Annotated in this window: 201 protein-coding genes (2 of these 201 running past the window's edge); 182 read left to right on the plus strand and 19 right to left on the minus strand. The window is 44.6% G+C overall.

Annotated elements, in window-relative coordinates; translation table 11 throughout:
• From MKY23_RS10280 to MKY23_RS10310, 7 genes are all read left to right on the plus strand, one after another.
• Positions 1-1,838 carry the 3' portion of an acyltransferase family protein gene (locus tag MKY23_RS10280; RefSeq protein ID WP_339837719.1) on the plus strand. The gene continues 259 nt to the left of window position 1, outside the view, so 1,838 of the gene's 2,097 nt are visible here — the last part of the coding sequence; the start codon falls outside the window, past its left edge; its stop codon occupies positions 1,836-1,838.
• 293 nt (positions 1,839-2,131) lie between these two features.
• Positions 2,132-3,445, plus strand: a complete 1,314-nt coding sequence (locus tag MKY23_RS10285; RefSeq protein WP_336122331.1) for an extracellular solute-binding protein — start codon at positions 2,132-2,134, stop codon at positions 3,443-3,445.
• 151 nt (positions 3,446-3,596) lie between these two features.
• Positions 3,597-4,478 (plus strand): sugar ABC transporter permease, encoded by an 882-nt coding sequence (locus MKY23_RS10290; RefSeq protein WP_154984032.1) that lies wholly within the window; start codon positions 3,597-3,599, stop codon positions 4,476-4,478.
• Between the two features lie 15 nt (positions 4,479-4,493).
• Entirely contained in the window at positions 4,494-5,369 is an 876-nt protein-coding gene (locus MKY23_RS10295) for a carbohydrate ABC transporter permease (protein WP_090924391.1), read from the plus strand.
• 30 nt (positions 5,370-5,399) lie between these two features.
• On the plus strand, positions 5,400-7,217 hold the full coding sequence (locus tag MKY23_RS10300) for a sensor histidine kinase (RefSeq protein WP_336122332.1): 1,818 nt from the start codon (positions 5,400-5,402) through the stop codon (positions 7,215-7,217).
• A complete protein-coding gene (locus tag MKY23_RS10305) occupies positions 7,214-8,815 on the plus strand; it encodes a helix-turn-helix domain-containing protein (protein ID WP_336122333.1) in 1,602 nt (533 codons plus the stop codon). Before MKY23_RS10300 ends, MKY23_RS10305 begins: the two co-directional genes overlap by 4 nt.
• 20 nt (positions 8,816-8,835) lie before the next feature.
• Positions 8,836-11,415 (plus strand): glycoside hydrolase family 2 protein, encoded by a 2,580-nt coding sequence (locus MKY23_RS10310; protein WP_336122334.1) that lies wholly within the window; start codon positions 8,836-8,838, stop codon positions 11,413-11,415.
• 104 nt (positions 11,416-11,519) lie between these two features.
• Here MKY23_RS10310 and MKY23_RS10315 read toward each other — a convergent pair whose 3' ends face one another.
• Positions 11,520-12,650, minus strand: coding sequence for an FAD-dependent monooxygenase (locus tag MKY23_RS10315; RefSeq protein WP_336122335.1), 1,131 nt, complete (start codon positions 12,648-12,650; stop codon positions 11,520-11,522).
• A gap of 286 nt (positions 12,651-12,936) precedes the next feature.
• Here MKY23_RS10315 and MKY23_RS10320 point away from each other — a divergent pair, with 286 nt between their 5' ends.
• A complete protein-coding gene (locus tag MKY23_RS10320) occupies positions 12,937-13,419 on the plus strand; it encodes a MarR family transcriptional regulator (RefSeq protein ID WP_090924395.1) in 483 nt (160 codons plus the stop codon).
• A gap of 101 nt (positions 13,420-13,520) precedes the next feature.
• Here the strand turns inward: MKY23_RS10320 and MKY23_RS10325 are convergent, their stop codons facing one another.
• Positions 13,521-13,820, minus strand: coding sequence for a hypothetical protein (locus tag MKY23_RS10325; protein WP_339837728.1), 300 nt, complete (start codon positions 13,818-13,820; stop codon positions 13,521-13,523).
• Positions 13,821-14,028: 208 nt separating this feature from the next.
• On the opposite strand from MKY23_RS10325, the gene MKY23_RS10330 reads away from it, so the two are divergent.
• The 4 genes from MKY23_RS10330 to MKY23_RS10345 all read left to right on the plus strand — a co-directional run bounded on the left by MKY23_RS10330 (position 14,029) and on the right by MKY23_RS10345 (position 18,042).
• On the plus strand, positions 14,029-16,059 hold the full coding sequence (locus tag MKY23_RS10330) for a Na+/H+ antiporter (RefSeq protein WP_339837731.1): 2,031 nt from the start codon (positions 14,029-14,031) through the stop codon (positions 16,057-16,059).
• A gap of 79 nt (positions 16,060-16,138) precedes the next feature.
• Positions 16,139-16,918 (plus strand): polysaccharide deacetylase family protein, encoded by a 780-nt coding sequence (locus MKY23_RS10335; RefSeq protein ID WP_154983971.1) that lies wholly within the window; start codon positions 16,139-16,141, stop codon positions 16,916-16,918.
• A gap of 303 nt (positions 16,919-17,221) precedes the next feature.
• Entirely contained in the window at positions 17,222-17,434 is a 213-nt protein-coding gene (locus tag MKY23_RS10340) for a YwbE family protein (protein WP_090924399.1), read from the plus strand.
• On the plus strand, positions 17,431-18,042 hold the full coding sequence (locus tag MKY23_RS10345) for a DUF4269 domain-containing protein (RefSeq protein ID WP_154983970.1): 612 nt from the start codon (positions 17,431-17,433) through the stop codon (positions 18,040-18,042). The genes MKY23_RS10340 and MKY23_RS10345 overlap by 4 nt, the downstream gene beginning before the upstream one ends.
• Here MKY23_RS10345 and MKY23_RS10350 read toward each other — a convergent pair.
• Entirely contained in the window at positions 18,035-19,450 is a 1,416-nt protein-coding gene (locus MKY23_RS10350; protein ID WP_154984031.1) for a hypothetical protein, read from the minus strand. The genes MKY23_RS10345 and MKY23_RS10350 overlap by 8 nt on opposite strands.
• Positions 19,451-19,750: 300 nt before the next feature.
• Here MKY23_RS10350 and MKY23_RS10355 point away from each other — a divergent pair, with 300 nt between their 5' ends.
• From MKY23_RS10355 to MKY23_RS10490, 28 genes are all read left to right on the plus strand, one after another.
• On the plus strand, positions 19,751-21,544 hold the full coding sequence (locus MKY23_RS10355) for a sensor histidine kinase (RefSeq protein WP_154983969.1): 1,794 nt from the start codon (positions 19,751-19,753) through the stop codon (positions 21,542-21,544).
• Positions 21,519-23,132, plus strand: a complete 1,614-nt coding sequence (locus MKY23_RS10360; RefSeq protein ID WP_339837739.1) for a helix-turn-helix domain-containing protein — start codon at positions 21,519-21,521, stop codon at positions 23,130-23,132. The genes MKY23_RS10355 and MKY23_RS10360 overlap by 26 nt, the downstream gene beginning before the upstream one ends.
• 181 nt (positions 23,133-23,313) lie before the next feature.
• A complete protein-coding gene (locus tag MKY23_RS10365) occupies positions 23,314-24,300 on the plus strand; it encodes an ABC transporter permease subunit (protein WP_186809556.1) in 987 nt (328 codons plus the stop codon).
• A 17-nt stretch (positions 24,301-24,317) separates the two neighbouring features.
• Positions 24,318-25,226, plus strand: a complete 909-nt coding sequence (locus tag MKY23_RS10370) for a carbohydrate ABC transporter permease (protein ID WP_145329543.1) — start codon at positions 24,318-24,320, stop codon at positions 25,224-25,226.
• A gap of 144 nt (positions 25,227-25,370) precedes the next feature.
• Positions 25,371-26,900, plus strand: coding sequence for an ABC transporter substrate-binding protein (locus MKY23_RS10375; RefSeq protein WP_154983967.1), 1,530 nt, complete (start codon positions 25,371-25,373; stop codon positions 26,898-26,900).
• Positions 26,901-27,076: 176 nt separating this feature from the next.
• The gene (locus tag MKY23_RS10380) at positions 27,077-27,775 is read left to right on the plus strand and encodes a hypothetical protein (RefSeq protein ID WP_154886482.1); all 699 of its coding nucleotides are present in this window, start codon (positions 27,077-27,079) and stop codon (positions 27,773-27,775) included.
• A 538-nt stretch (positions 27,776-28,313) separates the two neighbouring features.
• Positions 28,314-30,038 (plus strand): histidine kinase, encoded by a 1,725-nt coding sequence (locus MKY23_RS10385; protein ID WP_339837747.1) that lies wholly within the window; start codon positions 28,314-28,316, stop codon positions 30,036-30,038.
• 26 nt (positions 30,039-30,064) lie between these two features.
• Entirely contained in the window at positions 30,065-31,693 is a 1,629-nt protein-coding gene (locus MKY23_RS10390; protein WP_339839361.1) for a response regulator, read from the plus strand.
• Between the two features lie 124 nt (positions 31,694-31,817).
• A complete protein-coding gene (locus MKY23_RS10395) occupies positions 31,818-33,509 on the plus strand; it encodes a sugar ABC transporter (RefSeq protein WP_339837750.1) in 1,692 nt (563 codons plus the stop codon).
• A gap of 207 nt (positions 33,510-33,716) precedes the next feature.
• Complete coding sequence (locus MKY23_RS10400) at positions 33,717-34,541, plus strand: TrmH family RNA methyltransferase (protein WP_154983964.1); 825 nt, start codon at positions 33,717-33,719, stop codon at positions 34,539-34,541.
• 461 nt (positions 34,542-35,002) lie between these two features.
• Complete coding sequence (locus tag MKY23_RS10405; protein ID WP_154983963.1) at positions 35,003-36,172, plus strand: radical SAM protein; 1,170 nt, start codon at positions 35,003-35,005, stop codon at positions 36,170-36,172.
• Positions 36,173-36,223: 51 nt separating this feature from the next.
• A complete protein-coding gene (locus MKY23_RS10410; RefSeq protein ID WP_339837754.1) occupies positions 36,224-37,234 on the plus strand; it encodes a glycosyltransferase in 1,011 nt (336 codons plus the stop codon).
• A gap of 41 nt (positions 37,235-37,275) precedes the next feature.
• Complete coding sequence (locus tag MKY23_RS10415) at positions 37,276-38,283, plus strand: NAD-dependent epimerase/dehydratase family protein (RefSeq protein WP_339837756.1); 1,008 nt, start codon at positions 37,276-37,278, stop codon at positions 38,281-38,283.
• A gap of 25 nt (positions 38,284-38,308) precedes the next feature.
• The gene (locus MKY23_RS10420; RefSeq protein ID WP_186812290.1) at positions 38,309-39,052 is read left to right on the plus strand and encodes an HAD family hydrolase; all 744 of its coding nucleotides are present in this window, start codon (positions 38,309-38,311) and stop codon (positions 39,050-39,052) included.
• A gap of 53 nt (positions 39,053-39,105) precedes the next feature.
• Positions 39,106-39,378 carry a phosphopantetheine-binding protein gene (locus MKY23_RS10425; protein WP_186812289.1) on the plus strand — a complete coding sequence of 91 codons (273 nt, stop codon included), beginning with the start codon at positions 39,106-39,108 and terminating at the stop codon, positions 39,376-39,378.
• 74 nt (positions 39,379-39,452) lie between these two features.
• Entirely contained in the window at positions 39,453-40,814 is a 1,362-nt protein-coding gene (locus tag MKY23_RS10430; protein ID WP_154983958.1) for a UDP-glucose/GDP-mannose dehydrogenase family protein, read from the plus strand.
• Positions 40,811-41,914 (plus strand): glycosyltransferase, encoded by a 1,104-nt coding sequence (locus MKY23_RS10435; protein WP_339837762.1) that lies wholly within the window; start codon positions 40,811-40,813, stop codon positions 41,912-41,914. The genes MKY23_RS10430 and MKY23_RS10435 overlap by 4 nt, the downstream gene beginning before the upstream one ends.
• 32 nt (positions 41,915-41,946) lie before the next feature.
• The gene (locus tag MKY23_RS10440) at positions 41,947-42,819 is read left to right on the plus strand and encodes a glycosyltransferase family 2 protein (RefSeq protein WP_339837765.1); all 873 of its coding nucleotides are present in this window, start codon (positions 41,947-41,949) and stop codon (positions 42,817-42,819) included.
• Between the two features lie 5 nt (positions 42,820-42,824).
• Positions 42,825-43,844 (plus strand): glycosyltransferase family 2 protein, encoded by a 1,020-nt coding sequence (locus MKY23_RS10445; RefSeq protein ID WP_186812288.1) that lies wholly within the window; start codon positions 42,825-42,827, stop codon positions 43,842-43,844.
• A gap of 24 nt (positions 43,845-43,868) precedes the next feature.
• On the plus strand, positions 43,869-44,114 hold the full coding sequence (locus tag MKY23_RS10450) for a phosphopantetheine-binding protein (protein ID WP_154983954.1): 246 nt from the start codon (positions 43,869-43,871) through the stop codon (positions 44,112-44,114).
• Between the two features lies 1 nt (position 44,115).
• The gene (locus MKY23_RS10455) at positions 44,116-45,564 is read left to right on the plus strand and encodes a class I adenylate-forming enzyme family protein (RefSeq protein WP_339837769.1); all 1,449 of its coding nucleotides are present in this window, start codon (positions 44,116-44,118) and stop codon (positions 45,562-45,564) included.
• Positions 45,565-45,568: 4 nt separating this feature from the next.
• Positions 45,569-46,441, plus strand: a complete 873-nt coding sequence (locus MKY23_RS10460; RefSeq protein WP_154983952.1) for a glycosyltransferase family 2 protein — start codon at positions 45,569-45,571, stop codon at positions 46,439-46,441.
• 30 nt (positions 46,442-46,471) lie between these two features.
• Positions 46,472-47,290: a hypothetical protein gene (locus MKY23_RS10465; protein WP_339837773.1), complete on the plus strand. Its 819-nt coding sequence runs from the start codon at positions 46,472-46,474 to the stop codon at positions 47,288-47,290.
• A 10-nt stretch (positions 47,291-47,300) separates the two neighbouring features.
• Entirely contained in the window at positions 47,301-48,071 is a 771-nt protein-coding gene (locus tag MKY23_RS10470) for an alpha/beta hydrolase (RefSeq protein WP_154983950.1), read from the plus strand.
• Between the two features lie 30 nt (positions 48,072-48,101).
• Positions 48,102-49,022 carry a hypothetical protein gene (locus MKY23_RS10475; RefSeq protein WP_154983949.1) on the plus strand — a complete coding sequence of 307 codons (921 nt, stop codon included), beginning with the start codon at positions 48,102-48,104 and terminating at the stop codon, positions 49,020-49,022.
• Positions 48,991-49,410: a hypothetical protein gene (locus MKY23_RS10480; RefSeq protein WP_154983948.1), complete on the plus strand. Its 420-nt coding sequence runs from the start codon at positions 48,991-48,993 to the stop codon at positions 49,408-49,410. Before MKY23_RS10475 ends, MKY23_RS10480 begins: the two co-directional genes overlap by 32 nt.
• Before the next feature lie 81 nt (positions 49,411-49,491).
• Positions 49,492-51,129, plus strand: coding sequence for an ABC transporter ATP-binding protein (locus MKY23_RS10485; RefSeq protein WP_339837779.1), 1,638 nt, complete (start codon positions 49,492-49,494; stop codon positions 51,127-51,129).
• 68 nt (positions 51,130-51,197) lie between these two features.
• Entirely contained in the window at positions 51,198-52,862 is a 1,665-nt protein-coding gene (locus MKY23_RS10490) for an ABC transporter ATP-binding protein (RefSeq protein ID WP_339839364.1), read from the plus strand.
• A 152-nt stretch (positions 52,863-53,014) separates the two neighbouring features.
• On the opposite strand, the gene MKY23_RS10495 is transcribed toward MKY23_RS10490, so the two are convergent.
• The 3 genes from MKY23_RS10495 to MKY23_RS10505 form a co-directional block, all read right to left on the minus strand.
• Positions 53,015-54,070 carry a hypothetical protein gene (locus tag MKY23_RS10495; RefSeq protein WP_154983945.1) on the minus strand — a complete coding sequence of 352 codons (1,056 nt, stop codon included), beginning with the start codon at positions 54,068-54,070 and terminating at the stop codon, positions 53,015-53,017.
• A gap of 61 nt (positions 54,071-54,131) precedes the next feature.
• Positions 54,132-54,998 (minus strand): hypothetical protein, encoded by an 867-nt coding sequence (locus MKY23_RS10500; protein ID WP_339837782.1) that lies wholly within the window; start codon positions 54,996-54,998, stop codon positions 54,132-54,134.
• The gene (locus MKY23_RS10505; protein ID WP_339837785.1) at positions 54,991-55,857 is read right to left on the minus strand and encodes a DUF6492 family protein; all 867 of its coding nucleotides are present in this window, start codon (positions 55,855-55,857) and stop codon (positions 54,991-54,993) included. The genes MKY23_RS10500 and MKY23_RS10505 overlap by 8 nt, the downstream gene beginning before the upstream one ends.
• 1,264 nt (positions 55,858-57,121) lie before the next feature.
• Between MKY23_RS10505 and MKY23_RS10510 the strand changes: the two genes are divergently transcribed.
• From MKY23_RS10510 to MKY23_RS10560, 11 genes are all read left to right on the plus strand, one after another.
• Complete coding sequence (locus MKY23_RS10510) at positions 57,122-58,012, plus strand: ABC transporter permease subunit (RefSeq protein WP_154983941.1); 891 nt, start codon at positions 57,122-57,124, stop codon at positions 58,010-58,012.
• 29 nt (positions 58,013-58,041) lie between these two features.
• The gene (locus MKY23_RS10515) at positions 58,042-58,920 is read left to right on the plus strand and encodes a carbohydrate ABC transporter permease (RefSeq protein ID WP_339837788.1); all 879 of its coding nucleotides are present in this window, start codon (positions 58,042-58,044) and stop codon (positions 58,918-58,920) included.
• A gap of 32 nt (positions 58,921-58,952) precedes the next feature.
• Positions 58,953-60,038 carry an arabinogalactan endo-1,4-beta-galactosidase gene (locus MKY23_RS10520; RefSeq protein ID WP_339837791.1) on the plus strand — a complete coding sequence of 362 codons (1,086 nt, stop codon included), beginning with the start codon at positions 58,953-58,955 and terminating at the stop codon, positions 60,036-60,038.
• Positions 60,039-60,091: 53 nt separating this feature from the next.
• Positions 60,092-62,164, plus strand: coding sequence for a beta-galactosidase (locus tag MKY23_RS10525; protein WP_339837794.1), 2,073 nt, complete (start codon positions 60,092-60,094; stop codon positions 62,162-62,164).
• Positions 62,165-62,438: 274 nt separating this feature from the next.
• Positions 62,439-63,878 carry an NAD-dependent malic enzyme gene (locus tag MKY23_RS10530; protein ID WP_339837797.1) on the plus strand — a complete coding sequence of 480 codons (1,440 nt, stop codon included), beginning with the start codon at positions 62,439-62,441 and terminating at the stop codon, positions 63,876-63,878.
• Complete coding sequence (locus MKY23_RS10535; RefSeq protein ID WP_339837800.1) at positions 63,878-64,546, plus strand: HD domain-containing protein; 669 nt, start codon at positions 63,878-63,880, stop codon at positions 64,544-64,546. Before MKY23_RS10530 ends, MKY23_RS10535 begins: the two co-directional genes overlap by 1 nt.
• Positions 64,547-64,864: 318 nt before the next feature.
• Positions 64,865-65,932, plus strand: coding sequence for an aromatic acid exporter family protein (locus MKY23_RS10540; protein ID WP_090924416.1), 1,068 nt, complete (start codon positions 64,865-64,867; stop codon positions 65,930-65,932).
• A 147-nt stretch (positions 65,933-66,079) separates the two neighbouring features.
• Positions 66,080-66,541 (plus strand): pyridoxamine 5'-phosphate oxidase family protein, encoded by a 462-nt coding sequence (locus MKY23_RS10545; protein WP_339837803.1) that lies wholly within the window; start codon positions 66,080-66,082, stop codon positions 66,539-66,541.
• A gap of 271 nt (positions 66,542-66,812) precedes the next feature.
• On the plus strand, positions 66,813-69,188 hold the full coding sequence (gene helD, locus MKY23_RS10550) for an RNA polymerase recycling motor HelD (RefSeq protein ID WP_339837805.1): 2,376 nt from the start codon (positions 66,813-66,815) through the stop codon (positions 69,186-69,188).
• A gap of 386 nt (positions 69,189-69,574) precedes the next feature.
• On the plus strand, positions 69,575-71,377 hold the full coding sequence (locus MKY23_RS10555; protein WP_339839367.1) for an adenine deaminase C-terminal domain-containing protein: 1,803 nt from the start codon (positions 69,575-69,577) through the stop codon (positions 71,375-71,377).
• Positions 71,378-71,790: 413 nt separating this feature from the next.
• On the plus strand, positions 71,791-72,720 hold the full coding sequence (locus MKY23_RS10560; RefSeq protein WP_339837808.1) for a hypothetical protein: 930 nt from the start codon (positions 71,791-71,793) through the stop codon (positions 72,718-72,720).
• Between the two features lie 143 nt (positions 72,721-72,863).
• On the opposite strand, the gene MKY23_RS10565 is transcribed toward MKY23_RS10560, so the two are convergent.
• Positions 72,864-73,799, minus strand: coding sequence for an AraC family transcriptional regulator (locus MKY23_RS10565; protein ID WP_339837810.1), 936 nt, complete (start codon positions 73,797-73,799; stop codon positions 72,864-72,866).
• A gap of 169 nt (positions 73,800-73,968) precedes the next feature.
• Here MKY23_RS10565 and yicI point away from each other — a divergent pair, with 169 nt between their 5' ends.
• From yicI to MKY23_RS10585, 4 genes are all read left to right on the plus strand, one after another.
• Positions 73,969-76,287, plus strand: a complete 2,319-nt coding sequence (yicI, locus tag MKY23_RS10570; protein ID WP_339837813.1) for an alpha-xylosidase — start codon at positions 73,969-73,971, stop codon at positions 76,285-76,287.
• Positions 76,288-76,404: 117 nt separating this feature from the next.
• Entirely contained in the window at positions 76,405-76,764 is a 360-nt protein-coding gene (locus MKY23_RS10575) for a hypothetical protein (RefSeq protein WP_339837815.1), read from the plus strand.
• Positions 76,748-77,482: an aminoglycoside phosphotransferase family protein gene (locus tag MKY23_RS10580; RefSeq protein WP_339837816.1), complete on the plus strand. Its 735-nt coding sequence runs from the start codon at positions 76,748-76,750 to the stop codon at positions 77,480-77,482. Before MKY23_RS10575 ends, MKY23_RS10580 begins: the two co-directional genes overlap by 17 nt.
• 95 nt (positions 77,483-77,577) lie before the next feature.
• Positions 77,578-78,957 carry an MFS transporter gene (locus tag MKY23_RS10585; RefSeq protein ID WP_221789884.1) on the plus strand — a complete coding sequence of 460 codons (1,380 nt, stop codon included), beginning with the start codon at positions 77,578-77,580 and terminating at the stop codon, positions 78,955-78,957.
• A gap of 216 nt (positions 78,958-79,173) precedes the next feature.
• On the opposite strand, the gene MKY23_RS10590 is transcribed toward MKY23_RS10585, so the two are convergent.
• Together MKY23_RS10590 and MKY23_RS10595 are read right to left on the minus strand one after the other, a co-directional pair.
• Positions 79,174-80,520, minus strand: coding sequence for an MFS transporter (locus MKY23_RS10590; RefSeq protein WP_339837820.1), 1,347 nt, complete (start codon positions 80,518-80,520; stop codon positions 79,174-79,176).
• Between the two features lie 29 nt (positions 80,521-80,549).
• Positions 80,550-80,972: a MarR family transcriptional regulator gene (locus MKY23_RS10595; RefSeq protein WP_090924425.1), complete on the minus strand. Its 423-nt coding sequence runs from the start codon at positions 80,970-80,972 to the stop codon at positions 80,550-80,552.
• 210 nt (positions 80,973-81,182) lie between these two features.
• Between MKY23_RS10595 and MKY23_RS10600 the strand changes: the two genes are divergently transcribed.
• The 3 genes from MKY23_RS10600 to MKY23_RS10610 all read left to right on the plus strand — a co-directional run bounded on the left by MKY23_RS10600 (position 81,183) and on the right by MKY23_RS10610 (position 83,188).
• Positions 81,183-81,656, plus strand: a complete 474-nt coding sequence (locus MKY23_RS10600) for an RbsD/FucU domain-containing protein (RefSeq protein ID WP_339837823.1) — start codon at positions 81,183-81,185, stop codon at positions 81,654-81,656.
• A 375-nt stretch (positions 81,657-82,031) separates the two neighbouring features.
• Positions 82,032-82,514: a GNAT family N-acetyltransferase gene (locus MKY23_RS10605; protein WP_339837826.1), complete on the plus strand. Its 483-nt coding sequence runs from the start codon at positions 82,032-82,034 to the stop codon at positions 82,512-82,514.
• Positions 82,515-82,567: 53 nt separating this feature from the next.
• Positions 82,568-83,188, plus strand: a complete 621-nt coding sequence (locus MKY23_RS10610; RefSeq protein ID WP_339837829.1) for a TraX family protein — start codon at positions 82,568-82,570, stop codon at positions 83,186-83,188.
• A gap of 157 nt (positions 83,189-83,345) precedes the next feature.
• On the opposite strand, the gene MKY23_RS10615 is transcribed toward MKY23_RS10610, so the two are convergent.
• Both MKY23_RS10615 and MKY23_RS10620 read right to left on the minus strand, forming a co-directional pair.
• Complete coding sequence (locus MKY23_RS10615) at positions 83,346-87,050, minus strand: amino acid adenylation domain-containing protein (protein ID WP_339837832.1); 3,705 nt, start codon at positions 87,048-87,050, stop codon at positions 83,346-83,348.
• A gap of 44 nt (positions 87,051-87,094) precedes the next feature.
• Positions 87,095-88,840, minus strand: coding sequence for a methyl-accepting chemotaxis protein (locus MKY23_RS10620; RefSeq protein WP_090923961.1), 1,746 nt, complete (start codon positions 88,838-88,840; stop codon positions 87,095-87,097).
• A gap of 510 nt (positions 88,841-89,350) precedes the next feature.
• Here MKY23_RS10620 and rpiA point away from each other — a divergent pair.
• From rpiA to MKY23_RS10685, 13 genes are all read left to right on the plus strand, one after another.
• On the plus strand, positions 89,351-90,022 hold the full coding sequence (gene rpiA, locus MKY23_RS10625; RefSeq protein WP_339837835.1) for a ribose-5-phosphate isomerase RpiA: 672 nt from the start codon (positions 89,351-89,353) through the stop codon (positions 90,020-90,022).
• A gap of 34 nt (positions 90,023-90,056) precedes the next feature.
• Positions 90,057-90,656, plus strand: a complete 600-nt coding sequence (locus MKY23_RS10630) for a GNAT family protein (RefSeq protein WP_339837838.1) — start codon at positions 90,057-90,059, stop codon at positions 90,654-90,656.
• 15 nt (positions 90,657-90,671) lie between these two features.
• Positions 90,672-91,133 (plus strand): MarR family transcriptional regulator, encoded by a 462-nt coding sequence (locus MKY23_RS10635; RefSeq protein ID WP_123064387.1) that lies wholly within the window; start codon positions 90,672-90,674, stop codon positions 91,131-91,133.
• Positions 91,134-91,344: 211 nt separating this feature from the next.
• Positions 91,345-92,433, plus strand: coding sequence for a cobalamin-dependent protein (locus tag MKY23_RS10640; protein WP_221789877.1), 1,089 nt, complete (start codon positions 91,345-91,347; stop codon positions 92,431-92,433).
• 15 nt (positions 92,434-92,448) lie between these two features.
• Entirely contained in the window at positions 92,449-94,212 is a 1,764-nt protein-coding gene (locus MKY23_RS10645) for an ATP-binding protein (protein ID WP_339837843.1), read from the plus strand.
• An 83-nt stretch (positions 94,213-94,295) separates the two neighbouring features.
• Positions 94,296-95,240 carry an alpha/beta hydrolase gene (locus tag MKY23_RS10650; RefSeq protein WP_339837846.1) on the plus strand — a complete coding sequence of 315 codons (945 nt, stop codon included), beginning with the start codon at positions 94,296-94,298 and terminating at the stop codon, positions 95,238-95,240.
• Between the two features lie 112 nt (positions 95,241-95,352).
• A complete protein-coding gene (locus MKY23_RS10655) occupies positions 95,353-95,601 on the plus strand; it encodes a hypothetical protein (RefSeq protein ID WP_339837849.1) in 249 nt (82 codons plus the stop codon).
• 42 nt (positions 95,602-95,643) lie between these two features.
• Positions 95,644-96,357: a class I SAM-dependent methyltransferase gene (locus tag MKY23_RS10660; protein WP_339837852.1), complete on the plus strand. Its 714-nt coding sequence runs from the start codon at positions 95,644-95,646 to the stop codon at positions 96,355-96,357.
• Positions 96,358-96,380: 23 nt separating this feature from the next.
• Complete coding sequence (locus tag MKY23_RS10665; RefSeq protein WP_154886428.1) at positions 96,381-96,818, plus strand: GNAT family N-acetyltransferase; 438 nt, start codon at positions 96,381-96,383, stop codon at positions 96,816-96,818.
• A 210-nt stretch (positions 96,819-97,028) separates the two neighbouring features.
• Complete coding sequence (locus MKY23_RS10670) at positions 97,029-97,484, plus strand: MarR family transcriptional regulator (protein WP_090923932.1); 456 nt, start codon at positions 97,029-97,031, stop codon at positions 97,482-97,484.
• Positions 97,484-100,651 carry an MMPL family transporter gene (locus tag MKY23_RS10675; protein WP_339837860.1) on the plus strand — a complete coding sequence of 1,056 codons (3,168 nt, stop codon included), beginning with the start codon at positions 97,484-97,486 and terminating at the stop codon, positions 100,649-100,651. Before MKY23_RS10670 ends, MKY23_RS10675 begins: the two co-directional genes overlap by 1 nt.
• Positions 100,652-100,817: 166 nt before the next feature.
• Positions 100,818-101,480: a GDSL-type esterase/lipase family protein gene (locus tag MKY23_RS10680; protein WP_244159419.1), complete on the plus strand. Its 663-nt coding sequence runs from the start codon at positions 100,818-100,820 to the stop codon at positions 101,478-101,480.
• Positions 101,481-101,518: 38 nt separating this feature from the next.
• Positions 101,519-102,682, plus strand: a complete 1,164-nt coding sequence (locus MKY23_RS10685; RefSeq protein ID WP_339837867.1) for a phosphotransferase — start codon at positions 101,519-101,521, stop codon at positions 102,680-102,682.
• A gap of 111 nt (positions 102,683-102,793) precedes the next feature.
• On the opposite strand, the gene MKY23_RS10690 is transcribed toward MKY23_RS10685, so the two are convergent.
• Both MKY23_RS10690 and MKY23_RS10695 read right to left on the minus strand, forming a co-directional pair.
• Entirely contained in the window at positions 102,794-103,471 is a 678-nt protein-coding gene (locus MKY23_RS10690; protein ID WP_186812283.1) for a tetratricopeptide repeat protein, read from the minus strand.
• A 103-nt stretch (positions 103,472-103,574) separates the two neighbouring features.
• On the minus strand, positions 103,575-104,453 hold the full coding sequence (locus tag MKY23_RS10695; RefSeq protein ID WP_154983918.1) for an AraC family transcriptional regulator: 879 nt from the start codon (positions 104,451-104,453) through the stop codon (positions 103,575-103,577).
• Between the two features lie 194 nt (positions 104,454-104,647).
• On the opposite strand from MKY23_RS10695, the gene MKY23_RS10700 reads away from it, so the two are divergent.
• A complete protein-coding gene (locus MKY23_RS10700) occupies positions 104,648-106,165 on the plus strand; it encodes a tagaturonate reductase (RefSeq protein ID WP_154983917.1) in 1,518 nt (505 codons plus the stop codon).
• Positions 106,162-107,676, plus strand: coding sequence for an altronate dehydratase family protein (locus MKY23_RS10705; protein ID WP_186812282.1), 1,515 nt, complete (start codon positions 106,162-106,164; stop codon positions 107,674-107,676). Before MKY23_RS10700 ends, MKY23_RS10705 begins: the two co-directional genes overlap by 4 nt.
• Positions 107,677-107,806: 130 nt before the next feature.
• On the opposite strand, the gene MKY23_RS10710 is transcribed toward MKY23_RS10705, so the two are convergent.
• Complete coding sequence (locus tag MKY23_RS10710; RefSeq protein WP_339837872.1) at positions 107,807-109,837, minus strand: beta-galactosidase; 2,031 nt, start codon at positions 109,835-109,837, stop codon at positions 107,807-107,809.
• A gap of 125 nt (positions 109,838-109,962) precedes the next feature.
• On the opposite strand from MKY23_RS10710, the gene MKY23_RS10715 reads away from it, so the two are divergent.
• The 17 genes from MKY23_RS10715 (at position 109,963) to coaD (ending at position 131,341) form a co-directional block, all read left to right on the plus strand.
• Complete coding sequence (locus MKY23_RS10715) at positions 109,963-110,796, plus strand: AraC family transcriptional regulator (RefSeq protein ID WP_339837875.1); 834 nt, start codon at positions 109,963-109,965, stop codon at positions 110,794-110,796.
• Positions 110,797-110,932: 136 nt separating this feature from the next.
• Positions 110,933-111,721 (plus strand): alpha/beta hydrolase, encoded by a 789-nt coding sequence (locus MKY23_RS10720; protein WP_154886419.1) that lies wholly within the window; start codon positions 110,933-110,935, stop codon positions 111,719-111,721.
• Between the two features lie 72 nt (positions 111,722-111,793).
• Positions 111,794-112,453, plus strand: a complete 660-nt coding sequence (locus MKY23_RS10725; RefSeq protein WP_090923924.1) for an SGNH/GDSL hydrolase family protein — start codon at positions 111,794-111,796, stop codon at positions 112,451-112,453.
• A gap of 14 nt (positions 112,454-112,467) precedes the next feature.
• Positions 112,468-113,349, plus strand: coding sequence for an SMP-30/gluconolactonase/LRE family protein (locus MKY23_RS10730; protein WP_339837882.1), 882 nt, complete (start codon positions 112,468-112,470; stop codon positions 113,347-113,349).
• 335 nt (positions 113,350-113,684) lie between these two features.
• The gene (locus tag MKY23_RS10735; RefSeq protein WP_339837885.1) at positions 113,685-116,759 is read left to right on the plus strand and encodes a X2-like carbohydrate binding domain-containing protein; all 3,075 of its coding nucleotides are present in this window, start codon (positions 113,685-113,687) and stop codon (positions 116,757-116,759) included.
• Positions 116,760-117,035: 276 nt separating this feature from the next.
• Positions 117,036-118,571: a response regulator transcription factor gene (locus MKY23_RS10740; RefSeq protein WP_221790620.1), complete on the plus strand. Its 1,536-nt coding sequence runs from the start codon at positions 117,036-117,038 to the stop codon at positions 118,569-118,571.
• A 24-nt stretch (positions 118,572-118,595) separates the two neighbouring features.
• Positions 118,596-120,365 carry a sensor histidine kinase gene (locus MKY23_RS10745; protein WP_090923920.1) on the plus strand — a complete coding sequence of 590 codons (1,770 nt, stop codon included), beginning with the start codon at positions 118,596-118,598 and terminating at the stop codon, positions 120,363-120,365.
• A 333-nt stretch (positions 120,366-120,698) separates the two neighbouring features.
• A complete protein-coding gene (locus MKY23_RS10750; protein WP_221790618.1) occupies positions 120,699-121,994 on the plus strand; it encodes an extracellular solute-binding protein in 1,296 nt (431 codons plus the stop codon).
• A gap of 130 nt (positions 121,995-122,124) precedes the next feature.
• A complete protein-coding gene (locus MKY23_RS10755; protein ID WP_090923919.1) occupies positions 122,125-123,024 on the plus strand; it encodes a sugar ABC transporter permease in 900 nt (299 codons plus the stop codon).
• Positions 123,017-123,847, plus strand: a complete 831-nt coding sequence (locus MKY23_RS10760) for a carbohydrate ABC transporter permease (RefSeq protein ID WP_090923918.1) — start codon at positions 123,017-123,019, stop codon at positions 123,845-123,847. Before MKY23_RS10755 ends, MKY23_RS10760 begins: the two co-directional genes overlap by 8 nt.
• Positions 123,848-123,980: 133 nt before the next feature.
• A complete protein-coding gene (locus tag MKY23_RS10765; protein ID WP_339837892.1) occupies positions 123,981-127,031 on the plus strand; it encodes a glycoside hydrolase family 2 TIM barrel-domain containing protein in 3,051 nt (1,016 codons plus the stop codon).
• Between the two features lie 197 nt (positions 127,032-127,228).
• The gene (locus MKY23_RS10770; RefSeq protein WP_090923916.1) at positions 127,229-127,534 is read left to right on the plus strand and encodes a hypothetical protein; all 306 of its coding nucleotides are present in this window, start codon (positions 127,229-127,231) and stop codon (positions 127,532-127,534) included.
• Positions 127,535-127,964: 430 nt separating this feature from the next.
• A complete protein-coding gene (locus tag MKY23_RS10775) occupies positions 127,965-128,399 on the plus strand; it encodes a hypothetical protein (RefSeq protein WP_221790610.1) in 435 nt (144 codons plus the stop codon).
• Between the two features lie 235 nt (positions 128,400-128,634).
• Complete coding sequence (locus MKY23_RS10780; RefSeq protein ID WP_339837899.1) at positions 128,635-129,477, plus strand: effector binding domain-containing protein; 843 nt, start codon at positions 128,635-128,637, stop codon at positions 129,475-129,477.
• Positions 129,478-129,581: 104 nt separating this feature from the next.
• Positions 129,582-129,935, plus strand: coding sequence for a DUF3021 family protein (locus MKY23_RS10785; protein ID WP_221790639.1), 354 nt, complete (start codon positions 129,582-129,584; stop codon positions 129,933-129,935).
• Between the two features lie 289 nt (positions 129,936-130,224).
• The gene (gene rsmD / locus MKY23_RS10790; RefSeq protein ID WP_154886412.1) at positions 130,225-130,833 is read left to right on the plus strand and encodes a 16S rRNA (guanine(966)-N(2))-methyltransferase RsmD; all 609 of its coding nucleotides are present in this window, start codon (positions 130,225-130,227) and stop codon (positions 130,831-130,833) included.
• A gap of 1 nt (position 130,834) precedes the next feature.
• Positions 130,835-131,341 (plus strand): pantetheine-phosphate adenylyltransferase, encoded by a 507-nt coding sequence (coaD, locus tag MKY23_RS10795; RefSeq protein WP_154887388.1) that lies wholly within the window; start codon positions 130,835-130,837, stop codon positions 131,339-131,341.
• Here coaD and MKY23_RS10800 read toward each other — a convergent pair.
• Positions 131,319-132,653 (minus strand): nucleoside recognition domain-containing protein, encoded by a 1,335-nt coding sequence (locus MKY23_RS10800; RefSeq protein WP_339837904.1) that lies wholly within the window; start codon positions 132,651-132,653, stop codon positions 131,319-131,321. The two genes, coaD and MKY23_RS10800, sit on opposite strands and share 23 nt — an antisense overlap.
• A gap of 265 nt (positions 132,654-132,918) precedes the next feature.
• Here MKY23_RS10800 and MKY23_RS10805 point away from each other — a divergent pair, with 265 nt between their 5' ends.
• Complete coding sequence (locus MKY23_RS10805; protein WP_339837907.1) at positions 132,919-133,959, plus strand: SepM family pheromone-processing serine protease; 1,041 nt, start codon at positions 132,919-132,921, stop codon at positions 133,957-133,959.
• Positions 133,960-134,274: 315 nt separating this feature from the next.
• Here the strand turns inward: MKY23_RS10805 and MKY23_RS10810 are convergent, their stop codons facing one another.
• Positions 134,275-135,519, minus strand: coding sequence for a nucleotidyltransferase (locus MKY23_RS10810; RefSeq protein ID WP_339837910.1), 1,245 nt, complete (start codon positions 135,517-135,519; stop codon positions 134,275-134,277).
• A gap of 250 nt (positions 135,520-135,769) precedes the next feature.
• Entirely contained in the window at positions 135,770-137,005 is a 1,236-nt protein-coding gene (gene hmpA, locus MKY23_RS10815; protein ID WP_154958972.1) for an NO-inducible flavohemoprotein, read from the minus strand.
• Positions 137,006-137,514: 509 nt separating this feature from the next.
• Between hmpA and MKY23_RS10820 the strand changes: the two genes are divergently transcribed.
• From MKY23_RS10820 to trmD, 19 genes are all read left to right on the plus strand, one after another.
• Positions 137,515-138,021: a DUF177 domain-containing protein gene (locus MKY23_RS10820; protein WP_090923907.1), complete on the plus strand. Its 507-nt coding sequence runs from the start codon at positions 137,515-137,517 to the stop codon at positions 138,019-138,021.
• A gap of 65 nt (positions 138,022-138,086) precedes the next feature.
• Positions 138,087-138,260 (plus strand): 50S ribosomal protein L32, encoded by a 174-nt coding sequence (rpmF, locus tag MKY23_RS10825; protein ID WP_090923906.1) that lies wholly within the window; start codon positions 138,087-138,089, stop codon positions 138,258-138,260.
• Positions 138,261-138,652: 392 nt separating this feature from the next.
• On the plus strand, positions 138,653-139,201 hold the full coding sequence (gene fapR, locus MKY23_RS10830; RefSeq protein ID WP_244159423.1) for a transcription factor FapR: 549 nt from the start codon (positions 138,653-138,655) through the stop codon (positions 139,199-139,201).
• Complete coding sequence (plsX, locus tag MKY23_RS10835) at positions 139,198-140,193, plus strand: phosphate acyltransferase PlsX (protein ID WP_090923905.1); 996 nt, start codon at positions 139,198-139,200, stop codon at positions 140,191-140,193. The genes fapR and plsX overlap by 4 nt, the downstream gene beginning before the upstream one ends.
• Positions 140,194-140,201: 8 nt before the next feature.
• A complete protein-coding gene (locus MKY23_RS10840) occupies positions 140,202-141,191 on the plus strand; it encodes a beta-ketoacyl-ACP synthase III (protein WP_090923953.1) in 990 nt (329 codons plus the stop codon).
• Positions 141,192-141,216: 25 nt separating this feature from the next.
• Positions 141,217-142,152: an ACP S-malonyltransferase gene (fabD, locus tag MKY23_RS10845; RefSeq protein ID WP_339837919.1), complete on the plus strand. Its 936-nt coding sequence runs from the start codon at positions 141,217-141,219 to the stop codon at positions 142,150-142,152.
• 261 nt (positions 142,153-142,413) lie between these two features.
• On the plus strand, positions 142,414-143,163 hold the full coding sequence (gene fabG / locus MKY23_RS10850; protein WP_090923903.1) for a 3-oxoacyl-[acyl-carrier-protein] reductase: 750 nt from the start codon (positions 142,414-142,416) through the stop codon (positions 143,161-143,163).
• A gap of 151 nt (positions 143,164-143,314) precedes the next feature.
• The gene (acpP, locus tag MKY23_RS10855) at positions 143,315-143,548 is read left to right on the plus strand and encodes an acyl carrier protein (RefSeq protein ID WP_024630176.1); all 234 of its coding nucleotides are present in this window, start codon (positions 143,315-143,317) and stop codon (positions 143,546-143,548) included.
• Between the two features lie 174 nt (positions 143,549-143,722).
• Positions 143,723-144,961, plus strand: a complete 1,239-nt coding sequence (fabF, locus tag MKY23_RS10860; protein ID WP_090923902.1) for a beta-ketoacyl-ACP synthase II — start codon at positions 143,723-143,725, stop codon at positions 144,959-144,961.
• A gap of 13 nt (positions 144,962-144,974) precedes the next feature.
• Entirely contained in the window at positions 144,975-145,673 is a 699-nt protein-coding gene (gene rnc / locus MKY23_RS10865) for a ribonuclease III (protein ID WP_090923901.1), read from the plus strand.
• Positions 145,674-145,862: 189 nt separating this feature from the next.
• Positions 145,863-149,432: a chromosome segregation protein SMC gene (gene smc / locus MKY23_RS10870; RefSeq protein WP_154886400.1), complete on the plus strand. Its 3,570-nt coding sequence runs from the start codon at positions 145,863-145,865 to the stop codon at positions 149,430-149,432.
• 97 nt (positions 149,433-149,529) lie between these two features.
• Positions 149,530-150,543: a signal recognition particle-docking protein FtsY gene (ftsY, locus tag MKY23_RS10875; RefSeq protein ID WP_154886398.1), complete on the plus strand. Its 1,014-nt coding sequence runs from the start codon at positions 149,530-149,532 to the stop codon at positions 150,541-150,543.
• Positions 150,544-150,678: 135 nt separating this feature from the next.
• A complete protein-coding gene (locus MKY23_RS10880; RefSeq protein WP_090923898.1) occupies positions 150,679-151,326 on the plus strand; it encodes a hemolysin III family protein in 648 nt (215 codons plus the stop codon).
• 269 nt (positions 151,327-151,595) lie between these two features.
• On the plus strand, positions 151,596-151,946 hold the full coding sequence (locus tag MKY23_RS10885; RefSeq protein ID WP_090923897.1) for a putative DNA-binding protein: 351 nt from the start codon (positions 151,596-151,598) through the stop codon (positions 151,944-151,946).
• Between the two features lie 68 nt (positions 151,947-152,014).
• A complete protein-coding gene (gene ffh, locus MKY23_RS10890) occupies positions 152,015-153,391 on the plus strand; it encodes a signal recognition particle protein (RefSeq protein WP_090923896.1) in 1,377 nt (458 codons plus the stop codon).
• Positions 153,392-153,445: 54 nt separating this feature from the next.
• A complete protein-coding gene (rpsP, locus tag MKY23_RS10895) occupies positions 153,446-153,718 on the plus strand; it encodes a 30S ribosomal protein S16 (protein ID WP_056700527.1) in 273 nt (90 codons plus the stop codon).
• A 23-nt stretch (positions 153,719-153,741) separates the two neighbouring features.
• Positions 153,742-153,972 carry a KH domain-containing protein gene (locus tag MKY23_RS10900; RefSeq protein WP_090923895.1) on the plus strand — a complete coding sequence of 77 codons (231 nt, stop codon included), beginning with the start codon at positions 153,742-153,744 and terminating at the stop codon, positions 153,970-153,972.
• A 304-nt stretch (positions 153,973-154,276) separates the two neighbouring features.
• Positions 154,277-154,789 carry a ribosome maturation factor RimM gene (gene rimM / locus MKY23_RS10905; RefSeq protein ID WP_221790593.1) on the plus strand — a complete coding sequence of 171 codons (513 nt, stop codon included), beginning with the start codon at positions 154,277-154,279 and terminating at the stop codon, positions 154,787-154,789.
• A gap of 1 nt (position 154,790) precedes the next feature.
• Positions 154,791-155,552 carry a tRNA (guanosine(37)-N1)-methyltransferase TrmD gene (gene trmD, locus MKY23_RS10910; RefSeq protein ID WP_154886394.1) on the plus strand — a complete coding sequence of 254 codons (762 nt, stop codon included), beginning with the start codon at positions 154,791-154,793 and terminating at the stop codon, positions 155,550-155,552.
• Between the two features lie 98 nt (positions 155,553-155,650).
• Here the strand turns inward: trmD and MKY23_RS10915 are convergent, their stop codons facing one another.
• Positions 155,651-156,598 carry a polysaccharide deacetylase family protein gene (locus MKY23_RS10915; protein WP_186811706.1) on the minus strand — a complete coding sequence of 316 codons (948 nt, stop codon included), beginning with the start codon at positions 156,596-156,598 and terminating at the stop codon, positions 155,651-155,653.
• Between the two features lie 406 nt (positions 156,599-157,004).
• Between MKY23_RS10915 and rplS the strand changes: the two genes are divergently transcribed.
• From rplS to MKY23_RS10955, 8 genes are all read left to right on the plus strand, one after another.
• Positions 157,005-157,346: a 50S ribosomal protein L19 gene (gene rplS, locus MKY23_RS10920; protein WP_024630190.1), complete on the plus strand. Its 342-nt coding sequence runs from the start codon at positions 157,005-157,007 to the stop codon at positions 157,344-157,346.
• Between the two features lie 304 nt (positions 157,347-157,650).
• Positions 157,651-158,271, plus strand: a complete 621-nt coding sequence (gene lepB / locus MKY23_RS10925) for a signal peptidase I (protein ID WP_090923892.1) — start codon at positions 157,651-157,653, stop codon at positions 158,269-158,271.
• A 37-nt stretch (positions 158,272-158,308) separates the two neighbouring features.
• The gene (gene ylqF / locus MKY23_RS10930; RefSeq protein WP_090923891.1) at positions 158,309-159,172 is read left to right on the plus strand and encodes a ribosome biogenesis GTPase YlqF; all 864 of its coding nucleotides are present in this window, start codon (positions 158,309-158,311) and stop codon (positions 159,170-159,172) included.
• A 413-nt stretch (positions 159,173-159,585) separates the two neighbouring features.
• Positions 159,586-160,290, plus strand: coding sequence for a ribonuclease HII (locus tag MKY23_RS10935; protein WP_244159417.1), 705 nt, complete (start codon positions 159,586-159,588; stop codon positions 160,288-160,290).
• A 31-nt stretch (positions 160,291-160,321) separates the two neighbouring features.
• Positions 160,322-162,439, plus strand: a complete 2,118-nt coding sequence (locus MKY23_RS10940) for a DNA ligase (RefSeq protein WP_339837937.1) — start codon at positions 160,322-160,324, stop codon at positions 162,437-162,439.
• A complete protein-coding gene (locus MKY23_RS10945) occupies positions 162,436-162,747 on the plus strand; it encodes an EscU/YscU/HrcU family type III secretion system export apparatus switch protein (protein WP_090923889.1) in 312 nt (103 codons plus the stop codon). The genes MKY23_RS10940 and MKY23_RS10945 overlap by 4 nt, the downstream gene beginning before the upstream one ends.
• A complete protein-coding gene (locus tag MKY23_RS10950) occupies positions 162,741-163,139 on the plus strand; it encodes a YraN family protein (RefSeq protein ID WP_154886390.1) in 399 nt (132 codons plus the stop codon). The genes MKY23_RS10945 and MKY23_RS10950 overlap by 7 nt, the downstream gene beginning before the upstream one ends.
• A gap of 175 nt (positions 163,140-163,314) precedes the next feature.
• Positions 163,315-163,866, plus strand: a complete 552-nt coding sequence (locus MKY23_RS10955) for a nitroreductase (protein ID WP_339837943.1) — start codon at positions 163,315-163,317, stop codon at positions 163,864-163,866.
• Between the two features lie 284 nt (positions 163,867-164,150).
• On the opposite strand, the gene MKY23_RS10960 is transcribed toward MKY23_RS10955, so the two are convergent.
• Positions 164,151-165,761: a YifB family Mg chelatase-like AAA ATPase gene (locus tag MKY23_RS10960; protein WP_339837946.1), complete on the minus strand. Its 1,611-nt coding sequence runs from the start codon at positions 165,759-165,761 to the stop codon at positions 164,151-164,153.
• A gap of 419 nt (positions 165,762-166,180) precedes the next feature.
• Between MKY23_RS10960 and MKY23_RS10965 the strand changes: the two genes are divergently transcribed.
• From MKY23_RS10965 to MKY23_RS11280, 64 genes are all read left to right on the plus strand, one after another.
• Positions 166,181-166,636 (plus strand): MarR family transcriptional regulator, encoded by a 456-nt coding sequence (locus tag MKY23_RS10965; RefSeq protein WP_154886384.1) that lies wholly within the window; start codon positions 166,181-166,183, stop codon positions 166,634-166,636.
• 248 nt (positions 166,637-166,884) lie between these two features.
• Positions 166,885-168,045 carry an ADP-forming succinate--CoA ligase subunit beta gene (gene sucC, locus MKY23_RS10970; RefSeq protein ID WP_090923884.1) on the plus strand — a complete coding sequence of 387 codons (1,161 nt, stop codon included), beginning with the start codon at positions 166,885-166,887 and terminating at the stop codon, positions 168,043-168,045.
• Positions 168,046-168,108: 63 nt separating this feature from the next.
• Entirely contained in the window at positions 168,109-169,038 is a 930-nt protein-coding gene (sucD, locus tag MKY23_RS10975; RefSeq protein WP_090923883.1) for a succinate--CoA ligase subunit alpha, read from the plus strand.
• Between the two features lie 243 nt (positions 169,039-169,281).
• Complete coding sequence (gene dprA, locus MKY23_RS10980) at positions 169,282-170,412, plus strand: DNA-processing protein DprA (RefSeq protein WP_339837949.1); 1,131 nt, start codon at positions 169,282-169,284, stop codon at positions 170,410-170,412.
• Positions 170,413-170,506: 94 nt separating this feature from the next.
• The gene (gene topA, locus MKY23_RS10985; RefSeq protein ID WP_090923881.1) at positions 170,507-172,606 is read left to right on the plus strand and encodes a type I DNA topoisomerase; all 2,100 of its coding nucleotides are present in this window, start codon (positions 170,507-170,509) and stop codon (positions 172,604-172,606) included.
• Between the two features lie 22 nt (positions 172,607-172,628).
• A complete protein-coding gene (trmFO, locus tag MKY23_RS10990; protein ID WP_339837952.1) occupies positions 172,629-173,966 on the plus strand; it encodes an FADH(2)-oxidizing methylenetetrahydrofolate--tRNA-(uracil(54)-C(5))-methyltransferase TrmFO in 1,338 nt (445 codons plus the stop codon).
• Between the two features lie 24 nt (positions 173,967-173,990).
• Positions 173,991-174,533: an ATP-dependent protease subunit HslV gene (gene hslV, locus MKY23_RS10995; protein ID WP_090923879.1), complete on the plus strand. Its 543-nt coding sequence runs from the start codon at positions 173,991-173,993 to the stop codon at positions 174,531-174,533.
• Between the two features lie 116 nt (positions 174,534-174,649).
• Positions 174,650-176,056, plus strand: a complete 1,407-nt coding sequence (hslU, locus tag MKY23_RS11000) for an ATP-dependent protease ATPase subunit HslU (protein ID WP_339837956.1) — start codon at positions 174,650-174,652, stop codon at positions 176,054-176,056.
• 1,003 nt (positions 176,057-177,059) lie between these two features.
• Entirely contained in the window at positions 177,060-177,467 is a 408-nt protein-coding gene (gene flgB / locus MKY23_RS11005) for a flagellar basal body rod protein FlgB (protein ID WP_090923877.1), read from the plus strand.
• A gap of 5 nt (positions 177,468-177,472) precedes the next feature.
• Positions 177,473-177,925: a flagellar basal body rod protein FlgC gene (flgC, locus tag MKY23_RS11010; RefSeq protein ID WP_090923876.1), complete on the plus strand. Its 453-nt coding sequence runs from the start codon at positions 177,473-177,475 to the stop codon at positions 177,923-177,925.
• Between the two features lie 56 nt (positions 177,926-177,981).
• Entirely contained in the window at positions 177,982-178,296 is a 315-nt protein-coding gene (gene fliE / locus MKY23_RS11015; RefSeq protein WP_154958960.1) for a flagellar hook-basal body complex protein FliE, read from the plus strand.
• 131 nt (positions 178,297-178,427) lie between these two features.
• The gene (fliF, locus tag MKY23_RS11020; RefSeq protein WP_339837965.1) at positions 178,428-180,014 is read left to right on the plus strand and encodes a flagellar basal-body MS-ring/collar protein FliF; all 1,587 of its coding nucleotides are present in this window, start codon (positions 178,428-178,430) and stop codon (positions 180,012-180,014) included.
• Between the two features lie 11 nt (positions 180,015-180,025).
• Complete coding sequence (gene fliG, locus MKY23_RS11025; RefSeq protein ID WP_090923874.1) at positions 180,026-181,042, plus strand: flagellar motor switch protein FliG; 1,017 nt, start codon at positions 180,026-180,028, stop codon at positions 181,040-181,042.
• Positions 181,035-181,892, plus strand: coding sequence for a FliH/SctL family protein (locus MKY23_RS11030; RefSeq protein ID WP_339837968.1), 858 nt, complete (start codon positions 181,035-181,037; stop codon positions 181,890-181,892). Before fliG ends, MKY23_RS11030 begins: the two co-directional genes overlap by 8 nt.
• On the plus strand, positions 181,879-183,198 hold the full coding sequence (fliI, locus tag MKY23_RS11035) for a flagellar protein export ATPase FliI (RefSeq protein WP_145329755.1): 1,320 nt from the start codon (positions 181,879-181,881) through the stop codon (positions 183,196-183,198). Before MKY23_RS11030 ends, fliI begins: the two co-directional genes overlap by 14 nt.
• Before the next feature lie 10 nt (positions 183,199-183,208).
• On the plus strand, positions 183,209-183,658 hold the full coding sequence (fliJ, locus tag MKY23_RS11040) for a flagellar export protein FliJ (protein ID WP_090923871.1): 450 nt from the start codon (positions 183,209-183,211) through the stop codon (positions 183,656-183,658).
• A gap of 43 nt (positions 183,659-183,701) precedes the next feature.
• Positions 183,702-184,640 carry a kinesin gene (locus MKY23_RS11045; protein WP_154958958.1) on the plus strand — a complete coding sequence of 313 codons (939 nt, stop codon included), beginning with the start codon at positions 183,702-183,704 and terminating at the stop codon, positions 184,638-184,640.
• 37 nt (positions 184,641-184,677) lie between these two features.
• Positions 184,678-186,141 carry a flagellar hook-length control protein FliK gene (locus tag MKY23_RS11050; RefSeq protein ID WP_339837973.1) on the plus strand — a complete coding sequence of 488 codons (1,464 nt, stop codon included), beginning with the start codon at positions 184,678-184,680 and terminating at the stop codon, positions 186,139-186,141.
• A 19-nt stretch (positions 186,142-186,160) separates the two neighbouring features.
• Positions 186,161-186,718, plus strand: coding sequence for a flagellar hook capping FlgD N-terminal domain-containing protein (locus tag MKY23_RS11055; protein ID WP_339837976.1), 558 nt, complete (start codon positions 186,161-186,163; stop codon positions 186,716-186,718).
• Entirely contained in the window at positions 186,715-187,098 is a 384-nt protein-coding gene (locus MKY23_RS11060; RefSeq protein ID WP_339837979.1) for a TIGR02530 family flagellar biosynthesis protein, read from the plus strand. Before MKY23_RS11055 ends, MKY23_RS11060 begins: the two co-directional genes overlap by 4 nt.
• An 81-nt stretch (positions 187,099-187,179) precedes the next feature.
• Entirely contained in the window at positions 187,180-187,998 is an 819-nt protein-coding gene (gene flgG, locus MKY23_RS11065) for a flagellar basal body rod protein FlgG (RefSeq protein WP_339837982.1), read from the plus strand.
• A gap of 66 nt (positions 187,999-188,064) precedes the next feature.
• A complete protein-coding gene (locus MKY23_RS11070) occupies positions 188,065-188,286 on the plus strand; it encodes a flagellar FlbD family protein (protein ID WP_056700597.1) in 222 nt (73 codons plus the stop codon).
• On the plus strand, positions 188,286-188,744 hold the full coding sequence (locus MKY23_RS11075) for a flagellar basal body-associated FliL family protein (protein ID WP_154958954.1): 459 nt from the start codon (positions 188,286-188,288) through the stop codon (positions 188,742-188,744). Before MKY23_RS11070 ends, MKY23_RS11075 begins: the two co-directional genes overlap by 1 nt.
• Positions 188,745-188,783: 39 nt before the next feature.
• Positions 188,784-189,782 carry a flagellar motor switch protein FliM gene (gene fliM / locus MKY23_RS11080; protein ID WP_090923864.1) on the plus strand — a complete coding sequence of 333 codons (999 nt, stop codon included), beginning with the start codon at positions 188,784-188,786 and terminating at the stop codon, positions 189,780-189,782.
• The gene (gene fliY / locus MKY23_RS11085) at positions 189,772-191,073 is read left to right on the plus strand and encodes a flagellar motor switch phosphatase FliY (protein WP_221790559.1); all 1,302 of its coding nucleotides are present in this window, start codon (positions 189,772-189,774) and stop codon (positions 191,071-191,073) included. Before fliM ends, fliY begins: the two co-directional genes overlap by 11 nt.
• Before the next feature lie 28 nt (positions 191,074-191,101).
• Positions 191,102-191,467 carry a response regulator gene (locus tag MKY23_RS11090; protein WP_090923862.1) on the plus strand — a complete coding sequence of 122 codons (366 nt, stop codon included), beginning with the start codon at positions 191,102-191,104 and terminating at the stop codon, positions 191,465-191,467.
• Positions 191,468-191,478: 11 nt separating this feature from the next.
• A complete protein-coding gene (locus MKY23_RS11095; protein ID WP_090923949.1) occupies positions 191,479-192,015 on the plus strand; it encodes a flagellar biosynthetic protein FliO in 537 nt (178 codons plus the stop codon).
• Positions 192,012-192,767, plus strand: coding sequence for a flagellar type III secretion system pore protein FliP (gene fliP / locus MKY23_RS11100; protein ID WP_154958951.1), 756 nt, complete (start codon positions 192,012-192,014; stop codon positions 192,765-192,767). The genes MKY23_RS11095 and fliP overlap by 4 nt, the downstream gene beginning before the upstream one ends.
• Before the next feature lie 25 nt (positions 192,768-192,792).
• A complete protein-coding gene (gene fliQ, locus MKY23_RS11105; protein ID WP_123064460.1) occupies positions 192,793-193,062 on the plus strand; it encodes a flagellar biosynthesis protein FliQ in 270 nt (89 codons plus the stop codon).
• A 10-nt stretch (positions 193,063-193,072) separates the two neighbouring features.
• Positions 193,073-193,861, plus strand: coding sequence for a flagellar biosynthetic protein FliR (fliR, locus tag MKY23_RS11110; protein WP_154983888.1), 789 nt, complete (start codon positions 193,073-193,075; stop codon positions 193,859-193,861).
• A complete protein-coding gene (gene flhB / locus MKY23_RS11115; RefSeq protein ID WP_123064462.1) occupies positions 193,858-194,967 on the plus strand; it encodes a flagellar biosynthesis protein FlhB in 1,110 nt (369 codons plus the stop codon). The genes fliR and flhB overlap by 4 nt, the downstream gene beginning before the upstream one ends.
• A gap of 24 nt (positions 194,968-194,991) precedes the next feature.
• On the plus strand, positions 194,992-197,025 hold the full coding sequence (gene flhA / locus MKY23_RS11120) for a flagellar biosynthesis protein FlhA (protein WP_145329777.1): 2,034 nt from the start codon (positions 194,992-194,994) through the stop codon (positions 197,023-197,025).
• Positions 197,022-198,386, plus strand: a complete 1,365-nt coding sequence (flhF, locus tag MKY23_RS11125; RefSeq protein ID WP_090923856.1) for a flagellar biosynthesis protein FlhF — start codon at positions 197,022-197,024, stop codon at positions 198,384-198,386. The genes flhA and flhF overlap by 4 nt, the downstream gene beginning before the upstream one ends.
• Positions 198,383-199,270: a MinD/ParA family protein gene (locus MKY23_RS11130; protein WP_154958948.1), complete on the plus strand. Its 888-nt coding sequence runs from the start codon at positions 198,383-198,385 to the stop codon at positions 199,268-199,270. The genes flhF and MKY23_RS11130 overlap by 4 nt, the downstream gene beginning before the upstream one ends.
• A gap of 32 nt (positions 199,271-199,302) precedes the next feature.
• Positions 199,303-200,754 (plus strand): chemotaxis response regulator protein-glutamate methylesterase, encoded by a 1,452-nt coding sequence (locus MKY23_RS11135; RefSeq protein WP_154958947.1) that lies wholly within the window; start codon positions 199,303-199,305, stop codon positions 200,752-200,754.
• Between the two features lie 32 nt (positions 200,755-200,786).
• Positions 200,787-202,859: a chemotaxis protein CheA gene (locus MKY23_RS11140; protein ID WP_339837992.1), complete on the plus strand. Its 2,073-nt coding sequence runs from the start codon at positions 200,787-200,789 to the stop codon at positions 202,857-202,859.
• 42 nt (positions 202,860-202,901) lie between these two features.
• The gene (locus tag MKY23_RS11145) at positions 202,902-203,363 is read left to right on the plus strand and encodes a chemotaxis protein CheW (protein WP_090923852.1); all 462 of its coding nucleotides are present in this window, start codon (positions 202,902-202,904) and stop codon (positions 203,361-203,363) included.
• 9 nt (positions 203,364-203,372) lie between these two features.
• Positions 203,373-203,993 carry a chemotaxis protein CheC gene (locus MKY23_RS11150; RefSeq protein ID WP_339837996.1) on the plus strand — a complete coding sequence of 207 codons (621 nt, stop codon included), beginning with the start codon at positions 203,373-203,375 and terminating at the stop codon, positions 203,991-203,993.
• Positions 203,986-204,483, plus strand: a complete 498-nt coding sequence (locus tag MKY23_RS11155) for a chemotaxis protein CheD (RefSeq protein WP_090923851.1) — start codon at positions 203,986-203,988, stop codon at positions 204,481-204,483. Before MKY23_RS11150 ends, MKY23_RS11155 begins: the two co-directional genes overlap by 8 nt.
• Before the next feature lie 3 nt (positions 204,484-204,486).
• Positions 204,487-204,927, plus strand: coding sequence for a hypothetical protein (locus MKY23_RS11160; RefSeq protein ID WP_090923850.1), 441 nt, complete (start codon positions 204,487-204,489; stop codon positions 204,925-204,927).
• A gap of 15 nt (positions 204,928-204,942) precedes the next feature.
• Positions 204,943-205,731 carry a FliA/WhiG family RNA polymerase sigma factor gene (locus tag MKY23_RS11165; RefSeq protein ID WP_090923849.1) on the plus strand — a complete coding sequence of 263 codons (789 nt, stop codon included), beginning with the start codon at positions 204,943-204,945 and terminating at the stop codon, positions 205,729-205,731.
• 59 nt (positions 205,732-205,790) lie between these two features.
• Positions 205,791-207,200, plus strand: coding sequence for a FapA family protein (locus tag MKY23_RS11170; protein WP_090923848.1), 1,410 nt, complete (start codon positions 205,791-205,793; stop codon positions 207,198-207,200).
• Positions 207,201-207,251: 51 nt separating this feature from the next.
• On the plus strand, positions 207,252-207,566 hold the full coding sequence (locus MKY23_RS11175) for a hypothetical protein (protein ID WP_339838003.1): 315 nt from the start codon (positions 207,252-207,254) through the stop codon (positions 207,564-207,566).
• Positions 207,567-207,629: 63 nt separating this feature from the next.
• On the plus strand, positions 207,630-208,211 hold the full coding sequence (locus MKY23_RS11180; protein WP_339838006.1) for a hypothetical protein: 582 nt from the start codon (positions 207,630-207,632) through the stop codon (positions 208,209-208,211).
• A gap of 2 nt (positions 208,212-208,213) precedes the next feature.
• Entirely contained in the window at positions 208,214-208,804 is a 591-nt protein-coding gene (locus MKY23_RS11185) for an endolytic transglycosylase MltG (RefSeq protein WP_154983884.1), read from the plus strand.
• A gap of 243 nt (positions 208,805-209,047) precedes the next feature.
• On the plus strand, positions 209,048-209,746 hold the full coding sequence (gene rpsB / locus MKY23_RS11190) for a 30S ribosomal protein S2 (RefSeq protein WP_024630243.1): 699 nt from the start codon (positions 209,048-209,050) through the stop codon (positions 209,744-209,746).
• A gap of 123 nt (positions 209,747-209,869) precedes the next feature.
• Positions 209,870-210,520, plus strand: coding sequence for a translation elongation factor Ts (gene tsf, locus MKY23_RS11195; protein ID WP_056700641.1), 651 nt, complete (start codon positions 209,870-209,872; stop codon positions 210,518-210,520).
• A gap of 231 nt (positions 210,521-210,751) precedes the next feature.
• A complete protein-coding gene (pyrH, locus tag MKY23_RS11200) occupies positions 210,752-211,480 on the plus strand; it encodes a UMP kinase (RefSeq protein WP_090923844.1) in 729 nt (242 codons plus the stop codon).
• Positions 211,480-212,034 (plus strand): ribosome recycling factor, encoded by a 555-nt coding sequence (gene frr / locus MKY23_RS11205; protein ID WP_090923843.1) that lies wholly within the window; start codon positions 211,480-211,482, stop codon positions 212,032-212,034. The genes pyrH and frr overlap by 1 nt, the downstream gene beginning before the upstream one ends.
• Before the next feature lie 89 nt (positions 212,035-212,123).
• The gene (locus MKY23_RS11210; protein WP_090923842.1) at positions 212,124-212,891 is read left to right on the plus strand and encodes an isoprenyl transferase; all 768 of its coding nucleotides are present in this window, start codon (positions 212,124-212,126) and stop codon (positions 212,889-212,891) included.
• Between the two features lie 16 nt (positions 212,892-212,907).
• Entirely contained in the window at positions 212,908-213,702 is a 795-nt protein-coding gene (locus tag MKY23_RS11215; RefSeq protein WP_090923841.1) for a phosphatidate cytidylyltransferase, read from the plus strand.
• 71 nt (positions 213,703-213,773) lie between these two features.
• Positions 213,774-214,913 carry a 1-deoxy-D-xylulose-5-phosphate reductoisomerase gene (locus MKY23_RS11220; protein WP_339838019.1) on the plus strand — a complete coding sequence of 380 codons (1,140 nt, stop codon included), beginning with the start codon at positions 213,774-213,776 and terminating at the stop codon, positions 214,911-214,913.
• Between the two features lie 114 nt (positions 214,914-215,027).
• A complete protein-coding gene (gene rseP / locus MKY23_RS11225; protein ID WP_339838022.1) occupies positions 215,028-216,299 on the plus strand; it encodes an RIP metalloprotease RseP in 1,272 nt (423 codons plus the stop codon).
• 62 nt (positions 216,300-216,361) lie between these two features.
• Complete coding sequence (proS, locus tag MKY23_RS11230; RefSeq protein WP_154886350.1) at positions 216,362-217,816, plus strand: proline--tRNA ligase; 1,455 nt, start codon at positions 216,362-216,364, stop codon at positions 217,814-217,816.
• A 148-nt stretch (positions 217,817-217,964) separates the two neighbouring features.
• Positions 217,965-222,287 (plus strand): PolC-type DNA polymerase III, encoded by a 4,323-nt coding sequence (locus MKY23_RS11235; protein ID WP_154958939.1) that lies wholly within the window; start codon positions 217,965-217,967, stop codon positions 222,285-222,287.
• A 267-nt stretch (positions 222,288-222,554) separates the two neighbouring features.
• The gene (rimP, locus tag MKY23_RS11240) at positions 222,555-223,016 is read left to right on the plus strand and encodes a ribosome maturation factor RimP (protein ID WP_090923836.1); all 462 of its coding nucleotides are present in this window, start codon (positions 222,555-222,557) and stop codon (positions 223,014-223,016) included.
• Positions 223,017-223,139: 123 nt separating this feature from the next.
• The gene (gene nusA / locus MKY23_RS11245) at positions 223,140-224,237 is read left to right on the plus strand and encodes a transcription termination factor NusA (protein WP_090923835.1); all 1,098 of its coding nucleotides are present in this window, start codon (positions 223,140-223,142) and stop codon (positions 224,235-224,237) included.
• Positions 224,238-224,264: 27 nt separating this feature from the next.
• Complete coding sequence (locus MKY23_RS11250; protein WP_090923834.1) at positions 224,265-224,573, plus strand: YlxR family protein; 309 nt, start codon at positions 224,265-224,267, stop codon at positions 224,571-224,573.
• Complete coding sequence (locus MKY23_RS11255) at positions 224,566-224,895, plus strand: ribosomal L7Ae/L30e/S12e/Gadd45 family protein (RefSeq protein WP_339839373.1); 330 nt, start codon at positions 224,566-224,568, stop codon at positions 224,893-224,895. Before MKY23_RS11250 ends, MKY23_RS11255 begins: the two co-directional genes overlap by 8 nt.
• The gene (gene infB / locus MKY23_RS11260; RefSeq protein ID WP_339838031.1) at positions 224,888-227,473 is read left to right on the plus strand and encodes a translation initiation factor IF-2; all 2,586 of its coding nucleotides are present in this window, start codon (positions 224,888-224,890) and stop codon (positions 227,471-227,473) included. Before MKY23_RS11255 ends, infB begins: the two co-directional genes overlap by 8 nt.
• 25 nt (positions 227,474-227,498) lie before the next feature.
• Positions 227,499-227,864 carry a 30S ribosome-binding factor RbfA gene (gene rbfA / locus MKY23_RS11265; RefSeq protein ID WP_090923831.1) on the plus strand — a complete coding sequence of 122 codons (366 nt, stop codon included), beginning with the start codon at positions 227,499-227,501 and terminating at the stop codon, positions 227,862-227,864.
• Between the two features lie 19 nt (positions 227,865-227,883).
• Positions 227,884-228,861, plus strand: a complete 978-nt coding sequence (locus MKY23_RS11270) for a bifunctional oligoribonuclease/PAP phosphatase NrnA (protein WP_339838038.1) — start codon at positions 227,884-227,886, stop codon at positions 228,859-228,861.
• Positions 228,855-229,778: a tRNA pseudouridine(55) synthase TruB gene (truB, locus tag MKY23_RS11275; RefSeq protein ID WP_339838040.1), complete on the plus strand. Its 924-nt coding sequence runs from the start codon at positions 228,855-228,857 to the stop codon at positions 229,776-229,778. The genes MKY23_RS11270 and truB overlap by 7 nt, the downstream gene beginning before the upstream one ends.
• 81 nt (positions 229,779-229,859) lie before the next feature.
• Positions 229,860-230,686, plus strand: partial view of a bifunctional riboflavin kinase/FAD synthetase gene (locus tag MKY23_RS11280; RefSeq protein WP_244159422.1) — the 5' portion only. 100 nt of this gene lie beyond the right edge of the window; only the first 827 of its 927 coding nucleotides appear in the window; its start codon is at positions 229,860-229,862; its stop codon lies beyond the right edge, outside the window.

Genomic DNA, 230,686 nt, shown 5'->3' on the forward strand with positions numbered 1-230,686 from the left:
TGACAGCGGTTGTGATGCTCTGGCTGTTATGTACAGACTCGTCCCGGCTTGCTTCACTCAAAGGGGATATCTTATCCGGTGTTACGTACATAAGTAATTGGTGGTATATCTTTCACCATGTTTCGTATTTTGAAAGTTTCGGTCCGCCATCACCTTTTGGACATTTCTGGTCACTGGCTGTTGAGGAGCAGTTTTATCTGCTTTGGCCGCTTCTGTTAGTTGCAGCGATCGTTTTGTTCAAAAGAAAGGGATGGCTGGTCGTCTCCATTGTCGTTGCAGCTGAACTTTCAGCTGGCGCCATGGCCATCATGTACAACCCGGATCTGGACCCGAGCCGTGTATATTATGGAACAGATACCCGTGCATTTGCCTTGCTTGCCGGGGCAGCGTTAGCTGTAGTCTGGCCAAGCCGGAAGCTGTCTGGCACATTGCCTGCGATGAATCGGCTCGTATTGGACGTATCAGGAATTGCTGCCTTAGCGGTGCTAATCTATATGATGCTGAATACGAGCGAATACGACTCGTTCCTGTATCAGGGGGGCATGGTGATACAAGCGATTGCCGCAACCCTGCTGGTGGCAGTACTTGCCCATCCTTCGTCTTTGCTGGCAAGGATTATTGGGGCAAAACCATTACGCTGGATTGGTGAACGTTCGTATGGAATATATTTGTGGCATTATCCGATTATTGTTCTGACCAGTCCTGTTGTAAATACAGGCGGTGCACATCCTGTACGTATGTTGCTACAAGTCGTTGCAACGGTTGTACTTGCATCGATGTCGCTAAAATATATTGAAAACCCGATTCGTTATAACGGTTTTCGGGATTCCTTGTCAAAACTGTGGGGAAGAGGGCGTACCTCTTTCGTTCCCCGTCAGGTATGGTGGAAACGAACAGGCCTGCTGATGACGTTCCTGTTACTATGTTATGCCATATCGCAGACGGTACTGCCTGTAGCAGCCAATTCAGATTCACATTCGGTGTCCCTGTCTACGGTGTTCAATGGCGAAAAGTCTGCTGAAGAAAAGGGTCAGGACGTTGTACCCGTTACAACAAAACCTTCGGATTCCGGGGAAAAGAATCCATCTGTTCAGTCAGGTACGGAGTCGACGTCAGACGGGAAAACGGATGGGAGTCACAAGCCTGGAACTGCATCTACAGATGGGTCTAAACCGGTCAAGCCGGACGATTCATCCAGCGATAGCCGGGATCAGGGCAACTCGCCCTCTAATCCTGACAATAATCCTGCTTCCAATTCATCTGATTCAGGAAACAAAGAAACCGACCCATCGGGTTCGAAACCAGATGAAGGCACAACCGATGCAACGGATTCAGGGGTAACTGATAAACCTGCGACACCTGTCACTAAGAATGGAAAAGTCCAATATACAATTATCGGAGATTCCGTTATTCTGGATGCCAAGCCTTATCTGGAGCAGAGCATATCCGGCGTGTACGTAGATGGCCATGTCGGCCGTCAGATGTGGCAGGCTGGAGATGTGCTGAGGGATCTGAAGCGTAACAAGCAAATGGGCAATCAGGTGGTACTTGAGCTTGGAACGAACGGTTCCTTTAATTCCAAAAATTTAAAGTCCGTACTTGATGGATTGAAGGATAAAACACGGGTTTATCTTGTCACGGTACGTGTGCCGCGTCCTTGGGAGCGAACGGTGAACAAGGCTCTGACGGATGCAGCCTCCAGTTACAGTAATGTTTCTCTTATTGATTGGAATCAGGCTAGTGAAGGGCATGACGAATATTTTGAAAAAGACGGGGTGCATCTGACCGCCGAAGGTTCTGAAGCTTTTGCAGCATTGGTGAAAAACAGTCTTCAATAACCGAACGATTAACATGTAGAATCCTTTAATACGAACTTATCCAGCTATTATATCTTTGAATCATGCAATACATGTTCAGCACATGCAGTATACGTCCAATTTTAAAGTCTCTCCCTGAGAGCAATGGGATTGAAGTTAGTCTTGACTTCATGACATTGTCCAGGGAGAGCTTTTTTGATATGTAAACAGGGAACCGATATTATTCACCCCTGCATCCGTGGATCGTCACCTTACGTTATGATAGCGTTACCATTTACAATACAGATATTAAGTGCTCAAGGGGGAGTATAACGATGTGGAAAAAATGGTTTTCAGGCATAGCGGCACTAACCTTATTCGCCGTCATTTTGGCAGGGTGCTCAAGCGGTGATTCTTCCGAAGGTGGTAGCGGCAGCGACAAAGTCACCGTGACCATCTGGCATAACTGGACAGGGCAAGACGCTAAAGCGGTAGCGATGCGTAAAATTATTGAAGATTTCCGTACCGCGCATCCAGATATCGAAGTGGTGGATGAAGGCTTGCCTACGGACGGTCTCAAAACAAGGTTACGTACGGTCGCAGCAGCCAATGAGATGCCGGATCTCTTCGTGATGTGGCCGGATGCAATGACCAAGGAGTTTGTAAAAGGAGATCTGTTGCAGCCGATCAACGCAGATCTGGATGCGAAGCCGGAATGGAAAGAGAATTTTATTCCGAATGCACTGGATGGATACACAGTAGATGGAAATATTTATTCCGTTCCGATGAATCTGGCGCCCAGCTCTTTTATTTATTACAATGAGGCGCTCTTCAAAGAGAATAACGTAAAGGTTCCTGAAACGTGGGCTGAATTGGAACAGGCGGTTGCTTCGTTTAACGAAAAAGGAATCATTCCGATGGCTCTCGGTAACAAAACGAACTGGGTTGCCCAGTCTACCATTTTCAGTACGCTGGCTGATCGGGTGACGGGTACAGACTGGTTTTTGAAAGCCGTAGCTCAGGATGGTGCAAGTTTCACTGATCCGCAATTTGTTGAAGCGCTGAAGAAAATGCAGGAGCTTGGAAACATGAAGGCTTTTCAGGACGGATTCAACAGTATTGATGAAACCCAGATGATGCAACTTTATTTTCAAGGGAAAACGGCGATGGTCATGAACGGTGGGTGGGCGCTCGCCAACCTCGTTAACAATGCACCGGAAGAGGTGCTGAAAAATACACATATTACGATTTTGCCTCCAGTTGAAGGTGGCAAAGGTGAACCAAGAACAACATCAGGCGTTGTAGGAACGGGTCTTGGTGTTAGCAAAAAGTTGAGTGGTGCTCAAAAAGACGCCGCGATGGAGCTATTCTACGCCCTGGCTGGTCCGGACGGTCAAAAAGCTACGCTGGACAGCAGTACATTGGTCAGCTATAAGATTGATCTGGATAAGGACAAAGCTCATCCGTTGTTTGTGGAATTGTACGATCTGATGCAAGAAGTGAAGATTACGCCGGTATACGATTCCAAGCTGGGATCGGCTACGGTTGAGGTAATTAATAACGGGTTACAGGAGCTACTGATGGGCGGCAAAGCGGAAGATATTGCAGGCCGAATTCAGGCAGCTCAAGCGAATGCGATGAAACAATAGGTTATTTCCTGCTTCTGGGGCTGATTAACCTAACCTAAATAAAGTAAAGCACAGTTCATTCCCCTTCCCGGCAGGGGAGGGGTTTTTAGATAAGAGATTAACGTCCGTTACCGGACAGATTAGAAAGGCAATACGAGGGGAAGTGAAGCCATTGAACGCATTGCAAAGTCGGCGTTTTATTATGCTGGGGCTTGCTCCGGCAGTTATTATCTATGCATTGTTTGTGTTTGTGCCTGTTGTGTGGTCTGCATATTACGGCTTTTTTAACTGGTCTGGCATTGGTGCATCGACATATATTGGCCTGAGCAACTATGTGGAAATCTGGAATGACGCGATCTTTTGGCGGGCTTTGAAAAATAATGTCATTTTTGTGCTGGCTTCGGTGTTCGGTCAGATTCCATTAGCACTCATGTTGGCAGTTATGTTACACAAAAGCAACCCGCTCCAGCGCTTTCTGCGATCGGCCGTATTTCTGCCGATGGTATTGTCCACCGTGGTCATCGGCATGATCTGGCAGTATATCTACCATCCACAGATCGGTATCTTGAACTTCCTGCTGGATGCACTAGGGCTGGAGAGTTGGAAGCTGCAATGGCTGTCCGATGCAAAGATCGCGATATTTTCTCTTGTGCCACCCTTGCTCTGGAGTTTTGTTGGACTGTATCTGATTATTTTCATCTCCGCTTTGCAGAACATCCCGGGTGAAATCCATGACGCAGCCAAAATAGATGGCGCATCTGGACTCCGAAAACTGGTTTCTATTTCTCTGCCGATGATTTGGGGCACGGTACAAGTTGCCATTATCTTATGTATCTCAGGCAGTCTGAAGTCCTTTGATCTGGTCTACATCATGACCAAAGGTGGACCAGCTCACGCAACGGAGTTGCTCGCTACGTATATGTATAACTCTACGTTTACAACGTACCGATATGGTTTTGGTAGTGCGATCTCTACAACGATTGTTCTGATTTCCTTGTTACTCATCGGAACAAGCCAGTGGGTGACCAGTCGGAAGCGTAAAGAAAACGGATAGAAAGGAGGCACGCTCATGCGAACAACACCTGTGACGATATCAACACCACGAGGCCATGCAGGGCATTCCATTCGGCAGATTCGTAAAGGAATCTTTTGGACGCTGCTGACGGTCTATGGTATTTTAACATTGTATCCGTTTTATTGGCTTGTGATTAGTGCGTTCAAAACAAATGAGGATTTCTACAGCAGACCTTTTGGTCTACCGGCACACTGGAATGTGGCCAATTTTACAAATGCCTGGGAAAGCTCGAAGCTCGGAACGGCCTTTGGCAATTCACTAACCGTATCGATTGGCTCGCTGATCCTGACGCTGTTTATCGCGGCGCTGGCTTCATTCATACTGGCACGATTCCAGTTTCGCTGGAAAGGGCTCATTATGACGTTTTTCGTTGTAGGCATGCTCATTCCGATTCATAGTACACTTGTTCCGTTGTTTATTTTGATGAAACAGATGTCCTTGCTCAACACGTATTGGGCTTTGATCTTGCCGTATACTGCGTTTGCCTTGCCAACAGCAATCTTTGTGTTGACAGCTTATCTGGTCAGCATTCCGCGCGATATTGAAGAGGCCGCTTTTATGGATGGAACCGGACTTTGGGGACTTTTTACCCGGATCATGCTTCCCATGTCGCTTCCTGCACTGTCTACGGTGACCATTTTGAGTTTTTTACATGCGTGGAACGACTTTTCCTTTGCCCTTGTATTTATTAATAAAACGGGATTGAAAACGTTACCGCTTGCCATTGCAAACTTCGCAGATGGATATCAGACCGATTATGGTCTAACGCTTGCTGCCATGACCCTATCGGTTATTCCTACGATCATTGTCTATTTAATCTTTCAGGAACAGGTGATGAAGGGCATGACAGCAGGTGCAGTCAAAGGGTAAGCGAGGGGCGCATCCAAAGGAGGAACAGAGTTGGTTCGCTGGCTTACATCATCACTGCAACGAAAACTATCCGTGGTTGTCACAGCTTCGATGATTGTGCCACTTGTAGCGCTTGGACTATTTGCTTTCCTGTTCGCCTCACGCATTACGGAGGAAAAAACGAAGCTGTCCGGGATGGACACGTTGAAACAAGTGGAAGCGAATCTTCGTTATATGCTCCAGGATGCGGAGAATTTATCGATTTTCCTCATTGGAGAACGGGATATTCAGCAATATCTAAGCCGCGACGAGGATCATGAAGCTGATCGCTTGGATATTGTGGGCCGAATGACCAATCTGGCCGCATCCAAAAAGTACATTGCGAACATTGCCATTTATCCTGGACGCTTTGATGCTGCGTTGTCCACGGCCACTTGGTATGAACCGGACGGAGGTAGTCTGTTTTCCCCGTCTCTCCCTAGTGGAAACGCGGATAAAAGGTGGACGGGTGTATATCCCGTTCGCAATTATGCTGGAATTCAAAACGTCATTACGTTGATCAGGCCAATTCGCAGCATCCACAATTATCGTCCCATCGGCTGGCTTAGCATCAGTTTAAATGAAAATGCGATCTCTAAAGGATGGCCGGCGTTTGGACTGGGTAGAGGGGAAGGTAGCCTTGAACTGTTTGGCAACACAGGAGAGGTTCTGTCCTCCATGGATAAATCCCGGCTTGGGCTACATGTATCTGATCTCGAACCGGGACTGATTACGCGCATTCAGAAGGGGCATAGTGGGACGACTACGTATGGTGAGGAAGAACGAAAACGTACGGTACTTTATTACCCTGAGGAACTGACGGGGTGGACGCTGGTTGGTATGGTTCCTTATGAGCAATACCGTTCAGAGAATAGTTACATTATCATTTTGACAGCAATTGCGGTTGCCTTGTCAGCGTTAATCAGCGGTGGTTTGGTCTGGTTCACGGTTCGCAGGGTTACGAGGCCGCTGCTTGTATTAACCAGACATTTGTCTCGAATTGACCCGAAGCGTCCCTTGCCGTTATTCCGAGCAGAAAGCGATGACGAGATTGGCAAGCTTGGGGAAAGTTATAATCTGCTTGGTGCACATATTGAATCGCTTAAGGAAGAGATCATTCGTGGGGAAGCTCGCAAAAAAGAAGCAGATCTGCGTGTACTCCAGGCTCAGATTAATCCTCATTTTCTGTATAACACGCTCTCCTCCATTCATTGGATCGCGCTGATGTCCAAAGAAAACCGGATCGCGGATATGGTAGAGGGACTAAGTGATTTTCTACGAATCAGTTTGAATAAGGGACAGGATTACTGCCCGGTTGCCCAGGAGATTGCGCATATCCGTCATTATGTACGGGTACAGTCGATTCGTTTTCCGGATCAATTCGTGCTGCATTATATTGTTGATCCTGCATTGGAGCAACGAATGATGTTAAAGCTTCTGCTACAGCCACTGGTGGAGAATGCGATGATTCACGGGATTCAACAGGCTGGAAACCAAGGCACGATAACGATTATGATTCAGAAGGATTCCGCGGTTGAGCGCATGAACATTTTGGTACTGGACGACGGTGCGGGCATGGAACTGGAGCAATTGGAGCAATTGCGGGCCAGTATTATCCCCGCGGATGAGAGTAACATGTTGCCGCAGGGCAGTCATTCCCAAGGGAAGCAACTGGGGCAGTCGTTGTCCGATGGAGGGTATGGTCTCCGTAATGTAAACGAAAGACTGTTTCTTCACTATGGGACGGATGCGTTACTTGAAATACACAGCAAAAAGGGTGGGGGCACCCGAATTTCGTTCTCCATTCCAATTCTGGAGGAATCGCCATGAGATTATTGATTGTGGACGACGAAGTCATCATTCGCACAGGGCTCGCGAGTGTGATCGCCTGGCATGAACTTGGCATTGAGATTCTTCCGCCAGCTGCTTCTGCCGAGGAGGCTTTAACTCGACTAGCGGAGGAACACCCGCATATTTTGATGACTGATATTCGAATGAACGGCAAGTCGGGGCTGGAGCTAGCGGAAGAAGCACAGCATCTGCTTCCGGAGCTGGAGGTCATTATTTTATCGGGTTACGATGATTTCTCTTACGCCCAGCAAGCGATCCGTAATGGAGTCATAGACTATCTCTTGAAAACGAGCAAACCGGAAGAGATCATCAAAACGGTGTTGCAGGCCAAAGGAAGAATTACAGAACGATGGGCAGAGAAGTCCCGTGAGGGACAATTGTTACGTGAGAACCGGGAGAGGAAGTTTGCCAGATGGGTGATCGAAGGTCATACGAATTCGGGGAGTTGTCCATCCTTTCTCGCATTTGATGAGGAACATGCGCTCCCCGTTCAATCCATAGAGCAAGTTAGTGGCGACAAACGGCCTGTGAGCAGGCAAGTTGTTGTGATTGAGGCAGAGGGTTGGGGCCGCTCTTCCGATGCGCTGCTCCGGTTTGCAGTGCAGAATATGATTGAAGAAGTGCTCCCAGGAACGATTGCTCAGGTTGACAAACAATATATTGTCTGTGTTCTACCTGTGGCTTCCGAAAATGAAGTAAGCGTATACAGGATCAAGGAAGGCATAGATCGTATGGAGGCATGGTTGAAATGTTCACTTCGCGCTGTGCTTGGTGAACCTGTTAACCACTCTTCTGAATTGCACCGTAGTTATCAAACGGCGTTGTTAGCTTTACAGTACCGTGGACTGCTGGATACCAAAGTGTGGCGATATCAAGAGGTTAACGGCAGGCGAGGTGGCAAAACGGTGTTGACACATGAGGAGGAGACTACCCTCGGTACGTTGCTCATGGACAATGATCCAGTCACACTTACAACATGGATACGTGAACTGATTACGAGGTTGATTGCAGAACCTGATGTCACACCAGGATCATATGTAGCTTGTCTACATTCGGTGATCATTGCAGGACACCGCTGGCTAGCGCGAACACTTCAAGCGATTGGAAGGGAACAGCCCTCCAGGCTTGAGCCTTGGACCCCTGAAACCGACAAGAAACCGGCAGAGATCGGGGATGAATTGTTCCACCATTTATATGATGTGATGCAGGCATATCACAGTCGTATGGGACAAGGGCAGGCCGCACATGTGCAGAAAGCGATAGGTTATATTGAAAATGCACTGGCACAGGATATTAGCTTGCAGCAGGTGGCCGGACAGGTTCATTTGCATCCAGGACATCTTAGTGAATTGTTTAAAAAAGAAATGGGTGTAACCTTTGGTGACTTTGTTACAGATATGAGGATCAGGCGGGCAATGGATATGCTCGTTGTGTCTCCGGCAAAGGTCAGTGAAATCGCAGCAATTAGCGGTTATGAGGATGTGAAGTATTTCAGCAGACTGTTCAAAAAGCATACAGGCAAAACACCGAGTGAATACCGGGAGCAGGCACTTGCATTTAAATCTTCAGGCAGCTAGACGGGAGGAGCAGGAGTACAATGGTCAACGTTTGTCGTACAAGTCAGGATTTATCAGGACAGTGGAAGATACAACATTACGAGGTTGAAGAAAAGCGAGCAATGGATGTTGCCGCTGCAGCGCTGGATGACCGATTCTGGATCGGGGCAACTGTGCCTGGTGATGTTCATGGGGCACTTGCAGAGCGCGGCATTATAGATCCGATTTATTTTGGACATAACGATGTCAAGAGTCGCTGGATCGAGCAGAAGGAGTGGTGGTATCGCACCACCTTTAATTTGGACGCGGGTGCATCTTCCGAGGAACATATTGAACTTGTGTTTGAAGGCTTGGACACGTTTGCAACGGTATATGTCAATGGACATGAGGTTGGAAAAACCGCTAATATGCTGATGTCTCATACATTGGATGTGACCCGTCTGGTGCGAAGCGGCTGGAATGCGATTGCGGTACGCTTTGACCCGCTTCATCTTCATCATCGTGAGAAGGAGACGTTTGACTGGTCTTCGTATACGAAAGAACGCCCGTGGCTGCGTAAAGCGGCTATGAATTTTGGCTGGGACTGGGGGCCGCGCATCGTTACGGTAGGGATCTGGGGAGCGGTCCGTCTGGAGCGAAGCAAGATTGCCAAACTGCAACATGTGTATGCCCGAACCAACGCCGTAAGCAAGGAACAGGCTCAAGTACAAGTCACTGCAGAGGTACAATCTGTTTTATCTTTGCGTAGCAAGCAAGAACGGACACAGCCAGTTGTGACCACTTGTGATATCCGTCTTCTGGATCAGCAAGGAGAGGTTGTAGCCAGCGCTATTTCTTTGCCTGTAAAACAGGGGAAAGCAGATGTAACGTTAGATGTGGCTCATCCCTGCTTATGGTGGACTCATGATCTGGGGGAACCCTATCTGTACACACTTGAAGTTACGCTGTATGCAGATGATATAGCAGTGGATCGGTACTGTCAGTCATATGGCATACGGACGATTGAGCTAGCTTTGCATAATGAGCAGGGAGAGAGACGGTTTGCTTTTATCCTGAATGGGGTCAAACTCTACGCCAAGGGAGCAAACTGGATACCTGCCGATCAGCTGATTGGAACGATTCCGAATTCACGTTACCGCGAGCTTGTGGAACTGTCTGTTGAAGCACATATGAACATGCTGCGTGTGTGGGCAGGCGGCATCTATGAGAAAGAAGTCTTTTACGACGAATGTGATCGGCAAGGGGTACTTGTCTGGCAGGATTTTGCCTTTGCCAACGCTTTATTTCCGGATTTCAATCGTGACTTCATGCAAAATGTACAGCAAGAGGTCGAGAATAACGTACTTCGTTTACGTAACCGGGCTTCGCTGGCGATCTGGTGTGGCAACAATGAAATCGACTGGCTGTATGACATGAAAACAGCTAGCGGTGATATCACAAGTCCGTTCTACGGCGAACAGATTTACCATGAACTGATTCCTGAGGCGTTGGAGCGGCTTGATCCGTCCAGGCCGTACTGGCCTTCTTCACCTTATGGCGCAGATCATGGACAGGATGCGAATGACCCGGATACCGGAGATCGGCACAACTGGCAAGTGTGGCACGGTTCTGTATACCCGAGGAAACAGGGAGAAGTACCTGTGCTGGACTATAGCATTGAAGGGGTCACGTTCAAAAATTATAAAAAGGATCAAGCACTGTTCAGCAGTGAATTTGGCATGCATGCTTCAGCTAATCGGTATACGCTGGAGAAAAATATACCTGCCGGCCAGTTTTACTGGGGGAGTCCCGAAATGGCCTATCGTAATAAGGATACGAATCATCAGAAAGGTATTTTGCTGATGGAAGGGTACACGGGCATTCCACAAAATATAGAGGAATACATGGACTTCTCCATGTTGACTCAGGCAGAGGGCCTACGCTATGGCATTGAACATTTCAGGCGAATCAATGACCGTAACAGCGGTGCGCTGGTATGGCAGCTGAATGATAGCTGGCCGGGAACAAGCTGGTCGATGATCGATTATGAACTGCTGCCGAAGGCCTCCTTTTATTATGCCAAAACGTTCTTTCATCCTGTACTATTGTCGCTCGAGCATGAGCCAGGACATTCGCTTAACGTATGGGTAGTTAATGATACACAGGATGAAGTGGGAGGACAACTTCGACTGAATGTTTATGGTCTGACTGGAGAGCGACTGTACACTTCAGCATATGGAGTGAAGGTGCCCGCTCAGTCATCTATGCAGATCACAGCTTTAGAGGAAGCCGAAGTGCTTGGAACCAAACGGGCGGAAGAAGTGATGGTGGAATTGCAAGCCGAAGGGTTTGTTGCACCCATGAATCGTTACTTTTTGCGTGATCCCAAAGATGTGATGTTACCGCACTCACGGCTCAGCGTTCATGTAAACGAGGAAGAACAATCCGTAACCGTTAATGCGAGTGTCGCCATTGCACGTATGGTGAAGCTGGAGTTGCCGGTTGGCCGGGTTCGATTCAGTGATAACTATTTTGATCTATTGCCAGGAGAGAGCCGCACAGTAACGCTACAGCATCCAGAGATGCAAGCTTTACCACTAAAAGAGTTGCGAGTAAGTGCGATGAATGCAAGCGAGGCTTGATTTAACCCAGAAAAACCTCCATTGGCGTGGAGGTTTTTTAGATTGGACGGAAAAATATAGCACGAAAAGAAATCCGCTGATGTTGTGTATTCATGGATTCGCAATCAGCGAAAGGATTCATACCGTTGCTGAAAAGAGGCCTCCATGTGCACTTGGCGTGCCAGTTGTTGTTGTACTTTGGAGCCACGAATAACCTGCAGTTGCTGTAGCACATCGGAAGATGTGAAATCATTCTGTGCCATCTGCATAAGCAGTTCGGCTAGAACATCTGCATCCTCAAGCGCAGCATTCAAGCCAAATGCTCCTGTAGGTGTCATCGTATGAGCAGCATCTCCAATGAGTACGACATTGTCCTCTGCCCACTTGGAGCTATAACTGCTCTCTACAGACAGTAGCACAAAGTCACTCCAATTCTTAATATGCGCAGCGACAGAATCCGCAAGACAGGGGAAAGCCGCTACCAGCTTGCCTACAAAAGGAGCAAAGGGTTGTTCACGCAACTTAGCATATCCTCCTTCGGGAATGTTCCATCCAATCTGTACATAACCGCCGTATTGTGAAAATAACGCGAGTTGTTGCCCATCCATACTTGCCATACGAACGGCAGGTTCCCATCCTGGTGGGGCAGGAATACGAGCCCATAACAGATCGTAGCCGTGTTTGCGAATCTCGGGTGCAAGGCCGGCATGTTTGCGCACCGCCGAATATCTACCGTCAGCTCCAATAACAACAGATGCTCTAATGGAGGCAGGAACACCATTTTGACGCACGTTAATGCCAACAACATGACCATCTTTGTCCCGAAGCAACCCGGTCATGACTGTATTGAAGCGAACCTGATATAACGGGCTTAGCGCTTCAGTCTGGGCCGTAATCGCTTCGAGGAGATGATCTTGTGGTACGTGAACGCCAACATGATGCTCCCCTTTGCTTGGATCGGGGTTAATGGTATGGATGATGTTTCCTTCTTCCCAATATTGAATCTGCTCTAGATGCAACAAGCCCTGCTCTTGAATATGGGAATATAATCCGTGTTTGTTCAAAATAGCTTCGCCATCTGCATTCAGCAGTTCTCCACGAAATGATTTATGCAGATGAGGCTGTCGCTCAATGAGTAATGTAGAGATACCTTTCTGGTTAAGCAAATACGAAAGCAAGGCGCCTCCGGGCCCTGCCCCGACAATGCAGACATCCGTGTAGAGTGTATCGTTTGTCTGAGATTTCATCAATTTCATGTACATTATTCCCTTGCTATATAGTAGTGAAAATCTAGTAGTGGACGGAAGTTTACTTTATGATAACAGATTTATTTAAATCATTAAGTAACTAAAAGTAACTTAATGGATATACGTTATTATAAACAAAGTGTTCTTTATATACAATAGGCCAAATTCAAATTTTTTATCAACATAAAGGGCCGCAACCATTTTGCTCACTAGGCAATCTTTTTTTTCACAACCAAATGTGTGTAAATATGTTACAATATAAGGCAGGTTACAATGAAAGGCAGGAGGAACGGATATGAGCCCGAATACGGAGCGAAACTCGCAATTGGCAAACGTTGATCAATTGTTGGAGGCCTTCTTCAGATATAAAAATAAAGTATTGGATCAACAGCAAAAGTCAGAAACAAACTGCAAGCTGAATCCAACAAAAAGCCATATATTGGGCATGATTTTACGTGAAAAACGCTGCATGGCAGTTGATGTTGCGCGTCAGCTCAGTCTGTCCTCTGGAGCTACGACGATTGTACTTAATCAACTTGAAAGCGAAAATTTGATTCAACGTGAACGCAGCGAGGAAGATCGCAGAATCGTCTGGCTATCCTTAACGGATGAGGGAGAGCAATTAGCCAGAACGTTGAATGCTAATCGTGGCCGCATGACATGGGAACTGTTACAAGCGCTTACGGAGGAAGAACAGCAGTTAATGCTGGGCATGCTCAAAAAAATAGAAATGAAGCTGCTGGAAAATATGAAATCTTTCGAGCAGACCTATCGTTAATGCATATGACACCTGAAGACGTCAGTCCTCATGCATTCGTACCCGGTACCGGGTATGAATATGTGAAGACTGGCGTTTTGCGTGTTATAACAGAGCTATAGCTATAGATGAAAGCGAGATACATGATCGTTCAAGCCTTCCTGTATAAGAATATCTTTCTGCCGGCTGCCCATTAAGTCAAAATGAGGGAAGGGCTGTCTTCGGTGAATATAACGCGGGTCTAAACCGTGTTCACGACACCATTGTTCCAGGCGATGAAGGTCTGCACAGCCCACTTTGGTGACACTGGTTATGCCGGGAAATCTGGAATCGATCCAGAAATGAGTGAGATAGGCGATTTCACCGCGAGCGACTCGTTCTTTCCAAGCTACAAGTTCTTGCCGTTTAATCCCAAAAGCCATAGTTGAACGTTCCTTTCCGACTGAGTATGTCCTTAACATATTGTACATCTTATATATGAACTCAATCAAAATGTTTCGGCACGATGTGTATCAGCATGATTGAAGTGGGTAAATGAATATGAAAACTTTGTTATAAACATCAATGCTTTTGTTAAAATAAAGGCATCACGAACGATTCATGACTTATATAGCGGAAAGGGTTGTCATCATGGAACTATTCATTGCGGTACTTGCACTACTCGGACTGATCGGTCTATCTAACGTGTTGAACCGGTTTGTCCCTTTTATTCCCGTTCCGCTTATTCAGATTGCACTGGGAGTAGCTGTAGCCCTGCTACCAGCAGGTGTACATCTACCATTGAATCCGGAATTGTTTTTTGTGCTATTTATTGCACCCTTATTGTATAACGATGGAAAAAGAACGCCAAGGAACGAACTATGGAATCTGCGAGCGCCGATTCTTTTGCTTGCACTGGGACTGGTATTTGTTACGGTTGCTGTTGCCGGATATGCCATACACTGGCTGATTCCGACCATTCCACTTCCTGCCGCATTTGCGCTTGCGGCCATTCTTTCCCCGACAGATGCAGTTGCTGTAGGTGCTATGGCCGGACGTGTACATCTGCCCAAAAGTATACATAGACTTCTTGAAGGAGAAGCATTAATGAATGATGCTTCGGGCCTGGTTGCATTTAAATTTGCTATTGCAGCTACGGTTACGGGTGTTTTCTCACTCACTCAAGCCACATTCAGTTTCATTATCATTGCCGTAGGAGGTCTGCTTGCTGGTGCGCTCATGTCTTTTTTGTTTATTCGGCTCGGGGTATGGATTCGCAGACTGGGCATGGAAGATGTAACGATTCATATGTTGCTTCAGATTCTGACTCCATTCGTCATCTACCTCTTGAGTGAAGAAATCGGGGTCTCCGGCATTCTGGCCGTGGTTGCAGGCGGGATCATTCATACGATTGAGCGTGACCGGGCAGAATCGGTTCAGATTAAGATGCAAGTGGTGTCTGCGAGCACTTGGTCTGTTATTTTATTTATATTGAATGGTCTGGTGTTTGTCATTCTCGGCGTGCAGGTTCCCGATGTGCTTAGTAAGATCTTTGTTAACGTATCATTCAATAACTTCGAGGTGCTGGGTTATGTACTGATCATCTCCGTTCTACTTGTGTTGTTACGTTTCTTGTGGATTTATCTGTTCTGGAAAGTCAATGAATGGCTACGTGCGAAGTCCGCTATTGGCAAACCACGCTTCAAGGAGATTACTATTCTCTCTCTATCGGGAGTAAGAGGTGCAGTGACACTGGCTGGAGCATTTTCGATTCCATTTGTGCTTCAGGACGGGTCGCCTTTTCCCGAACGTGATTTAATTATTTTTCTGGCGGCTGGTGTTATTTTGTTCTCTCTGATTGCGGCGAGCGCGTTGTTACCTGTGTTAGCCAAGGAAGAGGGGAAATCCTCCGATGAAAATACACCTCAGAAATCTGAACGCAGAGCACAGGACATTATGCTGAATGCCGCTATTCGAGCAGTCAAGTCTGAAATGAACGATGAAAATAAAGCTGCCGCACTGGCCGTTGTGTCTGACCTGTCCAAATATATTAAACAGGCGACAGGGCAGTTTACAGCAGATAATCGTAAAGCAATGCAGAAGCAGGAAACAGCGATCAATCTAATTGCTACACGGGCTGAGCGCAAAGAGATTGAAGTGATGATGGATGAAAATGCCCTTGGGCCTGAAGCGGCTTTCAAATGTGATAACTGGCTGGATCGTAAGGAGATGATGCTCTCCAACCGGACGAACACTCAACTGCTGGCGTCGCTCAATGAGATTGGACGAATGCTGGGTCAACTGTTCACCAACCGTTCCAGCAAACCAGATCAGCCCTTTATGCTTGAAAATGCCGAACTGTTCCGCAAGGTGAAGCTACGCACCTCTCAGGCAGCAATCAAAGCCATCCGGGCACATATGAATGACTCCAATCGTGTGGCGGCTCTCGCGGTTATTTCTAAATATGAACGGGTGATCGCAAAGTTACGCGCATGGAATCAGGATAAGACGACGGAAGATCCGTTCAATCAGGATAAACTGGAACTTCAGATGGTAGCCATTCAGGAGCAACGTAATACAATACAACAGCTGTATGAGAATGGAGAGATCACACGCGATGTTGCAGCCAGATTACGTCGTTATATCAATGATGTAGAGGCAACAGCTCTTAAAAACGATTAATGGATTATTCATGAGTTCGCATGAATCGGGCAATGCTAACGTAGAGTTTGACGTATGAAATTCAAAGTGAGGATATGACATGAACCTGAAAGCTACCCGATTCATCGCATTGTTCGTACTGACTGGAACAATCCTTGGCAGTTCGACAAGTTGGGCGTATGCCAAGCCAGTGCAGAAGAACCGTCAGTATTATGAAGAACGGGGAGAGATCGTATGGGAAGTCCCCACGCAGGACAAACTGATCGCTCTGACTTTTGATGATGGACCAGACCCTGTTCAGACACCGCAGATTTTAGCTTTGCTCAAACAGTATCATGCGAAGGGAACTTTTTTTGTACTCGGCAAATGGGCAGAGAAATTTCCTGACATCGTCATGCAGGAGCAACGTGAAGGACATGAGATCGCAAATCATACATTTGCACACACGTATGCGGTTCGTTCAACAACAGCGGACAAGTACTTGAAAGACATGCAAGCGGCAGAAGCTTCGATTGTAAATGCTGGTGCGGAGCGCCCACTGTTGTTCAGACCTCCTGGGGGGTATTATAACGATATGGTGATTCAGGCGGCGAAGCAGAAGGGCTATACGATCGTATTATGGTCTTGGCATCAGGATACTCGAGACTGGGCTCTACCTGGTGTATCAGCGATTACAAACAAAGTATTAAATAATGCTCGTAATGGAGACATCGTTTTGTTTCATGACAAAGTGGAAAGTAAATCCCATACGATTGATGCTCTTCGAATGATTTTGCCCAAACTGCAGGAAAAGGGTTATCAATTTGTTACCGTATCTGAACTTCTGGCTGTGAAAGCTCGTGAAGCTGCCAAGGGCGGGGTGTCGTCCTCATTACCATGAAAGCATCCGTAGTGCAGGCGATTGAGAGCGATTGAAAGATTCATCTGTAAAACCAGCTGCACCTAGAATGTGTTGGAAAGTAAGATTTTTTTAGTAAGTCTAAGCTAATCACAGCCGCAATCAAGCTGAACCAATGATGCTTTGCGGCTGTTTGTCGTGAAGTTATTCATTGAACCTCGGTTTGGCGGGTATGCTGCAAATTGATTGGAAATAAGTTCTAGGCTTTTGTTTTACAATCGAAACGTCTACAATAGAAAAGTCTTTATATCAGACAGTATTATGTTAATAGAGAAGGTGAACAAGTTGAATGGACAAAAAAGAGCTGACATCAGACCTGGTTTAGAGGTCGATATCGTACTGAAACAGGATCAATCCAGTGGCAAACTTACGAGAGGAATCGTCAAGGATCTGTTAACCAAGTCTCCTTCACATCCTCATGGAATCAAGGTGAGATTGACAAACGGTCAAGTGGGGCGAGTGAAACAAGTAATTTCTGCAGGAAATCATCCGCAATGATTGTGAACGGGAGGCTGGATACAACCGAAAAAGTAATGACGCACCTGTCGGTTGGCAATCAACAGCAACAAGATGCTTACCGTGTGTTGCACGAGAGCGGACTACTTTTCATGCTTTCTGCCCACGCTGCGTTCCCTGCGGGGACGGTACCGATTGACGTGCATCTTCCTGATAGTGATCTGGACATCCTGTGTTATTCAGAAGATCTGAACGCTTTCCAAGTTAAGATGGCTAGGCAACTAGAGAGCATTGCGGTGAACGGAAGGACAGAGTGGACGTTCGGAGATCATGCCTCAGGTCAGAACGTATATGTCACATGTAAACTGAGCTTGGGAGTATGGCCTGTTGAAATATTTGCCCAAGCAACTCCTGTCGATCAGCAGAATGCCTACTTACATATGCAGGTCGAATGGAGTTTGTTGCAGTTATGGGGAGAGGTAGGGCAACGCGAGATTCGCAGACTTAAGCAAGCAGGGTGGAAAACAGAGCCTGCCTTCGCCCATGTACTAGGGTTAGAGGGTGATCCTTACATAGCAATGAGAGATCTAGCCAGCCTGCAGAAACCGGAGCTGTGGGACTTTGCCAGATCACGCGTCACATTTAAATAAGAAAGATCGCTACAATTGTAGTTACTGTTAATCCGATGATAACCGGTTTCAGATTACGCCTCGCAAGTTCAAACGGGCTGACCCCGCAAATTGCGGCAGCCGGAATTAATGCCCACGGAATCAACGTTCCGCCGCCAACCCAGATTGCGGCTACTTGGCCCAGTGCGGTAAGTACCGGAGCCGAGTTTGTCGTACCTGCAAACATGGCAGCAATGGAACCTACGAGGGAAATTCCCGAAAAACCAGAGCCATCCAGACCGGTTACAGCTCCAGTGACGGTCATCGTAATCGCCCCGACGGTTCCATTCATTGGTACAATCCCCGCAAATGCAACGCCAAGATCATTGACGATCCCGTGTGAGCCTTCAGGAAGTGGATTCATAAATAACTCCGTTATAGCAGCATCCCCGAGATAAAAGAATGCGGCAATCGGAATGACCGGACCAAATACTTTGAATCCGAACTGGAATCCTTCGATAAGATAATTAGTCGTTTCCTCTGATCCGTTATGGCGGTGGGCGGCAATGGAAACAGCAATCAGAATTACGACGGCGGTTCCCCCGATTAGTGCCGTTGCATCCCCGCCCTGAAGGTTCAGCACAAACATCAGTACGACATCCAGTGCGAATAACAACGGAATGAGAACAGCAAATATTTTTCTCAGACGAAGAGGCATTGTCGGGACTGGTGCAGACTCATTTGGTTCTGACTGTGACTCAGACGCCGGCTGCTGCCGTGGAGCAAACTCCTGTTCCTTCCATTCGGGGGTCTTCATTTCTTTGCGAAGCATCCAGAAGGCGGTAAGAGTAGATACCATGCCCATGATTATGACGAGAGGAACACTGGCAACCATCACTGACGTAACAGGAAGACCAGCTGCGTCCGCAGTAAGTTTGGGAGCTCCTTGGATAATGTAATCCCCTGACAAGGCAATGCCATGCCCAAACAGGTTCATTGCAATGGCGGCTCCAATCGGAGGTAAACCTACGCGAACCGCTACCGGCAAAAGTACTGCTCCAATCAAGGCTACTGCAGGAGATGGCCAGAAAAATAAAGATACGACCATCATGATAAGTCCAATGCCCCAGTATGCAGCTTGAGGCGTGCGAATAAATCGGGTGAGCGGTGTGACCATGATTTCATTAATACCTGTGCGGATCAGAACACGGCTCATCGCCACGATAATTGAGATGATAAAGATTGTACTTAACAATTCCTTCGTTGCGTAGATAAAACTGTTAAAAACCCCGGTGACGGAGCCACTTAATGTTTCAGTTGCCAGCAGTCCAATGGTCATAATGCCTGCGACACAGATAACGGTTGTATCTTTGCGCCGAATCATGACAGCGATAATCAGGACAATAAATGCCAGATACACATAATGCAATGGGACAAGTTGAATATTCATCATGATGACAGCCTCCTGCATCCCTGGTCATCGATCCTGGGAGTGCTATATCCTATGCATGTCAAGCCTAGGTGTTCGTGGAGATGGCAGCAGGATTTTTTTTACATCCAGAGAATTATATGAGTGAAACGAGCAAACACACGACAGGGGACTATGACTATAGCAAGTCACGATAACACACATCAGCGGGTCACCGAACCTGATAGACAACGGCAAACCGAGGTGATTACAATATACATGCCATCTTCAGGTAGAAATTAGAAAAAATTCAGCCAGCCTGAATCAAAAGGACGTTAATGTATGAACTTGATCCGTTCATTACGCTTTAAATTTATTGTGGGACTTACGTTAATCATGCTACCGCTGTTTATGCTGTTGTACTATAACAATGTGTATGCCATGAAGGTCGTACGTGATAAGGTATCCCTCACCAATATGAATCATTTGGCCAAAAACGTGGAACAAAATGAGCGTGTATTACAGGAAACCAATCGATATTTATACAGCTTGGGTGAGCGTGACCCTGATATTATCTCGCTGTTTTTTCTTGAATATGGAAGCGGAGATTACATCATTGCCAAGCAGCGAATCATGAACAAGTTTATGACCGATATCGGTTTCTATAATCTTATCGATTCTTTTTATTTGTATGATGCGGTGAATGATGACCTGTTGCTGGCAACCGCGGGCAATTATGATATTAAAAAATCGGTGGTACAGCGCAATATGCCTGCACAGATGCGGCAGCTCGAAGGGGATATCCAAAGGCCGGAATGGAGCATCGTCCGCGGAGGATCATTTAATGCACTTGTGAAAACGGTACGTATCAACCAGCAGTTCTATGCTGGCGCACTGGTCGATATGAATGCGCTGAATGACACACAACAGTTTGCTGAATCAGGTGACAGAGGTGGAGCGGTGATCGTTACACCTGATGGCAGAGCATTATCTGATTCTACGTTAAATAAGAGGCAGATCAAGCTGGTCGGCGATCATTTGACCGATTTGGAGAGTCCGTATCAGGTCATCTCGGAGCCGGATAGCGCTGCTCGTCAGTATTTAATGGTGGGCATTCCCTCAGCCATGTCGGATATGAATTATATCGTCTTGTTGCCGGAGGAAGATATGATGCGTAACCTGCCGTTTTTCCAACAGATCATCAGGCTACTTCCGATCGGGGCGGCCGTTATTTTGATCACAGCACTTTTCTTCCTAAGACAGCTTCTGTTCCGTCCAATGAATGCGCTTATTCGGGGAATGAGAAGGGTTAGCCGAGGGGAACTCGATGTAACGCTGGAGGCACCGTCTTCGTCTGAACTGGAGTTTGTAACACGTAGCTTCAATCAGATGATTCAGGAAATTCAACATTTGAAGATCGATGTATATGAAGAGCAACTGCGTACGCGAGAGGCGGAGTTCAAGCAATTGCAGATGCAGATTAATCCTCACTTTTATCTGAATTCCCTGAATATTATTCATAGCCTCGCTTCCTTGCAAAAACATGAACTGGTGCAACAGATGGCTGGTCATCTGGCTGATTATTTCAGATCCAGCTTAAGGGCTGGCAAACGAGTGATCACGCTAAACGAAGAGATGGAGCACATTCGGCATTATCTTGAAATTCAGAAGTTAAGGTTCCCGAGCAAGCTGGATTTCGAACTGGATATCGATCCAGAGGTGGGACATGTTGTGCTTCCGCCGCTGACGATTCAGCCTTTTGTCGAAAATGCAATTATCCATGGTTTTCAACGCAGAATGCAGTCATTTGTGATTCGGATTACCGCACGTCTGACGGAAACGTCCAGTAGTCAGGCCGGAGATGGTATGCTCCTGCTACAGATTGTGGACAACGGGGTCGGGTTCAAGCCCGTGCTACTAGAACAACTACAACGGGGAGAATATGCCAAAGATCCCGGGGGGCAACACATCGGGATATGGAATGTTGCACATCGGTTACTGGTGAAGTATGGTCCGGAGGCTGGGTTAACGTTTGAAAATAGGGTAGACGGAGGCGCTGCAGTAAGCATTTATTTGCCTGCTCAGACCGAGGAGCAAGAAGGAGGAAATCATGCGGAACCTGTTGATCGTGGATGATGAAGTGTATGCCCTGCAAGCCATGCTGGAGGGAGTGGACTGGAATGCAGCCGGAATTGACCAGGTATTCGGTGCATGTGATGTGGAGGAAGCCCGGCAGGTCATCCGAACCCATGCTATCGACATTCTGATTTGCGACATCGAGATGCCCGGGGAAACCGGGCTCGACCTGCAGAGCTGGGTATTGAAGCATGACCCTGGCATTCTGACGATTTTTTTGACAGGTCATGCGCTCTTCGATTATGCCCAGACCGCCATCAAACTGAATAGTTTTGATTATCTGTTGAAACCTGCTCCCGCAGACCAACTGCTCAAAGTAGTTACAAGAGCATTGGAGAAGATTAGAGACGGAGAGCAACGCACACGAACGAACGAAGTTTACGAAACCGTATACAAACGCTGGAAAACCCATAAACCACTCCTGACGGAACGTTTCTGGAAGGACGCAGTATCTCAGCGAAGTGCACTTACTCCACAACGGCTGCAAAAACTTGCCGAACTGTACGGTGCAGAGATTGATCCCGAGGTTCGTGTACTGCCCATCGTAATCTCCGTTGAAGAGTGGGTACGTGAATTTAATCTGCGCGATGAAGAGGTACTGGAATATGCTCTACGCAATGCAGCGAGAGAAATATTACTCGGAGAGAAACCGGGTGAAGTGTTCCAGGATCACAGTGGCTTAAATATAGTGCTAGCCTATGAGCAAGATGATGTCATCCTTGCAGCTAGTGAAGCGGAGCAACGTTGTCAGCGTTACATTCAGGAGTGCGGCACATACTTCTACTGCCGGCTATCCTGTTATGTAGGTGCACCGGTAGCTGTAACAGAATTGCAAGGCATGTTGAATGAACTCATGGACATGGAGCGCCGCAACATTAAAGAGCTCGAAGAGGTTTTTGTGTATGATGAGCGGGATCGGGATCAGGAGGATCGGTTTTTGCCTATCCCGTGGTTCTCAGAGCTGTCTATCCTTTTTGAAACCGGCAAGGTAGAAGATTTGCGTGAACGTGTGGATGAAATTTTTGATTTACTTGCTGCCCAGGATGGGTTATCTCCAGAGATGTTACGGCTCTATTATCATGCGATGTTGCACGTTGTCTATCCGCTTCTGCACCAGAAAAATGTATCCATCCGCAGCTTGTACCCCGGAGAACGGGAGCCGGAAGAAGCCGTAGTCACGAGGTCATTACCGCAGTTGAAACAATGGACTCTGGATCTCATAGATCGTGTCATTCCCGTGTTGTACCCGGATGATCAGAACCCGATGTCGATTGTAGATCAGTTATGTATCTATATTGAAAACCACATTGGAGAAGAACTGATGCGGGAGGAACTGGCTGCTTTTGCTGGATTTAACCCGGCATATTTATCACGTTTGTTCCGTAAAGAAAAGGGCATGTCTCTGTCCGAGTTTATCCTTCAGCGCAGAGTGGCCATGGCGAAAACGTTGTTATCTCAATCCACCGTCAAGGTAACGGATATTGCGGGTAAGGTCGGATACTATAATTACTCTCATTTTACGAAAATGTTCAAAAAATGTACCGGCATTACACCACAGGAGTTTCGCAAACAATCCAGAACCATGTAATCAGGCGCAGCATGCTGCGCTTTTTGTTTGTTTTTTATGGCATCAAAGTCATAATTTGATAACTGAATAGGTCACCACAGCAGATAGAGGACTTGATCGCCCCGCCGTATACTTGAACCACAGGAGGCGCACGGAGCTTCATCCTGAGGAAGAATTCAAGAGGAGTGAGGGAGAACACGTTATGAAGACACAACCCCAAGCGGGTAAGGGCGTACGGATATCGGAGATACCGGAAGGCACGGTTCGAAAGCGCAAGTCCGTGTTGTACAATCTTGGCAAGTACAAGGTGCTTTACCTGATGTTTTTGCCAGGCATTCTGTTTCTGCTGGTAAACAATTATATGCCGATGTTCGGCGTTCTGATCGCATTCAAAAATGTAAACTACGCGGATGGAATCTGGGGAAGCCCGTGGAGCGGGTGGGACAATTTTAAATACCTGTTCTCGACCAGCGATGCATGGGAAATTACGCGAAATACCCTTGCATACAACACCGTGTTTATTGCACTCAATCTTACTGTCGGTGTAGGTCTCGCCATTTTGCTTAACGAAGTTAAAAACAAAGCGATGTCCAAACTGTATCAGTCGCTGATGTTGTTACCTTATTTTCTATCGATGATCGTGGTCAGTTATCTCGTTTTGGCTTTCCTCGGCAAGGACTCGGGATTCATGAACTCAACCATACTGCAAATGTTCGGAGGACAGCCGATTGACTGGTACTCGGAACCGAAGTATTGGCCGTACATCTTGCCGCTTGTGAATACGTGGAAAAATATCGGCTATTATGCCGTCATTTATCTAGCCGCTGTTGTGGGCATTGATGAAGAATATTATGAAGCGGCTGTGCTGGATGGTGCATCGAAGTGGCATCAGATTCGTTTTATCACCATTCCGTTTTTGATCCCGTTGATTGTCATTATGACATTGCTTCAGATTGGCCGGATCTTCTATGCAGACTTCAGCTTGTTCTATCAGGTTCCGCTGGAATCGGGCGCGTTGTTCCCTGTAACCAACGTTCTTGATACGTATGTATATCGGACATTCCTCATTGGTGGAGACATCGGGATGTCATCTGCGGCAGGTCTATATCAAGCGATTGTCGGATTTGTACTGGTGCTGGTGTCCAATACCATTGTCAGACGGATTGACAAAGATAATGCACTATTTTGAGAGGAGGCAAGTCAGTTGTGAAAACACGTGATCCATTAGCTGTATCCAAGCGTTCTGCTGCTGTCATTCATTTCATGTTTTTATTCTATGCCATTGCCTGCATCGTGCCGATCATACTGGTCTTCGCCATCTCTTTCTCGGACGAGACAACGGTTATTGCGAATGGCTACAAGCTTATACCGGAGCAATTCAGCCTCACGGCCTATGAATTCCTCTTTAAAGATATGGATCAGATCATTCACTCGTATGGAATTTCTATCATTGTAACGGTTGTTGGTACGATTACGAGTGTTGCGCTGACCGCATTATATGCTTATCCACTATCACGAAGAGATCTGCCATACCGAGGCTGGTTCGCCTTTTTCATCTTCTTCACGATGTTGTTTAACGGTGGACTTGTTCCCTGGTATCTGGTTTATGTCAACGTGCTGGATTTGAAAAACTCGATTTTTGCTTTGATCCTGCCGTTACTCTTATCACCGTTTTTTGTACTTGTTATGCGCACCTTCTTTGCGAACTCCATTCCGGTATCCATTCTGGAATCAGCTCGTATTGATGGAGCAGGTGAATTGAAAACGTTTTTGCGAATCGTACTGCCGCTTTCATTGCCGGTTATGGCAACCGTGGCGCTGTTCAGTACGCTGAACTACTGGAATGACTGGTATCTTAGTATGATTTTTATTTCGGATAACCGGACGATCAGCCTTCAGTACCTTATGTACCGGACGCTGCTCGATATTCAATATTTAACAACCAACTCTAACGTTTCTTCACAGATCTCATCGCAGGGCGGACTTCTCAATCTGCCAAACAAAACGTTGCAAATGGCGATGGCTGTCGTCGGTATCGGTCCAATCGTACTGGCGTACCCGTTCTTTCAGCGTTACTTCATCAAAGGTCTGACAGTAGGTGCTGTGAAAGGATAACTCCGGGCCGGTTAGGGAGGGAGTATGGTCAACCGCAGATAGACGAAAGGGCATATACAGAAAGCTTGCCGTTTATGAGGAATTGGGGAAGAACGGTAAACGTGTGGAAGACAAGGGTCCATTATATGAACAGGAGGGGTTCAATTGGTTCAATCGTTAAAAGTATGGTCACGTATGACGGCGGCGGCCATGGCACTGGCACTGGTGCTTGCAGGCTGTTCGTCAGACAAGGGAAACTCTGCAACACCTGGTGCTGAGGGCAGTACGCCGAACACAAATAATGAAAAGCCTTATGAGGTTTCCTTGTTCTATCCGGGAACACCTCAGAAAGATGTCGCTCTTGTGGAAGCAGAAATTAATAAAAAGATGGAGCCCAAGATCGGAGCAACCATCAAAATTAATGCTGTGGACTGGGGACAGTGGGATAACAAGCTGAACCTGATGATCTCATCAGGGGAAAAAGCAGACATTATCTTTACCGCAGCTTGGCAGAACTACACGGTAAACGTGGCGAAGGGCGCATTCCTGCCGCTGAATGAACTGCTTGATAAATACGGTCAGGATATCAAGAAAAATCTGGACCCTGCTTTCCTGGAAGGTTCCCAGGTAGATGGCGTGAACTATGGTGTACCAACGAACAAGGAGCTTGCTGCCACACGTGGCGTGCTGGTGCGCAAGGATCTGGCTGATAAATACAAACTGGACCTGACAACAGTTAAAACATGGGCTGATCTGGAACCACTGCTCAAAACAATTAAAGAGAACGAACCGTCTGTTACTCCGTTCTACATGTCCAATACGAATGGTAATGGACTCTTGGAAAATCTGGATTGGGATTACCTCGGTGATGCATCTGTACCTGGCGTAATCTCTAAGACCGCAGGAGAGACTACCGTTTTGAACGAGGTGGAAACACCGGAATTCAAAGAAGCAGCCGAACTTGCACGTAAATGGTATCAAGCGGGTTACATCAACAGTGATGCAGCTACGTCCAATGTATTCCCGAAAGATCAGGCGAAAGCCGGTAAAGCCTTCATGTGGACGGATGGTATGAAGCCAGGTAAAGACAAGGAAGAGGAAGGTTATGTAGGACATCCGCTCACGCAAATTGAGATGACCAGTCCAACGATTACAACTGGGGATGCCTCTGGTGCAATGCTTGCGATCTCCCGTTCTTCCGAACAACCGGAGAAAGCAATGCAAGTCATTAATTTGTTACACTCTGACAAAGAAATTAACAATTTGCTCAACTTCGGTATTGAAGGCAAACACTATGTAAAAGTAGAAGGTCAAGAGAACATCATTAAGTTGCCTGACGGCGTAGATGCAAACAGCCGTACCTACAATCCAGGTGCACAATGGCAACTGGGTAACCAGTTCCTGAACTATCTGTGGGATAACGAAGATCCACAGAAATGGGAAAAGTTCAAAGAGTTTAACGCAAAAGGTGTAAAATCTCCTGCCCTTGGTTTCACGTTTAACAGTCAGTCGGTTAAAAACGAAATTGCGGCTGTAAATAACGTCAACAAACAATTTAAGCCGGGAATGACTTCGGGTGCCGTTGATCCGAATGAAATGATTCCGAAGTATTTGGAAAAATTGAAAGCAGCAGGCATCGATAAGATTATCGCAGCCAAACAAGAGCAACTGGATGCATTTTTGGCTCAAAAATAATAAAAGAGCCGTCCTGAGAGATCGCATGATTCCATCATCCAATGCATCTCATCAGGCAGGACTCCAAAAAGGGATGTTATCGGTAAAAACCGATAACTCCTTTTTTTGTGTCTGGATCGTTAATCAAAAATAGGAAAAATATGATATAATCAGGTGGTTGATTAGGAGGTGCTTTCGTGTCGAGAACCAGGCTTGTGTTCTCAGGGGGATTATTGCTGTTTGCCATCATCTTTACCTTTAAACATCATCTCGGTTTCTCAGTAGGGGATTCGCTGTTATTATTCATTGGTATTTCTCCGTATACCACATCCTATTTAAGTGGTGTACACATCACGATGTACTTTGGACTTGGAATGCTTGCCTGTGGATATTATCTTACGCGTAAAGAGATCATGTGTACGTTTCCACTTGTGGCAAAAACGTTATGGATTGCTGTTTTGGCTATCATACTCTGTTATTCATTTATGACAGACAAGTTGATGTACGTGGTGAAATGGGGAGCAACAGGTATGAATAGCATATCTTACATGCAGAATGACAGCTCATGCACCTATGATGTGTCATCTAATGGATATGCCTTGGCAACCTGTGAATTGACGCTGAAAAATTACAGTAACTCTGCGGTTGCTGTAATGGTTAAACCTGATTTGTATGGAAGCTATTCAAATCAGGATGATCCGCTGTCCGAATCATTACAGTCGGTTCATCTAGAGGCGAGACCGATTCGGATTGAGCCGAGGAAGACATTCACGGGTACACTTGAATTTTCAGGTGTGGCGGAAAGCCCGCTCGAAGTGAGGGGCAGATTGAAGGATATTGTATTAGATGTGGAAGTCGATGGAAGAAATACGGTTTTTGATTATGACATTCCTTAGTTCGTGATAAACAGACTCTAGTTTCAAGTACATAACATATATAATGAATCACTTGCAGAAGGAAAACATAAAAAAACAAGCTTTGCTTATACGGACGGAACCGGCAGATATGCCGGTTTTTTTCGTGAACAGAAGTTGAATTTAGTGCTGATAAATTGGTTTTATCTCCTTTTTCATAGGGGCTTTAACGCTTAAAATGGATAGTGGGGCACTCTATTGATTTGGTTTGCCCTCGTTCAAGAAATAGATTGTATTTACAACCAATTTGATTACAATTAATGTCACGATATAAGTTAACTCTTTTTTACACGTTAACGGAGAGGACAGAAAAAACCTGGAAAAGCGAAGCGGTCGCCTTTATCACCGGATTTCCCCTTTTTTAAAAAGGAATCAAAAAATCTGGGGATAACAGCGAATGGAAGGTTATTCTGTCATCGGAGTGGATTGAATCGTTAGTTCCACTTCTATAGTAAAAGTAAAAAAACAAATAAAGCGAGATGAAACTTCCATGTCATACCGGACAAATCTGTTTTCAAAGATGGTCATTTTAATTCTGATCATGCTTATTCCCGTTGTGCTCCTGTACTGGTATTCCAATCATAAAACAACAGCCGTACTAAGGACTGAGCTTAATCGTTCGAACAGCAATCAGCTTGAATTTTTCCAGAATCAGGTCAATACCCATATTGAATTATTATCGTCTTGGCCGAACCTGCTGATTCATGACCCCGATATTGCAAGCTTTCGGCGCATATTTGCGGAGAGCCGTTATTTTGATCTGGATGCCATCAATCTCGTCAAGCGAATCCAGAACAAGCTGAGTATCCAGGAAAGCTCTTCTAACTGGGAGACCAAATTATATCTGTACTCTCCATCGCTTGGCAGGGTGATCTCGGAACGGGATGCCCGTACTTATGACAAGCAGGCTTTAAAAGAAAGCCTCATCTCTGGCTGGGATGTGCACAAGATTAAGGACGGGCAAAATGATCGGTTCAAATTCAGCTGGATTACGGTGTCACCTTATGGCATCGAGAATCCTGCGGAGAATGCAGAAACGATTATCAAGCTGGAGTTCGATAGCGATAATATCCGTGACATGCTCGATAAATTCAAAGGCGACGGCAGGCATGACCCGTTCTATTTTCGCGAAGGGACAGGGGTGATCTATAACCGGACATCAGATCGTACGTTAACTAATCAATTAATCAAAGAATTATCTAGCCATACACTGCAAGACATAGAAAATCGCACGATCGTCATTGGAAATGAGCCATACATGGTCAATTCTGTGAAATCAAGTACAACCGGCTGGTATTTGGTTGATTACATGCCGCTTTCAGATATTTTGAAACCGATTCACCAGTCGAATCAGCTGTTTTATTCTGCAATGATTTGTCTGCTGCTGATGAGTTGTATTGCGGCGTACTTGTTATATGTGCAAGTTCAAGTACCAGTAAAGCAACTGATTCGCGGTTTCCAGCGATTGAAGCAAGAAGATTATTCGGTTCGTATTGAGCCCAAAGGTCGAAATGAGTTCAGTTTTCTGTCTGAACGTTTTAATTCCATGGTGGAAAAGATTCAGCAGTTGTTTGAGCATGTATACCTTGAGCAAATCCATGTCCGGGAAGCACGCTTAAAGCAATTGCAGTCACAGATTAACCCGCATTTCTTCTATAATTGCTTTTCGTTCATTACGAGTATGGCGAAGCTGAAGCGAGTCGATGCCGTTGTGGCTATGTCGCATAATCTGTCGAGGTATTACAGGTACACCACAAGACAGGAGCGGGATGTTGTTCCGTTATCTGAAGAGATTGAATTTGTGACCAACTATCTTGAAATTCAACGTATGCGTATGGAACGTATCCACTACACGCTGGACCTGCCAGAAGATATGTTGCGGATTGAAGTGCCTCCGCTAATCGTACAACCTCTGGTTGAAAATGCGGTCATCCATGGTATCGAAGCGGATGCAGAAGCCGGAGAGATCCGGGTGTCCGGTGAGCAACTAGACGGTACACTTTTTTTGATTGTCGAAGATGATGGTCAAGGAATGACGCAAGAAGAGCGAGAAGCGATGCTGATCAAACTTGCAGGTACGATGGATCAGGAGATGGGCTGCGGATTGTGGAACGTGAATCAGAGGTTACAACTCAGGTATGGAGGGAAGGGTGGCATTGAGCTGGCGGAATCAGAGCTCGGGGGAATTCGTGTGACCTTGTCATGGCCAGTGGAACAGCAACCTCTGCTGAAAGACAAAGAGTGAATATAAGGGACTAGGGAGTGACCACATTGATTGATATATTGCTTGTGGATGATGAAACATATGTAACAGAAAGTTTGGAGTTAACGATTCCTTGGGGGGAACTTGGAGTCACAACGGTGTTGCGTGCAGCATCGGGCAAGGAAGCGCTGGATATTATGGAAGAAAATGCAGTGGACATCGTCGTGACGGATATTCGCATGCCAGGTATGACAGGCCTTGATCTGATTTCGGAAGTAAACCGGCGCTGGCCTCATGTGCGCTGTATCCTGCTGACAGGTCACAGTGATTTTGATTATGCTAAAAAGGCAATTCAATTACAGGCGGCTGACTATATTTTAAAGCCTGTTAATGATGATGAGTTTATGAATTCGGTATCAGCGGCGATTACCTCTCTGCGGGATGAGTGGGATGAGTTCGACAAATATCATCGTCTGCTGTACAGTCGTAAATCCGATTACAAGATTCTGAGAGAGAATCTTATGCATGATTTGCTGCTTGGCCGAGAGGTTTCGTCGAAAGTGCTGCGCGAGCAATTAGAGCAATATGAGCTTCATATAGAGCCGGAACACCCTGCTGCGATGATGCTGATTCGTCTTGCTGGACGTTTTGCATCCATGGATCAGCAGTCCATTGATTTGATGGATTTTGCTGTTGGAAATATCGCCGAAGAAGTGCTCGGGGAGACCTATCATGTCTGGTTCAGCCGCGGGCCACATGATTGCTTGGTGATGTTCCTGCAGAACAGGGAACAGGCGGAAGAATCCCTGTTGGTTAACAGTCCATTACGTAATGTCGCCGAGACCTTCCGGGAGCATGTGGTGCGTTATCTTCAAGGAGATTTATCCATCGTTGTGACCCCTCCGTTTCCTTTTAAAGAACTCACCAACGTTTATCGAAAAAGCCTGGGTTCTCTTGTTCTTTCTGGACCGGAAGAACACAAGATCATCTATATGGATATGGAAAATACCATCAACAAGCGCCCCGAAAATGATGCGGCTCAGGCTCTTGAAGAGTTGTACAAGCCACCGGTACTGCCGCAGCTACTGGAGACCAAACAATGGGAGACAGCAGCCGCCAAGTTAAATGCCGTTTTTGATGCGGCGGATCAGGTTTGCTTGTCCAGAGAGTATGTGTATGAGATGTACTTGTCGGTTACCAATGCTTTTATGTACATCGCCCACAAACAGGGTCACTTGGTGCACGAGATCGACCATGCGGGGTTTGACTTGTTGCTGGCTCATCAATTGATCCAATCTCCAGAGAAGCTAAGGCGCTGGGCCATGGATATGCTGGCGAAGCTGCAGGAGGAATTGTCCGATCAGGAGGGGGCACAGAGTCGTAGACATGTCATTAAACAGGTGCAGGAACTGGTGACCAGAGACACCGGGCAAGACCTCTCCGTGAAGATGATTGCGGATAAAGTCTATTTACATCCGGTATACCTTTCGAAAATATATAAAGCAGAGACAGGCGAGGGCCTGGGAGATTATATGATTCGCATGCGCATGGAGCGGGCGTTGTATCTGCTTAAAAATACGAATAAAAAAATATATGAGATTACGAGTGAACTCGGATATCAAAATCCGCAATATTTCAGCAAAATGTTCAAAAAACATTATGGACTGACACCGAATGAGTTCCGGGATCAGGCATAAATACAACATCATTCGAGCATATAGGTTGGCAAAGGTGCAGAAATCTTGATTTCTTATCATAGGCTGATGTACCTGACCCGTCCTATAATGAAAGGGTAACCAAAACGATTTAAGGGGGAACAACATGAGAGCGCAATCAACGAAAAAGAGATTCTTGTCGCTTCTCGCTACAACGCTGTGTCTGACCGTCGTGCTTGCAGGGTGCTCGGGTGGCAATGAAAGCAAAGAGAGTGCAGCACCAAGCTCCACAGGAGCTCAAAATGAATACAAGGAAAAGTATGACCCGGCAGTAACGATCACGACGGCATGGGGGATTGACCCGGAACTGAAATTTAAAAACGGCGAATCCATGGAAAATAACGTGGCTACCAAATGGGCGAAGGACAAATTTGGTATTGATATCAAATCCCTGTGGTCTGTGACGGATACGAACAGTGCATTCGCAACAAAATTGCGTTTGGCAATGTCTTCCGGTCAGGAAATGCCTGATATCGTTACGATTGGACAACCGGACAATCTGGTTGCTCAAGATTTGATTGACTCGGGTATGTATCAGGAAGTTGGACCGTTGTTCGATAAATATGCTTCAGACACATGGAAAAAAGCGATGGAGCAAGATCCAAACGTATGGAATCAATACAGCCGTGACGGTAAAAGAATGGGTATTCCCGTACTGGATTACGCATACAACAACGACTATCTGCTCTGGATTCGTCAAGACTGGCTGGACAAGCTGAATATGAAAGCGCCAAAAACCATTGACGAGCTGGAAGCTGTAATGGAAGCATTCAAAAACAAAAATCCGGATGGATTGGCTCCAGACAAGGTGACACCGCTCAGCATTGGTTTCAAGAAATCCATGAATACATGGATGGGAGATCCATCTTGGATCTTCGGCGCATATGGTGCCTTACCTCAACAATGGAATGTAGGTGCAGATGGTAAACTGGAGTATGGTTCGGTTAACCCAGGCATGAAACAAGGGTTGACGAAGCTGAATGAATGGCTGACAAAAGGTTATATTCCTCAGGAGGCAGCGCTGTGGGATGAAAACAAAACGGCAGAACCGGCCGTTGCAGGCACAGCCGGCATTATTCCCGGTCCATACTGGATGAGCGGATGGCCACTGAATGATACGGTGAAAAACGTTCCAGGTGCAGTTTGGAAACCAATTGAGATGCCAAGCGGTCCTGATGGCAAAGCGATGCGCCATGGTACATCATTTGTCAATGGTGTTACTTTGATCAAGAAAGACATGGAACACCCAGAGGCATTCTTTACGTATCAAAACTACCTGTTTGATAATTATGCAGATCCGAAACCAGGAAGTGAATATGATAACGGTCTGTTTGAAGGATATGACTATCAATTAGATGCAAACGGAAAACAAAAACGGTATGAAGACATTGATGGCGGACATGTCAACGTAGTACGTTATTTGCTCGTGCGTGATGGTGCTCGTATTCCGGATGCACAGATGAAAGCTTTGATGAATCTGGCCAATGGCAAAGAGCCGGAAACCAAGTTGGAAAAAGATGTTGCCGCGAACTATGGTAAAGAGACACCTAACGCAGCGAAAGTGCTACTTGAACAGAAAGATATTTCTTTCAAAAACATGTTCACTGGTCCTACAACAAAAACGATGAAGTCCAAACTGGATTATCTCAATAAAATCGAGAATCAAACGTTTAATGAGATTATCTATGGTAAGAGTCCAGTAAATGCGTTTGATACCTTTGTTCAAACCTGGAAATCCGGTGGCGGCGATCAAATTACGCAGGAAGTTAATGAATGGTACGACAGTGTGAAAAAATAGTTTTTATTCAGTTTTTTAATAGTAAATAAGGCTTTTTAAAAAGTTATCCTTCATAAACCGACTGTGCAATGCAGTCTGTTTGAGGATGACTTTTTTAATTTAGTTGTAATTAAACTTTTTTACTGATTTTTGCGAATAAAGATCATTTCCCTTATTAGTTGAATTATGATAAAATGCTAATATTATAAAAGGAAGATAGGAGAAGCTATGCCAAGAGTAATAGATGTTTTTACAGAAAATAATGATTATCAAAGATTCGAAGTCCTGAAACGTAATCGAAACAAACGACATAAATATAATGAGTTTTTTGTTGAAGGAGTTCGTAACATAAATGAATTGATGAAGAGCGATTGGAAGATTAAAAATCTTTTATATTCAAAGCATAAGCCACTCTCTACATGGGCAAAAGGGATTCTCAGTAATTCTAGAGCAACATATCACTATGAATTACATGGTGATTTAATGGAAAAGTTGAGTGATAAAGAAGAAACTTCTGAAATTATAGCTATCGTTGAAATACCTGAAGATGATGTTTCAAGATTGTCGATCACTGATCAAATGCTCATCGTGGTTTTCGATAGACCTTCTAATAGAGGAAATCTTGGAACTATTATTCGTACTTGTGATGCATTAGGCGCACAAGGATTAATTATTACGGGTCATGCTGTTGATGCATATGATTCAGAGACCATACGTGCTACAACAGGTTCTTTTTTTAATGTTCCCATTATCCGCATGTCTTCCCCAAATCAAGTACAGAATTGGATTGATGGGTTAAATGGAATATTTCCTGAACTACAAATAGTGGGTACAAGTGCCATCGGTAGTAAGGAAATTTACTATAATGATTTTTCCAAGCCAACAGTATTACTAATTGGTAATGAAACCGAAGGACTATCACAGAAGTATAAAGAAATGAGTACTTCTATGATTAAGATCCCTATGGGTGGATCTGCTTCCTCCTTAAACGTAGCATGTGCGACATCAATAATTCTTTACGAAATTAGTAGGCAAAGAAATCTCGGTTACTGAATTTGTTTAATTAAGACTCTTTGACGTAGGTTTCTTCGTCATTTGGTAGTCTGTAGTTCTATAGAAATTTCCTAATATATAGGGGAATAAAAGAATATGACTTGAAAAAGATGATCATTGTATTTTACATTGATCATCTTTTTTTATTCCAATAGTTGTGTTATCTGAAGTGATTGGATTATCCGGTGTATATTTTAACCTCTGATTAGTACTCATCATAAAATTGGATTTAATCGATATGATAAGATTTACATTATTAATATGCTTTTATTTTACAGACATAATTGTTTGTATCCTTTTTCCAAATTATAATCACAGTATATGTAATTTCAAGAATGAAATTGTATTAAATACAAGACAGAATCTTGAATAGTTCATGTAATAAAATTCTTCGATGTGATGGACTTGATATTTGGTTCGCGTTTCTATGAATTGTAGCAGGATTAAGGAGGAAATAAAAAATGGCAGTTGAAACAATGACTAATCGTAGTACCAAAAAGTTTTATTTTGCAGATAATACTTGTGAGAGACGTTCTCTCGATGCCGAAAGACTTTACGAGTATTTTGGAAAAAATAGCTTTGAGTCATCTGAACAAGCAGAAGATGCAGATCTAATTTTCTTCTTTTCATGTGGGATGTTAGAAGTGGACTCTAATGAGCGTATAAAAGAATTCGTTGATTTATACGGGGATTCCGAGAAGAAGATAGTTGTATTTGGATGTTATTCCAAAATGGTTTCCAAAAGAGAGAATTTTGACAATATCCATTATATTCCACTAAATAACCCTGATGCAATTAATGAAATATTATCAGCTGAAGTATCATATTCTGATGTGAATTATCCAAGTACTGTATCGCTGATCCAAAAGGATAAAGTTGACTTTAATAGCTGGGATCCACGCATCGACTTAGCATTACGCACAGATGTGTACTCAGTTAGAGTATCGCAAGGTTGTTCCCAAGGATGTTCGTTTTGTTCTATTCGGCTAGCTACAGGCCGGTTGAGAAGTGAAACTAAAGAATCTATCAGGGAAAACATCGAAGCTGGTATTGCAAAAGGTTATAAGATTTTCAGGATACAGACTGAAAATTTTGGTGAATGGGGACAAGATATTGGCGAGAATTTAGGTACTCTATTGAATGAATTAGAAAAAATTGAAGAAGATTTTTATATCGATTTACCTGATTTATATCCTACCGCTTTCATTAATTGTTTTGATGACATTGTGAGTTTTGTTCAAAAGAAAAGTGTTTATTATATTCACCTTCCTGTTCAGTCAGCTAATCAAAGAGTATTAAAATTAATGAACAGAATCTATGATGTTGATCAAATGTCTGAAAAGTTAGAGTTTTTCCAAAAATGCTTTCCTGAAATTAGAATAGGTGCTGATATTATTGCAGGATTTCCTTCAGAAACAAATGAAGAATTTTTGGAAAGCTGGCGTTTTCTTGAGAAACACAAATTTGAATGGGTATACCTACATGGATTCAATGCTAAAGAAAAAACAAAAGCTATGAAACTTGAACCTAAAATTCCAGAAGCAATTATCAATAAGCGTGTGATGTATGTCTATAATAGGATCCCTAATGTATATTGTTTCCTGAATAACTATAGACCTGTTGAGTCGTAAATCGTTTTACAATATTTTTATGAGGAGCACGGTTGAATAGTGAATATTGTAATGATAAACATTCCTTTTAAAGCGCCATGGCTTGGTGAAAATAAGTGGATAACGGTTCCACCCCAAAATTATGGTGGTATACAATGGATTGTAAAAAATTTAATGGACGGGATGCTTGAGCTTGGGCATTCTGTTACTCTGCTAGGTGCACCAGGCAGCCCTGAAACTCATCCGAAATTAACAGTATTACCTCATGGTGAAATTAAAGATATTGAAAAGTGGTTAGAGGAAAATGAAGGTAAATATGATATCGTCCATGATCATACATGCAGAGGCGAAGAGTTTAATGAAAACTTTAATCAGTTCAATTGGAAAGTTATAAACAGTCACTATTTGTCGAGCGTACCTTTGCGAAAAAAAAATATTGTTGCAGCTTCACAAGCTCACGCAAAAGATATTGGAATGCCTAATGTACCTTTTATAAGGCATCCAGTAAATCCTAATAACTACGTTTTTACAGAAAATAAAAGTAATTATTTACTCTTTCTAGGTAGAGTTTCAGATTGGAAGGGTGCATACGAGGCAGCATCTTTTGCTGAAAAAGCCGGATTAAAATTAGTGATTGCTGGGCCAGTTTGGGAAAAGGAATATTTTGAAGCAATTATGAGCAGATACAAGAAAACAGTAAGGTATGTAGGTGAGGTAGGTGGAGAAAAACGCCTTGAATTGTTGTCAAGAAGTAAAGCTATATTGGTTTTCTCTAATAGTGTAACAGGCCCAGCTGGTAGAACATGGGTGGAACCAGGTTCTACTGTGGTCTCAGAGGCAGCAGCCTGTGGTACACCTGTTATTTCATCTTCAAATGGGTGCTTGTCAGAAATAGTTCCTAGGGTAGGGAAAGTAATAGATGATTTAGAGGTGGTTACCCAGGAAGCAGCAAGGGGTATTATTAAAAATTTACCACTTCCTAGTGATGTTTATAGAAATGGTCTGGAGGATTGGGATTACTTAAAAATATCTGAACAATACTTACAGTTGTATGAGAAAGTACTGCACGGTCACACTTGGTAAATTAGTTTTTATAATTTGAATTGAAAGGTGATAAATAAAACATGAAAATATTTATTACTGGAGTAGCTGGCTTTTTAGGGAGCCATTTAGCAGATCGTATGATTAGTTTAGGGCATAGCGTTGTTGGTGTTGATAACCTGGCAGGAGGTTCAATTGATAACGTTGATGACAAAGTTGAATTTTATAATGTTGATTGTAATGACATTGATTCAATGAGAGAGCATATGAAGAATTGTGATGTTGTATTTCATGCCGCATGCACCGCACACGACGGACTTTCAGTATTTTCGCCTTGGTATATAACAAATAATACTTTTCAAAATACAATGAGTGTTGTTAGTGCTGCTATTCATAATAAGGTTAAGCGGTTTGTATATTGTTCAAGCATGTCACGTTATGGTGAGCAAGAAGTATTGCCTTTTCATGAGGAGATGACTTGCAATCCAAGAGTACCATATGCGATTGCAAAATTTGCTGCAGAACAAGTAATACAACAATTAATGCCGCTAAACGGAATTGAATACAATATTGTGGTTCCTCATAATATCATAGGTCCTAGACAAAAATACGATGATCCTTATCGTAATGTAGCTGGAATAATGATCAATAGAATATTGCAAGGTAAGCAACCGATTATATATGGAGATGGTAATCAAAAAAGATGTTTTTCTTTTATTGATGATGTCATATATTGTCTTGAACGTATTGTATTACAAGAAGATGTTGTAGGAGAAATTATCAATATTGGTCCTGACGAAGAGTTTGTTACTATTAATGAACTTGCAAAAACGATTTCTGAGTTGATGGATTGGCCGTTTGAACCAATATATGTTCCAGATCGACCACTAGAAGTGAAATACGCAACATGCCTAGCCGATAAAGCTAGAAAACTAGTTGGTTATGAAACGAAGACTACATTGAGAGCCGGTTTAACAAAAATGATCGAAGATATTAAGGGAAAAGGTTCAAGAGAATTCGACTATGATTTAGTGAATATTGAAATTAACAATGAATCGACACCAAGTACTTGGACCGAACGTATATTTTAATTCAAATTAAGAAGTTGGTGCTATCTTGATAGATTTAACTCAATACGACGTAGTTTTCCTTGATATAGGAAATGTAATATTTCATGACACTCCAGTGGAATCATATTTTTATTTTAATATTTTCAAGAAGCTCAATGCTAAAAGAGGATTAGATATAGAAGATTTCTTCCAATGTTGGCAAGAGCAAAAAAAAAATAATCAATATGATTGGTATAAAGTGTTATTTCGCACATCAATGGAGGAACGGTTTGTTACAGAATTCGCTTGGAGAAAAGTATTGCATGACTGGGACAAATTGATCTTTCCTATAGATGGTTCTATTGAGTTTTTGAAAAAGCTGTCTCAAAAAAACAAACTGGCAATTATCGCAAATCAACCGATTCTGATAAGAGAATCATTAGATAAATATAGAGTTACTGCACTAATGGATCAAATATTACTTGACTGTGAGTATGATATACCCAAACCTGATGCACGTATTTTTCAAGAAGCATTGAAGAGAACGAATACAACTCCTGAGCGATCAATAATGGTAGGAGACAGAATTGATAACGATATTTTTCCAGCTCACTTACTTGGCTTTGACACTGTTTGGATAAAATATAACGCACCTCAGTTATTGTTAACTCATGAGCAACTTAGTGAAGAGTGGCAAAATAGGCATAATCAAATTATTACTGAAAGAGCAAATTTAAATGAAGCATTTTTAGCTGAAAAAAAGCTTGAACCCACATACACTGTGGCTAGAATATGCGACCTTTCAGTATAAATATTCCTGAAAAGTCCATTAAGAATACGATATATGATGAGGAGTGTAAACCAATGAAACAAATCGAAGAGATCGTTAAATCCTCCTTGGAAAAAGAAGTTGGACAACATCTTGTAAAGTCAGTAAACGAAGTAGATATTAATGAGAATCTATGGGAAATTGGTATGGATTCATTAGCGTTTATTCGTTTAGTTGTATCACTTGAGATTGAGACTGATACCGAGTTTGACGATGAGGTTCTCACAATGGAAAAACTAAGTTCTATTAAAAATTTCATGGATTATATATCAAGCAAAGAAATTATGCTGGCTAATAAACAGGAATAACTACACTGAGGGTCAGATTTTGCAGGTTTATTTTCTAACTAATTCTTAATAACTTTGAGGTTATAAGAGAGGGAATGAAAATGGTTAAAATATCTATTATTGGTACTGGTTATGTCGGGTTGGTGACAGGAAGTTGTTTTGCATCTTATGGAAATGAAGTCATTTGTGCAGATGTGGATTCTGACAGGATAAAGAATCTTTCAAAAGGCGTTTTACCTTTTTATGAACCAGGTCTGAGTGAACTCTGTTTAAAGCATTCAAATGATGGAACATTAACATTTACTTCAGATATCAAGTATGCAATAGAACAAAGTGACATCGTATTTATAACAGTAGGTACTCCTACAAACAATTATGGACAGATGGATTTATCATATGTATACGAAGCAGTTGACAATATAGGAGAGTATTTAAATCAACAAAAAATAATTGTTGTCAAAAGTACAATTCCAGCAGGAACAACTAGGAAATTGATTACTTATCTAGAAAAAAAGTACGGATTGATTTTAGGTGTAAATTATAAGATGTTTTCAAATCCTGAATTTTTAAGACAAGGGACTGCAGTTTATGATTGCTTGAATCCTGAAAGGATAGTTATAGGTTCGAATGATCTATCACAAGAAAATGAACTGGTCGATGTTTATCAATCTTTTTCCGATAAAATCATCAATACGAGTTATGAAAGCTCGGAAATGATAAAAAATACGGCTAATGCATTCTTGGCTATGAAAATCTCCTTTATTAATGATATTGCTTCTATATGTGAACAAGTTGGTGCTGATGTTGTTCATGTAGCAGAAGGAATAGGAAGTGACCAAAGAATTGGTAAACATTTCCTCAAGGCTGGGGTTGGTTATGGAGGTTCATGTTTCCCGAAAGATACAGAAGACTTATGCACTTTAGCTGGAAAGAACAATCATGATTTTAAGCTGTTGAAAGCGGTCATTGAAACTAATGATCGACAACCGCTCCTTTTAATTAATAAAATGTTACAAACATTTGGTGAATTAAAAGGAAAGCAAATAACTATTCTTGGTTTGTCCTTTAAACCAGACACAAGTGATATAAGAAATGCGCCATCCATTAAACTGATTGAACAACTCTTATTGCTAGATGCTGATATTAATGTCTTTGATCCAGTTGCATTGAATTCTATTAAGGGGATATTTGATGAACGCATAAAATACTACTCAAATCATTACGATGCGGTTGCAAACAGTGATGCTTGCATCATTATTACTGAGTGGAATGAGATTGTAGAGTCAGATATTAATACCCTTGTAGAAAATATGAAACATCCAATTATTTTTGATGGTAGAAATTGTTTGAACTATGAATATATGAAAACTGTTGATATACAATATCATTGTATGGGTAGAAATTCAATTTATAACTATAAGTTAGAAACTGAAAGTATCGAAACTGTGAAGTTATGAAAAATGTAATTCTTGTAACAGATGCAACAATAATGGGAGGGCTGGGTACTTATCTTTTAGAAGTTGCCCAATTTGCTAGAAATCAAGGTTATAATCTTTTGATTCTTATGGATAATAATCAATCGACCATACCCTTATATAACAATTTAGTTAATTTAGGTATCAGGGTCATAAGAGAAAAACTTTATAGAAGCAGTGCTACTTATAAAGAAATTTATCAAGTTGTTCAAGATGTAGTCACATCGTTTGCTCCAGATTTAATGCATGTTTTTTTAGGGTCACCTAGAAGTGCAATTATCCCAAGGAAAGTTGCACTTGATTTAAATGTCCCCTTACTATTCACAGAAGCTTTGGTATCTAACAAATTGATCATAGATAAAGAACAACTTAAAGAAATTAAATTCTTTTACAAAAAAGCTTATAAAGTTTTTGTGTTAAGTCAAGATAATTTTTCAATACTTGAAAATCATTACAAGCTTTCGATGGATAATGTTATACGGATTTCTAATTTTGTTGAGGTGAATAAATCAGTAGCTAAAAAGAGTTTTCCGAAACCCAAGTATAAAGCAGTAACTGTAGCAAGGCTATCAGAACAAAAGGGTATTGATATTTTGATTCATGCAATCAGTAAACTTCCGGACCAACTAAAATCTTTAATCGATTTCTCGATCTATGGAGATGGAGAAAAAAAGGATGATTATATCCAATTGTCAAAGAAGTTAAACGTGGAACATCTAATACATTTCCTTGGGTGGAAGGAAAATATCTTAAAAGTACTAAGTAATTATGATTTATTTATATTGCCAAGCAGATTTGAAGGCCAACCACATTCGTTATTAGAAGCGCTATCATTTCATCTGCCAAGTATAGCAACAAACGTTTCTGGAGTACCAGAAATTCTTAATAACGGGGAATATGGATATATTGTGGATTCGGAGAATTCAGATGAACTTATGCAAGCTATCAAATTATTTTTGGATGATCCAAGAAAGTTAGCTGAAAAGGCTGCTTCTTCTCAGATTCATTTGGAAAAAAATCACGACAAAGAAATAAATATTTCGATGATTATGAAACATTGGGCCGAAGCCAGAAGTGAATAATGGACTTTATGAAGTATTAATATGGAGGACATATGAACCCGGGATTGACCATTTTAGTGTGTACAATTAATCCAAATATGTGTATACGTATGTTAGATTCTTTACTCCCTTTTCTTTCAGAGAATGATGAAACAATTGTTTTACTAGATGGATCAGAGTACGATCCGACTAGACTGCTTGAGAATCATCAGAAAAGCTCACCTAATTACGTATTGAGTATTAGTGAGACGAATGTGGGTCTTTCTTTTTCTAGAAATAGAGGAATGAAGCTAGCAAAGAATGACTATGTTATTTTTTTTGATGATGACGTTGTTTTGGTGCAAAACGTACTTCTACACTACAAACGTTTGTTTGCTGAGGGATACAATTTGGTAGGAGGTCCTTTACTTCTGCCATCATCTTATCCTCCTTTGCCTTCTTGGTTTCCAGAAGGATACTCCTCATTATTTAGTATTCACTCACCTAAACAAACAAAAATCTGGGGTGCAAACTTTGGTTTTGATGTGAAAAAAGCAAATAAAATTAATTTGGAGTTTTCTTATGCATTAGGGAGAAAAGGGTCTGATTTAGCATCTGGTGATGATACTTCGTTCATTAGATTGTACTGTCAGACATACGGAGAGGGGTTCTTCTCTCCAGATGTTGCTATTGAACATTATGTCGATTTTAAAAGATACTCTCTTAAATATCTATCGTTCCGAGCTTATTGGCAAGGAAGAAGTGAGGTCCGAAGAAATTCCATTTTTCAAGGGTTAATAAAAGAGTTAAATAGGGCTTTTACGCTAGGACATTTCAGGCCAAAAGACTTTTTGAGAGTATTTGGCGGAGTATACTTATTTTCCTGTGTGTTGTACGGAGTTTTCACAGAATTGTTGTGTGTTAAACGATCAAAGAAGGTGACATGATGTATATGCTTTCTGACAAAGACATTCCTGTAGAAAAAAGCGAACCGTTAGTTTACTTATTTGTACTATGTCACAACAGCAAGAAATGGTTAAAAAAATGTTTGGACACACTACTAAATACAGATTATACCAGATATAAGGTCCATATTATTGATAACAATTCATCGGATGATAGTGTGGAGTTTATTAAAGATAATTATCCTTCAGTGAGTATTATACAAAACAAAAGAAATCTTGGATGGTGTAAGGGGAATAATGTAGGCATTGAGATTTCTAGAAATATTGCAGATTATACATTATTCCTGAACTCTGATACTAGTTTTGAAAAAACAGATTGGCTAAAAGAATTAGTGGAATTTGCTGAATGCAATCACGAATACGGAATTTACGGATGTGTACAGTATGACTATAATTCCTCGGATTTTCTGAACATTAACACATGGACTAAGTATATTCTTACAAATGGAAATAGAGATATTTTTTATTCATGGAACAAGAAGATAAGCAATGTTGTGAAGAATAAACCAGCATATTTGGAAAGTGTATTATCACGCCGAAAACATATAGACTGTTATTTCGTTCAAGGTGCTGCAATGATGGTAAAAAATGAATTGTTAAATGAAATTGGAGGATTTGATCCGCTGTATTTCATCTTTCAGGACGAGGTTGATTTTTCGAGACGTGCAAGATACAAAGGATACAAAACAGCGCTCGTTTGCAATAGCAGAATAAAGCATGTAGGTTCTGGTGATAATTCATCAACTAAAAAAAATATGAAAAGAAGAAACTTCTATTATACAAGAAACAAATACATTTTTTTGCTTACTGATGTTAGTCGCAACTGGGATGAAATTCTGGAAATATCTCAACAATTTTTCAGAAATGATTTGAGAGATGCTTTAAAAACGAAGCAAGATGTCTCAAGTGTTTTTCAACTGGTTTCTATTTTGTTTTCAATACTAATAAAAAGTCCTAGTATTTTCAAAAAGAGAATGTTGGAAAAGAGAATGAAACAAACGTTTTAAAAAAAATAATATGGGGTGTTATTAATGGAAAAAAGTATTGTCATTGAAAAAATAAGAGAAGTGTTTCCGGAGTTGAGTACGCCTGTAAACGTGAATGAAATAAAGAACTCAGATTCTCTTCAAGATGATCATGGTATAGATTCATTGCTGATAATGGAGTTCATGGTTCTTCTAGAAGAAAAATTTGAATTTGAGTTTGAAGATGATTTTGATGTCGATACTTTGTACTCGATTGATACTATTGCAAGTTACATTGCAGGAAAACATTAATATGAATTTTGTTAAATTGATTGAAGATTCTTTCAAAAAATACGAAGAGAATTATTGTCTTGTTTATGATAATCGTTACCTAACTTATAGTGAAGTTAGCAATAAGATTAAAATGATAATGAACTTAATAGATAGTAGAAATGTAATGCCTAAGCAAACAATTGCTTTGAAATTTGGAAGCAATTCAGAACATTACTATTACTCTATTTTTGCATGCTTGTTGAATAACTTCGTATGTTGTTTCTTACCAGATGACTACAACGTTGATGTTAATGAACAACATTTTAACTGGTTACTTACTGATAATAAGGATGTAGTTTCTGGATCAGAATTCAGCGAGATTGCACCTGGTTTGTTTCTGATAGAACTTGAAAGTAAATGTGGTCCAAAGGAACTCATTAATGAAGATGTGATATTTATTCTAACTACCTCAGGAAGTACTGGAGCAGCAAAATGGGTTCTTCTTACTTCTCAGAACTTGTCTTTTAGTGTGGAAGCTATTAACTCTTATATGAACATTACCGAAGAAGATATTTTGATGCCTCTTAAGAGTTTTTCGCATGTTTCTACAATAACTTCAGAATTATTGTTATCTGTAATATACGGAGCGTGTTTAATTTTAGAACCAAGTAAATTTTTTGCGAAAAAATTTAATCCGCTAATTGAGAAATATAAAGTTAGCAGCATCACAATCGTACCAACTATATTATCTTTTATGCTTCAATACAAGCCAGAAGTATATCTTAAAAACTTGAGGAATATATCAGTAATCGGTGGTCCTGCATCAAAGAATTTGTTAATAGAAGCAATGAAAGTCTTACCTAATACCAAAATTTATTGTGGTTACGGACTTACAGAGGCAACTTCTCGGGTAACTTTTTTGGACTCAGATCGATTAGTTTCAAAGATTGAATCTATTGGTAGAGCGCTTCCCGGAGTGCAAGTGAGATTGCTAAATGAAAATAGTGACAACGAGATATTAGAACCCTATGTTGTTGGAGAAATATGCGTAGCTGGAAAAAATATTATGCTAGGTTATCTTCATGATGGTGCCGTTCATGGAGCAAATATATTACGTACAAAAGATCTTGCTTATAAAGACAGTGAAGGATATTTCTATCACATGGGTAGATCAGACGATGTAATTGTTATTAATGGTATTAATGTGTCAGCTTTTGCAATCGAAAAAAAAATAGAGGAAGTTGAAGGAGTTTTCTCAGCCTATGTCTTTGTAGAACAAAGAACTACAGGTGCGGAAACAATAACTGCTGTAGTTGTCACAAGCGAAGATTCGAAAGTTAACGAGAATACAATATATAAGTATGCTTTGAAACATTTAAAAAGCCATGAAGTTCCAAAGCGAATTATTGTGACTAGCGAATTACCATCAATCTCAGGAAAGGTATCTCGCAATAAGTTGAAATTATATTATGGCTTGAAGGAGATGTAGTGATTTGAGATCATCTATAATTATTCCGGTTTACAATCAGACGGAACAGCTTCTGATTACTTTACAAGCTCTAAATAAACAGAGTAATAAATCATTTGAGGTTATCGTTGTAGATGATGGATCCGATGAAACAGTTGAAAATTTTGTAGACCTTTCTGCTTTTTATTTTGATATTAGTATATTAAGACAAAATAATAAAGGTAGGTCAGCAGCACGTAATATGGGGATAAAACAAGCAAAATTTGAACTGATTATTTTCTGTGATGCTGATCGAGTTCCGGGTAAGGATTTTGTTAAAAGTCATATTGATGAGCATACAGAAGAAAATTTGGTTGTTATTGGAGAAGTTAGAGAAATTTATGTCTCTAACTTAGAGTATGCAGGTGATATGTTTTTTAAGGATCCGGATTTTTTTATTAAAAAATCCAAGATTCCGAAGTACCCCAAAATTGTTGGAAACATTTTTGATGCTGGAGTAACAGAATCAAAGATGCCCTGGATCTCAACATTTTCAGGTAACATGTCAATAAGTAAAGAAATGCTTAGTTCAATTGGAGATTTTTCAGAACTATTTACAAATTGGGGATTTGAACATTTTGAGCTGGGTTACAGAGCCTTTAAATCCAATCTAAAATTTGTTAAAACGTCTCAAGCAGTAAATTATCATATTGCTCACAGCAGGGATTTGAGCAGACTTAAAGAGTATTTTATTCAATCTATCCATATTATGGAGCAGTTGCATCCTAAAGATGAAATAATAAGATTTTTTGGTGATTTTATGCTGGGTAAGGTGTCATTACAAGAAATTGAACCTTCACCAGAAGCTTCATGGAAAGAAAAAATAGAAACCCCAATTTTTTTTCAAGTGGATAAATGAGAAATATATATTTTAAGAAAGAGGTAAAGTATGATTTCCCAATCTTGGATAAAATCCGAAGAAGATCATCTTGCAATCTTGGAATCTCAAAAAATTAAACCTAGATTCGGAGTTATTTTGCTCTCCGGATTTGGACAGTCAATGTGTGATTCAGATTATTTCATGAGTAGAATCGCAAGAAGACTCCATGATCTTGAGTTTTTAACTGTACAGGCTGATTTATCGGGACATGGAGACAGTACAGGACAATTAGAGTCGATTTCGTTAGATAAGTTGATCTCAAATATAGTTTCAGTTATTAAAATGTGTAAAGAGACGGGGATAGATTCTTGGTATGGTGTAGGCCGGGGGTTGAGTGCCACTTTGCTTTCTAGTGTTGCAAACACATTTGACATTAAAGGGATTGTTGGAATTAATCCATATTGTTTGGAGAAAGAGGAAATTATAAATCTTTGGGGCTCAACGTTAAAAGAAAATGAGCATAGTGTGAATCTAAGGAAAGTATTAAGTGGTGGTCCAGAATTGGATAAAAAAATTGCTTTCTTTGGGGCTTTAGGTTCGGATATTGAGAATCTCTTAGGTCAACATCTTTCATGTGAGCTTTTATCTAATCTAATTCATTATGATGCTTTAGATGCAATAAACTGTTTTAAAGGAAATTCAATGTATTTAATTCCAGAAGGAGATAAGGTTGCAGGATTTGAAAGCTCACAATGGAACTGTAGTTTAGGTGAAAGAAAGCTTGACACAAGGAGAAAAATATCTTTCCCGATTGATGCTATTTGGCGTCATAAAACTATTGAATTAATTGTAGATTGGTTCAGTGATCATATAAAAAATATAGAATAAGGGTGCTGTAATGCAAATACCGATTCAGATTAATGTCAAAGGTGAAATGGTCGTTGGCATTATGCATATACCAGAACGAAGTTTAAAAGGAAATCCCGTAATAATAGCGATTAATGGTTTGAATGGTAATCGTGTAGAACACCAGAGAATGTTAGTGCAACTTGGAGAGCGAGCTGAAAAGAACGGAATTGCATTACTCCGCTTTGATAGCAGGGGATTAGGATTGAGTGAAGGAGAATTTTGGAATACGACTGTAGAATCAAAGTTAGAGGATATAAAGTGTATTATAGATTTTCTAAAAGGGTGTTACAGAAATAATCTCACAGTTTTTTTCCTAGGTTACAGTGACGGTGCCAAATTGATTCTAAATTTATTAGAAACGTCTCTTGATAAGAAACATCTAGCTGGCATGTTGTTGTGGAGCCCGGTTTTATTACCCGTTAATGGCGAACTGAAAAAGAAGAAGATGGTAAGAGAACCTAATACAAAGGCGATGGTTTTTCCATTTGGTGGATTGTGGATCGGAGTCAAATATATACGTGATGTTAGCATTGACAAAGATTTCCTTACTCCAATACATGAATTCAATAAACCTCTAATGTGCATATTTGGTACTAATGATGAAAAAACTACTGACTTGATTAATATAATGAAAACTGATAAATACAAAAATGTTGAACTATCATTAATAGAAGATGCTGGTCACACTTTTCAAGATAAAGTATGGACAGAGGAAGTCATAAATAACTCTATAGAGTGGATTATTCGACAAAACACTTGAAATTGAGACAATTATATTGAGGGAGTGCGTATGCAGAAATTACCTTGGGTAGATTGTTATATATCGAAATATGCGCTTTTAAATTCTATGATTGTTACCTATTGTTCTATGCTTAATCGATGGCAATTCAGTGTAGAATTAAAAGATGGGAATTTGTACTTTGACTATAACGAGATAAACGAAATTGAAAATAAAGTATCTAGTTTTTTTAACAGAAAAAGAGCAAGAAGTTACTTAGACATTGATCATCTTTCGCTTGGCGACAGTCCCATCATTTTTCCATGTGATGCTTACTATTTACCATATGCAAAAGAAAATTATGAAAAGAAACATTTGTTTCATTATATTTTAGTGTTGGGTCAATGTAATGACACATACAAAATTTATGATGATAATCCTTTTTTTGATGGATACCTTCATAAAAATGTTCTTTTGGAAGCTCACAAGATGGTAAATGAACCTGTAGAATGGTATCAAAAACAAAGCGATAGGACAACTCCAACTAAAGTTGAAGAGCTTTGTTTTTTTTGCGGAAATCTTGATCTGAAATCAATCAATTTTACAACTATATTATTTGAAATTTTGGAGAGTAACATGGAAGGGATGTCAAAATTGGAGCTTTTATATGAGCTCCAAATACCGTTAAAGAGACTTAACGCACTAATACATATTACTCGGAGTTTGGAGGTAGAAGTCAACCTAAATTTAGAAAGTTATATTAGCATAATCCAGAAATATATCGATTCTTGGACGTTAATAATGTTAATTGCAGGTAAAAGCTTGATGACAAAAAAATATGATTCTGCCCTCCAAAATATAAAAAAACATATGTTGAAATTAAAAGAAAATGAAGAGAATTTAGTTGAAAAACTAAGTTTTCTGAGAAATGAATTAAAAATAAAGTGTGAAGGAATTTATTATGAAGATAAACAAAAAGGGCTCTGTTTTTAAGATGATTTTTTTAACTCCCTTATTCGTATGTAGTGTGTTAGTTATCACTGGTTTTTTGCTATTTTCTATTTCTAAAAACACATGGGTCGAAAGTAAAGAAATCGTTAACATAAATTATCCTGGAGAAATGGGTCAGCTAGTTGTAAATGTTTCTGAGAAAAAGCTCCGAGAAATATCAGTAGGTGACGAAATTGAATGGAGGACGACTGAAAAAAAATTAAAGGGAACTGGTTATATTAAGAGAATCGGATCAGATGAAGATAGCAAGAGCATTGAGGTTTCGTTACTAGAGACTAAGCAAGTTCAACCTGGAGATCCGTTAGTAGTTTATGTTGGAAAGGGAACTGAGCGTTTATATGATTATCTGATCTATAAAATTTTCAAATAAGGGGTGATGAACATTTCGAACACATTAGTCATAAAAAACATATGGAAATTATTCAAACCGTATAGTGCAACATTTTTTATCATGACATTAGGTATGTTCTTTTCTGCACTTTTGACAACCGTTAATCCAATAATTTTTGGTGTTTTAATCGATCAAGTTTTCTATAACGAAAATGTAAATATATTACCAACTTTTTTGTTGATTTTTTTTATATTGTTCATTGGTGAAAATATTTTTCGATTTAATGAATATAAATTATGGATGCTGCACTACACAACTTTTATGTTTGATATAAAAAAACTTCTTTTAAATAAACTATTAAGATTAAAGGCCAAGATTCTAAATAAATCCGAAAAGGGAGATATGATTTCGGTAGTGATGTATGACTCGGATGAAATTTACTATCTAATTAACTGGTTTTTTAACGAGTTTTTATTTCACTTTATACGTTTCAGTTTTTATTTTGCTTGGGTTGCTTTGATCAATATTCATATTGCTTTAATTCTGTTTATTTATGCGCCGATCACTGTAATGTTATCCAAAAAAGTATCAAATATAATTGAGAAACAAGCAACAGAAACACGAAAAGAATATGGTGTTTTTATAAGTTGGTTAATTGAGTTTGCTAATGGTATGAGAGAAGTAAAACTATTATCAGCTGAGAAATATGTATTGGCTCAATTTTTGAAAAAGTATAGACGAATGATGTGGTTATCAATAAAAAAAATAAAAATTGATTTTATCGGTGACAGAGTAGATGCACTTATACAAGTAGCGTCTACTATTACTTTGTTCTCAGTATGTGCGGTGTTTCTCAACAATAATCAAATCACGATCGGTGAATTTATAGCCATTAATGCCTATTTTGGTTCCACGAATTGGGAGTTGCGTGAGTTAACAAAAGGTAGGAAAGAAATGTCATGGAGATTGGCCAAAATCAAAAAGACTCTGGGATTACTGAACCATGAGATTGAAAGCGCAGGTCCTACCTCAATTGAATCTTCTTACAATAAAGGAAGTGCAAGTATTGAGTTTAAGGATGTAACCTTCGGATATAATGAAAAAAGTCTAGTATTAAATAGATTGAATCTAGTCATTCAGGAAGGGGAAACAATTGCAATAGTTGGGGAAAGTGGTTCAGGTAAATCAACAATCACAGGTTTGTTACTTAAATTATATGATGAGTACTCAGGTGAGATTTATATAAATGGCATCAATATAAGAGATAAAAGCAATGAGAGTATACGTAATTCGATTGGAATTGTAATGCAGGATTTTGCCTTTTTTGATAACACTATTCGTTATAATCTGACCTTAGGAAATGATATACCAGAGGATGAAATTTGGGATGCTTGTAGACGTGCTCATATAGATGAAGTTATTAAGAGTCAACCACTAGGGCTTGATACGGAGATGGGTTCAAGTTTGAGTGATTTATCCGGAGGTCAGAAGCAAAGAATCGCCATTGCTAGGACTTTAATCAAGAAACCAGAAATTATTATATTAGATGAGGCTACAGCTTCTTTGGATAACGAAACAGAGAAACATATAAATAAAGAAATTCATGAGTATTTTAAAGACAAAACAACTATTATAATCACTCATCGAACTTCTGGCTTAGTATATGTGGACAAAATTGCCTATCTTAAAGATGGAGAAATTACTATAATAGATGACTATTCAGGAGTTAATAACGTTGATAAAGGAGTAGGCTTGTGAAAAGGAGAGAGATCTACGATACGTTCAAGATTCATTTGCCTAATTTCACTAAATACTGCATATATTATGTGATTTTAAGTGTTTTTTTAGTTGGGTTATCTTTAATAACTCCATTGCTGTACAAAAAGATAATAGATGATGTGATGGTCAATCATAATTTTCAGATATTATGGTGGATTTGTCTTGGCTACGTGTTGATTTACTTGATGGAAACAATGCTGATGGGGTTCAAAACTATAGTCGTATCTAAATATATTAACAAAGTTAAATTTAAACTTCAACGAAAAATTTGGAAAAATTATACAAATGAGACATTTTCAAAATTGCATACGATTGAACCCATGGATATTAAGAAGCGAATTGATGAAGATGTACCTAATTTTGAGATTTTACTGAATAAGCATCTTCTGGATTATTTTATATTGGGTTTTAAGATTATTATCTACGTCGTGGTTTTGTTATTAATCAGCTGGAAACTTGCCTTGTTTACTCTTTTATTAACTCCTTTCTCATTATTTATTTCGGCACTATTAGGAAAAAAAATAAAGCCATTTTATGAAAAAGAATACGTACTTCGAACGGATCTCGAACATAAATTGGAGGGATACTTTAAATATTGGAAAGAAATAAGACTGAATAATATAATTAACTCAAAAGTCGATGATTTTTCTCAATCATGGAGGAAATTTGGCGAATTCAGAACAGTAATGCATAACTATAATTTTATGAATAGTTTTGTTCAGTCAGCTAACAATATGTTTGTAACTAATATTAATATCTATATCCTGGGAGGAATATTAATTGTATATGATAACCTCTCTATTGGTAATCTATTAATATTTATTATGTATTTTCAGGTCTTTTTTCAGAATATTGATGAATTTAATCGATCAAGAGTTGAAGTAAACAAGCTATATCCTTCAATGGAACGCCTGAAAAGTTTGATCTATCAAAAGAAAACATATTCTACTGCTAATAAGCGTTTTCGTAGATTGACGGGAGAAATATCATTTCAAAATATATCATTTCGTTATCATGCTAGTACTGAATTTGTGATTAAGAATATGAGTTTTACAATTAAAGAACAAGAAAAAGTAGCTATAGTTGGGGCTAGTGGTAGTGGTAAGTCAACAATAATTAAATTGTTTTTGGGAATTGAATCTCCACAAGAGGGAAGTGTTTTGATAGCTGGTCAAGATTATACTCTTCTTGATCCTAGAGATATTTCTAAAAATATTTCAGTTGTTATGCAAGATCCTATAATTTTTAATTCTAGTATTAAAGAAAACCTTTTAATAGCAAATCCTAAATCAAGTGATGAAGAAATTGTTAATGCTTGCAAAATTGCACAACTTCATGGATTCATACTGACCTTACCAAATGGATATGAAACGATGGCAGGTGAAAGTGGGGTAATGTTATCCGGAGGCCAAAAGCAACGACTTGCTTTAGCAAGAGCTTTGTTAACAGAGAGTAATATTCTTATTTTTGATGAAGCAACATCAGCTATAGATCATGCTACAGAAACTGAGCTTTTAGTTGCTGTTAGCCTAATTGCTAAAGAAAAAACTACTATTACCATAGCGCATAAATTATCAACCATAGTAAACTCAGACAGAATTATAGTTGTTGAAAAAGGGGAAATAGTAGGGGAAGGAACTCACAAACAGCTGTATGGGAAAAATACAACCTATGATAAACTCTACTCAGATTTAATTCATGATGAGGTCTGATGAATTGCCAAAGTATTGATTTTCATTGATTTAAACCAAGATATCATAGCAAATAAGGCCTACCTCTATATTAAGAGATAGGCCTTATTTGCTATGATAATTTTTTTCATTTTCTATAACTCACGTATCACCGCACGAATACAATTTCAAACTCATGTACACAGGTCTTGGTTGTATAGTGTTTGAGCTTTCAAAGCTTGAAGTAATTGTGGTATGACTCTTTTTTCGATATTGATGATTAAGAGGACTTTTGATCGTATTGAATCAATAATCATAGGTTCTCTCTTTATGCTAAATTTTATTAATAAATTTTTTACGATAAGCATATCATTTTTTAGCGACTTTAACTCATTGCAAATGCTTTCTTTAATTATGAATGAATGTGAAAGAAATAGTGATAATTGATATAAGACCTTTTTATGCTCACATAGAATAGATATGGGTAGAATATTTATTTCGACTTCTTGGTTTTGTAAAGAGTCTAGATAATGTAACAGAGCCTCGTAGACGCTTATTCCAAACTTTGAGTTTTGAAAGAATGTGTTAGTAGGTTCGCTCTTTTTGTAAGTTTGGGACGATAGTAGATATTCCTCAATAGTATCAATTATATCTTGGATACGGATCTCCATTTTGTTTTCTTTAACAGTGCAAATTTGAGAAAATTCTGCCCATCCTTCGTCATGTGAATTTAAATTCAAGTTTTTCAAACTTAGATGTAAGGTATTATATTGTACCTCTAAATGTTTTAGTCTGTTACCCATTTCGTCGTAATGATAGTCTAACACTAGAAATACTTGTTTGGTTTTGTTGTAACCATAAATAAGTAAATTACTAGGTGTGTGTTCCTGTTTATAAGCAAAAGAATGTTCTATATAGAAAGCGTTATAGTAAAGGTATAAATAGGAACCGTTATCTATTGAGTTTTCTATGAATTGGATCACATCATTTCTCTTGAGATCAGAAAAATGTATGTTCTCAAGTTCTAACCATGGGTTCGATTCGTTGTTTTTCGTAAGCAAGAAGAAATCCAGCCAATGGGGATCACAATCCTTATTCTCAATAAAATTATAAGGATTATATAATTGAATGTAATTGCTCAAAATCCATGATATATATTCTTCTTTGTCACCAATAAGAGATAATTTCAATGCATGATGTTTGTAAGATTTTATATAAGGAGTATAGACCGGCAATTGCTTTATCGTCATTTTGATAACATTCCCTTTAATTAAAGTAATTTAGTTTGGAAAATTTATTCTTTACAGAATGCTAATTGTCTATAAGATAACCAAGACATAACAACTCATTTATTAACATTGTAGAGTCGAAAGGGTCGGTGCCAATACTCTCAGCGATATCCCAAATATCGATTTCTTTTTTTTGTATTAATGCATCAGGTAACCAAAATATACGAGTATTTATACCCTGATAAATGTTGAATTCATCATTATACCCACCTATGTACTCCACAGGTAATATTTCGTTATAGGCTTTATGCAGCCAGTTCTCATTAACTTTAAATGTTTTCTTTTCTATATCGGAAACTTTAAATGGCTTAAAAAAAATCCCTCCTGTATAAAGAAAATGTTCATTCATGGTGTCCACTGTAATGATTAGATCATTTTTCTCCTCCTGAATGACTTGGTTCATTCTAGCGTGATCAGGAAGAAGGTCATATTTATTTGGTTTGTATAAAGTAAACGCTGAGTTTTCTAAAATAAAGGAAAATTTATAGGGGGCTTCAACAGTAAGATTGTACGGCTCTAACATGATTAATTTCCCACCTGGTTTAAGCAAATCGGAAATTAATCTCACATGGTTCTCATACTCCAGTTTGTTGAGCCTGTTCACATAATCAAATGAATATACTATGTCATATAAAGCTTCAGTTTGGTGCGGAGAATTTGTATGATCAAGTAGTTCGACATTTACTTCATATTTTAAGTAATTATAGAATGAAGGGGAATTAATTATTAGTATGTGTTCGGCTAAGTGCCTTTTATAGGAAAGATAAGCCCATGCATAACTCCAAAGTTCACTCATATTTTCATTTTCGAGATCTAAGCAACTATTACGATGTAAAAAAGACGTGAATAAATCTGATTCTAATTCCGATTTTCTGGCCCATCTAAACATTGTCTTCACCCATTTTCTCTAGCTGGTTAATAATCTTGAATTTCTTTTTTAAATCTAAGACATTAAAAGATTTGCTGACAAAATGTACAACTTGGCTATCAAGATCAAATCTGTTTAAATCATTATCGCTGTGTAAATGAATTACGAACTTACTGTTTGAATTTTTTAATGGAACTTGTTTTTTTAATACGTCTAAAATGTATACACAGTATAATGTCCACTCACCGAATACAGTTTTCTCAGCATAAGTTTCACATTTGGATGGCAAAATGTAATCATATGGATTAGAACCATACAAATGATTTAAGTAATTTCTAAGACTTTGCAAATATACACTATCAAAAATCATCAACTCCATAATAAAATCCCCAAGTATGAATGATCTTTTCGGTTGAGTATTTAATAATTTGGCAATATTCTCTACTCTTTTACGTTCACTATGCAAATGTATGGAAGGTAGAGAATAGCGATTGAAGTATAATATGGCCTGACCGTTTTTAATCAAATCCTGATATATTACTCGTTTTAAAATAATGGTGTCAGCCCCTAACAGGCATATAAATCTAGTTGTACAAATTAGATCTGATTTCAATTTTATTACTTGTTGCTTAAGCCATCCTGTTAAATCCATCATTTCATTTGGTAATGCATCAGAATCGTTAATTATAATTATTCTGTCGGTACACAGATTCCAATCAACCAAATGTTGTTCCAAATCCGTTGAAGTGGGTGTCACAATGAATATTTTATTAAGCGGTTCAAAATTTTTTATGCATGATTTCAGAGTGTATTCTAGTAAATAATTTATATCTGATTTAGCTGCACAGATTAAAACATCTATTTTTTCATGAGGAGTCATCTGTTCATCTCACAATCCATATATAATATTTTGATTAATCAAAATAATTAGAATATGTAGCTATTGTCTTTAATGCGTTCATTAATAATTTTATTTTTAAATTCTATGGGAGACTGATTAACGTATCTTTTGAAAAGAGAAGAAAATTGAGAATTGTTGGAGAAACCCACTATGTCAACTATTTCCTTGATTGATAGGGACGTGTTGATTAATAATCTTTTTGCTTCATTTATTTTTAGTGTATTTAAGTGGTAAATAGGAGGAAAACCAAAAACTCGAGAATAAGTGTTACACAGATATACGGGATTGGTATCAATCAATTCAGAAAGCATATTTAAGCTGATAATCTCCTTGTAATGGGTTCTTATATATCTGTTAACTTTCAATAATCGAGTATCAATTTTCTTTTCAAACGATTCATGTTCGAAAACGAAAAAATTTTGACATATGCTAATAATTTTGCATTTAGTAACTGTGAGAAGTTCAATTACATGTTTATTATTGAAAAGCAAATCTCTCATAACATAAATCTTTTTTAAGTAGCTTGTAGAGTGGCCGGTCCTGAATAAAAAGCCTTCTACGCAAGCTTCACCTTTTGAATTGTTGTATAACTCTACGTTGTCCAAGTTAATAATTGCTTCATCACCGGAATTGAGTTTCTGGTTTTTTTTTCTGTTTAGTAATGTCACCTCATTTTTTGCTATTAGATAAAAAAAACAATTCTTCTGATTGTTATACTTAATGGAAGTTTTAGGCATTAATGTAATTTTAAACGTATTCATCAATATGAAATCCATATGTGATCACCTTTCCATGCTAGTAAATTTATTGAATATTATAACAAATGAAAATAAAATTTCAATTTATACTTTAAAATATCAACTGTAAATTTTATAAAAATGTTAATTCTGGGATATATAATAGCCATATTTTTTAATATTCAATTTATAATTTTTAATATAAATAATAATTATAGAATCAGCCTGAAATTAAAAACATACTATTTCCGAAAACTAAAAACGATTAGCATCTTACTACTTATAGATAGATGAATAAATCAGCCTGGGTAGTTCTTTTTTCAGTTCATGATAATTCAAGGTGTTATGAATGTACATTCCAAGGTGTAAAATCTTGCCGAATAGGTTGCTTTTGTGCCATTTATATTGCTTTTATACGCTGTTTGGGGGTGCTGGTAGGTTGATATAATTTGCGTATAGAGCCACTCAGGAGTACTTGAGTAGGAAGAATTACAGGGGGAGCAATCATGAGAACTTTAAAACGAACTTGGCCATTCCACGTAATGCTGCTGCCAGCCATCATCTTTCTGATTATTTTCAGTTATGTGCCTATGGGCGGAATCGTTATGGCATTCCAAGATTACAAACCATGGATGGGCATCAGCGGCTCGGATTGGGTCGGGCTTGATAACTTTAGATATTTATTTGAACGTGAGGACAGCCTGCAGGTCATCTGGAACACCCTGATCATCGCGGTACTCAAACTGATTTTTAATTTGTTTGTCCCGTTTGTGTTCGCCATTCTGCTCAATGAGGTTCGCAAGATGGCCATTCAGCGTACGATCCAGACGCTCGTATATCTACCTCACTTCTTGTCCTGGGTTATCCTGGGCGGGATTCTGCTTGATCTGTTGTCAACGGGAGGACTTGTGAACCGAGTGCTCGGCACATTTGGCCTCGGGCCATACTTCTTCCTTGGAGATAACAGCTTGTTCCGACCAACGATCATTGTGACGGATGTGTGGAAGGAATTCGGGTATAACATGATTGTTTTCCTGGCTGCCCTCGCCGGCATTAACCCGGCGCTATATGAAGCGGCAGAGATCGATGGAGCAAACCGTTGGAAGCAAACACTTCACATTACGATTCCGTCGCTTGTACCGATGTTGATGGTCGTTGGAACGTTGGCTTTGGGTAACGTACTCAACGCTGGATTCGATCAGATCTTCAACTTGTACAATCCGCTCGTATATCAATCAGGAGACATCATCGATACATTCGTATATCGCTCGGCGCTGGAAAATGGAGAGATGGGCTTTGCAACCGCGATCGGATTGTTCAAATCCGTGATCAGTATGGTTCTGATCCTCGTATCCTACAGCCTGGCTAAGAAATACGCCGGATACCGCATATTCTAATCGAATGAACAGAGAAGGAAGGGACTACGATGTATCATAAATCACCATCATATCGCATTTTCAATGTTATCAATATCAGTTTTCTTATTCTGATTGCTATCATGTGTATTGTGCCAATGGTTCACGTACTGGCTGTATCGTTCAGTAACAAGGCTGCGGCAGATGCAAATCTGGTCAGTCTCTGGCCGGTAGGGTTTTCCCTCGAAGCCTATAAAAAAACAATGAATAATCCGATTTTCCTGAACTCACTCTGGATTTCACTACTTCGTACCGTCATTGGTACAGGTATTACACTCCTGATTACTTTTCTGGCGGCATATCCGCTATCCAAGGAAAATAGTGAGTTCAAAGGCAGAACGGTATACTCCTGGATTTTCGTCTTCAGCATGATTTTCAACGGCGGTTTGGTACCGTTCTACATGGTTATTCAAAAGATTGGTCTAATGGATTCCTTTTGGGTGCTGGTACTTCCGGGTGCAGTCAATACGTTCCTGGTCATCCTGATGCTTAATTTCTTCCGCGGCATTCCGAAAGAACTGGAAGAGGCGGCACTGATCGACGGAGCGAATCATTTCAGAACCTTGTTCAGCATTTTCCTGCCGATCTCCATGCCTTCCATTGCAACGATTGCACTGTTCAGCATGGTGTTTCACTGGAATTCGTGGTTTGACGGTCTCTTGTACATGAACAATGCGAAAGATTATCCTTTGGCAACCTTCATGCAGACGGTCATTATCAAACGTGACATGAGCACGATGGCGATGAATCCGCAGGAAATGGCAACGATCTCGCAAACGACGGTGCGTGCAGCCCAAATCTTTATCGGAAGTGCGCCGATTCTCATTGTGTATCCATTCCTGCAACGTTTCTTTGTAAAAGGTATGACACTGGGCTCAGTAAAAGGCTGAGCCTCAATCCCTAATCACTGGAGGCTGATATTTTGAATTCATCAACCAATCAACCATTCGTTCTCGGCATGGATGTATCATTTATGGACGAGATCGAGCAGCATGGGGGAACATATCGTGATGAGGATGGCAAAGAGGAAGATTTGCTGACCATACTCAAACTGAATGATGCGAATGCGATCCGGCTCCGCATTTGGAATGATCCCGTAGGCGGATACTGTAATCTGGAGCGCACGGTAGAAGTAGCCAAACGAATCAAGGCGCAGGGATTACAGTTTTTGCTGGATTTCCATTATTCTGACCGCTGGGCTGATCCCACGAATCAGTGGAAACCGAAAGCATGGGAGAGCTTGCCCTATGAACAGCTTAAACTGGCTGTATGCACATATACGGCGGATGTACTTCGCACATTGAAAGAACACGATGCCTTGCCGGATATGGTTCAGGTTGGTAATGAAATTACGCCAGGCATATTATGGGATGATGGACGTGTCGGTGGTGAAGAGCATGATACAGACGAACAGTGGCAACGTTTCGCAGGGCTTGTGAAGTATGGTATTGCAGCGGTTAAATCCGTTGACCCTTCCATTCAAATCATGATTCATATTGACCGAGGCGGCGACAATGCCGAAAGCCGTAAGTTCTATGATCGTTTCGAGGCGTTAGGTGTAGAGTTTGATGTCATCGGTCTGTCTTATTATCCTTGGTGGCATGGAACACTGGACGCGTTGCGTGATAACTTGAATGATCTGGCCAAACGCTACGGCAAACCAATCAACGTGGTTGAAACGGCATACCCGTGGACGTTGGAACAGCCAGAAGGCATCGAATGGATCATGAATCAGGAAGACATGCTACTGCCAGGTTATCCTGCAACGGTAGAAGGACAAACCCGATATCTGAAGGATATGTTACAGATTATTCGTGATGTTCCCGGCGGTCTGGGCCATGGATTCTATTATTGGGAGCCTGCGTGGATTCCGAGTAAAGAAGAATGGTCTGTGGGGCACCCGAACAACTGGGGTAATCTGACGATGTTTGATTTTAAAGGGCGCAAGCTTGAATCATTTAAAGCATTAACTGCGGCGCAAGAATTGAATGTTACAACTTTTGTTTAAAAGATATGCATTAGGTAAATTATCGTAATTCAACAGCAAGGGAGTTTTCATAAATGACGTACAAATTTCCACCCGTAAGTTCCAAAGCTCCGCACATGCTTCATGGTGCTGATTATAACCCGGAGCAGTGGCTTCGTTATCCAGAGGTACTTGAAGAGGACATTCGTTTAATGAAACTGGCGAAGTGTAATGTGATGTCCATCGGTATTTTCTCCTGGGTATCCCTAGAGCCGGAAGAAGGCGTGTATACGTTTGACTGGCTAGATCAGGTGCTGGATCGTTTTGCCGCGAATGGGATTTATGCGTTCCTCGCAACACCAAGCGGAGCCAGACCGGCCTGGATGTCGGCAAAATATCCTGAAGTGTTGCGTGTCTCGGAGAATCGAGTTCGTAACCTGCATGGTTTCCGCCATAACCACTGTTATACCTCTCCGGTGTACCGGGAAAAAGTAACGGAGATGAACAGCAAGCTGGCGGAACGCTACTCGGATCACCCGGCTGTCATCGGCTGGCATATTTCAAATGAGTTTGGTGGGGATTGTCACTGTGACTATTGTCAGCAAGCCTTCCGCGGATGGGTTCAAAACAAGTACAAAACACTAGATGAATTGAATCATGCGTGGTGGACAACATTTTGGAGCCATACGGTAACGGATTGGAGTCAAGTCGAGTCTCCGGCACCACACGGCGAAACTCAGGTTCATGCGATGAATCTGGACTGGCGTCGTTTCGTAACGGATCAGACAGTGGATTTCATTGTTCATGAAACGAAGCCACTCAAGGCGAAAAATCCAAATCTGCCGGTAACGACGAATCTGATGGAATTTTACGGTGGTTTGAACTATTGGAAGTTCGCGGATATTCTTGATTTCCTCTCTTGGGACAGTTATCCGACATGGCATGATGCAGAGAACGATGCAAAACAGGCGTCGCGAATTGCGATGATGCATGATATTGTACGTTCGATTAAAGGCGGACAGCCTTTCCTGCTCATGGAGAGCACGCCAAGCTCTACGAACTGGCAGGATGTAAGCAAGCTGAAACGCCCAGGCATGCATTTGTTGTCCTCCTTGCAAGCGGTAGCTCATGGATCAGATAGTGTTCAGTACTTCCAGTGGAGAAAAAGCCGCGGATCAAGTGAGAAGTTACACGGTGCGGTAGTAGACCATGTAGGCACAGAGCATACCCGTGTGTTTCAGGATGTGACCGATGTAGGTACAGCACTGCAGAGCATGGAGGATATTGTAGGAACTACGGTTCCTGCTGAAGTTGCAATTATCTTTGATTGGGAGAACCGCTGGGCTGTGAATGACTCCCAAGGTCCACGCAACATCGGGGTGAAATACGAGCAGACGGTAGAAGCTCACTACGAAGCGTTCTGGAAAAAGGGCGTAGCGGTTGATGTCATCGATATGGAAGCTGATCTATCCAAGTACAAAGTGTTAGTGGCGCCGATGCTTTACCTCGTTCGTGAAGGAGTAGGCGAACGGATCGAGAAGTTTGTAGAGCAGGGCGGTACATTTGTCGCAACCTACTGGTCTGGCATTGTAAACGAGAATGATCTGTGTTTCCTGGGTGGATTCCCTGGACCGCTTCGTAAAACGCTTGGTATCTGGTCAGAAGAGATCGACGGATTGCATGATCGTGAACTCAATGGAATTATTCCAGCGCAGGGTAATGAACTGGGACTCACTTCGGAGTATGATGCAATTGAGCTTTGCGACCTGATCCATCTGGAAGGTGCACAATCTCTTGCGGCGTATCGTTCAGATTTCTACGCTGGCCGTCCAGCTTTGACGGTGAACGAGCTTGGTTCAGGGAAAGCTTATTATATGGCTGCACGGATGAAAGCCCCGTTCTATGATGATTTTTACGGCAAGCTTATTGCAGATCTGGATCTGGAGCGAGGACTGAAATCGGACTTGGCTGAAGGGACTACTGCACATGTTCGTACGGACGGTGATTCTGATTATGTGTTTGTTCAGAATTACACCGAGCACGAGAAGCAGGTTCAGTTGGATGGTCCGTCGTATACCGATGTACTTAGTGGAGAAGCGGTTGAAGTGATTCTGAACTTACAACCGTACGACGTTCGTGTATTGCGCAGAACGGCAAATCGTAAGTAAGTTTAACGTGAGATATGAATAGGGCATTGGAGTTTATCGGAAACGTAAGCCTCAGGTATGCATTCCTATAAAACGAACGAATGTTACACATAGAGAGAGAACAAAATGGATTGTCTTGGGCCTTTAAACAGGTGCCAAGACAATCCATTTTATTTTGTCTTTTATGGGACTTGAGAGCTTTTTTTGGACAAGATAAAGGATAATCGTGTCCACGTAGCGAAGACAAACACGTAACTTGTCAACTTAAGACTTTCATTGTCTGGGAGGAATTGAAATGAATCAGAGAAATCTGGACGGCAACAGCATTATTATTCGGCTGGAAATGACAACGAAAGATATCAAGTTTGGCGAAGTGGCTTCGGCCATCTCGGAAGCTGGAGGAGACATTATTGCCATCGACGTCATTTCGACCAATCAGGATGTCAGTGTGCGCGACTTGACTGTCGCGGTCACCGATTCACAGGATAACAGCAAAATTATAGAAGCGGTACGCCAGCTTAAAGGCGTGTCCATCATTAACGTATCAGATCGTACATTCCTGCTGCATCTGGGCGGAAAAATTGAAGTTACACCGAAGACACCGATTCACAACCGGGAAGATCTGTCCCGTGTATACACACCGGATGTGGCTCGGGTGTGTTCGGCTATATCTGAGGAGCCAGGCAAAGCTTTTTCATTAACGATTAAACGTAACACGGTTGCAGTTGTTTCTGATGGTAGCGCAGTGCTTGGACTCGGCAATATTGGCCCTCGTGCAGCCATGCCGGTGATGGAAGGTAAGGCGATGTTGTTCAAACAGTTCGCAGGTGTGGATGCGTTCCCGATCTGCCTGGATACACAAGATACCGAAGAAATCATTCGCACCGTGAAAGCGATATCACCTGCGTTCGGCGGCATTAACCTCGAGGATATTTCTTCTCCGCGTTGTTTCGAGATCGAACGTCGGTTAAATGAAGAGCTTGATATTCCGGTATTTCATGATGATCAGCATGGTACAGCCGTTGTATTGTATGCAGGTCTGATCAATGCGCTCAAACTGGTTGGCAAGTCTATCGACGAGGTGAAAATTGTCGTGTGCGGCATTGGAGCAGCAGGTGTAGCTTGCAGTAATATTTTGTTATCTGCCGGTGCGAAGCGGTTGATCGGAGTGGATCGTGACGGTGCGATTGTACGCTCGAATTCGTATGACAATGATGTCTGGACTGAATATGCGGCACGTACCAATCCCGATTTGGAGACTGGTTCCCTGCGTGAAGTTATCCGTGATGCCGACGTATTTATTGGATTGTCCCGAGGCAATCTGTTAACACGTGAAGACGTACAGACGATGGCGAATGATCCCATCGTATTTGCTATGGCGAACCCGGTACCAGAGGTTATGCCGGCTCTGGTTGAAGATATTGTAGCGGTCATGGCAACCGGACGTTCGGATTATCCGAACCAGATTAACAACGTGTTATGTTTTCCAGGTATGTTCCGAGCCGTTCTCGATTGCCGGGCGACGGAAATTAATGAAGAGATGAAATTGGCTGCTGCTCAAGCGATCGCCTCGTCCATCTCAGATGAAGAGCGTACACGTTATTACATTATCCCAAGTGTATTTAATGATAAGATTGTAAAATCGATGCGCAATCGTGTTATTGAAGCGGCAATCAAGACAGGTGTGGCGAGACGTGTCCCTCGTGAACAAGCGCGTGAAGGCGGAGAATCCTGATGACATTAGATTCATCCACTAATGAAAGCATTTTGGAAGCGGCTCGTATCTTTGTGCATGAAGAGGCTTCCAAACATTCCGACGGACATGACTGGACACATATTCAGCGTGTCACTGCCCTGGCGGTCAGGCTAGCACGGCACATGGGTGCAGATCCGTTTGTATGCGAGCTGGCTGCGCTATTGCATGATGTACCGGATGAGAAGCTCAATGACAGCTTGGAGGCCGGTATGGCAAAGCTGAACACTTGGCTGGACAACCAGCCACTACTAGAGCCTTCCACACGGGAAGTGGTAGTAAACATAATCAGTACGATATCCTATGCGGGTGGGCAAGGGGCTGCAGTCGACTCGCTGGAAGCACAAGTGGTGCAGGACGCAGACCGGCTTGATGCGCTGGGGGCGATTGGAATTGCCCGTACGTTTGCCTTTTCAGGAGCCCGTGGGCGTGAAATGTATGATCCATCCTTACCGCCGCGGGAACAGATGACCCGTGAGGAATATCGCAATGGGCGCAGCACTACGATCAATCATTTTTACGAAAAGTTATTCAAGCTTAAAGATCTGATGAATACATCCTACGGCAAGGAACTGGCGCAGCGGCGTCATGAGTATATGGTGCAGTTTGTGGAGCAGTTCAAGCAGGAATGGGAAGGCACGGACGTATAAATGTATAGAAGGTCACCATAGGTCTTTAAAGGCTAAGTGGTGACTTTCTTTCTTAGATTAACCCTTACATAACCAAGGTTCAGGACAAAAGAAACGGGAAGGAAGGTTCTTCTGTCTTCGTAGTGGCGGTATAAATAATTTACTTATTTGAAATCGTGTCTAAGACTTATGAGAATGAAGATGCAAAGCCATAAGCTCTCATGGTACAATAAATCGTTCTCCTGAACTCATTCGGGCAAAATAAGAAATATGGGGTAATAATGAACATGATTATCATCAAACGTAAACGAACAGGTCGGGAAAGAGGAGGGAGATGCCATGTCATTTGGAGCACGTGTACTTAAGACAGGTATAGCGGTCACGCTGGCTTTATATCTGAGCAGTTTGTTCTTGAACCCGCAATCTCCTGTGCCTGCCGCGATCGCAGCGATATTTGCCATGCAACCTTCCATCTATCGTTCATGGAAGTATTTCCTTGATCAGTTGCAGACGACCACGCTGGGCGCAATTGTAGCGCTACTGGGTGGGATGGTGCTGTCCAACGAGCCCATTGCCGTGGGCTTGATTATTGTGCTGGTTATTATGATCTGTCTTAAATTAAATATGGGTGAAACGGTTGGGCTAACACTGGTCACGGTGGTATCGATTATGGAAGCTTCAGGAGATTGGCACTTTGCGCTGAATCGCTTCTTGCTAACGCTTGTGGGCATTATATCCGCCTTTCTGATTAATATCTCGGTGTTCCCTCCTAAACCGAAGGTGCAGTTTGTGAAGCAGATTCAGAGTGTGTTTAATGGGATGTCACTGCTTCTTCGTACATCGATCTCCGATGAGATCAAAGAGGTTGTTTTCCGGGAAGAGAAAAGCAATCTAGGCGGATCGATCAAGTCTTTATCTGACAAGTATCATTTGTTTGAAGAAGAGCAGAAGAAGATGAAACGTGCCAAGTTCAGTGAAACCCGTCAGATGGTTGTATATAAACAAATGCTGTTAAGTTTGCAAAAAGGATACGATGTACTGGATTCGGTAGAACGTCACTACTTTCAGGCACAGCGGACACCGGAAATGGATTTGTTTTTTGATACCCATCTCGAACGGGTTATTAAATTTCATGAGCATGCCTTGCTCAAATTTGAAGACAAACTCAAACCAAATGGCGAAGAGGCCGCACTGTTTGTAACCGAGAATGATCATTTCATGGAACAGGCCATTACCCAGTTTGATGTCGATAAGGACGGCATGTTAAGGTTATCTATTGTGGCTGCAGCTATATACGATTACGGATATCAGCTGGAGCGGTTGAATCGACTTGCGGACCATGTGCGCACTTCAAGTGAAGATAAAGAGTCGCATGACCACATGCTAAATTGGCTGAAATGGCCTTAGATGGCAAAATAAGATACAATATAGGCAATATAAAGCCCGGACAGTAGCGTCCGGGTTGTTTGTTCTATCGGTGAATGCAAGTGACTTGAATCGCTGAGAATCGATAGGAATCAATGGTAACCATTATGAATGAACTGAGGGGTAGAAATGGAGATCAAGCAGTTGGATGCAGAACTCTTGGAATGGTTAGGCGGAAGCGATCTGGAGAGCAAACAGCATGAAGCGATGCAGTTACTAACCGTCACTGGTGGACAATGGCCTCATCTAGCGATGATCAGCATGGGAGAAGTTATCGCTATAAGCCCTGATTGCCTTCGGTTGGCGCTCTGGCAAGGGACACAAACGAGTATGAATATGATGGAAACGGGTAAGGCTACGTTAATTGCAGTGCATGGTCAGCGTATATTGCATATTCGGCTTGAAGTCCGTTTACTTCCTGAACTCGGGGACACGATTCACCCGCGAGATCGGTATGAGTGTAACATCCTTCATATTCGGATCGATCAGGCACCATATGCAGAAATTACGTCTGGTATTACGTTTCAATTAAAAGATCAAACGGGGGCATTAGCACGCTGGAATGTAACCATTGAGGACTTGAGAAAGTAGAGGGACAGGCACATGTGGGTAATACTGTGTGACGCGGTAAAGCTCCTAGATCAATAAACAAAGCGACAAGACCACAAGCAAAAATAACAAATAACGTCTCCGCTTGCATCGGGACGTTGTCACTGGTACAATATAAAATGGTTTTCAGAAAATTAGAATTAATTAACATAAAGTTAAAATGTTTACTTTCTAATAATTATACCATTGCCTTTTCGGGCTTGTCAAATGGATATTCGAAGACACAATCCGGGGAAAGAGAGGCGCATAACATATGAGTAATGAGCAACAGTGGAACCAGGAACAGGAGCGGGTGAATACCGTAACTGATCAGATTGAGCGCAAAATCGCTACATTGGAAGAAGAGGTAGGCTCCTTCCGTGACGAAGTGGTCGGGATGCGTAAGGATTTCTGGGATGAAGTCACAATGAACTTTAGTGAAGCCGATGATGTCGGGGAGACGTCAACGAGTATGCGGCAACAATCGCAGGTTTTGTCCGATCGTGAACGAAGTCATCTGAATACAGCTGCGGCTTTGGATAAAATGAAACGACTGCATCATTCACCTTATTTCGGACGAATTGATTTCAAGGAGGATGGATACCCGGAATCGGAACGTATCTATCTGGGTATTGCATCCCTGCTGGACGAGAAGGAGGAGTCCTTCCTGATCTACGACTGGCGTGCACCGATCTCCAACCTGTATTATGATGGTGCGCCTGGACCGATCTCTTACCGTACCCCGAGCGGCGAGATTAGTGGAGAGATAGAAATGAAACGTCAATTCGTCATTCGGGATGGGCGTATCCGTTTCATGTTTGATACAGGGGTAACGATCGGAGATCAGTTGCTTCAGGCTGTGCTGAGCCGAACGTCTGATGCACAGATGAAGAGCATTGTGGCAACGATCCAGAAGGAACAGAACCGGATCATTCGTAATGACCGGACACGTATGCTGATTGTTCAGGGGGCAGCAGGAAGTGGCAAAACCTCTGCCGCTCTCCAGCGAGTCGCTTATCTTCTCTATAAATACCGCGAGCATTTGCAAGCGGATCAGATGGTTCTTTTTTCACCGAACCCGATGTTTAACAGTTATGTATCTACGGTACTTCCAGAGCTTGGGGAAGAGAATATGTTGCAGACGACGTTTCAGGAGTATCTGGAACGCCGTTTGGGACGGGAATATCAGCTTGAAGACCCATTCATCCAGCTGGAATATGTGCTGACAGGAACGGAGGAGCCTGGTTACGATGCACGAATGTCCAGCATACGATTCAAGTCCTCTGCATCATTTTTGAAAGTCATTACACGTTATAAAGAAAGCATGTTAACGGGAGGCATGAAATTCAAGCCAGTTCGTTTTCAGGGTAAGGCGATTGTCGATGCGGAAGCGATGGCAGCGAAATTTTACAGCTTCGATTCGTCTGTCAAACTTGTTAGCCGCCTGGAACTATTACGCGATTGGTTGCTTAAGGAACTTTCGACGTTTGGTAAAGGTGAACTAGGTGCACCGTGGGTTGATCAGCAGCTTGATCTAATGGAAGCGGAAGATTTGCAGCGCGCTTACCAACGCTTGAAACGTAAACAAAGGGGCAAATCACATACGTTTGATGATTTTCAGCAAGAAAGAGAGATTCTGGCGAGAATGGTGGTCAGTGACCGACTGAAGCCTTTGCGCAAATGGATCAAATCACTGCGTTTTGTGGATGTCCGTCAGTTGTATGCAAACCTGTTCGAGGATCAGGCGCAGATGGTTCGTCTGCTTGACAGGGAACCTTTGCCTGTCCACTGGGAAGAAATCTCGACCATGACGTTACGCAGATTAAGGATCCAGGAGTTGGCTTATGAGGACATTACGCCGTACCTGTATTTGCGCGAACTGTTGCTAGGATTCCATATTAATTCGAACATTCGCCATGTCATTATTGATGAAGCTCAGGATTATTCTGCCTTCCAGCTCGCTTTTATGAAAAGACTCTTTCCACACGCGAAAATTACGGCTCTGGGTGACTTTAACCAGGCAATTTACGCCCATTCATCCGTACTCAGCGGCACTGGACCATTAAGTGACTTATACGGGCCAGAGAACACGGAGGTTATTGTGCTGACACGCAGTTACCGCTCTACGATGGAGATAGTGGAATTTACACGCGGCATGGTTCCTGGTGGGGAGGAGATCATTCCGTTTAACCGAAATGGAGAGAAACCTAAAGTCATCGTGACTTCTGATCCAAAGCAGCATGTGCAGCAAATTACGGCAGATCTTCATCATCTGATGCAGGAGGGGTATGAATCCGTAGCGGTCATCTGCAAGACGGCAGAAGAGAGCCAGGAAGTACACAACCTACTAAGTCAAAAGCTGAATACTGCCCCTAAGCTGATCAAAAAAACAACGCTGGCTTTTGAACAGGGCGTTCATGTGATTCCTGCTTATTTGGCGAAAGGTGTGGAGTTTGACGCAGTCTTAATCTATAATGGCTCCGCTGATGCCTATTCCCGTGAGCAGGAACGTAAGCTATTCTATACCGCCTGTACCCGGGCAATGCATTTACTGCATGTATACTCTTTAGGAAAACCAAGTCCATTTATCACCTCACAGTCAGAAGAGTGGTACGAGATGAAAGATATCCCTGCAACTCGTGTGGAGTAAAAAGAGCACTAATCTCCGAGCGATATGTTGGGGTGAGTACTCTTGCAAGATGAGGTCAGCCAGACATGTTCTGGTTGGCCTTTTTTTGTGTATGCTATGAAGAGAAAGTTGCTAACAATAGTGACATGAGCAGACATATCTTAGTTGTTATTGATAAATAAGGTGAATCTCCTTGTGCATGTATTCAATAGATGTAATTTTTCTTTACACACGAAGCTCAGACTCATATAATCGTAACAATCTATTTTTTCGAGCGTTGCATGATGATGGGGAAAAAATTCATTGTATGAGTAACAAATACTTTAATTTTGTGCGCAGGCAACGGAACAGGGAATCTAACGAAGGAGGCAGGTAATTTGAAAACAACAGCTTTTGAGCGGCCGCTGATGGCCGATTGTGTACCGGATCTGGTCGCTACAGCCCGAGGAGATATGAAGGCAACTTTGGTGATTCGGGGCGGTACTTTGGTTAACGTGATATCAGGGGAAATCTTGCCGGATATGTCTGTCGCTGTGCAAGGGGCACGAATTGCGTATGTTGGCAGAGATGTAAGCCATACGATCGGAGAACATACCCGCATTATTGAGGCAGATGGAAAGTATATTGCTCCGGGACTATTAGACGGTCATTGCCATATTGAGAGCACACAGATGAAAGTATCGGAGTTCGCAAGAGCTGTACTGCCTTCCGGTACGACAGGTGGATTCTTTGATCCACATGAAATTTCCAATGTGCTTGGGCTTAAAGGACTGCGGCTCATGCTGGATGAAGCACGTACCACACCGATGGCAGCCTATATGCAAGTAGCTTCATGTGTACCTTCCACTCACCCAGGGCTGGAGACTACAGGAGCTTATATTGGGCCGGAAGAGGTAGCAGAGGCACTATCATGGGGACCGGACATGATCGGCCTTGGTGAAGTGATGAACTTCCCGGGAGTGGTGTACGGGGATGAGACCATGATTGGAGAGATTCAGGCGACTCTGCGCGCTGGCAAAGTGGCTGATGGACATTTTACTTGGGCCTCGGACGACTGGCGTCTGCCTGCTTATGCGGCGAGCGGTGTGACAGGAGATCATGAGTGTGTTACGAAAGAAGATGTAGTGGAGCGCTTGCGGCTGGGGATGTATGCGAAGATGCGGCAGGGTTCTGCATGGCATGATGTAGCGGAGACGATTAAAGCATGTACGGAGCTTGGACTCGATACTCGGCGAATGATGCTGGTAACGGATGATCGCAGCTCGGAATCTTTGCTGAAAGAGGGTCATATGGACTTTGTCGTTCGACTGGCCATTTCCCAGGGCGTGAAGCCGGTAACAGCATTCCAGATGGCTACGATTAATACGGCAGAACGTTTTGGTGTGGCGCGTGATATCGGAGCGGTGATTCCGGGTAACATTGCCGATATTATTTTGTTAGACGGACGCCTTGCGGATGTCCGTGTAGGCACAACGATTGCTGCAGGGCAAGTCGTAGCCGAGAACGGTAAAATGACAGCCGTGTGGGACACGTTCACTTATCCTGAGGAAGCGCTCAATACGGTGAAGCTGGAAGCAAACATCCAGCCGCAGGATCTGGAACTGTCTGCACCTGTTGTGGAGGGAACTATAGGCGCACGCATCATCCATGTGACGGAAAATCATGTGGAAACGAAGGAAAAGCATGTGCAAGTTAATGTGCAAGGCGGCAAGGTGGTTCTGCCTGCTGCTGGTGAGATATGCAAAATTGCCGTGCTTGAACGCCATAAACAAACGGGAAATCGCGCAGTGGCATTGGTCGGTGGGATCGGGTTCACTTCGCCAGCAGCTATAGCCATGACGGTAGCCCATGACAGCCACAATCTGTTAATCATCGGAAACGATGATGCACTTATGGCAGAGGCCGGTAATCGTGTCATTCGTATGCAGGGTGGTGTAGCTGTTGTAACAGATGCGGGTGTAACCAAGTTTCCTCTTCGGATCGCGGGACTGATGTCGGTGGAGCCCTTCGAAGTGGTAGCGGAACAATCGGCAGCAATCAGTGAAGCACTGCAATCGGCAGGATGTACGTTGAACAATGCGTTTATGACCTTATCGCTACTCGCGCTGGTGGTTATTCCTGAACTGCGTTTGTCTGACATCGGACTGGTACGCATCTCTGCAGAGGGCATTGAACGGGTCTCTTTGTTTGATGAAACGAATGTGGATTAAGCAGATAAAGCAAAGGAAAAGCATCAAATGAGAGTATATCGAGTAATAAATATCAATGTTTCATTGCAAGCCTCGCCGCCTTCGGGCGGTTTTTTGTTTTGGAGAAGAAAACGCTTCCTAGGTCTACAGAATCGAAGTATTAAAAGGAAATATAGACTGAAGTCGTAACTGAAATTCTGATTTTTTACATATAACATTAAATTTTGTGACTTTTGGACTATATATTCAGAACTGTGAATTCCCGAAATAAGTTATATGATTCTTTCGTCGTGAGTCTTAAAGGTGATGTTGCGTATAAAAGCAGTTTAAATTCATGGAACTTCCGTAATGATGCAGAAAATGAATCCTAAACGACATCCTTTCACCCGGATTTATACGTAAGAGCTGCCATAACTTCAAGGGAGTGTACAAATATGAAAACCAAAAAAGAATTTCGTTTTATTCTGCTGATGAGTTGTCTGGTACTGTGTTTAAGCACAGCCTGTTCTACCCGAGTGGATGCGGTAGGTTCGGTAGAACCGGTAGACAGTTATGCCACAATACATGGCAAGCTGGATCGGCCAGTGAGGGGGACGTGGGTGTGGGATACGACTCAAATCCGGAATAATGCGCAGGATATTTTAAGTTTTGCGAAGGCCAACAACATTAATACGATCTATCTGCAGATGAACCGGGATATTAAAATCCCTGAATATAAGAACTTTATCCGTCTTGCACGGGCTCAAAATATCGCTGTGGATATCATGGACGGACGTTCCGCTTGGGGACTGACGGAAAGCAGGGAACAGATAGCTTCCTTTATGGACTGGATTGAAACTTATCAAGCACAGGCACTGGCTAACGAGAAATTTGCAGGTATTCATCTGGACATTGAACCTCATGTGCATCCGCAGTGGAAGATCAATCAAGCCAGCGTCATTACGCAGTGGCAGGGAAATGTGAATTATATTATAGACCGTGCTGCGCGTATGAAGATGCCTGTGGCCGCTGATCTGCCGTTCTGGCTGGACAATTACAAAATTCCGGGTTCAACGATGGCAGTAAGCAGCTGGATGATCCGCAAATTTGATTCCATTACGATTATGGCTTATCGGGATACAGCTGCTGCTATCTACAATGTGGCAAAGGACGAACTTATCGATGCGGCCTCTGTAGGTAAGAAAATATCGATTGCGGTGGAAACGAAGCAAAGCAAGGAAGGCGACTTCATTACCTTTTACGAAGAAGGAGACGCCTACATGGAAGAACAGTTGAAGCTGGTAGAGAAAATGGCGAGTGCCCACACTTCCTTTAATGGTTTTTCTGTACATGAGTATTCTTCATGGAAGACGTTAAGAAAGTAGAGCAAGCCACCAAACAATAGAGGTGAACGTAAATAAAAGGTGCTTGCAGCTTACGTGCTGAAGGCACCTTTTTGTTGACCTTGTAAACATATATTCTATCAAAAACTCATCAATGGTAACCGTCGATGTGATTCATTCCTTTTTTAAACCAGCAAAGTCTCTGTAAACGTAACAGGCACCAGTGTCATATTTTCGGAAAATATTTTACGATACTGAGAAGGTGTTGTGTTCTTGTGTTTCTTAAAGGTAGTAATGAAGTAACTCAAATGCTCAAATCCAACATCCATAGCGATATCAACAATCTTATGATCCGTATTCTCCAGCTGTGCGCAGGCCTGCTGAACCCGATAATAATTGATGTAATCGACAGGGCTCTTCTGCACCAACTTTTTGAAAAAACGACAGAAATGTCCTTCGCTCATATTGGCTTCATCCGCCAGGTCTTTCAGCTTCAGCGGTTCAGGATAATGCTTGTGAATGTAACTGAGCACTAATTTTAGACGCTCCATCTTATCCGGTGTGCCCCCGTTAACTGCGCTTTTGAGCGGAAGCACCTTCCGCTGTTCAAACATGCGAGCAAGCATGAGATAGAGATAGGCTTTCGTGGATATCTCACAGGTGTCTGTCCCGCTCGCGTGATCTGCGAAGATGCGTTTCAGATAGGCCAGAACTTCTGAACCCCAAGCTTCATCAGCTGTGATGTGATAGGGGAGCTGTATACTTTTTCGCAAAATAGGTCCAATAAACTTCTCCTGCACCGCATCAAACGTATGACTACCGAGCAGATCCGAATGAAACACAATGGAAGAAAATATACAAGGCTCATCGCCCATCAGATATCCTGCATGAATCTCACCTCGATGAATAAAAACAGCCTCTCCGGCCTTCACCTCAACCCGGTTCATGTCAATTTGAAACACAGCAGAGCCTTGCGTCACCATCGTAAACTCCATCTCATCATGCCAATGGCAATCGAGAATGCTGTCCCCATTTAATTGCTGAATATCGGGGTACACACTGACCGGATACATGTCATTGCCGTGGATTCGATCTTCGCGTAAATGTTCCCGTTCCATCATGGAACCTCCTTATGCATATAAATAGATGTAATCGTTTGCAAATTATTATAGGAATTCGTCAGAATTACGTTTGAAATATCAAAATACTGATATAAATGATCAAAATACAAGAAGAAAATCTTCATTAATATCAATATCATTATAGTATAACCGAAGGAGGTAATCCAAGATGAAATTTACCGATGGCTACTGGCAGATCCGTGATGGATATCATGTTCAAAATCCGGCGGATATTCGAGATATTGTACAAAAGGGTGATTCCTTTACTGTATATGCAGCAACGAAACGCATTGAGCGCAAAGGCGATACACTGAACGGAACGTTGCTCAAAGCAACCTACAGCTCCCCAATGCCTGATGTTATTCGTGTGCAATTGAACCACCATAAGGGCAAAGTTAATCCAGGTCCCGAGTTTGCACTGAACACGCTGAATACCGATGTGCAAATTGCGCAGGATGAGAACGGTGCAGAACTGAAAAGCGGGAATCTTCGTGTAACCGTGAACAAAACAAAAGGCTGGGACATCGGCTTCCACTATAATGAAAAACGTCTAACAGGAAGCGGCTGGAGAGGCCCAGCGTACATTGAGTCAGCATCAGAAGGTACGTTCTTCCGGGAACAACTGGAGCTTGGTGTGGGCGAGTATGTCTATGGCCTTGGTGAACGATTCACCCCGTTTGTGAAAAATGGCCAGGTTGTGGATATCTGGAATGAGGATGGCGGTACAAGCAGTGAACAGGCGTACAAGAACATTCCGTTTTATCTGTCGAACAAAGGATACGGTGTATTCGTCAATCATCCTGAGAAGGTATCCTACGAGATCGCTTCCGAGAATGTATCGAAAGTGCAGTTCAGTGTTCAGGGTGAGACGCTGGAATATTTCATTATCGGCGGTGCTAATCCGAAAGAGGTGCTGGATAACTACACTAAGCTCACAGGTAAACCGGCTCTGCCGCCGGCATGGACATTTGGTTTGTGGCTGACGACATCTTTTACGACAGATTATGATGAAGCGACCGTTAATCATTTTGTCGATGGCATGGCTGATCGTGATCTGCCACTATCCGTATTCCACTTCGACTGCTTCTGGATGAAGGAATATCAATGGTGTGATTTTGAATGGGACAAAGATATGTTCCCTGATCCGGAAGGCATGTTGAGACGGTTGAAGGACAAGGGACTCAAAATCTGTGCGTGGATTAACCCGTATATTGCCGAGAAATCCATTCTGTTCGATGAAGGTATGGAAAAAGGTTATCTTGTCAAGACAGCCGATGGCAGTGTATGGCAGTGGGATAAATGGCAGGCGGGCATGGGCCTTGTAGATTTCACCAATCCTGAGGCGACTGCATGGTACAAAGACAAGTTGAAAGGTTTGATTGACCAGGGCGTGGACTGCTTCAAGACCGACTTTGGCGAAAGAATTCCGACCGATGTTGTGTATTATGACGGTTCCGATCCGGTGAAAATGCACAACTACTACACTTTCCTGTACAACAAAGCGGTATTTGATGTGCTTGAAGAAAACCTGGGTAAAAACGAAGCCGCTCTGTTTGCCCGCTCAGCAACCGTAGGTGGTCAACAATTCCCCGTACACTGGGGTGGCGATTGCTCGTCCAACTATTCGTCCATGGCAGAATCACTGCGCGGTGGATTGTCGCTCGGTCTTTCCGGGTTTGGCTTCTGGAGCCATGACATCAGCGGTTTTGAAGCGACAGCCGAGCCTGATGTATACAAACGTTGGGTACAGTTCGGGTTACTCTCTTCACACAGCCGCCTGCACGGTAACGAATCGTATCGTGTGCCTTGGTTGTTCGATGAAGAGGCTGTCGATGTTGTGCGTGACTTTACGAAGCTGAAGCTTAGTCTGATGCCGTACCTGTTTAATTCCGCGGTAGAGTCCTCTGTACAGGGATTGCCAATGATGCGGGCGATGGTGCTGGAATATCCAGATGATCCGACTTGTGCGACACTTGACTTACAGTACATGTTCGGAGATTCTATCCTGGTTGCACCGATCTTCAACAAAGAAGGTAACGTTCGTTATTACCTGCCAGAAGGTACATGGACCAATTATCTGACAGGGGTAAAAGTTCAAGGTGGGTGCTGGATCAGTGAAAATCATGACTTCAAAACACTGCCAATGATGATCAGACCGAACAGTTTGATCGCGGTAGGTGCGATAGACAGCAAGCCGGATTACGATTTTGCGGACAACGTATCATTGCATTTGTTTGAACTTGCTGATGGGCAGACAGCGCAAGCGGTTGTTGTAAATCAAAGTGCTGAGCGTGAGTTGCAAGTGACCGCCACACGTAACGGTTCGAAGCTGGAAGTTCGTGCTGAAGGTGCAGGCAAGCCATGGAAAATCGTGCTTCGGGGCATTGATTCCGTATCCAACGTGGATGGCGGATCACAAGAAGCTGGCGAGCAAGGCATCATCGTAACGGCATCAGCAGGTGCAAGCCAACTTACAATTGAGCTGTAACATGTTAGAATAGACCATAAAGGGACGGTGCCTGAAGGCGCCGTCTGTTTGTTTATTTATACGAAATAAATGGATAGTTCCTTCAAGGAGAGAACGGAAAGTGGGAGGCAATACAATATGGCACACCAACACTCAGACAACCAACAGCATCCGAATCAGAACCAGCACCAACATTCGGGCTTACATAGCCCAATATCAGCAGAAGTTTTGCATGCACTGGTACATCGACATTTTGGAGATCACGTTGTCGTAAAACAGTACGGACTGCTGCAGGGTGGTTTGTTTAACACGACGTATCGCATCCAACTGGAGCATACGGCGATTACGGACGTCATTTTGCGCCTTGCACCGGAGGGTATACAACCACTGCAACTGGCAAACGAAAAGGGTGAGCAACTAACCGAGCGTGATCCGTTATTTTCATTTGAACGCACAATGATGGCCTCGGAACCTGTCGTCTATGAGCATTACCCGTAAGGCAGGTATTCCTGCACCGGAAGTACTGGCTTGTGATGACAGCGCTCAGGATGTTCCGCGAACCTATATGTTTATGGCGTTTATCCCAAGCGTGCAGCTTGATGATGCGTCTATCGAAGAGAAAGACAAAAATCATTTGTATACCCAATTAGGCATGTACACAGCCACCATGCATCGGATCGAAGGAGCATTATTCGGTTGGCCTCAGGCGGATGGCACGATTCGCGGATCGGAGCACTGGTCTGAGGTGTTGATAGCTATCGCTGATGAAACAAGCAAAAAAGCGGCCCTAGTAGGGTTTATGCCTGGCATAGGCGAAAAAATTACGGCAATCTTCAAGCAAAATAAAGCTCTTTTTGATCAAATTAAACAACCTGTGCTTGTCCATAATGACCTATGGGCAGCAAATGTGCTTGTGCACGGTAAACAAGGGGGAATGAGCATTGCCGCTGTTATTGATGGAGATCGCTCGATGTTCGCCGATCGGGAATACGAGGCCATCCTCAACACGGATTCTGCCGCATTTCACGCAGGTTACGGCCGTTCCCTTGAATCCTCACCAGAAGGGCAAGCACGCCGGCTTGCGTATCGTCTATTATCCTCATACTTTAACGCTTACGTTCATCAGCATCAGGTAGACCAACCGGAAGATGGCCGAATATTTGAGGAGCGTACGTTGGATTTGTTGGAAAAGTGGAAGATCGAACAATTCCGCTAATGGAACCTATCCATTTTGACATATGTTGAATAATCACCCCCGGATTAACCAACAATAACGCTGTTGTGTGTAGAATCTGCGAAGGTGGTTAGGGTATGTCTGATAAAAAGTGGGACCTTGTCGCACTTGCTTCCATCCCTGTTATTATGACACTGGGGAACTCCATGCTTATACCGATTTTGCCACAGATTGAACGGGAATTGAAGGTATCTTCATTCAAGGTCAGTATGCTAATAACGGTATATGCTGTAGTGGCCATCTTGCTCATTCCATTGGCAGGATATTTATCGGATCGATTCGGCAGGAAAGCCGTGATTATTCCCAGTCTTGTCATTGCAGCAGCTGGAGGTGCTGTGGCCGGGATTGCCGCATGGTTCATGAGCGGTAATATCGCCTATTGGACGATTCTTGGGGGAAGGTTTTTGCAGGGAGTGGGTGCAGCAGGCGCATTTCCGATTGTCATCCCTCTTGTTGGAGATATGTTCAAGAATGAAGATGAGGTTAGCAAAAGTCTGGGTATTATTGAAACTTCAAACACCTTTGGCAAAGTGCTTAGTCCGATTCTAGGTGCTGCGCTGGCGGTGTGGTTGTGGTATTCGCCTTTTTTAGCGATTCCAGTACTATGCCTCATTTCACTTGTGCTCGTAGTATTTTTGGTGAAAACACCGAAGAGGAAGGAAAAACCGCCTACATTTTCGGAATTTGTTGCTTCTATCCGTGACGTTCTCAAAGTAAAGGGACGCTGGTTGTACGCTTTGTTTGCGATCGGTGGAATTTGTATGTTTCTTATTTTTGGCGTCCTATATTATCTTTCTGAGACGCTGGAGAGTGAGTTTGCGCTCAAAGGTGTAGTCAAAGGACTGGTTTTGGCCATCCCTCTGGCATCGTTATGTCTGGCTTCGTTTTTGGCAGGCAAGTGGATTGGTAAAAATAAATCACGCATGAAATGGCTCGGTTTTGCCGGACTAGCTTTGGTAACGGTATCGCTGGGGATCATCGGCATGTTCGATAATATTTACGTTGTGGTGGGATTGTTCACCCTAGGGAGTGCGGGTATTGGTGCTGCACTGCCATGCCTCGACACGTTGATTACAGAAGGTGTAGACAAAAAGCAACGTGGTACCATTACAGCCCTGTTCAGTAGCATGCGTTTTATCGGCGTATCGCTCGGTCCACCCGTTGTTTCTTTGTTGATTGGTTCCCACCATTTTTTGCTTTTTGGCATTCTGGCTGCGTCAGGTGCTGTCGGAGGTCTGCTCACATTGCTGGCGGTTAAACCAGAGAAGAGAGGTGAGCCTACTTCTGGCAGTGATGAGAAGCAAGATGATCAGGAGAAGCAGGACGAAGAAGACAAGCACGGTTATAAAGAGAAGCAAGACGGTCAAGATAAGCTACGCAAAAGGCGTGTGCAAGAAAGTGAAACCGACCAAGGATACAGACCTTCGCCACTGCGCCGCAAAAAAAGTCCTTACTGATGGGTGGATGGAATGCTCCCTTACGTTAAAGGGAAACCTGAACCTGAAAACGCGTTTACGTCTCAGAAAGCAGCGTAGCTGCTTGCCAGATGTAAACGCGTTTTTTGTACTGACAACGTCACAGGTGATATTGTCAGTGTGGATATTTTTATGAACACCCATGTTAAGGTAAGAACCTCAGTAAATACATATTATGAAGGAAAACGTAATTATCTATTAGTTTCTTTTATCAGGTGCTACTTGCACATCATTCGTATCATGTGAAGCAGCGCTATCCGTTGCCGTGATATGTGTATGGGATAACAGCGGATGCGTTTCGATCTGGAAACTGCCACTTCGTTTACCCTGAATCAGATAGATCAGCAGGAACAATGCCATAAATAAAACAGAGTAGCGGTACATTTCCGTATAACTTGTCAAGGAAGCGATAGCGCCAAGCAAAAGTGCACCCGTAGCAATACCAAAATCAAGTGTGTTCAAAAACATCCCGTTCGCCATCCCCCTTTGAGCAGGGGCGACGACTTGAATCATCCAGGTCTGTATGGATGATTGCATAGAGCCATAACCAATACCATAGATAAAAGCAGCGACAAACAAGATGGGCATCGTCGTTGCCCAGGAAAGCGTGACAAGTCCAAGTGCGATACATATTGCCCCAGGAATCAATAAAGCTTTAGGACCCTTACTGTCGTAAATTCGACCTGCGAACGGTCTGACGAGTAGAACAGCCAGTGCATTAAACAGGAAGAACAGCGCTGGGTTAGCGAGATGCGCTTCTTTGCCATACAAAACGATAAATCCAACCAATCCGCCGTAGGTAATAGACAGCAAACCGTTCAGCACACTTGGAAGGATCAGTTTTCGGTTAAACGGAGCCTTTTCTTTAGAACCCGGTTTTGCTCCTGAAACAGATGCAACATCGCGAGTAGCTTGCTCTTGATGTGACGGTTGCATCGAAATAGCCTGCATAGTCTTTTTCTTGGCTATTTTTTTACGTGTCAGGCTGTAACTGAGTGGATAGATCACAGCAATCACTCCGGCTGTACTGAGCATAAGGGTGACAAACCCAGCTCCTTGTAGCAAAGTGACACCGATAATCGGCCCCATGGACATCGCCAGACTGGTGGACAATCCAAAGTAACCCATGCCTTCGCCCATTCGTTTGACGGGTACAATATCAGATGCCATGGTCGGAAATGCAGTGCTGCTTAGTCCGAATCCAACCCCAAACACCATACGGAGCAAAAGCAGAACAGCGATACCCGCAGCAAAATAATAGCCAAGCGTAGCAAGCAGGGCTACAGACAAGCCAATATAGATCATCGCATTACGAAAACCTTTCTCAAGCGCTTTCGCAGAAAAGAGTCGTGCTACGATGGCACTTAATGCAAACAGGCAGGTGAACAGGCTGACTTGAAATGCATTGGCATGGAATCGATCCTGTACATAGGAAGGTAATGGTGAAACGATCATGTGTAGCTGCAGAAATAATAGAAAATTACACAGCATGAGCAAAATAAAATCGGTCGTCCATAATCGGACAGGTGCAGATTGTTCTTTCATGGTGAAACATTCCCCCTGAGTTGTAATAGTTACAGATTGTGATTAATGAGGGAAAGAGTATGTTTAAATGCTTCCATCTGGTCTTCCGGTATACCTTCAGCAAGTTTTTTATTCATTTCTCTTTCGATTGGAACAAGCACATCAATTAATGCTTTGCCATCTTTGGTAGGATACAGCAGATAGGCTCTACGGTCCTGGTCGCTCGTGCGGCGCTCGACCCAGCCTTTTTTCTCCAGTAAATCGATAATCCGTGCGGTGGTGGGCTGGTCTTTGAACACAAACCCTGCCATTTCTTTCTGATTAACGCCTTCCTTACGTACCACATTAAAAAGCACAGAAAATTGCTCTGTGGTAATATCGTAGGGTTTAAATTGTGCCGCTAGAAGGGCAGATGTTTTGCGGTGGGTGAGTCCGAGCATAAATCCGACGGACTGCTCCAAAGAATAATCCATGAATTGATGAACCTCGCTTCCGTAGAAAATGTCTCTAAAATTCATATAGTTGTTATAACAACTATATGTGGAACAAGTAATTTTGTCAAAGGAAATGGTAGTGCCGCAGGAGCGGAGCACATCGATGCAAAACGTTAAAAATCCTGCTAGAATAGGGATGAAACGGCTTCCAAAGTAATAAAAAATTTGTTATGTAAGGAGCGTTTAATAATGCTGAAAAATATTCCTGCGATTCTTCCGCCAGAGTTACTTAAATTGATGTCCGAAATGGGACATGGGGATGAACTTGTGCTAACGGATGCGAACTTCCCTGCTGCCAGTCATGCTGAACGTTTAGTACGTTGTGATGGCATAGGCACTGTGCAGCTATTGGAAGCTATATTACAGCTATTTCCGCTAGACACCTATGTAGAGCGACCAGCCGCTGTCATGCAGGTGGTTAAAGGTGATCCGGTCATTCCGATCATCTGGGAAGATTATCGGCGGTTAATCGAGGAATACGAGGATATGAGCGAAGCACTTGAATACGAGGATCGTTTTGATTTTTATGATCGTGCCGCCAAAGCTTATGTCATTGTTGCAACGGGTGAACGTGCTCAGTATGCAAACCTCATTTTAAAAAAGGGAGTTATTTTCCCTGAACCAGGACAGGTTCAAGAGCGGCTGAATTCAGAAACCTATTAAAATCCATATGCGTTTAGGGCGACGGAGCTGGCGAGGCTTTCGTCGTTTCTTTACGTTTGCCTGATCATTCCGCTTACGATCTGCTGATCAAGTCTGATCCGAATTCGGTTCGTGCAGCCACTTCAAGCAATGGTTACCGTATTTGTCAGTGAACAACGATCACTATAGTGTGCAACAATTGGGTAGAAATATACTTTATGCCTGGCATGTTTTCGGGAAAGGGGACATAAATGCAAACTTTACTCCTGTTGATGAATGGGGGAAAGGTATGATTTCTTTTACAATGAACTTAAGGAAGATTTGATTCGATGGATGTATCGTAAGCAAATAAATGAAGTGAAAGAGGGGGAAAAGTACGTGGAAAATACAAAGGGAATGACAATTAAAATTAGACAAGCGACTTTAAATGATATTTCGGAAGTATCGAGGCTTTTTAATGAGTACCGCATATTTTATGGTCAACATTCGGATCTGGAGGCAGCGACCTTTTTCATTAAAGAACGAATGAGTAAGCAAGAATCGATGGTTTTCATTGCTGCGTGTACCGAAGAATCAAAGGTGGCTGATACCGCCATGGGGTTGGTACAGATTTATCCGAGTTATAGTTCTGTCTCGATGGGACCGATCTGGATTCTGAATGACCTGTTCGTGGATTCAACATATCGGCAGCAGGGGATAGCCCGAAAGCTGATGCAGGCCGTGATGAAGCAAGCGAAGAAACAGCAGATTCTTCGTATTGCACTTTCTACGGCGATCAGCAATCGGCAGGCACAAGCATTATATGAATCCGAAGGATATACACAGGATCAAAGCTTCATGTATTATGAATGTAACGTCGAGCGTGAACATGAATCCTGATTAAAATGTTATAGATCATCTGGTATTGTCGGGATGAGGAGGGATAACCAGATATGATGCAGTGGATTGCGATGATTACGATGTTGATAGATCATATCGGAGCTGTGTTTTTTCCACATGTGGTTGAACTGAGAATCATCGGTCGTATCGCTTTTCCAATCTATGCCTTTGCCGTATTTATCGGCTACAAGCATACACGTAATGTTCAGAAATACATATGGCGGTTATTCTGGATTGCAGTAATTTCCCAGGTTCCGTTTATGGCTGCTTTTAATCATTTTTCATTAAATGTGGTCTGGACCCTGTGGTCGGCACTGCTTGTTCTGCTGGCCCTAGATAAGCTTCCTTCGAAGCTGATTAGTATCCCGATTGCGATCGGGGCGGGATGGTTAATGGAATGGTCACATATGGATTATGGTATGTATGGCCTGCTTCTCGTGCTGTTATTCCGTTATTTCAAAGGGCCAGTGCTGGTTATGGCACATGTTATATTAAATGCCCTTTACCTGATGCTGCACCATAGTTTTCTGCAGATGTACAGCATACTGGCAACGATGGGGATTGCTATTGCACAGTACTACCAGTCAGGTTTCCGTTTGAAAGGACCCCGGTGGATCTGGCGTTATTTCTATCCGGCTCATCTTGCTATCATTGCAGTAATCCGCTGGCTATAGTTTTTGTGATGCAAAGGTAGCGTATAAAGGGGAACGTTATGATGACGGGCTAGTCATTTTTGACTCATCTTCATGCAAAAAAGCCACTTATCGCCGTAACACGATAAAGTGGCTTTTGTTTATTAATTTCTATTGATATCGTTATCCAACATATCGTTTAATCTGCAACCGTTGTTGTACCATAATTCGGACGAATTGCTGCTGGGAAATAACCGATCTGAACCGCATAGCCCAGCATGGTATGAATGAATCGCTCATCGGTCTTGGCGCAGAAGATTCCTGCTGATTCGACATAAGCCGTTGTTACCGGTGATGCATACGCATATGCTGAATCCTTCGCTCCGTCACCTTCCAACTGAGCGATCGCAAGTTGAAGAGCTTCTGGCTCTTTGGCAATAGTTGTATCAAACAGCCAGTGTTGATAGTCTTCAAACGGCATCGTTTCGACATCGTAACCTGCACGCTTCACGGCTTCTACTAAGGCATCATACCGGATCGGCTCCGGATTACAGATGTGGAACACGCGTCCAGCCGTATCCTGACGTAAGGCCAGATGTACGATTGCTTCGCTGGCATAGTTGATCGGGGTAAAGTCCATCAGCCAGTCCGCGGCAGGGGCTTTGCCCAGCAATAACATTGCTTTGATCATGCGGTAGATCGCATTGCTATCGATATTGGTCTGAAAACGACCCGTACGAGAATCACATGTCAGGTTGCCTGCACGGTAGATACTGACTGGCACGCCTTCTTCTGCGGCGGTCATGAGTACTTTCTCCGCTTCGAGCTTACTGTCGGAGTAAACGTTGTCCACATGTAAATCTTCCGGGAAACGGTCATATTGCAATGTCGATTCCCATTGTCCACTGAGGGCCAGGTCTTCGGGTATGCCCATCGTTGATATGTGATGGAACGAAGCCCCTTTTTTGTTACGTATCAGGTCTAACAGAGCAACTGTGCCCTCGACATTGGTTTTAGCGAACTGCGCCGCCTCCCCGAAATGACGAACATCAGCCGCGCAGTGAATGATACGGTCAATCCTTGATTCAAGCAACGATTGTTGCTCAGCGGCAAGACCCAGGTTCTTTTCCTCCAAATTCCCCTCAACGATCACAACACGATCTTCAAGCTGGTCAGCAAGTTGTTTGCCGAAATAACCCTGCATCACTTTGCTTAAACGTGCCATTGCTGTCGTGCCATCGCTTGGGCGACGAACAAGCGCGTAGATCCGTGCCGAAGACGTCACAATTAACTGTTGCAGTACATGTGAGCCCAGATAACCGGTTGCACCCGTCAATAGCACATGCTCAGGCTGAAGAATGTTCGGATATCCAAGCTGTGGAGACAGTTCCACCGGATGTTCGGAAAGCTGCGTGATGATCCCATTTGCAGTGGTTGTCCGTTTCGCTGGTTCACGTTGCTCCGTTAAAAGTATGGCTCGGCGAGCAAGAGCACGAATTGTTTTTTCTGCAAAGAAATCAGCGATTTTCAGCTGCGGATAATGTGGTTTCAGAAGAACCAGTACATGGATGACTCGCAGGGAGTCGCCACCAATACTGAAGAAACTGTCTTCGACACCAAATTCTTCGTGTTGTAAAATCTCCTTCCAAGCATGGAAGAGTATAGATTCCGTTTCTGTCTCAGGCATCACGCGGTCTGGCTGATCGGTATGACGTTCAGCATGTGGCATGGACACCATGGCCTTACGGTTGATTTTTCCTGTTGGGGCAATAGGCATCTCATCCAGCTGGCAAATCCATTTGGGTACGAAGTACGATGGAAGTTTCTCTGAAAGTGTTGCTTTGATATCCGTTACGGAAAGGGTGCTTCCATCTTTGGACGTAAAGTAACCCACGAGCATGTTTTGGCCGTCCGCTTCCTTCTTTGCAATAACGGCAACATCCTGGATCTGTTCCAGTCTGGCCAGATGATCTTCGATTTCACCGATTTCGATTCGATGACCCCGAATTTTCAGCTGAGAGTCACTGCGTCCCACATATTCCAGTAATCCGGTATCCAGCATTTTGGCAATATCACCGGACTTGTAGATTTTCTCACCAATCGCAAACGGATTATCAATAAAGGATTGCTCTGTGCGCTCCGGCAGGTTCAAGTACCCTTTGGCAAGTGCAGGAGTTGCGATATACACTTCGCCTGGTACGCCTACAGGGCATAGCTGGTGTTCTTCGTTGACAATGTATACTTTGTAATTATGAATAGGTCTGCCAATCGGAATATTAACAACGTGTCCCGGGACCTGTTCACTAATCCGGTGTGTCGTGGTGGCCACGGTGCATTCTGTTGGTCCATATACATTAACGATGTCAATCTGATTGCCAAATTTCCGTTGGAAAGCCCGAACCTGCTCCCCGTAGAGAGCTTCCCCAGCTACGGTGATGATACGCACTTTTTCCAGTTTATGAAAGCCTTCATCTGACAGATAAGAGGCCAGTTGATTAAAGAAAATCGTTGGCAATATCGTAATAATGGTCGTCCCTGTTCTTTGGATTGCACTTGCAAACTCTTCAATAGATACTCGTTCTTCCGCCGATAACAGATAAAGCTCGGCTCCATAGAACAGAGCACCGATCGTATCCCATACGGATGCATCGAAGCTGTATGTGGCAAACTGCGTTAATACATCGCCAGGTTGAATGTCGCAGTCACGCTGTACAACACTACCCAGATTGGTGACACCCCGGTGAGCGATCAGTGCACCTTTCGGTCTGCCAGTAGAGCCTGAAGTATAGATGACGTAAGCGAGATCATCAGGTTTGATATCCAGGTTCGGATTGCTGGCAGCAAATCCTGCAAGTCGTCCGTCCACGGAAAGAATGTGACGTACCGTAGAAATGCCCGAAAACAATGCTTTAGCTTGATCGAACGAGGCTTCTGTTGTCAGTACAAACGGAGAAGCCGTATCTTCGACAATGTAACTGTTCCGTTCTTGCGGATGTTCGGGATCAATCGGCACGTAGGCACCGCCTGCTTTAAGAACACCGAGCAACGAGATAATCGTATCCAGGCTGCGATCCATAAAAATACTTACAAATTCACCTTGCTTTAATCCGTTGGATATTAACACGCGAGCAACCTGATTCGCGCGTTCATTTAATTCCCGGTACGTATAACTCGCTGAAAGTGAGGTAATCGCCTGAGAATTCGGGTATGCCGCAGCGACCGCTTCAAACCAGCCATGGATGGTCGGATGCGCTGGCTCAAGTACCGCGGTGTCATTCATTTCCCGATAGAGCAATCGGTCTGAAGCAGTCAGTATGTCTACTGCACCGATTGCTTTGTGATCATCACGCAAGAGAGCGAGAAGTAATGTTTGAAAATACTCCGCATATCGCAATATCGTTGATTCTTGTAACAACGAACGGTCATAAAACAGATCGAGAATCATCTCGTTCTGATCATAACGCACGTTCCAATTCATCACCTGAGGTGCCTGAGGCAACTGGACACTGTTTAGCATAAACAGTGTCTCAGGATATCCTCCGGTTTGTTGTGTATAAGGAATCTGAAGTTGCCGTGTAATCTGTTCGAATAATTCGCTGAAAGTTGTCTTGCCCTGAAGCTCTAATGAAAGATAAGAAGCTGCCTGATCCGGAGCAAGTACTCCAATCGCGAGCTCCTCTTCAGCAGACAATCGGAATAACAAGGCTGCATAAGCTGAAAGGAATGCAGGGTACACCATCTGTTCCCCAAACTTCTGATTAAGTTCACGACTCAATGACGCTTTCAATGTAATATGAGTAGACTCATAAGAGAATGTTTGCTGGCGACGTCCATAATCCAATGGAATCTGAAGAACAGGCAAGCCAGATTCCACGGAGTGGGAGAAAGATTGGTTTTCAATCACTTCAGGTATCCTCCTTGGTTGAAACCGAGTGTTAGTTATTTTTTTTATTGCTGTTTGCTTACATTGAAATGAGAAATCAATTCCTGTAGTTCTTCAGACATATCGTTGAGTCGAGTAGAGGAGTCTACCAACGTAATCAGAGAAGCCTTTTGCTCGTCTACAGATACAGAGATCTTTTCACTGCTATCAGCTGTCTTGCTTACACTTGCAGACAAGTCATCCGCTGTTGCGGTCATCTCTTCTGTGCCTGCTGAAATTTCCTGGGTTGCACTTGAAACTTCCTGGATTTGGTGGGATACCTTTTTCGCTGCTTCCAGGATTTCATCAAATAATTGACCGGTTTGATCCGCTACGGAGAGACCTGTATCTACTTCAGAAGTACCTTGTTCCATGGCTTGTACAGCTTGTTTAATACCGGCCTGAATCTCTTGAATCAATACGCCAACCTGACTGGTTGCCTGTTCGGACTGTTCGGCGAGCTTACGTACTTCGCCAGCAACTACCGCAAAACCTCTTCCTTCTTCACCTACACGAGCCGCCTCAATGGATGCATTAAGAGCAAGCAAATTAGTTTGGCTTGAGATCCCCGAGATTATGTTCAGAATATCACCGATTTCCTGTGAACGGCTCTCCAGCACTTCGATCGCTGAAGCTGTATTTTTCACAGATTGCGTAATCAGGTTCATTTGCTCGGATACCTGACGAACTACAGTATTACCTTGTTGTGAACGACGCTCCATCTCATAGGCTTCGTCCGCAACACTTGCGGAACTACTCGCAATGGTCTGGATTACGGTAGCCATCTCGGACATTGCGCGTGCACTATCACGGGTAGCCTGTTCTTGTGAACGGATGTTTGTACTAATATGAGTAACGTTATTGTTAATGGAGTCTGCATTTTCACTGTTGCGCTCAGAGACTTCATAGAGTTCCTTCGCAGACTGGTTTACTTCCTGGGAAGTCATTTGCACTTTAACGATCGTGTCGTTGATACGGCGTACCATGACATTGAATTTTTCGTTTACAAGTCCCAGATCGTCTTTTCCTGTCGGGATGTTGACATCCAGATTACCTCTGCTGACTTCATCGATGCCTTTGATCAGATGACGAATCGGAGAGAGGGTATTTTTCACGACAAGATATTGAATAATGAGGAACAGAAGCAAGAACGCTACCAGAATAATAACTCCATTTAATAACAAGGAATTCAGACCTTTTGGAACTGCGCTGGCATCCGCATCCACAGCGAAGTATGCGAAAATTTTGCCGTTGCTGTCTTTGATCGGATAAGCAATGGTCGTCCAGGTTCCGAAGTCATCGGAATAAAAGGTGGTGAACGTTGGACGATCGGTATTTAGCATCTCTTTCAGAGCATTGGCTACAACGACAGGTTGTTCGTACATATCGCCAATATTTACATTGTCGCTCTGAAAAGCCTCTCTCAGGTTTGTTGGCATCGCAACAAGGGAAGTTAACCGTTTGTTGTCGCCGCCAAGCTCCACACCGAAGATATAGGCTTGTGCAATGTTAGGATAATATTTTTGCATTTCGTCGAAATAAGCTCTTAGTTTCGTCTGAGCAGTACCTTCGTAGCTGCGCTCTGTAATTGCAGTTTGTACATCTGCCGCATTGATATCTTGAGCCCACTTTTTCGTAATCTGCGCTACTTGTCCATGCAGTTGATCAACCAGAATCGTTCTTTGGAAGTAATAACTGCTTGCAATCAGAGCCACGCCAATAATGATGATGTTGGTAAATGAGAGCAATAGGTTTTTAGAGAAAAACGACATGTTTTTCCAACTCAATGATTTCACTAAACTCCACTCCTGATCTTCTGTAAATTAAAAATCTGTAAGATGCGCTTTTGGAGCAAAAAGTTACTTCATTCTGTCATCTCCTTCTAAAGGGAAAGTGCGACAATGGTCTTGGTTTTCTTAGTCACTATGCAAGACTTATGTACCTTTTGAAACCAGTGTGTCTAATTATTAAAACACACCTATATCTATTATGTCGTGTAAAATGTCGTTAATTTGAATAGTTTTGTTAAAACTTTTTTAATATTTTACGTATTTATGGACATATCTTTCTTTTTATAGGTAATTAGTACTGTTTATTTTTAAAAATTGCCATTTTTTAGTTTCATTCTGTATTCTATAACATAGCGGGAAAAATTACACCATTTATCATCAGAAAGCCGATCTTAATCTGTTCAGGAAGCTTGGATATACATCGGATGAGGTTTTATCTATAATAACTACATAATGGTTTATACAAATTAATGAGCAGGCGGGGGTTAAATAATGAATCTGAAGCAGATTGCAGCAGAACATGCGGCAGCGTTCGTTGAAGATGGAATGAAAGTTGGTTTGGGCACAGGCTCAACCGCATATTATGCGATATGTCGAATTGGGGAGCGGGTTCGGGAAGGTCTGAACATTCAGGCAGTAGCTACCTCAGAGGCTTCAGACAAGCTGGCACGAGAATGGGGTATTCCGATTATTCCTTTTGACCAGATTGGACGACTAGATCTGACGATTGATGGGGCGGATGAAGTGGATCCAGATTTTAACCTGATCAAAGGCGGTGGAGGAGCTCTATTGCGTGAAAAAATAGTGGCAGCAAATAGCGATAAGCTGATCATTGTTGCTGACGGTAGCAAGTCTGTACAAAAACTGGGGAAATTCCCTTTACCGGTCGAGGTTGTACCCTTTGCATCGGAATGGACTTTTCAGGCGCTTGAAAACATGGGATGTCAGCCGGAGTGGCGGATGGATGGGCAAAAACAATACCTTACGGATAACGGAAATCTGATTGCAGACTGCCATCTGGGGTCCATTGCCGATGCTTCCGAGCTTAACGTACAACTGAATATGTTACCAGGTGTCGTGGATAATGGACTATTTGTGAAGATGGCGGACGTTGTGATCATTGCCAAAGAAGACGGCAGTATCGACGAACTTCACCGTCCGTAACGAATTTGACGGAAAGTTGGTGTCATGATCTAGAATGAGAGAATTTTCCCTTAGAGATGATGAGCTTGTTCTTCGAATCGTGGAGCAAGATGACCTTACTGAACTATATGAGCTGATTTATAAGGATGACAATCCCGAATGGAAAAAGTGGGATGCACCTTATTATCCGCTGGAGCATGAGCCATACGAGCGTTTTGTGCAGCATACACTTGCACGGTTGGAAGCAGATCAAAAAGCAGGGCGGCCAGCATCCCTTCGAATCATTGAGGCAGACGGAGAAATCGTTGGAATGATCAGTTATTATATTGAAGATCCGTTATCGATGTGGCTTGAGATGGGAATTATCATCTACAAACCTTCTCGATGGGGGAGGGGGATCGGTACACGTTCACTTTATATGTGGTCAGGTCATTTATTTGGAAATCTGCCCATCGTGAGGGTTGGACTGACTACGTGGTCTGGTAATGAGCGAATGATGCAGGCTGCAACAAAGATCGGACTGCAAATCGAGGGGCGGATGCGGAAGTGCCGGCTCGTTCTTGGAGAGTACTATGATTCAATTCGGATGGGCATGCTCCGCGAGGAGTGGGAGCAGAAGTTATCCGGTGAAACGGACGGAAATGTATATAACTGATGGAGGATTATAGAAATGCTGAAAACGGAGGATAACCGGGAGTTGTCATTGCAATTGTTTGTGGTTCTTATTCGCGCATACAATTCAGTGACATCACGTTCCAATCGGGACATCCAAAGCCATGGACTCAATTCCACAGAATTCGGAGTACTTGACTTGTTATATCATAAAGGACCACAGGCTTTGCAAAAGATCGGTGAAAAAGTATTGATGTCTAGTGGCAATATTACGTATGTTGTTGACAAGTTACAAAACAAGAATTTGCTTTTTCGGCGTCCCTCCAAGGAGGATCGCCGGGTTATATATGCGGAATTGACGGAAGAAGGTAAACAGTTATTCACGCAAATATTTCCACAGCATCATCAAGTCATTATTGACATTCTGGAGGGGCTTGAACCATCCGAAAAAGTTGAGGCGATACGCCTACTGAAGAAACTAGGGCTTGCTGCAGAAGGCAAAACGGACCTGCGTATATAACGTGGATCCGTTTTTTTTGTGTCTTCAACATACCTCGGATACTGGCTATATGGCTTGCGTATAGCTACATAATATAGGAAGATTGTTTTATATCATCGAAATGATATAGAACTCTTCATGTATACTAGATTAGTAGAGTTTCCTAAACGGAATGATATACATGATATAGATTTATGCGGCACAGGATGCAGGGCAAAGGAGGAATGCGTCGATGAGTCATCGGGAGGCCGGAGAACGTTTACTTCAAGATGCAGAAATCTTGGCTGAGAAAATAACCGAAATGCAGTATCGGTTGCAGCCCGACTTAATGGAACGTTTCGGTCCAATTGGAAAAATAAGAACCAAGCAGGACTCACAGTACAGTCTGAGCTATCTGGCAGAAAGTGTGCTTGTGAAAAGTCCCGGTTTGTTCACTCACTATATATCGTGGTTAAAAGTTCTGCTTGCCGGCTATCAGGTATCTACGGAAGATCTGGAAATGAATCTTCAGTTGATTAAAGAGGCGTTAAATGAAGAAATCGAACAACCTCACCGTGAGTTTCTGTTGGAATATCTGGAGATGGGGATCGATGTAATGAAGCATATGGATACCCAGGCCAGCTTTATTCATGCATCCATGCCCTACGGGCTCGAAGCAAAGACGTATTTGCAACATTTACTAGATAATAAACGCAAGGAAGCTTTCGAAATTGTAGAGTCAGAACTGAATGATGGTGCAACGATCCGCGATATGTATCGCTACATTTTTCAGCCTGTTCAATACGAGATCGGCCGGTTGTGGCAACGGGGCCAGATTAGTGTTGGTCAGGAACACTTTTGCACAGCAGCAACACAATCATTTATTTCTCGTTTGTACTCCAGATGGCTGATTGGACCGAATAAGGGAAAAAAACTGGTTGCAGCCTGTGTGGGGAGTGAACAGCACGAGATTGGGTTACGCATGCTTACAGATGTATTCGAAATGGAAGGCTGGGATACGTATTATCTTGGAGCCAATGTTCCAAATGGAAGCATTGTGGAAGCAATCAAGCGACATGAGAGTGATGTAATAGCAATTTCGGTGACGATGACTTATCATCTTCATCTGGCTAAAGAGTTGATTGAACGTATTCGCAACCATGCAGAAACGGCTCATGTCAAAGTGATGGTTGGCGGTTATCCGTTTAATATAGACAAAGAATTATGGCGAACAGTCGGTGCTGATGGTTATGCACCTGGAGCAGAAGAGGCTGTTGCTATCGCTGAGCGTCTGCTTAATCATCCGGTGTCGCTTGACAATGTAAGTACGGCAAGTGAATAGGAAAGGGATGAAGGGATGCCGAGTGACAATGAAGAGATACAGAGACTGCGTAAAACGATTGAGCAGTTATCTGACCAACTGATTCGAAGCAAGGAGCAAGAGGAACGCACTCTTTCAGCATTTTCTGATATGAATAATGAGCTTGTGACGCTTCAGCGGCAACTTTCCAAGAACAATGCGGGTCTTGAGTCAGCACGTCAGAAGGCTGTAGCATCTGACGAATCCAAAAGTGCTTTTATGGCGGTCATCAGCCACGACTTTCGGACACCGTTAAACGGAATATTGGGGATGGCTGAGTTGTTAGCGTTATCGCCTTTATCGGAGGAGCAGAAGGATTCAGTAATTGTTATCCAGGAGGCAGCCAAGCTTTTGCTCAAATTAATTCAGGATCTTCTGGATTTTTCCAAGCTTGAAGCAGGTCAATTGCGTCTTGAACAAGGAGAGGTAAAGCTCCAAGAGATTATGGATTACATCTTGCGTCTGCTTAAGCCCCAGATTGATAAGAAAAGAAATCGCATGATCATGGATTGTGACCCAGAAGTCGCCGCCGTGCTTGAAGGAGATTCCACCCGAATTACACAAATATTGATTAACCTGATTCAGAACGCAAACAAATTCACTACCGATGGATCTGTTAAGGTGGAAGTTAAGCTTGTAAGGCAGCAGGCACGCACTCAGCTTGTACGCTTCGAGGTGCATGATAGGGGAATTGGTATTTCAGAAGAAGATCAGATAAGTTTGTTCGAACCCTATATGCAGACAGAGCAGGGACGTTCGAAAGAGTATGAGGGTACAGGTCTTGGTTTATCGATCTGCAAGTCACTTGTTCAATTAATGGACGGAGAGATCGGAATCAGGAGTAAGGAAGGGGAAGGTTCCACTTTCTGGTTTGAGCTTGAACTTGGGCTACACTTGGTGGAAAGCAAAGAGAGTGCCCAGTTAACGGTAGCTGACGAAACTTCGGATCTTGCAAATGATGCCAAAAACGATGTTGGTGATGCAACGAAGAACAGCTCTAAGGATGCACCTGAGCAAGATGCTCGCACCTTGCCCATTCTACTGGCTGATGATAATGTTATTAACCGTCAGCTTGTTCAACTGCAACTCAAAAAGCTGGGTTTTACTAAACTCGAATGTGTATCCAGTGGGGAAGAGGCTGTAAATGCGTTTCGTGATAAAACATACAGTTTGATTTTGATGGATAGTATGATGCCCGTTATGGACGGGATTGAAGCAACACGCCAGATCCGTGCAATAGAGCAGGATGAGATGCGTCCATCGACGCCGATTATTGCAATGACAGGCAATGTAATGCAAAGTGAGAAGGACAAGTGTTATGAGGCTGGAATGAATGACTTTATCGGTAAGCCATTTACCTTAGAGGTGCTCGATACGACCATTCGGAAGTGGCACTCGGCATCGAAACCTGTACAGATTCTGAATATGGACGTTGTCCGTGAGATTGCTGAATTAAATACGGATGGGAGCCAAACGTTGCTCAGTATGTTGCTGGAGATGTACCGGGCGGAAACGCCAGGTAAAATTGAGGACTTGCGCAGACATGTTGTTTCAGCCGATCATAAGGCGGCGGCCGAGACTGCCCATGACTTGAAATCAGGAAGTCTAAGCCTCGGAATTAGTTATCTCTCAACGTTGTTCAGCCAGATTGAGAAATACGCGAAACAGGAACTAACCCATCAAGCAGAACCACTGCTTGATAAGCTACTTCCCGCGTACCAGGCCGCTTGCGGAGCGCTGCAGCAGGCTAATAAAAGTTGAAGCATGCTAGGTTATGACGGCATTATAATTGATTTAAATATGGAGTCGCTTTAACTCATAGACTGAAATGGAGGATTTTTTACATGATATTTTACGGGCTGGCGGCTCTCATTATCATCATAATAGCTCTGCTGTGGGTTGGAGGACTTTATTTCTTCAAGACAGCGATTCGGCGTACGCCGAAAACATTTTTGGCGGATAATCCGAATCTTAAAACGGAAGTGGAAGATGAACTGATCAGTACTGTTGCTGATTTACAATGGCTTGATGCTCAGGATACCAAGACCGTGACCATCCAGTCTCAAGATGGATTGAGACTCTCTGGCATCTGGCTTCCTTCAAAGAATAAGTCTGCAAAGACAGTTATACTGGCTCATGGCTACTCGGGGAAAGGCAGAGAAATGGCGGGCTTCGCCCGATTTTACGCTGAAACCCTGGGTTATCACGTATTAATGCCGGATGATCGCGGACATGGTCAGAGTGAAGGAGAGGTCATCGGATTTGGTTGGTTAGATCGGAAAGATTATGTTCAGTGGATCGGATGGGTGCTGGGACATGCAGGACTAAATACAGATATTATTCTGCATGGCATATCGATGGGAGGTGCGACTGTGCTGATGACAGGCGGGGAAGAGCTGCCTGATCAGGTCAGAGCCATTGTATCGGACTGTGCCTATACATCGGTTGAGGAGGAATTGACGTTCCAGTTGAAGCAGTTGTACAAGCTACCACCCTTTCCATTCATTCCGGTGACCAGTTTGATTACAAAATGGAAAGCCGGATACTCATTTAAAGAAGCATCTGCACTGAAGCAACTCGCCAAAGTTAACGTACCGGTCCTGTTCATCCATGGTGAGGCGGACACGTTTGTGCCAACGGAAATGGTATATCGCTTGTACGAAGCCTGTAAGGCAGAGAAGGAACTGCTGACGATTCCTCGTGCAGGTCACGGAACGGCCTTTCAGGTTGATCGCGACAAATATAAAGCGGTGCTGGGAGCTTTTTTGCAGAAACATATGCCACTTTGAGATAACGGTTCACCAATGGAGGGAGATAGATATGCCACGTTTTTCAAGAGAATGCTCGTATTGTCATCAACCTATGAGAGAAGATGAATTCAAATGTAAGTCGTGCGGCAATATGGTAACGACCAAAACGGCCAAGCCAGATCAGCCATATATGTCGGAGTATGAAGAATCGACATTGGATCGTTATTCTATGGTGCTGCTCGTGATCATTACGTTGTTTTTTGCGCCCATTGCAATGACCATTGGTGGAATACTGTTGTTTAATGACTATGCCAGTAAACGGGATGCGGGGAAAATACTTGTCACGGCCAGTTTAATTATGATAGTAATTTATATGATTCTTTTCTTCTTTTTTAGGTGAACGTTACTGTAAAGGTCTAAATCCATTGCAGGAGGTAACTGAATGCGGGAAGAACAATTTGAGGCTGCTCGTCAAGCCGAAGCGGGATATCATTCTAACTTTTATAAAAACAATGAATTGTTTGAAGACGGAACATGGATGTCCAGACCCATGCCTATGGTGATGGAGATGTTGGAACGTTTGCTTGTTCATAAACAGGAATTACGTGTACTTGACCTGGGATGTGGTGTGGGCAGACATACGATTCCGATTGCACAACGTCTGGCAGATACAAACAGCGAGGTTATTGGCGTGGATCTGTTGGATGAAGCGGTAGACGGACTTCGCAAGTATGCGAAACAGTATGAGGTGGGTCACATCGTTCAGGCCGAAAAAGCAGATGTTGAGCATTACCGGATTCAACCGAAAGCTTTTGACTTTATTGCGGCCTGTTCCTGTCTCGAACACACATCTAGCAAAGAGGCTTTTCTTGAAACAGTGGAACGATTAAAAGAGGGAACCCGGCTCGGAGGTATCCATTGTATTACGATGAGTACCAGTGTGGAGGAAAAAGAAATCCAGACAGGCCGTCAGATTGAGCCATTGATTGAATTGAACCTGCCGACATCCGAAGTCATGGCTTTACTGGAACAAGCCTACGAGGGCTGGAATATTCTGTTTAAGGAGCATGTAACCCAGACGATCCAAGAAGAGAAATATGATAAACCGACAGAGTTTCGTTGCGAGTTGCTTCGGTTTGCTGTGCAGAAAGACTAAGTACTTATATTGGAGGAATTGTTTTGTTGAAAAATTTGAAGCCACGACTGCAGGAGCCGGAGGTACAGGAGCTGCTCTCTTACGCTGTATTCCCAGACCCGGATCAGGTTAATGAAACGGTACAGCAATATGTGACACAAAGTAACCTGTTTCTGACGGGATATGAGGATGAAGAACAGCTGGTTGGTCTAATTGGCTATGAACATACGGGAGCGAGCGAAATTACCATTCGCCATATTGCAGTTCTGCCCGAGAACCGTTTCAAAAATTATGGGCGGGGCATGATTTCACAGCTTCTTGCAGAGTACAATCCGGATACTTTGATCGCAGAGACAGATCAGGAAGCGGTGGAGTTTTACCGAAACACAGGATTTGTCGTTTATAGTCTCGGTGAACTGTATCCAGGCGTGGAGAGATTCCGCTGTGTGCTTGAGAAAGAGGACGATGAGCAGGAAGCTTAGCAAGGGATGTGCTTTAAAACGTTTTGCGTATAATCATATACGATTAAATCAGATAGGATATTTGGCTTGGCAAAAGTGCTGAGCCAGATGTCCTGTTTTTTTGTTTAAGGAGTAGGAAAAAAGTATTGCTTCACAACATAGTTTCATTATAGAATAGTTTTATTGATGAATAGTTCATTATGTGAACTAGTTTTGAAAGGAGAAAAATATATGAACATTCCAGATGCCAAAAGTTTGGTGAATCGTTATCTGGATGCATCTTTCCTGGTTAACAAGCGGTTTGATACCCAGATACGGGAAAAGGTAGGGCAAACGGTCACAACGGATCAGTTTTGTGCACTGCGCCTCATACATGAAAAGCCTGCCTGCACCCCGTCGGATCTTGCGGAGCTCCTGTGTGTGGGCAAGAGTAGCATTACGGCTCTGGTCAACAAGCTGGCTGACCGGAATCTGGTGCATCGTGCAGGGGATGAACGTGATCGTCGTGTTATCTATCTGACTCTGACCGAGGCTGGTCTTCAGATTTACAAGGAGACTGAGCTGGAAATTCAGAAGGTTCTTGAACCTTACTTGAAACATTTTACACCAGAAGCGGTCCAGAACTTTATTGAATCTTTTGAGAAGCTTGCAGCGTTACTAACACAAGAAGAAGGGCTGGAGAAGTAATGAGAGCGATATTAAAAGGACGCTGGTGGATCATGGGGCTGTGGATTGTCGCCGCAGCTGTATTGATGTTTACCGCGCCAAACATGAGCGAATTAATTCGTGAAAAAGGACAGTTTTCCGTGCCGGAGGGGTACTCTTCCACAAACGCAGCGGCAATTTTGAATGAAGCCGCAGCCCAAAATGGAGAACAAAAAGGAACTTCTATTGCACTGGTGTTCTATAATCCAGATGGTCTTGGCACAACAGGTAAACAAGAGGCAGAAAAGGCGGTTAAACTGCTTGAGGCCGATAAACAAAAACTCGGCATTCTGTCTGTTCTGGAACCATTCTCACAGCCGGAACTGTCAGACAAAATGATCTCGAAGGACGGTAAAACCATTCTGACTTCACTCTCCATTGAGATGGGTGACCGCACGGTAAAGGAAATGCGGAACGATCTGAATGATGCGCTGGAATCAGTAAATGTGGAGCATTATATTACAGGTAAAGGGTTAATTGATGAAGATACGATTGAGAGTTCTCAGGAAGGACTCAAGAAATCGGAATACATTACGGTTGTCTTTATTTTGCTTATTCTGTTCCTCGTGTTCCGCTCGTTCGTGGCACCATTTGTACCGCTGCTGACAGTGGGAATCAGCTATATCGTATCCCAACAGATTGTTGCGTTCTTGGTCGATGGGGTTAACTTCCCGCTCTCTACGTTCACACAGATCTTTATGGTTGCAGTCATGTTCGGGATCGGTACAGACTACTGCATTCTATTGATCAGCCGGTTCAAGGAAGAACTTGCGCACCATGAGAACACATGGGATGCCATTATAGCTACATATCGCACCGCAGGTAAAACAGTATTTTTCTCTGCTCTGGCAGTGCTGGTTGGATTCGTGGCCATCGGTTTCGCCCAGTTTATGTTGTACCGTTCTGCGGTCGCTGTCGCTGTAGGGATTGCCGTGATGATGCTGGCACTCGTGACGATTGTGCCGTTCTTTATGGCTGTGCTGGGCAGAAAGTTATTCTGGCCATCCAAAGGATCGCTCGAACATGCCGAGAGCAAAATCTACGGTGCAGCAGGTAAATTCTCACTTAAACGTCCGTGGGCAGCTCTGTTGATTGTTGCCGCAGTTACGGTGCCTCTTTTGTCAACATATGACGGGAAATTATCATTCAACAGTCTGGATGAGATTGGTGACAAATACGATTCGGTCAAAGCTTTTAATATTATTTCAGATAGCTTCGGGCCAGGAGAATCCCTGCCGGGTCAGATCGTCATTCAGAATGACGAAACGATGGATAATGCCAAATATATGGCTGTGGCAGAGAAGATCAGCCGCGAAGTAGAGAAGGTTCCCGGTGTTGCTGGTGTTCGTAGTATGACACGTCCAACGGGGGATGAGATCAAAGATTTTGAAGTAACAAAACAGGTAGGTACACTATCGGATGGTCTGGGCGAGGGCAAGACAGGTCTGGATAAAATCAGCGATGGTCTTAGCAAAGCTAGTAATGAATTGAGCAAAAATGAACCACAGCTTAAAGAGGCAGCAAACGGAGCAGGTCAGCTAACCAAGGGAACAAGCCAGCTGCAATCCGGTATTACACAGCTAAGCGATGGACTGAAGCGTATTGAAAAAGGCATTCGGGATGGATCATCTGGTGCAGGGGATCTCAAAGCCGGACTTCAACAAGCCAAAACCAGTGCAGACCAGCTTGCCAAAGCGAATGATCAGTTGTTGCAAGCCTACCGTCAGGCAGGAGCAGGTGTTGCTGCGCTGGGCGATGGAACGAAGGAACTGGAGCGGCAATTGACAGGTGTTTCAACAGCTTTGACGAGTCTTACAGCATCTTTCTCTGCTCTGGAAGAGCGTTTCCCTGAGTTGCAGCAAGATGCTGACTATCAACGCATCAAAGGCACGATTGGTCAAACCGGTTCAGGCACTGCGCAGCTTGCGCAGGGACTTTCCCAAATTCAGACGAATCTGAGTTCAGCTGCGGCTGGAATCAATCAAGCCAATGAAGGTTTTGCTTCCGCAGCATCCGGACAGAAGGCTTTGGCCGATGGTCTGGGTCAGATTGTAGCAGGTATAGGTCAACTGGAGACAGGATTGAAACAGGCTGCCGATGGTCAGGGTAAAGTGATCAAAGAAATCCCTTCTATCCAGAATGGTCTGGGTCAGCTTCAGGGAGGGCAGGAGAAGATCCAGAAGGGCTTCTCGGATCTCAGTGGTCAATTAACACAATTGACAGATGGCTTGAATCAAAGTGTTGATGGAATCAAGAAGGTGTCGGGCGGTCTCGATTCCGCTCAGGATTATCTGACACAACTGCAAAATTCACCGGATTCCGATCTCGCAGGCTGGTACGTTCCTGAAGAAGCCTTGAATAACAAGGACTTCAAAAAGGTATTCGATACGTATCTGTCCAAGGATCGCAAGACGATGACACTGGATGTTATTTTTGCAGAGAATCCGTATGGTACAGAAGCGATTGACCGTGTGCCGGATATCGAAGCGGCAGTGCATCGTGCAATTCAGGGCAGTGCGCTTGAAAAAGCCGATGTTGCCGTAGGCGGTGTAACCAGCACGTTTGCCGATTTGCAGTCGATCTCGAACAAAGACTACACACGTACCGTTATGCTGATGCTCGCAGGAACATTTATCATCTTGGTAATCCTGCTCCGTTCCGTCATCATGCCGATTTATCTCATTATTTCACTTCTGCTTGCGTACTTCACATCGATGGCACTTACGGAAGTGGTCTTTGTGAATATCATGGGTTATGCCGGAATCAGTTGGGTTACGCCATTCTTTGGATTCGTTATGCTGATTGCGCTTGGCGTTGATTACAGCATTTTCCTTATGGATCGATTTAACGAAAACAAAGGAATGAGAGTACAGGATGCAATGTTATACGCGATGAAAAACATGGGAACCGTCATCTTGTCCGCGGCGGTCATTCTAAGTGGAACTTTCGCGGCGATGTACCCGTCTGGGGTACTCTCGATGATGCAAATCGCTACCGTTGTGCTTAGTGGTCTGATTCTGTATTCTCTGTTATTCCTGCCATTCTTCGTACCTGTAATGGTGAAGATGTTCGGGCGGGCGAATTGGTGGCCGTTCCGTAACAAGGAACAGTCGGAATCTTCCGAATCGAATCATACCGTTGGTATGTGATCATCATTGATGTTGATATTTCATATGGAAGGGAGGCTCTGCCGCATGATGCGGCGGGGCTTTCTTTTTTATAATACTCATCATGGACACAAAGATTGGTGTTTGCCTAAGGACACTATCCCGCGCTTTGTCGAATCGAACTTCATAGGATATAGGGAGTTCATGAATGATCAGGGAGATCAGCAGAGAGAGGGGCGGCGGGATGGTATATCGTTATGTAGCTATAGGGGATTCCTTGACGGTAGGTACAGGAGCTTTGCTCGGAACCGGATTTGTTCCAATCTATCGCCGTATGGCGGAAATGAACCTTCGTACATTTGTATCTATGGACAATTTGGGTGTGAACGGACTAACATCGGCAGAACTTCAGCAGATGATTAACGGACATCCTCGGGTGCGTCAAGCGATACGTGAAGCAGATATGATTACGGTATCCATTGGTGGTAACGATCTGATCCGTACATTTAAAGCTAGCGGAGGTATTCCAAATGCAGGGAAAATGACACAGGTGCTTGGTGAAACACGTCATCATGTATCTCAGGTTATGCGACAAATTCGGCAGTTAAAAGGGGATCAGAAGTACTTTGTTCGTTCCATTGGATTGTACAACCCGTATCCACAATCAACCGAAGCTGCATACTGGGTGCGACAGTACAATTCTTATCTGAATGGTGCAGGTTCAGGTAACTATGCATGTGCTCAGGTGTATGACAAGTTTGAAGGACGTGAGCGAGAATTGCTGTTCTGGGACAGAGTCCATCCAAACGCAAGAGGGTACCGGATTATCGCGGAGCAGTTGAATCGAACGGGCTATGTTCCTTTTGCTTGAAGCCTGAAGAATACTAGACCCGCCTTACAACTTCCGATATGATGAAAGAGTTCATTCAAATTATCGTAACAGGGGAGTTCAAATCGGTGTCTAACAAACAGCAAAATTCTCTTCTTCCAACGGAAAAGCAATTAATCTCTGAAGTGTTAGCCTTGTACGGCTTCAGATCGGATTGGCAAGGTAAGCGCAGCAATGGAGGCATGAATAACTCTACTTTTGTGCTTCACACCCGTGATGCAGATTATGTTATGAGACAATACGAAACACATAATGATCAAGCGAAAATAGCTTTTGAACATGGCGTGCTTATCGCACTGTCCAATACAGATTTTAAACTTCATTCGCCAACACCAGTCATTTCATTATCTAGTAGTAGCGGCAAGACCGCGGATCAAGAATCGAAGGAAAGTAACCATTCTAATGAGGAGAATAGGCAGACTTACCAGCTTGTACAAGATCATATCACGGGAACTTTTAAAGTCGTGGCTCTGTTTCGTTATTTGGAAGGCGTAAATCCGGTATGGGATTCCCCCGAGCAATTGCTTCCTTTGGGGCGGGCAGCGGGAACTCTCTCAACAGCTCTTGCCAAGCTCGAATTGGAACTTAAGCCGGTATATCCGCCATATTACCGGATCGACGAGGCTTATCCGCTGTGTACACCAGAACGTTTACTGGGAATGTGTGCTTCGCCGCCGGAAACGCTGAAGGCTTGTGCCGAGGAGTTAGAGCAGTTGCTGGTTGAACTGCCAGGTTTGTTCAAAGCATTGCGTGGAATGGAGCAACTTCCGCATCAAATCGTGCATGGTGATGTGAACGCATCCAATGTGCTGGTAGACCCGGAAGGCAACATGAGTGCGATTCTTGATTTTGAGTTTGCCACCTGGGATCTGCGGGTCATGGAACTGGCTGTTCCGATGTCTGACATGCTGACCATGGACAAGAGCGAAGAATGGATGTGGCAGGCGCAGGCTAATCTGGTGCAGGGCTTTCGAGAAGAGGTTGAACTCACCGCTGACGAACTGAAAGCAATCCCGCAGCTGATTTTGCTGCGAAGTCTGGATGTGGTTATGCATTTTATCAGCCGGATGCTGGAAGGGACGGATAAACCAGAGGTGGCTACAGAGCAAATTGTGAAACTCAAACAGCGAATGGACTGGATGGGGCGGCATGAGAATCAATTACGTCAATTGTTAACGAATTAACATGCGTGGCAAATAAATAAGTGTGCTGGTTCTGCTACGGACAAAAGAGCAGAACCAGCACACTTATCTTTCTTTTATAGGATGCTTGCTGATATACGAAGGTAGTTCAATCTACAAAGCACGTTTGCGGAACCAACTGCGGACAGCCCAGCGCCGTTCCTGACGTTTTTTATATTTGGGCAAGGAACGATACACATTCAGGGATTGATCATAGGCTTGTTTGGCATCTTCATTACGCCCTAGCGAACGGTATACCGAGCCAAGCAGATAAAAGGCTTCACTGGAGGAAGAATGGATTTCCTGAAACTGCTGCACATAATGAAGGGCTTTGTCACGATCCGTATCCTTGAAGGCTGTAGCCAGATTCAGATAAGGCTGTCCGTACTTGACTCTGGGGTTAATCTCAAGTGCATGCAAGATATGACGTTCGCCTTCCGAGATTTTGCCGAGATACAGTTCAGTTGTGCCCAAAGCTTCCCAGTACTCAGCAGACTGTTCGTAAGGGCGTTCCAGTTCAAGCAAAAAGGCATGTGCCTCACTGTAACGTTTGCGTTCAATGAGCAATCGGGCCAGCTCCAGCTTGGAAGATACTTCGTTAGGGTTCAGCGCTAGCTGTTGTTTCAACCTGGAAATGTTACGCAACCGTTTAAGGGGTTTGGTGAAGCTTGGAAGTACGCCGACAAAACGACGATCCAGAAAATACAGGATGACGAGCAGAATCAGAATGGCGATGAACGGATTGCCAACGATCTGCCAGAGCAGGCCAAAAATAAGAAATTTAATAATCACAGGTTCAACTCCAGTAACAATATAATCGTGTTGCGCAAACCTTGAATATCATACCATATCCTCTCTTGGAATAATATGTGTGTGCATATCTCCGTTTCACATCCTAGCGATGTTGTACCATCGTTCTGCGATATGCAGCCGGTGTCGTGCCCGTCAGTTTCTTGAACTGTCTGTAAAAATGAGGCAAACTATCAAATCCGCAAGCATCTGCGACAGCAGCCATCGTTTCATCCCCATTCAGAAGATGCTCCTTCGCCATAATAACTCTGCGAGCGAGTACATAATCCGTTAGCGTCATTCCGGTGTATCGCTTGAATGCCCGGCTAAGATGAGCAGGAGACACGGCAGCTTGTTGTGCAAGTTCAGGTAAAGTCAATCGATTGCGCAGTTTAAGATCAATGTCAGACAGAATGGAGGACAGCCATGACGGTGTAGGTAGTGATGTTGTAGCATGGGCAGGACCGGTAGCTGAATCCAGACGTTCAAGGAAAATAAGCAAGAGCTGCAGTCGGAGCAGTGCGGCGTGAGAACTCAGATGATGATCGGAACGGAACTCGGCATGAATATCATCAATGAAGGCAGACACTTGTGCCTGCTCGGCACGGTTTAGATGCCTTTTGTATATTCGCCGTTTGCGACAGCGTTCAAATGGGTGTAGCAAGGAGGAGGACATGCCTCCGGCGGTTGAAGCCAGTAACCCCGGACTGAAGAACAGTGCAGAAGAGGTAACCGGATTACCTGCATCAGGCAATGCACGGTGCACGGTACTGCCTGGAATAAGAAATAAATCTCCCTCCTGCATATCTTCGAGACCTGCATCGATAAAAATACTTCCCTGTCCCCTATAGACATATATAATTTCATGCCAGTCGTGCAGATGATCCGGTAATTCATTTTGTGGAGATTTCGTATCACTATAGACAAGGCGGAACGGTATGCCCGATTCGGTCTGAATGGTGGTGCGAACTGGTGAATGTTCCATTGGGACTCCTTTGGGAGACAAATGTCTCAGATAAGATGTCAATTCTGATCAAAAAACAGTATATTTAACGCAATATAAGCAATTTAATTTCCTTTTATTGATGATACAATGAATTTAAAGCGTTTACAATAAAAGGATGCCAGCATATGCTGTTCGCATTCTGAGTTCGCAAATAATCGGTGAGGTGAGTGTCCATGTCTGCAAGCACAAAGCGGCCAAGATTGAAGATGCATCTGCTCGGCAATGATAGTCAGCGCAAATGCAAAGAAATGATTGAACGTCCCGTCAAAGTTTTGCAGATCGGGGAAGGTAATTTTTTACGGGGATTCGCAGACTGGATGCTTCATGAGAGTGCTCGGCAAGGCAAATTTCACGGCTCTGTAGCCGTGACACAGCCTCGGCCTGGGGGCAAGGCCAAGCTGGAGCAGATTCGTGATCAGGATGGATTATATACAATGATTACGCGTGGTCTCTCTGAAGGAAAACGTGTGGAACGTACGGAAATGGTCTCTGTCTTCTCCCAATTTATTAATCCATACGAGGAGTGGCAGACGTTTCTGGAACTTGCGGAGCTGCCATCGCTGGAATTTGTAATCTCGAATACGACAGAATCCGGCTTGAAATATATCCAATCAGACTATATCCAAGGAGAGCCCGTTCAATCTTTTCCTGGTAAATTGACGGTTTTCTTGCATCAAAGATATGTACGTTTTGCTGGAGATCCATCGAGAGGACTCATTCACCTGCCATGTGAATTGCTGGAGGGCAATGGTGATGTTCTGCGAGAATGCGTGCTCCGTCATAGTGAAGATTTCGGATTCTCGGACAGCTTCCGCTCTTGGATCGAACATCACAATCAATTCCTGAACAATCTGGTAGATCGTATTGTGACGGGTGCGCCAACTCAGGAAGAGGCAGATGCACTCACGGAACGCTGGGGTTATGAGGATCAACTGATTAATACGGCAGAGCCTTATCATTTCTGGGCGATTCAAGGCGAGGAGTCGCTGGACAAGCGCCTTCCATTGAAACAAGCAGGGCTCAATGTGCACTGGGTTAAAGATTTGAAGCCATATCAGCTTCGGAAAGTGCGCATCCTGAACGGCTCACACACCCTGATGTCTTCTCTGGGCTTGCTTCGTGGTAAACAACATGTAAGAGAAACCATGGAAGATCCGCAGTTTAGTTCCTGGATTAGGCAAGCGGTGCTTGAAGAGATTGTGCCTGCTATGGATATGCCTGAGCTGGGATTGGAGCCATATGCGGAAGAAGTCTTTGAACGTTTCTTAAATCCATATATTGATCACAAGTTGCAGGACATTGCACTGAATACGGCCGGTAAATTCAAAGTACGTGTACTGCCAACCCTGCTCGCCTATGAACAGAGTCAGGGAAGCTGGCCTGAGCGGTTAATACAAGGTTTTGCCGGATTCCTCTATTTATATCGCCCATTGCAGACGCAAGAGGGCTACAGAGCGCAGCTTTTGAGCGGAGAAACGATTCCACTAAGAGATGACCCTGATGTACTGGCAGCTTTGGCTACTCATTGGGAAGGTTACGATCACTTGACCAGTGGAACGGCTGAATTGGAGAAGAGGGTTGCTGCGGTTCTCTCCGATGAAGTGATCTGGGGAGAGAATCTGGATGCAAAAGAAGGATTGCGAGCAGCACTCGTACATGAAATCAGTAAACTGGAAGGTGAAGTGAAATGAGTACAACAAGCACAATCAACGACTGGATTGCGATCCAGCCTCAGGACGATGTCATCATAGCACTTCGCGATTATGTGAAGGGAGAGCGTATCGATCTGCCGGATGGTCACTCGTTCACACTGCAAGATGATGTACCTAAAGGGCACAAAATCGCTGTGCATGATCTTGCACAGGGAGCAGATGTGATGAAATATGGTTTTTCCATCGGCATCGCCCAGGAAGCAATTGCACAGGGGAGCTGGATACACAGCCATAACTTGAAGACAGGTCTGCATGGTTTGCTTGAATATGAATATCAGCCAGGACAACCGATGACGATAGACATGCCTCCGGAACATTTGCGAACATTCGATGGGTATTTGCGTCCGAACGGGGAAGCGGGAATCCGCAATGAAATCTGGATCGTCAATACCGTTGGATGCATTAACAAGGTGTGTGAAGCTCTTGCACGGATGGGGCAGTCCCAATTTGGCCGTCGGGTGGACGGTGTGTTTCATTTTCCGCATCCTTTCGGCTGTTCACAGCTGGGGGACGACCTCAAATATACTCAACAGTTGCTGGCCTCACTGGTCGAGCATCCAAACGCTGGTGGTGTGCTGGTCATTGGTTTAGGTTGTGAGAATAACCAGGTGGATCAGTTCCGTGAGTGCATCGCACCGGAGTATCGGGAGAAGGTACGTTTCCTCAAAGCGCAAGAGACCGACGATGAGTTGGAAGAAGGATTGCGTTTAATGGAAGAGCTGGTTGAGATTGCTGAGCAAGAGAAACGTCAGCCTCTGCCACTGAGCAAACTGAAAATTGGATTGAAATGCGGAGGCTCGGATGGCTTATCCGGCATTACAGCGAATCCGCTCGTAGGCGCTGTTGCGGATCTGCTCGTTGCTGCGGGTGGAACAGCGATTCTGACTGAGGTTCCGGAGATGTTTGGAGCGGAAACCATTCTGATGAACCGTGCAACAGATGAGCATGTCTTCAACGATTTGGTAGACCTTGTGAATGGTTTCAAGCAATATTTCGTGAATCATGGTCAAAATATCTACGAAAATCCTTCGCCGGGTAACAAAGCAGGCGGAATTACAACACTCGAAGAAAAATCACTCGGATGTACGCAAAAGGGAGGCCGCTCCTCGGTTGTCGATGTGCTCCGTTACGGTAAACGGGTGACCAAAACGGGTCTAAACATTGTAGAGGCACCCGGCAATGACCTCGTTTCCGTGACAGCTTTATCTGCGGCAGGAGCACATATCGTGCTGTTTACGACAGGACGCGGCACACCGTTTGGCGGTCCCGTACCTACGGTCAAAATTGCAACGCAATCGGACCTGGCGAACCGTAAAAAGCACTGGATTGATTTTAATGCCGGTCAGCTGCTTGAAGGACAGACGATGGAACAAGTCAAAGAACAATTATTCAGTCAGATTATTGATATTGCTTCAGGACGTGCGCAGACTCTTAGCGAACAGCATGGTTTCCGGGAGATCGCGATCTTCAAAGACGGAGTTATTCTCTAACCTCATCTACGTGTTGCAAAATAAAACAAGACAACAATCCGGCGAGTTGTAATAAACTGCCGGATTGTTTTTTTATTTTCTTTTCGAAGTCTTATGCACGCGTAGCGGTGCAACAATATAGATTATACCGCTACGTTGTGCGTTCTAAAATGTGCACGCCGCGGGCTTCAATGCTAATCTCTCCAGTGTATTCCTTGCCTGTTAACAACTCACGGACCCTTGAATCACCGAGATCATATGACTGCGGGGAAGCATTGTGGTTCATGACAAAAAGATAAGTTAACCCGTCTTTCGTACGTGCGCTTACCTCTACACCTTGCGGGGTTTCGAGCAAAGGTTTAATATTTTTTTCGGCCGCAAGCTCTGCGAGTAAACCTTCGAGGAAAATGTTTTCCGGATCAGTGGCGACGTACCAGGCTTGCCCTTGACCAAAGGTATTACATGTAAGTGCAGGCATGCCTTGATAGAAGTCTTCACCGTACTCGGCAATCACTTCTGCACCTTCACTGTGAAGGAGGTCGCACAACATACCGCATTCGTATACGCCTTCAAGTGCGCCCCATGTTTCCTTCAGAACGATGCTATTCTTCTGTTCGGGTAAGAGAGCATCAATCTCTTCGACCCAGATGCCAAGCAGGTTTCGAAGCTCACCGGGGTAACCACCAGTGGTCACGAGATCATGCTCGTTAACAATTCCGCTAAAGAAGGTGGTCAGGAAGGTACCGCCGGCCGCAACGAACTGCTCCAATTTTGCAGCAAAGCCTGGTTTGACCATATAAAGCACAGGCGCAAGAAGCAGATCGTATGAGCTGATATCGCTGTCTACACTTATAATGTCCACTTGAATGTTGCGGTGGAAAAATGCCGCGTAGTATTTGTGAATTTGCTCGACGTATTTCAGAGCCACCGTTGGCCCGCTTGATTTTTCAATTGCCCACCAGTTATCCCAATCGAATACAATCGCTACCTTGGACTGAACTCTGGCATCAAGCGTGGTGTCGCCGAGGATCTGCAGTTCCTTGCCGAGCTGTGCGACCTCTCTGAACACCCTTGTGTTTTCATGTCCTGCATGTTCAATGACGGCACCATGGTACTTCTCGCATGCACCGATGGAACGGCGAAGCTGGAAGAACATCACGGTATCCGCGCCGTGTGCGACTGACTGATAACTCCATAGACGCATGACACCAGGGCGTTTCAGTGAGTTATACGGTTGCCAGTTCTGCTGACTGGGTGTCTGTTCCATTAGCATAAATGGCTGACCGTCTTTGAGACCGCGCATGAGATCATGAGCCATGGCGGTATAGCTGATTGGTGTCGCAAGACCGGGATAACTGTCCCAGGACACGATATCCATATATTTAGCCCATTTGAAATAGTCGATCTGTTTGAAAAAGCCCATCAAATTCGTTGTGACGACAGAATCGGGAATATGCTTTTTAATGGCATTGTACTCCAGCAGATAACATTCGAGCATGCTGTCCGAGTTAAAACGGGAGTAGTCCAGTGAGATGCCTTGGAAAGATGAACTGTTGTGACCCCAATGTTCACTCAGATTGCTTGGAAGCACAATCTCGTCCCAATCATAGAACGTATGGCCCCAGAAGTTGGTGTTCCATGCTTTATTGACCTGTTCTATGGTTTTATAACGTTTCTTGAGATATACGCGGAATGCTTTTTCGCAGTTTTCACAATAACAATCCCCGCCATATTCATTGGAAATATGCCAGACAAGGACTGCGGGATGATCTTTGTATCGCTCGGCCATTTTGTCTGCGATGATTTCGGAGTACTTCCGGTAGGTCGGACTGTTCGGGCAGGAGTTATGCCGTCCGCCAAATTTCCGTTTGCGTCCGTCCGCGTCTACGCGCAGGACATCGGGATAATTTTTGGCCATCCATGCTGGGTGCGCGGCGGTACTTGTGGCAAGACAGATATAAACCCCATTTTCGTACAAACGATCAATCAATTGATCCAGATATTCAAAATTATACGTCACCTCGTCAGGCTGAATTAGTGCCCAGGAAAAAACGTTAATCGTGGCCATATCAATGCCCGCCAGTTTAAACATGCGGAGGTCTTCCAGGTGGGTCTCATGATCCCATTGTTCAGGATTGTAATCGCCTCCATAAAACATTTTGGGTAATTTGCTGCTGATCAATGTGCTCACCTCTTGTATAAGAATAATCCTATACTATATGATACATATGACTTTTAAAATATAATAAAAGTGATGATGCATATAAGAATATGGAACTGGATTCTATTGTATTTAAGGAGGTTACCATGCTCATCTCACCGGGGCATCAGCGTTTTTTTATGACACCGCGGGATCAGCCGCTCCCACTATATATCGAGAGTATAGGCTATAACGGAAATCAGGAAAAAGTCTCCAGAACTGCGGGTTATCCGTATTATCACTGGCTGCAAACGGTCAAGGGAGCAGGAGAGTTCAAGCTGTCAGGGACTTCAGCAATTGTTGGCGAAAGCTCGGGTATTTTACTTCCCCCAAACCTGCCTCATGAATATGCTCGTGTTCAAAACGAGTGGGAGACCATTTATATTACATTTGGTGGTTCGCAGTGTGCCGCCATCGTAGATTCACTTGGGTTGGGTGAGGCCGATATTCGCCAGTGGGAAACAGATAGTCCACTAAACGATTATGGTCAGCATGTGCTGAGTTCGATCGGGAGTGATCAGGATTTATCCGGATTGGAAGCCTCGGCGGACATGTATCGTTTCTTGATTTTGCTGAAAAAACACGGAATGACCGGCAATCGCTCTTCCATCTCCCAAGCTGTAGCAAGGCTTGCTCCGCTGCTTGCCTTTATGGAGGAACATTACGGCGACCCGGACATCGGGTTAGAACAAATGGCATGCATTATCGGAATCTCATCCAGGCATATGAATACGCTGTTTAAACAATCCTTCGGCATAACGGCCTACAGTTACTTCATTTTGCTTCGCATACGTAAAGCCAAAGAAATGCTGACGGGCAGTATGGAACTTACGATCAAGGAGACTGCGGCACGGGCCGGGTTCCGGGATGCCAGTCATTTTGTTGCCACATTTCGCCGGATTGAAGGGGCCACACCTGAACAGTTTCGCAACTTGTACTAATTACGCCAAGGTTGAACAAAAAGATCAGAAGGGTATTGATGCTTCTTCCTGTTGCCGTTATGATGGTATCGAATCCTAGAATCGAAAACGATTAAACGAATCTATTCCATATACATGAGAGAGGATGAGTCCGATCATGAGTTCAATTATTCCTTTGTGGGAGCAGGCGGCCCCATACGCGGCTACAGGCCATGAAGACGAAATGCCACATCTGATTCCTTTTATTCAACCGGGTTCCGAGAGCGCTGTCATTGTATGTCCAGGGGGCGGTTATGGCCATCTCGCTGACCATGAGGGTGCGCCCGTTGCTGAGTTGCTCAATCGAGCTGGCATTAGTGCTTTTGTGCTCAAATATCGAGTAGCACCGCACAGTCATCCGGCGCCTCTGGCGGATGGGCAACGTGCAATCCGTTATGTAAGAGCTCACGCGGAACACTACGGGATCAACCCGTCCAAAATTGCAGTACTTGGCTTTTCGGCAGGTGGCCATCTCACAGCAACATTGGGTACGCAGTACGATGATGGACAACCGGGCCATGAGGATCCGATTGAACAGGTAAGCTCTAGGCCGGACCGTGTCATTCTCTGTTATCCGGTTATCACAATGGAGTCTTATGGACATGAAGGCTCGCGTATCAACTTGCTAGGCGAGGATGCAACCGAAGAACAGGTTCAAGCGTTCAGTGCAGAGCGACAGGTTAGAGCAGATGCTCCTGAAGCATTTATTTGGCATACGAGTGATGACCAGGCTGTACCCGTGGAGAACAGTTTACGGTATGCTTTGGCTTTGGGTGCACATGGGATTCCATATGATCTTCACATCTTTGAAAAAGGTCCACATGGTTTAGGACTGGCGGAGCATGATGCTACGGTTCGAGTGTGGTCTGATCTATGTCTCACTTGGCTTAAAAATCAAGGTTGGTGACGTCGGCAACGGCACAAACTCTATTTTGCCAGTGAACTAACCGATCAATATCCAGCAAAGGAGAACAACGCCATGAAATTGCAAAAGAATGACAGACTTCTTTTTATCGGGGATTCCATTACCGATTGCGGACGAGCACATCCTGTAGGTGAAGGAAGTTCAGGGCTGGGACATGGGTATGTGGCACAGGTGTATGCTTTATTGCGGTCCATTTATCCCGAACTGATGCTGAGATTGCAGAATGTGGGTAATAGTGGGAATACCGTTCGTGACTTGAAGCAACGCTGGCAACAGGATGTACTTGATCTGAAACCGGACTGGCTCACAATTATGATCGGTATTAACGATGTGTGGCGGCAGTTCGATCACCCACTGGCTGACTCACAGGTGTTTCTGGAGGAATACGAGGCAACATTGCGTGAACTGGTCGCATCCGTGCGCCCGAATCTGAAAGGGCTTGTGCTTATGACCCCGTATTATCTGGAAGCGAACCCGGAAGATCCGATGCGGGCGACGATGGACATCTACGGAGAAGCGGTTCGCAGAGTAGCATCGGAATATGACGCGTTGTTTGTAGATACGCAGGCAGCATTTGCGCCACTGTGGGATCATTTTTATACATCGGTTCTCACACATGATCGAGTACACCCGGATGCTACGGGTCACATGGTACTTAGCAAAGCTTTTCTAGATGCGATTGGATTTGAATGGACGAGAAATACGAAATCCTAAGAAGGAGCGATAATATGAGTCATGTAACTGTAGTTGTGGATACACCAGCACAATTGGGAGAAGGACCAAGCTGGGATGCGGAAAATAGTCGTTTGTTATGGGTAGATATTGAAGGGTTTAAAGTACATGCATACCATCCCGAGACAGGTGAGGATCAGGCTTATGATGTGGGTGAACATGTCGGAGCGGTGGTGCCCTATCGTGGGGATGAAGTGATCGTTGCACTCCGAAGCGGCTTCTATACATATCATCTGCTCACGGGTGAGAAGCAAGCGATCGCGGACCCTGAGCAAGACAAATCTACCAATCGGTTCAATGATGGAAAATGTGATGCATACGGACGTTTTTGGGCCGGTACGATGAGCCTGAACAACGAACAAAAGGCTGGATCATTATATTGTCTGGAGGAAGGGAAGCCTGCACGCAATATGGTGCAGCAAGTATCCACCTCCAACGGTCTGGGTTGGAGCCCGAATCGTGAGTTCATGTATTACATCGATACGCCGACACGTTCCGTGGATCGTTTTGATTTTGATCTGGCTTCGGGTACGATCTCCAATCGGACGAGTATCATCTCAGTGCCGGAAGACATGGGATTCCCGGATGGCATGACTGTGGATGCGGAAGGTATGCTGTGGGTTGCCCATTGGGGTGGAGGAAGAGTCACCCGCTGGAACCCGGAGACAGGGGAACTGTTACAGCAGATCGAAGTGCATGCAGATCAGGTGACTTCCTGTTGTTTTGGCGGCCCGGATCTCGAAGATTTATATATTACTACTGCACGTATAGGAATTAAGGAAGAGCGCTTGCAGGAAACGCCGCAAGCAGGTGCATTATTTGTCGTTAAGCCGGGTGTTAAAGGGCAGGAAACACATGTCTACGGACGAAAAGCGTAAGCAAAGTGAGCAGGAAAAATCATAGTGGATTTAAAGATGCTGTGTGAACAGCATCTTTTTTTATTTTACCAGAGGATTACAATTTTTTTTGAAAAGTGGATATTTACACAGAGGGGAAAAACGTTTTCTATCGAATGTTATTATTGAAAGAATTATCCATTTTGCGGTGGTGTTCGAAAGATTTTTGTAAGCGCTTAACCGCAAAGTGAAGGGAGGTGGTTCTCCTCTAAGGGAGAAGGTATGGATTCGTCTGATACGCCATCATCAGCAGGTGAGACAGCGGGGATAGACCGAATTGCCAAAATGTACAAATGCGAAAAGGAGGAGTAGTTGAGATGAAAAGGTGGATGAGCAAGTTACGAATCCTGAGTTTAAGTGTAGCTATTGTTACAGCTTCACTGGGTGGTCTGGGGATGGCAGGAACTTCAGAGGCTGCGTCGAGTGAGGCCTACGAATGGAAAAGCGTCGTTACTGGCGGAGGCGGAGGTTTTATACCCGGCATTATCTTTAATGAATCTGAAAAGGACTTGATCTATGCGCGCACTGATATAGGTGGAGCTTATCGCTGGAATCCGGTGGATAGTAGCTGGACTCCGCTTACTGACTTTGTAGGCTGGGACGACTGGAACAATAACGGGGTAGATGCACTCGCCTCCGACCCTGTTGATCCAGATCGGGTGTACATGGCTGTAGGGACGTATACGAACTCATGGGTGAAGGACAACGGATATATCTTCCGTTCCACTGATCGCGGAGATACGTGGGAGAAAACCGAGCTAACCTTCAAGGTAGGGGGAAACATGCCCGGACGTTCCATGGGTGAGCGTCTGGTTGTGGACCCGAATGATAACAGCATATTGTATTTCGGAGCCCGCAGTGGCAACGGATTATGGAAAAGTACAGATTCTGGAGTAACCTGGAGTGAAGTAACCAGTTTTCCGAATCCGGGTAACTATGTTGAGAACCCTGCTAATGAATACACAAGTGACATTATAGGTCTCGCCTGGATTACTTTTGATGAAACAAGCGGCTCTGCGGGACAGGCTTCACAAACCATTTATGTCGGCGTAGCTGATAAAAGTGAAAGCATCTATCGCAGTACCGACGGCGGCTTGACCTGGACTGCTGTTCCCGGACAACCTACGGGTTATCTGCCTCATCATGGGAAAATGGACGTAGATGGAAGTTTGTATATTACCTACAGTAATGGTGCGGGACCCTACGACGGAACGAAAGGGGATGTCTGGAAGCTAAACACAGCAACCGGAGTATGGAAGAACATCAGCCCAGTTCCGAGCAGCAGTTCGGATAACTATTATGGTTATGGCGGCTTGGCTATTGATGCACAGGAGCCTGGAACGATAATGGTCGCAACGCTGAATTCCTGGTGGCCTGATGCTATTCTGTTCCGTAGTAAAGATGGTGGAGATACCTGGACACGAATATGGGACTTTGAAGGGTATCCTGACCGAAAATTCAGATATACGCAGGATATTTCCGCGGCGCCTTGGTTAACCTTCGGTGTGAATCCTGCACCGCCGGAAATTTCGCCTAAGCTGGGCTGGATGATTGCTGCTCTGGAGATTGATCCGTTTGATTCCGACCGATTGATGTATGGAACGGGGGCAACCATATACGGAACCAACAATCTGACGGATTGGGACGAGGATAAGAAAATTAACATTTCCGTTATGGCCAAAGGCATTGAAGAAACCAATGTCATGGATTTGATTAGCCCGCCAAGCGGAGCGAATCTGCTTAGTGCACTCGGTGATGTTGCCGGGTTCCGTCATGATGATCTCACCAAAGCTCCAGCAACGATGTTTACGAATCCGAATTATCCTTCAACAGAGAGTATTGATTTTGCCGAATTGAGCCCAAACACCATGGTACGGGTGGGGAAAGCAGATTACACGGTTGATCCCAATGCGAGATCCATTGGATTATCCAGCGACGGAGGAAAAACGTGGTACAAAGCAAGTGCAGAGCCGTCAGGTACTGCCGGAGGCGGAACTGTTGCCATCTCGGCGACAGGCAACCGTCTGGTCTGGAGCACATCGGATCGCGGGGTATTCCACTCTGTAGGCGGTAATTCCTGGACGGCAAGTACAGGCATACCAGCAGGCGCCAAAGTCATTTCCGACAGAGTTAACCCGAGCAAGTTTTATGGCTTCGCTGCAGGGAAAATTTACGTCAGTGTTAATGGTGGAGCATCGTTCACTGTATCTCCAGCTACTGGGCTTCCTGCCTCAGGTAATTCAGACCTCGATGCTGTGCCAGGTGTGGAAGGAGAACTGTGGTTTGCTGGGGGCAATGAAGAAGAAGGGCCCTACGGCTTGTGGCACTCAACAGATTCTGGAGCGACCTTTACGAAGCTCGCCAATGTAGAAGAAGCGGACAGCATTGGTTTTGGTAAAGCAGCTCCTGGGCAAAGTGTTGTCGCTTTGTATGCCGTTGCACAGATTGATGGGACTCGCGGATTTTTCCGTTCTGATGATGGTGGCACGAACTGGGTGCGAATTAACGATGATCAGCATCAGTACGCCCGTGTGACCACAATTACAGGTGACCCACGTATTTATGGCAGAGTATATCTAGGTACCAACGGACGCGGAATACTCTATGCGGACCCGGTTAATGGCAATGGGGGCACACCTACAGTACCTAATTCGACCATCACCCCGGTAACGGCTCAATTTGATCTGAATGTGGATCATCAGGCCAATATTCCTGTCACGTTAACACTTAATGGCAATACACTGACCTCTATTCGGAACGGAAACGCGATACTTGTAGCCGGAACCGACTATACCGTTGCGGGTAATCAGGTTGTGCTGTCCAAAAATTATTTAGCCACATTGTCTAAAGGTGCAGCTGTGTTAACTTTTCAGTTCAGTGCAGGCAACCCTGCGGTGCTGAACCTGACCGTTAAGGATACAACTGTGGTCATCCCAGGTGGAACAATTCGTATCGAGATGTACAATGGAACAACGGCAGCTACGGGCAGTTCCATCACTCCCAAATTTAGACTGACCAATACCGGTACAACTCCACTCCATCTGTCCGATGTGAAAATTCGATATTACTATACGATTGACGGTAGTCAGCCTCAAAATTTCTTCTGCGATTGGGCTGCTGTGGGAAGTGCCAATGTTACCGGTACGTTCAGTTCCATTAATCCTGCGTTGCCAGGAGCGGATCATGTGTTAGAGGTTGGATTCAAGGCAACTGCGGGAATGTTAAACGCAGGACAGAGCACGGAAATCCAGACTCGCTTTTCCAAAGACAATTGGACCAATTACACTCAAACGGATGATTACTCCTTTGAAGGAACGCATACCTCTTATGCTGACTGGTCCAAAGTAACTGGATATGTTGCGGGTCAACTTGAATGGGGAATGGAGCCGTAACATTCGGTTCATGATTGAATTGAGAAAATAATAATGAACAAGAGGTCTCAAAATGCCTGAGTAGGTCGTGGCGTTTTTGGGACTTCTTGTTTTGTCGAAATATAGTGTAAACTATAAGTAGTTACTATTGCTTAAACATAGGATTTAAGATATAACAATATGTACGATTATTATAATGTTCATGTAACCGCTAACAAGAACAACTTCAATAACCAACATATAGAGGGTTAAACGGTATAGATATAGAGTGATAGAAGAGACAGGGGGGTCGCGATCATGAACCGGTTGTGCAAGGTGCTGATTGTTGACGATGAATTTCTGGTTAGACAGGGTATTAAGCACCACATGAACTGGGAAGCAGAAGGATTTAATATTGTAGGGGAAGCATCCAATGGCGAAGAAGGTCTGCAACAGGTGGAGTTGTTAAAACCGGATATCGTCATTACCGACATCGTGATGCCTGTTATGGACGGTGAAACTTTTGTTCGTACACTCAAAGCGGGTTACCCGCATATTGAGGTCATTGTGCTGAGCAGTTTCAGTGAATTCGAATATGTTCGATCTACATTGCAGCATGGAGCGGCAGATTACATATTGAAGCCCAAGCTGGATACGAATGAACTTCTGGAAGTGTTAAGACGTACGGCCGGCAAAATACCAGAGCTTCAATACGAGCCATCCCATGATGGCTGGCGGCTTGGTCAATTAATGGAGAAAATGTTATCCGGATTCACGCTGGACGAAGACAACGAAATGCCTGTTATTCGGGAAAACTTCCCGTTAGGCGCTTTTCGCTTGCTCGCATTTCAGATTACTGAAAGTAGTTTGAAAAATCAGGATCAGATTGAAGCTGAGGTTCGAAAACGCTTGCCTGAGATTGAATGTGCTATTTTACCAGCAGAAAGCCGATTGTCTGTTATGTTGCTGAACATGAAACCTGAGCAAGATGAAGCTACGGTTGAGCAGATCAGGGAATGGGCAGCGGAAGCAGGGGCAGGACAGAATGCTCCGGTGTGGGTGCTTAGTGAGAGATTTCTTTCTTTTGAAAAGATGGGAGACATCTATCGCGAGCGTTTGCTTAAATTAATGGAGTTTTGCTTCTATTATACGAATCGTGCAATTCTGATTGATGGCGAGCTTCCGCCAATGCATCCTGCAGGGTATCAATTCAACGTCAATATGTTTTTGCAACATGTAAAACGCAATCGGGTGGAGACAGCCAAAGAATATTTGCATGAACATGCCGCGACACTTGGGAGAGATTATATTGCTGATGTATTCGAGATCAAATCATTTCTGGGTAACTTGATCTTCAATGTCACGATTACCCTGGCAGATATGGATGTGCAGTCAGCGGGGCTTGAAGAGAGTAAATATACGTATTTTAAAAATGTGGATGGAGCCTCGACGCTTACCGAAGTGATGCTGGTTCTGGAACAATTCATGACGGAGGTTCAGGAATGTGTTTCCGGTTCAGGAGGCAAACGAAGTGATCCGAATATGACCATGTTGCTGGATTACATGCATGCGCACTATGACCAGCCCTTGGGGCTGTCCGAAGTGGCCAAACATTTTCATTTTAACCCGTCGTATCTATCCAGTTACTTCTCGTCACATAAAAAAGAAGGATTTAATGAATATCTGAACAAGATTCGCATTGAGAAAGCGGAGGAATTGCTACGATCGGATGATGTCACGATATCTGAAATTAGCAGTATGGTGGGGTATTCAGATCACAGTTACTTCTGTAAAGTGTTCAAAAAATTCACAGGACTATCTCCAAGTCGCTATCGGCGTAAATTTTGGGCTTAATATAGAAATGGATGAGATTACTTCATGAAAAAGTGGAAAAATGGCTTGTCGCGTCTCGGATTATTCCCCAAGCTAATTCTGGTTATGGTTGTCAGTATAGTCCTGGTGTCAGTGCTTATATTGTGGACAACAATTCATATGTCAACCAATCTGTTTACTGAAACGTTCAGCATCACGAATTCGAAGGTGCTGAGCCAGATCAAAACGAATTTTGATGCGTTTAACGACTCCATCGCTGCGGTGACGAACAATGTGGCCCAAAGTGGGGCTATTCGAGGGTTTCTATCGGATGGGGATGGGGATTCGGTTACCATGTCCAAATCGTACTACAGTATGCGGGAAACGATGAAGCGGGTTCAGTCCATCATTGAGTTTTATGAAGTGGGTATTACGATTGCGGGGGTAAATGGACGAAGTTTTTCGACCAACCCCTCATACATCCAGAAAACAGCCGACGAATTAAAACAGGATCAGATCACAAAGGCAGCGACCGAGTCACCGAGTCGTCTGATCTTCGATGACTACCAAGCCCAGACCAAAGAGGGCACATTGCGAATGATCTCTGCAACCAAAGCGCTGACGGATCGAACGCGAAGCAAAATCTATGGTACGGTTTATATCACGATGAGGGAAGAGTCATTCCGTCAGTTCTACGCCAATTTTACAAGCCGGGGCAATGATGTCGTCATTATGAATGAAAAAGGGGAGATCGTATCCTCTAACCGGGAAGACTGGATTGGCACGACTCAATCTGAACTGTTATCATATGCCGAAACCATAAATGAAACGGCACCCAAAAACATCAATGCGCGAGTCATGGGGCAGGATAGCATCATATTATCTGAATATTTACCATTTTACCGTTTGTATATGGTAAACATCGTGGATAAGGAATCTGCGATGGGACAGCTCATTGATATGAAGACGGTCGCATTGATCTGTGCTGCGATTGTGTTTGCGGCTCTGTTGCTGGTATTCCTGATTACGAGTCAGATGACGAAGTCGCTACGCAGACTGGTCAAACAGATGTCCAACATTACGAAGAGTGATCTGGATAACTATATCCCGATCAGCGGCAGTTATGAGAGCAGGCAGTTAGGTCATGCGTACAATTACATGCTAGATGAATTGCATGATTACGTGGATCAGCTTGTACAGACGCAACGGGAACAACGTAATGCTGAGCTTGCGGCGCTTCAGAGCCAGATTAATCCTCATTTTCTGTATAACACCCTGGCTTCTGTCAAAGTTCTGGTACAGCAGGGCAATAAAGATCGGGCTGCGGAAACGATTAATGCGCTAATTGGTTTGTTGCAAAATACGATTAGCGATGTCAGAGAGACGGTAACAGTAGAGCAAGAGGTCGAGAACCTGAAAAATTATGTCTTCATCAACCATGTGCGTTATGGCGGACGGATCAAAGCGGCCTTTTACGTAGCTCCGGACTGCACACACTATCAGGTTCCCAAGCTGGTGATTCAGCCTTTTATCGAAAATGCCTTCTTCCATGGGTTTATCAAAAAAGAAACGGGCACGATTCATGTGATGGTTTCCCGCGCGGGAGAATCATTAGTGTGTGAGATCATGGATAATGGAGATGGTATTGCAGGACTTAATGTAGAAGGAGCACTACCCAATCCGAAAAATAATCGTCAACTGTTCAGTGGCATAGGTATCCGAAACGTGCATGATCGAATTGAGTTGTTGTACGGCTCGCCTTATGGTGTGACGATTATGAGCAACGTTGGCGAGGGGACAAGAGTCACTGTAACGTTGCCGTTGATTACGAGTTGAAAAAGATAACAAAAAGTCTCAAAATACAACAACCCTTCATTTCTGATCCCCGGAGATGAGGGGTTTTTCATATGCAAAATCACGGACTCACTGCATATTTGTAAAATTTTCAGCTCAAAATAGTACAAAATCAAAAGAAAGTACAAAAAACCAAATTAAGTGCAACCGTTTTCTGTAAAGGTTTTCATTGTGGCAATAAGAAGACAAATCTGCACAAAATTTTTACTAACGAATGGAGAAATGGGAATGATAAGATGAATACATCGGAAGCAACCGCTTTCAGAAAACGCAAACAAATTTACAAACAAAGAGGTCGAAGGGGAGTTGAATGTTTTGAAAAAAATGTGGGTATTGATGCTCGTAACCGTATTGCTGTTGTCCGCATGTTCATCCGGCGGTGGAGGTAAAGAAGCTGCTAGCGGTGGTGGCGAGAAAGCAAAAGAAATTACGATCTGGGCTTGGGATAAAGCATTTAACGTTGCTGCTCTGGAGCAAGCTAAAGCCATTTATCAAAAAGAAAACCCGGATCTGAAAATCAACATCATTGAGAATGCTCAAGATGCGATCATTCAAAAGCTGAACACTGGATTGAACTCCGGAACAAGCAGCGGTCTGCCAAACGTAGTTCTGATTGAAGACTATCGTGCACAAAGCTTCTTGAGCGCTTATCCAGATGCGTTCAAAGATTTGTCTTCCACAATCAAAGCATCCGACTTTGCAGAGTATAAAATTGGACCAACTTCTTATGAAGGTAAACAATACGGTATTCCGTTTGACTCCGGCGTAGCTGGTTTGTACTACAGAACAGACTTGCTTGAGGAAGCAGGCTACAAAGCTGCTGACCTGCAAGATATCACGTGGGATGATTACATCAAAATCGGTGAAGCTGTAAAAGCAAAAACAGGTAAAGAGCTTCTGTCTCTTGACCCGAACGACCTGGGTATCATCCGTATGATGATCCAAACTGCAGGTAAATGGTACACAGCTGAAGATGGTAAAACACCTGATCTGAACAACAACCCTGCATTGAAAGAAGCGTTCGAAACATACAAAAAAATGATGGATGCTAACATTGTTAAATTGCATTCCGACTGGAGCCAATTCGTTGCCAATGCCAATAACGGTGCTGTAGCAACAATTCCTACAGGTAACTGGTTCTCACCATCCGTTCGTCAAGAAGCTTCCCAATCCGGTAAATGGGCTGTAGCTCCAATGCCGAAAATGGCTGGTCAAGCAAACTCTGTACATGCATCCAACTTGGGTGGTAGCTCTTGGTACATCATGAATGATGTTCCTGGTGCAGATCAAGCGGCTGACTTTATGGCTAAAACTTTTGGTTCCGACAAAGAGTTGTATCAAGAATTGTTGACTAAAATCGGTGCAATCGGTACGTACACACCGGCTGTTGATGGTGATGCATACAACAAACCAGACGAGTTCTTCGGAGGTCAAAAAATCTTCGCTGATTTCGCTAACTGGACTAAAGAAATTCCAAAAGTAAACTATGGTAGCAACACTTATGCAATCGAAGATATCTTGGTTGTTGAAATGCAAGCATACCTGAACGGTAAATCAATCGATGACGTTCTGAATGATGCACAAAAACAAGCTGAGGCACAATTAAACTAATATCCCAAGGTAACTTATAGAACCTAGGAAACAACGGAGCCGTCTCCCTTGTCTGGCGCAAGTCGAGCTGGACATGGCGAGAGGCTCTGTAGGTTCTAACCATGTTGCATGGAGAGAGAGGAGCCATACTGTGAAAGCCATAAATACAGGAGACAGTCTCCAAAAGAAAAATAATTTGACTGGATGGGCTTTTGTTTTGCTGGCTGTTGTCGGAATCGTAGCATTCTACTTCTATCCGATGATTCAAGCGCTGCTCTTATCATTCAAGTCAGGCAAAGGTGCCAACCTTGAGTTTTCGGGCCTAGCGAACTACAAAAGATTGCTCGTTGATACCACGTTCCGTACGGCATTATCAAACACGTTCATTTACTTAATCATTCAAGTACCTTTAATGATCATTCTCGGTTTGTTCATTTCCGTATTGCTGAATGACAGCACACTGCGTTTCCGGAGCTTTTTCCGTACTGCAATTTTCTTGCCTTGTGTAACTTCACTTGTTGCTTACTCGGTTGTATTCAAGTATTTGTTTGCACCGGATGGTATGGTGAACCAAGCTTTGCTGGGTTTACACATTATCGGCACACCAATTCAATGGATTACCGACCCGTTCTGGGCTAAAATTACGATCATAATCGCCGTTACTTGGCGTTGGACCGGATATAACATGATTTTCTATCTGTCATCCTTGCAAAACATCGATCAATCGATCTATGAAGCAGCGAAGATTGACGGAGCCAATGCTTTCACTCAATTTTTCAAGATTACTGTACCATTGCTCAAACCGATCATTCTCTTTACGTCCATTACATCAACGATTGGTACATTGCAAATCTTTGATGAAATTATGAATATTACCAAAGGTGGTCCAGGTAACGCGACCATGTCGATCTCACAATACATCTACAACCTTTCGTTCAAATATTCACCGGACTTCGGTTATGCAGCAACCGTTTCGTATTCCATCGTAATTCTGATCATTATTTTGTCCATCATCCAGTTCAAAGTGGCAGGTGATAATAAAAATGGCTAATTCAAAAGCAAAACGCATTTTCACATATGTTTTCCTGTCCCTCGTCGCTTTTATTTCCATCTTCCCATTTTTCTGGATGATCGTCAGCGCTACAAACAAATCAGTAGACGTAACTAGAGGCACGTTGCTGCCGGGCTCCGCTTTGATTGAAAACATCAACAAATTGCTCGACACTACGAATCTGATTCAGGCACTGAGCAACTCAGCGATTATCTCCATCGTGTCAACCATTCTTGCTCTCTTGATTGGTTCCATGGCGGGTTACGGGTTTGAAGTATTTCGGACGAAATCACGCGATATCGTGTTTAACATCCTGCTCATGTCGATGATGATCCCGTTTGCAGCGATTATGATTCCGCTCTATCGGATGTTTGCAACCATTTCTAGTGCAGCACCGGCAATCGGTATTAATACAATGGCTTCGGTTATTATCCCGACCATCACAACAGCGTTCCTGATCTTCTTCTTCCGTCAGAACACCAAAATGTTCCCGAAAGATTTGCTGGAAGCAGGTCGGATTGACGGTCTGAGCGAGCTGGGTATTTTCTTGAAAATCTACATGCCTACGATGAAAACAACATACGCAGCAGCAGCGATCATTACATTCATGAGCAGCTGGAACAACTATCTATGGCCACTCATCGTATTGCAAACGCCAGATCAGCAAACCATTCCGCTCCTGATCTCCAACTTGGGCGCAGGTTATGCTCCAGATTACGGCGTTATTATGACAGCAGTTGTTATTGCAACACTTCCAACTGCACTGGTGTTCTTCATCATGCAAAAACACTTTGTTGCAGGTATGGTTGGTTCCGTAAAATAAGCATAAGTGCATATCACGTCCAACTGGACGAATGCAGGAAAGAAGGGAGGACGCCTGTACAGGCGTACCTCTATCTTTTTTGTATAGATGCAAATTCATCACGAAATTCGTACTACAGAGGGAGAGAGAGCCGATGAAAGCAACAAAGGCAGATATCAACTGGTTAGGTGACGTAAGTGTATTTGAGGTAAACCGTCTTCATGCTTATTCCGATCACCGCTATTATCAAACGATGGAAGAAGCTGTGGCTTCCGCTGAGATGGCACTTCGTTACGATCTGAATGGAACATGGAAATTCAACTACTCAATCCGTCCGGATTGCCGTCCTGAACTATTTTATACATCCGAGTACTCCAGCGAAGGCTGGGATGATATTGAAGTACCGGGACATATCCAGCTTCAAGGTTACGGACAGATTCAATATGTGAACACGCAATATCCATGGGATGGATTGAATGAACTCCGTCCGCCAGCTCTGCCGCAGGATAAAAACGCGGTGGGTAGTTACATTCGCACATTCCATCTGCCAGCAGGCTGGGAAGCGAATCCGGTATACATTTCGTTCCAAGGTGTGGAATCCGCATTTTATGTATGGTTGAACGGACAATTCGTAGGGTACGGAGAAGATAGTTTCACACCATCTGACTTTGACCTGACACCGTTCCTTCAAGATGGAGAGAACAAACTGGCGGTTGAAGTATACCAACGCAGCACAGGTAGCTGGTTAGAGGATCAGGACTTCTGGCGTTTCTCCGGTATCTTCAGAGATGTATATCTGTACACAGTTCCGGCTGCACATATCCGTGATGTTCATGTTCGTACCGATTTGGATGCTTCATATACAAACGGTACATTGGAACTCGATCTGAAACTGGAAGGAAAAGCGGCAACAGGTGCACGGATCGAAGCCGAGCTTCTGGACAAGAACGGAAATACAGTCAAAAGTTTTGGCGGTAATGTAGTCGATAATGGGCTGGTACAACTGCGTGAAGAAATTGGCCAAGTTAACCTCTGGAGTGCAGAGATTCCGTATCTGTATCGTCTGTACATCCGTGTATATGATGCAGCAGGCAACCTTGTGGAAGTTGTTCCTCAAGCCGTCGGTTTCCGTAAATTCGAAATGATCGACAAAGTGATGCACATTAATGGCAAGCGTATTGTGTTCAAAGGCGTAAACCGTCACGAGTTCAACCCGCGCCGTGGTCGTGCTGTAACGAAGGAAGACATGCTGTGGGACGTGCGTACGATCAAACAAAACAATATGAATGCTGTTCGTACATCACATTATCCGAACCAAAGTTTGTGGTATGAGCTCTGCGATGAGTACGGACTCTATGTGATTGATGAGATGAACCTGGAAACACACGGTTCCTGGCAAAAGCTTGGGGCTGTTGAGCCTTCATGGGTAATCCCTGGCGATAAGCCGGAATGGCATGATATTGTTATGGATCGTGCAATTTCGATGGTAGAGCGTGACAAAAACCATCCGTCCATTCTGATCTGGTCTTGTGGTAACGAGTCCCATGGTGGTGAAGTGATCTACAAAGTATCACAATACTTCAAATCGGCAGATCCAACACGTATGGTTCATTACGAAGGTGTGTTCCACGACCGCCGTTTCAATGACACAAGTGACATGGAATCCCGGATGTATGCAAAACCGGCTGACATCGAGGAATTCCTGAACGATAACCCGACCAAACCATATATCAGCTGTGAGTATATGCATGCGATGGGTAACTCCATTGGCGGTATGCATAAATACACAGAACTTGAAGATAAGTACCCGATGTATCAAGGTGGATTCATCTGGGATTACATCGATCAATCGATCTACAAAAAAGACCGTTACGGTAAAGAGTATCTGGCTTACGGCGGGGACTTCGGGGATCGTCCATCAGACTATTCGTTCTGTGGCAACGGGATTGTGCACGCAGATCGTAAAGTGACAGCTAAAATGCAGGAGGTTAAATTCCTGTATCAAAACATTAAACTGTTCCCAAGCCGTGACGGCGTTAAAATCGTAAACCAGAACCTGTTCGCAGATACTTCCGCGTATGAACTGGTGTACAGCCTGGAGCGTGAAGGAAATGAAGTATTGCGCGGTACACTGGATGTAAATGTTGCTGCGGAAAGTGAAACTGTGATAGAACTTCCTTTGAATGCAAAGGCTCTTGAAGGTGGCGAATATGCTGTTAACGTGGCGTTTGTACTGAAAGAAGCAACGCTGTGGGGTGACAAAGGTGACGAAGTCGCGTTTGGCCAGTTTATTTTCACACAAGAAGGTAGCCAAGCGGCTGTTGTAACGGATAAAAACGTTGTGAGCGATATTCAGGTGGTTGAAGGTGACGTAAACATTGGTGTTCGCGTTGGTCAAACGCATGCGTTGTTCTCCAAGCAGTTTGGAACACTCGTTTCCCTGAAATTCTCCGGTCGTGAAACGATTGCGATTCCACCTGCACCACTGTTCTGGCGTGCAACGACAGACAATGATAAGGGTACAGCAATGGGCTTCGAGCTTGGTGCATGGTATGCTGCCAGCCTGTTGCCACGTTCTGTAGAATGGAAACATGAACAAAAATCGGATCAGTACCGGATTGAGTTCACCTATAAATTGAACATCTCGGCCGATGTAGAGGTGAAAGTGATCTATACTGTGCTTGCTGATGGAAGTGTACATGTGCATAACACGTACAAAGGTACCGAAGGATTGCCAAACTTGCCGATCCACGCACTGTCGTTCAGAACGTCTCCGGATTATGAGAACGTGGAATGGCTGGCAATGGGACCAGAGGAAAACTATTCGGATCGCGCATTTGGCGCTCGTCTGGGTATCCATGGTAGTAAGGTTGCAGATACGATGGCTCCATATCTTGTACCACAAGAGTCGGGTAACCGTACAGGGGTACGCTGGGCTAAGTTGACGGACAATGCAGGACGTGGTTTCAAAATCGAAGCTTCCGGTGCACCGGTTGAATTGAATGTGTCACCATATACAGCGTTTGAACTGGAGAATGCGCAGCATGTGTATGAGTTGCCACCAGTGCATTACACTGTCGTTACGGTAGCCGGTAAACAAATGGGTGTTGGCGGTGACGATAGCTGGGGCGCTCCGGTACATCCGGAATATCAAATTCCTTCCAATGGTGAACTGAGCTTTGAATTCGTTATTCGTTCACTGTAAAAGGGAAGTATACGGTAAGAACAACAAGTGATGTTGCCACCCGTGTCAATGCAGTGGTAACTTGAATTGAAGCGTGATTATATCAGAGGCAGAGGTTCCCTTGGATGGGGGCCTCTGTTTTTTTGCTTTCCCTTATTGAAACCGTTCTCGCTTCATTCTCGTAGAGTACTGCACAAAGATACTGAGGAGGGGACAGGATGAGCAGAAAAGCAAAAACAGGGGTATGGGTGACAGTGATCGCCGTTCTGGGCATCATTGTTGGATCATTTATATGGTATTTTAATACGGCTTCAGGTGAACGTGCACTCAAAACGATGAGATCAAATAATGCTGGCGGTTTGGAACGTGTAGTTAAGGTATATAGTAATTCGGGTGAGCTGATTCAGACTTACGAAGGCAAGATTGACGTACAGGATACGGAGTATGGCAACAAAGTACTGTTTGACCTGAACGGGAAACGGGTTGTGATCTACAATGCTACGATTGTGACGGAAGAGAAGTGAAGAGAAGTGAAGTGACAGGTACTCTGGTGATCCATAGTACGTAGATAGATCAGGAGACATAATTCTACTTCTGTAGTAAAATTAAGGAAAAGTATGAGAGTTGAGTGATTCAGAATGATGATGTTAATCGTTGCTCTTTCCTTGCTGGGTATGGTTGCTTTCTATAGCTTAATTGCTTACGTCTTGATTCGTTTAATATCAAAAAAGACTTTTAAAGTGACGTTAACGAAGTTGGAGATAATTGAAATCATAACTTGGCTTGCACTGATTTTTGTTGCTTTCTATGCGATCCGATCAGGATCATCTTCTATGTTCTTGCCGTCTGTCCTACTTTTTATAACGTTAATGAATATGCGAATCTCGAATCGAAAAGCAAGAGAACGTGTTAAACAAGAAGGTACTTGAGTTGTCGGGACAAGGAGGTTGTACTTTGATTCTGGACAAAACAACCGATACGTCAGGGCTGACACAAGTTGCTGACCTATCCGATGAATTGCAGCCTGTTTTCGACAAAGCCGCTGAAAAATATGCTTCGTGTGATATTGAACTGTACTTTGTGTTCCGCTGCCTTCCCGATGAATATGGGCGCAAATCAAACGTCAGACATGTGAAGGCAGAAAAGGTAATCTATTTCGATATGACGGTTAGTGAAGACCGTTATAAGACCTGGAGCAAAAGTAAACAGCGATATGCATTAAGCCGTGCGTTTTATACGTTTGTGAGTGACAAGATGAAGAAGTATAAGATAGATCATCTGGATAGGGATGCATTTATTGCAGATATGGGTGCGTGGCTTAAAGAAATTGGATGGTTGCAGACGGAAGAGGAAGCAGAGTTGAATGAGATGCAGGAGAAGTATGAGTAGAAACGGGTGAGTTCAATCATTCTTAGAGTATCCTATAAGAAATAAGTTAAGTGTCAAAATAGCAGTATATGGCCGACTGATTAGTCGGTTTTTTTAATAATAGACAAATCAGAGCATTTCTGAGCAAGAAGATGCCAGAGGGTTCTTTTACACTGTAAAAGAAAGGAGATGAGAGATCCTGGAAATATTTAAACTGCTTCACCAATCGATTGATTATGTGGAACGACATCTTCATTTGCCAATTGAGATTGAAGATATTGCTAGGGCAGGCATGAGTTCGAAGTATCACTTTCAGCGAATGTTTCATGCAGTAACCGGCGTAACGGTTACCCAGTACGTAAGAAACAGACGTCTCACACTTGCGGCTCAGGAGTTAGCAGGAACAAACTGTAAAGTTATTGATGTTGCACTTAAGTATGGTTATGAAAGTCCAGCAGCATTTACAAAAGCGTTCCAAAGGATGCATGGGGTAACACCTCTTGAGGCGAAGAAAATGAATGTGAAACTTAAAGCATTTCCTCGAATCTCCTTTCAAATTCAGGTTAGAGGGGAATCAGAGATGAATTATCGATTTGTCGAGGAAAAAGGCTCTATTGTATTTGGAAAAAGCGTTATCATCCATGAAGATGCGTATAAAGAGATACCCGTATTTGTGGAGGGCATTTGGAAAGATGGGACCCATGGTCAGATACTCGATTTGTTAGAGAAACCCGCTGGAACATTGTTATATGGGTATCATTATGATTTTGCGGAGAATGGTTCGAGGCGGTATTTGATGGGAGCAGAAGTGCCAGAGGGCATTCAGGTACCGGATGAATTTACTGTTCTTCCTATACCTGAACAAACTTATGCTGTTTTTGACAGCCGAGGGACGATGCCAGATGATGTCGAAATTGATGTAAGCATTCAGGATATTTGGAAACGGATATACACCGAGTGGTTCCCGTCAACGAGTTTTGAACAAGTGGAAGGACCCTGTATAGAAAAATATTACTGGGTGGATGAACGGGAGAAGGATTTCATCACTGAAGTATGGATTCCGGTTCGTAAAATGGAAGAGGGCATTAAATCATTGTAAGGAATGATTACCGTATAAAGAAGAAAGATGGAAAATGGCCAGCAATTTATCCAAAATGGATTATTATCTAGTTCTTTTGAGAAAGAAGGTTGGAAATCTTGGTGATGAATGCACTATTAAGAGGTGGAATACCCTTCGTGATTATGAACGGTATCGCTCTGATCCTTTATTCTCAAGGAAAATATGCTGACGCTAAAGGCACATTTGTTGCAAGTCTGATTGCTCTTTTTGTCGGTGCTGCAACTGTTATTTATAACATAGAACATTGGACTTTGGCGAAAAAAAGCGGTGTCCATTTTATTGTAATGCTTGTAACCATTTATCCGATCCTGTTGTTAAGTGGCTGGTTTACGATTCATTCTGTTTTCGATGCTTTTAAAGTTTTCCTATTTTTTATCTTTGTTGGGATCATTTTATGGTCTGTCCTTTTCACATTAACCCAATTTTTCTCTCGATAAATTGCTCAACAAAAAGAAGCCCTCTTTCGAGAGCTTCTTTTTCATGGGAGAGGAGAAACCGGACGAAGAGCTTATGGGGAAACGTAAGTCTTCTCCGCGGTTGTCTACGACACTTGTGATGTCGATAATTATAGAATGGCCCAAAGGTTTCCTTTTTATACATATTCGTCAACAATCCGTCAACAATTTTTTGTATAGGCAGAAGCAGTGTTTTTCAAACCAAACCGGAGTGTGGTACGATAGCTTAAAGAATAAATATATGTACATAGAGAGAAAAGGTGACGTATTCGTGAGAGTGGTATCTGGAAGTGCGAAGGGCAGGCCGCTGAAGGCTGTTCCCGGCACAGGTACGCGTCCAACCACTGATAAGGTGAAGGAAGCGTTGTTTAGTATGATTGGTCCTTATTTTGAGGGCGGAGCAGCATTGGATCTGTTTGCAGGCAGTGGGGGTCTCGGCATCGAGGCGCTGAGCCGCGGCATGGACAAGGCTGTTTTTGTTGATCTGGAATCGAAAAGTATTGAAGTGATCCGCGAAAATCTGAAGGCAACGAGGCTGGAGGATCAGGCGGCTGTATATCGGAATGACGCAGGTCGTGCGCTCAAAGCGCTGGCTAAACGTAACGCAACATTTGATCTGGTGTTTCTCGATCCGCCCTATCGCATGAAGAACGGGCACGAGTTAATGTTAACGATGCACGAACTGGAGCTGCTTACCCAAGGTGCGACCATCGTGCTTGAGTATGAATCCAAACATGAATACCCGGAGCAATTCGGTCCGTTTGAGCAAACGCGTAAAGCGGTGTACGGGGAGACAGCTGTATCGATTTACGATTATGTACCCGGTGCGGCAGAGGATGAAGAAAACAGCATCACAGAAGAGGAGGCTCCTCATGACTGAAATGATTCATCGGCAGGAACGCATTGCCGTATACCCAGGAAGCTTTGATCCCGTAACGATGGGACATCTCGACATTATTGCGAGAGCGTCTAAACAGTTTGACCGTGTCATCGTCGCTGTATTAAACAATATGAGTAAAAATCCGCTGTTCACGGTAGAGGAACGCAAAGAGTTAATTCTTACTGTAACCAGCCACCTGCCGAATGTGGAAGTGGATAGCTTCCGTGATCTGACCGCTAATTATGTACGTCAAAAGGAAGCGCAGGTTATCGTTCGCGGCATCCGCTCCGTAACCGATTTTGAATATGAGTTGCAACTCGCGTCGACCAACAGCAAGTTGAACCCGGATGCGGAAACGATTTTTATGATGACCAACCCGAAATACTCCTACCTCAGTTCCAGTATCGTTAAAGAAATCGCCCACTATCATGGGGATGTAACGGATCTGGTATCGCCTGAAGTTGAAGCTGCGCTTCGTCAGAAGATCAGCGAGAAAAAAGGCGGTTAATCCATAAGGTAAGGCCCGAGAGACTAATCATTACCCCAAGAAGTAAAGCGAGACTTAGGGCTGCTACAGGGAAGCTGTTCCAGATGAGTTGCCATGTACTTGTGGTGTCTGGAAATTGCAGAAACGGCCAATAGAATAAAGAGTTTGAGCGCTCTACCGCAGTGGTCTGCCATGTGGTCGATACTTCTGTGCTGTAACGGCTGAATGGTTCCCACAACCAGAGGGTAAGACTAAAGGCGGTTAACCCATGTCCTAATCGAACGATAATGAAAAAGAGCATGGAATGCAGTCCGGGGATGGCTGTTCTTAGCATCGACGAGACTTGTAGGTGCGAGCATACGCCTCCCCAGCCAAGCGCACCTGCCAGGAATGCCATCAGTAGGGCGGGTGCTATTGCTGTTTTGCTAATGTGGTATGTCCCCAGGTGAAGCTCCAGCACAGAAGGCCAAACTGCAGCTGAAATACCGGGAGTCAGATAGAGTGAGAGTAACCGGATAAATACAGCAAAAACGATGATGTATCCTCCAGTTAATAATAGAATTTGTACGGCCTGAGATACGGTGTCCCCCAGTAATCTGCCAAACCCTCGTGCGTCCCGGCTATGTGCTTCTCTAGCGGTTCGCAACATGCGCGAACCGATGCGAAGTTTCTGAGAATTCTGAGCTAAGGGATGCAGTTGCTTCTTTTCTGTCTCTGTGTGATCTTGGGCTGGTGAGAGAGAAAGGACATCTGTATTAGGTGACATGGAGTCTGGTACAAGATTTTTTTTGCGGGATGCAGGAATGAAACGAATGGCAACGGCGGCTGCAATCCAGCCACTGATCCAGTGTATAATGAGGAGAAAATATCCAGCGGCAGGATTATGAAGAAAAGCACCTCCAACAACAAGCAGAATCATCATGGGGTTGGCAAAATGAGCTGCTGCCGTAATAATAACCGCCTGTCTGGCGGTCATTTGTTGATCCTTGAGTAATCGAGATACGGCATCTGCGGCGGCAGGAAAACCTCCACACATGCCCACAGCGAGAACGAACCCGGTATGGCCGGGTAGCTTGAACAAACGCCTCATCAGGGGCTCTAGCAGAACCCCCAGGGCGTGGGTAAAGCCAAACGCGGTCAGCATTTGGGATAACATCAGGAACGGCAGCAGGGCAGGAAAGACAATTTTCCACCAGATGTCGAGTCCTTGAATGGATGCGTCGAACGCTTCTTTCGGAGATGCAACTATTGCAACAACCAGCATGAATGCACTGGTGCTCAGGAATACGGTTCGTACCAAACCGGGACTTCGAACCTCACTGGATACGGTCATCGTTTCACCTCATATCAATTAACGCCCCTTGGGCATTGGGATTATAGTGGACGGCCGAATCACGTTCGTAAACGGTTCGGCCTTGACCGGATAGACGGCGAATCATCCTGCGGCCTATCCGGCCTGTACCATTGTATGCAGGAACAACAAGGTGTTAGACTTGGATTGTAATCATATGGAATAAGATGAGCTAAATGAATTACACAAAGCAACTCTTGTGGAGTGGGTTCAGCTTGTATAGAGATAAAGAACGGAGGCTCATGAGATGAATCGGTTCCGGAAAACAGGTGGTTTCAGAGCTTCGATCTACGTGATCGCGGTGGCTCTTATTGTCTATCTTACGGTGTACATGCCAACGCCGTATATTATTTATAAACCTGGCAGTGCGGATGAAGTTAAACCCATGGTTACCGTGAAGGACGGTGACAAAGATGAAAAAGGCGTATTCATGATGACCACCGTGTCGGCAACGTATGCCAATTTATTTTTGCTAGGCACTTCGTATTTTGATAAAAATGCACAAGTGGATAAAAAGGAAGATCGTCTGCGTGGTAAAAGCGAGGCGGAATACTCCGCTGAACAGGTCTGGTTCATGAGTGATTCGCAATCCTCTGCCATGGAAGCGGCCTATGAGAAAGCGGGCATTGCATACTCCATTGTGCCTGAAAACATCTTTGTGTTTGGTCTTTCGGAAAATCCCAAACCGGATGGAGATATTGAACCCGGAGATATTATTCTGGGTGTGAACGGTACAGCTACACCGGATAATACGGTGCTTGCCAAACAGCTGGAAGGAAAAAAAGCCGGGGATACGGTGGAGATGCAATTGGAGCGCGGCGGTGAAACGATTAGCCGGGATATCACGCTGGTTGAGGTGAAAGACAGCAAGACAGGCAAGATGCGTACTGGACTTGGGGTGATGATTGGTGCCGTGCAGAAGGTGAAGCCGGAAGACCCGAACAAACAAATCACATTTTCAAGCACGCAGGTGGGAGGTCCTTCTGCCGGGTTAATGTTCACGTTAGAGATTTATAATCAGTTGACTCTTGGTGATCTGACCAAGGGACATCGGATTGCTGGTACAGGTACGATTACGAAAGATGGTGTTGTAGGAGCCATTGGCGGTGTGCAACATAAAATTGTCGCTGCCGACCGTAAAAAGGCAGAAATCTTCTTTGTACCTAAAGACAACTACAAAGAAGCTGAGGCCAAAGCAAAAGAGATCAACACTCCAATGAAGCTTGTGCCCGTGAGCACACTCGATGATGCGTTAGCCTTCTTGAAAACTCTGTCTGTGAAGTCTTAAGTGAAATAAGAGTATCTTACTAGAAGATTGGACTTAGAAGAGCTTGGGCAGTGACCTCTTTTAAAATAAGAAGGTACGCTCGGAAAAACAGTTATAGGAGATTCATAAAAAAGAGCGAGAAAGCAATGAGAAAAAGGGATGTAAATTAAGTGTCCAGGTCAGGTTGAATAATACGATAAGTGTTATGCATTGGTAGGATACATGTGTAAGACGTTGCTTTTAAAAAATCGAAATGACAAAATCCCTTGTGATGACAGCCAAAGGCTGGGCACAGGGGATTTTTTGCTGGTTCTATAGTTTGTAGGGCGAGATGAGTCAGATTCTCACGGGTGATTCGTAGTAGTCGCTATACATTATGCGTGATATGTTGCGCGAATCCTGTTGGTCATGGGCAAGAGCATAGGCGGCTTGCGCCTGGATATCCAATTCCAGTTGAGCATGTTCAAACGTTGAGGGTTTCATTACAACAGGCAGGGTGGCTGTTTTTTTCATCTGTTTGAGCAGACTCTGGCCTGTTGAAGTGAAACCGAGGACACGCAGATATCCGGGTCCGGTGACTAATCGCTCTGGTGAACATTCTTCTTTTGTGTGGTTCAGGAGCAGGTGGGCGAGCATGCGCTGCAGTTTGGTGCGCGTGTAACGCCGGGTTTTGAGCGCATTCAGGAGAGTTTCGACTGAAGGCTCGGGGAGCTGGGCGAGTGCACGTATGAGCCGGTGCTCTAGTCCTTCCGTTACTTCGGCGATACGTTCCAGCTCGGAGGCACGGCGGGTGGCCGCGATGTGCAGCAGCGGCTGGGCAAAGCGCTCCCAGTGTATGGGAGCGCGTCCTTCTTGCCATTCGCGATGCAGAATGGCAAGGGTTGCCGCCGGCACATATGGTGCGGCGGCTTGGGGCCCGTCCGCCAGCAGCAGGCGGCGGACAGCTGTGGCACTGGCGATCGCCCCCGGACCGGGCGTCGCCTGGTGATAGGCGGCACCGGTACGTGCCGCCGTCAAGGGCTGGATCGCGCTGCCTAGCCGTTGCAGCGCGATCAGGTAGTGCAGCCCAAGCGAATTGTTGGGCTGCTCCAGCAGTGCCGCGGCGTCGTGAGCATCGACGCCGCCGGGCGCCAGCGCTGCCGCCGCGCCTGCGTACGCGGCGGGGTAGCTGGCGCCTTCCCGCAGGCGGCGCGCGATATCCTCGCGCAGCCCTGCGGGCTCCACAGCCAGCACGCGCGCAATGCGTTGCAGGCTGTCGATGTCGCCGGACTCGCTGCCAAAGCAGAGCGAGTCCACAACTCCGGTGCGGTGCAGCAAGGATACCGCACCAAAGGCAAACCACTCCGCCGGTTGAACCGCATAGGCAACCGGCAGTTCAAGCACGAGATCGGCGCCAGCATGGAGCGCCATCTCGGTGCGTGCCCTTTTAGCAACGATGGCGGGTTCGCCACGCTGGAGAAAAGGGCCGCTCATCACGGCAACAACGGCGTCTGCTTCGCTAAGCCGCCGCGATTCATTCAGATGATGCACATGTCCGTTGTGCAACGGGTTATATTCCACAATAACGCCTACAGCTTTCATGAGCGTTACTCCTTCCTGCCGCGTTGAAATCTCCCATTGGGTCGTTAATCACGCGGGTCATGACATTTTTACAATATGGGATAGCATACAATTGTTTGTTCACCGTCAAAGCTCATTTTACCTCTTTCATCATAGAATAGAGCTGCCATTAGAGCAAATGATGAAAAAAGGCACAGAACCAGCATCCGCAGATGCAGCCTGTACCTGAAATATAGCTATTATTATCTTTCTTTCCGACTGTATTTTATGCTCACACATTCTCCGTAGCAGGAGCAAGACTGGCTTTTGGCCCGAAAAATTCATAATGGATACGATCTTCTGCAACACCAATGGACAGAAGTTCTGCATATACCGAACGCATAAACGTGACAGAGCCGCACAGATAATAGTTCGCATCCGGTTCTTGAATGACTTGACGAAGCCATGCCGCATCCATGTATCCCTGTTTGTAAACCAGCTCATTTTCCAGATCGGAATCGGCAGGAGAAGTGTAACAATAGTGTGCGTTGAGATTAACATGCTCCTGAGCCAGTTGGCTTACGTGATGGCGGAACGCGTGCGATAATCCGTTCGGGCTAGCATGTAAAAAGGTAATGGAACGCTGATCATCCGACTCTAACATTGTATTCAGCATGCTGACCATAGGGGTTATTCCTACACCTCCGCTTAACAGCACAACAGGACGCGGATCTTCCATGTCCAATGTGAAATCACCCGCAGGAGCGGAAAGTTCGACCAGGCTCCCCTCTGTAATATGATTGTGAAGATAATTGGAAATTACACCGTCAGGGCGATCCGATCCGCCCGACTCACGTTTCACGGATATACGATAATAGGGTTTGCCAGGTGCGTCGGAAAGGGTATACTGACGAATCTGAGTAAATTCCTGTCCGGCAGGCTGGATTTTAATGCTGATATATTGTCCTGCCTTGTATGAAGAGATAGACTTGCCATCCTCCGGTATCAAATAAAACGAAGTGATGAGTTCGCTTTCTTGTACTTTTTTGGCAACTTTGAAGGTTCTGAAACCGTCCCATCCACCCGTTTGATTTGCGGCTTCGCTGTACATATCCTGCTCAATGCCTATAAAGGCATCTGCAATCACTTGATAAGCATCGCCCCAAGCGGCTAAAATTTCATCAGTTGCGGCATCACCGAGTACATCTTTGATGGCTTGAAGCAGATAAGTGCCAACGATAGTGTATTGTTCAGGTACAATGCCGAGGCTACGGTGTTTGTGAGCAACCTGACGAACGGCTGGCAAAATAGCCGCGAGGTTATCGATGTGCATTGCCGCGGTGTAAACCATGTTGGCGAGTGCGGCTTGCTGACGGCCTTGTTTTTGATTTGCGTGATTGAAAATGTTTAATAGCTCCGGGTGAGCCGTAAACATCGTTTGATAGAAATGGCGTGTAATGGCTTCTCCATGAACTTCAAGTACGGGTACTGTAGATTTGATTACGTCAATCGTTTGTTGGCTTAACATGTAATTTCCCTCCCGATTTTCTTTGAAATATCAATAATAGATGGTTATAAAAATGGTTGTGAAAGTTACTTTGTGATTGAATCTACGACAAGTATAGGCATCAGGTCTAGCGACCTGTGTGACATAGATCACACCATTCGTTAACGATTGGTGACCGATGTAAGGAGTGGAGAGCATCAGATATAAGTAAGGGATAGAATCGTAAGTATAGATCCTATAGATGACTTGTAGTTATGATGGAGTAGGTCTATAATAGATCAGATGTGACGGCTGAATCGGAGTGATCGTTTTCCAGAAAGGGTGTAAAGTTAAAAGTGTTGACAAACCTCTTGGAAAATCGGTATAATGATTTTTGTTTGTTAAGTCAGTTTCATAAATCTTTTGTGAGTGACAGACAGCATACATACAGTCAGGAATGAACGCACATATTAGGATCGTCTTGAACTGTATACTGCCGCCATTCGTTAGACAACTATTTATGAAATTGGTTTCGTTTGGAGTGATAGAACATGATAATGCCATTTCGCAAAGTGGCAACCAGTGATCGCCCCCTGCGCTTTAACGAACAGTGGGATATCAAACATCTGGTTTCTAACCGACAAGATATCACAGCCGTTACTCCGCTGACTGCAGATTTGTCTGCAGAGATCAGAGAGGAGAACGTTGTGGATGTTCATGGCAAACTGACAGTAGGGGTGGACATGTTGTGCTCCCGTTGTCTCAAGCCGCTAAGTGAACATTTTCATATTGATTTTCATGAGCAATTCAAGCAGGGAAAACAACCGGAGGAATTATCTGAAGATGACGATACTCTCTATGTGGATGAGGATAGCGTTGATCTGAAAGGTTATGCCGAGGAAGCTTTTCTGCTGGATCTTCCGTTTGTACCGCTCTGTAGCGAGACATGCAAAGGACTTTGTCCTAAGTGTGGCCATGAGCTGAACGAAGGTGACTGCGGTTGCGATAACCAGGTTATTGATCCGCGGCTTGCAGGACTCAAGGATTTTTTTAAATGAGCATGATTGAAAATCGAACGTAACAACTACCTGCAAAGGTTGATTTTGATAAGGAGGTGGGAATAATGGCAGTACCTCAACGGAGAACGTCCAAGACGCGTCGCGACAAACGTCGCACTCACTTTAAATTGGCTGTACCGGGCATGGTGAAATGTGAACAATGCGGCGAATTGAAGCTTGCTCACCACGTGTGCAAAGTGTGCGGAACGTACAAAGCAAGAGAGATCATCTCTCAATAATAGCTACACATCAAGCAACACTTCATTTCGATGAGGTGTTGCTTTTTTGTGTAAAGAAAAGTGAACACATAAGCTTGTTCAAGCGGGTATGTATGCTTGTTACACATGTTCATCAGCACTTTGATGAAGTGATGTGAATTTGTTATACTAGCCTTTCTTTTTGACACAGGATGAGATATACTATAGTTTAGTACCAGGTTCTAAGATTTGACGTTACATACAGATCATCATACACTTTTATTTAGAAGCTCCCTGAATAAGCAGGGCTACAGCATATAAAGAAGTAAGGTTTGAAAGAACGAACCTAAAGGTAGGTTCTGGAAACGATACAGCGGGGGGTGTCAGGCATCGAGCGTTTACCGAAGAGACAGAGGCAACAGCAGTTAACCAAAATGATAGACGAGAATCCGTTTGTGACCGATCAGGAGCTTACACGTCAATTGAAGGTAAGTATCCAGACGATCCGTCTTGACAGGCTGGAACTTGGCATACCGGAGCTTCGGGAACGGATGAAACTGATGGCGGAGCGCTCGTATGATCAGGTGCGATCACTGCCCCTGCATGAGATTATCGGTGACATTGTGGATTTACAGCTGGACAAGAGCGGGATATCCTTATTTGAGATCAAAGAGGAACATGTTTTTTCAAGAACAGGTATTGCCCGCGGGCACTATGTCTTTGCACAAGCGAATTCACTTGCTGTCGCTGTCATTAATGATGAGATTGCGTTAACTGCTTCGGCAGATATACGTTTTGTTCGCTCTGTTCGTTTGGGAGAAAAGTGTATTGCCAAAGCTTATGTGAAATCAATTCCCGGTCAGAAGGGGAAAGCCAAAGTTGAAGTGTTCACCTATGTTGGTGAAGAAATGGTGTTCCAAGGTAATTTTGTGATCTATCATTCAGGTGGAGAAGACAGCAAAGAAGGAGGTCATATGGAATGAGAATCGTCATTGATGCCATGGGAGGAGATCATGCTCCTGCGTCAACCGTAGAAGGGGCTATTGCCGCAGCTACGGAATGGGCGGATACACAGATCGTCCTGGTTGGCGATGAAACCAAGATTGAACCTCTTTTAAGTCAGTCAGGAGCAAGACCGGCCAATTTGAGCGTTCGACACGCTTCCGAAGTGATTGGTTCAGATGATGAGCCAGTAAAGGCAGTAAGGCGCAAAAAGGATTCTTCCATGGTTGTAGCCGGACGTATGGTCAAAGAGAAGGAAGCCGACGCCATGATCTCGGCAGGGAATACAGGGGCGTTAATGACGGCTGGTTTGCTTGTTGTAGGCCGGATGGACGGAATTGAACGTCCTGCACTTGCCCCCATGATTCCCACGATGGATGATGTAGGTGTGCTTGCGCTAGACCTCGGTGCGAATATGGATGCTAAACCGGAACACTTGGCACAATACGCGCTGATGGGCAGTTTGTACCGGCAAAAAGTACAAGGCATTGCCTCCCCGAGAGTGGGGTTGCTCAACGTGGGCACAGAGCCGGGCAAAGGCAATGAGTTGACCAAACATGCCTATCCGCTCTTAGAACAGCTTCCGATTCGTTTTGTGGGGAATGTAGAGGCACGTGATGTACTGACTGGTGCCTGTGATGTGCTGGTGTGTGACGGGTTTGCCGGCAACATCCTGCTGAAATCACTGGAAGGCGCGGCAGGAGCGATATTCGGTCTGCTCAAAGAAAAATTTACTTCATCCTTCAAAAATAAATTGGCTGCGGCGGTACTCATGCCAGAATTGCGTGGGTTAAAGAGCAAACTTGATTATACGGAGCACGGTGGTGCCCCATTGTTAGGTTTGAGTGGACTGGTCGTCAAAAGCCATGGTTCCGCTGACGGCAATGCGATCAAAAATGCCGTGCGTCAGGCACGGATTGCAGTACAAAACCAGTTGGTGGAGAGCATATCTAAGGAAATTAGTGGGAAGTGAGTGACGATATGAATAATTTGCGTCCGGTAGGGATTATTGGTACAGGTAAATATGTGCCGGAGAAGATTTTGACAAACAGTGATTTGGAAAAAATGGTCGATACGAATGACGAGTGGATTGTCAGTCGTACAGGTATTAAGGAGCGGCACATCGCTGCACCGGATCAAGCTACTTCTGATCTAGCCTATGAGGCAGCAATAAAAGCGCTTGAATCTGCTGGCATGACAGGCAGTGATCTGGATCTGATTATCGTTGCTACGATTACACCGGATTCCTCTTTCCCGTCGACAGCTTGCATTCTGCAAGATAAGCTGGGAGCCAAGGGCGCTGCTGCATTTGATTTGTCTGCTGCTTGTTCCGGGTTTGTATACGGCCTTGCAACGGCAACCAGTTTCATTCAAAGCGGCATGTACAACAACGCGCTTGTTATTGGTGCAGATTGTTTGTCACGTATTACAGACTACACAGACCGCAACACTTGTGTTCTTTTCGGTGATGGAGCAGGAGCTGTCGTTGTTGGTGAAGTTCCGGAAGGCCGTGGTTTCAAAGCATTTGATCTCGGTGCAGAAGGGGCAGGAGGCAGTCTTCTTAACATTGAAGGCGGTGGTTCACGTCTGCCAGCAAGTGCGGAAACGATCGAGAACAAAAAGCATTATATCTATATGAACGGCCGTGAAGTGTTTAAATTTGCTGTTCGTGTCATGGGTACAGCAACGATTGAAGTTCTTCGCAAAGCTGGCATGGATCGCACGGATGTTGATTTGTTCGTTCCACATCAGGCGAATGTTCGAATTATTCAATCGGCTATGCAACGACTTGAACTTCCAGAGGAGAAAGTGGTTGTCAATGTAGACAAGTATGCGAACACGTCGGCGGCATCCATTCCACTTGCACTGGTTGAAGCTGCAGAAGAAGGCCGTATGAAAGCAGGAGATACTGTTTTGATGGTTGGTTTCGGCGGCGGTTTGACTTGGGGCGCATCCGTACTCGTATGGTAAACTAGACAGCTGGAGGATGAATGAAATGGGTAAAATCGCTTTTGTATTCCCTGGACAGGGATCACAAAAAGTAGGTATGGCCAAAGATGTATATGAGTCTGTACCTGCAGCCACGGAAGTTTTTCGCACAGCAGATGAGGCGCTGGGCTTCTCGCTGAGCAACCTGATCTTTGAAGGACCAGACACGGAGCTGAAACAGACATCCAATACCCAGCCGGCACTGCTCACCGCGAGTATTGCACTGCTGGAAGCTTTCAAAGAAAAAGGAATTGAGGCAGACTACGTTGCAGGTCATAGCTTGGGCGAATACAGTGCACTAGTGGCAGCGGGTGTTCTTTCCTTTGAGGATGCTGTGCAAATTGTCCGGGCACGTGGTCAGTATATGGAAGAAGCTGTTCCAGGTGGACAGGGAGCAATGGCTGCTGTACTGGGTGCGGATCGGGAAGCGCTGGGGGTGCTTTGCCGTGAAGTGTCAGAAAGCGGAGATACAGTTGAACTTGCCAACATTAACTGTCCTGGACAAATCGTTATTTCGGGTGTAAAAGAGGGCGTTGCTGCCGTGTCAGAACGGGTGAAGGAAGCAGGTGGCAAGCGCGCAATTGCAATTGAAGTAAGTGGTCCGTTCCACTCTTCATTGATGAAAGGCGCTGCCGATAAGCTGGCCGATAAGCTGAGTACAGCGACGTTCTCACCTGCGAAGGTTCCTGTGGTAGCTAACGTAACCGCAAGACCTGCTGAAGATGGACAATTTCAGAACTTGCTTACCACCCAGGTCTATTCTCCGGTTTTATGGGAAGACAGTGTGACATGGCTGATTGAGCAAGGTGTGGATACGTTTGTTGAGATTGGTTCAGGCAATGTATTAACCGGTTTGATTAAAAAAACAGATAAAACCGTAAAATTATACAATGTAAACAGTCTTGAAACCTTGGAAGCAACTGCTGCTGATCTTAAAAAATAATTAAATCACATAAGCAAAACTATTTATTTACACTTTAACGGAGAGGACAGAAAAAACCTGGGAAAGCGAAGCTACAAGCTTTCTGCAAGAAAGCTGCATCGGAAGCGTAGGCCTCGCCTTTATCACCAGATTTTTCCCTTTGGAAAAGGGAATCAAGAAAATCTGGGGATAACAGCGATTGAAAGGTTATTCTGTCATCGGAGTGGCTGTGTAAATAATCGAATTTCAACTTGTGTAGATTCAGGGAGAGGAGGAATGGTTATGTCTAAACCGTTAGAAGGTAAAAATGCATTAGTAACCGGAGCATCCCGCGGAATTGGCCGCAGTATTGCACTTGCCTTGGCTGAAGCCGGAGCGAATGTTGCTGTAAACTATGCGGGCAGTCAGGCTGCGGCAGAGGAAGTGGCCGAAGAGATTCGTGCAAAAGGTGTTCAGGCGATTACGATTCAGGCGAATGTAGGTCAGATGGTTGAAGCGGAACAGATGGTGAAAACAACGCTTGAAGCATGGGGCAATGTCGATATTCTGGTGAATAATGCGGGGATTACACGGGACAACCTCATTATGCGTATGAAAGAAGAAGAGTTCGATCAAGTTATCGAAACGAATCTTAAAGGGGTGTTTAACTGTCTGAAGGCAGTAACACGTCCAATGATGAAACAACGTTCAGGAAGAATTATTAACATCTCTTCTGTCGTTGGTGTGCTGGGTAATCCGGGTCAAGCCAACTACGTGGCTGCCAAAGCGGGAGTTATCGGTTTAACGAAGGCTTCTGCTCGAGAACTTGCTTCTCGCGGAATTACGGTGAACTGTGTTGCACCGGGCTTCATTGAAACCGATATGACCAAGGAATTGTCTCAGGAGCTGGTCGATGGTATGCTTAGTGGCATTCCGTTGTCCCGTCTGGGACAGCCGGATGAAATTGCTGGTGTGGTTACATTCCTTGCATCAGAAGCTTCATCTTATATGACAGGTCAAACACTGCATGTCGATGGCGGCATGTACATGTAAATTTCCTGGACTTTGAATCAAAGTCGGGGAACAGGCGCTGGACGATCCGAAATGCCGGAAAAAGGCCGGGTTCCCCGGCCGGGAGCCGCATATGTCTTCTATGGCATTTTGCCTGCGATTCTCGTATAATACCAAGGAGGAGGTGAACCGGATGTCCGATGTATTGGAGCGTGTAAAACGCATCGTCGTCGACCGCTTGGGCGCAGACGAAGCTGAAGTTACACTTGAAGCATCTTTCAAAGAAGATTTGGGTGCTGATTCTTTGGATGTAGTGGAATTGGTCATGGAATTGGAAGATGAATTCGATTTGGAAATCTCTGATGAAGATGCAGAAAAAATTACGACCGTAGGTGAAGTTGTAAACTACATACAATCTCATACCTAAAGTCAATTCAGTCCCGCTCCTGTTTTCGAACAGGCGGGACTTCTCATCATTCATTGGTTTTTCACATCCCGCAGACAAGGTGCCTGCTGATCTTTGGAGAGGCGTCTTGCATTCGAGTCTGCGGATATTCCCACAAAATACTTGCGTAATGCAGTCGATATAGAGGTGAGTCGGTTGAAACAAAGAGTTGTAATTACCGGAATGGGCGTAATGACATCGCTCGGAAAAGATATAGAGACGTTCTGGGGCAGTTTAATGGCAGGAAAGTCCGGAATTTCTCAGATTGAGGCATTTGATGTTAGTGAATACACGACACAGATTGCAGCCGAGATCAAAGATTTCAACCCGGAAGAATATATGGATCGAAAAGACGCACGGAAGATGGATCGTTTTGTACAGTTCGCTGTGGCAGCTGGTTTCAAAGCTGTTGAAGATAGTGGTCTGAAAATCAACGAAAATATTGATGCAGAACGTTTTGGTGTATCGATTGGTTCTGGTATTGGTGGATTGGGAACTTGGGAAGATCAGCACAATGCGCTTTTGCAAAAAGGCCCTAAACGTGTGAGCCCGTTCTTTATTCCGATGATGATTTCGAATATGGCATCTGGACAGATGTCCATTTCACTTGGTGCCAAAGGACCGAACATCAACGTTGTTACCGCTTGTGCGACAGGAACACACTCCATTGGAGATTCGTTCAAGTTGATTGCCAATGGCGATGCAGATGCGATGATCTGCGGCGGTGCTGAAGCAACCATTAGGCCAACTGGACTTGCAGGTTTCTGCGCGATGCGTGCGATGTCTACACGTAATGACGATCCTACGAAGGCAAGCCGTCCTTTTGATACAGGTCGTGACGGATTTGTTATGGGTGAAGGTGCCGGAATTCTGATTCTGGAATCTCTGGAACATGCTCAGGCTCGTGGCGCACGAATCTACGGTGAAGTAATCGGTTACGGTCTGACAGGTGATGCACACCATATGACAGAACCAGATCCAGATGGAGCAGCACGTTGTATGACGATGGCGCTTCGCAATGCAGGCATTCAGCCGGAAGAAGTGGATTACATCAATGCACACGGAACTTCAACACCAGTAGGTGACCGTTCCGAAACGTTAGCCATCAAAAAGGCGTTTGGCGATCATGCGTACAAGCTTGCCGTAAGTTCCACCAAGTCCATGACAGGCCATATGCTTGGCGCTGCAGGTGGTGTAGAGGCAGTTATCTGCGGATTGTCCCTGACACATCAGACACTGGCTCCAACGATCAACCTGGAAGATCAGGACCCTGAATGTGATCTGGATTACGTGCCTAACGTTCCACGTCAAACCAAAGTGAATGTAGCAATGTCCAATTCATTTGGATTTGGCGGTCACAACGCTACCATTATTCTCAAAAAATTTGAAGCATAAGGGGCTAGTTCGTTTGAGTGAAGATCTGAAGCAGTTACAACAAAAACTTCAAATCAAATTTGACAACAGGCAGCTTCTAAAACAAGCGTTTACCCATGCTTCTTACGTAAACGAACACCGATTCAGTCAACATCAGGATAACGAACGTCTGGAGTTTCTGGGCGATGCAGTATTGGAGTTGACTGTATCGGAGTACTTGTATCATCTGTATCCTAACCGTCCGGAAGGAGAACTAACAAAGATGCGGGCATCCATTGTCTGTGAACCTTCCCTGGTCAAATTTGCTGAAGCGCTTAGTTTTGGACAATATGTACTTCTTGGAAAAGGTGAGGAATTAACTGGAGGACGTACACGTCCAGCTCTTCTGGCGGATGTGTTCGAGTCATTTATAGGTGCGTTATACCTGGATCAGGGTCTTGAACCTGTGCGAGCATTTCTGGATCAGCATGTGTTTCCGTTAATCGTTGTTGGCAGCAAGCTGCAAATGAGTGATTACAAAACAGAGTTGCAGGAACTCACACAGCATCACAATATGGGGGCTCTGGAGTACCGGATCGTCGAAGAGCGGGGACCAGCCCATGAACGTGAGTTTGTCTCGGAGGTCCATATGGGCCAAGAACGACTTGGCCGAGGTACAGGACGCTCCAAAAAAGAGGCGGAACAACAGGCAGCATCTGCGGCGCTTGAACGATTGAAGCTTCCGGAGGCCTGAATTGTACCAGGCAGCGCTTAGACAAACGAAGAGCAAAGAGCAGCCCGCGGGCCCGCCCCGGCGGAAGTAATCGGCCGGACTGCTTTTTGCTCTTTTTTTTGTAAAGAGACTCGGGAGGCATTATCGGATTTTTTACTAGGTGTCGAAGGCATTAATTGAAATTTGCAAGAGGAGGTGACGAGAAGCCCTATGTTTCTGAAACGAATAGAATTGGGTGGATTCAAGTCATTCGCCGACAAAACGGAAATGGAATTTGTTCGTGGCATTACAGCGGTTGTAGGTCCGAACGGAAGCGGTAAAAGTAATATATCCGATGGTATCCGCTGGGTATTGGGGGAGCAAAGCGCCAAGTCACTCCGTGGCGGTAAAATGGAAGATATTATTTTTGCAGGCAGTGATGCGCGTAAAGCTGTCAACTACGGAGAGGTTTCCCTTACACTGGACAATGAGGATCATGCACTCGCTTTGGATTTCGGTGAAGTAACCGTGACCCGTCGTGTTCATCGCAGCGGGGACAGTGAGTATTTTATCAATAAACAATCCTGTCGCTTGAAAGATATCACAGAACTGTTCATGGATACGGGGATAGGTAAAGAGGCTTACTCGATTATTGGACAAGGACGCATTGAGGAGATCTTGAGTACTCGTTCAGAGGATCGCCGTGGAATCTTTGAAGAGGCATCAGGAATCGTTAAATATAAATCCCGCAAACGGGATGCAACGCGCAAGCTGGATGAGACAGAGCAAAATCTGCTACGTATTCACGATCTTGTAACCGAACTGGAAGATCAGATTGGCCCGCTGAAAGAACAATCCGAGAAAGCCATGCATTACAAGCAACTTCGTTCCGAACTCAAATCAAAGGAAATTTCGATGTATGTGTATCAGATTGAACAGATTCATGCTTCCTGGAGCAAAGCGAGCGAACGTCTGGAATCACTTAAACACGAAGAGGTTGGATTGGCGGCGATTGTATCCACACATGATGCAAAGCTGGAGAATGATCGCAATGCACTGCGTCTGCTGGAAACGGAGACGGAAGAACTTCAGGCTGCTTTGTTGCAATTTAGTGAGGCAACAGAGAAAAGCGAAGGGCATGGAGAGCTTCTTCGGGAACGTTCGCGTAATCTGCAAGCGAATCAGGAGCAACTGAGGGAAACGCTGGCGGTGAGCGAGCAGAGACATCAGGAACGTGAAGCTGAGCTGATTGCCTTGCGAGAGAAGTTTGGCAAGCTTGAACTGGAACTGGCTGATGTAAAAAATCGTTTGTCCGAAGAAGAAGCTAAGCTTATCGGTGTTACGGGTGGAATAAGTCAGCAGCAGGAGGAGAGCCTCAAAGGGAACTTGCTGGAACTGATGAATCAGATGGCGCAGGCACGAAACGAAATACGGTATGTGGACCAGCAAAAAGAAACGCTGGAGCGCAGAATGAACCGTGCATCAGAAGAATCCGGCAAATGGGAAGAACAGAAAGAGACGTTAGAAGGCCGTAAAGCAGAGATTCAGAAAAAAGTGGTTCGGTTAGGTAAGGAAATCAGTGAACTGCGCGGGGGTTATATTTCGGAAAGCGAACGGCTGCAGTCTTTGCAAAAACTCCTGGAAGAGAGCCGTGGTACTGTACGTAAATGGGAGCAAAAGCGCGAAGCACAAGTGTCCCGCCGGGATACGATGAAAGAAATGCAAGATGATTTTGACGGCTTCATGCTGGGCGTAAAAGAAGTGCTCAAAGCTTCTCGAAAGGGGACGCTAAACGGAGTACATGGTGCTGTGGCAGAACTCGTCAAAGTTCCCGAAAAGATCGAGCTTGCGGTAGAAACAGCGATGGGGGCTGCGCTACAGCATATCGTCATGGAGAACGAGGCCGTATCCAGACAGGCTATTGCTTTCTTGAAGCAACGTCAGTTGGGACGTGCAACCTTTCTTCCGCTGGACGTTATTCGTCCTCGTTCAATCGGTGCAGGTGAACGCTCGATGGTTGAGGGTATGGACGGTTTTGTTGGCATCGGTGCTGAACTTGTACAGTATGATTCAAGATATGCCTCGATCATCGGTAGCTTGCTCGGAAATGTCATCATTGCAGAAACGTTGGAGTTTGCGAATAAAATTGCGGCACGTTGTCAGTATCGTTTCCGCGTTGTAACCCTCGAAGGGGATGTCGTCAACGCTGGCGGTTCCATGACTGGCGGCAGTCAGCATAAAAAAAATGGCAGTCTGCTCAGCCGCAAGCGGCAACTGGATCAGCTGGATCAAGATATTGTGGATACCGAGCAGCAGATTGTGAAACTGCATCGCAGTGTGGAAGATGTCAAAGCTCAGCTGGAGCAGTGTCAGGACAAGCTGGATCAGCTACGTCAGTCTGGTGACGATACCCGAAATGCAGAGCAACAGGCCTCGATGGAGATGAAGCAGGTTGAGCATGAACTGCGCCATGTATTGGAGCAGGTCGCTGTGGCAGGTCAGGAAAAGAACGGCTTTACGGAAGAAATTAAGGAACTGGACAAATCCCGGGTTGAAGCGGAGAAAAAACTTGAGCAACTTGAGGAAGAGGAGAAAGCAACTCATCGCGCTATTCATGCAGCAGAGTTTGCCCGGAAGGCCAATGAGTCTGCAAAAGAAGAGTTGCAAACACAGCTGACCGAACTGAAAGTCCGGGAAGGTAAGCTGGATCAGGAACGCTTCTCAAATGAAGAGCAATTGCGGAGATTGGAGCGAGAGGTTGATTCACTAGTCAAAGATCTGCGACAGAATCGTACGTTGCTCGCTTCGATGGAAGCTGATTTTAAGAAAACACAGAGTGAAAGTGTAAAACAGATTGAAGATTTAAACGAGTACAAGCTTAAAAAGGCACAGGCATCTCAAGAATTGGACTTCAAACGTGCCGCGCGCAGTGAACTGTCGAAAAAGCTGGAGCTGGCCGAGAGTGAAACGAAGGAGCAGCGCACACAGCTCAAAGCGGTGGAAGAGCAGATGCGTCAGACTGAAATTTCCGTGAACCGTCTGGATGTTGAACTGGAAAATATTTTGCGTAAGCTGACAGATGAATATGAGTTAGGCTATGAGCTTGCCAAAGAACGTTATCCAGTGCCTGAAGATGTGGAGAGCACACAAGCTGAGGTACAGAAGTTAAAACGTGCAATATCCGCTCTTGGCGATGTGAATCTCGGTGCAATCGAAGAGTTCCAGCGGGTGAATGAGCGGTATGAGTTCCTGAACGAACAGAAGAATGATCTGGTGGAAGCCAAAACGACATTGTATCAGGTTATCAAGGAAATGGAAGATGAAATGGCGAAGCGTTTCAAATTTACATTTGACGCGATCCGTCGTGAATTTGGTACCGTCTTTACGAAGCTGTTTGGCGGTGGACGTGCTGATCTGGTTCTGATGGACCCTGAGCGACTCCTTGAAACAGGCATTGATATCGTAGCCCAGCCACCGGGTAAGAAACTGCAAAATCTGCAACTGTTGTCGGGGGGAGAACGGGCCTTAACGGCGATGGCGTTGCTCTTTGCCATTCTGCACGTGAAACCTGTGCCATTCTGCGTATTGGACGAAGTTGAGGCTGCCCTGGATGAGGCGAACGTCGTTCGTTTCGCCCAATACTTGCGTGAGTTCTCTGAGCAAACCCAATTTATTGTGGTTACGCACCGGAAAGGCACGATGGAAGAGGCAGATGTCCTATACGGAGTTACGATGGAAGAGGGCGGAGTATCCAAGCTCGTTTCGGTTAAACTGGATGATGAGGAAGCAGACATCGCCTAATTGCATGGAGATTGCTGTGTGCTTCAAATAGGATTCATTTAATTTTACAAAATCATGACCATTTACGATTTAATTATCTACACGATGGAGGGGCTTTATGAGTTTCTTTAAAAAGCTACGGGACAGCATTGCAAGTAAAACGGAGTCGGTTACTAAACAGTTTAAGGATGGCCTGGAAAAGACACGCAAAGGGCTTGTGGAAAAAGTAACCGATCTGGTCATTCGCCGCAAAAAAATTGATGAGGAATTTTACGAGGAACTTGAAGAAATTCTGATCGGGGCAGACGTAGGCGTCAATACGGTCATGAATCTGATCGAAGACCTGCGCGCAGAAGTGAAGAAACGCAAAATTGAGGATGCGGCTGAGTTACAGCCTGTGTTGTCCGAGAAACTGACAGATTTGCTTCGTGGGGAACAAAACAATGAACTGAAAATGAATCCGGATGGCATTACGGTTATTTTATTTGTTGGTGTGAACGGTGTTGGTAAAACAACGACGATTGGCAAGCTGGCTCACCGTTTCAAGCAGCAAGGGAAAAAAGTAATTATGGCCGCTGGAGATACGTTCCGCGCCGGAGCGATCGAGCAGCTTGAAGTATGGGGACAGCGTGCAGGCGTTGATGTGATCAAACAGCAATCCGGTTCTGATCCGGCTGCTGTGATGTACGATGCGGTGCAGGCCGCGAAACAGCGCGGAGCCGATGTGTTGTTATGTGATACGGCAGGCCGATTGCAAAATAAAAGTAACCTGATGGACGAGCTGAACAAAATCTATCGTGTCATTCAGCGTGAGATTCCAAGTGCGCCGCATGAAGTGCTCATGGTGCTGGATGCGACGACGGGACAAAATGCGCTGAATCAGGCCAAACTTTTCGGAGAGAAAAGTGGAGTAACGGGTCTTGTATTGACCAAGCTTGATGGAACAGCTAAAGGTGGTATTGTAGTGGCAATCCGTCAGGAGCTGGACCTGCCTGTGAAGCTCGTTGGTCTTGGGGAGAAAATTGATGATCTGCAGGAATTTGATTCTGAGCAGTTTGTTCACGCGTTGTTCGCAGGATTAATTCAGGAGCAACCGGCAGAGAATGCCGAAGAAGAGAATACACAATCCTGATCTTGGGTCGTAAATGAATAATCATGTTCACCGTATTGCCGCTGCATCATGTGAGAGCTCACGTGTAATGTCATCGGCAATACGTGTATAATGAAAGGTAACTGATATTGTAATGGGTTAGAAAGGAAGGTTGATATGGCCAATACCTATACCTATTCCCGTCGTGAAGAGGTCGCCAATGCCGTGACACATGGAATCGGTGCTGCACTTAGTGTAGCTGCGTTAGTGTTGTTAATTGTATTTTCCAGTATGAAAGGCACGGCCTGGCATGTTGTTAGTTTTACAATCTATGGTATTACCATGCTGATGCTCTATACGAATTCAACGTTGGTGCACGCGCTCAAAGAGGGCAAGGCAAAAGACTTGTTTGAGTTTTTTGACCACTCTTCCATCTATCTGTTTATTGCAGGCACATATACGCCGTTTTTATTCGTCGCAGTTCGCGGAACGCTGGGCTGGACGCTATTCGGTGTCATCTGGGGCATTGCACTGGCCGGAGTGATCTTCAAAGCCTTTTTCACCAAGAAGTTTCTGTTTATGTCGACGATCTTCTATATTGCGATGGGGTGGCTGATCGTAATTGCTTGGCAACCGCTTGTGTCAGCAATTCCCACAGGGGGGATTGTACTATTGGTTGCAGGAGGCCTGATGTATACGCTGGGGACATTGTTCTATGTGTGGAGAGGTTTCCCTTTTCACCACGCGATCTGGCATCTGTTTGTACTGGCAGGCAGTATTCTGCATTTCTTCGCGGTCTTAATCTATCTGACACCACTTCGTTAGAAGCGTTAAACGAATCGTCTCTTCTTTAGGGATGTTTCGTTTTTCTTTTTGGTTCTGGCTTGAAAGACTTCTAGTTTGCTTTATTGAATGGACAGAAAATAAGTCTTTATAACGTCTAAAAATGGCATTTTTAAACTGTCCATGGCAGGCATAGCGTCTCTTTTTATTGTGACAAGTATTTTTGCTTGACATCCTGATTTGTTTTAGGTATTATTAGGAACGTTGCAAGAGTGTAAAGTGTTTTTCCTTGACGAAGGGAGTGCCCCGATATGAGTCAAGAAAATCGGCTTGAGAAAACAAACCGGATTAACTTGCTGTTTGCCTTTTACGAATCATTGTTGACAGAGAAGCAGCAAACATTTCTGAAATATTACTTTCATGATGATTTTTCACTTGGTGAAATTGCAGCCGAGTTTGAGATCAGCCGCCAGGCGGTATACGAACATATCAAGCGTGCTGAACAAGTGCTTGAAAACTATGAGAGCAAGCTTGGCTTGCTTGAGAAGTATGAAAGACGCAGCCGTTACCTTGAAGATTTACAACAAGCACTGGAACGCGCTGGCGTTACCGTGGATAACAACAAACCAATACACGATCTCGTTGCTTTGCTGGGAGAGTAACCATTGTTTTCAGTGAAGTGAGACGAATCAGTTTTAAAATGGAATTAAAGCATGAAGGAGGTGGGATCATGGCATTTGAAGGATTAACGACCCGATTGCAGAATGTGTTCAGCAAGCTGCGCGGCAAAGGCAAGGTGTCTGACGAAGACGTAGCCGAAGCGATGCGCGAAGTACGTCTGGCATTGCTTGAAGCGGATGTAAACTTCAAAGTGGTCAAGGAATTCATCGCCAAAGTGAAAGAGAAGGCTGTCGGCAAAGAAGTAATGGACAGCTTTACACCCGGAATGGTCATCATTGACATTGTTAACAAAGAATTAACAGAGTTAATGGGTGGAAGTCAAGCTAAGCTGGCGAAGTCGAATAAACCACCTACAGTGATCATGATGGTTGGTTTACAGGGTGCGGGTAAAACGACGACTTCCGGTAAACTGGCAAAAATGTTGCAAAAGCAAAATAGCAGACCTTTGCTGGTTGCAGGCGACATTTACCGTCCGGCTGCGATCAAGCAGTTACAAGTACTGGGAGAGCAGTTGAAGGCGCCAGTGTTCACCCTCGGTGATCAGACAAGCCCGGTGGAGATTGCTCGCCAAGGTTTGCAACACGCAAAAGATAACGGACATGATTATGTGATCGTGGATACAGCCGGACGTTTGCATGTTGATGAAGAACTGATGGAAGAGTTGCGTCAGATTCACAGTGTAGTGAACCCGGATGAAGTATTACTCGTTGTCGACAGTATGACAGGTCAGGATGCCGTTAATGTGGCGGAACACTTTAATCAGCAACTTGCCCTGACCGGAGTTGTACTGACCAAACTGGATGGCGATACACGTGGTGGTGCGGCACTGTCTGTTAAAGCAGTTACAGGTTGCCCGATCAAGTTTGCCTCTCTGGGGGAGAAGCTTGATGCACTGGAGCCATTCCATCCGGAACGTATGGCTTCACGTATTCTTGGTATGGGTGACATGTTGTCCTTGATTGAAAAGGCACAGTCCAATATCGATACCGAGAAAGCGAAGGAAATGGAACGCAAGATGCGGAATGCAGAATTCACGTTCGAGGATTTCCTGGAGCAGATGGATCAGGTGAAAAAGCTTGGACCAATTGACCAGATCATGGATATGATTCCGGGTATGGGCAAGATGAAACAAGCGAAGGACCTGAAGGTCGATGATAAACAGATGGGCCGAATCGAAGCGATTGTCTATTCAATGACAACGGAAGAGAAGCGTAACCCGGATATGATTAACCATAGCCGCCGGAAACGGATTGCTACCGGAAGTGGAACGTCACTCGCAGAGGTGAATCGTCTGATCAAGCAGTTTGATGAGATGCGCCGTATGATGAAGCAATTCTCGGATATGATGGGTCCTAAGGGTGGCAAGAATAAAGCAATGAAACAGTTGAAAGGTCTCGGTAAAGGAATGAAGTTTCCTTTCCGTTGATTGAACAGCCGTTTACATGAGAACCAGATTTCATTGAAGGAGGTGAATTTTCAAATGGCAGTTCGTATTCGTCTGAAACGTATGGGTGCTCACAAAGCTCCTTTCTACCGCGTAGTGGTATCGGATTCCCGTTCCCCACGTGACGGTCGTTTTATCGAGGAGATCGGTTACTACAACCCGGTTGAACAACCGGCTGTTGTTAAGATCGATGAAGATAAAGCATTGCAATGGCTTCAAAACGGTGCGCAAGCATCCGACACTGTCCGCAACTTGCTGAGCAAAGCGGGCGTGATGAAGAAATTCCACGAGTCCAAATTATCTAAATAAGGTGCTGATTCGGAGGGTCATCTATGGAAGAATTAGTAAGCATAATTGCTAAGGCTTTGGTCGATCATCCGGATGATGTGGCGGTTCGGACGATTGAGAAAGACCGGCTTGTCGTTTATGAGTTGACGGTTCATCCCGACGATGTCGGAAAGGTGATCGGAAAACAGGGACGAATCGCAAAATCTCTTCGCACGGTCGTCACATCAGCAGCAGTTAAGATGGATAAACGGGTTACCGTTGATATCATATCTTAAAGATATACGAAAGGGGGTTAGGATGCATGTCCTAGCCCCTTTTCGTGCATGCTGAACTTTATATGTTAGATTAGATATTAAATTGAAATTTTTTTTGGTATGCATGACATCGAAAGCAGTGTAGGGGACGGAATCGATTCTGGAGAAGCGTTAGCGTTCGCCTTTATCACCTCATTTTCACCTTTAAATTATAGATTCAAAAAATGAGGGGGTAACAGCGATCGGAAGAACGAACCGTCGCCGGAACGGCTGTACGAGAGTTGAAATACCTGTTTATTTTGATTGAATTTCGTAGGAGGATTGTATGGCAGAGTTTATGAATGTAGGGAAAGTTGTGAACACGCATGGAATTCGTGGAGAGTTAAAGATCATGCCTTTGACTGATTTTCCAGAAGTACGTTTCGCCCAAAATGCTGAATTGTTTTTGTTTACTCCGGATAATCATCCGGTGCCAGTTACAGTGGAATCTGCGCGTCTGCATAAAAATATGTATATCGTTCGTCTGAAAGAATACGGCAACATTAACGAAGTGGAAAAGTTCAAGGGGGGGATAGCGAAAGTATCCAAAGAAAACCTTGCTGAACTTGAAGAAGGGGAGTATTACTTCCATCAAATCGTAGGATGCGCTGTCATTACGGAAGAGGGAGAGTCAATCGGGACGATTTCGGAGATTCTGACCCCAGGTGCGAATGATGTGTGGGTAGTCAAAACACCGGCGGGAAAAGAAGTGCTAATTCCGGTGATTGACGATGTTGTTCTGGATGTGGATGTAGAGCAGAAGCAGGTCAAGATTCACCTGATGGAAGGACTGCTGTAACATGAAGGTGGATGTATTAACATTATTCCCGGAAATGTTCGATGGTGTGTTTGGCACAAGCATTCTGGGTAAAGCGCAGGCCAAGGGGCTTGTCTCGCTTGGGGCGACCAATTTCCGAAATTACGCAACCAATAAACATAACACTGTGGATGACGCACCATATGGCGGCGGTGGAGGTATGGTGCTCAAACCTGATCCGATTTTTGCTGCCGTAGAGGATGTTTTGCAACAGCGCGGAGAAGCTGCCGCCACAATGAAAGCGCCCCGGATTATTCTGATGTGTCCGCAAGGTGAGACATTTACTCAGAAAAAGGCAGAAGAACTGGTTCAAGAAGATCATCTGATCTTTATCTGCGGTCATTATGAGGGATATGATGAACGAATCCGCGAATTTCTGGTGACGGATGAACTATCTATTGGTGACTATGTTCTGACTGGCGGAGAACTACCTGCTATGGTAGCCATTGATAGCATTGTACGGCTGATTCCGGGGGTGCTCGGTAACGAGACAAGTGCAGTGACGGATTCATTCAGTACGGGGTTGCTGGAGTATCCTCACTATACTCGCCCGCCTGAATTTAGAGGCATGAAAGTGCCGGATATGCTCTTGTCTGGACACCATCTGAATATCGAGGCTTGGCGTAGAGAACAATCGCTGATTCGTACGTTGGAGCGCAGACCTGAACTGTTGGAGTCGGCAGATCTGACGGAGAAGGAACGGAGATGGCTGGAGCAATACCGGGCTGAACAAGATAAGAAATAGGTAAAGATAAAGCCGAGTGGACAGCTTAGACTGCATCCATCGGCTTTTTTGATTTAATCAAGGCAGAATTGAATTATTCGTTTGAAAGCATTACTAATCTAGAACCGCTCACTGAGTATATTGGAACCCGTTTGTAGCAGGGTAGGGAGATCGGTATCATTTGTAACGGTTAAGCGAGGTAAAACCATGGGTGAATCCCCAGGGTGAACAAATCCGGGTCTAACCGTGAATCCCATGCGATATCCATGCTGATGGAGTTTGTAAATCATTTGTTCACTGAAATATCCATAAGGGTAGGCGATATATGGCGTATTGATACCGATATGTTTGATCTGCTCAATATCGTGATCCAGCAGGCTGGTATCCAGCGTAACGGGCAGATCGTCTCCACATACCATATATCCTTTGTGATGCAGGTTAAAGGTGTGGCTATTATACTCAAATACATCGCTTCCTGCAGCCATCTCTTGCTTGGAGATATCGCTTTTTTTACTAGGGTTAAAAGCGACTGGTGTAGACTGAATCCGGCTACCTATGACAAAAAGGGAAGCATGGAAATGATATTTTTTGAGTATGGGATAAGCCAGCGTATAATTGTTTTGATATCCGTCATCAAAGGTAATGACAAATGATTTCTCAGGTAGCGAGATTTCACCGTTAACGTATTGTTCAAGCTGAGCCAGAGTAACGGTTCGGTACCCATTTTCGTGTAAATATTTCATATTCTGCTCGAACACATCCAGGTCAATGATGGATTTATTCTTTGGCTCGTGATTGTCAACTTTTGGTGTAACATAATGATACATGAGAACAGGAACTTTTGTAGCCGTGCCTTGTTTGATAACAAAGTTAGAGCGATCCAGCTTGGAATGCAGCGAAAAGTCCGAGTGAGTTAATGTGAAGAATTTACGTTGTACGATATTCCAAGACGAGCAGGCCTTGTGGGATAACGCGTTGGTGGGATGATTAACAGCATAAGCGTATAATGTAACGGTGCATGTGAGCAAGGCAAGTGAGGCTAGCAATAATTTTCTGATGTGTTTCATGTCTCTCCTGGTTCTCCTTTAGAATTCATCTATTTCTTAAAATTCGTTACGCTGCTCGTGTAATGAGCTTTTAAGTATATGATAGACGATCTTCTATGTCGGAAAGTTACATTATTTTATCCATGAGAGTGGTTGACTTTTTAAAAACGGACCAAAACTTTTCACCTATTTACTAATTAAGAGAAGAAATGGATACGAGAATTGCGAACTATGAGCTGTTAATAAAAAAACACAGATGGATGTAAGACGATCTATTATAAATTTGGTTATTTAGCTTGTGTTTTAATGTGCCACGTGATACAATAATTCTGTTATGTGGAATACGGCGGTCCTCTATGGATAATGAAAGAGACAAGGTGATCTCTGGAAGAAGTATGAACGCCTGTACGGAAGGAGGGAGTCATAGATGAATATCGTTCAAGCGATTACACAAGAACAACTTCGCAAAGATATTCCGAGTTTTCGTCCTGGTGACACTTTGAAAGTGCACGTTAAGGTAATCGAGGGAACTCGTGAGCGTATCCAATTGTTCGAAGGTGTTGTGATTAAACGCCGTGGTGGTGGAATCAGTGAGACTTTTACAGTTCGTAAAATTTCTTACGGTGTAGGTGTGGAAAGAGCTTTCCCGCTTCATTCCCCTAAAATCGATAGAATCGAAGTGGCTCGCCGTGGTAAAGTGCGTCGTGCGAAGCTTTATTATCTTCGTGAACTACGCGGTAAAGCAGCGAGAATTAAAGAAATTCGTTAATATAACGGATACCGGGAAGGGCTTGGAGACAAGCCCTTTTCGTTTTTGTCCGGGAAAAGTTGAACCGGAGGTACACTTCCGAGTAAAATGGTATGGCGGATATGCGGCGTAAAGTCCGGGAGGATTGTGACATCAGTTATCCAAGGCATTTGAATTGTGGTTCAATGTACGGTTGTAATGCTTGGCTGCAAGAATTACATAACTGAGTTGAATAATTTGTTTTCTCTAGTTTTATATAGGGAGGAAGCAAAAAGCTGAATGTATACTGCTATAATCATGTACTGTGAAGAGAGGAAGATCTTGAATGGAACAAGAAGTTCAACAGGACCAGAGCTTACCTGCGGAAGAAAAAAATAATCGATCCAAAAAAGCGAAAAATGAAATAGTCGAGTGGTTGAAGGCCATTGTCATTGCACTCGTGCTGGTTATTCTGATTCGCTGGTTACTTTTTAAACCATTTGTGGTGGACGGGCCATCCATGCAACCGAATTTCTCGACAGGAGAACGTGTCATTGTCAATGAGATACTGTACGATATCCGCGAGCCAAAACGTGGTGAAGTGATCGTCTTCCATGTACCTTCCGAAGGACGGGATTTCATCAAACGTGTTATCGCAGTTGCGGGAGATACGGTTCAGGTTCAGGGAGACACCGTAACGGTAAATGGACAAAAGGTTAATGAGACCTACATCCAGGGTGCTATTGATGCGGCTGAAGCGAGTGGTGGAACGTATAACGTGAAGGATTTCCCGAACGAACAGTTCCCAGACGGCAAGGTGCCAGCGGGTCATGTGTTTGTTATGGGGGATAATCGACCTAACAGTACAGATAGCCGAATGATCGGTTATGTATCGCTGAAAGATATTATTGGCCGTGCTGATGTTATTTTCTGGCCTATTGGAGAAATTAAGTGGATTAACCACTAAAAAACTTAAAGTATGTATTAAATGAGGTGAAGACAAGGTGACGATACAATGGTTTCCAGGTCATATGACCCGAGCCAGACGCCAGATTCAGGACAAGTTGAAGCTCATTGACGTGGTCATCGAACTATTGGATGCCCGTCTGCCTGTCTCCAGCCGTAATCCGATGATTGACGAGATTTTGATGGATAAACCCCGCATGATTTTGCTCAATAAGTCGGATTTGGCGGATGCCAAAGTGACGCAAGAGTGGATTGAGTATTTTAAAAAAGAAGGCATTACAGCGTTCCCTGTGGATGCTTCAACAGGTACCAATGTCAAAGATATTCCTGCTCAGGCAAGACTTCTTCTAAAGGAGAAGATTGATCGTCAACTGGCAAAAGGCATTAATCCCCGAGCTGTTCGGGGCTTGATTGTCGGTATTCCTAACGTAGGTAAATCCACATTGATCAATCGTTTGGCTGGACGGAGCATTGCTGCAACTGGAGATCGCCCAGGTGTAACTAAAGGCCAGCAATGGATTAAAGTAGGCAAGGAAATGGAACTGCTGGACACCCCAGGTATTCTGTGGCCGAAATTTGAAGATCAAAATGTGGGTTACCGGCTTGCTGTGACGGGTGCGATCAAAGAAGAAATCCTGAATGCAGAAGATATCGCATTTTTCGGAATCAGTTATCTGATGCGTTATTATTGGGATGCGCTGGAAGAGAGATATGGTCTTCAGGAGTTCTCCAAAGATGCGGACGATTCGGACAGTGTTATTGCCATTATGGAGCAGGTTGGCCGAATTCGCGGTTGTGTCATCAGTGGTGGACGGATTGATCTGGAGAAAGCATCACGAGCGTTTCTGCGCGAATTACGAGCAGGCAAGATGGGGCGTTTCTCCATGGAAGCTCCTTACTGATCGAAAATATCCTTACAAGAGCCGAAAGAAGCGGCCGTTACCGGATTACCGGGAACGGCCTTTTTGTGTTTTGAAGGCTAAGGGGATATAAATCTAGCATGAATATGGTAAAAAAATGAAGTTAAGTGTGCTTGGTGGAATTGTTTGTTCTGTATAGGAGGTGTCCTGAAATCATGCTATGATAAATGATGTTGAAAATTTGCAGAACATCAGTTTGTATGTATTCAATTTAACGCTAGAACAACCGATAAATGAAGACATCAGGATATTTTTTAAAATCATACTTTTAACACGAAACATTGTGCAGGAATACGATTAATCAGAACAAATATGCGATAGCCTACGTCTAATTAATTATATACATTACATGGGATTACACAGCTACATGAAACATGGGTGAGGAGATGAACAGAATGACAGCAAACCATGAAATGCCGGAGCTTGCATTGCCAGAACTGCAACGCAAACCGAAGAAAAAGAAAAAAGAAACTAGCGAACCTCGGGATCTTTTGGTGTATGAGCGGGAGTATTGGGGTAGCGGGTTTGAATATATCGCAGGAATTGATGAAGTGGGTCGAGGATGTTTGTTTGGGGATGTGGTTGCGGCGGCCGTGATCTTGCCTCAAGGGCTTATTTTGGAAGGGGTCAATGATTCTAAAAAGTTATCAGAAAAGAAACGTGATACGTTATATGACATCATTATGGAGAACGCGCTGGCTGTAGGTGTAGGATATGCAGATGCGGAAACGATTGATCGTCTTAATATTAAACAGGCCGCCAGACTGGCCATGAAACGTGCGGTAGAGGCACTTGATGTAACACCTCATTACATGCTGGTGGACGCGGAAAAGGTGGATTTGAATATACCGCAGTTATCTATTATTAAAGGGGATGCAAATAGCCAATCGATCGCAGCGGCTTCTATTGTGGCCAAGGTAACGAGAGATCGGCTGTGCAAGGAAGAATGGGATACGTTATACCCGGAATATGGTCTGCCCGTACATAAAGGCTATGCAACTCAATTTCATCGGGAACAGATTATGGCACTCGGCGCAACACCGATGCATCGGCGGAGCTTTCTCGGTAATTTATTAGGTGAGCAGCATACGTTGTTTTAATTGAAAGGGAACGGAAAGGAGGGAGAACGAGTTGAATATCAGCTCTATGATTCGTGGTTTAATGGGAGACAGTAAGCCCGGAAACGCCAAGCCGCTCGAATTAAAAGAAGGTCAGGTCGTTCGTGGATCTGTCGTCAGTGTATCGGATGATGGTGGAGAGGCTGTGCTCCAGATTCAAGGGGTGCAGGTGCGTGCCAAACTGGAGACACCGCTCCGTCCGGGTGAGACGACGCTTCTGCAGGTTCAACCTCCAGGTGAAAACGGCATAACGGTAATGAAACCTGTTGCCGGCTCGCTTGCAGAGCTGCCGCAGGCTTCACTGAATAATTTGTTGCAAGAGGTAGGTTTGGCGGATACCAAAGACAACCGTGAATTGTTACTTGCTATGCAACGCAGTGGGCTTCCGCTGACCAAGGATAACGTAGCCATGGTGCAAAACATGATGGTAGCCAAACCTGCACAGGTGCCTGTGGAGGAATGGGTACAGGCGGCGGGCATTGCTTTTCAGAGGGGCCTGCCTATTACGGCCGAAACGGTGAAAGGTTTACATCAGACCGTATTTGGGCCTCCTTTGCATCAGTTGTTAAGTGGTCTTGCGGATCAACTGGAGTCGTTTTTGTCTCAAACGGTGGCAGGTAAGCCGTTTCCTGGCGGCGAAGCATCAGCAGCAGGTTTAAAAGCGGGGGCGTCCACAGGACAGGCGGGAGCTTCTGGAACTTTTACTAATGTTGCTGTTCAGCCAGAAGAGGGAGCACCAACGGTAAATGTGAGCAGGCCAGGAGTCGGAATACCCGTAGCCTCTCCTGTAGCGTCACAGCCGAATCAGGTTCAGACCACTCCAGCGGCGGGTGCAGGATTGACTACAGATGCTGCTGAAGGTGCGGCATCAGACCAGGGGCAACAAGCCAAAGGTAACGTGCCGCTGAATGCAGGCCAGGCGAATGGTGGACAGACAGCAGGAACTGAGACTGCTGCGAAGAGTGTTTCCAGCCAAGCGGAAACGGCTGGCAAAGGGAATGCAGGTATTCCGGCAGGTACCGGAATACCTGGAGAAGGCCCGCCGCGTATTGCGGATGCGGGCCAAGTTGCGAGCCGTCCGGGTACACCTGGGGCGGCGGATACGGCGGCTGGCCGTGCAAGTGCGGGCCAGCCGGAAGGTGCGGCCGTGCGTGCAGACGGCCGCGCAGACACGCCTGCTGCTGCGGCGACACCTTCCGCAACAGGGCAGGCCGCGCCAGCAGCGCCTACGCCAGCACAGCTGGCGCCAAAGCTGCTGGCGTTGCTGGACGCGCTGCGCGGCGCGTCCACTGCCGCACCGGCACAGCCGGGTGCGGCAGCACAAGCCGCCCCTGCTGCGCAGCAGGGCGGCCAAGTGGCTGCGGCTGCCGCAGGCTCGCCGCAGCCCTTGCCAGCCGGCGCTGATGCGCAGCCGGCTGGCGGTGTTGCCGCCGCTTCCGCAGGTGCGGCGGCAGTGCACGCGCCCGTCACCCACGGGGGAGACCCGTGGGTGGGGCGCGTGCTGAAGCTGCTCGGTGCAGAGCACGAGCAGCAGGCCGTTCACGGCGCGGCGATGCAGCCGCGCGTGGGCGAGGCAGCGAGTCCGGCGAACACGGACTCGCTCAAGGGTTTGCTGCTGCAGTTGGCCAGCAGCGACAGTGCCCCGGCGGTGCTGAAAGATGCCGCCAATCAAGCCATACAATACCTGACAGGTCAGCAACTATTGCTCACAACCGATCGCGGTGCAGCGTTTGCGCAAATGCATTGGTTTATCCCCATCACAGGTCCGGACGGTGAACAGACGGCCTCTGTGCAGATTCAATCACGCCGCGGTCAGCGCGGGGAATTGGATGCTTCGAATTGCCGTCTGCTGTTTGACTTGGATATGAGAAGTTTGGGACATACCCTTGTCGATGTACATGTGGTCAATAACATTGTCAGTTTGCGTGTACTTAATGATCGGGAAGAAATGGGAGCTTTGTTGGAGAGTGGACGTGAAATCATTCATCAATCGCTCGACAAGCTTGGATATCAGTTATTGACCTTCCGGGCAGAACCTTGGCCGGCAAGGCAGGAGCTCGGGATGGAGCGGAAGATGACTGCTGCAGATTATAGCCCTGAGCGATACAAAGGGGTGGATTTCAAGGTATGAAAGAGGAATTACCACAGCCGGAGCTTTTATCCAAAAAAGCAGTTGCATTAAAATATGTCCCGGGAGAAAGTGAAGCACCTGTTGTCGTAGCCAAAGGCCGCGGCAAAGTGGCTGAAGCCATACTGGACAAAGCTAAGGAAAACGGCGTACCCGTACAGGAAGATGCAGCTTTAGTTGAAGTGCTCTCCAAACTGGATCTGGATGAACAGATCCCGACAGAATTGTATCAGTTGGTAGCAGAAGTGCTTACTTATGTTTATCGAGCCGATCGGCTTGCCTCAGGCCGAAGTGATAACGAATCATGGTAGAACAGGGATCTGGCCAGAAACCTAGTGGCAAGTTGACCCGTCAGCAGAAGGGAAAGATTGGCGAAGAGGAAGCTTGCCGCTGGTTAGTGAAACAGGGTTATTCTATCCTCCAGCGAAACTGGCGTTGTCGTAGCGGAGAAGTCGATATTATCGCAGTACGTGAAGATTTGTTAATATTTGTTGAGGTGCGAAGCCGAAGTTCCAACTCAGGATTCGGAACTCCACAAGAGTCTGTCGATCAGCGCAAAATGCAACAGGTTCGTTCAACGGCTGGAGTCTACATCCAAATGAGCGGAGAACATACTCGTCAAATTCGATTTGATGTTATTGCGGTGATGATGAACCATTTTGGCAAGATCATGTCCATAAATCATCTAGAAAATGCATTTTAACTTGGAGTTAGTTGATAAAAAGGATGAGCATTTAGACGAGTATAATGTCTATAGTTCATCTTTTTCTATTTGATCCGGAACTCTCTTATCTGCTGTCCTTTGAATCTGGCTAACAGAGAGGTGTATAATGAAATTGCAACCTGGTGTGTACCATTTGGAGAGGGAGGCATGACCCATGAGTAAAACGACGAAGACAATCAACGAAGTCCGCCATGCGATCGAGAATCGCCGCACCGTCAAAAAATTCAAGAAAGATTCTGTTCCAACGGAGCAAATCATCGATTTGCTGGATACAGCCGTTTGGGCACCTAACCATAAATTGCGTGAGCCGTGGAGATTTGTGTTGTTCAATGGCAAAGGACGTAAAAAGCTCGCAGAGGCCATTGAAGCTGAGATGGGTGAGGATAACAAGTTTTCGGGGAGTGTACAACAGGTGCCTGCTATTTTGCTTGTTGTGCTGGAGGAAGATCCGAGACAAGCGATTTGGGATGAGGATTTCGCCGCAGTCAGCGCCATGGTTCAGAACTTTATGCTTGCAGCATGGAGCGAAAATATAGGCACGTTTTGGGTGACCAAACCATTTTTATATGCACCTAAATTTCGGAAGCCACTAGGTATCAAGGCAGGAGAAAAAATTATTGGAATGATCTATATGGGATACCCCGAGGTCACTCCATCAGCGAAAGAGCGTACACCTGCTAAGGAGAAGCTAACGTTATTTGAATAAAAGAACTTCATTCGAGACCACATACATGTGGTCTTTTTTTATATGATCATTTTCAAATAGTGTTTCGTCATAAACCAAATTCCTGTCACTGTTTGATGTTCCCACGATATCTCCTCCGATAAGCTTTTTTTGAAAAGAGACATTCATTTATCTTATGATTTACGTGTAACTGCCAATTCAATTTTTGGATGTGCTTATGATGCCAACCAAGCCGTATAGGTACTCTTCATTAACATGTAAGCAGAGTTCAAATACGGCTTTTGTTTAGCAACTGAATATCCGTATTAAAATAAACTCAAGTCTAACTGCCGATATTGTATTGCTTCCGCGACATGGGCAGTCACAATCTCACCTTCATGATCCAAGTCAGCAATAGTTTGTGCCATTTTCATAATTCGGTCATGGGCACGCATACTCAGGTTCAACGTCTGTATCGTTTGATCCAATAAATGCTCTGCTTCACGAGGTAGATGGATTGTCTTCCGTAAAAATGTGCCAGATAGCTGACTGTTCCAGCGGACAGAACGGTTAGCGTACCGTTTGGCCTGAATGGAATGAGCAGCCATCACTTTGGCTTGCATCTCGGCGGAAGAAGGGGAGGCTCCCGACTTACGCCAATCTCCGGGCGGAGGAACTTCCACCTGCAGATCGATGCGATCCAGCAGTGGGCCCGAAATTTTTGCCCTGTATGCTGCAACGCGAGCCGGACTGCAGATGCAACGCTGATCCTCCGCCTGAGCCGACAGATATCCGCAGGGACAGGGATTCATCGAACAGGCCAGCATGAATTGTGCAGGAAATGTGAACGCAGCTCTTGCCCTACTGATTGTAACCGTCTGATCTTCAAGCGGCTGTCTTAGTACTTCAAGAACCTGACGCTGAAACTCTGGTAGTTCATCCAGAAACAGAATTCCGCGATGGGCTAGACTGACCTCGCCTGGCTTTGGAATGCCGCCACCTCCAATCAAGCCGGAGGTGGATATCGTATGATGAGGTGACCGGAAGGGTCTGTCTGCAATCAGTCCTTGAGGAGCTTCTTTTAGATGTCCCGCCGCACTTAACACTTTAGTTACTTCGAGAGCTTCTTCTTCCGATAAAGGGGGTAAAATCGTCGGCAATCGTTTAATCAGCATCGTTTTGCCTGTACCAGGTAGGCCAACCAGCATGATATTATGCATGCCCGCAGCGGCAATCATAAGTGCACGCTTGACATGATGCTGTCCAAGTACATCACTATAGTCTTCATGTGGATAAGAGAGAAGTTCTCTACCATGATTGGACCGTGCACTGGAAGGTCCAGAGATATGAAGGTGACTGTAGTCTTTTAAAATGATTGGCCTCGCACTCGTTGTTCCCCCTGAAGTGTTGCCATTTAAATCTTGGGATGTAAGGGTATGACCAGGAGCAAGGTCCTTCAGATGTTGAAGCCCATAGATCCCGATTCCACGAATCAAACGCGCCTCCTCCACGTTCTCATAAGGGAGCAGAACCGAAGTAAAACCTTGCCTTTTGGCTAGATCAACCATCGACAATATTCCGGGAACGGGCCGGATTGAACCATCCAGTGCCAGTTCCCCGAGAACTAAAGTGCGTTCCTGCGGGGGAAGAACAAGTTGACCGCTGGTTGTAAGTAAAGCAATGGCAATAGCAAGATCAAAGGAGGAACCTTCCTTACGCAGATCAGCTGGGGCCAGATTAATCGTAATTCGTTGCAAAGGATACTGATATCCACAGTTTTTAATCGCTGCCCGAACGCGTTCCACAGCTTCTCTGACCGCCGAATCCGGTAGTCCGATAATTGAAGTCAGAGGCAACCCATTAGATAAATCCGTTTCAACTTCAATTAATACACCGTCAATTCCATAGAGACACGAGCTATACAACTTTCCATACATAACAAAGAAACACCTCACTCGAATGTTGGGCTACGCGCAGGGCGAGCCAGTCTCGAATTAAGGTGCTTCCTCAGCTTCTACTAGCATTTTATATAAAAGGAATCAGAGCGTCAACCCGGTGTGAATTGAACTGCAATGAGTTTGTCTGAATCCTGAATTGTTCTGGTGATTGTTCTGATGATCCTCCCTGAAGTAGATTATCCGTCCTATTGATCACCTGTAATTATATTTTATACAACTAAATTTAACATGATTAAATAGCAATGTAAAATAATTTGTGCTCAATTATTCTTTTTTTAATCTATTTTGTGATAAGATAGTAATGGGGAACTCAATTTCGCCGCTAATAAAGGTGAAGCAGGATGATTAACCCATGAGATATGCAATTTAAAGTACATTAGGCAGGTGAGATAGCTAACATGCAGACAGACCGTTTAAAGCTGGATAATCAATTATGCTTCGCCATATACGCTTGTTCACGTGAAATTACAAAATTGTACCAGCCCTATCTGGAAGTGCTTGGTGTAACGTACTCTCAATATTTGGTATTAATGGTATTGTGGGAGCGGCAGGAATGTACCGTTAAGGAAATTGGTGAAGCTCTGTACCTCGATTCAGGTACGCTGACGCCTCTTCTCAAACGATTACAGTCAGCCGGGTTCATCCATCGTGAGCGCTCTGCACAAGACGAGCGTAAAGTGTTGATTACACTAACCGATGCGGGACGTGAACTTAAGAATAAGGCATTATCCATACCTGAAGCCATTCAGGGAGATGCTTGCCTGAACAGCACAGAGTTTGAAGCACTGCTTGGGCAGTTTAAAGGCTTGCTCGAGAAAGTTCATGAATCGAATATAAATGCCGCTAAAAAATAATAATAAAAGTCTCCATGTGATGAAAACCTTAGCCTAATCGGTTGAGGTTTTTTCCATATATATCCAAGCATTCACAAAAAGGGATCATATCCATATCAAAATGCTGTCTATTAACCATTACTTTTTTAAGGAAAGCGTTTTAAAAACATGTTACAATGAATTGGGTTTAAGTGAAAATAGTCAACATATGTCTTTTGTTCGTCTACCAGCCCGCCTTGTTGCAGTCATGTTGATAGGAGGATTCGAGAATGAATATCCATGAATATCAAGGAAAAGAAGTACTGAAACAGTATGGAGTTACCGTTCCAAACGGAAAGGTTGCTTATACAGTCGATGAAGCGGTTGCGGCCGCAGAGGCACTGGGCAGTCCGGTGACTGTAGTTAAAGCGCAAATTCACGCAGGGGGTCGGGGTAAAGCCGGCGGCGTGAAAGTAGCAAAAAGCACAGAGGAAGTTCGTGCCTATGCCTCCGAAATTTTGGGCAAAGTATTAGTAACCCATCAGACAGGACCAGAAGGTAAAGAAGTAAAACGTCTTTTGATTGAAGAAGGATGCGATATCCGCAAAGAGTATTATGTGGGTGTTGTTGTCGATCGTGCTACAGGACGTGTAGTCATGATGGCTTCCGAAGAAGGCGGAACAGAGATCGAAGAAGTAGCTGAAGCTACACCTGAGAAAATTTTCAAAGAGGTAGTTGACCCTGCGATCGGGTTGCAAGTGTTCCAGGCACGCAAACTGGCTTACAGCATTAACATTCCGAATGAACTCGTGAATAAAGCTGTGAAGTTCATGCTTGCGTTGTACAAGGCATTTGTCGAAAAAGATTGCTCTATTGCCGAGATCAACCCACTGGTTGTTACCGGAGATGGAAACGTTATCGCGCTGGATGCAAAGCTGAACTTTGACTCCAACGCTCTCTTCCGTCACAAGGATATTCAAGAACTTCGTGACTTGGATGAGGAAGATGAAAAAGAAATCGAAGCTTCCAAATACGACCTCAGCTACATAGCGCTTGACGGCAACATTGGCTGTATGGTTAACGGTGCGGGACTTGCGATGGCTACGATGGACATCATCAAATATTACGGTGGAGACCCGGCCAACTTCCTTGATGTTGGGGGCGGTGCAACAACAGAGAAAGTTACGGAAGCATTCAAGATCATTCTGTCTGATGCCAAAGTAGCCGGTATCTTTGTTAACATCTTTGGTGGTATCATGCGTTGTGATGTCATTGCCAACGGTGTTGTTGAAGCAGCGAAGCAGCTTGGCCTGACCAAACCGCTGGTTGTTCGTCTTGAAGGAACTAACGTGGAACTGGGCAAACGTATTTTGGGTGAATCCGGCCTGAATATCGTTCCTGCTGATTCCATGGCCGATGGAGCACAGAAAATTGTTGCCCTCGTAAAATAGGTTCATTCCTTCGTACCGGAGCTGTCCGGGAATTGAAAAATAACCGTAAGGATGTGAAGCAACGTGAGTATTTTGATCGATAAAAATACAAAAGTCATTACGCAAGGCATTACGGGTTCAACGGGAATGTTCCACACGAAGGGCGCATTGGACTACGGAACCCAAATGGTAGGCGGTGTTACGCCAGGTAAAGGCGGAACCAATGTTGACATCACGCTGGAAGACGGTTCAGTAGTCAGCTTGCCGGTATTCAACACGGTGCAGGAAGCGAAGGAGGCTACTGGCGCAACAGCGAGCGTCATCTATGTTCCTCCAGCATTTGCAGCGGATTCCATTATGGAAGCTGTAGATGCGGAACTGGATTTGGTCATCTGTATTACTGAAGGTATTCCGGTACTGGATATGGTCAAAGTAGACCGTTTCATGGACGGAAAAAATACAGTATTGATTGGGCCTAACTGTCCAGGTGTGATCACACCGGGCGAGTGTAAGATCGGCATTATGCCTGGATACATTCATATGCCTGGACATGTTGGTGTCGTTTCACGTAGTGGAACACTGACGTATGAGGCTGTTCATCAGCTCACAACTCGTGGTATTGGCCAATCTTCTGCGGTAGGTATCGGAGGAGACCCGGTTAAGGGCTCCGAGTTCATCGATATCTTGAAACGTTTCAATGAAGATCCACAGACACATGCTGTCATCATGATTGGTGAGATCGGTGGTACTGCGGAAGAGGATGCAGCAGAATGGGTAGCGGCTAACATGACTAAACCGGTGGTAGGATTCATCGGTGGTGTTACAGCGCCTCCAGGCAAACGTATGGGTCATGCGGGTGCGATTATTTCTGGCGGTAAGGGTACAGCCAAAGAGAAAATTGCGAAGCTGGAATCATGCGGTATTAAAGTTGCTCCGACACCAGCGGAAATGGGCTCCACTTTGGTAAGTGTGCTCGAAGAACGCGGTATTTTGAATTTGTGCACGACACATTAATCCTATTCCGTTATAATAGAAGAAACAGCACGGAAATGATTCATTTTCGGAGCCGTTGATTCATCAGACGGTAAAGGTAAGCAACCTTTTGTCCTTTAAACAGGGCGAAGGGTTGCTTTTTTGCGTTTTTTTAGAAAAATGAGGGCGAACTACTTTAGTGTGCAGAATATGTTAACGTGTGCAATTTATCGTTGTTTATCACACAAATAGAGGGCAATTTGCCCTCTCACAGGAGGCAGAAACATGGAAGAACGTTGGATTTTGCTTGGACTCTATGAAATGGAAGGCATCGGTAAGAAAAGTGTTGCAAAATTGATGACAGGTCAGCACTCGTTGCGGGAGTTGCTTTATTACGAGGAAGGAGACTGGATTGAAGCTGGACTGAGGAAGGATCAGGCGACTCGTTTGGCTAGAGAATTTAATGCCGGCTGGATTGAGAGTAGAAGAGAGCAGGTTTATGATCGCGGGATCGAGGTTATTACTTATCTGGATTCAAATTATCCTATATTAATGAAGGAAACCGCTCAGCCTCCCTGGGTGATGTACACTCGAGGAGACACTCGGTTATTACATCAACCTTCGATTGCGATGGTAGGAACAAGGATGCCTACAGTTTATGGGCGTAAAGTTGGGGAAAAGCTTGCAGAACAATTATCTCTTGCGGGGTTAACTATTGTCAGTGGACTTGCCAGAGGTATTGATCGTGTGTGTCATGAAGCTGTATTACGAGCAAATGGTAAAACGATTGCTGTTTTTGGTACAGGGGTAGATATGGTTTATCCACCTGAAAATACGAGCCTTGCAGAACAAATTGCTGAAACGGGTCTACTCTTGTCAGAGTACCCTCTGGGAACCAGGGCTCGTCAGGGCCTTTTTCCCGAGCGAAACCGGATTATCGCAGGATTAACATTGGGAACGCTCGTTGTAGAAGCGGATGTACGAAGTGGTTCTCTCATCACCGCAGATGCAGCACTCGAGGCAGGCAGAGATGTATTTGCAGTTCCAGGGCCGATTACTTCGCCGAAGAGCAGAGGGGCACATAATTTAATACGACAGGGGGCCAAATTGGTCACTTGTGCTACTGATTTATTAGAAGAGTATCGTTTGGACTTGCCAAATGCAGAACAACTTCCTTACAATAGAGGACGTTCGGCAGAAATGTCAGGACATGCGGAGCAAGGTTTATTTCCAAAGGTGAAACTTTCTACAGATGAACGACGTATCATCATTTTACTTGAGCAGGAAGAGCAGTCTTTAGATCAATTGATAGATCGGTTGGGTTGGGATTTTGGACATTTACATTCAGTTCTGTTATCTTTAATCATAAAAAAGCAGATTAGCCAATTACCTGGAACCAAATATGCTAGGGTATGACGATGCTGCAACCTGTGCAGTATGTGGAGTATATAATACGAAGTATGAAGTGAAGTACAAGAAACAGTTTCATGACTGAGAGGAGGATGGACCTATGGCGGATGCACTCGTAATCGTGGAGTCGCCCTCAAAGGCGAAGACGATCGGCAAATATTTAGGCAGCAAGTTCATCGTGAAAGCTTCGATGGGACATGTACGCGATTTGCCAAAGAGTCAGATCGGCGTTGAGGTAGAGAATGATTTTAATCCGAAATATATTACGATCCGCGGCAAAGGTTCAGTATTAAAGGAACTTAAGGATGCACGAAAGAAAGTGAAAAAAGTGTATCTCGCGGCCGACCCGGATCGTGAGGGTGAAGCCATTGCCTGGCATTTGGCACATGCACTTGAACTGGATGACACGGCTGATTGCCGAGTTGTATTTAATGAAATCACCAAACAAGCGGTTAAGGACGCATTCAAAACGCCGCGTAAAATAAATATGGATTTGGTCAATGCACAGCAAGCTAGACGTATTCTGGATCGGCTCGTGGGTTACAAGATCAGTCCACTATTATGGAAGAAAGTAAAAAAAGGATTATCAGCAGGACGAGTTCAGTCTGTTGCCGTCAAAATTATTTTGGATCGTGAAAATGAAATTGACGAATTTGAACCGGAAGAGTACTGGAGCATTACAGCCAAACTGAGTGCAGATGGCAATCCATTCGAGGCGAAGTTTCATAAGTTGAACGGAGCGAAAACAGAGCTTGGCAGTGAAGCTGAAGTACAAGCGATTTTGAAACAGATCGAAGGTGCTGATTTTACAATCAAGGAAGTGAAGGAGAAAGAGAGAACTCGAAATCCTTCGGCGCCATTTACGACAAGTTCACTGCAACAGGAAGCGGCACGTAAACTTAATTTCAGGGCTTCCAAGACGATGTCGGTTGCGCAACAGCTTTATGAAGGTGTAGACCTTGGAAAAGAAGGCACAGTCGGTCTTATTACGTATATGCGTACAGACTCGACTCGTATCGCTGCTTCCGCACAGGAAGAAGCCAAAGAATATATCGTTGGAAAGTATGGTGAGACATTTGCACCAGAGAGCCCGCGGAACTATTCCAAAAAGGCTTCCAACGCTCAGGACGCGCACGAAGCGATTCGTCCGACTTCCATTTTGCGTGACCCAGATTCGATAAAGTCGTTTATGAGTCGTGATCAGTTCCGTTTATATAAGTTGATATGGGAACGTTTTGTAGCAAGTCAGATGTCTTCGGCTATTCTGGATACACTTTCGGTTGACATCGCTGCAGGAGATACGATCTTCCGTGCTGCGGGTTCCAAGGTGCGCTTTCAGGGATTCATGAAAGTGTATGTAGAAGGCAATGACGATGGTACAACCGAGGAAGATCGTTTGTTGCCTCCGCTCAAGAGCGGAGATGTGCTGAAAAAGCAGGAGATTGAGCCTAAGCAGCACTTTACGCAGCCGCCGCCACGTTATACCGAAGCACGGTTGGTTAAAACCTTGGAAGAGCTCGGCATAGGTAGACCAAGTACTTATGCGCCAACACTGGAGACCATTCAGAAACGTGGATATGTTGCGATCGAAGAGAAAAAGTTTATGCCGACTGAGCTGGGAGAACTGGTCATTGAGCAGATGGAAGAGTTTTTCCCGGAAATCCTGAATGTGGAGTTTACCGCGAATATGGAAGGCGATCTCGACCATGTAGAGGAAGGCTCTGAAGATTGGGTTAAAGTGTTGGCTGAATTCTATGAATCTTTCGAGAAACGGCTAGAGTTTGCTGAGGAAGAAATGAAAGAGATCGAGATCGAAGACGAGGTCTCGGATGAGATCTGTGAGAAATGTGGCAAGCCGCTCGTATATAAACTGGGTCGTTTCGGAAAGTTTCTCGCATGCTCAGGATTCCCTGACTGTCGCAATACGAAACCGATTATTAAAGACATCGGTGTAACATGTCCGAAGTGTAAGGAAGGGCATGTCGTGGAACGCCGCAGTAAAAAAGGACGTATATTCTATGGCTGTGACAAATATCCGGAATGTGATTTTGTATCTTGGGATAAACCTTCCGCTAAACCTTGTCCGAGCTGTGGATCGTTAATGATTGAGAAGCGAAACAAAAAGGGAACAAGATTGCAGTGTACTTCATGTGATCATCAGGAGCCGGTGGAAGAATCGGATGATGAATCAACGGATTAGCATATGATGGGGGTAAATGATTTTGACAAGTGAACAACAAGTAACGGTTATCGGTGCGGGATTGGCTGGATCAGAAGCAGCGTGGCAGATCGCCAGTCGCGGTGTGCGAGTGAAGTTATATGAGATGAGACCGGTTGTCAAAACACCGGCTCATCATACGGATAAATTTGCAGAACTCGTCTGCAGTAACTCTCTACGTGCCAATGGACTGGCTAATGCAGTTGGCGTGTTGAAAGAAGAAATGAGGATGTTGAATTCGCTCGTACTCGGGGCAGCTGATCGACATGCTGTTCCGGCAGGAGGAGCCCTGGCTGTGGATCGGGATGGCTTCTCGGGTGAGATTACATCGACTTTGCATCAGCATCCGCTGATTGAAGTGGTGAATGAAGAACTTACTTCACTTCCAGAGGAAGGCATTGTTGTTGTAGCGACCGGACCACTGACTTCGCCGGCATTGTCCGAGCAGATTAAAGCATTGATGGGTGAGGAATACTTCTATTTCTATGATGCTGCTGCTCCGATTATTGAAAAAGATTCCATTGATATGAACAAGGTATACCTTGCCTCTCGTTATGACAAAGGAGAAGCGGCTTATCTCAACTGTCCAATGACAGAAGAAGAGTTTGAACTCTTTTATGAGGCTCTGATTACTGCAGAGGTTGCTCAGTTAAAAGAATTCGAAAAAGAAATCTATTTCGAAGGTTGCATGCCGATTGAAGTCATGATGAAACGGGGCAAACAAACAGCATTGTTTGGACCGATGAAGCCGGTAGGTTTGGTTAATCCGCATACGGGTGAATTGCCTCATGCTGTAGTACAGCTTAGACAGGACAATGCGGCGGGAACGTTGTATAACTTGGTAGGTTTCCAAACGCACTTGAAGTGGGGAGAACAGAAACGTGTCTTCTCTCTGATTCCGGGTCTTGAGAATGCTGAGTTTGTGCGCTACGGTGTCATGCACCGGAATACATTTATTAACTCACCGAAGTTGCTTCGTCCAACATACCAATTCAAAGAGCGCCCTAATTTGTTCTTTGCTGGTCAGATGACAGGGGTAGAAGGATATGTTGAATCTGCCGCATCGGGTCTTATTGCCGGCATGAATGCAGCTAAAGCAGCGTTAGGACAAGAACTTGTTGTACTGCCGGTAGAAACGACACTAGGTAGCATGGCCCAATATATTACAACAGCGGATTTCAAGCATTTCCAGCCAATGAATGCTAACTTCGGTTTGTTACCGAAATTGGAAACTAGAATCCGTAACAAAAAAGAAAAAAATGAAGCACTTGCAAATCGTGCCCTGGATGGTATCGCCAAGTTTATTGCTTCAGAAGGTCTAACCGTTCCGGAACGCGTATAAATTATTCGTGGGGGAGCTGATATCATGGATATGTCATTTCATGCGACGACGATCTGTGCTGTCCGTCATAATGGCAAGGCAGCGATTGCGGGCGATGGTCAGGTAACTATGGGCCAGAGCGTTGTGATGAAGAATACAGCCAAAAAAGTAAGACGTTTATATCGTGGACAGGTTGTTGCTGGCTTTGCCGGTTCTGTAGCTGATGCAATTACACTGTTTGAAAAATTCGAAGGTAAACTGGAAGAGCACCATGGCAATCTGCAACGGGCGGCGGTTGAACTTGCAAAAGATTGGCGGCAGGATCGCATACTGCGGAAGCTCGAAGCTTTGTTGATTGTAATGGACAAAACAGGAATGTTGCTTATTTCAGGTGGCGGCGAGATAATCGAACCGGATGATGATATCATCGCGATCGGTTCAGGTGGTAATTTTGCTTTATCCGCTGCGCGGGCGCTGAAACGTCACGCTGGACAGATGGAAGCGAAAGATATTGCGCGTGAGTCTCTTCAGGTGGCTTCCGAGCTGTGTGTATACACGAATAGTAATATTATCGTCGAAGAATTGTAGGAACAAAGAAATCTCCCGTACAGGAACAAGATGTTACATCTGCTCCGGTTTACGTTAAGGAGATTCTTTGCTCTTGTGGCTGAATTGACGTCAACATACTTGTAGGAGGGAAGCTTATGAATTCTCAAGCTTTAACGCCAAGACAGATTGTTACGGAACTGGATAAATATATCGTAGGTCAAAAACAGGCGAAGAAATCAGTGGCAGTAGCCCTTCGTAATCGCTATCGACGTAGTCTTTTGCCAGAACACACACAGGATGATATTGTACCTAAAAATATACTGATGATTGGGCCTACAGGCGTCGGTAAAACGGAAATTGCGCGTCGTCTTGCAAAACTAGTAGGGGCACCTTTTGTCAAAGTCGAGGCAACCAAGTTTACCGAAGTGGGATATGTTGGACGTGATGTGGAATCCATGGTTCGTGATTTGATTGAAACATCCCTGCGTATGGTCAAGCTTGAACGAACTGAACAAGTGAAGGACAAAGCGGAAGAAGCGGCTAACGAGCGCATTGTACATATTTTGGCTCCTTCTCAGTCCAAGTCTAAAAATCAGCGTAATCCGTTTGAAATGATCTTTGGGAACAACGGGAATGGAAATACCCCTCAGGATCAGGATGAACCTGAACCTGACACAAACGTTGCTGAGCGTCGTCGTAAAATCAAATTCGATCTATTGTCTGGTAAACTGGAAGATGACATCATTGAGATCGATGTAGAGGACAATACGCCGAACATGATGGATATGTTTGCTGGCCAGGGTAATGATCAGATGGGCATGAACATGCAGGAGATGTTTGGCAGTTTGTTGCCGCGCCGTACGAAGAAACGTAAGTTGGTTATTAAGGAAGCACGTAAAGTGCTTATTCAAGAAGAAGCAGGCAAATTAATTGATATGGATGATGTGACTCAGGAGTCCATAAGACGTGCAGAGCAGACAGGCATTATTTTCATCGATGAGATTGATAAAGTAGCCAGTCAAGGTCGTGGAAGTGGTCCAGATGTTTCCCGTGAAGGCGTTCAGCGTGACATTCTACCGATTGTTGAAGGATCAACGGTCATGACCAAGTATGGGCCTGTCAAAACGGATTATATTCTGTTTATGGCGGCTGGTGCATTCCATGTGGCTAAACCTTCAGATCTGATTCCGGAGCTTCAGGGACGCTTCCCTATTCGTGTGGAGTTAAACAGTCTTACCCTGGAGGAGTTTGTTTCTATCCTAACGGAACCTCAGAATGCGCTAACGAAGCAATATGTCGATTTGCTCCGCACAGAGAATATTGAGATTGAGTTCTCGGAGGATGCAATACGCGAGATTGCCAAGCTCGCGGAAGCTGTTAACCAAAACACAGAAAACATTGGGGCTCGCCGTCTGCATACTATATTGGAAAAACTTCTGGAAGACTTGTCCTTCGAGGCTCCTGAGCTTACGTTGGAACGTATGGTGATTACACCAGAGTATGTACGTGAGAAATTACATGATATTGCGACGGATCGGGATTTAAGTCAATACATCCTTTAAGTAAGAGCAAAAGGTAATGAATGTAGCTTCTAGTATCACATGATAAGATGGTTGTATGGAATAAAACATGGGGTATGTACCATAAACAGTGAACATTAATCAAGATGTTCTGTGCTTTTATACAGAGCATGCTGTGTTAGGTGTCGTGTTTATGGATACATATCCTTATTTATATTATGGTCTAACCTTTTCTGATGATTGGACCGATAATAGAGAGGTGGCGATCATTTATGCTGAAAATTAGGACTTGGGCCGCATGGATAACTGTATAAAGGGTAGCGGATTAGTTGGTATTCCTATTTTTATGCAACCATGTATTTCCATTAAAAGAATTTTAATTATTTAAATGTTATCTGGTGCTAAGCGAATAAACCGGAATATTTTGCGCAAATGTGCAAAACGTCGTTTTGTGGAAAATGGAGAAGGCATCAATTGTTTTCTAAATATAAAATAGTAGTGACCTATACAATTGTTAAGAAAGTGTTGCGTCAGAAATGATAGTTCCAATGAATTTTCATACATAAAATGTGAAATAAAGTAGAGTTGGCTACATAAAAATACAGTGTTTTATAAGCTTAAAACCCTAATATGACGGTAAAAAATGCTAAACTTAACAAATTGAAATCCTATTGCGGAAAGGTACATTTAAAGGTGCTCAGACTGAAATACAGGCTGGAAAAATGAGTTTTATTTTAAGAATGTTTAAGGGGATGCCTCAAGATTGTTAACACATTTTTGATTTGGGACTGAATATTTACGAAAAAAATCATATTTTGCAGAAAATACACAAAAAGCCCTCTCTTTAAGAAAAGATAGGGCTTTTTTCTTATTGTAATATATCCCAAACTCGAAGAAACTTATGTTATACGACAACATCAGAGTTAATTCTACTTAAGTCCTAGAAAACCGTGTAAACACGAATGTTTTTGTCGAAAAAACAACAGCAGTTTCGCGTGAAAAGATTCAATCTTTTTCCATATATACTAATGAGAGGAGGGATATTGTGAATCTTTTAAACGATATTAGCTTTAAAAGATTACAAGGTGCGCTCGATGCGTCGAACATGCGACAACGAACGATAGCTGATAACGTAGCGAACGCCGATACCCCGTATTTCAAGCGATCAGACGTTTCTTTCGAAGAAATGTTACAGGATCAGATGAGCGGTGATTTACCTGTTCTTAAAGGGAAAGTAACGGATCCAAGGCATTTTGTCATAGGTCCTTCCTCTTTAGTACCAACGCCAGTAGTTAATATGGACCAGTCCACTTCCATGAATAACAACCAGAATAATGTGGACATTGATCGAGAGATGAGCCTTCTGGCGGATAATCAATTGCGTTACAACGCTTATATCCAGCAAGTGAACGAACAAATTAAAATGATGCGAGTAGGCGTAGAAGGGAGATAACCGCGTTGAACATTAGCAACAGTTTTGGAATCAGTGCTTCGGCTCTTACAGCTCAACGTTTGCGTATGGACGTCATTTCTTCCAATATAGCAAATGCTGAAACCACGCGCGCGAGTATGTCGAATGGGGTCGCAGTTCCTTATAAGCGGAAAATGGTAGTGCTTGAACCGAATAAAACATCCTTCAGTACGATGTTACAAAACCAGATGCGTGGTGGAGGTTCAGGTGATGGTGTAAGAGTAACCGAGATTCGGGAAGATCAGTCGCCATTCAAACCGGTTTATGACCCGACTCATCCAGATGCAAACGCAGAAGGGTATGTGTTCATGCCTAATGTGGATATTGCAAAAGAAATGGTCGATATGATCTCGGCTTCACGTTCTTATGAGGCTAACGTTACTGCACTGAATTCAACCAAAGCGATGATTTCTAAAGCGTTAGAAATTGGAAAAGGTTAAACTGTTGCATTCTTCGACAACGAACTGAAAAGAAGAGATAAAAGGGAGGGGAATTTATGATTCAGAACAATATGTTAAACGCTCAGGGAGTTCAGCCGTTGCAGATGAAGAGTGTAGGAACTGAAAATAAACCTTCTACACCGGCCGAAAGCATTCAGAGCTTCGGTACATACTTACAAAATGCACTGGGCTCTGTAGCCGCACAGGAAACCCAGGCCCATGAAATGTCAAATCAATTTTTGGTAGGTAAAGCGAATGTAGATCAGGTGTTGATTGCTTCCGAACAAGCCCTGCTTAGTCTGCAACTTACCACTCAGGTACGTAACAAAGTGGTTGAGGCATATCAAGAGGTTATGCGCACACAACTATAAGAGTTCATTTGCGCAAACAGTAGCGCTGATCATTACGACAAGCAGCTGCGATGCTGCTCCTGATCAAAGCTAGGAGAACGCTCAAGCTTTTGTCAGGACAGACTAAGCAAAGTTTCGGATGGGGTGACAGAGTGAATGAGAGAATTGCCCAGTACAGGGACAAGGCATCACAGTACTGGAATAGCTTTAGCAAAAAGCAGAAAACATTATTTATTTCAACCTTCTTATTTCTGATTTTGGCAGCAGTGGTTCTCACGATGCAGTTATCCAAGACAGAATATGAAGTGGCGTTCACAGATTTAAATGCAAGTGATTCAGCTGGTGTCATCAATTATCTGAACTCATCTAATATCCCATATAAACTTAGCGCGGACGGAAAAAGTATTTCTGTACCCAGTACAGATGTAGCGCTGACCAAAGTGAATATCGGATCCCAAGGCATCATACAAAATGGTTCCCTTGGTTATAAAGCATTTGAAAGCTCATCATCACCAATCGGTATGACAGATAAAGAGTTTGATGTGAAATATAACAATGCGTTAAACGGAGAAGTTGAAAAGCTACTCCAGCGTATGCAGGGGATTCAGGATGCCAAAGTCCTTGTTAACATGCCAAAAGATAATATCTTTGCAGGTTTGGAAGAACAGGACAAAGCTTCGGCTTCCGTAGCATTGCAATTTAAACCGGGGTATCACCCGAATCAGGCAGCTGTAGATGGATACTTTAATTTGGTTAAAACAGCTGTTCCGAACCTGCCCATCGAGAACATCACGATCACGAACACGGATGAGGCTGAACTCGTTCCAACCGCTCGCGGTGGCAGTGGTGGCTTGTCATCTGAAGTGCAGGAGAACATGGCATTACAGAAAAAGTTTGAGAGTGACGTGCGAAATAACGTGAAGCAATTCCTCTCTCAAATTGTAGGTGAGGATAAGGTCAACGTTTTGGTGGCCTCCAAACTGAATTTCGATAAAGTGACAAGCAAAGAAAATCTCGTTACACCTGTTGATCAAGAGAACATGAAGGGGATCGAAATCAGTGTACAGCAAATTCAGAAGAGCTACACTGGTGGGGGAGCTCCGACAGGTGGTGTAGCAGGTACCGGCCAACAGGACGTTCCAGGGTATCCTTCTTCTGATTCTAATAGCAATGCGAATTCGGAAGAATCATCAAGCACGATAAATTATGAAGTGAATCGAATTGCCAAAGATATCATTTCAAGCCCATATACTGTAAAAGATTTAACCATCAACGTGGCGGTTGAACCACCCGCAGGGCAAAACGAATTACAACAGCCTGTTCGAGATGCGATCGAAAATATTCTAGTTAATATCGTTCGCGCGTCATTGGCAGACTCAGGCACAACAATAACTGACGCAGACCTGACAAAAAAAGTATCAGTCATGTCACAGGGCTTTGCAACAGCTGCAGATGCCAATACGGGCTTCCAGTTGACACCTGCAATGATGTGGGGTGGCGGAGCACTTATTGCGGTCCTGATCGCTGCGGTAGTGATCTTGTTAGTACGTCGTCGTCGTAAACAAAATGAGATCCAAGAAGAGGAAGAAATCCCGCTTCCAGTAGCAACAGAGTTCCCGTCCATAACATTGGACAGTGTGACGAACGAAAGTCAGGTGCGCAAACAATTGGAGAGTTTGGCCAAGAAAAAGCCGGACGAATTCGTCAATCTGCTGCGTACGTGGCTGGCTGACGAATAGAGGTGAACGCATTGGCAAAGGCAGGCAATGCCGGATTAACTGGCAGACAAAAAGCAGCAATATTATTAATTACATTAGGTCCGGAAGTGTCTGCTCAGATCTTTAAACATCTCCGTGATGAGGAGATTGAGCAGCTTACGTTGGAAATTGCCAACGTGCGTAAGGTTGATGCATCCGAAAAGGACATGATTATGTCCGAGTTTCATCAGATTTGTTTGGCACAGGAGTATATCTCTCAGGGCGGTATTACCTATGCAAAGGAAATTTTGGAGAAAGCACTCGGCTCCTCCAAAGCGCTTGAAGTTATTAATCGTTTGACAGCTACGCTACAGGTCAGACCTTTTGACTTCGCACGTAAAGCTGATCCGAATCAGATTCTGAACTTTATTCAGAATGAAAGTCCGCAAACGATTGCGCTTGTACTTTCTTATCTGCAATTTGAGCAAGCTGCGGCCATTCTGTCCTCTCTCCCTCAGGAGAAGCAAGCAGATGTTGCTCGTAGAGTAGCTGTGATGGACAGCACTTCACCAGAAGTTATTTCACAGGTGGAACGTGTGCTGGAACAAAAGTTGTCTTCTACAGTGACGCAGGATTACACAAATGCAGGCGGTATCGAATCCATCGTTCAGATTTTGAATGGTGTCGATCGGGGGACGGAACGTACGATTTTGGACTCCCTTGAGATACAGGATCCGGAACTTGCAGAAGAGATCAAAAAACGGATGTTTGTTTTCGAAGACATTGTCAATGTGGACGATCGCTCCATTCAACGTATTATTCGGGATATCGACAATGCCGACCTGCAACTTGCACTCAAAGTCGCAAGCGAAGAAGTACGTGAAGCTGTATTCCGTAATATGTCGAAACGGATGTCCGAAACATTCAAGGAAGAGATGGAGTTCATGGGCCCTGTGCGGCTACGTGATGTGGAGGAAGCTCAGACACGTATCGTAGGTACGATCCGCAGACTGGAAGAAGCTGGCGAGATCATTATCGCACGTGGTGGAGGAGATGATATCATTGTCTAATTTGATTAAATCTTTCCAGTATGTACCGGTAGAAGACCATAAAAGGCTCGAAAATCATCACCATTATGGTGGTGAAGATGAGACTGGATTGGAAGAGGACGGTGCAGCAGTTTCTGAATCGGAAGTGCTTCAGGCACGAGTCGATGAAGAGACAGAGCGTCTTACTGCTGAGATGCTGGAAGATGCCAAGGAGTTTGCGGAAAAGCAGGTGCGTGATGCTTCGGAAGAGGCGGAGCGAATGCTTCAGGAAGCCCAGGAACAGATTAAACGCTGGTGGCAGGAGCAACGAGAGCAGGATGAACATCTGACAGAAGCTCTCCGCGCTCAAGGTTTTCAGCAAGGGTTTGAAGAGGGACGAGCACAAGCTGAACTGGATCTCCAGGTGAAGATCGAAGAGATGATGAAAGAAGCACAAGGGGTGCTTCAGGAAGCGTATGTTGCCAAAGAACAGATTATTCAGGAAGCCGAGCCGTTTCTTGTTGAACTTGCTTGTGGCATAGCGGAGAAAGTGATAGATAAGCAACTTACGGTAGAGCCTGAACAAACGATTGAGCTGATACGTCAGAGTTTGTCCAGAAAAAGGGAGCAAGGACAGATCGCGCTCTGTGTGGCGCCTGAGCAGTTTTCTTTTGTACAAGCTTCAAGGGAGGAACTTGCTCTTTCCATTGATTCGCAGGCAGAGTTACAGATTTTGCCTGATGCTACGGTTAAAGATAAGGGCTGTGTTATCCGTTCTTCATTTGGAAGTGTTGATGCAAGAATTGATACACAGCTTGCCGAGATCAAAAAGGAACTGATCCGCATAGCACTTGAGGATGAGGAGCGAAGAAATCAACATGAAGGTTCTTAGTTCACAGCGTTATATGGAGCATCTGCGGCAGTTTGATCCTGTGCGTATAAATGGAAAAGTAACCCAGGTCATTGGGCTTATGGTGGAATCAGAAGGACCGGATGCCAGCATTGGCGACGTATGTTACATCTATCCTGGCAAATCAGCTAAGCCGCTACAGGCTGAAGTTGTGGGGTTTCGGGATAACAAGGTGTTGCTTATGCCGCTTGGAGAACTTCAATCCATTGGTCCGGGTTGTGACGTGGTCGGAACCGGTAAACCTTTAGGAGTACAAGTAGGCTCTGAATTGCTTGGTAAAGTGTTGGACGGACTGGGACAGCCGCTTGACGGTTCATTGTTGCCATCCCGAATGCCGATGTACTCTACTTCCAATACCCCTGTTAACCCTATGGATAGACCGCGTGTGCTTGAAACGATGAGTGTAGGCGTTAGGGCAATTGATGGCTTGCTCACTGTAGGCAAAGGACAGCGTGTGGGTATATTTGCCGGTTCAGGTGTCGGGAAAAGTACATTGATGGGCATGATCGCTAGAAATACCGCTGCGGATGTGAACGTGATTGCACTGGTGGGTGAGCGTGGACGGGAGGTTCGTGACTTTATCGAACGGGATCTTGGTCCGGAAGGCCTGGAACGGTCTGTCGTCATCGTGGCAACATCAGATCAACCTGCTCTGATCCGAATCAAGGGGGCTGTCATAGCGACGACGATTGCGGAGTATTTCAGAGATCGGGGCATGAACGTGATGTTAATGATGGATTCGGTGACCCGTTACGCCATGGCGCAAAGGGAAGTCGGTTTGGCAGTAGGAGAACCGCCGGCGATGAGAGGTTATACACCTTCCGTTTTTGCAAGTCTGCCGAAACTGTTAGAACGTGCAGGAACAGGTCCCACTGGCTCGATAACGGCCTTCTATACTGTTCTCGTCGATGGGGATGACATGAATGAACCAATTGCAGACGCAGTCCGAGGGATATTGGATGGTCATATCGTGCTGAACCGTGCGATAGCGAATAAAGGTCATTTTCCAGCGATTGATGTGCTTGCAAGTATCAGCCGTGTCATGAAGGACATCGCTCCTGAAGAGCAGATTGATGCGGTTAACAATATGAAACGTCTGATGGCAGTGTACAAAGAGTCCGAAGATTTGATTAACATCGGTGCGTATCAACGGGGATCAAATGCAGCTATAGATGAAGCGATGGATCAGATTGATCATATCTGGGATTTTACGAAGCAAAAAGTTGATGAAAAGGTAACGTTAAGTGAAGTACAGGAGCGTTTGATTCTTGAATTCGCAAGGAGATGAAGGGTAAACGATGAAATTTCGATATCATTTCCAGAAGGTTGTTGACCTGAAAAGCAATGAGAAGACACAGGCAGAATGGATGTTATCCACAGCGATCGGTAAACTTCAGACGGAAGAAGAGCATTTGTTGCAATTGATTAATGATCGAAATAATTTGATGAACATTATTCAAGCGGCAACTGAAAATTGTGCTTCCGTATCCAGTTTGCAGGAAATGCAGCGATATGCATATCACCTTGACGAATGTATATCGCGTAAGAACAGTGATGTCGAGCATGCTCAGGTCAATGTGCAGCGGAATCAGAGCTTTCTGAATGGTAAAGTAGTTGACGAAAAAGTGTGGCTTGGAGCGAGAGATAAAGCTAAAGGCAGATTTCAGCAGGAGATGCTCCTCCGGGAACAGAACGATCTGGACGAGATGGCTACTGTACGCTTCGCCGCCAAAGCCCGTGCGAACTGATGTGAGCCGGAAGCGAAGTTGTCTCGTGAAGGAGGAATGAACGGTGGCTGTAAAAGACACTGATATCGAAAAAGAGTCCGGGAGTGGATGGGAAAAGTTTCTCATGATTTCGATCCCGATTGTATTCACGGTTGTGCTCTTAGGTGTACTGCTTACTCTATTTAATGTAGATATTCGGAATAACGCGCTCGAACTTGCCAAAAAAATTCCTGTAGTCAAGAATTGGGTACCTGATCCGGTGCTTGATCCGGAGAAGGAAAAGTTGGAAAAGAGCGAAAAGCAGGTTGAAAGTGCGGAAGCAACGATTGAAAAGCTAAAATCTCAGGTTACTGCGAAAGAAGCAGAACTGAAAGCGGCCAAAGATGCGACTACTGCGGAGACGCAGAAAACAGCTGATTTGCAAAAGAAATTGGATGATGCAAATAAGGCTTCTGAAACAGCTGCAGCTTCTGAACCGGAAACCGAAAGTGATTATCAGAAGCAGATTAAAAGTCTGGCTAAAATGTACGCTGATATGAGCCCAAGTAAAGCTGCGCCGATTTTGCAAAATATGACGAATGAAGAAATGGTGCTTATGTTGAGCGCGATGCAGTCGACTGCCCGGACGAAGGTGCTGGAAAAGATGGATCCGAAGACTGCAGCGGATGTGACCATGCTGATGAAGGATGCGAAGCCTTCAGGCGATCTTGCTTTGGATGCCCTGCAGTCCCGATTAAAAAAGGAAACAGCAGCAACGACTACGACAACAGGAACCAATAGTAAAAATTTGGATAAAAATCAGTTGAGCCAGACCTTTGCTTCGATGTCTGCGTCAAGCGGAGCCAAACTATTGCTCGAAACCTATAAAATTAGTCCGGATAAAACACTGACCATACTCAATTCAGTTAATGATGCAACACGATCCCAGCTGCTTGAGAACATGTCTAAAGAAGATTCGGTTGAGACAGCCAAAGTATTGAATCGGCTAATGGGCAATAAGTAACAATTCTATTCTTAATGCATGGAGGGGAGGTGAAAAAATGTCACTCGTATATCAAATGAACGCTGGGGCTTCTTCCAAAACTTCTGGTTCAACACAGTCATCAACAACGCAGTCTAAAGGTTCGGTTACAGGAACTGGAGCTGAGTTCTTGCAGACGCTGGCACATTCATTGGCTGGGGGAAGCGGAACTGGTGAGGGTACTGATGGAACGAATGGTGCAGTAACAACAAAGACGTCTGCTCCGTTGATGTTTACTTTTGCCTCAGAAAATGAAGAAAATAACACATCTGTAACGGACGCGTTAAGTTCACTATTAGTTGGTACGGATTCGTCAGGTTTGATGGAAAAGCTTGAAAAATTATTTGGTGATTTGGATACGTTAGACAAAGCTCTGGAAAATGATCCGGCCTTGCTTGCAGGTCTTCAATCGTTGATCCAGCAATTGTACGCATTATTAAATAAAGATTCAGATGGAAATCAGCAAGCTTCACTAAGTGAGGTTGGTTCTAATTTAGATCAAGCTCCTACATCTGCATCTGCTGTTGAACTGTCTCAGCATCCGGCTGCAGTCCGTTTTGTATTACAGGATGTGCTGACACAATTGGCAACGGAAGTTCTTAAACCAGGTCCTAATGTAGTCAAGAGTGCTCCCGAATTCCAACACTTACTTCAGCAGTTGCAGAGTCAGTTGAAGGAAGCTGGAGTCGAAACGGATGGGAAAAAGGGTTGGTCTGAACTCAAATCGATACTGAATACATTCTCAGCAATAAAGGATGCAGCTGTTCAAACACCTAACGGTGCTCCGACTACAGTATCCAAAACAGATGGGATAACATCTCAGACGACTGCATCAGCAACAGTTCAAACAGAATCTAAAGCAACAACAGTGACGGTTAAAAATGACTCAACACCCTTTGCCGATGCGCAACCTGTAATCCATCATTCAAACATTGTAACAGCTGGCGAGTTGTCCTTGCGAAGTTCAGGTACAGTCGTGAGCAAACCCGCTGAGCCTGTCATGCAAGCAACGAATTTTGCCAAAGAAATGACGCAATTTGTGGTGAGCAAGCTGGATATCGTGAATCAAAAAGGATTTTCTGAAGCCACAATCTCTCTCCGCCCTGAACATTTGGGGAAATTGGATGTACAGATTACGTTGCAAAACGGACAATTGGTTGCCAGGTTCATGACAGAACATGTCATGGCGAAAGACATGCTCGAACAACAGATGATGCAGTTACGTTCCTCGTTACAGTCTCAGGGCATTCAGGTGGAACGGCTCGAGGTCACTCAGAACAGTTCGCTCGGATCTGAAATGTATCAGGATGGCGGACGTCAACAAGGAAATCAATCTCAGCAACAAAAACGTTCCCGTGAGCGTGGGGAGCATACCGATGAAGCTGTGACAGCCGCGGGGTTGCAGGAAGAGTTGCGCAACTGGCGTAGCGAGCAAGTGGAAGGTAGCGAAATTCAGAGAGATTCATTTACTGCAGAGGCTTAAACAGGGATGAGGTGAATATATGGCAAATGAAATTGTTTCTACTAATAATACGTGGCCTAATTACGCGGCTGCAAATAGAGCAACAACAAGTGCTGCAACGAAAGAACTTGGTAAGGATCAATTTCTGAAAATTTTGATTACGCAGTTGCAGAATCAGGATCCGATGCAGCCGATGGAAGATAAAGAGTTTATCGCTCAAATGGCGCAATTTAGCTCAGTGGAGCAACTGGTTAACATCTCTACGCAGCTTAAAACGTTAAATCAGTCACTTGGAGCGGTATCGGGTATGATCGGTATGGAAATCAGTTGGCTTTCTTCTGATAAAACAGACAGTGGTACGCTTCGTCAGGGTACTGTAGATTCAATCATTGTGCGAGACGGCGTTCAGTATGCAAAGGTGGGCAACGACGAAATTAAACTGGATGAAATCATTCAGGTGAATCGTGCCAAGCAAGCTGAGGAAACGAAGCCAGCCGCCCAGAACGTTCAAAGTGATGCTACAAATACTAATGGTAGTAACCCGTCTGATGTGAATGCCGGGACGAGTGAACCTGAAGATCGAGAGCAAAGCATATGAGTGACCGCATAACCGTTGGACAGTTATATACGGGTTCTGTTACTCCAAATATGCTTCGCAAACCTCAAACGGGAGACACATCTGGCACCCCGTCCAAACCCTTTGCTCAAGTACTGGAAGATAACCTTTTAAAACTCAGCAATCATGCAGCTAAACGATTAGAACAACGTGGTATCGAGTTGAAAACCGAACAAATGAAACAAATTGGTTCTGCACTGGACAAGGCTGCTGCCAAAGGGGCAAAAGAGTCACTCATTTTGATGCAGGATATGGCTTTTATCGTCAATGTCAAAAATCGTACTGTCGTTACAGCAATGGATAGTGAAAGTATGAGAGATAATGTCTTTACTCAAATCGATAGTGCTGTAATTATTTCATAGCCGGCTGGCCCTTCTCGGGAGCCGGAATGCCGCTGACCGACTGATGCGGCAACCAATTTAAGGCTGGGAGGATTTTGTAAAATGTTGAAATCGATGTACTCAGGCGTTTCCGGGATGAGGGGTTTTCAAACCAAACTCGATGTCATTGGTAACAATATCGCGAACGTAAACACGGTTGGATTTAAAGGAAGCCGAGTGATGTTCAAAGACATTATGAGTCAAACGACTAAAGGGGTAACGGCTCCAACAGATACACCTTCGGGTGGTGTCAATGCACAACAAATTGGTCTTGGTGTTTCAGTAGGATCAATTGACACAATGCATTTGGCAGGAAGCCCGATGACCACGAATAATCCAACTGACCTTCGAATCAATGGAGACGGATTTTTCCTGGTACGTTTGAGCGATGCGCAAGAAGTACCTTACTTGACTCGTGCGGGTGATTTCCATGTTGATGCTGCTCGTAACCTGGTAACTTCTGATGGATTGTTCGTAGTGGATAATGGTGGTGCCAACATCACGATCCCGGATGATGCTGTATCTTTTACCATTGGGCAGGATGGGTTTATCAATCAGACGATGGCTGATGGAACGGTTCAAGCCGGAGCGCAGCTGGGGATTGGTAAAGTTGTTAACCCTTCAGGTCTAGAGAAAATTGGGGGCAACTTGTATCGTATGACGGCGAATGCCAATCCGGATGGTGCACTTGCTCCGTTGACAGCAAATAGTGCAGAAGACGGTACGGGGGCTATCATTGCTGGTCAGCTCGAAATGTCCAATGTTGATTTGACGAATGAATTTACCGAGATGATTGTGTCACAGCGTGGTTTCCAAGCGAACTCCCGGATCATTACAACATCAGACGAAATTCTTCAAGAGGTCGTTAACCTGAAACGATAATAACTGATTAGTGATTTTGAAATGGTGGGGGAGCTTGCTCCTCCACTATGATTGAGGGGGCTTGACATGATTTCAGTTACGCGGTTAAATGGTTCTCCCATGTGGTTAAATGCGCTGATGGTCGAAATCGTGGAAGAGACGCCGGACACGTATATTACTCTGGTAACGGGAAAAAGATTAATCGTGCTTGAAAAGGCCGATGAAGTGATTTCCAAAATCAAAGAATACAACCGTGAAATTGGAGTTCAGGCAGCCACGATTAAAGTGCAGCAAACGGAGGAGTCCTGATGAAAAAGATGATGCCCTGGATTGCAACAACGTTGCTTGCAATCACACTCATTGTGGTCGTAGTTTTTGTATTTATGCAAAGTCAAAACAAGAACGACAATACACATACAGCGGCAGCTGCTGAAGAAAAAAAGCTGACAGCAGATGAAATTGTAGAGGTTTCATCCGAGCTTGGACAGATTAAGACCAATTTGGCTGATGCAGATCGTATTATTATGGTTAGTTTCTCTTTCAAGTTGTCGGATAAGAAAGCTAAAGAAGACTTTGAGAAAATTAAAAGTATTACGGTTAAGCCAATCATTATTGAGGCGCTTGCGGATACCAAAGCTGAGGCACTGAGTTCGGCAAAAGGTATGAAACAATTCAATGAGAAACTAACGGGGCTAATTAATGAGGCATTGCCTGAGCCGAACTTGAAAAGCACAAGTGTTTCAGACATTGTTATAGCACCAATGTAATGAATAGAACAAGCTGTAGACCTGTAAGGGGGTGAGAACATGGTGGATGTATTATCACAAAACGAGATTGACGCCCTATTAGCAGCCCTTTCTTCAGGCGAAATGGACGCCGAGGAATTGAAAAAGGAAGAAACTCAGAAGAAAATCAGGTCTTACGATTTTAAACGGGCAGTGCGTTTCTCCAAGGATCACATTCGAAGTCTGACGCGTATTCACGAAAACTTTGCTCGTTTTCTCACCACTTATTTTTCGGCCCAGCTGCGGACGTTCGTTCAGATCAATGTTGTGCAGGTAGAACAGTTGCCTTATGACGAGTTTATCCGTTCTATTCCCAAGATGACGATTTTGAACATTTTCGAAGCAGAGCCATTACAGGGACGAATGGTCATGGAGGTTCACCCGAACGTGGGTTATGCGATGCTGGATCGTCTGCTAGGAGGTACAGGCAGTGCTCCTACAAAAATTGCAAGCATGACAGAAATTGAAACGACGATTATGGAACGCATATTCAGCCGAGCCTTCGAAAGTTTGCAGGAAGCCTGGAAGACGGTACTGGATATCTCGCCTAGAATGGAAGCACTGGAGACGAATCCTCAGTTTATGCAGATTGTATCTCCCAATGAGACCATTGCCTTGATCTCGCTAAGTACCAAAATCGGCGATACCACAGGCATGATCAATTTGTGTATACCGCATGTCGTTCTTGAGCCTATTATGTCCCGGTTATCAACACATCAGTGGTTTGTTTCAGAGAAGAAAACGAGAGCTCCGGAAGAATACGAAGCGCTGAGATCACGTGTAAACAAAGCCAAATTACCAGTTGTAGCCGAACTTGGTGAATCCAGAATTTCGATAGCCGAGTTTTTAGGATTATCGGTTGGCGATGTCATTACGCTGAATAAACCGGTGGAAGAGGGGCTTTCCATTAAAGTTGGTGACAGACTGAAGTATATTGGCAGTCCGGGAACGATTAAGGACCGTGTGGCTGTGCAAATAGATCAAATTGTCACCGAAGGAGTTGAAGAATTTGACGAGTAAGGATTATTTATCCCAGGAAGAGATCGACGCTTTGCTTCGGCAATCGGAATCCATCTCGAGTTCTGAACCCGCTGAGAAAACGGTTGATGATTTTCTGACGGAGCTGGAACAGGATGCCTTGGGGGAGATTGGTAACATCACTTTTGGCAGTGCTGCGACTGCGTTGTCCACACTATTAGGCCTTAAAGTGGATATTACAACACCTAAAGTATCAATTATTAGCCGAACACAGTTCGAAGAAGCGTTCCCTAAGCCACATGTTGCTGTTCATGTGAACTATGTGGATGGATTCGAAGGCATTAACTCACTGGTTATCAAAAAGAGAGATGCGCAAATTATCGCTGATTTAATGCTGGGCGGTGAGGGAAATCCGGCTGACGAAGAATTGAACGAAATTCACATTAGCGCGGTACAGGAAGCGATGAACCAAATGATGGGGTCTTCTGCCACATCTATGTCGACCATCTTCAACCGGTTTGTTAATATTTCTCCTCCAGGGATTGATATTCTCAACTTGGAAAGCGGCGAAGGTGTGACCAATCTACCACCAGATGAAACACTCATTCAAGTTTCATTCCGTCTGTTAGTAGGGGATCTGATTGATTCGAATTTGATGCAGTTGCTTCCTGTACATTTTGCGAAAAACATGGTGGATATGTTAATTGGAGGTGCTCAAGAGTCGACCTCCAGTGCTCCTGTAGCTTCAACACCCGAGCCTGCTCCGGCGCCAGTGGCACCACCAACGCCGCCACCGGTTATGGAACAGCCACCGGCTCAGCAACAGATGCCTCCACAGGCTCCACAGCAGCCTGTTCAGGACTATAGTGGATATGGTCAAGCTCCGATGGGGATGCCTCAAGGTATGCCTCCACAGCAACCATACGGTATGCCACCGCAGCAACCATATCATATGCCACCACAGCCAGCCTATGGTGAGCCTCAACACTATGGTGCTGCGCCAAATAGGAATGTGAATGTACAGCCTGTTCAATTCGCCAATTTGCAAAATGGGGCTTTTGCTAATGTAGACGAGAACAATTTGAATTTATTGATGGACATTCCCCTTAAAGTCACCGTAGAATTAGGAAGGACCCAAAAGCAAATTAAAGATATATTGGAACTATCACAAGGTTCGATTGTCGAACTGGATAAGTTGGCTGGTGAACCTGTTGATATTTTGGTAAATAACAAACTGATCGCCAAGGGTGAAGTTGTCGTCATTGACGAAAACTTTGGTGTTCGTGTTATAGATATTCTAAGCCAATGGGACCGTATTCAGAAATTACAATAAGCACAATTCAGGGAGGATTTGAACCAACATGGCAAACCGAATTTTAGTCGTAGACGACGCTGCATTTATGAGAATGATGATCCGGGACATTTTGTCCAAAAATGGGTATGAAGTCGTAGGAGAAGCACCAGATGGTGCACAAGCCGTTGAGAAGTTCAAGGAACTTCGTCCGGATCTGATTACAATGGATATTACAATGCCTGAGATGGATGGTATTGCTGCTCTGAAAGAAATTAAAAAAATTGATGCAAATGCAAAAGTAATTATGTGTTCTGCAATGGGCCAACAAGCGATGGTTATTGATGCCATTCAAGCTGGAGCCAAAGATTTTATCGTTAAACCTTTCCAATCTGATCGGGTTATCGAAGCAATCAGCAAAACACTGGGAGCTTAAGAAGCATGTTGATGGCTCAGGGGGGTACTCCAGAACCAGCTGGCGCAGGAATCAATTATTATCTACAGCTAGTATGGGTGATTGTTGTCCTGGCCGTCATCCTGGTTCTTATTGTCTACCTGATCCGATTCTTGAACAAACGAAATCAGCAATGGTTTCGAAGCGGAACCATTCGCATTTTGGGCGGGGTCGGACTAGGACAAAACAAGTCACTGCAAATTTTAGAGATTGGCGGAAACGTTTATTTGATCGGTGTGGGCGAGAATATACAGCTGCTGGATAAGGTTTCGGATTTGGAAGAAGCACAGAGAATTGTGGATTCCTTTGAACGGGATGCTGTTTCACAGCAAGGAAACCTCCCACCCATCATAGCCAAGCTCGCTAAACGTCTTCGTAAAGAAGAACCGCCTCGGGAAATGGAAATTGAGGACACTGCTTCTTTTCATGAGATGTTTGAATCCAAACTTCGGCAGATGCCAAACCGTAAAGAGAAGATGGAGAAGCTCCTGGATCAAGACAATACTACAGATCGGTCGAGGGATTCATGAAGAAAAAGATTTGGTTAGCGTGTTGTTTCGTAGGACTTATCAGCCTGGCATCTGTTACGGTGGCTTTTGCCGAGCCGATTCCTAATATTGATATTCAGATTGGGAACGGTGATGGCAACACGCCAAGTACTAGTTCATTATCTATTATTCTATTAATTACGGTGCTTAGCATAGCCCCGGCATTGCTGGTACTGATGACCAGTTTTACTCGGATTGTGATTGTGCTTGGGTTTGTCCGAACTTCACTCGGAACCCAGCAGATGCCTCCGAATCAGGTATTGGTCGGTCTGGCCCTTTTTCTTACACTTTTCATCATGTCTCCTACGTTATCTTCTATTAATCAGGTTGCATTACAGCCTTATCTCAAAGGAGATTTGACACAAACGGAGGCGCTAGAAAAGGCAGCAGATCCGATTAAGAAATTTATGTTTACTCATACGCGCGAGAAGGATATCTTGCTGTTCATGAAATACAATCAGGCGGAACAGCCGAAATCGTATCAGGATATTCCAATCACGGTAATGGTACCGGCATATGCAATCAGTGAGCTCAAAACAGCTTTCCAGATGGGATTCATGATATTTATTCCTTTCCTGGTGATCGACATCGTTGTGGCGAGTACACTCATGGCCATGGGTATGATGATGCTTCCCCCGGTCATGATCTCATTACCTTTCAAAATACTGCTCTTTGTTCTGGTGGATGGGTGGTATCTGGTAGTCAAGTCACTGTTGCTGAGTTTTAATACTTGAACCGGAGAGTTAAAGGAGGACGGTCATGACTTCGGAGTTTATTATCGGTCTGGCCGGAAAAGCAGTATACACGTCATTGCTGGCCAGTGCACCTATGCTCATACTAGCTCTGGTTGTAGGACTTATGATTAGTATTTTCCAAGCAACGACTCAGATTCAAGAGCAGACGCTCGCTTTTGTACCTAAAATAGTCGCAGTACTGCTGGCGGTACTTTTGTTTGGGCCCTGGATCTTGAATATATTAATCGATTTTACGTTTAACATACTCGATAATTTGTACAGATACATAGGGTAGGCTTTAGCCGATGGAGACATTGCTGCAAAGTTTCCCTGTTGCTCTGCTTATGTTTTGTCGAATAGCCTCATTTTTTGTAACTGCACCTGTCTTTTCAGCTCGAAATGTACCTACGTCGTTTAAAATAGGGATATCTGCTTTTGTTACGTTGACAGTATATATGACCTTTGGAATACATCAGACTGTTCCAACGGACTTGAGTTACATCCTGCTAATAATCAGAGAAATCCTCATCGGTTTACTTTTGGGATTTGTGGCTTATCTCTTGATGACTGCTGTACAGACTGCAGGGGCGTTTATTGATATCCAGATAGGCTTCGGTATAGCTAATGTGTATGACCCGATGACAGGTGCATCTGCACCACTTACAGGTAATTTTAAATATGCTTTTGCTGTACTTTTATTTTTAACTATGAATGGACATCATTATCTGCTGGATGGCATCGTATACAGTTATCGGTGGATTCCGCTATCCAATATATTCTTCTTGAAGATGGCGGATGGCAGCGTTGCGGAATTTCTTGTACGTACGTTAGGAGAAGCTTTCATGCTTGCTTTCCAGATGGCTGCTCCGATTGTAGTCGCTCTGTTTCTGACGGATGTAGGGTTGGGCTTTTTGGCCAAAACGGCTCCACAGTTTAATGTATTTGCTGTAGGTATGCCGCTCAAGGTACTCGTTGGAATTGCTATTTTGCTCCTGCTGGTTCCCAGCTTCGCCTTTGTGTTTGGTCAATTGTTCGAGGTCATGTTCCGAACTATGGAAAAACTGCTTGGAACGATCGGACAAAGGCCGGGATGAGTGAAACGGAGGACAGGATTCAGATGAAACTTCAACTTGATCTCCAATTGTTTTCTGGAGAGAAGACAGAGAAAGCCACCCCTAAAAAGCGACAGGATACACGAAAAAAGGGGCAAGTCGTAAAAAGCATGGAGTTATCCGGTGCCTCGATTCTCCTGTTTACATTTTTGACCATGATGATGTTTAGCTCGTTTTATAAAGAGCGCATGGTAAAGCTGTTTACAGATATTTTTATTAATCGACTCAGCATGAATGTAACCGAAGAAAATGTGATGGCACTGATGATGCGTTACGGGATTGAAGTGATGTTGTTGCTCGCTCCCGTTTTGCTTGGCGCAGCACTAATTGCGTTAATCGTTAACTACATGCAGGTGGGGTTTCTTCTTATAGGCGAGGGTTTAAAACCGAAGCTCGAGAAACTAAATCCAATCAAAGGGTTTAAAAATATTTTTTCACTTCGCTCGCTAGTTGAATTTGCAAAGTCCATTTTGAAAATGTCTATTATCGGCTACCTTGTGTACAGCACAATTATTAGTTACCAGTCTGATATTGCTTCATTATCACATTTTTCAATGGATGCGATTTTACAGTTTGCTGCTTCTATTACTTTAAATCTTGGTGTCAAGATTGCAGTTGCACTCCTGGTACTTGCCGTATTCGACTACATGTACCAGAAGTACGATTATGAAAAGAATATACGCATGTCGAAGCAAGATATCAAAGATGAGTATAAGAAAATGGAAGGCGATCCGCTGATTAAGGGCAAAATTCGGGAGCGCCAGCGTCGTATGGCTATGCAGCGTATGATGCAGGAAGTACCGAACGCAGATGTAATCATCACGAACCCAACACACTTTGCAGTAGCACTGAAGTATGAGGGGTCTGAGATGGAGGCTCCGCAAATTATTGCTAAAGGGCAGGATTATGTCGCTCTGCGCATTAAAGAAATTGCCAAAGAACACGGTGTGATTACGATGGAAAACAAACCACTGGCACGGGCATTGTTCCAGAGAGCTGAGATTGGTGACGCTATACCGGCCGATTTGTTTCAAGCTGTAGCCGAAGTGCTGGCTTATGTATATAAACTTAAGGGCAGAACGAAATAACAGGGATCGGAGGCCGTACATTCATTGAAAACAAAAGATTTAGCTATCCTTGCGGGTATTATCGGCATTGTGTTGATGATGATTCTCCCGATCCCCATCTGGCTGCTCGATATGTTGCTCGTTATCAACATCTCTATTGCTTTGATGATCTTGCTTGTCGCCATGAACAGCAAAGAAGCATTACAGTTTTCCATATTTCCGGCATTGTTGCTCATTACTACGTTGTTCAGACTGGCACTCAATATCTCAACAACGAAGTTGATCCTAGGTAAAGGTGATGCTGGAGCTGTTGTTGCTACCTTTGGTAGCTGGATAGCGGGTGGGCAGATAGCCATTGGATTTATCGTGTTTTTGATCCTGGTGGTCGTACAGTTTATCGTTATTACCAAAGGTTCCGAACGTGTAGCTGAAGTAGCAGCAAGGTTCACGCTTGATGCTATGCCTGGTAAACAAATGAGTATTGATGCCGACTTGAATGCTGGTTTAATTAATGAACAGCAGGCGCGTGAGCGCCGTTCCAAAATTGAACGCGAAGCCGACTTTTATGGAGCGATGGATGGTGCCAGCAAATTCGTAAAAGGGGATGCCATTGCAAGTATTATCATCCTCCTAATCAACCTGATCGGTGGATTTATTATCGGTATGACGGTACATGGTTACGATTTTGCAACTTCACTTTCCACGTACTCGGTGCTGACTATCGGGGACGGATTGGTTAGCCAGATTCCCGCACTGCTTATTTCAACTGCGGCGGGATTGATTGTTACCAGAGCCTCATCGGAAGGAAACTTGGCAGATGATATTACTGGCCAGTTGTTTACATATCCGATACTCATCTATATCGTAGCTTTTGTCATCGCGATGCTGGGATTCTTTACGCCAATTCATGTAATTACAACATTGCCGCTCGCAGGTGTTCTTGCTTTTGCCGCCTGGCGAATGCAGAATAATCTGAATTTGAAACAGGAAGCAGAAGAGCAATTGGAAGAAGAACAACAGATTGAAGAAGTCAGAAGTCCTGAAAGTGTTATTAACTTGCTTCAGGTGGACCCGATCGAATTTGAGTTTGGTTACGGTTTGATTCCTCTGGCTGACAATCAACAAGGCGGAGACTTGCTGGATCGGATCATTATGATTCGAAGACAATGTGCGCTTGAATTGGGTTTGGTGGTACCAGTGATCCGTATTCGTGACAATATTCAACTAAGACCTAATGAGTATGTGATCAAAATTAAGGGTAATGCGGTTGGTGGCGGAGAACTGCTTCTAAACCATTATCTTGCGATGAGTCCTGGATATGATGAAGAATCCGTAACAGGAATCGAAACAACAGAGCCGGCATTTGGTTTGCCTGCGCTATGGATTGATGAAGTGACTAAAGATCGGGCAGAGCTCGCTGGATATACGGTAGTTGACCCGCCTTCTGTCGTTGCGACTCATCTAACAGAACTAATCAAGAAACATGCGCACGAATTGCTTGGAAGACAAGAGACGAAGGCACTTGTAGACAACCTTAGAGAGAATTATGCTGCACTGGTGGATGAGTTAATTCCTTCCGTTCTCTCGATTGGTGATGTACAAAAGGTACTAGCGAAGCTGCTACGTGAAAAAGTATCGATTCGAGATATGGTTACTATTTTTGAAACGCTGGCAGACTATGGAACTTATACGAAGGATCCAGATGTGTTAACGGAGTACGTTAGACAATCGTTATCTCGTCAGATTACACAACAATTCTCGCAAAAAGGTGAAACCCTTCAAGTGATCACGGTTGGACCAGGACTTGAGAAGAAAATTGCTGAAAGTGTGCAACAATCAGAGCAAGGTAGCTATCTTGCACTGGATCCAGTCTCTACTCAAAGTGTGTACCAAAAGCTGAGTGAACAAGTAAATCGATTAATTCAATCGGGTCAACAACCCATCGTGTTAACTTCTCCAACCATTCGAATGTATCTGCGTCAGGTGATTGAAAGAACGATGCAGGATATTCCGGTGCTTTCCTATAGCGAGTTGGAGCCGAATGTTGAAATTCAAAGTATCGGGGTGGTGAACTTATGAGAGTAAAACAATACGTTGTTGAGACCATGCCCGAAGCTATGCTTCAAATTCGCAAAGACCTGGGAAGTGACGCCGTCATTCTGTCCACCAAAGAAATCAAGGTGGGCGGAGTGCTCGGGATGTTCCGCAAAAAACGTATCGAAGTGGTTGCAGCAGTAGATAAAGAGCAGCCTGGTCAGGCGAATGGTTCTTCTGTTAAGAAGGCGCAAAATTCATTTACGCCTGTGCCTCGTTCGTTTGTACCTGAAGCTTATGCTCAAACCGCTCGTTCGTTTGTAGGGGGGGCCGATGCAAGGGAAACTGTAGCGGCGGTGGACCAAAAAGAGCAGGAGAAAACGGCGGCTGTTCCATCTGTATCCAAATCAAGTGGAATAGATGAAAAAATGGATTACGGCTCAGATTTCCTGAGCAGTGAGCATAAACCGCGACCGCAAGGGGCGGATTTTTCGGGTTCAACGCCTAGTATCCAAGATCGTGGTATGGATCAGCAGCAGGACAAGCTGTTGAACGAGTTACAGGACTTGAAGCAGATGATGACCAAGCTTTCCAAGCAAGGAACAGTTGCGACAACAATTCCTGAAGAATTAATGAAGAGCCAGGAGCGGCTTGCGGACCAAGAAATTTGGCCAGAAGTATGGGAATCCTGGTTTGAACCTATTGAGCAGGGGTTAGCTGAGGGTAAATTGCAAGAATCGGATGTTGAAGAGGCACTTCGGTTGGAGATAGCGACTTTTCTGAAAGACCGTATTCAAGAGGGCATCCTGCCTAGCACTCGAATTGTATATGTGGCTGGACCTACAGGAGTAGGAAAAACAACAACGATTGCCAAACTGGCTGCGGAGCAGATGTTTAAAAAACAGCGTAAAGTTGGTTTTATTACGTCAGATACGTACCGTATCTCTGCAGTTGAACAGCTAAGAACGTATGCATCGATTCTGAACGTGCCGCTTGAAGTTGTGCAGTCGCCAGGAGATACGCAACGTGCCATTTCACGGCTAGAAAACTGCGATCTGATCTTTATGGATACAGCAGGCAGAAACTATAGAAATGAATTGCTTGTCTCCGAACTGCAGAGTTTACTTGCTCCTGTTGAGAACAGTGAAACCTTTCTGGTGATGAGTATGACTGCGAAAAGCATGGATATGGTACAAATTACTGAGCATTTCAGTAAATATGGATTGGATAAAGTGATCTTCACCAAAATGGATGAAACAGGAACTTGCGGTCCGCTCTTTAACCTTCTACATCGTTTCCCGCTCAAACTTGCTTATGTGGCAAACGGTCAGAATGTTCCTGATGATCTGCTGAAGCCCAATGTGGAATGGTTGTCCCAGGCGTTATTGGGAGACGGGACACAATGAAGGATCAGGCAGCATCACTCCGAAGCTTGGTCTCCGCGCCACTCGAGAGCGATAAAAGCAAAGTGAGTAACCGTTCCTCCAAAATTATTACGGTAGCTAGTGGTAAAGGTGGGGTAGGCAAGTCCAATTTCACACTAAACTTTGCACTGACTCTTCATTCTATGGGTAAAAAAGTGCTGGTGTTTGATGCAGATATCGGTATGGCAAATATCGATGTTTTAATGGGAACTTCTTCTTCCTATAATCTGTATCATCTTTTATACCGACATAAAACTATAAGGGAAATCATACAACTTGGTGCTGATGGCCTACCATATATTGCGGGGGGGTCGGGGATGAAGGAATTATTCTCCTTGTCTGATCGGGATCTGGAGTTTTTTGCCAGTGAGGTGGAGGACATTGCGCAAGAGATGGATTACGTCATTTTCGATACCGGGGCTGGCCTTTCCAGGGAAAATATGAGATTCATCGGCGCTGCTGATGAATGCCTGATTGTAACTACTCCTGAACCGACTTCAATAACAGATGCTTATGCCTTAGTTAAAGTCATGCACGGCGAGGAGCACGCAACTCCTTTTCGAATGATCGTAAATCGGGTTGAAGATGAAAGGGAGGCGGAGCGTGTAGCAGATAAAATAGCTGGAGTGGCGAGAAGGTTTTTGCAAACAGATATCCCGCTTCTAGGGTATATTTCAGAGGATGCTCAGGTTGTGACAGCAGTAAAGAAACAGATGCCTTATCGATTAGCCTATCCTCATTGCAAGGCTTCTAAAGATATACAAAAACTTGCTCTTCGATATCTGGCTGTACCTGCAGCTCCGGAATCCGGAACCTTGTCAGGAATCAGAGGATTTATGAAAAAGTGGCTTAAACGAACAACATGATTTCTGAAAAAAGGAAACAGAGGTGACACAATATGGCGGTCTATCAAGTATTGGTTGTCGATGATTCCGCTTTTATGCGCAAAATTGTGACGGATTTAATTGAAGCGGACTCAGAGTTCAAGGTTACGGCCACAGCGTCAAACGGCAAAGAAGCTATCCAAAAAGCATTAGAGTTGAAACCTGATATGATCACAATGGATGTTGAAATGCCGGAAATGAATGGGCTGGATGCGCTTAAATCCATAATGGAGGATTCCTTCATTCCTGTGATTATGCTCTCTGGTATTAATGAACAAGGTATGAAAGAGACAATTATGGCTCTCGAAGCTGGTGCATTTGACTTTATTCGTAAGCCGTCTGTTGTGCATGATCAGGATATTGCTCAGGTTGGTAAAGCGTTGGTTGAACGAATGCGTGCTGCCATGCATGAAGTGAAGCGAAAAGCTGAGCGTAAAGAATCGATCAAAAAAATGGAGGCTTCCCGCAATACTGTAATTCCTCCAGCACAACCGGTAAAGAAGGAAGAAACGTCGAAGGAAGTTGTTGAACCGCTTCAAAAAACAGTTCCGCCGATACTTCCAAAAAGAGAGAATTCATTTGAAGAGCGCACTGGAGTCTTACAGGCTAAAAAGCAACCGAGTGTTCCGCTTTCTCCTCCGAAATCGGAGCGTACGATCACGAAAAAGGATGGCTTAGGTAAGCCTGATCAATCTGCTCGTACGAAAACGGATATACCAAGTAAGCCGCCTGTGAGTTCACTGCAAGCTCGTAAAGAGGTCAGATCGCCAGAGGTGCCTCGACTCCAGACGAAACAGCCAGCAACCAGTTCTGCGTCTGCACCTGTTCCTGCGAAGGAGCCAACTAAACTTAATACGGCTTTTAAAACTTCAGCGGGATCGGAAGGATCGTTCAACAAACTTGTTGCGATCGGTTCTTCAACCGGTGGACCAAGAGCTCTCAAGACTTTACTGGAACAGTTGCCAGCGGATTTGCCGGCGCCAGTCATTATTGTGCAGCATATGCCGCCTAATTTCACCCGTTCACTTGCACAACGGTTGAATACATTTAGTCCGCTCCATGTAGTCGAGGCAGAAGACGGTATGGTGCTTAAAAAAGGAACGGCTTATATCGCACCTGGTGGTTTCCATTTGAGAGTTCACAAGACAGCAGATGGAAGGTTTATCTTGAAGTTGAGTGAGGATCAACAGGTGAATGGTCACAGACCTTCAGTAGATACGATGTTTGAGTCGCTTCTGCCGTTTACATCTTTACAACGACATCTTGTTCTTCTGACAGGTATGGGGAGCGACGGGGCGCGTATGATGAAAAAATTATACGAGACTGGAGTCACATCAACGTTTGCCGAAAATGAAGAAACTTGTGTTGTCTATGGTATGCCGCGTTCAGCTGTGGAGCTGCAATGCGTGCGTCATCTTCTGCCCCTGCAGGAGATTGCGCCAAGACTTGTTCAAGCAGTGAAATAACGGAGTGTAACTTACGGAGGAGGTGCCTCACAATGGACATGAACCAATATTTATCCATGTTTATTGATGAGTCTAACGATCATCTACAATCTCTTAACGAAAACATGCTACAACTAGAAGCGAATCCGGAAGATCTGGGTATAGTGCAGGTCATCTTCCGTTCAGCTCATACTCTCAAAGGTATGGCGGCAACCATGGGATTCGAGGATTTAGCTTCACTGACACACAAAATGGAAAATGTACTGGATATGGTTCGTAATGAAAAGCTGAAAATGCAGGATTACATTTTTGACACCATGTTCAAGAGTTTGGATGCTTTGGAGACTATGGTTCAGGATATTACAGGTGGCGGTGAAGGTAAAGCGGATGTCTCCTCCATTGTTGCTTCGCTTCAGGCTATTGAAAGTGGCGAATGGACAGGAGGCAGTGCTCCTGTTGCAAAGGTAGACAAGCAAACGAACTCCTCGATCTCCAATGCTGTAGAACTGGATGAATTCCAATATTCAGTTCTTGATCAGTCGATCGCAGAAGGTCACCGTGTATTCTACGTTGACGTCCTTGTGAGTGAGCATAGTCAGTTAAAAGGTGTTCGGGCATACATGGTATTTGACATGCTTGAGCGTTCAGGTGAGGTTGTTAAAGCCTATCCTTCTGTTCAGGATATCGAGCAAGAGAAGTTTGAGCGCAGTTTCTCGTTGTATTACATAACGACCAAAGAGGCGCAAGAACTGGAAAAGGGTATTATGAGCATCTCGGAAATTGAGAGTGTCAAATTGATTCAGCTGGATCAAGAAACGTTGCAACAGATGACCAATCAGGCGGCTGCCGCGGTTGCGGTAGAAGCAGCACCAGCACCTGAGGTTGGTAAGGATACGTCTGTTTCAGATTCTAAACCTCAAGAAGAAGGCAAAGCAGCTCCCGCGAAGGCAGCAACGCCAAAACAGGCAGCCGCACCTTCACGCACAATTCGTGTTGACATTGAGCGTCTTGATGTGCTAATGAACTTGTTCAGCGAATTATTGATTGACCGTTCACGCCTTGAACAATTAGCAAGTGAGACAGGCAATAACGATCTGTCGGATACTGTAGCTCACTTGAGCCGTGTGAGTACGGACTTGCAGAACATCGTACTGAAATTGCGGATGGTTCCAGTTGATACCGTCTTTAACCGCTTCCCACGGATGATTCGTGACTTGGCTAAAACATTGGATAAAAAGATCGATCTCGTCATTACAGGTGCTGAAACAGAGCTGGACAGAACGGTTATTGATGAAATCGGAGATCCGCTTGTGCATCTGTTGCGTAATGCGGTTGACCATGGTGTTGAATCGATCTCGGAGCGGGTTGCGGCTGGAAAACCGGAAATGGGCACAGTTAACCTGCGAGCTTTCCACAGTGGTAACCACGTGTTTATTGAGATTGAAGATGATGGTAAAGGGATTTATCGTGACAAACTCCTGCAAACAGCGATCAAACGAGGCGTTGTGACGGAGGAACAAGGTGCGAAAATGAGCGATGATGAAGTCAATCAATTGTTGTTCGCCCCTGGATTTAGTACAGCTGATAAAATCTCGGATATTTCAGGCCGCGGAGTAGGTCTGGACGTTGTAAAATCAAAAATCACTTCGCTTGGCGGTAATGTAACGATTACGTCGACTCCAGGCAAAGGTACTAACTTCTCCGTACAGCTTCCATTGACACTGTCTATCATTGCAGCGATGCTGGTACGACTTGGTTCAGAGAAGTATGCAGTTCCATTGTCTTCGATCGTAGAGACCGCGATTGTACAGCGTGAGCAAGTTCGTAATATCCATGGTAATAAAATGATTACGTTCCGCGAGTCTTTGATTCCTTATCTGTCATTAAGCGAAGTTTTCGGAGTGCCGGATTTCAACGATGCGGATGAGAAAGAAACCGAGATTGTTGTGATTCGAAAAGGAGAGCGTCTGGCAGCTGTCGCTGTTGAAGAATTCATTGGTCAGAGCGAAATAGTTCTGAAGTCTATGGGCACGTATCTTCCTGCGATTGAAGGAATCTCCGGTGCGACGATACTTGGAGATGGACAAGTTGCTTTGATTCTTGATCCAAACGCATTTATTAAATAAGCATAGTGATGGAGTTTTAAATCGAATAGGGAGGTTTTTTACATGGAAGAAGAGTTGAAGGTCATCGTCTTTAAATTGGGAACCGAAGAGTACGGAATTGAGGTAGACAAGGTTCAGACTATTGAGCGCATGATGCCCATTACCCGCGTTCCCAAAACACTTTCATTTGTAAAAGGAGTTATCAACCTGCGTGGTGTTGTTATTCCGGTTATTGATCTCCGCGGACGCTTCTCCCTTGCGGAAACGGAATATACAGATCAAACGCGGATCGTCATTGTTGGTGTTGACGATATGCAGGTTGGTTTTATCGTTGACTCTGCCAATGATGTTATCGACATTAAAAGCAGTTCGATCGATACTCCGCCTGAAGTGGTTGGTGGCGTGAAAGCGAGATATCTTCGTGGTGTTGCAAAATTGGATGATGGTCGCTTGTTGATTATGCTTAACCTTAACGAAGTATTAAATAAAAGCGAGATTGTGCAGCTGGAAAGTGTTGAGGGCTAGCACGTGGAGATGTTTAACCGATTTGAGGGTTTCCAAATGGATGTGCTCAAAGAGGTCGGTAATATTGGAGCAGGCAACGCCGCTACGGCGTTGTCTCAACTCCTTAACAGACCGATTGATATGGGCGTACCCACCGTTCAGATGCTTCCATTTGAGGAGATTGCTGAAAAAGTGGGTGGTGATGAGCGTATTGTAGTCACAATATTTCTTCGTGTAGAAGGTGAAGCGCCTGGTAATCTCTTTTTTATGATGACACCAGAGGCTGCTAAATTGTTGTTGAACCGCCTCGCTGGTTTTGAGCTGAAAGAAGGTTTGGCGTTCACTGAAATGGAACATTCAGCTCTATCTGAGATCGGAAACATTCTGGCTGGATCTTACCTGTCTTCTCTGGCGGATTTCACAAAGTTATCGATGTACCCAACGGTGCCGGGGCTTGCGATTGATATGGCGGGAGCAATCCTTAGTTATGGACTGTTGCAATTTGGAGAGATGGGCGATTCGGCATTATTGATTGACACCTCTTTCTTTGAAGGTGAAGATCAAGTAGAGGGACAGTTTTTCCTCATTCCTGATCCACCGTCATTTGCAAAGATTTTTGAATCGCTAGGGGTGCCACTGGACCATGATTGAGGACAAAAGCATCGTTAAAGTCGGTATGGCGGATCTGAATATCGCTCAACTTCCTGGCGTAATCCGTACAACTGGCTTAGGGTCGTGTGTGGGGCTAACGATGTATGACCCACAGTTGAAACTCGCTGGAATGGCACATGTCATGCTTCCGAGTTCAGAGATTGCCCGGGAGGGTAATTTGAACACGGCTAAATACGCGGATACAGCATTGCCAGAATTGCTTGAGAAGATGCTGAAAATGGGCGCGTCTCAATCGCGAATTGTATCTAAGATGGCCGGAGGTTCGCAGATGTTTGCTTTCTCGGGTGCAGGAGATACAATGCGAATCGGACCGCGAAATGCAGACTCCTGTCGAGAAATGTTGGAACAGCTCAAAATTCCACTTTTGGGCGAAGATACAGGAGGAAATTACGGTCGAACTATCGAAATGAATTGTGAGACAGGACTTTTAACTATTCGTAGCGTACAAATGGGCGTAAAGGAATTATAATACATGATAGGAAACTACCGCATTAATCTTGGAGCAGGCATAGTCGGATTCGTTCTGACTTTTTTTGTAGCATTCAGCAGCAATGTGTTGATGACCAGTTTAATACGCGGATTAATTGGATTCGCAGCCTGGTATGTTCTTGCATATGGTCTGCGTTGGGGATTGGGCATATTGTTTAGCCCTCATGTAGAAAATGGATCTGGTTATGCTTCAGAGGGTACTCAAGATCTAAGAGGTTCACAGGTGGACATCAAACTCGAAGACGATGGACAAGAGCTGAATGACTTGCTCAAGAACGGACAGAGCGACTCCGCCGGGGCTAATCATCCGCCATCTGAGACGAAAGCTCCAACGGGATTTGCTCCCTTGGATCCGCCTAAACTTGTCCGGACCAAGGACCCGGAGGAGTTGGCGCAGGCCGTTCGTCACCTGACAGACAAATAAGGAGGGTGAAAGCAATTGAACGAGCGTAAAGCTTCACATTTGAACCATTCAGATCTATGGGAAAAGTGGAAAGAATACGGAGATCTTGAAGCAAAGAAATTGTTGATCGAAAAATATCTTCATATTGTTAACTATGTGTCAGGCCGTCTGGCCGTTGGTTTACCCAAAAACGTTCCGAAAGATGACTTGGAAAGCAACGGGGTAATGGGTCTAATTGATGCACTGGAAAAATTCGACTATGAACGAGGCTTGCAATTCGAGACATATGCTTCATGGAGGGTTCGCGGAGCCATACTCGACGGATTACGTCAAGGAGACTGGGTTCCCAGATCTGTACGTGAAAAAGCCAAACGGATTGAAGATGCCTACCAGCAATTGGAGCAGACCTATTTGCGTTCTGTGAGTGATGAAGAAATGAGCCAGTATCTGGACGTGTCAACAAAGGATTTTCAACATATGCTTCAGGAGGTGGCAGTTATGTCGCTCTGCTCGCTGGAAGATCCGATCCGGGAAGAAGAGTCAGAGACACGTCTGTCTTTAATGGTAGATGAAAAAGCCAAAAATCCGGATTATAAAGTCAATGAATTTTATTTAAAAGAAGCGCTGGTCCAAGGGCTTGAGAAGCTGACAGTGAAAGAACGAACGGTCGTCTCCCTTTTATATTATGAAGACCTTTCTTTAAGTGAAATTGCAGAGGTCATGTCTCTTTCGCCGTCTCGTATCTCCCAACTACATTCCAAAGCTATATTGCGGCTTCGCGGCACACTGGATAAACAAAAAGATCTACTGATGCGTAAAGACTAGAGAGCAGAAGTTAAGATACGTATAGGGAGTGGACAGGCTAATAAGGAGGAAGATCTGCGTTGACACAACGGACTGTTATGGAAAAATCACTAAACGTTGTTTTATCCGATGATAAATGCATCGCTTATCTTGAATATTACAACGAAGAAGAAGGCTTTTCCTGTACCACGGAAGAGCTTGAACAATTTGTGGAGAGCAAGGGCGTTAAGCATGGTCTATTGCGAGAAGCATTACTAGTATTTGTGAATAACCCGTCTGCCTACCTGAAAGATAAATGCAAGATAGCCGAAGGCGTTTCTCCTGTACAAGGGATTGATGGATATATTCAAGTTTTGATTGGTAAAGAAGATGACAGAGAGCAACGGCCACTTGAAGCAGAAGATGGAAAAGTGGATTACAAAGAGCTGATACAGTTAGACAATGTGCGCAGTGGTCAGATCATTGCAAAGCGTATCGATCCTGTAGATGGCACACCAGGTAAAGCAGTGACTGGTGAAGAAATCCCTTTTCGTTCCGGAAAAGAAGCCCGATTCAAAGTTGGAAAAAACGTTGTTGTCAGTCCTGACGGTTCTGCGATGTATGCTGCAATTGACGGCTTGGTGAGCAGGACAGATGGAAACAAGCTTAACGTATTTCCAGTGTACGAAGTCAATGGTGATGTCGATTATAAGCATGGAAATATTGACTTTGTAGGTAATGTCGTGATCCGAGGCAATGTACTAACTGGCTTTAAGGTAAAAGCGGCAGGTGACATTCGTGTCGTCGGAGGTGTCGAAGGAGCAGAACTGGAGGCAGGTGGCTCTATCGAAATTACCGGTGGCATCATCGGTTACAACAAAGGTTTAATTCATGCCGGGCATCATGTGAAATGCACATTCATTCAAGAAGGCAATGTTGATGCAGGTGAAGATGTACTTGTATCCCAAAGTATTATGCACTCCAATGTCCGTGCGGGTCATGCTGTTATCTGTGCAGGAACAAAAGGACTTATCGTTGGCGGCTCAACACAGGCCGGAGAGCACGTATCTGCGCGTGTTGTAGGTAACACGATGTCGACAGTCACCTCGATTGAGGTTGGCGTGTTACCAAGACTCCGAAACGAAATGAATGAATTGCGTAAAGAAATGAGAGAACAGATGGACTCCTTGGATAAAACCAAGAAAGCATTGACTCTACTTGATCAGCTGGCTGCAGCAGGGCAACTAACGCCAGACAAGATGGCGATGAGAATCAAATTAAACTCAACTCAAAAATCGGCTCTTCATCAGAGTGAAGAAATGAAAATGCGTATCTTGGAAATTGAAAAGGTACTTGAAGATACAAGCAGAGCTCGTGTTGATATTTTGAAGATGATCTACGGGGGCTCTAAAATAGTTATCGGCAGATATACGAAATTTATTAAAGATCCCGTTAGCCGAATGTCATTTTATTATCAGGACGGAGATATTACCATGGTGCCGTACGTTTAAAACTAGCAACATCCTTTTGAGGAAATCCATTCGAAACCGTGAGGTGAGCGTATGAGTTTCAAAGCAGTGGAGTTGCAGATTGCGGTACCGCGAACGAGTGAAGCGGGACGATATCAAAGTGAAGCCCAGCAGAGACCGGTTACTGACCAGAATCTGCTCGCCGAACAGACGAATAAAGAAGCCAATGAGGCACGGCAGCGCAGTGAAGCCATGGCTGAGACAGCGCATACTTCGGTACGAGATGGTCATGCAGACGGGCGAGACCAGCATAGTGGGACTGATGGACGGGAAATGATGGATGAGCAGGAGCACTTGAAACATGCTGAACATCCCTACAAAGGTAAACATATTGATCTGTCTATGTAAAAGACTACAAACATGCTGGAAGCTTGCGCCCGAGGGTGGTCGTAACAAAAGGAGAGAAGCAATTTGTCACCATGGATCATTATTGTCATATTAGGAGCTTGCGCAATTGCTTATGCATTCATAATGCCTCGTAAGGACAAAGTACAGCAACCATCGCATCAGTTGGTGCAGGAGATGGAGTCAACGCTTGAACATTATATGACAGAGATTGAACAAGATAACGATGCTCTTATTCAACGTGTGGCTGAACTCAAAGGTGAAGCCACCGCAGCAGATCATCGGATGCAGTCACAGCTTCAGGAATTACAACAACGGCTTGACCAGCTGGAGCAGCAAAAGGTTAAGACAACGGAACTCAGCACTGCAGAAAACATAACGGGCCAGAGAGCAGAGGGTTTACAAGCACAAAGCCTTATGGACAGTGTCAGGGCTGAAACGAATCAACAAATTGCATCAGCATCAGAGCTACAAGATAACCCGCAGCAAGAAAAAGATCAGAAGCGTGAATCGATTAAAGATCGTTACACAGAGCTTTTTAGGCTACATGATGAAGGAAAGTCTATGGATGCTATTTCTAGACAAACAGGCATACAGCTTGGTGAGGTGCAATTAATACTGCAGCTTGCAGAGCGGGAGGAGAGCTGACCATGGACAAGCGATCTTTGTGGATTGGTATAGGAAGTGGCATGATTACAGGAGCAATCTTGCTTCAACTAGCTACGGTGGGGCAAAAAGCCCTGTCTGACAGTAATTTGGAACCGGTACAACGAGACAATTGGACGAAAGAACAATTGGAAACAGCAGCAAAGAGTCTGGATATGAAACTGGTTGGTACTCAGGACGAGTTATATACTGAAGCCGAATGGGTGTCAAAGAAAAAGCAGGAAAGCAGCCAGATGCAAGGGAAGTCAGCTGAAAAACCACAGCAAACCACCTCTGCTGCAGAACCGACAGAACCAACGCAGCCACAGACAGATCAACCCAAGACGAATACACCTGTGACGCCAACTAAATCTAATGGACCGGCCGTAACATTTAAGATTCGTTCTGGAAATAGTTTGGTTATGGTTGCCGAAAATCTGAAAGAAGCCGGTATTGTGGACGATGCACAAGCCTTTATCAAGGCAGGGAAGTCTCAAGGTATTAATAAAAAAATTCAAGTGGGCACGTACTCTCTTGAAAAGGGTGAGAGTTTTAAGTCGATTATCGCCAAAATTACCAAAGAACCGTCAAGCTGAGCGTACATGCTCGGACTGGACGGTTCTTTTTGATGATAGATGGGTTATTTTTGATATAATGAAACTATAAAATTTAGATTTAGAAAATGTTGCAACAGGCTGACACTTATGATATATTAGATAACGGTGTTAAAACACACGCTGTGCTAATTTTGTTGAGGGTGCTTTCCTAATGGAGAGTCTTAGCGAAAAATGATGCTGGCGGAGGACACAATAAAAAACCATATTAGGAGGTGTGTGAAGATGGCAGTAATCTCCATGAAGCAGCTTCTCGAAGCTGGGGTACACTTCGGTCACCAGACTCGTCGTTGGAACCCAAAAATGGATCGTTATATCTTCACTGAAAGAAACGGAATTTACATCATCGATTTGCAAAAAACGGTGAAAAAAGTCGAAGAGGCTTACAACTTCGTTAAAGGAATCGCAGGCGAGAATGGTACTATTCTTTTCGTAGGTACTAAGAAACAAGCTCAAGATTCCGTTAAAGAAGAAGCTGAACGCGCTGGTCAATTCTACATTAACCAACGTTGGCTCGGCGGTACCCTGACTAACTTCTCTACTATTCAAAAACGTATTGATCGTTTGAAACAGTTGGAAGCTTGGGAAGAAGACGGTACTTTCGCTGTTCTGCCTAAAAAAGAAGTTATCTTGCTTCGCAAAGAAAAAGATCGTCTCGAGAAATTCTTGGGCGGTATTAAAAATATGAAAGGCCTGCCTAGCGCCCTGTTCATCATCGATCCACGCAAAGAGCGTATCGCTGTTGCTGAAGCTCGCAAATTGGGTATCCCAATCGTTGGTATCGTTGATACTAACTGCGATCCAGACGAGATCGATTATGTTATCCCAGGTAATGACGACGCGATCCGCGCTGTTAAATTGCTGACAGGTAAAATGGCTGATGCCGTTATCGAAGCTAACCAAGGCGAAGAAACTTCCGCTTAATAGTTTTCGAACATAACATTCATGAATTAAATGAAAAGGGTGGTTGGTAGGTGGATAACCTCTCACTGCCCTTTTTTTAGAGTGTACGTGTACGTACAATACTTAATCTGGAGGGAATTTATAATGGCAGTTAATGCGAGTGCAGTAAAAGAACTTCGCGAAAGAACGGGCGCTGGTATGCTCGATTGTAAGAAAGCACTGGAAGAAGCAAACGGTGATGTAACGAAAGCGGCTGAATTGTTGCGTGAAAAAGGTCTTTCTGCAGCAGCAAGCAAAGCGGGTCGTGCAGCTACTGAAGGCGCTGTAGAATCTTACATCCACGCTGGCGGACGTATCGGTGTCTTGGTTGAAGTTAACTGCGAAACTGACTTCGTTGGTAAAACAGATCAATTTAAGGATTTCGTTAGAGACGTAGCTATGCAAATCGCTGCAGCTAATCCTAAATATGTTACACGCGAAGAAGTTCCTACAGATGAGTTGGAAAAAGAAAAAGAAATCTTGAAAGCTCAAGCTCTTAACGAAGGTAAACCAGAAAAAATCATTGAGAAAATGGTTGAAGGCCGTATCGGTAAATACTACGAAGAATATTGCCTGATGGAACAAACTTTTGTTAAAGATCCAGATAAAACAATTTCCCAATTGTTGAATGAAAAAATCAGCCAAATTGGTGAAAACATCTCCATCCGTCGTTTCGTTCGTTACGAACTGGGTGAAGGTTTGGAGAAAAAAGTGGATAACTTCGTAGAAGAAGTTATGTCCCAAGTTAACAAATAAGACGTTATCAAGCCGACAAAGCAGGATTGATTTTCGAAGATATAAGAATGATGAAACTTCGAAGCGTAAACTCCCTTATATCTCAGGAAAACAATGACTGAACGGCAATTTGTTTTTCCTAAAAGAGCGGAACACTTCTGTGTTCCTTTCTTTTTAAGCAGGAGTCCATGCGCGAGAAGTTTTGTTGGTTGGACACTGGAAGGTGTTCAATTCAAAGTGGAGGGTGAACAATTGGAACAGCCAGTATTTAAACGTGTTGTCTTAAAGGTGAGCGGAGAGTCTCTTTCCGGTCAAAACGGCTATGGCATTGATGCAGTAACGATCTCATCCATTGCCCAGCAGGTAAAAGATGTAGTTGCGCTTGGCGTACAGGTTGCGATTGTATGCGGCGGAGGAAACATCTGGCGCGGTATTGCTGGCAGTGAAAACGGGATTGATCGTGCAACTGCGGACTATATGGGTATGCTCGCGACGGTGATGAACTCTCTGGCGCTGCAAGACGCACTTGAACAGATTGAAGTGCCAACTCGTGTGCAGACATCAATTGCTATGCAGCAGATTGCTGAGCCGTACATTCGTCGTAAAGCCATTCGTCATCTGGAGAAAGGCCGTGTCGTTATTTTTGCAGCAGGTACAGGTAATCCGTTCTTCTCCACGGATACAACAGCAGCACTGCGCGCAGCGGAGATTGAAGCAGAAGTGATCTTGATGGCCAAAAATAAAGTGGATGGTGTCTATTCGGCAGATCCATTCAAAGACAGCACAGCTGAAAAGTTTGAGCAGTTGACATACCTGGATGTACTTAACAAAAACCTTGGCGTAATGGATTCAACGGCGTCCTCGCTCTGCATGGATAACAACATTCCGTTGATTGTATTCAACATTACTGAACAAGGTAACATCAAACGTGTTGTTCTGGGCGAGCGTATCGGGACAATCGTTAAAGGGAGTGTAGATTAATGCCACAAGCAGTTAAACAACATGCTGAAGAGCGTATGGAAAAAGCGATTCAGGCATTGCGCCGTGACCTAGCTACGTTGCGTGCAGGTCGTGCAACGCCTGCTCTTCTGGATCGTGTGCAAGTTGAGTATTATGGTGCAATGACACCTCTGAACCAATTGGCAAATATCAGTACACCGGATTCCCGGACACTGATGATTCAACCTTGGGACAAATCAGCGATGAGTGATATCGAACGTGCGATTATGAAATCAGACCTGGGTCTGACCCCGGCTAACGATGGCAGTATGATTCGTCTCGCTATTCCGCCGCTGACGGAAGAGCGTAGAGCTGAGCTTGTCAAACTAACCAAAAAGTTTGGCGAAGAAGGTAAAGTTGCGATTCGTAACATTCGCCGTGATGCGAATGATGATATTAAGAAAATGGAAAAGTCCGAGATTTCCGAAGATGAATCCCGGAGACATCAGGACGACATCCAAAAGTCGACTGATAAATTTATCGCTGAAGTCGATAAGGTACTTGCTGCCAAAGAAAAAGAAATCATGGAAGTGTAAGACAAGCGCAGCCCCTCCAATACGGTGGGGTTTTGTCTCTTTTTCCAAGCTTCAGATGAAGAAACTTCAGGGATTTTGGAGGAACAGGAATGATCAAACGGGTTCGGTCGTGGTGGAATGGGGCTGACAAGCAGGAAACGCTGACTATATCCGAGGATAATATCCCGCAGCACGTCGCCATCATTATGGACGGCAATGGACGATGGGCCAAACGTCTGGGTCTCCCGCGTATAGCTGGACACCAGAATGGCATGAAGGCAGTCAAACGTGCAACCATCGCGGCGGATGAACTGGGCATCAAATATCTGACGATGTACGCTTTTTCGACAGAAAACTGGACGCGTCCAAAAGAAGAAGTGGATTTTCTGATGAGACTTCCGCAAGAGTTTTTGGCTATTGAGTTAGAAGAACTGATCGAAAAAAATGTACGTATCCGTATGATGGGACATGAGGAACATCTGCCTTCACATACGGTTAACGCTTTGCGGGAAGCTATTCGTCTTACGGAACATAACACTGGTCTGGTGTTGAACTTTGCAATGAACTATGGAAGCCGCCGGGAGATGACGGAATGTGTGAGAGACATTGCTCTGCAGGTAAAGTCGGGGGAACTGGCTGCAGAAGATATCACACCTGAACTTATTGACAAACATATGCTAACCGCAGATATGCCAGATCCGGATCTGTTGATTCGAACGAGCGGAGAACTGCGACTGAGCAATTTTATGTTATGGCAGCTTGCATATAGCGAATTATGGTTTACGGATATATACTGGCCCGAATTTGGCAAACAGCATCTGCTTGAAGCAGTAGCCGAATATCAGCGCAGAACAAGGCGTTACGGCGGTTTGAAATAGATGGAGGATGAAGCCGTTGAAACAGCGATTAACGACTGGAATTATTGCAGGTGTGTTGTTTTTGGGTTTTTGTATGCTTGGCGGGCCTTGGTATCACGGATTGGTCTTGCTTATGGCTCTCATCGGTTATTATGAATTTGTGAAAATGACCGGGGTGAAGCCGTTTTCAGGTGTAGCCCTAATCGGATATGCTGGAATTGTTTCTATGGTATTTCCTTGGGAAATGGTATGGGATGTAAGACCGTTATCCTTGTTTCAAATTTCGTGGATCATCATGCTCATTTTGATGACCGCTTCGGTTGTCACTAAGAACAGATTACCAATTAATACAGTCGCTATGCTTTTCATCGGCGTGTTGTATATTGGAACAGGATTCTATTACATCGCAGAGTCTAGACATTTATATCATGGTTTATTCTGGACTTTCCTTCTGTTAGGTTCAATCTGGGCAAGTGATGCCGGAGCATATTTTGTAGGTAAGTGGATTGGGAAAAACAAACTTTGGCCTTCGATCAGTCCAAACAAAACCGTGGAAGGCGCACTCGGCGGCATTGTTATTGCGATTGCCACCGCGGTGGTGTTTGCCTTGGTATCAGATGGCTTGCTCTCCTGGCAGAGAGCAATTCTCATCGGGATTGCTTGTGCAGTAGTTGGTCAGATGGGTGACTTGATCCAGTCAGCCTACAAACGCGTTTACAACATTAAGGATTCAGGCAATCTTCTTCCTGGGCATGGTGGTATTCTGGATCGGTGCGACAGTTGGATTGTGGTGTTTCCATTTGTACATATACTGATGCTACTGCCTTATTAGAAGAAGACAGCTTAAGATGACTAAGGTGGCTCGCCCACAAGCATTGGATTCGTTAGAGGTGAGGTGCATTAATGAAAAAAATAGCGATTCTTGGTTCGACAGGGTCGATTGGGACACAGACACTGGATGTTGTTGATATGCATCCAGAACACTTTCAAGTGGAAGCACTAGCTGCAGGGGGCAATACAGATTTGCTGATCGAGCAAGCTAGACGTTATCAGCCTAAAAAGATTTCGGTAGGATCAAAAGAGTTGGCTGATAAGATTGGTCCACATGTGCCAGCAGGTACGAAAGTGTATTACGGTTCAGAAGGTCTCATCGAGGTTGCTGCAGGAACAGATGCAGACACGGTTGTTACGGCTGTTGTAGGAAGTGTTGGGCTGGAGTCTACGCTTGCAGCGATCGAGTCCGGAAAACAGATTGGACTTGCCAACAAGGAGACTCTGGTTACAGCTGGACACATCGTTATGGAAAGGGCAGTAGCCAAAGGAGTTTCTATTTTACCTGTTGACAGTGAACACTCGGCAATTTTCCAGTGTTTGAATGGAGAGAATCGCTCCAGTGTGGCTGGAATTACATTGACTGCATCAGGTGGTTCATTTCGACATCTTACACGTGAGCAACTACAGCAGGTGACTGTAGAGGATGCACTCAAGCATCCAAACTGGTCCATGGGTTCAAAAATCACGATTGACTCAGCAACGATGGTTAACAAAGGCCTTGAAGTCATTGAGGCACATTGGTTGTTTGGTCTTGATTATGAACAGATTGATGTACTACTTCATCCAGAGAGCATCATTCATTCTTATGTGGAATTTGAAGACACAAGTATCATTGCGCAGCTTGGTACTCCGGATATGCGTGTCCCAATTCAATATGCTTTGACCTATCCTGACCGTATGCCTTCTCCGGCAAAACGGTTGTCTCTTGCCCAAGTTGGACAACTTCATTTTAGGGAGATGGATATGGATCGTTTCCCGTGTTTAAGAATGGCATATGAATGTGGTAAAATGGGAGGGACTGCAACGACGGCTTTTAATGCAGCCAATGAGGTTGCTGTAGCACGTTTCTTGCGGAAAGAGATTTCATTCCTTAAAATAGAAGATATCATTGCCTCAGTGCTAGAAGCGCACCAAAATGTGGACAACCCTGATCTGGAGCAAATTGCTGCCTGTGATCAGGATAGCCGCAAGCTTGCTTCCGTGCTGTAATCTCTTTTTTTTGAGACAAACGGAACGAAGCGATTCTCTTGTGCGGGATTAGAGAATAATGATAGTCTAGAGGGACAGACTGCGGTACGTGCCGTGAAGGAGGATGAATAGGGATTGGAAACCATACAAGTGGTATTTCTAACGGTGCTTATGTTCTTTGTCATCGTAACGGTGCATGAATGGGGGCATTATTATTTTGCCAAGCGCGCCGGCATTCTTGTACGGGAATTTGCGATCGGTTTTGGTCCCAAATTATTCTCATATAAAAGAAATGAGACGCAGTTCACACTGCGCTTGCTGCCTTTTGGCGGATATGCACGGATGGCAGGAGAAGACCCGGAACTGATTGAGATTCAAGAAGGACAGACCATAGCGGTACGAACTGTGGAAGATCAGGTCAAAATGATCTATCTGGACCAATTGGATAACCGTAAAAATGTAATTCGCGGTGAAGTGATCTCCATTGATATGGAGAACGCGCTTAAGTTACAACTGGATGTGGATGGCGTAGTGCAGCATTATCAAATACATCCACAAGCAATGTTGGTCAGCCGAGGCAAGCAGACACAAATTGCGCCTAAAGATCGACAGTTCGGCAGTAAAACGGTTGCTCAACGCGCTATGGCAATTTTTGCAGGTCCGCTCATGAACTTTATTCTTGCTTTTGTTCTGTTCGCTGTTTATGCACAGATGGCAGGCGTTCCGGTGGAAAATCCAAAGAATTTGCAGATCGGTGAAGTGTTTAAAGGCGGAGCGGCAGATCAAGCGAATCTACAAAAGGGCGATATCATTGAAACCATTAACGGTACAGTTATCGGTACGGATTCTAAGAAGATGGTATCCATGATTGCTGAGTCCAAAGACAAGCCGATGGAATGGACTCTGCGCCGGGGGAACGAGACATTTAATGTCACGATTACACCTCGTGCGGTAGAAGGTCAGGAAGGCGGAAAGGTAGGCATTGCGCCTGTCTTGCCGACTCGTTCTGTTGGATTCGTGGAAATGTTCAAGTTCTCGGGAGTAGCTATGGTGGATACGACCAGGGTTATCTTTGAAGGATTCAGACATTTGATCAATCAGTTTAGCATGGATGACATTGGTGGACCTGTGCGTACGTTTGAGGTAACTGGTCAGATCGCCAAGCAAGGTATCGAGCAATTAACAAGATGGGCGGCGATTCTAAGCCTTTATTTGGGAATCTTCAATTTGCTCCCTATTCCTGCGCTTGATGGAAGCCGTCTCGTTTTCCTCGGAATCGAAGCGTTGCGTGGACGTCCGGTTGACCCTAACCGTGAAGGTATGGTGCATTTTGTCGGGTTCGCTATGCTCTTTGTGCTAATGCTGGCTGTAACATATAATGATATACTACGTTTAATTAACGGATAATTACGGTTTGACTATGTGCTGAGTATTCAGTACTAGTCGTTATGGGAGGACGCTGGAGTCTTATGTCAAAGGAAAACGATAAACAGTTCGTGACAGAAATTACACCGCAGGGTGAGGATTTCTCTCGCTGGTACATTGATGTTATTAAAAAAGCAGATCTGATGGACTACTCGCCGGTTCGTGGCTGCATTGTATTTAAACCGGACGGCTTCGAAATTTGGGAGCACATCAAGGATGAGATGGATCGCCGTTTCCGCGAAACGGGCCATCGCAACGCGTACTTCCCAATGTTCATTCCCGAAAGTTTTTTCCAAAAGGAAAAAGAGCACGTAGAAGGGTTTAACCCTGAGTTGCCTTGGGTAACTGAAGCAGGCGGAGAAAAGCTCGAAGAACGTTTGGCGATCCGCCCAACTTCCGAAACGATCATTGGACATATGTACTCCAAATGGATTCAGTCCTATCGTGATCTGCCAGTATTGATTAACCAATGGGCTAACGTGGTTCGTTGGGAAAAGAGAACGTTGCCGTTCCTTCGCACGAGTGAGTTCCTGTGGCAAGAGGGGCATACAGCGCACGAGACAGAAGAAGAAGCTCGCGAAGAAACGATGAAAATGCTTGAAATCTATCGTGAAGTAGTCGAAGAATACCTTGCCATTCCGGTTATTACGGGGCAGAAGACCAAATCCGAGAAGTTTGCCGGGGCTGTGGATACGTTCTCGATTGAAGCCATGATGAAAGATGGACGTGCCGTACAGGCAGGTACTTCTCACTACATGGGAACTAACTTTGCCAAAGCCTTTGAAATTCAATATTTGAGCCGTAATAACGTTCTGGAACTTGCGCATACCACTTCATGGGGAACAAGTACACGTTTGATCGGAGCTTTGATTATGGTTCACGGAGATGACCGTGGTCTTGTGCTGCCGCCAAAAGTGGCACCAACGCAAGTGGTGATGATCCCGATTGGACCGCCAAAAACACGTGATGCCGTTGTAGGTCGTGCGGATGAATTGTTTGCTGAACTGAAAAAAGCAGGTATTCGTGTGAAAATGGATGATCGCAGTGATGTTCGTCCAGGCTGGAAGTTCAACGAGTATGAGATGCGTGGTGTACCGATCCGTTTGGAGATTGGCCCTCGTGATATGGAGAACGGCGTATGTGTTCTTGTCTCCCGTATTACTGGAGAGAAGAAAGTGGTTGAGCAAGCAAACCTCGTTGAAGAGATTCAAACGATGTTAACTCAAGTTCAGGCAGACATGCTTGATCGTGCTCGCACATTTATGTCAGACAACTTCTACTCCGTAGACACACTGGATGAGATGAAAGAACTGATGGAAAACAAACGCGGATTTACACTGGCTGGCTGGTGTGGGTCAGAAGTATGTGAAGATAAAGTAAGAGAAGTCACGGGTGCAACCAGTCGGAACATTCCGTTCCAGCCTGCGGAAGAAAAGCACACATGTCTGGCGTGTGGTGAAAAAGCGCAGCACACTGTTGTGTTTGCAAGAGCATACTAGTTGACGGCTTGATGAAGAGAGCTTATTCACCGGTTTAGTAATGAATGAAGAGCTTCTGTCGGATAAAATGGATCGGTGCGGGTTCGGATCGGGGACATTTTTGAATACAGAGGCTTTTCATGTTTTAAGGGGGCACAGGAGGAACACGATGAGTGGATTTGAGGAGAAGAGAAAACGGTTTGAGTTGTTGATGAAACAGGCAGAACTTCCGGTAGGTTTGACTGACCCTTATTTCCTGGATGGGTGGATTGAACAGGTCGAGACCAATCGTACGAATCGCGAATGGCATATTCAGATTGGAAAGGACACACTGGTGCCAGCGCCGATCTATCGAACGTTCAGTCTGCATATTCAGGAGAAGTTAAATCATATAGCTAAAATTACATTTGCTTTTAAATATACAGACAAGGTGCTGTCTAATGATATCGTAAATGAGTATTGGAACCTGTTTCTGGAGTGGGTTACTCGTGAAATTCCGTCTGTAAATGGTTGGATGAATCGTGCGACAGTGGAATGTGAAGACGATCTGCTGCAACTGACGATGAGTGATTCCACATCTATGGAACTTGCTCGCAAAAAGCAGATTGACCAAGCTATTACTCGATTCTACGAGAAGTATTTTCACTTGCCACTGCGTATTAAAATGCAGGTGGGCGAAGCGGGAAGCAACAAAGAGGCGATGGAGCAATTCCAGGCCCAGAAGAAAGTAGAAGAACGACAGGTAATCGAAAAAATGATGAGTGAAGTCATCGAGACGGAACTGCCGGAAGAAGAAGATCAAGGTGATGTGCGGTTGCAGATGGGGTATGAGATCAAAGAGCCGGCTGTTCCGATGCAGGAAGTTCAGGATGAGGAGAAGAAAATTACACTCCAGGGAACGATCTTTGGTCTGGACCGCAAGGAACTGCGGAATGGAAATACGTTATTCACCTTTTATCTGACAGACTTTACGGATTCAATGCAAATGAAGATGTTTGCCAAAACCAAAGAAGATGTCAAAATTCTCAGCTTGCTGGCGAATGGAAAATGGGTAAAAGTTCGCGGACGTGTAGAGTACGACCGGTTTATGCAAATTCCTGAGCTTGCTATGATTCCTTCGGATCTGACTGAAATCAAGGCACCGCCATCTCGTAAGGATACAGCGGAGGAGAAACGTGTAGAATTCCACTTACACTCCACGATGAGCACGATGGATGCCGTAACGTCCATTGATAAATATGTCAAAACAGCTGCTGATTGGGGACATAAGGCCATTGCCGTAACGGACCACGGTGGTGTACAGGTTTACCCGGAAGCATCCAAGGCGGCCAAGAAAAATGGGATTAAGATGATCTACGGCCTGGAAGCGAATGTGGTGAATGACTCTGTAGCGGTTGTGCTAAATCCACAATCAATGGATCTGAAGACGGCGACGTATATCGTATTTGATATCGAGACCACGGGACTGTCGGTAACGCAGAACAAAATCATTGAGATCGCCGCTGTCAAAGTTCAAGAGGGGAAAGAGGTGGACCGTTTTGCTACCTTCGTCAATCCGCATGAACGAATTCCATACAACATTCAACAGTTAACCAACATTACAGATGAGATGGTAAAAGATGCACCAGAGCTTGAACCGGTTATTCGTGACTTTGTTGCTTTTGCCGGAGATGGTGTACTGGTCGCGCACAATGCACGGTTTGATATGGGCTTTATTCAGGCATCCCTCAAAAATCTGGACATGCCTGAGCTACCAAATCCGGTGCTTGATACCCTAGAACTGGCTCGTCTTTTATATCCAAAAATGAAAAATCACCGGTTGAATACACTGGCTGATAAATATAAAGTTGCACTGGAAAGCCATCACCGGGCGATCGATGATACGATTGCTTTGGCAGGCATTTTGAATGGACTCATCAATGATGCAGCCCAATTAAAAGGTCTGACGATGCTGGATCGTTTGAATGATTTCGTTGGGGTAGACTTGTCGAATACACGTCCTTTCCACTGCGGAATTTATGCCTTGAATGATGTGGGCAAAAAGAACCTGTACAAGCTCGTTTCCCTGTCACATACCGAGTATTTTAAACGTGTTGCATGTATACCGAAGTCCAAGCTGGTAAGCTTGCGCGAAGGACTGGTTGTTATATCCGGTTGTGAAAAAGGTGAGTTCTTCGAGGCTGTCCTGAACAAATCGGTGGAAGAAGCCGAGGAAATCGCCGAGTTTTACGACATTCTGGAGATCCAACCATTGACCATGTACATGCATCTGGTGGACAAAGGACTTGTGGCTACGCCAGAAGAACTAAAACTTGCGGTCCGTAAAGTTATCGACATCGGAGCCAAATTGAACAAACCGGTCATTGCGACAGGCAACGTGCATTACTTGGAGCCGCGAGATAAAATTTATCGGGATATTACGATTCATGGAATAACAGGCTTCAGTCCGCTTAAGGACCAGCGCAAACCCGATGCTCATTTTAGAACAACAGCTGAAATGCTGGAGGAATTCCAGTTCCTTGGACAGGATAAAGCGTATGAAGTTGTGGTTACCAATACCATTGAGCTAGCCGATCGTTTTGAGGAGATCAAGCTATTTCCGGACAAACTCTTTACGCCGATTTTGGAGGGTGCGGAGGAGGAAATCCGTAACACCTGTTACAACACGGCCAAATCGATCTATGGTGAAGACCTGCCGGAAGTCATTATTGCTCGTTTGGAAAAAGAATTGCAGCCAATCATCAAATACGGATTTTCTGCCAACTATCTGATCTCGGAACGTCTCGTTAAAAAATCAAATCAAGATGGTTATCTTGTAGGTTCGCGGGGATCGGTGGGTTCGTCCGTCGTAGCAACGTTCCTGGGCATCTCGGAAGTTAATCCGCTTCCTGCACATTATATCTGCGTGAACCCTGAATGTAAGCACAGCGAATGGTTCCTTGACGGTAGCGTACCGAGTGGATTTGACTTGCCAGACAAACCATGTCCTGATTGTGGTGGGAAACTCAAAGGGGAAGGACAGGATATTCCGTTTGAAACTTTCCTTGGGTTTAAAGGGGATAAAGTTCCCGATATCGACTTGAACTTCTCGGGGGATTATCAGCCCCATGCCCATAACTACACGAAAGTGCTGTTTAGTGAGAAAAGTGTGTTCCGTGCGGGTACGATCGGAACGGTCGCTGAGAAAACGGCGTTTGGTTTTGCGAAGAAATACGAAGAACAACATCAAAAGAAATGGCGCGGCGCCGAGCTGAATCGTCTGGCATCCGGCTGTACCGGTGTAAAGCGAAGCACGGGACAGCATCCCGGCGGAATCGTCGTTGTACCGGATTATATTGAGGTGGAAGATGTTACACCTGTCCAGTATCCGGCTGATGATGTTACAGCAGAGTGGAAAACGACCCACTTTGACTATCACGCATTTGAAGAAAACCTGTTGAAGCTTGATATTCTGGGACACGATGATCCGACGATGATGCGTATGCTGCAGGATCTTACGGGCGTTGACCCAACAACGATTCCGATGAATGATCCCAAGGTGATGAGCATGTTCAACTCTACGGATGCCCTTGGCGTAACCCCGGAGCAGATTCGCTCCCCTGTTGCGACATTCGGTGTGCCAGAGATGGGTACGAAATTTGTGCGTCAGATGCTTGTCGAATCTCAGCCGTCGTCTTTTGCCGATTTGTTGCAGATTTCGGGGCTTTCTCACGGGACTGGCGTATGGCTTGGCAATGCCCAGGATCTGATCAAGAACGGCACATGTAACATCAAAACGGTAATTGGCTGTCGGGATGATATCATGTTGTTCCTGATCTATAAGGCGGGAATGGATGCGAGTCTGGCCTTTAAGATTACAGAGAGTGTTCGTAAAGGACGTGGACTGCCACAGGAATGGATTGACGAGATGAAAAACTGCAAGGTACCGCAATGGTACATTGACTCCTGTCTCAAAATCCAGTACATGTTCCCGAAAGCCCACGCGGCTGCTTACGTTATTTCAGCTGTACGTACAGCATTTTTCAAGCTGTATCATCCGATTGAATATTACGCGACATACTTTACCGTTCGTGCAGACGAGCTGGATATTGAGCTGGTGTGCCAAGGTTATGATGCCATCTATCGCAAAATTGTAGAGATCGAACAGCTCGGTTTCCAGGCGCCGCCAAAAGAGAAAAACAGCCTTCCTGTTCTTGAAATGGCACTGGAGATGGCCGCTCGCGGCTTCTCGCTTAAACCGATTGATCTGTACCGCTCAGAAGCGACCAAATTCATTGTGGACGAGAAGTCTCTGATTCCTCCATTCTCTGCACTGGCAGGTATTGGGGATAACGCGGCTCGTAACATTGCAGCGGCCCGCGAGCATGGGGAATTTCTGTCGATTGAGGATTTCCAGCAGAAGTCCAAAGCAACCAAAACGATTGTGGAGTTGCTGACCAACATGGGATGTTTCCGTGGTTTGCCTGAAAGCAATCAGCTGTCCTTGTTCTAATTGACAGGTAATTAGCAGGATAACTTCATTTGTTATATCTGAAGCCATACACTTCGATTTTTCCTTCATTAGTGTGGTTGGTATGCAAAGGTGGGTTACTTGTCACTATTACCAGACTATGTTATAATTTTTGAAGTGAACGAGATAGTACGAATTTCTGAAGAGTGGGGAAACCCACTCTTTAGTCTTTGGTATACAAGAATCTTGGGTATTTAATCATCTGCCAGCGATTATAGTTGGTGTGACCTAAGTTGGAGGTTATCGGTTTTGAGCACAACGAATATTAAATCTACCGTGGAAGAAATGATCCAACCCTACTTGAACGAACAAGGCTTCGAGCTGGTTGACATCGAATACGTCAAAGAAGGCAGCAACTGGTTTTTACGGGTGTATGTCGACAAAGAGGGTGGAATCGACATCGACGATTGTGTCTTGATCAGCGAAAAGCTGAGCGCCAAGCTTGATGAGAACGATCCGATCCCATCTGTCTATTTCCTTGAAGTGTCTTCTCCCGGTGCGGAGCGTCCACTGAAAAAAGCGGAGGATGTTGCCAAAGCCGTAGGCAAAAACGTATTTGTTACAACCTACGAGCCGGTGAATAAATTGAAGGAATTCGAAGGCAAGCTGCTTTCCTTTGATAATGGGGAGCTTGTGATTGAAGCAGGCAAGAAGCAGCATACCATTTCTTATGAAAAGGTTGCCAGTGCGCGCTTGGCCATTTTGTTTTAAAGTGCCTTGTTCACTTGATTAATGAAAAAGACACATCTCACGATAACGGCAAGGTGCTCACAAGTTTCGAGCCTTCGCCGTTTTACGTATGGGATGCCATGTTTGAAAGGGGGATCAACATTCATGAGTATGGATTTTATTGAAGCAATGAATGAATTGGAACGGGAAAAAGGGATCAGCAAGGATGTGCTGTTTGAAGCGATCGAGGCTGCACTTATCTCCAGTTACAAGCGTAATTTTAACACGGCGCAGAACGTACGTGTTGACATGAACCGTAATACGGGGGTTATTCGCGTATATGCCCGCAAACTGATCGTGGAAGAAGTCCTGGATTCACGCACTGAGATTTCATTGCCTGCTGCACGGGAAATTAATCCACACTTCCAGCTGGAAGATATTGCGGAGATTGAAGTTACGCCGCGCGACTTTGGACGTATCGCCGCACAAACGGCTAAACAGGTTGTAACTCAGCGGATTCGTGAAGCCGAACGTGGCCTGATCTACAATGCTTTCGTGGATAAGGAAGAAGATATCGTTACGGGAGTAGTGCAGCGTCAGGATTTGCGCAATATCTACATCGACCTGGGCAAAATCGAAGCGGCACTGCCACTCACAGAGTTAATGCCGAACGAGAAGTTTGTTCACGGTGACCGTATCAAGGCTTACATCACCAAAGTAGAGAATACGACCAAAGGGCCACAAATCATTTTGTCCCGTACTCATCCGGGCCTCTTAAAACGCCTTTTCGAACTGGAAGTGCCTGAGATATTTGACGGTGTAGTTGAGATTCGTTCGGTTGCCCGTGAAGCAGGATTCCGTTCCAAAATCGCAGTTCATTCTCGCAATGAGGAAGTTGATCCGGTTGGATCTTGTGTAGGTCCAAAAGGGATGCGCGTGCAGACCATTGTGGGTGAGCTGCGCGGTGAGAAAATCGACATCGTTCGTTATTCCGAACAAGTGGACGAATATGTGGCGAATGCACTGAGTCCTTCTAAAGTCTTGGAAGTTCACGTGTTCGAGGAGGAAAAGATGGCTCGGGTGATCGTTCCTGACTATCAACTGTCCCTTGCCATCGGCATCAAAGGTCAAAATGCTAGATTGGCAGCCAAATTAACGGGCTGGAAGATCGACATTAAGAGCGAGAGCCAGGCGGAGCAGGAATTCGGCAGAGAAAAAGATTCTTCTTCGGAAATGCATCAGGATTCCGTCTCCGTCGACTAAAGGAAAGCACGGAGGGGGCGCTGACGTATGAAACCTAAAAAAGTGCCGCTGCGCAAATGTGTGGCATGTCAAGAAATGATGCCCAAAAAACAACTGATTCGCATCGTTAAAACGCCCGAGGACGAAGTACTGATCGATTTGACCGGGAAAAAGTCCGGACGAGGCGCATATCTGTGTGGCAAAGAGTCTTGTTTCAAGCTTGCACTTAAAAATCGTGCGCTTGATCGTGCGCTGAAGAGTAAAGTTTCACCAGAAATCTATGAACAGCTCGCTGCCGATTTCGTTGCAGTTGAGGATGAATTCATTGCTGCACAGGAGCGTGAAGAGGATGAGTGATATGAAAGTGTTGTCTTACCTCGGTCTATCCATGCGCGCTGGTAAACTGCTCACAGGTGATGAGATTGTGCATAAGGCGATCCGTTCGGGTGAAGCCAAGATGGTTTTAGTTGCAGGCGACGCCTCGGCGAATACACAAAAGAAATTTCGCGACAAATGTGCTACTTACAAGGTTCCGCTTCTTATCGGATTGGATCGTGACCGTATTGGGTCAAGTATCGGTAAAGACACGCGGGTGGTTCTTGCAGTAACAGACCTTGGGTTTGCAAAAATGATCTCCAAGCAAGTCGGTATAATGTCGGAGGTGGAGTATATTGAGTAAACAGGAAAACAAGGAAAAATTGCGAGTTTATGAATATGCGAAGTCCCTTAACATGAGCAGTAAAGAAATTATAACCATTCTTAAAAAGCTGGATATTCCCGTTAACAATCATATGAGTGTGATGGAGAATGGTTCAGTCGGTAAAGTGGAACAATTTTTTAAAGATATAAAATCCACTGCCGCTTCGAAACAAGGTGGCGAAGCCAAGTCTGTTGCGACTTCGGCTGCACGCAGTGACAAACCAGTGGACAGCAACAAGCCGGGCGGCGGAGTGAACACGCCGAATAACAGCACAACAGCCGGTAGTCCCGTACAAACAAAAATACAACAGGAAAAGCAGGTAGGTATGAACAATAGACCAAATTCCAACAATAACAATGGCACTCAGAGACCAAGCGGCCAAGACAGCCGTAACAGAACAAATTCTTCTTCCCAAGGTTCAAGCCAAGGAGGACAAACAGGAAATCGTCCAAGACCAGCTTCAAGCGGTCAAGGAAACACGGCTTCCCGCCCGCAAGGGTCCGGACAACGTCCGAACAATAGCGGTGGTCCAGGCAGAACTGCAGGACCGAACACCGGTAGTAACTCTGGCAATAATGCTAACCGTACTGGTGGCCAAGGCCAAGGTCAGGGACAAGGTGGACAGCGCAGAGGTGGTCAAGGCAATTCCGGTAATAATAACAGCGGTAACCGTTCCAATAGTGGTGGCGGTGGCGGACGTCGTTTCGACGATAACCGTGGCGGCAACTTCCGTAATAACCGTGGTGGCAAGAACAACCGTAACAGAAACCAGCAACAGTATGTGCAACGTGAGAAAATCGATAACACACCGAAGAAAATCATCGTTCGTGGTGATATGACGGTTGGTGAAACAGCGAAGCTTCTTCACAAGGATGCTTCTGAAGTTATTAAAAAGCTGATTGGTATGGGTGTTATGGCAACCATTAACCAAGAACTTGATATCGATACCATTCTCCTCCTTGCAGGTGAATTCGGTGTTGAAGTTGAAGTGAAAATTGTGCTTGAAGACGATCGTTTTGAAACCGTTGAAGAGAATGATGATCCTGCTGACCTTCAATCCCGTCCTCCAGTTGTAACGATTATGGGTCACGTTGACCATGGTAAAACAACATTGTTGGATGCCATTCGTTCTACGAATGTAACTGGCGGCGAAGCGGGCGGAATCACGCAACATATCGGTGCATATCAAGTTGAAATTAACCACAAGAAAATCACGTTCCTGGATACTCCGGGTCACGAAGCATTTACAGCAATGCGTGCGCGTGGAGCACAAGTTACAGATATGACGATTATTGTAGTCGCTGCCGATGACGGTGTTATGCCACAAACGGTTGAGGCGATTAACCACGCGAAAGCGGCAGGTTTGCCAATCATCGTAGCGGTTAACAAAATTGATAAGCCGGGCGCTGATCCTGACAAAGTAAAACAGGAACTGACCAACTATGAACTCGTTCCGGAAGAGTGGGGCGGAGATACGATCTTTGTAAACGTATCTGCGAAACAAAGAATGGGTCTGGAAGGTTTACTTGAAATGATTCTGCTCGTTGCAGAAGTAAATGAATACAAAGCAAATCCGGATAAACGTGCCCGGGGTACGGTCATTGAGGCTGAGCTTGATAAAGGACGTGGACCAGTTGCACGTATCCTTGTACAGCATGGTACACTGAAAGTCGGAGATGCGTTCGTAGCGGGTAACTGTTTTGGTCGTGTACGTGCAATGGTCAATGATAAAGGCCGCCGTCTGAAAGAAGCAGGACCATCTACACCGGTAGAAATTACAGGTTTGACTGAAGTGCCAGGAGCAGGAGATCCGTTCATGGTGTTCGAAGATGAGCGTAAAGCTCGTTCCATCGCTGACAAACGTGCGATTACGCAACGTGAATCCGATCTGGGTACGAACACACGTGTAACTCTGGATGATCTGTTCCAACACATCAAAGATGGTGAGATCAAAGATTTGAACGTGATCATTAAAGGTGACGTACAAGGTTCGGTTGAAGCATTGAAAGGTTCCCTTGCGAAAATCGAGGTTGAAGGTGTACGCGTGAAGATCATTCACAGCGGTGCTGGTGCGATCACGGAATCCGACATCATTTTGGCTGCAGCTTCCAATGCCATCGTGATCGGTTTCAACGTTCGTCCTGAAAACCAAGCCAAAATTACTGCGGATCAAGAGCAAGTAGACATTCGTCTGCACCGCGTCATCTACAGTGTTATCGAAGAGATTGAACAAGCAATGAAAGGTATGCTTGATCCGATCTACAAAGAAAAAGTGATTGGCCATGCTGAAGTACGTAATACCTTCTCCATCAGTAAAGTGGGTACCATTGCGGGTTGTATGGTTACCTCTGGCAAAATCACTCGTTCTGCGGAAGCTCGCCTGATTCGTGATGGTATTGTCCTTTACGAAGGTAAGCTGGATTCCCTGAAACGCTTTAAAGATGATGCCAAAGAAGTGGCTCAAGGTTACGAGTGTGGTATCACATTGGATAAATACAACGATCTCAAGGAAGGCGATGTAATTGAAGCCTTCATCATGGAGACCGTACAACGATAAGCAAGGAAGTTTGAGGTGAACAACAATGGCTAAGATTCGTACAGGTAGAGTGGGCGAGCAGATCAAGAAAGAACTGAGTCTGCTCATCCAGTCAGAACTGAAAGATCCACGCATCGGTTTTATTACCGTGACAGGAGTTGAAGTAACTGGCGACTTGTCGCAAGCCAAAGTTTATCTGAGTGTCTTCGGTGAACAGGAGCAAAAGGATAACTCGCTTAAAGCACTTGCAAAAGCAAACGGCTTTTTGCGCACGGAGCTGGGCAAACGTATCCGGTTCCGTCATGTTCCCGAGTTGATATTCAAGATTGACGAATCAATTGCATATGGTAGCCGAATTGAAAAGCTGCTTGGCGATATTGGTTCTGACAACGACAAAAACGAATCCCAGTAACAGAATAGAGGAGACGGCAATGCACACTTATGAACAGGCGCTCCAGGCAGGAAAACAATTCTTGCTGGAGTATGACGATTACCTGGTCGTGTCGCATGTACAGCCGGACGGTGACGCAGTCAGCTCGACGGTAACGATGGGCTGGCTGCTGTCATGTCTGGGAAAGACATTCACAATGATTAATGAGGGTGAAATCCCGTCACGCATGCGTTTTTTGTATCATGCGGATGCCATTGTGAACATGACCGAACAACCACCGGAGCGTAAGTATAAAGCGATCATTTGTGTTGATTGTGCAGACTTCGCCAGAGTGGGGCTCACACGTCAATATTTCGAGGAAGACGCAGTTATTTTAAATATCGATCATCATCCTACGAATAACGGATATGGTACAGTGAACATCATTAAATCCGATGCAGCAGCTACGGCCGAAATTCTGTTTGAATTGCTCGAACTCTTCGATATTACATGGGATAAGGATATAGCTACGGCAGTATATACAGGTATGCTGACGGATACAGGTGGATTCCGTTATGCGAATACAAGTCCCAATGTGATGGCTGTTGCTTCTCGTTTACTGGAGCATGGTGTGGATGGGCCTTATTTGGCACAAACGCTGCTCGAAGAGGTTACTCTTCCGCAGATCCGCATCTTGAACAAGGCGCTGTCATCCTTGCAAATGTCAGAAGACGGTAGAGTTGCCTGGGTTGTTATTACACCGGAAGATATGCAGGAGTGTGGGGCGGCGAACGAGGATCTGGAAGGGATCGTAAACTATACCCGTAACATTCGTGGGGTAGAAGTAGGTATCTTTTTCAAAGTGATCAACGATAATGCTGTTAAAGCTTCCTTGCGTTCTGCCGGTAAAATAGATGTTGCAGCACTGGCACAAACTTTTGGTGGGGGCGGACATGTTCTCGCAGCTGGATGCCGACTGGAAGGCAAAGTCGAAGAAAGCGTGGAAAAAGTGTTGAAGCAGGTGAATACACAATGGTAAAACCGTTTGAAGGTATTCTCCCGGTATATAAACCAGCGGGATTCACTTCCCATGATGTTGTAGCCAAAATGCGTCGGATTTTGAAAATGAAGCGCATCGGTCACACGGGAACGCTCGATCCGCAGGTAACTGGTGTTCTTCCGTTATGCCTTGGGCGAGCGACACGGGTGGTGGAGTATATGCAGGAACTTCCGAAGGAGTATCTGGCGACACTAAGGTTGGGCCTTGCTACAGACACCGAGGATCTGACGGGTGAAGTTATTGAACGTTCGGAATCCCCTGTAGAAGTAACTCAGGATCAGGTGGAAGAGGTGTTACAGAAGTTTCTGGGTACCATTTCGCAGGTTCCGCCGATGTATTCAGCTGTAAAGGTCGATGGAAAACGGCTATATGAGCTTGCCCGCGAGGGTAAGACCGTAGAACGCAAGAGTCGTGAAGTCACCATCTACGAGCTTGAGCTTATCGGGATCGAAACCCATGATGGAACAACGGATATATCGTTCCGCGCCTTGTGCTCAAAAGGGACGTATATTCGCACATTATGTGTAGACATCGGTCGTGAACTTGGTTTCCCCTCCACCATGGTTAAGCTGGAACGCACCATATCTGCTGGTATCTCGGCAGATCATTGTCTTCGTTTCGAAGACGTGGAACAGCGTATGAACGAAGGGACTCTCTCTGAAGCATTGATTCCCGTAGATGAAGCGATCTCTTCCATTCCAGCCCATAAAGTTGGAGAAGAACAGACGAAGGGCGCTCTACAGGGCCAAAAGCTTTCAGCACGTTTACTGGAGCCACCTGTGGAGAAGCCAGGGCTACTCCGTCTATACGCTCAAGATGGAACGTTTCTAGGTATTTTTGAACGGGATGAATCGAAACCAACCGTGAGGGCTGTTAAAGTCTTCTTACCGGAATAAAGAGGCAATGGCTTGGCGTGATGACGAGGTTCAAGCTTGGCCTATCAAGTGAAATGCAGGTGAATGATTGTGAAAACCGTAATGCTAACCTATCCGCAAACATTGCAATCGGCGGAACTGAGTACACATCCCCAAGTGCTGGCTATCGGTCAATTTGACGGGTTGCATCTCGGACATGCAAGCGTCATTCTATCCGCTGTTCGCATCGCTAGGGAATCGGATATGAAGGCGGCCGTCATGACCTTCCACCCACACCCGAAGGAAGTTATGCGCAAAGGGGATTACGAGGGTTATCTGACGCCTCTCAGAGACAAAGAAGAAATTTTGGCTGGCATGGGCGTAGACATACTCTATGTTGTTGAGTTCAATGAATCATTTTCACAGCTCTCGCCAGAGCAATTCGTTCATGAACTGTTGCTTCCTCTCCAAACGCGTACAGCGGTTGTTGGATTTGATTTCCGGTTCGGGCACAAAGGTGCTGGGGATGAACAAATGCTTCGTGCGCTCGGGGATGGAGAAATGACAGTAGAGACCGTGCCTCCGTTTTTGCTGGGCGGGGAGAAAGTAAGTAGCTCGCTGATCCGTGCTCTTTTGAAGCGTGGTGAGATGGATGAGGCAAGCCAGTGGCTTGGACGTCCTTATAGTGTCAGAGGTACTGTGATTCACGGAGAGAAAAGGGGACGGACCATCGGTTTTCCTACCGCCAATCTCGAACTTACCGATCACTATGTTACACCAGCCAAAGGTGTATATGCTGTACGAGTAAACGTTGGCGATCAAGAATTGACAGGTGTGATGAACCTTGGTGTCAAACCTACCTTTCACGAGAATGGAATGAGACCGACGTACGAAGTACATCTGCTCAATTTTGACGGCCAAATCTATGATCAGGAACTGAAAGTAGAACT

Source organism: Paenibacillus sp. FSL R7-0272, from assembly GCF_037969905.1.
Classification (GTDB): Bacteria; Bacillota; Bacilli; order Paenibacillales; family Paenibacillaceae; genus Paenibacillus; species Paenibacillus polysaccharolyticus.

Bases quoted from the DNA above. Each gene is read 5' to 3' on its own strand.
- MKY23_RS10610 (WP_339837829.1), top strand. From the start codon at position 82,568: ATGATGCAGTGGATTGCGATGATTACGATGTTGATAGATCATATCGGA.
- hslU (WP_339837956.1), top strand. From the start codon at position 174,650: ATGAATTCTCAAGCTTTAACGCCAAGACAGATTGTTACGGAACTGGAT.
- MKY23_RS11220 (WP_339838019.1), top strand. From the start codon at position 213,774: ATGAAAAAAATAGCGATTCTTGGTTCGACAGGGTCGATTGGGACACAG.
- MKY23_RS10935 (WP_244159417.1), top strand. From the start codon at position 159,586: ATGACAGCAAACCATGAAATGCCGGAGCTTGCATTGCCAGAACTGCAA.
- MKY23_RS10770 (WP_090923916.1), top strand. From the start codon at position 127,229: ATGAGCAGAAAAGCAAAAACAGGGGTATGGGTGACAGTGATCGCCGTT.
- MKY23_RS11185 (WP_154983884.1), top strand. From the start codon at position 208,214: ATGGACAAGCGATCTTTGTGGATTGGTATAGGAAGTGGCATGATTACA.
- fliI (WP_145329755.1), top strand. From the start codon at position 181,879: ATGAAGGTTCTTAGTTCACAGCGTTATATGGAGCATCTGCGGCAGTTT.
- MKY23_RS10325 (WP_339837728.1), bottom strand. From the start codon at position 13,820: ATGGCTTTTGGGATTAAACGGCAAGAACTTGTAGCTTGGAAAGAACGA.
- MKY23_RS10320 (WP_090924395.1), top strand. From the start codon at position 12,937: ATGAGCCCGAATACGGAGCGAAACTCGCAATTGGCAAACGTTGATCAA.
- MKY23_RS10885 (WP_090923897.1), top strand. From the start codon at position 151,596: ATGAGTCAAGAAAATCGGCTTGAGAAAACAAACCGGATTAACTTGCTG.
- lepB (WP_090923892.1), top strand. From the start codon at position 157,651: ATGGAACAAGAAGTTCAACAGGACCAGAGCTTACCTGCGGAAGAAAAA.
- ftsY (WP_154886398.1), top strand. From the start codon at position 149,530: ATGAGTTTCTTTAAAAAGCTACGGGACAGCATTGCAAGTAAAACGGAG.
- MKY23_RS11175 (WP_339838003.1), top strand. From the start codon at position 207,252: ATGAGTTTCAAAGCAGTGGAGTTGCAGATTGCGGTACCGCGAACGAGT.
- MKY23_RS10330 (WP_339837731.1), top strand. From the start codon at position 14,029: ATGGAACTATTCATTGCGGTACTTGCACTACTCGGACTGATCGGTCTA.
- MKY23_RS10385 (WP_339837747.1), top strand. From the start codon at position 28,314: ATGGTCATTTTAATTCTGATCATGCTTATTCCCGTTGTGCTCCTGTAC.
- hslV (WP_090923879.1), top strand. From the start codon at position 173,991: ATGGATATGTCATTTCATGCGACGACGATCTGTGCTGTCCGTCATAAT.
- trmD (WP_154886394.1), top strand. From the start codon at position 154,791: ATGAAGGTGGATGTATTAACATTATTCCCGGAAATGTTCGATGGTGTG.
- MKY23_RS10335 (WP_154983971.1), top strand. From the start codon at position 16,139: ATGAACCTGAAAGCTACCCGATTCATCGCATTGTTCGTACTGACTGGA.
- MKY23_RS10455 (WP_339837769.1), top strand. From the start codon at position 44,116: ATGAATTTTGTTAAATTGATTGAAGATTCTTTCAAAAAATACGAAGAG.
- MKY23_RS10635 (WP_123064387.1), top strand. From the start codon at position 90,672: ATGCTGAAAACGGAGGATAACCGGGAGTTGTCATTGCAATTGTTTGTG.
- MKY23_RS10590 (WP_339837820.1), bottom strand. From the start codon at position 80,520: ATGAAAGAACAATCTGCACCTGTCCGATTATGGACGACCGATTTTATT.
- MKY23_RS10540 (WP_090924416.1), top strand. From the start codon at position 64,865: ATGTCATTTGGAGCACGTGTACTTAAGACAGGTATAGCGGTCACGCTG.
- MKY23_RS10630 (WP_339837838.1), top strand. From the start codon at position 90,057: ATGAGAGAATTTTCCCTTAGAGATGATGAGCTTGTTCTTCGAATCGTG.
- MKY23_RS10435 (WP_339837762.1), top strand. From the start codon at position 40,811: ATGAAAAATGTAATTCTTGTAACAGATGCAACAATAATGGGAGGGCTG.
- MKY23_RS11160 (WP_090923850.1), top strand. From the start codon at position 204,487: ATGATAGGAAACTACCGCATTAATCTTGGAGCAGGCATAGTCGGATTC.
- MKY23_RS10450 (WP_154983954.1), top strand. From the start codon at position 43,869: ATGGAAAAAAGTATTGTCATTGAAAAAATAAGAGAAGTGTTTCCGGAG.
- MKY23_RS11050 (WP_339837973.1), top strand. From the start codon at position 184,678: ATGTCACTCGTATATCAAATGAACGCTGGGGCTTCTTCCAAAACTTCT.
- fliE (WP_154958960.1), top strand. From the start codon at position 177,982: ATGATTCAGAACAATATGTTAAACGCTCAGGGAGTTCAGCCGTTGCAG.
- MKY23_RS11060 (WP_339837979.1), top strand. From the start codon at position 186,715: ATGAGTGACCGCATAACCGTTGGACAGTTATATACGGGTTCTGTTACT.
- fliR (WP_154983888.1), top strand. From the start codon at position 193,073: ATGGAGACATTGCTGCAAAGTTTCCCTGTTGCTCTGCTTATGTTTTGT.
- MKY23_RS11255 (WP_339839373.1), top strand. From the start codon at position 224,566: ATGAGTGATATGAAAGTGTTGTCTTACCTCGGTCTATCCATGCGCGCT.
- MKY23_RS11140 (WP_339837992.1), top strand. From the start codon at position 200,787: ATGGACATGAACCAATATTTATCCATGTTTATTGATGAGTCTAACGAT.
- flhB (WP_123064462.1), top strand. From the start codon at position 193,858: ATGAGTGAAACGGAGGACAGGATTCAGATGAAACTTCAACTTGATCTC.
- yicI (WP_339837813.1), top strand. From the start codon at position 73,969: ATGAAATTTACCGATGGCTACTGGCAGATCCGTGATGGATATCATGTT.
- MKY23_RS10505 (WP_339837785.1), bottom strand. From the start codon at position 55,857: ATGACTCCTCATGAAAAAATAGATGTTTTAATCTGTGCAGCTAAATCA.
- MKY23_RS10765 (WP_339837892.1), top strand. From the start codon at position 123,981: ATGAAAGCAACAAAGGCAGATATCAACTGGTTAGGTGACGTAAGTGTA.
- fliQ (WP_123064460.1), top strand. From the start codon at position 192,793: ATGACTTCGGAGTTTATTATCGGTCTGGCCGGAAAAGCAGTATACACG.
- MKY23_RS11090 (WP_090923862.1), top strand. From the start codon at position 191,102: ATGGCAAACCGAATTTTAGTCGTAGACGACGCTGCATTTATGAGAATG.
- MKY23_RS11145 (WP_090923852.1), top strand. From the start codon at position 202,902: ATGGAAGAAGAGTTGAAGGTCATCGTCTTTAAATTGGGAACCGAAGAG.
- MKY23_RS11135 (WP_154958947.1), top strand. From the start codon at position 199,303: ATGGCGGTCTATCAAGTATTGGTTGTCGATGATTCCGCTTTTATGCGC.
- MKY23_RS10430 (WP_154983958.1), top strand. From the start codon at position 39,453: ATGAAAATGGTTAAAATATCTATTATTGGTACTGGTTATGTCGGGTTG.
- MKY23_RS11130 (WP_154958948.1), top strand. From the start codon at position 198,383: ATGAAGGATCAGGCAGCATCACTCCGAAGCTTGGTCTCCGCGCCACTC.
- ffh (WP_090923896.1), top strand. From the start codon at position 152,015: ATGGCATTTGAAGGATTAACGACCCGATTGCAGAATGTGTTCAGCAAG.
- MKY23_RS10735 (WP_339837885.1), top strand. From the start codon at position 113,685: ATGAAAAGGTGGATGAGCAAGTTACGAATCCTGAGTTTAAGTGTAGCT.
- plsX (WP_090923905.1), top strand. From the start codon at position 139,198: ATGAGAATCGTCATTGATGCCATGGGAGGAGATCATGCTCCTGCGTCA.
- flhF (WP_090923856.1), top strand. From the start codon at position 197,022: ATGAGAGTAAAACAATACGTTGTTGAGACCATGCCCGAAGCTATGCTT.
- MKY23_RS10285 (WP_336122331.1), top strand. From the start codon at position 2,132: ATGTGGAAAAAATGGTTTTCAGGCATAGCGGCACTAACCTTATTCGCC.
- MKY23_RS10415 (WP_339837756.1), top strand. From the start codon at position 37,276: ATGAAAATATTTATTACTGGAGTAGCTGGCTTTTTAGGGAGCCATTTA.
- MKY23_RS10405 (WP_154983963.1), top strand. From the start codon at position 35,003: ATGGCAGTTGAAACAATGACTAATCGTAGTACCAAAAAGTTTTATTTT.
- MKY23_RS10700 (WP_154983917.1), top strand. From the start codon at position 104,648: ATGTCTGCAAGCACAAAGCGGCCAAGATTGAAGATGCATCTGCTCGGC.
- rpsP (WP_056700527.1), top strand. From the start codon at position 153,446: ATGGCAGTTCGTATTCGTCTGAAACGTATGGGTGCTCACAAAGCTCCT.
- MKY23_RS10445 (WP_186812288.1), top strand. From the start codon at position 42,825: ATGCTTTCTGACAAAGACATTCCTGTAGAAAAAAGCGAACCGTTAGTT.
- MKY23_RS10670 (WP_090923932.1), top strand. From the start codon at position 97,029: ATGAACATTCCAGATGCCAAAAGTTTGGTGAATCGTTATCTGGATGCA.
- MKY23_RS11155 (WP_090923851.1), top strand. From the start codon at position 203,986: ATGATTGAGGACAAAAGCATCGTTAAAGTCGGTATGGCGGATCTGAAT.
- MKY23_RS10400 (WP_154983964.1), top strand. From the start codon at position 33,717: ATGCCAAGAGTAATAGATGTTTTTACAGAAAATAATGATTATCAAAGA.
- nusA (WP_090923835.1), top strand. From the start codon at position 223,140: ATGAGTATGGATTTTATTGAAGCAATGAATGAATTGGAACGGGAAAAA.
- MKY23_RS10805 (WP_339837907.1), top strand. From the start codon at position 132,919: ATGAATCGGTTCCGGAAAACAGGTGGTTTCAGAGCTTCGATCTACGTG.
- MKY23_RS10840 (WP_090923953.1), top strand. From the start codon at position 140,202: ATGAATAATTTGCGTCCGGTAGGGATTATTGGTACAGGTAAATATGTG.
- MKY23_RS10485 (WP_339837779.1), top strand. From the start codon at position 49,492: ATGACATTAGGTATGTTCTTTTCTGCACTTTTGACAACCGTTAATCCA.
- MKY23_RS10650 (WP_339837846.1), top strand. From the start codon at position 94,296: ATGATATTTTACGGGCTGGCGGCTCTCATTATCATCATAATAGCTCTG.
- proS (WP_154886350.1), top strand. From the start codon at position 216,362: ATGTCAAAGGAAAACGATAAACAGTTCGTGACAGAAATTACACCGCAG.
- MKY23_RS11095 (WP_090923949.1), top strand. From the start codon at position 191,479: ATGGCTCAGGGGGGTACTCCAGAACCAGCTGGCGCAGGAATCAATTAT.
- fliP (WP_154958951.1), top strand. From the start codon at position 192,012: ATGAAGAAAAAGATTTGGTTAGCGTGTTGTTTCGTAGGACTTATCAGC.
- MKY23_RS10525 (WP_339837794.1), top strand. From the start codon at position 60,092: ATGACGTACAAATTTCCACCCGTAAGTTCCAAAGCTCCGCACATGCTT.
- MKY23_RS10365 (WP_186809556.1), top strand. From the start codon at position 23,314: ATGAAGACACAACCCCAAGCGGGTAAGGGCGTACGGATATCGGAGATA.
- hmpA (WP_154958972.1), bottom strand. From the start codon at position 137,005: ATGTTAAGCCAACAAACGATTGACGTAATCAAATCTACAGTACCCGTA.
- MKY23_RS10810 (WP_339837910.1), bottom strand. From the start codon at position 135,519: ATGAAAGCTGTAGGCGTTATTGTGGAATATAACCCGTTGCACAACGGA.
- frr (WP_090923843.1), top strand. From the start codon at position 211,480: ATGCCACAAGCAGTTAAACAACATGCTGAAGAGCGTATGGAAAAAGCG.
- MKY23_RS10315 (WP_336122335.1), bottom strand. From the start codon at position 12,650: ATGAAATTGATGAAATCTCAGACAAACGATACACTCTACACGGATGTC.
- MKY23_RS10785 (WP_221790639.1), top strand. From the start codon at position 129,582: ATGAATGCACTATTAAGAGGTGGAATACCCTTCGTGATTATGAACGGT.
- fabG (WP_090923903.1), top strand. From the start codon at position 142,414: ATGTCTAAACCGTTAGAAGGTAAAAATGCATTAGTAACCGGAGCATCC.
- MKY23_RS10725 (WP_090923924.1), top strand. From the start codon at position 111,794: ATGAAATTGCAAAAGAATGACAGACTTCTTTTTATCGGGGATTCCATT.
- sucC (WP_090923884.1), top strand. From the start codon at position 166,885: ATGAATATCCATGAATATCAAGGAAAAGAAGTACTGAAACAGTATGGA.
- MKY23_RS11150 (WP_339837996.1), top strand. From the start codon at position 203,373: ATGTTTAACCGATTTGAGGGTTTCCAAATGGATGTGCTCAAAGAGGTC.
- MKY23_RS10660 (WP_339837852.1), top strand. From the start codon at position 95,644: ATGCGGGAAGAACAATTTGAGGCTGCTCGTCAAGCCGAAGCGGGATAT.
- MKY23_RS10310 (WP_336122334.1), top strand. From the start codon at position 8,836: ATGGTCAACGTTTGTCGTACAAGTCAGGATTTATCAGGACAGTGGAAG.
- MKY23_RS10345 (WP_154983970.1), top strand. From the start codon at position 17,431: ATGATTGTGAACGGGAGGCTGGATACAACCGAAAAAGTAATGACGCAC.
- coaD (WP_154887388.1), top strand. From the start codon at position 130,835: ATGATTCATCGGCAGGAACGCATTGCCGTATACCCAGGAAGCTTTGAT.
- MKY23_RS10955 (WP_339837943.1), top strand. From the start codon at position 163,315: ATGAGTAAAACGACGAAGACAATCAACGAAGTCCGCCATGCGATCGAG.
- MKY23_RS10535 (WP_339837800.1), top strand. From the start codon at position 63,878: ATGACATTAGATTCATCCACTAATGAAAGCATTTTGGAAGCGGCTCGT.
- MKY23_RS10350 (WP_154984031.1), bottom strand. From the start codon at position 19,450: ATGAATATTCAACTTGTCCCATTGCATTATGTGTATCTGGCATTTATT.
- flgG (WP_339837982.1), top strand. From the start codon at position 187,180: ATGTTGAAATCGATGTACTCAGGCGTTTCCGGGATGAGGGGTTTTCAA.
- topA (WP_090923881.1), top strand. From the start codon at position 170,507: ATGGCGGATGCACTCGTAATCGTGGAGTCGCCCTCAAAGGCGAAGACG.
- MKY23_RS10515 (WP_339837788.1), top strand. From the start codon at position 58,042: ATGTATCATAAATCACCATCATATCGCATTTTCAATGTTATCAATATC.
- MKY23_RS10760 (WP_090923918.1), top strand. From the start codon at position 123,017: ATGGCTAATTCAAAAGCAAAACGCATTTTCACATATGTTTTCCTGTCC.
- MKY23_RS10530 (WP_339837797.1), top strand. From the start codon at position 62,439: ATGAATCAGAGAAATCTGGACGGCAACAGCATTATTATTCGGCTGGAA.
- MKY23_RS11055 (WP_339837976.1), top strand. From the start codon at position 186,161: ATGGCAAATGAAATTGTTTCTACTAATAATACGTGGCCTAATTACGCG.
- MKY23_RS11210 (WP_090923842.1), top strand. From the start codon at position 212,124: ATGATCAAACGGGTTCGGTCGTGGTGGAATGGGGCTGACAAGCAGGAA.
- MKY23_RS10645 (WP_339837843.1), top strand. From the start codon at position 92,449: ATGCCGAGTGACAATGAAGAGATACAGAGACTGCGTAAAACGATTGAG.
- MKY23_RS10820 (WP_090923907.1), top strand. From the start codon at position 137,515: ATGATAATGCCATTTCGCAAAGTGGCAACCAGTGATCGCCCCCTGCGC.
- MKY23_RS10950 (WP_154886390.1), top strand. From the start codon at position 162,741: ATGGTAGAACAGGGATCTGGCCAGAAACCTAGTGGCAAGTTGACCCGT.
- MKY23_RS10495 (WP_154983945.1), bottom strand. From the start codon at position 54,070: ATGACGATAAAGCAATTGCCGGTCTATACTCCTTATATAAAATCTTAC.
- MKY23_RS10715 (WP_339837875.1), top strand. From the start codon at position 109,963: ATGCTCATCTCACCGGGGCATCAGCGTTTTTTTATGACACCGCGGGAT.
- MKY23_RS10880 (WP_090923898.1), top strand. From the start codon at position 150,679: ATGGCCAATACCTATACCTATTCCCGTCGTGAAGAGGTCGCCAATGCC.
- MKY23_RS10800 (WP_339837904.1), bottom strand. From the start codon at position 132,653: ATGACCGTATCCAGTGAGGTTCGAAGTCCCGGTTTGGTACGAACCGTA.
- MKY23_RS10620 (WP_090923961.1), bottom strand. From the start codon at position 88,840: ATGTCGTTTTTCTCTAAAAACCTATTGCTCTCATTTACCAACATCATC.
- MKY23_RS10295 (WP_090924391.1), top strand. From the start codon at position 4,494: ATGCGAACAACACCTGTGACGATATCAACACCACGAGGCCATGCAGGG.
- MKY23_RS10965 (WP_154886384.1), top strand. From the start codon at position 166,181: ATGCAGACAGACCGTTTAAAGCTGGATAATCAATTATGCTTCGCCATA.
- MKY23_RS10595 (WP_090924425.1), bottom strand. From the start codon at position 80,972: ATGGATTATTCTTTGGAGCAGTCCGTCGGATTTATGCTCGGACTCACC.
- MKY23_RS10720 (WP_154886419.1), top strand. From the start codon at position 110,933: ATGAGTTCAATTATTCCTTTGTGGGAGCAGGCGGCCCCATACGCGGCT.
- MKY23_RS10655 (WP_339837849.1), top strand. From the start codon at position 95,353: ATGGTAACGACCAAAACGGCCAAGCCAGATCAGCCATATATGTCGGAG.
- dprA (WP_339837949.1), top strand. From the start codon at position 169,282: ATGGAAGAACGTTGGATTTTGCTTGGACTCTATGAAATGGAAGGCATC.
- MKY23_RS10465 (WP_339837773.1), top strand. From the start codon at position 46,472: ATGATTTCCCAATCTTGGATAAAATCCGAAGAAGATCATCTTGCAATC.
- fliM (WP_090923864.1), top strand. From the start codon at position 188,784: ATGGTGGATGTATTATCACAAAACGAGATTGACGCCCTATTAGCAGCC.
- MKY23_RS10745 (WP_090923920.1), top strand. From the start codon at position 118,596: ATGAAAAAGTGGAAAAATGGCTTGTCGCGTCTCGGATTATTCCCCAAG.
- MKY23_RS10440 (WP_339837765.1), top strand. From the start codon at position 41,947: ATGAACCCGGGATTGACCATTTTAGTGTGTACAATTAATCCAAATATG.
- rbfA (WP_090923831.1), top strand. From the start codon at position 227,499: ATGGCTAAGATTCGTACAGGTAGAGTGGGCGAGCAGATCAAGAAAGAA.
- tsf (WP_056700641.1), top strand. From the start codon at position 209,870: ATGGCAGTTAATGCGAGTGCAGTAAAAGAACTTCGCGAAAGAACGGGC.
- helD (WP_339837805.1), top strand. From the start codon at position 66,813: ATGAGTAATGAGCAACAGTGGAACCAGGAACAGGAGCGGGTGAATACC.
- MKY23_RS11235 (WP_154958939.1), top strand. From the start codon at position 217,965: ATGAGTGGATTTGAGGAGAAGAGAAAACGGTTTGAGTTGTTGATGAAA.
- MKY23_RS10500 (WP_339837782.1), bottom strand. From the start codon at position 54,998: ATGTTTAGATGGGCCAGAAAATCGGAATTAGAATCAGATTTATTCACG.
- rpiA (WP_339837835.1), top strand. From the start codon at position 89,351: ATGAATCTGAAGCAGATTGCAGCAGAACATGCGGCAGCGTTCGTTGAA.
- MKY23_RS10640 (WP_221789877.1), top strand. From the start codon at position 91,345: ATGAGTCATCGGGAGGCCGGAGAACGTTTACTTCAAGATGCAGAAATC.
- MKY23_RS10945 (WP_090923889.1), top strand. From the start codon at position 162,436: ATGAAAGAGGAATTACCACAGCCGGAGCTTTTATCCAAAAAAGCAGTT.
- MKY23_RS10395 (WP_339837750.1), top strand. From the start codon at position 31,818: ATGAGAGCGCAATCAACGAAAAAGAGATTCTTGTCGCTTCTCGCTACA.
- MKY23_RS10475 (WP_154983949.1), top strand. From the start codon at position 48,102: ATGCAGAAATTACCTTGGGTAGATTGTTATATATCGAAATATGCGCTT.
- MKY23_RS10585 (WP_221789884.1), top strand. From the start codon at position 77,578: ATGTCTGATAAAAAGTGGGACCTTGTCGCACTTGCTTCCATCCCTGTT.
- MKY23_RS10740 (WP_221790620.1), top strand. From the start codon at position 117,036: ATGAACCGGTTGTGCAAGGTGCTGATTGTTGACGATGAATTTCTGGTT.
- MKY23_RS10730 (WP_339837882.1), top strand. From the start codon at position 112,468: ATGAGTCATGTAACTGTAGTTGTGGATACACCAGCACAATTGGGAGAA.
- MKY23_RS11250 (WP_090923834.1), top strand. From the start codon at position 224,265: ATGAAACCTAAAAAAGTGCCGCTGCGCAAATGTGTGGCATGTCAAGAA.
- rpmF (WP_090923906.1), top strand. From the start codon at position 138,087: ATGGCAGTACCTCAACGGAGAACGTCCAAGACGCGTCGCGACAAACGT.
- rimM (WP_221790593.1), top strand. From the start codon at position 154,277: ATGGCAGAGTTTATGAATGTAGGGAAAGTTGTGAACACGCATGGAATT.
- MKY23_RS11270 (WP_339838038.1), top strand. From the start codon at position 227,884: ATGCACACTTATGAACAGGCGCTCCAGGCAGGAAAACAATTCTTGCTG.
- smc (WP_154886400.1), top strand. From the start codon at position 145,863: ATGTTTCTGAAACGAATAGAATTGGGTGGATTCAAGTCATTCGCCGAC.
- MKY23_RS10605 (WP_339837826.1), top strand. From the start codon at position 82,032: ATGACAATTAAAATTAGACAAGCGACTTTAAATGATATTTCGGAAGTA.
- MKY23_RS10360 (WP_339837739.1), top strand. From the start codon at position 21,519: ATGCGGAACCTGTTGATCGTGGATGATGAAGTGTATGCCCTGCAAGCC.
- MKY23_RS10675 (WP_339837860.1), top strand. From the start codon at position 97,484: ATGAGAGCGATATTAAAAGGACGCTGGTGGATCATGGGGCTGTGGATT.
- MKY23_RS10575 (WP_339837815.1), top strand. From the start codon at position 76,405: ATGGCACACCAACACTCAGACAACCAACAGCATCCGAATCAGAACCAG.
- MKY23_RS10695 (WP_154983918.1), bottom strand. From the start codon at position 104,453: ATGGAACATTCACCAGTTCGCACCACCATTCAGACCGAATCGGGCATA.
- MKY23_RS10680 (WP_244159419.1), top strand. From the start codon at position 100,818: ATGATCAGGGAGATCAGCAGAGAGAGGGGCGGCGGGATGGTATATCGT.
- MKY23_RS10705 (WP_186812282.1), top strand. From the start codon at position 106,162: ATGAGTACAACAAGCACAATCAACGACTGGATTGCGATCCAGCCTCAG.
- MKY23_RS10545 (WP_339837803.1), top strand. From the start codon at position 66,080: ATGGAGATCAAGCAGTTGGATGCAGAACTCTTGGAATGGTTAGGCGGA.
- MKY23_RS10560 (WP_339837808.1), top strand. From the start codon at position 71,791: ATGAAAACCAAAAAAGAATTTCGTTTTATTCTGCTGATGAGTTGTCTG.
- MKY23_RS10410 (WP_339837754.1), top strand. From the start codon at position 36,224: ATGATAAACATTCCTTTTAAAGCGCCATGGCTTGGTGAAAATAAGTGG.
- MKY23_RS11070 (WP_056700597.1), top strand. From the start codon at position 188,065: ATGATTTCAGTTACGCGGTTAAATGGTTCTCCCATGTGGTTAAATGCG.
- MKY23_RS10555 (WP_339839367.1), top strand. From the start codon at position 69,575: ATGGCCGATTGTGTACCGGATCTGGTCGCTACAGCCCGAGGAGATATG.
- MKY23_RS10960 (WP_339837946.1), bottom strand. From the start codon at position 165,761: ATGTATGGAAAGTTGTATAGCTCGTGTCTCTATGGAATTGACGGTGTA.
- MKY23_RS10305 (WP_336122333.1), top strand. From the start codon at position 7,214: ATGAGATTATTGATTGTGGACGACGAAGTCATCATTCGCACAGGGCTC.
- MKY23_RS10480 (WP_154983948.1), top strand. From the start codon at position 48,991: ATGAAGATAAACAAAAAGGGCTCTGTTTTTAAGATGATTTTTTTAACT.
- MKY23_RS10565 (WP_339837810.1), bottom strand. From the start codon at position 73,799: ATGATGGAACGGGAACATTTACGCGAAGATCGAATCCACGGCAATGAC.
- MKY23_RS10425 (WP_186812289.1), top strand. From the start codon at position 39,106: ATGAAACAAATCGAAGAGATCGTTAAATCCTCCTTGGAAAAAGAAGTT.
- fabD (WP_339837919.1), top strand. From the start codon at position 141,217: ATGGGTAAAATCGCTTTTGTATTCCCTGGACAGGGATCACAAAAAGTA.
- acpP (WP_024630176.1), top strand. From the start codon at position 143,315: ATGTCCGATGTATTGGAGCGTGTAAAACGCATCGTCGTCGACCGCTTG.
- MKY23_RS10470 (WP_154983950.1), top strand. From the start codon at position 47,301: ATGCAAATACCGATTCAGATTAATGTCAAAGGTGAAATGGTCGTTGGC.
- fapR (WP_244159423.1), top strand. From the start codon at position 138,653: ATGATAGACGAGAATCCGTTTGTGACCGATCAGGAGCTTACACGTCAA.
- MKY23_RS10915 (WP_186811706.1), bottom strand. From the start codon at position 156,598: ATGAAACACATCAGAAAATTATTGCTAGCCTCACTTGCCTTGCTCACA.
- MKY23_RS10685 (WP_339837867.1), top strand. From the start codon at position 101,519: ATGATGAAAGAGTTCATTCAAATTATCGTAACAGGGGAGTTCAAATCG.
- MKY23_RS11075 (WP_154958954.1), top strand. From the start codon at position 188,286: ATGAAAAAGATGATGCCCTGGATTGCAACAACGTTGCTTGCAATCACA.
- truB (WP_339838040.1), top strand. From the start codon at position 228,855: ATGGTAAAACCGTTTGAAGGTATTCTCCCGGTATATAAACCAGCGGGA.
- MKY23_RS10580 (WP_339837816.1), top strand. From the start codon at position 76,748: ATGAGCATTACCCGTAAGGCAGGTATTCCTGCACCGGAAGTACTGGCT.
- MKY23_RS10900 (WP_090923895.1), top strand. From the start codon at position 153,742: ATGGAAGAATTAGTAAGCATAATTGCTAAGGCTTTGGTCGATCATCCG.
- fliJ (WP_090923871.1), top strand. From the start codon at position 183,209: ATGAAATTTCGATATCATTTCCAGAAGGTTGTTGACCTGAAAAGCAAT.
- MKY23_RS10600 (WP_339837823.1), top strand. From the start codon at position 81,183: ATGCTGAAAAATATTCCTGCGATTCTTCCGCCAGAGTTACTTAAATTG.
- rpsB (WP_024630243.1), top strand. From the start codon at position 209,048: ATGGCAGTAATCTCCATGAAGCAGCTTCTCGAAGCTGGGGTACACTTC.
- MKY23_RS10355 (WP_154983969.1), top strand. From the start codon at position 19,751: ATGAACTTGATCCGTTCATTACGCTTTAAATTTATTGTGGGACTTACG.
- rplS (WP_024630190.1), top strand. From the start codon at position 157,005: ATGAATATCGTTCAAGCGATTACACAAGAACAACTTCGCAAAGATATT.
- MKY23_RS10510 (WP_154983941.1), top strand. From the start codon at position 57,122: ATGAGAACTTTAAAACGAACTTGGCCATTCCACGTAATGCTGCTGCCA.